The 224221-nt window shown below is 69.3% G+C and carries 224 protein-coding genes, 4 tRNA genes, 3 pseudogenes and 1 riboswitch (1 of these 232 running past the window's edge); of the genes and pseudogenes, 109 read left to right on the top strand and 122 right to left on the bottom strand.

The window, feature by feature from the left end:
* Nucleotides 1-240, top strand: partial view of a sialidase family protein gene (locus ACZ7OH_RS29235; RefSeq protein ID WP_470283731.1) — the final stretch only. The gene continues 1197 nt to the left of window position 1, outside the view; only the last 240 of its 1437 coding nucleotides appear in the window; the start codon falls outside the window, past its left edge; it ends in the stop codon at nt 238-240.
* A 61-nt stretch (nt 241-301) separates the two neighbouring features.
* On the opposite strand, the gene ACZ7OH_RS29230 is transcribed toward ACZ7OH_RS29235, so the two are convergent.
* The 5 genes from ACZ7OH_RS29230 to ACZ7OH_RS29210 all read right to left on the bottom strand — a co-directional run bounded on the left by ACZ7OH_RS29230 (nt 302) and on the right by ACZ7OH_RS29210 (nt 4688).
* Nucleotides 302-375: transfer RNA gene (locus ACZ7OH_RS29230), tRNA-Leu, on the bottom strand.
* Nucleotides 376-398: 23 nt separating this feature from the next.
* A complete protein-coding gene (locus ACZ7OH_RS29225; protein WP_470283730.1) occupies nt 399-1730 on the bottom strand; it encodes an RICIN domain-containing protein in 1332 nt (443 codons plus the stop codon).
* A 199-nt stretch (nt 1731-1929) separates the two neighbouring features.
* Nucleotides 1930-3264 carry an NAD(P)/FAD-dependent oxidoreductase gene (locus ACZ7OH_RS29220; RefSeq protein WP_400894923.1) on the bottom strand — a complete coding sequence of 445 codons (1335 nt, stop codon included), beginning with the start codon at nt 3262-3264 and terminating at the stop codon, nt 1930-1932.
* A gap of 84 nt (nt 3265-3348) precedes the next feature.
* Nucleotides 3349-4032 (bottom strand): uracil-DNA glycosylase, encoded by a 684-nt coding sequence (locus ACZ7OH_RS29215; protein WP_470283729.1) that lies wholly within the window; start codon nt 4030-4032, stop codon nt 3349-3351.
* The gene (locus ACZ7OH_RS29210; protein WP_470283728.1) at nt 4029-4688 is read right to left on the bottom strand and encodes an endonuclease V; all 660 of its coding nucleotides are present in this window, start codon (nt 4686-4688) and stop codon (nt 4029-4031) included. Before ACZ7OH_RS29210 ends, ACZ7OH_RS29215 begins: the two co-directional genes overlap by 4 nt.
* Nucleotides 4689-4719: 31 nt before the next feature.
* On the opposite strand from ACZ7OH_RS29210, the gene ACZ7OH_RS29205 reads away from it, so the two are divergent.
* Nucleotides 4720-6222 (top strand): S10 family peptidase, encoded by a 1503-nt coding sequence (locus ACZ7OH_RS29205; RefSeq protein WP_470283727.1) that lies wholly within the window; start codon nt 4720-4722, stop codon nt 6220-6222.
* Between the two features lie 3 nt (nt 6223-6225).
* Here ACZ7OH_RS29205 and ACZ7OH_RS29200 read toward each other — a convergent pair whose 3' ends face one another.
* From ACZ7OH_RS29200 to ACZ7OH_RS29160, 9 genes are all read right to left on the bottom strand, one after another.
* Nucleotides 6226-6477, bottom strand: a complete 252-nt coding sequence (locus ACZ7OH_RS29200) for a hypothetical protein (protein ID WP_470283726.1) — start codon at nt 6475-6477, stop codon at nt 6226-6228.
* A 484-nt stretch (nt 6478-6961) separates the two neighbouring features.
* Entirely contained in the window at nt 6962-7132 is a 171-nt protein-coding gene (locus ACZ7OH_RS29195; RefSeq protein ID WP_470283725.1) for a hypothetical protein, read from the bottom strand.
* A 349-nt stretch (nt 7133-7481) separates the two neighbouring features.
* A complete protein-coding gene (locus tag ACZ7OH_RS29190) occupies nt 7482-8276 on the bottom strand; it encodes a hypothetical protein (protein WP_470283724.1) in 795 nt (264 codons plus the stop codon).
* 107 nt (nt 8277-8383) lie between these two features.
* Nucleotides 8384-10090, bottom strand: a complete 1707-nt coding sequence (locus tag ACZ7OH_RS29185) for a S8 family serine peptidase (RefSeq protein ID WP_470283785.1) — start codon at nt 10088-10090, stop codon at nt 8384-8386.
* Between the two features lie 103 nt (nt 10091-10193).
* The gene (locus ACZ7OH_RS29180) at nt 10194-11192 is read right to left on the bottom strand and encodes an ABC transporter ATP-binding protein (RefSeq protein ID WP_470283723.1); all 999 of its coding nucleotides are present in this window, start codon (nt 11190-11192) and stop codon (nt 10194-10196) included.
* Nucleotides 11185-12180, bottom strand: a complete 996-nt coding sequence (locus tag ACZ7OH_RS29175; protein WP_470283722.1) for an ABC transporter ATP-binding protein — start codon at nt 12178-12180, stop codon at nt 11185-11187. Before ACZ7OH_RS29175 ends, ACZ7OH_RS29180 begins: the two co-directional genes overlap by 8 nt.
* A 6-nt stretch (nt 12181-12186) precedes the next feature.
* Nucleotides 12187-13140, bottom strand: a complete 954-nt coding sequence (locus tag ACZ7OH_RS29170) for an ABC transporter permease (RefSeq protein ID WP_470283721.1) — start codon at nt 13138-13140, stop codon at nt 12187-12189.
* Entirely contained in the window at nt 13133-14062 is a 930-nt protein-coding gene (locus ACZ7OH_RS29165) for an ABC transporter permease (protein ID WP_400894945.1), read from the bottom strand. Before ACZ7OH_RS29165 ends, ACZ7OH_RS29170 begins: the two co-directional genes overlap by 8 nt.
* Before the next feature lie 89 nt (nt 14063-14151).
* Entirely contained in the window at nt 14152-15777 is a 1626-nt protein-coding gene (locus ACZ7OH_RS29160) for a peptide ABC transporter substrate-binding protein (protein WP_470283720.1), read from the bottom strand.
* Nucleotides 15778-16198: 421 nt separating this feature from the next.
* On the opposite strand from ACZ7OH_RS29160, the gene ACZ7OH_RS29155 reads away from it, so the two are divergent.
* Entirely contained in the window at nt 16199-16474 is a 276-nt protein-coding gene (locus ACZ7OH_RS29155; RefSeq protein ID WP_470283719.1) for a DUF6355 family natural product biosynthesis protein, read from the top strand.
* 51 nt (nt 16475-16525) lie between these two features.
* On the opposite strand, the gene ACZ7OH_RS29150 is transcribed toward ACZ7OH_RS29155, so the two are convergent.
* From ACZ7OH_RS29150 to ACZ7OH_RS29125, 6 genes are all read right to left on the bottom strand, one after another.
* A complete protein-coding gene (locus tag ACZ7OH_RS29150) occupies nt 16526-17479 on the bottom strand; it encodes a Ppx/GppA phosphatase family protein (RefSeq protein ID WP_470283718.1) in 954 nt (317 codons plus the stop codon).
* A gap of 9 nt (nt 17480-17488) precedes the next feature.
* Complete coding sequence (locus ACZ7OH_RS29145; protein ID WP_470283717.1) at nt 17489-18664, bottom strand: lytic transglycosylase domain-containing protein; 1176 nt, start codon at nt 18662-18664, stop codon at nt 17489-17491.
* A 145-nt stretch (nt 18665-18809) separates the two neighbouring features.
* The gene (locus ACZ7OH_RS29140; RefSeq protein WP_400894954.1) at nt 18810-19319 is read right to left on the bottom strand and encodes a DUF501 domain-containing protein; all 510 of its coding nucleotides are present in this window, start codon (nt 19317-19319) and stop codon (nt 18810-18812) included.
* A 15-nt stretch (nt 19320-19334) separates the two neighbouring features.
* Nucleotides 19335-19697 carry an FtsB family cell division protein gene (locus ACZ7OH_RS29135; RefSeq protein WP_086682701.1) on the bottom strand — a complete coding sequence of 121 codons (363 nt, stop codon included), beginning with the start codon at nt 19695-19697 and terminating at the stop codon, nt 19335-19337.
* 196 nt (nt 19698-19893) lie between these two features.
* Complete coding sequence (eno, locus tag ACZ7OH_RS29130; protein WP_086865093.1) at nt 19894-21180, bottom strand: phosphopyruvate hydratase; 1287 nt, start codon at nt 21178-21180, stop codon at nt 19894-19896.
* Nucleotides 21181-21240: 60 nt separating this feature from the next.
* On the bottom strand, nt 21241-21702 hold the full coding sequence (locus tag ACZ7OH_RS29125) for a VOC family protein (RefSeq protein WP_470283716.1): 462 nt from the start codon (nt 21700-21702) through the stop codon (nt 21241-21243).
* Between the two features lie 72 nt (nt 21703-21774).
* On the opposite strand from ACZ7OH_RS29125, the gene ACZ7OH_RS29120 reads away from it, so the two are divergent.
* Complete coding sequence (locus ACZ7OH_RS29120; RefSeq protein WP_470283715.1) at nt 21775-22179, top strand: tetratricopeptide repeat protein; 405 nt, start codon at nt 21775-21777, stop codon at nt 22177-22179.
* A gap of 216 nt (nt 22180-22395) precedes the next feature.
* On the opposite strand, the gene ACZ7OH_RS29115 is transcribed toward ACZ7OH_RS29120, so the two are convergent.
* Nucleotides 22396-23142, bottom strand: a complete 747-nt coding sequence (locus ACZ7OH_RS29115) for a lysozyme family protein (RefSeq protein WP_470283784.1) — start codon at nt 23140-23142, stop codon at nt 22396-22398.
* Nucleotides 23143-23510: 368 nt separating this feature from the next.
* On the opposite strand from ACZ7OH_RS29115, the gene efeU reads away from it, so the two are divergent.
* From efeU to ACZ7OH_RS29095, 4 genes are read left to right on the top strand one after another with little or no spacing between them, the layout of a single operon-like run.
* Nucleotides 23511-24356, top strand: coding sequence for an iron uptake transporter permease EfeU (gene efeU / locus ACZ7OH_RS29110; RefSeq protein ID WP_470283714.1), 846 nt, complete (start codon nt 23511-23513; stop codon nt 24354-24356).
* The gene (efeO, locus tag ACZ7OH_RS29105; RefSeq protein ID WP_470283713.1) at nt 24353-25498 is read left to right on the top strand and encodes an iron uptake system protein EfeO; all 1146 of its coding nucleotides are present in this window, start codon (nt 24353-24355) and stop codon (nt 25496-25498) included. The genes efeU and efeO overlap by 4 nt, the downstream gene beginning before the upstream one ends.
* Entirely contained in the window at nt 25495-26751 is a 1257-nt protein-coding gene (efeB, locus tag ACZ7OH_RS29100) for an iron uptake transporter deferrochelatase/peroxidase subunit (RefSeq protein ID WP_470283712.1), read from the top strand. The genes efeO and efeB overlap by 4 nt, the downstream gene beginning before the upstream one ends.
* Before the next feature lie 32 nt (nt 26752-26783).
* Entirely contained in the window at nt 26784-27221 is a 438-nt protein-coding gene (locus ACZ7OH_RS29095) for a VOC family protein (RefSeq protein ID WP_470283711.1), read from the top strand.
* A 6-nt stretch (nt 27222-27227) separates the two neighbouring features.
* Here ACZ7OH_RS29095 and ACZ7OH_RS29090 read toward each other — a convergent pair whose 3' ends face one another.
* Nucleotides 27228-27440 carry a KTSC domain-containing protein gene (locus ACZ7OH_RS29090; protein ID WP_470283710.1) on the bottom strand — a complete coding sequence of 71 codons (213 nt, stop codon included), beginning with the start codon at nt 27438-27440 and terminating at the stop codon, nt 27228-27230.
* A gap of 64 nt (nt 27441-27504) precedes the next feature.
* Between ACZ7OH_RS29090 and ACZ7OH_RS29085 the strand changes: the two genes are divergently transcribed.
* Genes ACZ7OH_RS29085 through ACZ7OH_RS29075 form a run of 3 tightly spaced genes read left to right on the top strand, consistent with a single transcriptional unit; the run spans nt 27505 to nt 29560 of the window.
* Nucleotides 27505-28074 (top strand): TetR/AcrR family transcriptional regulator, encoded by a 570-nt coding sequence (locus ACZ7OH_RS29085; RefSeq protein WP_470283709.1) that lies wholly within the window; start codon nt 27505-27507, stop codon nt 28072-28074.
* Nucleotides 28071-29132, top strand: a complete 1062-nt coding sequence (locus ACZ7OH_RS29080; RefSeq protein ID WP_470283783.1) for an SGNH/GDSL hydrolase family protein — start codon at nt 28071-28073, stop codon at nt 29130-29132. Before ACZ7OH_RS29085 ends, ACZ7OH_RS29080 begins: the two co-directional genes overlap by 4 nt.
* Before the next feature lie 17 nt (nt 29133-29149).
* A complete protein-coding gene (locus ACZ7OH_RS29075) occupies nt 29150-29560 on the top strand; it encodes a PPOX class F420-dependent oxidoreductase (RefSeq protein WP_470283708.1) in 411 nt (136 codons plus the stop codon).
* Between the two features lie 39 nt (nt 29561-29599).
* Here the strand turns inward: ACZ7OH_RS29075 and ACZ7OH_RS29070 are convergent, their stop codons facing one another.
* The 8 genes from ACZ7OH_RS29070 to ACZ7OH_RS29035 all read right to left on the bottom strand — a co-directional run bounded on the left by ACZ7OH_RS29070 (nt 29600) and on the right by ACZ7OH_RS29035 (nt 36127).
* Entirely contained in the window at nt 29600-29998 is a 399-nt protein-coding gene (locus ACZ7OH_RS29070) for a hypothetical protein (RefSeq protein ID WP_470283707.1), read from the bottom strand.
* A gap of 87 nt (nt 29999-30085) precedes the next feature.
* Complete coding sequence (locus ACZ7OH_RS29065) at nt 30086-30640, bottom strand: hypothetical protein (protein WP_470283706.1); 555 nt, start codon at nt 30638-30640, stop codon at nt 30086-30088.
* Entirely contained in the window at nt 30637-31986 is a 1350-nt protein-coding gene (locus tag ACZ7OH_RS29060) for a hypothetical protein (RefSeq protein WP_470283705.1), read from the bottom strand. Before ACZ7OH_RS29060 ends, ACZ7OH_RS29065 begins: the two co-directional genes overlap by 4 nt.
* Complete coding sequence (locus ACZ7OH_RS29055) at nt 31983-32771, bottom strand: ABC transporter ATP-binding protein (protein WP_470283704.1); 789 nt, start codon at nt 32769-32771, stop codon at nt 31983-31985. Before ACZ7OH_RS29055 ends, ACZ7OH_RS29060 begins: the two co-directional genes overlap by 4 nt.
* 10 nt (nt 32772-32781) lie before the next feature.
* On the bottom strand, nt 32782-33564 hold the full coding sequence (locus tag ACZ7OH_RS29050; RefSeq protein ID WP_470283703.1) for a zf-HC2 domain-containing protein: 783 nt from the start codon (nt 33562-33564) through the stop codon (nt 32782-32784).
* Entirely contained in the window at nt 33561-34118 is a 558-nt protein-coding gene (locus ACZ7OH_RS29045) for an RNA polymerase sigma factor (protein WP_470283702.1), read from the bottom strand. The genes ACZ7OH_RS29050 and ACZ7OH_RS29045 overlap by 4 nt, the downstream gene beginning before the upstream one ends.
* Nucleotides 34119-34178: 60 nt before the next feature.
* Entirely contained in the window at nt 34179-35105 is a 927-nt protein-coding gene (locus tag ACZ7OH_RS29040; RefSeq protein WP_400894992.1) for a nucleoside triphosphate pyrophosphohydrolase, read from the bottom strand.
* Entirely contained in the window at nt 35102-36127 is a 1026-nt protein-coding gene (locus ACZ7OH_RS29035) for a hypothetical protein (RefSeq protein WP_470283701.1), read from the bottom strand. Before ACZ7OH_RS29035 ends, ACZ7OH_RS29040 begins: the two co-directional genes overlap by 4 nt.
* A gap of 85 nt (nt 36128-36212) precedes the next feature.
* Between ACZ7OH_RS29035 and ACZ7OH_RS29030 the strand changes: the two genes are divergently transcribed.
* Nucleotides 36213-36620, top strand: coding sequence for a hypothetical protein (locus tag ACZ7OH_RS29030; RefSeq protein ID WP_470283700.1), 408 nt, complete (start codon nt 36213-36215; stop codon nt 36618-36620).
* On the opposite strand, the gene ACZ7OH_RS29025 is transcribed toward ACZ7OH_RS29030, so the two are convergent.
* From ACZ7OH_RS29025 to ACZ7OH_RS29010, 4 genes are all read right to left on the bottom strand, one after another.
* On the bottom strand, nt 36604-36765 hold the full coding sequence (locus tag ACZ7OH_RS29025; protein WP_470283699.1) for a DUF397 domain-containing protein: 162 nt from the start codon (nt 36763-36765) through the stop codon (nt 36604-36606). The genes ACZ7OH_RS29030 and ACZ7OH_RS29025 overlap by 17 nt on opposite strands.
* On the bottom strand, nt 36734-37576 hold the full coding sequence (locus ACZ7OH_RS29020; RefSeq protein ID WP_470283698.1) for a helix-turn-helix domain-containing protein: 843 nt from the start codon (nt 37574-37576) through the stop codon (nt 36734-36736). The genes ACZ7OH_RS29025 and ACZ7OH_RS29020 overlap by 32 nt, the downstream gene beginning before the upstream one ends.
* Before the next feature lie 85 nt (nt 37577-37661).
* Nucleotides 37662-41216, bottom strand: coding sequence for a transcription-repair coupling factor (gene mfd / locus ACZ7OH_RS29015; RefSeq protein ID WP_470283782.1), 3555 nt, complete (start codon nt 41214-41216; stop codon nt 37662-37664).
* 93 nt (nt 41217-41309) lie between these two features.
* The gene (locus ACZ7OH_RS29010) at nt 41310-42233 is read right to left on the bottom strand and encodes an LLM class flavin-dependent oxidoreductase (RefSeq protein ID WP_470283697.1); all 924 of its coding nucleotides are present in this window, start codon (nt 42231-42233) and stop codon (nt 41310-41312) included.
* Between the two features lie 74 nt (nt 42234-42307).
* On the opposite strand from ACZ7OH_RS29010, the gene ACZ7OH_RS29005 reads away from it, so the two are divergent.
* Nucleotides 42308-43081: an MmyB family transcriptional regulator gene (locus ACZ7OH_RS29005; RefSeq protein WP_470283696.1), complete on the top strand. Its 774-nt coding sequence runs from the start codon at nt 42308-42310 to the stop codon at nt 43079-43081.
* Here the strand turns inward: ACZ7OH_RS29005 and ACZ7OH_RS29000 are convergent.
* Together ACZ7OH_RS29000 and ACZ7OH_RS28995 are read right to left on the bottom strand one after the other, a co-directional pair.
* A complete protein-coding gene (locus tag ACZ7OH_RS29000; protein ID WP_400895009.1) occupies nt 43057-43548 on the bottom strand; it encodes a DedA family protein in 492 nt (163 codons plus the stop codon). The two genes, ACZ7OH_RS29005 and ACZ7OH_RS29000, sit on opposite strands and share 25 nt — an antisense overlap.
* Complete coding sequence (locus tag ACZ7OH_RS28995; protein WP_470283695.1) at nt 43520-44116, bottom strand: class I SAM-dependent methyltransferase; 597 nt, start codon at nt 44114-44116, stop codon at nt 43520-43522. The genes ACZ7OH_RS29000 and ACZ7OH_RS28995 overlap by 29 nt, the downstream gene beginning before the upstream one ends.
* Before the next feature lie 131 nt (nt 44117-44247).
* Between ACZ7OH_RS28995 and ACZ7OH_RS28990 the strand changes: the two genes are divergently transcribed.
* Genes ACZ7OH_RS28990 through ACZ7OH_RS28975 form a run of 4 tightly spaced genes read left to right on the top strand, consistent with a single transcriptional unit; the run spans nt 44248 to nt 48109 of the window.
* Complete coding sequence (locus tag ACZ7OH_RS28990; protein ID WP_470283694.1) at nt 44248-45366, top strand: sensor histidine kinase; 1119 nt, start codon at nt 44248-44250, stop codon at nt 45364-45366.
* Nucleotides 45363-46019: a response regulator gene (locus ACZ7OH_RS28985; protein ID WP_400895017.1), complete on the top strand. Its 657-nt coding sequence runs from the start codon at nt 45363-45365 to the stop codon at nt 46017-46019. The genes ACZ7OH_RS28990 and ACZ7OH_RS28985 overlap by 4 nt, the downstream gene beginning before the upstream one ends.
* Before the next feature lie 46 nt (nt 46020-46065).
* Nucleotides 46066-46911: an alpha/beta fold hydrolase gene (locus tag ACZ7OH_RS28980; protein WP_470283693.1), complete on the top strand. Its 846-nt coding sequence runs from the start codon at nt 46066-46068 to the stop codon at nt 46909-46911.
* Between the two features lie 16 nt (nt 46912-46927).
* Entirely contained in the window at nt 46928-48109 is a 1182-nt protein-coding gene (locus tag ACZ7OH_RS28975; protein WP_400895022.1) for a PQQ-dependent sugar dehydrogenase, read from the top strand.
* Between the two features lie 203 nt (nt 48110-48312).
* On the opposite strand, the gene ACZ7OH_RS28970 is transcribed toward ACZ7OH_RS28975, so the two are convergent.
* Nucleotides 48313-49038 carry an SDR family NAD(P)-dependent oxidoreductase gene (locus tag ACZ7OH_RS28970; protein WP_470283692.1) on the bottom strand — a complete coding sequence of 242 codons (726 nt, stop codon included), beginning with the start codon at nt 49036-49038 and terminating at the stop codon, nt 48313-48315.
* Between the two features lie 30 nt (nt 49039-49068).
* Between ACZ7OH_RS28970 and ACZ7OH_RS28965 the strand changes: the two genes are divergently transcribed.
* The 3 genes from ACZ7OH_RS28965 to ACZ7OH_RS28955 are packed head-to-tail and all read left to right on the top strand — an operon-like array spanning nt 49069 to nt 50242.
* Complete coding sequence (locus tag ACZ7OH_RS28965) at nt 49069-49467, top strand: cysteine hydrolase family protein (RefSeq protein WP_470283691.1); 399 nt, start codon at nt 49069-49071, stop codon at nt 49465-49467.
* A complete protein-coding gene (locus tag ACZ7OH_RS28960; RefSeq protein WP_470283690.1) occupies nt 49464-49856 on the top strand; it encodes an NUDIX hydrolase in 393 nt (130 codons plus the stop codon). Before ACZ7OH_RS28965 ends, ACZ7OH_RS28960 begins: the two co-directional genes overlap by 4 nt.
* A complete protein-coding gene (locus tag ACZ7OH_RS28955) occupies nt 49853-50242 on the top strand; it encodes an NUDIX hydrolase (RefSeq protein ID WP_470283689.1) in 390 nt (129 codons plus the stop codon). Before ACZ7OH_RS28960 ends, ACZ7OH_RS28955 begins: the two co-directional genes overlap by 4 nt.
* Here ACZ7OH_RS28955 and ACZ7OH_RS28950 read toward each other — a convergent pair.
* From ACZ7OH_RS28950 to ACZ7OH_RS28940, 3 genes are all read right to left on the bottom strand, one after another.
* Nucleotides 50235-50606 (bottom strand): DUF6228 family protein, encoded by a 372-nt coding sequence (locus tag ACZ7OH_RS28950; RefSeq protein WP_470283688.1) that lies wholly within the window; start codon nt 50604-50606, stop codon nt 50235-50237. The two genes, ACZ7OH_RS28955 and ACZ7OH_RS28950, sit on opposite strands and share 8 nt — an antisense overlap.
* 29 nt (nt 50607-50635) lie before the next feature.
* A complete protein-coding gene (locus ACZ7OH_RS28945; protein ID WP_286003625.1) occupies nt 50636-51229 on the bottom strand; it encodes a TetR/AcrR family transcriptional regulator in 594 nt (197 codons plus the stop codon).
* A gap of 95 nt (nt 51230-51324) precedes the next feature.
* The gene (locus tag ACZ7OH_RS28940) at nt 51325-52290 is read right to left on the bottom strand and encodes an acyl-CoA desaturase (protein ID WP_470283687.1); all 966 of its coding nucleotides are present in this window, start codon (nt 52288-52290) and stop codon (nt 51325-51327) included.
* A 206-nt stretch (nt 52291-52496) separates the two neighbouring features.
* Here ACZ7OH_RS28940 and ACZ7OH_RS28935 point away from each other — a divergent pair.
* From ACZ7OH_RS28935 to ACZ7OH_RS28915, 5 genes are all read left to right on the top strand, one after another.
* A tRNA-Gln gene (locus tag ACZ7OH_RS28935) sits at nt 52497-52568 on the top strand.
* A gap of 34 nt (nt 52569-52602) precedes the next feature.
* On the top strand, nt 52603-54357 hold the full coding sequence (locus tag ACZ7OH_RS28930; RefSeq protein WP_400895038.1) for a GGDEF domain-containing protein: 1755 nt from the start codon (nt 52603-52605) through the stop codon (nt 54355-54357).
* Nucleotides 54358-54405: 48 nt separating this feature from the next.
* The gene (gene glmU / locus ACZ7OH_RS28925; RefSeq protein ID WP_470283686.1) at nt 54406-55878 is read left to right on the top strand and encodes a bifunctional UDP-N-acetylglucosamine diphosphorylase/glucosamine-1-phosphate N-acetyltransferase GlmU; all 1473 of its coding nucleotides are present in this window, start codon (nt 54406-54408) and stop codon (nt 55876-55878) included.
* The gene (locus ACZ7OH_RS28920; RefSeq protein WP_470283685.1) at nt 55875-56855 is read left to right on the top strand and encodes a ribose-phosphate diphosphokinase; all 981 of its coding nucleotides are present in this window, start codon (nt 55875-55877) and stop codon (nt 56853-56855) included. Before glmU ends, ACZ7OH_RS28920 begins: the two co-directional genes overlap by 4 nt.
* Before the next feature lie 63 nt (nt 56856-56918).
* Nucleotides 56919-57785: a TIGR03621 family F420-dependent LLM class oxidoreductase gene (locus ACZ7OH_RS28915; RefSeq protein ID WP_470283684.1), complete on the top strand. Its 867-nt coding sequence runs from the start codon at nt 56919-56921 to the stop codon at nt 57783-57785.
* On the opposite strand, the gene ACZ7OH_RS28910 is transcribed toward ACZ7OH_RS28915, so the two are convergent.
* Nucleotides 57779-58420, bottom strand: coding sequence for an NAD(P)-dependent oxidoreductase (locus ACZ7OH_RS28910; RefSeq protein ID WP_400895044.1), 642 nt, complete (start codon nt 58418-58420; stop codon nt 57779-57781). The genes ACZ7OH_RS28915 and ACZ7OH_RS28910 overlap by 7 nt on opposite strands.
* Nucleotides 58421-58518: 98 nt before the next feature.
* Nucleotides 58519-59637: a hypothetical protein gene (locus ACZ7OH_RS28905; RefSeq protein ID WP_470283683.1), complete on the bottom strand. Its 1119-nt coding sequence runs from the start codon at nt 59635-59637 to the stop codon at nt 58519-58521.
* Between the two features lie 344 nt (nt 59638-59981).
* Between ACZ7OH_RS28905 and ACZ7OH_RS28900 the strand changes: the two genes are divergently transcribed.
* The 4 genes from ACZ7OH_RS28900 to ACZ7OH_RS28885 all read left to right on the top strand — a co-directional run bounded on the left by ACZ7OH_RS28900 (nt 59982) and on the right by ACZ7OH_RS28885 (nt 62055).
* Nucleotides 59982-60590: a 50S ribosomal protein L25/general stress protein Ctc gene (locus ACZ7OH_RS28900; RefSeq protein WP_400895049.1), complete on the top strand. Its 609-nt coding sequence runs from the start codon at nt 59982-59984 to the stop codon at nt 60588-60590.
* Between the two features lie 9 nt (nt 60591-60599).
* Nucleotides 60600-61193: an aminoacyl-tRNA hydrolase gene (gene pth / locus ACZ7OH_RS28895; protein ID WP_400895052.1), complete on the top strand. Its 594-nt coding sequence runs from the start codon at nt 60600-60602 to the stop codon at nt 61191-61193.
* A gap of 21 nt (nt 61194-61214) precedes the next feature.
* Nucleotides 61215-61529, top strand: a complete 315-nt coding sequence (locus ACZ7OH_RS28890; RefSeq protein ID WP_470283682.1) for a DivIVA domain-containing protein — start codon at nt 61215-61217, stop codon at nt 61527-61529.
* A 169-nt stretch (nt 61530-61698) separates the two neighbouring features.
* Nucleotides 61699-62055, top strand: a complete 357-nt coding sequence (locus ACZ7OH_RS28885) for a DivIVA domain-containing protein (RefSeq protein WP_400895057.1) — start codon at nt 61699-61701, stop codon at nt 62053-62055.
* Between the two features lie 43 nt (nt 62056-62098).
* Here ACZ7OH_RS28885 and ACZ7OH_RS28880 read toward each other — a convergent pair whose 3' ends face one another.
* From ACZ7OH_RS28880 to metG, 10 genes are all read right to left on the bottom strand, one after another.
* Entirely contained in the window at nt 62099-63787 is a 1689-nt protein-coding gene (locus ACZ7OH_RS28880) for a fatty acyl-AMP ligase (protein WP_470283681.1), read from the bottom strand.
* A 24-nt stretch (nt 63788-63811) separates the two neighbouring features.
* Nucleotides 63812-64393: a P-loop NTPase family protein gene (locus ACZ7OH_RS28875; protein ID WP_470283781.1), complete on the bottom strand. Its 582-nt coding sequence runs from the start codon at nt 64391-64393 to the stop codon at nt 63812-63814.
* A 5-nt stretch (nt 64394-64398) separates the two neighbouring features.
* Nucleotides 64399-66162, bottom strand: a complete 1764-nt coding sequence (locus ACZ7OH_RS28870) for an ABC-F family ATP-binding cassette domain-containing protein (RefSeq protein ID WP_470283680.1) — start codon at nt 66160-66162, stop codon at nt 64399-64401.
* A 46-nt stretch (nt 66163-66208) separates the two neighbouring features.
* The gene (locus ACZ7OH_RS28865; RefSeq protein ID WP_470283679.1) at nt 66209-67171 is read right to left on the bottom strand and encodes a 4-(cytidine 5'-diphospho)-2-C-methyl-D-erythritol kinase; all 963 of its coding nucleotides are present in this window, start codon (nt 67169-67171) and stop codon (nt 66209-66211) included.
* Nucleotides 67172-67241: 70 nt separating this feature from the next.
* Nucleotides 67242-68252 (bottom strand): methionine ABC transporter ATP-binding protein, encoded by a 1011-nt coding sequence (locus tag ACZ7OH_RS28860; protein WP_400895065.1) that lies wholly within the window; start codon nt 68250-68252, stop codon nt 67242-67244.
* Between the two features lie 209 nt (nt 68253-68461).
* Nucleotides 68462-68552, bottom strand: a riboswitch (SAM riboswitch).
* Between the two features lie 138 nt (nt 68553-68690).
* Nucleotides 68691-69527: a 16S rRNA (adenine(1518)-N(6)/adenine(1519)-N(6))-dimethyltransferase RsmA gene (gene rsmA / locus ACZ7OH_RS28855; protein ID WP_470283678.1), complete on the bottom strand. Its 837-nt coding sequence runs from the start codon at nt 69525-69527 to the stop codon at nt 68691-68693.
* 9 nt (nt 69528-69536) lie between these two features.
* Nucleotides 69537-69875 (bottom strand): hypothetical protein, encoded by a 339-nt coding sequence (locus tag ACZ7OH_RS28850; RefSeq protein ID WP_470283677.1) that lies wholly within the window; start codon nt 69873-69875, stop codon nt 69537-69539.
* Nucleotides 69876-69944: 69 nt separating this feature from the next.
* The gene (locus tag ACZ7OH_RS28845) at nt 69945-71372 is read right to left on the bottom strand and encodes a transglycosylase family protein (protein WP_470283676.1); all 1428 of its coding nucleotides are present in this window, start codon (nt 71370-71372) and stop codon (nt 69945-69947) included.
* Nucleotides 71373-71581: 209 nt separating this feature from the next.
* Nucleotides 71582-72418 carry a TatD family hydrolase gene (locus ACZ7OH_RS28840; protein WP_470283675.1) on the bottom strand — a complete coding sequence of 279 codons (837 nt, stop codon included), beginning with the start codon at nt 72416-72418 and terminating at the stop codon, nt 71582-71584.
* A 9-nt stretch (nt 72419-72427) separates the two neighbouring features.
* Nucleotides 72428-74224 (bottom strand): methionine--tRNA ligase, encoded by a 1797-nt coding sequence (gene metG, locus ACZ7OH_RS28835; protein WP_470283674.1) that lies wholly within the window; start codon nt 74222-74224, stop codon nt 72428-72430.
* Nucleotides 74225-74276: 52 nt separating this feature from the next.
* On the opposite strand from metG, the gene ACZ7OH_RS28830 reads away from it, so the two are divergent.
* The 5 genes from ACZ7OH_RS28830 (at nt 74277) to ACZ7OH_RS28810 (ending at nt 78603) form a co-directional block, all read left to right on the top strand.
* On the top strand, nt 74277-74843 hold the full coding sequence (locus tag ACZ7OH_RS28830; protein WP_470283673.1) for a PadR family transcriptional regulator: 567 nt from the start codon (nt 74277-74279) through the stop codon (nt 74841-74843).
* 72 nt (nt 74844-74915) lie between these two features.
* Entirely contained in the window at nt 74916-75893 is a 978-nt protein-coding gene (locus ACZ7OH_RS28825) for an ATP-binding cassette domain-containing protein (protein ID WP_470283672.1), read from the top strand.
* Nucleotides 75883-76647, top strand: coding sequence for an ABC transporter permease (locus ACZ7OH_RS28820; RefSeq protein WP_470283671.1), 765 nt, complete (start codon nt 75883-75885; stop codon nt 76645-76647). Before ACZ7OH_RS28825 ends, ACZ7OH_RS28820 begins: the two co-directional genes overlap by 11 nt.
* Before the next feature lie 92 nt (nt 76648-76739).
* Nucleotides 76740-77354: a glycoside hydrolase family 25 protein gene (locus ACZ7OH_RS28815; RefSeq protein WP_470283670.1), complete on the top strand. Its 615-nt coding sequence runs from the start codon at nt 76740-76742 to the stop codon at nt 77352-77354.
* A gap of 19 nt (nt 77355-77373) precedes the next feature.
* On the top strand, nt 77374-78603 hold the full coding sequence (locus tag ACZ7OH_RS28810) for an aminodeoxychorismate synthase component I (protein WP_470283669.1): 1230 nt from the start codon (nt 77374-77376) through the stop codon (nt 78601-78603).
* Here ACZ7OH_RS28810 and ACZ7OH_RS28805 read toward each other — a convergent pair.
* A complete protein-coding gene (locus ACZ7OH_RS28805) occupies nt 78580-79533 on the bottom strand; it encodes a quinone oxidoreductase family protein (protein ID WP_470283668.1) in 954 nt (317 codons plus the stop codon). The genes ACZ7OH_RS28810 and ACZ7OH_RS28805 overlap by 24 nt on opposite strands.
* Before the next feature lie 49 nt (nt 79534-79582).
* Between ACZ7OH_RS28805 and ACZ7OH_RS28800 the strand changes: the two genes are divergently transcribed.
* Nucleotides 79583-80122 carry a QsdR family transcriptional regulator gene (locus tag ACZ7OH_RS28800; RefSeq protein WP_470283667.1) on the top strand — a complete coding sequence of 180 codons (540 nt, stop codon included), beginning with the start codon at nt 79583-79585 and terminating at the stop codon, nt 80120-80122.
* Here the strand turns inward: ACZ7OH_RS28800 and rsmI are convergent.
* The gene (rsmI, locus tag ACZ7OH_RS28795; RefSeq protein WP_470283780.1) at nt 80115-80951 is read right to left on the bottom strand and encodes a 16S rRNA (cytidine(1402)-2'-O)-methyltransferase; all 837 of its coding nucleotides are present in this window, start codon (nt 80949-80951) and stop codon (nt 80115-80117) included. The two genes, ACZ7OH_RS28800 and rsmI, sit on opposite strands and share 8 nt — an antisense overlap.
* A gap of 79 nt (nt 80952-81030) precedes the next feature.
* Here rsmI and ACZ7OH_RS28790 point away from each other — a divergent pair, with 79 nt between their 5' ends.
* Nucleotides 81031-82599: a dolichyl-phosphate-mannose--protein mannosyltransferase gene (locus ACZ7OH_RS28790; RefSeq protein WP_470283666.1), complete on the top strand. Its 1569-nt coding sequence runs from the start codon at nt 81031-81033 to the stop codon at nt 82597-82599.
* A 1-nt stretch (nt 82600) separates the two neighbouring features.
* Here the strand turns inward: ACZ7OH_RS28790 and ACZ7OH_RS28785 are convergent, their stop codons facing one another.
* On the bottom strand, nt 82601-83314 hold the full coding sequence (locus ACZ7OH_RS28785) for an AraC family transcriptional regulator (RefSeq protein WP_470283779.1): 714 nt from the start codon (nt 83312-83314) through the stop codon (nt 82601-82603).
* 76 nt (nt 83315-83390) lie between these two features.
* Between ACZ7OH_RS28785 and ACZ7OH_RS28780 the strand changes: the two genes are divergently transcribed.
* A complete protein-coding gene (locus ACZ7OH_RS28780) occupies nt 83391-83960 on the top strand; it encodes a class I SAM-dependent methyltransferase (RefSeq protein ID WP_470283665.1) in 570 nt (189 codons plus the stop codon).
* Here the strand turns inward: ACZ7OH_RS28780 and ACZ7OH_RS28775 are convergent.
* Complete coding sequence (locus ACZ7OH_RS28775) at nt 83957-85717, bottom strand: serine/threonine-protein kinase (protein ID WP_470283664.1); 1761 nt, start codon at nt 85715-85717, stop codon at nt 83957-83959. The two genes, ACZ7OH_RS28780 and ACZ7OH_RS28775, sit on opposite strands and share 4 nt — an antisense overlap.
* Nucleotides 85718-85902: 185 nt before the next feature.
* Here ACZ7OH_RS28775 and ACZ7OH_RS28770 point away from each other — a divergent pair, with 185 nt between their 5' ends.
* Complete coding sequence (locus tag ACZ7OH_RS28770) at nt 85903-87774, top strand: propionyl-CoA synthetase (RefSeq protein WP_470283663.1); 1872 nt, start codon at nt 85903-85905, stop codon at nt 87772-87774.
* A gap of 65 nt (nt 87775-87839) precedes the next feature.
* Nucleotides 87840-89405 (top strand): beta-N-acetylhexosaminidase, encoded by a 1566-nt coding sequence (locus tag ACZ7OH_RS28765; protein WP_470283662.1) that lies wholly within the window; start codon nt 87840-87842, stop codon nt 89403-89405.
* Here the strand turns inward: ACZ7OH_RS28765 and ACZ7OH_RS28760 are convergent, their stop codons facing one another.
* Together ACZ7OH_RS28760 and ACZ7OH_RS28755 are read right to left on the bottom strand one after the other, a co-directional pair.
* Nucleotides 89406-90002 carry a TetR/AcrR family transcriptional regulator gene (locus tag ACZ7OH_RS28760; protein WP_470283661.1) on the bottom strand — a complete coding sequence of 199 codons (597 nt, stop codon included), beginning with the start codon at nt 90000-90002 and terminating at the stop codon, nt 89406-89408.
* Complete coding sequence (locus ACZ7OH_RS28755) at nt 89992-90675, bottom strand: MOSC domain-containing protein (RefSeq protein WP_470283660.1); 684 nt, start codon at nt 90673-90675, stop codon at nt 89992-89994. Before ACZ7OH_RS28755 ends, ACZ7OH_RS28760 begins: the two co-directional genes overlap by 11 nt.
* 54 nt (nt 90676-90729) lie before the next feature.
* Here ACZ7OH_RS28755 and ACZ7OH_RS28750 point away from each other — a divergent pair, with 54 nt between their 5' ends.
* Nucleotides 90730-92088, top strand: a complete 1359-nt coding sequence (locus ACZ7OH_RS28750; RefSeq protein ID WP_470283659.1) for a M20 family metallopeptidase — start codon at nt 90730-90732, stop codon at nt 92086-92088.
* Here the strand turns inward: ACZ7OH_RS28750 and ACZ7OH_RS28745 are convergent.
* Nucleotides 92054-92425 carry a DUF779 domain-containing protein gene (locus ACZ7OH_RS28745; protein ID WP_470283658.1) on the bottom strand — a complete coding sequence of 124 codons (372 nt, stop codon included), beginning with the start codon at nt 92423-92425 and terminating at the stop codon, nt 92054-92056. The genes ACZ7OH_RS28750 and ACZ7OH_RS28745 overlap by 35 nt on opposite strands.
* Complete coding sequence (adh, locus tag ACZ7OH_RS28740) at nt 92425-93948, bottom strand: aldehyde dehydrogenase (RefSeq protein WP_470283657.1); 1524 nt, start codon at nt 93946-93948, stop codon at nt 92425-92427. Before adh ends, ACZ7OH_RS28745 begins: the two co-directional genes overlap by 1 nt.
* A 112-nt stretch (nt 93949-94060) precedes the next feature.
* On the opposite strand from adh, the gene ACZ7OH_RS28735 reads away from it, so the two are divergent.
* Nucleotides 94061-95536, top strand: coding sequence for a helix-turn-helix domain-containing protein (locus ACZ7OH_RS28735; protein WP_470283656.1), 1476 nt, complete (start codon nt 94061-94063; stop codon nt 95534-95536).
* A gap of 3 nt (nt 95537-95539) precedes the next feature.
* On the opposite strand, the gene ACZ7OH_RS28730 is transcribed toward ACZ7OH_RS28735, so the two are convergent.
* A complete protein-coding gene (locus ACZ7OH_RS28730) occupies nt 95540-95965 on the bottom strand; it encodes a YybH family protein (protein ID WP_470283655.1) in 426 nt (141 codons plus the stop codon).
* Between the two features lie 109 nt (nt 95966-96074).
* On the opposite strand from ACZ7OH_RS28730, the gene ACZ7OH_RS28725 reads away from it, so the two are divergent.
* On the top strand, nt 96075-96872 hold the full coding sequence (locus ACZ7OH_RS28725; protein WP_470283654.1) for an SGNH/GDSL hydrolase family protein: 798 nt from the start codon (nt 96075-96077) through the stop codon (nt 96870-96872).
* Nucleotides 96851-97408, top strand: coding sequence for a TetR/AcrR family transcriptional regulator (locus ACZ7OH_RS28720; protein WP_400895135.1), 558 nt, complete (start codon nt 96851-96853; stop codon nt 97406-97408). The genes ACZ7OH_RS28725 and ACZ7OH_RS28720 overlap by 22 nt, the downstream gene beginning before the upstream one ends.
* On the opposite strand, the gene ACZ7OH_RS28715 is transcribed toward ACZ7OH_RS28720, so the two are convergent.
* Nucleotides 97383-97598: a GNAT family protein gene (locus ACZ7OH_RS28715; RefSeq protein ID WP_470283653.1), complete on the bottom strand. Its 216-nt coding sequence runs from the start codon at nt 97596-97598 to the stop codon at nt 97383-97385. The genes ACZ7OH_RS28720 and ACZ7OH_RS28715 overlap by 26 nt on opposite strands.
* Nucleotides 97599-98042: 444 nt before the next feature.
* Between ACZ7OH_RS28715 and ACZ7OH_RS28710 the strand changes: the two genes are divergently transcribed.
* The 3 genes from ACZ7OH_RS28710 (at nt 98043) to ACZ7OH_RS28700 (ending at nt 100516) form a co-directional block, all read left to right on the top strand.
* On the top strand, nt 98043-98762 hold the full coding sequence (locus ACZ7OH_RS28710) for a DUF2786 domain-containing protein (protein WP_470283652.1): 720 nt from the start codon (nt 98043-98045) through the stop codon (nt 98760-98762).
* Between the two features lie 54 nt (nt 98763-98816).
* Complete coding sequence (locus tag ACZ7OH_RS28705; RefSeq protein ID WP_470283651.1) at nt 98817-99554, top strand: Long-chain-fatty-acid--CoA ligase; 738 nt, start codon at nt 98817-98819, stop codon at nt 99552-99554.
* 71 nt (nt 99555-99625) lie between these two features.
* Nucleotides 99626-100516: a DMT family transporter gene (locus ACZ7OH_RS28700; protein WP_470283778.1), complete on the top strand. Its 891-nt coding sequence runs from the start codon at nt 99626-99628 to the stop codon at nt 100514-100516.
* Here ACZ7OH_RS28700 and ACZ7OH_RS28695 read toward each other — a convergent pair.
* Nucleotides 100465-102576: a putative bifunctional diguanylate cyclase/phosphodiesterase gene (locus tag ACZ7OH_RS28695; RefSeq protein WP_470283650.1), complete on the bottom strand. Its 2112-nt coding sequence runs from the start codon at nt 102574-102576 to the stop codon at nt 100465-100467. The genes ACZ7OH_RS28700 and ACZ7OH_RS28695 overlap by 52 nt on opposite strands.
* 19 nt (nt 102577-102595) lie before the next feature.
* Nucleotides 102596-103414, bottom strand: coding sequence for an SAM-dependent methyltransferase (locus ACZ7OH_RS28690; protein WP_470283777.1), 819 nt, complete (start codon nt 103412-103414; stop codon nt 102596-102598).
* Nucleotides 103415-103594: 180 nt separating this feature from the next.
* On the opposite strand from ACZ7OH_RS28690, the gene ACZ7OH_RS28685 reads away from it, so the two are divergent.
* The 3 genes from ACZ7OH_RS28685 (at nt 103595) to ACZ7OH_RS28675 (ending at nt 106579) form a co-directional block, all read left to right on the top strand.
* The gene (locus tag ACZ7OH_RS28685; RefSeq protein ID WP_470283649.1) at nt 103595-104899 is read left to right on the top strand and encodes a cytochrome P450; all 1305 of its coding nucleotides are present in this window, start codon (nt 103595-103597) and stop codon (nt 104897-104899) included.
* Between the two features lie 118 nt (nt 104900-105017).
* Entirely contained in the window at nt 105018-105890 is an 873-nt protein-coding gene (locus ACZ7OH_RS28680; RefSeq protein WP_470283776.1) for an alpha/beta fold hydrolase, read from the top strand.
* 50 nt (nt 105891-105940) lie between these two features.
* Nucleotides 105941-106579 (top strand): DUF6308 family protein, encoded by a 639-nt coding sequence (locus ACZ7OH_RS28675; RefSeq protein WP_470283648.1) that lies wholly within the window; start codon nt 105941-105943, stop codon nt 106577-106579.
* Here the strand turns inward: ACZ7OH_RS28675 and ACZ7OH_RS28670 are convergent.
* Nucleotides 106569-107771, bottom strand: coding sequence for a cytochrome P450 (locus tag ACZ7OH_RS28670; protein ID WP_470283647.1), 1203 nt, complete (start codon nt 107769-107771; stop codon nt 106569-106571). The two genes, ACZ7OH_RS28675 and ACZ7OH_RS28670, sit on opposite strands and share 11 nt — an antisense overlap.
* 103 nt (nt 107772-107874) lie before the next feature.
* On the opposite strand from ACZ7OH_RS28670, the gene ACZ7OH_RS28665 reads away from it, so the two are divergent.
* Nucleotides 107875-110964, top strand: a complete 3090-nt coding sequence (locus ACZ7OH_RS28665) for a BTAD domain-containing putative transcriptional regulator (RefSeq protein WP_470283775.1) — start codon at nt 107875-107877, stop codon at nt 110962-110964.
* Here ACZ7OH_RS28665 and ACZ7OH_RS28660 read toward each other — a convergent pair.
* Both ACZ7OH_RS28660 and ACZ7OH_RS28655 read right to left on the bottom strand, forming a co-directional pair.
* Nucleotides 110948-111688 (bottom strand): ABC transporter permease, encoded by a 741-nt coding sequence (locus ACZ7OH_RS28660; protein WP_470283646.1) that lies wholly within the window; start codon nt 111686-111688, stop codon nt 110948-110950. The genes ACZ7OH_RS28665 and ACZ7OH_RS28660 overlap by 17 nt on opposite strands.
* Complete coding sequence (locus ACZ7OH_RS28655) at nt 111685-112620, bottom strand: ATP-binding cassette domain-containing protein (RefSeq protein ID WP_470283645.1); 936 nt, start codon at nt 112618-112620, stop codon at nt 111685-111687. The genes ACZ7OH_RS28660 and ACZ7OH_RS28655 overlap by 4 nt, the downstream gene beginning before the upstream one ends.
* 112 nt (nt 112621-112732) lie before the next feature.
* Here ACZ7OH_RS28655 and ACZ7OH_RS28650 point away from each other — a divergent pair, with 112 nt between their 5' ends.
* The 3 genes from ACZ7OH_RS28650 to ACZ7OH_RS28640 are packed head-to-tail and all read left to right on the top strand — an operon-like array spanning nt 112733 to nt 114388.
* Nucleotides 112733-113824, top strand: a complete 1092-nt coding sequence (locus ACZ7OH_RS28650; protein WP_470283644.1) for a hypothetical protein — start codon at nt 112733-112735, stop codon at nt 113822-113824.
* A complete protein-coding gene (locus tag ACZ7OH_RS28645) occupies nt 113802-114185 on the top strand; it encodes a hypothetical protein (RefSeq protein ID WP_470283643.1) in 384 nt (127 codons plus the stop codon). The genes ACZ7OH_RS28650 and ACZ7OH_RS28645 overlap by 23 nt, the downstream gene beginning before the upstream one ends.
* Nucleotides 114186-114205: 20 nt before the next feature.
* Complete coding sequence (locus ACZ7OH_RS28640) at nt 114206-114388, top strand: hypothetical protein (RefSeq protein WP_470283642.1); 183 nt, start codon at nt 114206-114208, stop codon at nt 114386-114388.
* A 36-nt stretch (nt 114389-114424) separates the two neighbouring features.
* Here the strand turns inward: ACZ7OH_RS28640 and ACZ7OH_RS28635 are convergent, their stop codons facing one another.
* The 4 genes from ACZ7OH_RS28635 to ACZ7OH_RS28620 all read right to left on the bottom strand — a co-directional run bounded on the left by ACZ7OH_RS28635 (nt 114425) and on the right by ACZ7OH_RS28620 (nt 118884).
* The gene (locus tag ACZ7OH_RS28635; protein ID WP_470283641.1) at nt 114425-116212 is read right to left on the bottom strand and encodes a hypothetical protein; all 1788 of its coding nucleotides are present in this window, start codon (nt 116210-116212) and stop codon (nt 114425-114427) included.
* A gap of 14 nt (nt 116213-116226) precedes the next feature.
* Nucleotides 116227-116904 (bottom strand): hypothetical protein, encoded by a 678-nt coding sequence (locus ACZ7OH_RS28630; protein ID WP_470283640.1) that lies wholly within the window; start codon nt 116902-116904, stop codon nt 116227-116229.
* 79 nt (nt 116905-116983) lie between these two features.
* The gene (locus tag ACZ7OH_RS28625) at nt 116984-117634 is read right to left on the bottom strand and encodes a hypothetical protein (RefSeq protein ID WP_470283639.1); all 651 of its coding nucleotides are present in this window, start codon (nt 117632-117634) and stop codon (nt 116984-116986) included.
* Between the two features lie 29 nt (nt 117635-117663).
* A complete protein-coding gene (locus ACZ7OH_RS28620; RefSeq protein WP_470283638.1) occupies nt 117664-118884 on the bottom strand; it encodes a helix-turn-helix domain-containing protein in 1221 nt (406 codons plus the stop codon).
* Nucleotides 118885-119146: 262 nt separating this feature from the next.
* Between ACZ7OH_RS28620 and ACZ7OH_RS28615 the strand changes: the two genes are divergently transcribed.
* The 6 genes from ACZ7OH_RS28615 to ACZ7OH_RS28590 all read left to right on the top strand — a co-directional run bounded on the left by ACZ7OH_RS28615 (nt 119147) and on the right by ACZ7OH_RS28590 (nt 122040).
* Entirely contained in the window at nt 119147-119512 is a 366-nt protein-coding gene (locus ACZ7OH_RS28615; protein WP_470283637.1) for a hypothetical protein, read from the top strand.
* Between the two features lie 115 nt (nt 119513-119627).
* Nucleotides 119628-120062 carry a hypothetical protein gene (locus tag ACZ7OH_RS28610; protein WP_470283636.1) on the top strand — a complete coding sequence of 145 codons (435 nt, stop codon included), beginning with the start codon at nt 119628-119630 and terminating at the stop codon, nt 120060-120062.
* 11 nt (nt 120063-120073) lie between these two features.
* Complete coding sequence (locus ACZ7OH_RS28605; protein WP_470283635.1) at nt 120074-120265, top strand: hypothetical protein; 192 nt, start codon at nt 120074-120076, stop codon at nt 120263-120265.
* A complete protein-coding gene (locus ACZ7OH_RS28600) occupies nt 120262-120486 on the top strand; it encodes a hypothetical protein (RefSeq protein WP_470283634.1) in 225 nt (74 codons plus the stop codon). Before ACZ7OH_RS28605 ends, ACZ7OH_RS28600 begins: the two co-directional genes overlap by 4 nt.
* 392 nt (nt 120487-120878) lie before the next feature.
* Nucleotides 120879-121127, top strand: coding sequence for a hypothetical protein (locus ACZ7OH_RS28595; RefSeq protein ID WP_470283633.1), 249 nt, complete (start codon nt 120879-120881; stop codon nt 121125-121127).
* Between the two features lie 40 nt (nt 121128-121167).
* Nucleotides 121168-122040 carry a S1 family peptidase gene (locus ACZ7OH_RS28590; protein ID WP_470283632.1) on the top strand — a complete coding sequence of 291 codons (873 nt, stop codon included), beginning with the start codon at nt 121168-121170 and terminating at the stop codon, nt 122038-122040.
* 63 nt (nt 122041-122103) lie between these two features.
* Here the strand turns inward: ACZ7OH_RS28590 and ACZ7OH_RS28585 are convergent, their stop codons facing one another.
* Together ACZ7OH_RS28585 and ACZ7OH_RS28580 are read right to left on the bottom strand one after the other, a co-directional pair.
* Nucleotides 122104-122736, bottom strand: a complete 633-nt coding sequence (locus tag ACZ7OH_RS28585) for a hypothetical protein (RefSeq protein WP_470283631.1) — start codon at nt 122734-122736, stop codon at nt 122104-122106.
* A gap of 144 nt (nt 122737-122880) precedes the next feature.
* A complete protein-coding gene (locus ACZ7OH_RS28580; protein ID WP_470283630.1) occupies nt 122881-124383 on the bottom strand; it encodes a hypothetical protein in 1503 nt (500 codons plus the stop codon).
* A 547-nt stretch (nt 124384-124930) separates the two neighbouring features.
* On the opposite strand from ACZ7OH_RS28580, the gene ACZ7OH_RS28575 reads away from it, so the two are divergent.
* The 8 genes and pseudogenes from ACZ7OH_RS28575 to ACZ7OH_RS28540 form a co-directional block, all read left to right on the top strand.
* The gene (locus ACZ7OH_RS28575; protein ID WP_470283629.1) at nt 124931-125176 is read left to right on the top strand and encodes a hypothetical protein; all 246 of its coding nucleotides are present in this window, start codon (nt 124931-124933) and stop codon (nt 125174-125176) included.
* Between the two features lie 44 nt (nt 125177-125220).
* Nucleotides 125221-125388, top strand: coding sequence for a hypothetical protein (locus ACZ7OH_RS28570; protein WP_470283628.1), 168 nt, complete (start codon nt 125221-125223; stop codon nt 125386-125388).
* A 119-nt stretch (nt 125389-125507) separates the two neighbouring features.
* Nucleotides 125508-125801 carry a hypothetical protein gene (locus ACZ7OH_RS28565; RefSeq protein WP_470283627.1) on the top strand — a complete coding sequence of 98 codons (294 nt, stop codon included), beginning with the start codon at nt 125508-125510 and terminating at the stop codon, nt 125799-125801.
* Nucleotides 125802-126104: 303 nt separating this feature from the next.
* Nucleotides 126105-128399 (top strand): type IV secretory system conjugative DNA transfer family protein, encoded by a 2295-nt coding sequence (locus ACZ7OH_RS28560; protein ID WP_470283626.1) that lies wholly within the window; start codon nt 126105-126107, stop codon nt 128397-128399.
* 217 nt (nt 128400-128616) lie between these two features.
* Complete coding sequence (locus ACZ7OH_RS28555; protein ID WP_470283625.1) at nt 128617-129348, top strand: replication-relaxation family protein; 732 nt, start codon at nt 128617-128619, stop codon at nt 129346-129348.
* A gap of 75 nt (nt 129349-129423) precedes the next feature.
* Nucleotides 129424-129798: a helix-turn-helix domain-containing protein gene (locus ACZ7OH_RS28550; RefSeq protein WP_470283624.1), complete on the top strand. Its 375-nt coding sequence runs from the start codon at nt 129424-129426 to the stop codon at nt 129796-129798.
* Nucleotides 129761-130390, top strand: coding sequence for an ImmA/IrrE family metallo-endopeptidase (locus ACZ7OH_RS28545; RefSeq protein ID WP_470283623.1), 630 nt, complete (start codon nt 129761-129763; stop codon nt 130388-130390). The genes ACZ7OH_RS28550 and ACZ7OH_RS28545 overlap by 38 nt, the downstream gene beginning before the upstream one ends.
* Before the next feature lie 15 nt (nt 130391-130405).
* Nucleotides 130406-131449: pseudogene (locus ACZ7OH_RS28540) on the top strand (recombinase family protein); the annotation flags it as partial.
* A 309-nt stretch (nt 131450-131758) separates the two neighbouring features.
* Here the strand turns inward: ACZ7OH_RS28540 and ACZ7OH_RS28535 are convergent.
* The 6 genes from ACZ7OH_RS28535 to ACZ7OH_RS28510 all read right to left on the bottom strand — a co-directional run bounded on the left by ACZ7OH_RS28535 (nt 131759) and on the right by ACZ7OH_RS28510 (nt 136072).
* Nucleotides 131759-131923, bottom strand: coding sequence for a hypothetical protein (locus tag ACZ7OH_RS28535; RefSeq protein WP_470283622.1), 165 nt, complete (start codon nt 131921-131923; stop codon nt 131759-131761).
* 172 nt (nt 131924-132095) lie between these two features.
* A tRNA-Ala gene (locus ACZ7OH_RS28530) sits at nt 132096-132171 on the bottom strand.
* Between the two features lie 53 nt (nt 132172-132224).
* Nucleotides 132225-133061 carry a divisome protein SepX/GlpR gene (gene sepX / locus ACZ7OH_RS28525; protein WP_470283621.1) on the bottom strand — a complete coding sequence of 279 codons (837 nt, stop codon included), beginning with the start codon at nt 133059-133061 and terminating at the stop codon, nt 132225-132227.
* A 163-nt stretch (nt 133062-133224) separates the two neighbouring features.
* Nucleotides 133225-133893, bottom strand: coding sequence for a GNAT family N-acetyltransferase (locus tag ACZ7OH_RS28520; protein ID WP_470283620.1), 669 nt, complete (start codon nt 133891-133893; stop codon nt 133225-133227).
* On the bottom strand, nt 133893-135170 hold the full coding sequence (gene glp, locus ACZ7OH_RS28515; protein WP_470283619.1) for a molybdotransferase-like divisome protein Glp: 1278 nt from the start codon (nt 135168-135170) through the stop codon (nt 133893-133895). Before glp ends, ACZ7OH_RS28520 begins: the two co-directional genes overlap by 1 nt.
* Nucleotides 135167-136072 (bottom strand): UTP--glucose-1-phosphate uridylyltransferase, encoded by a 906-nt coding sequence (locus tag ACZ7OH_RS28510; RefSeq protein WP_470283618.1) that lies wholly within the window; start codon nt 136070-136072, stop codon nt 135167-135169. The genes glp and ACZ7OH_RS28510 overlap by 4 nt, the downstream gene beginning before the upstream one ends.
* 24 nt (nt 136073-136096) lie before the next feature.
* Here ACZ7OH_RS28510 and ACZ7OH_RS28505 point away from each other — a divergent pair, with 24 nt between their 5' ends.
* The 4 genes from ACZ7OH_RS28505 (at nt 136097) to mscL (ending at nt 138280) form a co-directional block, all read left to right on the top strand.
* Nucleotides 136097-136687, top strand: coding sequence for a 5-formyltetrahydrofolate cyclo-ligase (locus ACZ7OH_RS28505; RefSeq protein WP_470283617.1), 591 nt, complete (start codon nt 136097-136099; stop codon nt 136685-136687).
* Between the two features lie 86 nt (nt 136688-136773).
* Nucleotides 136774-137073: an FmdB family zinc ribbon protein gene (locus ACZ7OH_RS28500; RefSeq protein ID WP_470283616.1), complete on the top strand. Its 300-nt coding sequence runs from the start codon at nt 136774-136776 to the stop codon at nt 137071-137073.
* A gap of 131 nt (nt 137074-137204) precedes the next feature.
* A complete protein-coding gene (locus ACZ7OH_RS28495) occupies nt 137205-137834 on the top strand; it encodes an SAF domain-containing protein (protein WP_470283615.1) in 630 nt (209 codons plus the stop codon).
* Between the two features lie 32 nt (nt 137835-137866).
* Nucleotides 137867-138280, top strand: coding sequence for a large-conductance mechanosensitive channel protein MscL (gene mscL, locus ACZ7OH_RS28490; protein ID WP_470283614.1), 414 nt, complete (start codon nt 137867-137869; stop codon nt 138278-138280).
* Nucleotides 138281-138286: 6 nt separating this feature from the next.
* Here the strand turns inward: mscL and ACZ7OH_RS28485 are convergent, their stop codons facing one another.
* The 3 genes from ACZ7OH_RS28485 to ACZ7OH_RS28475 form a co-directional block, all read right to left on the bottom strand.
* Nucleotides 138287-138460 (bottom strand): hypothetical protein, encoded by a 174-nt coding sequence (locus ACZ7OH_RS28485; protein WP_400895304.1) that lies wholly within the window; start codon nt 138458-138460, stop codon nt 138287-138289.
* Between the two features lie 113 nt (nt 138461-138573).
* Nucleotides 138574-138840 (bottom strand): hypothetical protein, encoded by a 267-nt coding sequence (locus ACZ7OH_RS28480; protein ID WP_470283613.1) that lies wholly within the window; start codon nt 138838-138840, stop codon nt 138574-138576.
* A 74-nt stretch (nt 138841-138914) separates the two neighbouring features.
* On the bottom strand, nt 138915-139415 hold the full coding sequence (locus ACZ7OH_RS28475; protein WP_013230045.1) for a MogA/MoaB family molybdenum cofactor biosynthesis protein: 501 nt from the start codon (nt 139413-139415) through the stop codon (nt 138915-138917).
* Between the two features lie 122 nt (nt 139416-139537).
* Here ACZ7OH_RS28475 and ACZ7OH_RS28470 point away from each other — a divergent pair, with 122 nt between their 5' ends.
* A complete protein-coding gene (locus ACZ7OH_RS28470; protein WP_470283612.1) occupies nt 139538-140593 on the top strand; it encodes an NAD-dependent epimerase/dehydratase family protein in 1056 nt (351 codons plus the stop codon).
* 39 nt (nt 140594-140632) lie between these two features.
* Nucleotides 140633-141463, top strand: coding sequence for an MBL fold metallo-hydrolase (locus ACZ7OH_RS28465; protein ID WP_470283611.1), 831 nt, complete (start codon nt 140633-140635; stop codon nt 141461-141463).
* On the opposite strand, the gene ACZ7OH_RS28460 is transcribed toward ACZ7OH_RS28465, so the two are convergent.
* From ACZ7OH_RS28460 to ACZ7OH_RS28450, 3 genes are read right to left on the bottom strand one after another with little or no spacing between them, the layout of a single operon-like run.
* Complete coding sequence (locus tag ACZ7OH_RS28460) at nt 141460-142509, bottom strand: sensor histidine kinase (protein WP_470283610.1); 1050 nt, start codon at nt 142507-142509, stop codon at nt 141460-141462. The genes ACZ7OH_RS28465 and ACZ7OH_RS28460 overlap by 4 nt on opposite strands.
* The gene (locus tag ACZ7OH_RS28455) at nt 142506-143207 is read right to left on the bottom strand and encodes a response regulator transcription factor (protein WP_470283609.1); all 702 of its coding nucleotides are present in this window, start codon (nt 143205-143207) and stop codon (nt 142506-142508) included. Before ACZ7OH_RS28455 ends, ACZ7OH_RS28460 begins: the two co-directional genes overlap by 4 nt.
* Nucleotides 143208-143217: 10 nt before the next feature.
* Nucleotides 143218-144630 carry a hypothetical protein gene (locus ACZ7OH_RS28450; RefSeq protein ID WP_470283608.1) on the bottom strand — a complete coding sequence of 471 codons (1413 nt, stop codon included), beginning with the start codon at nt 144628-144630 and terminating at the stop codon, nt 143218-143220.
* A 159-nt stretch (nt 144631-144789) separates the two neighbouring features.
* Here ACZ7OH_RS28450 and ACZ7OH_RS28445 point away from each other — a divergent pair, with 159 nt between their 5' ends.
* The 4 genes from ACZ7OH_RS28445 to ACZ7OH_RS28430 are packed head-to-tail and all read left to right on the top strand — an operon-like array spanning nt 144790 to nt 147855.
* On the top strand, nt 144790-145434 hold the full coding sequence (locus ACZ7OH_RS28445) for a glycosyltransferase family 2 protein (RefSeq protein WP_470283774.1): 645 nt from the start codon (nt 144790-144792) through the stop codon (nt 145432-145434).
* Nucleotides 145431-146114, top strand: coding sequence for a TIGR04282 family arsenosugar biosynthesis glycosyltransferase (locus ACZ7OH_RS28440; RefSeq protein ID WP_470283607.1), 684 nt, complete (start codon nt 145431-145433; stop codon nt 146112-146114). The genes ACZ7OH_RS28445 and ACZ7OH_RS28440 overlap by 4 nt, the downstream gene beginning before the upstream one ends.
* Complete coding sequence (locus ACZ7OH_RS28435) at nt 146111-146740, top strand: class I SAM-dependent methyltransferase (protein ID WP_400895321.1); 630 nt, start codon at nt 146111-146113, stop codon at nt 146738-146740. The genes ACZ7OH_RS28440 and ACZ7OH_RS28435 overlap by 4 nt, the downstream gene beginning before the upstream one ends.
* Nucleotides 146737-147855, top strand: a complete 1119-nt coding sequence (locus ACZ7OH_RS28430) for a molybdopterin-dependent oxidoreductase (protein WP_470283606.1) — start codon at nt 146737-146739, stop codon at nt 147853-147855. Before ACZ7OH_RS28435 ends, ACZ7OH_RS28430 begins: the two co-directional genes overlap by 4 nt.
* 967 nt (nt 147856-148822) lie before the next feature.
* Here ACZ7OH_RS28430 and ACZ7OH_RS28425 read toward each other — a convergent pair.
* The 7 genes from ACZ7OH_RS28425 to ACZ7OH_RS28395 all read right to left on the bottom strand — a co-directional run bounded on the left by ACZ7OH_RS28425 (nt 148823) and on the right by ACZ7OH_RS28395 (nt 155814).
* The gene (locus ACZ7OH_RS28425) at nt 148823-150265 is read right to left on the bottom strand and encodes a S1C family serine protease (RefSeq protein ID WP_470283605.1); all 1443 of its coding nucleotides are present in this window, start codon (nt 150263-150265) and stop codon (nt 148823-148825) included.
* A 73-nt stretch (nt 150266-150338) separates the two neighbouring features.
* On the bottom strand, nt 150339-151421 hold the full coding sequence (galT, locus tag ACZ7OH_RS28420; protein ID WP_400895330.1) for a galactose-1-phosphate uridylyltransferase: 1083 nt from the start codon (nt 151419-151421) through the stop codon (nt 150339-150341).
* Nucleotides 151418-152218, bottom strand: coding sequence for a DeoR/GlpR family DNA-binding transcription regulator (locus ACZ7OH_RS28415; protein WP_400895332.1), 801 nt, complete (start codon nt 152216-152218; stop codon nt 151418-151420). Before ACZ7OH_RS28415 ends, galT begins: the two co-directional genes overlap by 4 nt.
* 159 nt (nt 152219-152377) lie before the next feature.
* Nucleotides 152378-153796 carry a sensor histidine kinase gene (locus tag ACZ7OH_RS28410; RefSeq protein WP_400895334.1) on the bottom strand — a complete coding sequence of 473 codons (1419 nt, stop codon included), beginning with the start codon at nt 153794-153796 and terminating at the stop codon, nt 152378-152380.
* Nucleotides 153793-154485 carry a response regulator transcription factor gene (locus tag ACZ7OH_RS28405; protein ID WP_400895336.1) on the bottom strand — a complete coding sequence of 231 codons (693 nt, stop codon included), beginning with the start codon at nt 154483-154485 and terminating at the stop codon, nt 153793-153795. The genes ACZ7OH_RS28410 and ACZ7OH_RS28405 overlap by 4 nt, the downstream gene beginning before the upstream one ends.
* 66 nt (nt 154486-154551) lie before the next feature.
* Nucleotides 154552-155160, bottom strand: coding sequence for a trimeric intracellular cation channel family protein (locus ACZ7OH_RS28400; RefSeq protein WP_470283604.1), 609 nt, complete (start codon nt 155158-155160; stop codon nt 154552-154554).
* Nucleotides 155161-155814, bottom strand: coding sequence for a response regulator (locus tag ACZ7OH_RS28395; RefSeq protein WP_003087851.1), 654 nt, complete (start codon nt 155812-155814; stop codon nt 155161-155163).
* Nucleotides 155815-156230: 416 nt separating this feature from the next.
* Here ACZ7OH_RS28395 and ACZ7OH_RS28390 point away from each other — a divergent pair, with 416 nt between their 5' ends.
* Nucleotides 156231-158075, top strand: coding sequence for a tyrosine-type recombinase/integrase (locus ACZ7OH_RS28390; RefSeq protein ID WP_470283603.1), 1845 nt, complete (start codon nt 156231-156233; stop codon nt 158073-158075).
* A 68-nt stretch (nt 158076-158143) separates the two neighbouring features.
* On the opposite strand, the gene ACZ7OH_RS28385 is transcribed toward ACZ7OH_RS28390, so the two are convergent.
* Both ACZ7OH_RS28385 and ACZ7OH_RS28380 read right to left on the bottom strand, forming a co-directional pair.
* Nucleotides 158144-158216 (bottom strand) — tRNA-Arg (locus ACZ7OH_RS28385).
* Between the two features lie 275 nt (nt 158217-158491).
* Complete coding sequence (locus tag ACZ7OH_RS28380; RefSeq protein WP_470283602.1) at nt 158492-161524, bottom strand: hypothetical protein; 3033 nt, start codon at nt 161522-161524, stop codon at nt 158492-158494.
* Nucleotides 161525-162384: 860 nt separating this feature from the next.
* On the opposite strand from ACZ7OH_RS28380, the gene ACZ7OH_RS28375 reads away from it, so the two are divergent.
* A complete protein-coding gene (locus tag ACZ7OH_RS28375; RefSeq protein ID WP_470283601.1) occupies nt 162385-163593 on the top strand; it encodes an AlbA family DNA-binding domain-containing protein in 1209 nt (402 codons plus the stop codon).
* A 78-nt stretch (nt 163594-163671) separates the two neighbouring features.
* Nucleotides 163672-163923, top strand: a complete 252-nt coding sequence (locus ACZ7OH_RS28370; protein ID WP_470283600.1) for a hypothetical protein — start codon at nt 163672-163674, stop codon at nt 163921-163923.
* A 64-nt stretch (nt 163924-163987) separates the two neighbouring features.
* On the opposite strand, the gene ACZ7OH_RS28365 is transcribed toward ACZ7OH_RS28370, so the two are convergent.
* Nucleotides 163988-164275, bottom strand: a complete 288-nt coding sequence (locus ACZ7OH_RS28365) for a hypothetical protein (protein WP_470283599.1) — start codon at nt 164273-164275, stop codon at nt 163988-163990.
* A 539-nt stretch (nt 164276-164814) separates the two neighbouring features.
* On the opposite strand from ACZ7OH_RS28365, the gene ACZ7OH_RS28360 reads away from it, so the two are divergent.
* The 3 genes from ACZ7OH_RS28360 to ACZ7OH_RS28350 are packed head-to-tail and all read left to right on the top strand — an operon-like array spanning nt 164815 to nt 167050.
* Complete coding sequence (locus ACZ7OH_RS28360; protein ID WP_470283598.1) at nt 164815-165555, top strand: DddA-like double-stranded DNA deaminase toxin; 741 nt, start codon at nt 164815-164817, stop codon at nt 165553-165555.
* Complete coding sequence (locus ACZ7OH_RS28355; RefSeq protein WP_470283597.1) at nt 165549-165965, top strand: Imm1 family immunity protein; 417 nt, start codon at nt 165549-165551, stop codon at nt 165963-165965. The genes ACZ7OH_RS28360 and ACZ7OH_RS28355 overlap by 7 nt, the downstream gene beginning before the upstream one ends.
* Entirely contained in the window at nt 165962-167050 is a 1089-nt protein-coding gene (locus ACZ7OH_RS28350; RefSeq protein WP_470283596.1) for a hypothetical protein, read from the top strand. The genes ACZ7OH_RS28355 and ACZ7OH_RS28350 overlap by 4 nt, the downstream gene beginning before the upstream one ends.
* Nucleotides 167051-167525: 475 nt before the next feature.
* On the opposite strand, the gene ACZ7OH_RS28345 is transcribed toward ACZ7OH_RS28350, so the two are convergent.
* The 4 genes from ACZ7OH_RS28345 to ACZ7OH_RS28330 all read right to left on the bottom strand — a co-directional run bounded on the left by ACZ7OH_RS28345 (nt 167526) and on the right by ACZ7OH_RS28330 (nt 172928).
* Nucleotides 167526-170633 carry an NACHT domain-containing protein gene (locus tag ACZ7OH_RS28345; RefSeq protein WP_470283595.1) on the bottom strand — a complete coding sequence of 1036 codons (3108 nt, stop codon included), beginning with the start codon at nt 170631-170633 and terminating at the stop codon, nt 167526-167528.
* Between the two features lie 604 nt (nt 170634-171237).
* The gene (locus ACZ7OH_RS28340; RefSeq protein WP_470283594.1) at nt 171238-171444 is read right to left on the bottom strand and encodes a hypothetical protein; all 207 of its coding nucleotides are present in this window, start codon (nt 171442-171444) and stop codon (nt 171238-171240) included.
* A 233-nt stretch (nt 171445-171677) separates the two neighbouring features.
* Nucleotides 171678-172577: a PIN domain-containing protein gene (locus ACZ7OH_RS28335; RefSeq protein ID WP_470283593.1), complete on the bottom strand. Its 900-nt coding sequence runs from the start codon at nt 172575-172577 to the stop codon at nt 171678-171680.
* 153 nt (nt 172578-172730) lie between these two features.
* Nucleotides 172731-172928 carry a hypothetical protein gene (locus ACZ7OH_RS28330; RefSeq protein WP_470283592.1) on the bottom strand — a complete coding sequence of 66 codons (198 nt, stop codon included), beginning with the start codon at nt 172926-172928 and terminating at the stop codon, nt 172731-172733.
* Nucleotides 172929-173217: 289 nt separating this feature from the next.
* Between ACZ7OH_RS28330 and ACZ7OH_RS28325 the strand changes: the two genes are divergently transcribed.
* The 4 genes from ACZ7OH_RS28325 to ACZ7OH_RS28310 all read left to right on the top strand — a co-directional run bounded on the left by ACZ7OH_RS28325 (nt 173218) and on the right by ACZ7OH_RS28310 (nt 178974).
* Nucleotides 173218-174693: a tyrosine-type recombinase/integrase gene (locus tag ACZ7OH_RS28325; RefSeq protein WP_470283591.1), complete on the top strand. Its 1476-nt coding sequence runs from the start codon at nt 173218-173220 to the stop codon at nt 174691-174693.
* 92 nt (nt 174694-174785) lie between these two features.
* A complete protein-coding gene (locus ACZ7OH_RS28320; RefSeq protein WP_470283590.1) occupies nt 174786-176513 on the top strand; it encodes a hypothetical protein in 1728 nt (575 codons plus the stop codon).
* Nucleotides 176510-178567: a hypothetical protein gene (locus tag ACZ7OH_RS28315; RefSeq protein WP_470283589.1), complete on the top strand. Its 2058-nt coding sequence runs from the start codon at nt 176510-176512 to the stop codon at nt 178565-178567. Before ACZ7OH_RS28320 ends, ACZ7OH_RS28315 begins: the two co-directional genes overlap by 4 nt.
* On the top strand, nt 178564-178974 hold the full coding sequence (locus ACZ7OH_RS28310) for a helix-turn-helix domain-containing protein (RefSeq protein ID WP_470283588.1): 411 nt from the start codon (nt 178564-178566) through the stop codon (nt 178972-178974). Before ACZ7OH_RS28315 ends, ACZ7OH_RS28310 begins: the two co-directional genes overlap by 4 nt.
* 181 nt (nt 178975-179155) lie before the next feature.
* Here ACZ7OH_RS28310 and ACZ7OH_RS28305 read toward each other — a convergent pair whose 3' ends face one another.
* Nucleotides 179156-179461, bottom strand: coding sequence for a hypothetical protein (locus ACZ7OH_RS28305; RefSeq protein WP_470283587.1), 306 nt, complete (start codon nt 179459-179461; stop codon nt 179156-179158).
* 597 nt (nt 179462-180058) lie between these two features.
* Here ACZ7OH_RS28305 and ACZ7OH_RS28300 point away from each other — a divergent pair.
* The 5 genes and pseudogenes from ACZ7OH_RS28300 to ACZ7OH_RS28280 form a co-directional block, all read left to right on the top strand.
* On the top strand, nt 180059-180766 hold the full coding sequence (locus ACZ7OH_RS28300) for a DUF169 domain-containing protein (protein WP_470283586.1): 708 nt from the start codon (nt 180059-180061) through the stop codon (nt 180764-180766).
* Between the two features lie 151 nt (nt 180767-180917).
* The gene (locus ACZ7OH_RS28295; RefSeq protein ID WP_470283585.1) at nt 180918-181397 is read left to right on the top strand and encodes an ArsR/SmtB family transcription factor; all 480 of its coding nucleotides are present in this window, start codon (nt 180918-180920) and stop codon (nt 181395-181397) included.
* Nucleotides 181394-181579, top strand: a complete 186-nt coding sequence (locus ACZ7OH_RS28290; RefSeq protein ID WP_470283584.1) for a hypothetical protein — start codon at nt 181394-181396, stop codon at nt 181577-181579. Before ACZ7OH_RS28295 ends, ACZ7OH_RS28290 begins: the two co-directional genes overlap by 4 nt.
* Nucleotides 181576-182940: pseudogene (locus ACZ7OH_RS28285) on the top strand (ABC transporter transmembrane domain-containing protein); the annotation flags it as partial. The gene ACZ7OH_RS28290 and the pseudogene ACZ7OH_RS28285, both read left to right, overlap by 4 nt.
* An 81-nt stretch (nt 182941-183021) precedes the next feature.
* Nucleotides 183022-183604 (top strand): annotated as a pseudogene (locus ACZ7OH_RS28280) (ATP-binding cassette domain-containing protein); the annotation flags it as partial.
* Between the two features lie 602 nt (nt 183605-184206).
* Here the strand turns inward: ACZ7OH_RS28280 and ACZ7OH_RS28275 are convergent.
* Nucleotides 184207-184629, bottom strand: a complete 423-nt coding sequence (locus ACZ7OH_RS28275) for a MerR family transcriptional regulator (RefSeq protein ID WP_470283583.1) — start codon at nt 184627-184629, stop codon at nt 184207-184209.
* 194 nt (nt 184630-184823) lie between these two features.
* Here ACZ7OH_RS28275 and ACZ7OH_RS28270 point away from each other — a divergent pair, with 194 nt between their 5' ends.
* Nucleotides 184824-185849 carry an alkylmercury lyase family protein gene (locus tag ACZ7OH_RS28270; RefSeq protein WP_470283582.1) on the top strand — a complete coding sequence of 342 codons (1026 nt, stop codon included), beginning with the start codon at nt 184824-184826 and terminating at the stop codon, nt 185847-185849.
* Nucleotides 185850-186150: 301 nt separating this feature from the next.
* Here the strand turns inward: ACZ7OH_RS28270 and ACZ7OH_RS28265 are convergent, their stop codons facing one another.
* Nucleotides 186151-186564: an ArsR/SmtB family transcription factor gene (locus ACZ7OH_RS28265; protein ID WP_470283581.1), complete on the bottom strand. Its 414-nt coding sequence runs from the start codon at nt 186562-186564 to the stop codon at nt 186151-186153.
* Between the two features lie 132 nt (nt 186565-186696).
* On the opposite strand from ACZ7OH_RS28265, the gene ACZ7OH_RS28260 reads away from it, so the two are divergent.
* The 7 genes from ACZ7OH_RS28260 (at nt 186697) to ACZ7OH_RS28230 (ending at nt 191637) form a co-directional block, all read left to right on the top strand.
* Nucleotides 186697-187344 (top strand): arsenate reductase ArsC, encoded by a 648-nt coding sequence (locus ACZ7OH_RS28260; protein ID WP_470283580.1) that lies wholly within the window; start codon nt 186697-186699, stop codon nt 187342-187344.
* A gap of 20 nt (nt 187345-187364) precedes the next feature.
* Nucleotides 187365-187769, top strand: coding sequence for an arsenate reductase ArsC (locus ACZ7OH_RS28255; RefSeq protein WP_470283579.1), 405 nt, complete (start codon nt 187365-187367; stop codon nt 187767-187769).
* Between the two features lie 34 nt (nt 187770-187803).
* Nucleotides 187804-188898, top strand: a complete 1095-nt coding sequence (gene arsB / locus ACZ7OH_RS28250) for an ACR3 family arsenite efflux transporter (protein WP_470283578.1) — start codon at nt 187804-187806, stop codon at nt 188896-188898.
* Nucleotides 188895-189953: an ArsO family NAD(P)H-dependent flavin-containing monooxygenase gene (locus ACZ7OH_RS28245; RefSeq protein WP_470283577.1), complete on the top strand. Its 1059-nt coding sequence runs from the start codon at nt 188895-188897 to the stop codon at nt 189951-189953. The genes arsB and ACZ7OH_RS28245 overlap by 4 nt, the downstream gene beginning before the upstream one ends.
* A gap of 54 nt (nt 189954-190007) precedes the next feature.
* Nucleotides 190008-190349 (top strand): Cd(II)/Pb(II)-sensing metalloregulatory transcriptional regulator CmtR, encoded by a 342-nt coding sequence (cmtR, locus tag ACZ7OH_RS28240; RefSeq protein WP_470283576.1) that lies wholly within the window; start codon nt 190008-190010, stop codon nt 190347-190349.
* Nucleotides 190346-191050 (top strand): cation efflux transmembrane domain-containing protein, encoded by a 705-nt coding sequence (locus tag ACZ7OH_RS28235; RefSeq protein WP_470283575.1) that lies wholly within the window; start codon nt 190346-190348, stop codon nt 191048-191050. Before cmtR ends, ACZ7OH_RS28235 begins: the two co-directional genes overlap by 4 nt.
* A 74-nt stretch (nt 191051-191124) precedes the next feature.
* On the top strand, nt 191125-191637 hold the full coding sequence (locus tag ACZ7OH_RS28230; RefSeq protein ID WP_470283574.1) for a DinB family protein: 513 nt from the start codon (nt 191125-191127) through the stop codon (nt 191635-191637).
* Here the strand turns inward: ACZ7OH_RS28230 and ACZ7OH_RS28225 are convergent.
* From ACZ7OH_RS28225 to ACZ7OH_RS28215, 3 genes are read right to left on the bottom strand one after another with little or no spacing between them, the layout of a single operon-like run.
* A complete protein-coding gene (locus ACZ7OH_RS28225) occupies nt 191627-192790 on the bottom strand; it encodes a M28 family metallopeptidase (protein ID WP_470283573.1) in 1164 nt (387 codons plus the stop codon). The two genes, ACZ7OH_RS28230 and ACZ7OH_RS28225, sit on opposite strands and share 11 nt — an antisense overlap.
* Nucleotides 192787-193002, bottom strand: a complete 216-nt coding sequence (locus tag ACZ7OH_RS28220) for a hypothetical protein (protein WP_470283572.1) — start codon at nt 193000-193002, stop codon at nt 192787-192789. The genes ACZ7OH_RS28225 and ACZ7OH_RS28220 overlap by 4 nt, the downstream gene beginning before the upstream one ends.
* A gap of 26 nt (nt 193003-193028) precedes the next feature.
* Nucleotides 193029-193178, bottom strand: coding sequence for a hypothetical protein (locus tag ACZ7OH_RS28215; protein WP_470283571.1), 150 nt, complete (start codon nt 193176-193178; stop codon nt 193029-193031).
* A 78-nt stretch (nt 193179-193256) separates the two neighbouring features.
* Between ACZ7OH_RS28215 and ACZ7OH_RS28210 the strand changes: the two genes are divergently transcribed.
* Nucleotides 193257-193619 (top strand): ArsR/SmtB family transcription factor, encoded by a 363-nt coding sequence (locus tag ACZ7OH_RS28210; RefSeq protein ID WP_470283570.1) that lies wholly within the window; start codon nt 193257-193259, stop codon nt 193617-193619.
* 7 nt (nt 193620-193626) lie between these two features.
* Here the strand turns inward: ACZ7OH_RS28210 and ACZ7OH_RS28205 are convergent, their stop codons facing one another.
* From ACZ7OH_RS28205 to ACZ7OH_RS28195, 3 genes are read right to left on the bottom strand one after another with little or no spacing between them, the layout of a single operon-like run.
* On the bottom strand, nt 193627-194709 hold the full coding sequence (locus ACZ7OH_RS28205; protein WP_470283569.1) for a flavin-containing monooxygenase: 1083 nt from the start codon (nt 194707-194709) through the stop codon (nt 193627-193629).
* Nucleotides 194706-195899: an MFS transporter gene (locus tag ACZ7OH_RS28200; protein ID WP_470283568.1), complete on the bottom strand. Its 1194-nt coding sequence runs from the start codon at nt 195897-195899 to the stop codon at nt 194706-194708. The genes ACZ7OH_RS28205 and ACZ7OH_RS28200 overlap by 4 nt, the downstream gene beginning before the upstream one ends.
* A 47-nt stretch (nt 195900-195946) precedes the next feature.
* A complete protein-coding gene (locus ACZ7OH_RS28195; protein ID WP_470283567.1) occupies nt 195947-197272 on the bottom strand; it encodes an FAD-dependent oxidoreductase in 1326 nt (441 codons plus the stop codon).
* Between the two features lie 98 nt (nt 197273-197370).
* Between ACZ7OH_RS28195 and ACZ7OH_RS28190 the strand changes: the two genes are divergently transcribed.
* On the top strand, nt 197371-198213 hold the full coding sequence (locus ACZ7OH_RS28190) for a helix-turn-helix domain-containing GNAT family N-acetyltransferase (protein WP_470283566.1): 843 nt from the start codon (nt 197371-197373) through the stop codon (nt 198211-198213).
* Nucleotides 198214-198736: 523 nt separating this feature from the next.
* Nucleotides 198737-202042: an error-prone DNA polymerase gene (locus ACZ7OH_RS28185; protein ID WP_470283565.1), complete on the top strand. Its 3306-nt coding sequence runs from the start codon at nt 198737-198739 to the stop codon at nt 202040-202042.
* A gap of 716 nt (nt 202043-202758) precedes the next feature.
* Here ACZ7OH_RS28185 and ACZ7OH_RS28180 read toward each other — a convergent pair.
* The 5 genes from ACZ7OH_RS28180 to ACZ7OH_RS28160 form a co-directional block, all read right to left on the bottom strand.
* Nucleotides 202759-204120 carry a pyridoxal phosphate-dependent decarboxylase family protein gene (locus ACZ7OH_RS28180; protein WP_470283564.1) on the bottom strand — a complete coding sequence of 454 codons (1362 nt, stop codon included), beginning with the start codon at nt 204118-204120 and terminating at the stop codon, nt 202759-202761.
* A gap of 532 nt (nt 204121-204652) precedes the next feature.
* Nucleotides 204653-205066, bottom strand: coding sequence for a hypothetical protein (locus tag ACZ7OH_RS28175; RefSeq protein ID WP_470283563.1), 414 nt, complete (start codon nt 205064-205066; stop codon nt 204653-204655).
* Nucleotides 205063-207147, bottom strand: a complete 2085-nt coding sequence (locus ACZ7OH_RS28170; protein WP_470283562.1) for a hypothetical protein — start codon at nt 207145-207147, stop codon at nt 205063-205065. The genes ACZ7OH_RS28175 and ACZ7OH_RS28170 overlap by 4 nt, the downstream gene beginning before the upstream one ends.
* A complete protein-coding gene (locus ACZ7OH_RS28165) occupies nt 207144-208814 on the bottom strand; it encodes a hypothetical protein (protein ID WP_470283561.1) in 1671 nt (556 codons plus the stop codon). Before ACZ7OH_RS28165 ends, ACZ7OH_RS28170 begins: the two co-directional genes overlap by 4 nt.
* A 146-nt stretch (nt 208815-208960) precedes the next feature.
* On the bottom strand, nt 208961-210457 hold the full coding sequence (locus tag ACZ7OH_RS28160) for a tyrosine-type recombinase/integrase (protein ID WP_470283560.1): 1497 nt from the start codon (nt 210455-210457) through the stop codon (nt 208961-208963).
* Nucleotides 210458-210476: 19 nt separating this feature from the next.
* On the opposite strand from ACZ7OH_RS28160, the gene ACZ7OH_RS28155 reads away from it, so the two are divergent.
* The gene (locus ACZ7OH_RS28155) at nt 210477-210941 is read left to right on the top strand and encodes a GNAT family N-acetyltransferase (protein WP_470283559.1); all 465 of its coding nucleotides are present in this window, start codon (nt 210477-210479) and stop codon (nt 210939-210941) included.
* A gap of 29 nt (nt 210942-210970) precedes the next feature.
* On the opposite strand, the gene ACZ7OH_RS28150 is transcribed toward ACZ7OH_RS28155, so the two are convergent.
* The 4 genes from ACZ7OH_RS28150 to ACZ7OH_RS28135 all read right to left on the bottom strand — a co-directional run bounded on the left by ACZ7OH_RS28150 (nt 210971) and on the right by ACZ7OH_RS28135 (nt 214050).
* On the bottom strand, nt 210971-211633 hold the full coding sequence (locus ACZ7OH_RS28150; RefSeq protein ID WP_470283558.1) for a hypothetical protein: 663 nt from the start codon (nt 211631-211633) through the stop codon (nt 210971-210973).
* Complete coding sequence (locus tag ACZ7OH_RS28145; protein ID WP_470283557.1) at nt 211570-212199, bottom strand: hypothetical protein; 630 nt, start codon at nt 212197-212199, stop codon at nt 211570-211572. Before ACZ7OH_RS28145 ends, ACZ7OH_RS28150 begins: the two co-directional genes overlap by 64 nt.
* Before the next feature lie 182 nt (nt 212200-212381).
* Nucleotides 212382-212540, bottom strand: a complete 159-nt coding sequence (locus tag ACZ7OH_RS28140) for a hypothetical protein (RefSeq protein ID WP_470283556.1) — start codon at nt 212538-212540, stop codon at nt 212382-212384.
* A 241-nt stretch (nt 212541-212781) separates the two neighbouring features.
* The gene (locus ACZ7OH_RS28135) at nt 212782-214050 is read right to left on the bottom strand and encodes a pentapeptide repeat-containing protein (protein WP_470283555.1); all 1269 of its coding nucleotides are present in this window, start codon (nt 214048-214050) and stop codon (nt 212782-212784) included.
* Here ACZ7OH_RS28135 and ACZ7OH_RS28130 point away from each other — a divergent pair.
* Nucleotides 214049-214261 (top strand): hypothetical protein, encoded by a 213-nt coding sequence (locus ACZ7OH_RS28130; protein WP_470283554.1) that lies wholly within the window; start codon nt 214049-214051, stop codon nt 214259-214261. The two genes, ACZ7OH_RS28135 and ACZ7OH_RS28130, sit on opposite strands and share 2 nt — an antisense overlap.
* A complete protein-coding gene (locus tag ACZ7OH_RS28125; protein WP_470283553.1) occupies nt 214258-214782 on the top strand; it encodes a hypothetical protein in 525 nt (174 codons plus the stop codon). Before ACZ7OH_RS28130 ends, ACZ7OH_RS28125 begins: the two co-directional genes overlap by 4 nt.
* A 39-nt stretch (nt 214783-214821) precedes the next feature.
* Here the strand turns inward: ACZ7OH_RS28125 and ACZ7OH_RS28120 are convergent, their stop codons facing one another.
* From ACZ7OH_RS28120 to tnpC, 4 genes are all read right to left on the bottom strand, one after another.
* A complete protein-coding gene (locus tag ACZ7OH_RS28120) occupies nt 214822-215301 on the bottom strand; it encodes a hypothetical protein (protein ID WP_470283552.1) in 480 nt (159 codons plus the stop codon).
* A 125-nt stretch (nt 215302-215426) separates the two neighbouring features.
* The gene (locus ACZ7OH_RS28115) at nt 215427-217007 is read right to left on the bottom strand and encodes a DNA polymerase Y family protein (RefSeq protein ID WP_470283551.1); all 1581 of its coding nucleotides are present in this window, start codon (nt 217005-217007) and stop codon (nt 215427-215429) included.
* Nucleotides 217004-217714: a hypothetical protein gene (locus ACZ7OH_RS28110; protein ID WP_470283550.1), complete on the bottom strand. Its 711-nt coding sequence runs from the start codon at nt 217712-217714 to the stop codon at nt 217004-217006. Before ACZ7OH_RS28110 ends, ACZ7OH_RS28115 begins: the two co-directional genes overlap by 4 nt.
* Nucleotides 217715-217794: 80 nt before the next feature.
* A complete protein-coding gene (gene tnpC, locus ACZ7OH_RS28105) occupies nt 217795-219222 on the bottom strand; it encodes an IS66 family transposase (RefSeq protein ID WP_470283549.1) in 1428 nt (475 codons plus the stop codon).
* Nucleotides 219223-220687: 1465 nt separating this feature from the next.
* On the opposite strand from tnpC, the gene ACZ7OH_RS28100 reads away from it, so the two are divergent.
* Entirely contained in the window at nt 220688-221914 is a 1227-nt protein-coding gene (locus tag ACZ7OH_RS28100) for a cytochrome P450 family protein (RefSeq protein WP_470283548.1), read from the top strand.
* A 242-nt stretch (nt 221915-222156) separates the two neighbouring features.
* Nucleotides 222157-222642, top strand: a complete 486-nt coding sequence (locus ACZ7OH_RS28095) for a hypothetical protein (protein ID WP_470283547.1) — start codon at nt 222157-222159, stop codon at nt 222640-222642.
* Nucleotides 222643-223011: 369 nt separating this feature from the next.
* On the opposite strand, the gene ACZ7OH_RS28090 is transcribed toward ACZ7OH_RS28095, so the two are convergent.
* On the bottom strand, nt 223012-223593 hold the full coding sequence (locus tag ACZ7OH_RS28090) for a Uma2 family endonuclease (protein ID WP_470283546.1): 582 nt from the start codon (nt 223591-223593) through the stop codon (nt 223012-223014).
* A gap of 116 nt (nt 223594-223709) precedes the next feature.
* On the opposite strand from ACZ7OH_RS28090, the gene ACZ7OH_RS28085 reads away from it, so the two are divergent.
* Nucleotides 223710-224219 (top strand): exonuclease domain-containing protein, encoded by a 510-nt coding sequence (locus tag ACZ7OH_RS28085; RefSeq protein WP_470283545.1) that lies wholly within the window; start codon nt 223710-223712, stop codon nt 224217-224219.
* Nucleotides 224220-224221: the final 2 nt, after the last annotated feature.

The following is a 224221-nucleotide window of genomic DNA, read 5'->3' as shown; positions in this document are numbered from 1 at the left end:
TCGTGGATCCCGAACACCTCCCAGGGCCGCATGTTCGGCGACTACATCTCAACATCGGTCCGAGCCGGCGGCAACGCCTTCCCGATCATCCCGATCGCCTCGGCCCCAAGCGGCTCGACGTTCACGATGGGAATGTTCGCCCCAACCGGCGGCCTGCCGATAACGGGCGGCACCCGCCGTACGGCTGAGACCCCCGCATCACCGGCGGCGGTTGAACAATCCGTGCTGACCGCGTTCTGATCGAAGGGAGCCGGCCCTGCCCCGCGCCTAGGTGAACGACGCGGCGGCAGGGTCTGCGGGGTGCCCCCGACGGGACTCGAACCCGCACTGAATCGATTTTAAGTCGACTGCCTCTGCCGGTTGGGCTACGGGGGCACCGCACACTCTAGGCGATCGCCTCAGTTAAGCGTCCACGACTGGTTCGCTGCCCCCGTGCAGGTCCAGATCTGCAACGGTGTTCCGTCCGCCGAGCTCGGGCCCGTTGCGTCCAGGCACTTGCCCGACGCCGGGTTCACCAGCTGGTTTCCGCTGTGCGTCCACTGCTGGGCGCCCGTTCCGTTGCAGTCGTACAGCTGGACCTTCGTCCCGTTCGCCGTTCCCGCCGCGTTCACGTCCAGGCATTTGCCGAGTGCTCGAAGCGAAGAACCGGAAGACGTCCACTGCTGGGCGTTCGTCCCGTTGCACGTGTACAGGTCCACCGTCGTGCCGTTCGCCGAGGACGCTCCTGCCACGTCGACGCACTTTCCGCCGTAGCCCGTGATCGTTCCGCCCGACGAAGGCGGCGGGGTGGTCGTGCCGCCCGTGATCGCGTTGAAGATGCGCGAGTACGCGTACCCCGTTGCCCGGTCGTAGTCCTGCAACTCCCAGAACGACAACTCCGCGACGCCGTTGGAAGCCGCGAAGCTCTCCAGCTGCTGGGCGTCCGACTGGCTGAACTGGGCGCCGTCGTCGTTGCGGCCCGCGATCGGCGTCAAGCCCATCAACGCGTACGCCGCCGACGTCGAAATGCCGTACAGGCTCGCCAGCTGGGATGCCGATGCCCGGGCCGCCGACAGGGCGTCGCCCAGGACGGGCTGGCCGTCGTAGAAGTCCATCACCATCAAGTTGACCACGCTGACCTTGACGCCCTTGCTCTTGGCGTCGCGCAGGAGGTCGAGCTCGTTCGACGGGATGCCCGTCGGGTCGACGGCGAGGGTGTAGTCGACCTGGACCGCGCCGTTCTGCTGCTGCAACGCCGCCAGTGCCGAGTTGCGGCGCTGGTTGGACGCCGTGTCGTTCAGGACGCCGCCCTCGATGTCGAAGTCCAGGCGGGGTGTGCCGTACGTGTTCACGACGTTCGCGTACGCCGCGGTCAGGCTGGCCGTGTTCGTGCACGTCTGGGCGAGCTCGCCGCCTTGGGCGCCGCCGAACGACGGGATCACGTTGCCGCCCGCCGCCTGCAGGGCGCTGATCTGCGACTTGAACGAGCCGACGCCGGTGCCGTTCGCCTCCCACACCGGCGTGCAGCCGGACTGCGGGGTGAGGAACGCCAGCGTGTAGAACTTCGTGCCGGTCGCGTTCAGGTCGGCGGCCAGCTGGCCGGCGTCGGCGTCGCTGATCTGCAGGTACGGCGCCGCGTAGTGGGCGGGGAACGCGCCCCCGGCCGCGGCGGCGGTCGAGGGGGTCGTGGCGAGGACGGCGGCACTCACGACCGCGGGCAAAGCCGCGGTGAGGGCACGGGAAACGCGCATGCGAGCTCCAAGGAGGGGACCGTGGGGAGGGAGCCGGAGCGGACTTATTCCGCGTTGTGAAGAAAGGGTTTACCCGCTCACCGACCCAGTTGTCCAGACCATGTCACTCACCGGCACACAGCCGGTCATTTCCCTGCAATAGCCCCGAAAACGACGAATGCCCCCGGCCACGAGGGCCGGGGCATTCGACGAAAGAGCGTCAGGACTTCGAGACGCGCGCGAACTCGTCCTTCGGGTTGTTGATCTGACCCAGCGAAACGACCTCACGCCGGAACAGCCCACCCAGGATCCAGTCGAACAGGATGCGGATCTTGCGGTTCCACGTCGGCATCGCCTTGAGGTGGTACGCGCGGTGGAAGAGCCACGCCGGGAAGCCCTTGATCTTCAGGTTCAGCGCGTCCGCGACGCCCTTGTGCAGGCCGAGGCTGGCCACCGCGCCGAGGTTCTTGTGGTAGTAGTCCTTCGGCTTGCCGCCGCGGATCACCTTGATGATGTTCTTCGCCAGCAGCGTTGCCTGGCGGACCGCGTGCTGGGCGTTCGGCGGGCAGGTCGCCGTCGGGTCCTCTTCGGTGCGCGAGAGGTCCGGGATCGCCGCGTTGTCGCCCGCGGTCCACACGTCCGGGTGGCCGACGACCTGCATGGCCGCCGTCGCCTCGACGCGGCCGCGCTTGTCGAGCGGCAGGTCCGAGTTGGCCAGCACCGGGTTGGCCTTCACGCCGGCGGTCCAGATCAGCGTGTCGGTGTCGAACTCCGTGCCGTCCGAAAGCACGACGTGGCCGTTCTCGAACGACTTCGCCGCCGTCGACAGGTAGACCTCGATGCCGCGCTTCTCCAGCTGCTCGACCGTGTAGACACCGAGGGTCTCGCGGACCTCCGGCAGGATCCGGCCGGCCGCCTCGACGAGCACCCAGCGGATGTCGGAGGTCTTGATGTTCGGGTAGTAGTTCTCCACCGCGAACCGGGTCATGTCCTCGAGCTCGGCCAGCGCCTCGATGCCGGCGAACCCGCCGCCGACGACGGTGAACGTCAGCAGGCGCTTGCGCAGCTCGGGGTCCAGCGTGCTGGCGGCCTCGTCGAGCTTGGTCATGATGTGGTTGCGCAGGTAGATGGCCTCGCCGATGGTCTTGAAGGCGATGCCCTGCTCGACCAGGCCCGGGATCGGGAGGATGCGGGCGACGGCGCCGAGCGCGACGACCAGGACGTCGTAACCCAGCTGCTCGATGTGGCCGTCGGCGGCCTCGACCGTGACGGACTTCTTCTCGTTCTCGATCTTGGTGACGCGCGCGGTCAGCACGTGGCAGCGCTTGAGCACCCGCCGCAGCGGCACGACCACGTGCCGGGGCTCGATCGCGCCGGCCGCGGCCTCCGGGAGGAACGGCGCGTAGGTCATGTGGGGCTGCGGGTCAACGACGGTCACGGAGGCCTCGTTGGCCCGGAGCATCTTCTGGAGGCCGTACGCCGTGTAGAGCCCGACGTACCCACCACCGAGGACGAGGATCCGAGTCGGTTCCGACTTCGACTTCGCAGCAGCCATGTCCTCATGGTGACACCTTCGCCGCGACCTCGCTCGGGGGCCCCATCCGGCTGTGACCAGCGTCGCTGCGGTTTCCGTAACGATTCAGTCGTGCCCTGTCACCGAGGTCGCGGCGCGGAACACGTCCGCCACCATGGCGTGGGTCACGCGGCCGGTCTGGACATTGCGTGGCGAGACGTGGTAACAGCCGAAAAGCCGCAGGTCGCCCAGCTCCACGACCGCGCCGTGCGCGAACGCCGGACGCGGCTGCGGCACCGGCCAGCCCGCCGCGGCGAGCACGGGCAGTAACGCCTGCCAGCCGAACGCCCCGAGCACCACGATCGAGCGCAGTGTCGGACGTAACAGCGTCAGCTCCTCCGCGAGCCACGGGCGGCACGTGTCGCGCTCGGCCGACGTCGGCTTGTTCTCCGGCGGGGCGCAGCGCACCGGCGAGACGAGCCGCGTGCCGTACAGCTCGAGGCCGTCGCCGATGGCCGTCGACGTCGGCTGCGACGCGAGGCCGACCTCGTGCAGCACCCGGAAGAGGAAGTCCCCCGACGGGTCGCCGGTGAACATCCGGCCGGTGCGGTTCGCGCCGTGCGCGGAGGGCGCCAGACCGACCACAGCGAGGGAGGCGTCCGGCGGCCCGAAGCCCGGCACCGGCCGTGCCCAGTACTCCTCGCCGCGGAACGCCGCTTTGGTGCCCGCCACGCCTTCGCGCCACGTGACCAGCCGCGGACAGGCGCGGCACGCCGAGACAGCGGCGTCGAGCTGGGCGAGGGACCTCATCGCAGCGCCGCCCGGGACAGCCGGTCGGCCCGCCGCGTCGTCTCGGGGAGGCGGTAGCGCGGGGTCAGCGCCAGGGTGAGCCGGCAGGCGTGGGCCAGGCCGACGCGGTGGCCGGCCGAGACGTACACCGGTTTGACGCCGTCCTGGGTCCGCAGCACCGCGCCCACCTCCTCCCCCGCGTCGACCAGCGGCACCGACGAACCCCGTGGCTCCGGCGGGACGCCGTGCGAGCCGACGAACCGGGTCTTGCCGACGCCGAACGCGGGCCACCCGGTCAGCACGCCGAGGTGGCAGGCCAGGCCGAAGCGCCGCGGGTGGGCGAGGCCGTGGCCGTCGCAGACCAGGACGTCCGGCTCGTGGTCCAGCCGGTCGAGCGCGGCCAGCAGCGGCGGCAGCTCGCGGAAGGCGAACAGGCCCGGTTCGTACGGGAAGACGGCCCGCGCGCGGTGCGTCCGCTCCTCCACGACCGTCATCCCGGCGGTCTCCAGGGTGACGACGGCCGCGGCGATCTCGCCGGTGCCGTCGTAGGCGACGTCGAGGCCGGTCACCGTCGGCGGCAGCTCCGGGAGGTCGTCGGTGAGGTCCACCAGGCCGCGCAGCCGTTCCTGGACGGCGAGCGCCTCCTCGACCGTCGCCGGCCAGTCCCCGGTGTGCACCAAGTCACCCTGCCACAACTAGGTTGGGGCCATGGCGGACACGACCCCCGAAGAGGCCCCCGAGAAGAAGACCGGATCTTCATCGGAGACGACGGAGATCCCGGCCGAGCCGACCGACGACATCGTCACGACTCAGCACACGCTCACCGTGAAGCGCAAGAAGCTCGCGTACACGGCGAAGGCGGGCCGGATCGTGCTCCGCAAGGAGATCGTCAAGGACGGCAAGTCCGAGGGCTTCAAGGCGAAGGCGGAGGTGTTCATCACCTCCTACACCCTCGACGACGCCGAGCCGGGCTCGCGGCCGGTCACGTTCGCCTTCAACGGCGGCCCCGGGTCGTCGAGCCTCTGGCTCCACCTGGGCCTGCTCGGGCCGCGCCGGGTGCTCTCCGGCGACGTCGACGCCCCCGAGCCGCCGCCGTACGGGCTGGCCGACAACCCCGAGACACTGCTCGCGCACAGCGACCTCGTGTTCATCGACCCGGTGTCCACCGGCTACTCGCGGGCGGCCGAGGGCGGCGAGACGAAGGACTTCCATAGCTTCAAGGGCGACATCGAGTCGGTCGGCGAGGTGATCCGGCTCTGGGTGTCGCGCCACCAGCGCTGGCTGTCGCCGAAGTTCCTGGCCGGCGAGTCCTACGGCACGCTGCGCGCCGCGGGGCTGGCCGCGCACCTGCAGGAGCGGTACGGGCTCTACCTCAACGGCCTGCTGCTGATCTCGTCGGTGCTCGACCTCGGCACGCTGCGGTTCACCGAGGGCAACGACCTGCCGTACTCGCTGTACGTGCCGACGTACGCGGCCATCGCGCACTACCACGGCCTGCACGGCGAGCGTCCGCTCGACGACGTCCTCGCCGACGCCGAGGACTTCGCGGCGAAGGAGCTGCCGTGGGCGCTTTCGCGCGGCGCGCGGCTGTCCACACAGGACCGGGCGGAAGCGGTCGCCACGCTCGCGTCGCTGACCGGGCTCACCGAATCCTATGTGGACCGGTTGAACCTGCGGATCGAGCACGTGCGGTTCTTCACCGAGTTGCTGCGCGACCGCGGCCTGACGGTCGGGCGGATGGACGGCCGCTTCACGACGTGGGAGCCCGACGGCGGCCGCGAGCACATGAGCGACGACCCGTCGATCTCCCGCGTGGTCGGCGCGTACGCGGCGGCGTTCAACCACTACGTGCGGGCCGAGCTCGGCTACGAGAACGACCTGCCGTACGAGATCATCCACGAGGACACGTTCCGGGCGTGGTCGTACTCGGACTTCGAGGGCCGCTCGGTGTCGGTGGTGGACTCGCTGGGCGCGGCGATGCGGGCGAACCCGCACCTGCAGGTCCACGTGGCGTTCGGCCACTACGACGGCGCGACGGCGTACTACGCGGCCGAGCACGTGCTGGCCCACCTGCAGATCCCGGAGGAGCTGCGCGACAACATCGACACGGCGTACTACCCGGCGGGGCACATGATGTACGTCCACGAGCCGACGCGGGTGCAGCAGTCGAAGGACCTCGCGAAGTTCGTCAAGAAGGCCTCGAACCGCTGAGCTTCACCGGTCTCTGGAGAGGTCGCGCTCCAGGGACCGGTGGAGGTCGTCGTTGCGCTCCCGGACGTCCGCCCAGGCCGGGCTGGTGTGCACGATCTCCTTGGCCTCGGCCAAGGAAGCATCGGTTAGCGCGCGGACCGCGCGGATGCTGTCCACCTGCGTGAACCCGCCCTCACGCAGCTCGGCGAGCACGGTGTCGAGCGGGACGCCGGCGGCCAGGCGCGTCATGGCTTCGAGCGGGCTGTCGTCGATCACGTCCCCAGTCTGCCCGCGTCAGCGGGCTTCCGGGGGCGACCAGCCGACCTCGGTCCCCCGTGGCACCGGGTCGCCGTAGTGCCCCGGCGGCAACCGGCCCGTCCCCCGGCGGTTCTTCGGCGAACACGGTGTCGACGATCGGCGGGACCGCGACCATGGCGGGTGCGGCCACGTGGATGTTTTCCGCCAGCAGCGCGCGGTGCACCGCCGGCGAGGCCGGTTCCTCCGCGAGCACCGGGGCCCGCAGGAACCCGGTCAGGACGACGGCCTGGCAGAGCGCGCTCATCCCGAGCAGGGGTTCGCGGGTCGCGTCGGGCCACGGGTGGGTCGTCTTCGCGAGCCGCCGCTGCCTGGGACCGGATGCCCGACCACATCGCGAGCTGCGCGGCGAAGTAGAGCGTTCGGCTCCCGAGCGCCCGGCCGAACGCGGCGGCCGAACCGGCAATCCCCGGTTCGCCAGCCAGCGCGACGCACTCCGCCCGGCTCACGCCGGCACTCCGTACTGCCCCTCCGCGGGCAACGCCGGAACCCTCCGCCGCTGGGCGTCCACCACGGCGCCGACCGCGAGCAGGGCGAGCCAGAAGAGGGCGATGGCGAGGACCGCACCACCACCGAACGTGATCGCCGGCGACGCCAGGTACCAGCCGCCGAGCACCTCGGCGGGCGCGGGCGGTCCAGGCGCCGGGCCCCCAGCCGGACCGCCGGTCGCCTGTACGGCGGTGCAGCCACGCCGTCGTCGAGATCAACGCGATCAGCAGAGGCAGGAAGCCGTTGGCCAGCAGGTCGGCGCGATCCACGCCAGGCAAGAGCCGCAGAAACGGGTAGCCGAGGATGACGGTGCCGAGCACCGCGGCGACCGGGGCGAACGCACGCCCTTGCCGCCGCGGGGCTGAGCCGCGCCGTCAGCAGCGTGGCCGGCTCGGCCACGCGGACGCCGTGCCGCTTCAGCCACTTCGCCGCCGCTCACTCCTCCGCCGTCACGATCATCGGGCCTCCCCTTCTCCTTACCGGCCGTAGAAGCCTGGCGGCAGCTTGCGGCGGCGCGTCACGAGCCAGCCGGTCAGCTGGGCGCCCAGCGTCACCACGGCGAACGCGACCGCCGTCAACTCGAGCCAGCCGGGCAGCCGCCCGGCGGCCACGGTCGCGGGCAGCGCCGCGAAGGCGAACACCGCCGACGGTGCGTACCGATAGGCGTCTTGGGCCCGGAGCAGGGCGTCGACCGCCCGCGAGGCGGCGTCCTCCGCGATGACCGGGGCGCGCAGGATCCGCCCGACGACCGCGACGGTGACTCCGGCGCCCACGGCCAGCGCGGCGGTCTGGGCGAAGGCGTCGAAGGTCGGGTCGAGCAGGATCATCGCCGCGCACAGGGCCGCTCCGCCGGCGAAGGTGATCGCGGTGGTGGCCAGGTACCACCCGCCGACCTGCCGCGCGGCGTCCCGCGGCGCCGGCGAGGTGCCGGTGCCCGCCCAGCGCTCGGCGACGTCTTCGCGGCGGCGGAACTCCCGTGGACGGACCAGCAGCAGGACGGCCAGCACGACGAAGAGCAGCCCCAGCCGGCCGGGCACCTCCCGCAGGAAGGTGCCCGAGAAGAGCACGAGGACGTAGCCGGCCCCGAACCACGGCGACACCGTCCGGGTGGCCCACTCCCGGGAACCGAGCCTCAACGAGAGCAGCCGGGTCGGCAGCCACACCCGCACGCCCCGCCGGGCCAGCCACGCCCGGGCGGCGGCCACCTCGCCGACCGTCGGCTCGCCCGGCAACCGCGGATCGACCGGCAACGCCGGTTCACGCACGTCCACCCGAACCTCCCCCTTGTCCCGCTGGAACCGCCCGAGGCCGTGAAAAGGTTGCTGCGCAAAGCGAAACGGCCCACCTCCGGGCGGAAGTGGGCCGTTCACGGGAAAACCTACTTCAGGTACTGCGTCCCGTGGGTCACCGCGGAGTACGCGTCGACCGCGCCGTGGCCGTAGAAGCCGTTGAACGACGGGTCACCCACGCACGTCGCCGTGAACGTCGCGTCGCGGCCTTCCTTCAGGTAGTCCACCGTGCGCGGGACCGGGCAGGCGATCTTCGACGCGGTGCCCTCGAGCACGCGCTGGACGGCGTCCGGCGAGAGGCCGAAGCCGCCGTGCGACGGCTTGCCGTACTGCGAAACGATCAGTGCCGCGACACCGGTCGCGTGCGGGGTCGCCATCGACGTGCCCTGCAGCCACTGGTAGTAGCCGACGCGGCCGTCGGGCGCCGTTGCCTTCTGGATGCCCGCCGTCGTGCCCGCCGCGGTGATGTTGCCGTCGGCGTCGATGTTTCCGGCCGCCACCCCGACGTTCTTCGGGTACGTCGAGAGGATCTCGTTCTGCAGCGTGCGGAACCACGGAGTGCCGAAACCGTCGCGGAAGTAGCCGCCCGGCGCGGAAACCGAGATCTGCTCGGTGCCGTAGTTCGAGTAGTCCGCCTTCGCCTGCGACGGCCCGAACGAGCTGACGCCGATCGTGTGCGGGCCCTCGACCGGCAGGCTCAGGCAGGTCGAGTTGTCGACGGTCCGCGGGTGGGTGCTGCTGCTCGGGTAGTCCGGGCTGGTCGTGTCCGGCTGCGGCGCGCCGAGGTCGGTGTGCTGGTTCCCCAGCGCGACGACCGAGGTGACGCCCTTGCGGTACGCGTAGTTCAGCGCGCGGGTCGTGGCCTCGATGATCGTGCGCTGCTCGGCCTGCTCGGCGGGCGAGTCCGCCGGGTTCGCCGTGCAGTTGTACAGCCACGGGTCGGTGTAGAAGGACATGTTGACCACGTCGATGCCCGCGTCGCCGGCGTAGGTCAACGCGTCGACGGTCGGCTGCAGGAAGAAGAACCCGGAGTCCTGGCCGGCGCGGACGTTCACCAGCGTCACGTTCGGCGCGACGCCGGAGACGCCGAAGTCGTTCAACGCGGCGCCGATGGTGCCCGCCACGTGCGTGCCGTGGCCGTTGTCGTCGTGGTCGACCGGGTCCACGCAGCCGCGGAACTCGCAGGGCCCGTCGACGACGGTGCCGTTGACGTCGGTGGGGATGTCCTTGGTGAAGTTGCGCGAGTCGGCGTAGTCGAAGTTCGGGGCGATGTCGGGGTGCGTGCCGTCGACGCCGGTGTCGATGATGCCGACCTTGACGCGCTTGTCGCCACGCTGCACCGTGTGCGCGAGGTCGGCGCGCACGGCCTGCTGCCCCCACAGCTGGCCGTCGAGCGGGTCGGTCTTGATCGGCTGGGGCTTCTTCGCGGCGGCCTTCGGTGCCGCGGCGGCGGTGCCCTGGCCCTCCTTCTCGACGGCGTCCGGCTTGGTCTTCGGGGCGCCGTCCTTGGGTGCCTTGCCGATCACGCGTTCCTTCGCGGCGCCGAACACGGCCCGGTTCGCGTTGACGCGTTCGGCGAATCCGGTGGCCGGGGCGCTGGCCTTGATGAGGCCGACGGCGGTGTTGGTCTCCAGCACGGTGCCGCCGGCGGCCTTGATCGCCTGCTGGGCGGTGCCGATGCTCTGCGTGTCCTTGGCGAGCACGGTGAACTCGGTCGCCGGGCCGGACAGCGCGGGCTGCGCCGACGCGACCGGGACCGCGACGGCCGAGATCGCCCCGAACAGCGGGACGGCCATGGCCGCGGCGAGAAGCCTGGGTCTCTTCACGTTTCTCCTCCTCCGGAAAGCGGTTCCTGCACCGTATAGATCGGACATTGCGCAAACAACGGCCAAACGTACGTTATGGAACAACCGACTTCTGCTCCGCGAAGTGACAAGCTGACAAGTGGCCGTCGGTGCGCGGCTCCAGCAGCGGGACGTCGGTCGCGCACACGTCCTGCGCTTTCCAGCACCGCGTCCGGAACCGGCACCCGGACGGGGGATCCAAGGGACTCGGCACGTCCCCGGTCAGCCGGATCACCTGCCGCTGCCCGCGCACGGCCGGGTCGGCCACCGGCACCGCCGACAGCAGCGCCTGGGTGTACGGGTGGGACGGTCGTTCGTAGATCTCCTCGTCCGTCCCGATCTCGACGATCCTGCCGAGGTACATCACCGCGACCCGGTTGGACAGGTGCCGCACCACGGACAGGTCGTGGGCGATGAAGACGTACGACAGCCCGAACTCGCCCTGCAGGTCGCCGAGCAGGTTCATCACCTGCGCCTGGATCGAGACGTCCAATGCGGACACCGGCTCGTCGCAGATGATCACCTTGGGCCGCAACGCCAGCGCCCGCGCGATGCCGATGCGCTGGCGCTGCCCGCCGGAGAACTGGTGCGGGTAGCGGTTGAGGTGCTCGGGGTTGAGCCCGACGACTTCCAGGAGCTCCTGCACCTTCTTCGCCCGCGACCCCTTGGGCGCCACGTCGGAGTGGATCTCGAAGGGCTCGCCGACGATGTCGCCGACGGTCATCCGCGGGTTCAGCGAGGTGTACGGGTCCTGCAGCACGATCTGGATCTCGCGCCGCAGCTTCCGGAGTTCAGTGCCCTTCATGGAAAAGATGTCGCGGCCCTCGAACTTCGCCGTGCCGCCGGTGGGTTCTTCGAGGCGCATCAGCACCTGGGCGAGGGTGGACTTGCCGCAGCCGGACTCGCCGACGACGCCGAGCGTCTCGCCCGGCAGCAGATCGAACGAGACGCCGTCGACGGCCTTGACCTGGCCGATCGTGCGCTTGAACAGGATGCCGGTGCGGACCGGGAAGTACTTCTTGAGGTCGGTGACCGACAGGATGGGTTCAGGCACGGGAGTTCACCACCTCTTCGGCGAAGTGGCACGCGCTGGTCCGGCCGAAGCCGATACCGAGCGGCGGCGGGACTTCCTCGCTGCACCGCGCTTCGGCCCGTTTGCAGCGCGGGTGGAACGGGCAGCCCGGCGGGATGTCCAGGAGGCTCGGCGGCAGGCCCTTGATGGTCTCCAGTGTCTGTCCTTTGAGGTCGAGCCGGGGCAGCGAGTCCATCAGCGCGGCGGTGTACGGGTGGGCCGGCGCGCGGAACAGCTCGACGACGTCGGCCTGCTCGACGATCCGGCCCGCGTACATCACCGCGATCCGGTCGGCGACCTCGGCGACCACGGCCAGGTCGTGCGTGATCAGCACGAGTCCCATCTTGCGTTCGGCCTGGATCTCGGCCAGCAGGTCCATGATCTGGGCCTGGACGGTGACGTCGAGGGCCGTGGTCGGTTCGTCGGCGATGAGCAGGTCCGGGTCGAGGGCCAGTGACATCGCGATCATCGCGCGCTGGCGCATGCCGCCGGAGAACTGGTGCGGGTAGTCCTTGACCCGCCGTTCGGCGGCGGGGATGCGGACGATGTCGAGCAGCTCGATCGCCCGCTTCCGGGCGTCCTTTTTGGACATCCCGAGCCGCACGCGCAGCTGTTCCTCGATCTGGAAGCCCACGGTGAACACGGGGTTCAGCGCGGAGAGCGCGTCCTGGAAGATCATCGCGATCTCACTGCCGCGGACCTCACGACGTCGTTCGTCGGACGCGGTCAGCAGGTCCTCGCCGCGCCAGCGGACGGCGCCGGCGGTGATCACGCCCGGGGGCATGTCGAGGATGCCCATCACCGTCTGCGCGGTGACGCTCTTCCCGGAACCGGATTCGCCGAGCACCGCGAGCGTCTCGCCGGCGTGCACCGAGTAGCCGACGCCGTTGAGCACGTTGGCCACGCCGTCGGACGTCCGGAACTCGACGTGCAGGTCCTCTACTTCGAGCAGGAGTTCGTTGTCGGACAAGAGGATCTACCTCGACTTCGGATCGAGCGCGTCGCGGATGCCGTCGCCCAGCATCACGAAGGCCAGCACGGTCAGGGTGACGAAGGCGCCGGGGAACAGCAGCATGTGCGGGTCGTTGCGGAAGTAGTCCCGCGAGTCGCTGATCATCACGCCCCACGAGATCACCGGCGGGCGCACGCCGATGCCGAGGTAGGCCAGCGTCGCTTCGGCGCCGATGAACGCGCCGAGCGCGATGGTCGCGTACACGAGCACCGGCGCGAGCGTGTTCGGCAGCAAGTGGCGGAAGATGATCCGCGGGGTGCTCGCGCCGAGGCCGCGCGCGGCCTTGACGTAGTCGAGCTGCTTGGCCACCAGCGTCGCCGACCGCATGATGCGCATGGCGACCGGCCAGCTCAGCACCGCGATCGAGCACACCACCTGGACGATGATGGTGACCGCGCCCGGGTTCGAGCCGGGCGCGTTGAACGTCGTCAGGATGACGATCGCGCCGAGCACGAACGGCAGGCCGGCGAAGATGTCACCGAAGCGCGACAGCAGGCTGTCGACGAGCCGGCCGTAGTAGCCGGCGAGGATGCCGACCAACGAGCCGATGAGGACGGTCAGCAGCGTCGCGAACACCCCGACCAGCACCGACGCGCGGGTGCCGTAGATGGTGCGGGCGTAGACGTCCTGGCCCTGGTTGTCGTAGCCGAACCAGGCGTCGGCGGACGGCCCTTCGTTGGCGTGCGCGAGGTCGCTGAAGCCCGCGTCGCGCGAGCTGAACAGGCCGGGCACGATCGCGATCAGCACGATCAGCACGATGATCACGGCCGAGGCGACGAACGCCGGCTTGCGCCGCAGCTGGCGCCACGCGTCGCTCCACAGGCTGCGGGGTTTCTGCGGGCCGGTGGCGGAGTCGTCGACGCGCGACAGCTCGGCCGCGTCGGCCCCGCCGCCGCCCACCAGGTTCGGGTCAGTCATAGCGGATCCTCGGGTCGAGAACGGCGTAGAGCAGGTCGACGATCAGGCTCATCAGCAGGTACACCAGCACCAGCAGGACGACCACGCCGACGACGGTCGCGCTCTCCCGGTTCTGGATGCCGCGGAAGATGAGCCCGCCCAGGCCGTTGATGTTGAACACGCCTTCGGTGACGATCGCGCCGCCCATCAGGGCGCCGAGGTCGGTGCCGAGGAACGTGAGGACCGGGATCACCGAGTTGCGCAGCAGGTGCACGAGCACGACCCGGCTCTGGGGCTGGCCCTTCGCGATCGCCGTCCGCACGTAGTCGGCGCGGCGGTTTTCGGCGATGCTCGTTCTCGCCAGCCGGGCCACGTAGGCCATCGACAGGCTGCCGAGCGCGATGCCCGGCACGATGAGCTCGCCGATGCCCGGGTCGTCCGACACGCTGGCCTCGATCAGGCCGAGGCCGTTGCTGCCCAGGGCGAGCTGCAGCACGATCGCCGTGACGAAGACCGGCAGGGAGATCAGGAACGTCGTCGAGACCAGGACGAGGTTGTCGAGGAAACCCTTGCCGCGCAGGCCGGTCAGCACGCCGGCGCTCAGCCCGATGACCGCCTCGATGACCACGGCGATCACGGCCAGGCGCAGCGTGATCGGGTACGACGTGGCGATCAGGTCGCCGACGGACGTGCCGTTGAAGGTCTCGCCCCAGTCGCCGGTGAACAGGCTCCCGAGGTACTTGAAGTACTGCACGAAGATGTTGTCGTTCAGGTGGAACTTCTCGGTCATCTGCGCGATGTAGGCCGGCGGGCAGGCGGCCTGGCCGCACTTGCCGGAGAACGGGTCGCCGGGCACGGCCCAGACCAGCACGTAGATGAGGAAGGTGGTGCCGAAGAACACCGGGATCAGCTGGAGCAGCCGTCGCAGGACATAGCGGGTCATGACGTTCCTAGTGCGCGCCGGCCGTCGTGAGCGGGAGAACCCTCCCGCTCACGACGGCGTGGTGGTGGTAACGGCAGATCAGCGCGTCACTACTTCTTCAGGACCTCGATGGACGGGTAGTCCGGCATGCGCCGGAAGTCCAGGGCCGCGGACTTGAGGTTCTTCGACTTCGCCGCGACGCCCTTCTCGTCCCACACCGGGATCGACGGCAAGTCCTTCGCGATCAGGTCCTCGGCCTGCTGGTACAGCTTGACCGCGGCGTCCTTGTCGGCGGTGGCGTCCGCCTGCGCCAGGATCGCGTCGACCTGCGGGTTCGAGTAGCTGGAGTCGTTCGAGGACCCGCCGGTCTTGTAGATCGGGTTGAGGAAGTCCTCGATGGACGGGTAGTCCGCGGACCAGTCCGAACGGCCCATGCCGGTCAGCTTCTTGCCGGTGACGATGCTGCGCCACTGACCGAAGTCGGTGGCCGGCACGAAGTCGCACTCGACGCCGAGGGTGTTCTTGATGCTGTTGCACGCCGCGGTCAGCGGTTCCTTGCGGCCGCCGTCCGCGTTGGACGCGATGGTCAGCTTGCCCGTGAACCCGGACTTCTGGAAGGCCTCCTTGGCCGCCGCCGGGTCGTACTTGCAGAACTGGCACACCCCGGGCCGCGCGCCCGGAATGCCCTGCGAGATGTAGCCGTCCGCCGGCACGTAGGTGTCGTTCATGACGGTCTTGGTGATCTGCGCCCGGTCGATCGACATCGAGATGGCTTTGCGCAGCTCGAGGTTGTTGTAGCCGGGCACGTAGTACGGGACGGCGATGGTGCTGATCCCGAGCAGGTGGCCGGTGACGAGCCGGTCGCCGAGGTCCGACTTGTACTTGCCGCCCGCGACCGCCGACGGCGGCAGCGCCTCCATGAAGTCCAGGCGCCCGCTCAGCAGGTCCTGGTAGGCGGTCTCCTGGCTGGCGTAGATCTTGATGTCGAGGTCCTTGAAGTGGACCTTGTCGTCACCCTTGTAGTCGTCGAAGCGGGTCAGCTTGATGTCCTGGTTCGGCGTCCGCGAGACGAACTTCATCGGGCCGTTGCCGATGGGGTGCTGCTCGAAGCCCTTGGGGTCCTTGAAGAACGCGTCGGGCAGCGGCGCGAACGCCTGGTAGCCGACCTTGATGTCGAAGACGGAGAACGGCGCGTCGAGCGTGACCTGGAACTCGTAGTCGCTCTTCTGCACCAGGCCGGACATCTTGTCGGTGGCCGGCTTGGCGTTGTCGGCCTCGGGGTGGACGTCCTTGTACCCCTGGATGTTCGAGAAGAAGTCGGTGTTGAGCTGGCCGTTCGGCGCGTAGGCGCCGTAGTTCCAGGCGTCGATGAAGTTGTGCGCCTTCACCTCGGTGCCGTCGTGGAACTTCCAGCCCTGCTTGATCTTGATGTCGTAGACCTTGGAGTCGGTCGTCGTGATCGAGTCGGCCATCAGGTTGAACGGCTTGGCGTCCGCGCCCTTGAAGCCGACGAGGGTGGCGAACATGACCTGGATCGCCTTGGTCCCGCCGAGGTCGTTGATGTTGGTCGGGACCAGCGCGTTCTGCGGTTCGGTGCCGTAGACGCTGACCGCGCCGTCCGGGTTTGTCTCGCCGGCTCCCGCGGAACTGCCCGATCCGCCGCCGCACGCGGCGAGCACGAGCGCCAGCGAAGTCATCACCACCGTGGGTCCCCAGAGCCTGCGCGAACGACGCATGATCCCCTCCATTTCCGGTGTGTCCGAAAGGTGAGACGCACGCTATCGGGGCCGGTGAAGCTGATCACAGGACTGCGGTGTTGCAAATGTGTGACGGTCGTCAGGACCACCTGGTTGGAGCACAACCAACGTAGGAATCCGGATACTCCGGACGGCGTAGCGCGGACAGGTGGTCATCACGCGCTCACCCACGGTTTGCTTGCGGCGCAAGTCTTTTGGGGTGGCCGAACGGTCGGTAAGGGCGGGAGCGGGCGACCGGTCGGGTTTGGACGCCGGCGCCGAACAGGCCAGGCCTTGCGACGACTCAAGGCCCGACTCACCTAGACCCGCGCCGGGATTCGCGCGTGCAACAGCGGGCGCCACGTCCGAAGTGGCGTTGCCGGCGGCGAACCGCCGCCGGGTCCTGAGGGAGGGAACCATCATGGTCGACTACTCGATCCGACGCGATGACCGGCCTCGGCGTCGCAGCAGTCCGGCCGCCTCAGCCGGGCCGGGTACGGCGCGGACCACCGCGGCGTGCGGGTACCACGAGACTTACCCGTTCGCGTACTGGTACAACTGCCGCTCGACGAACGTCAAGATCCGCGTCGACGTCATCGCTTACCCGGACTACGACTACTGCACGCTGCCCGGGGACAACCTGCTCGACAGCGGTTCTTCCCGCACCCGGGGCGCCCGGGAGATCGGCGGCTGCTGAGCGCGGGGGCGGCCCGCGGACGCGCCGGCCGCCCTCTTCGCGTTCAACGGATCAGGCCAGGGACAGGGCGATGCCGTCGAGGATGTCGTGCTCGCTGACCACCAGCTCGGTCGGGCCGCCGCGGGCCGCCAGTTGCTCGGCCAGGGTCTGGACCACCACCGCGCCGCCGCCGATCACGTCGACCCGGCCCGGGTGGATCACCGGGTTGGCCGCTCGCTGCGCGTGGTTCTCCGACAGCAGGCGGGAGGCCAGCCGGTCGATGTCCGCCGGGCTCAAAGTGGACAGGTGGACGCGCTCGCTGTCGTACTCCGGCAGCCCCAGCGCGATCGCCGACAGCGTCGTCACCGTGCCGGCGACACCCACCCACGTGCGAGCGCGCGCGACGTCGACCACGTCGAACGCCTCGGTCAGCACCTTGCCCGCCAGGTCGCGGGCGGTGGCGATCTCGTCCGCGGCCGGCGGGTCGCTCTTCAGCGCGCGCTCGGTGATGCGGACGCAGCCGATGTCGACGGACTTCGCGGCGAGCACCTCGGCCTGGCGGCCGTCCCACGTGCCGAGGACCAGCTCGGTCGAGCCGCCGCCGACGTCGGCCACCACGAACGGGCCGTCGTCCGGGTCCTGCTCGCCCACCGCGCCGGTGAACGACAGCCGGGCCTCCTCGTCGCCGCTGATCACTTCGGCTTCGACGCCGAGGGTCTCGCGGGTCATGCGGAAGAAGTCGTCGCGGTTCTTCGCGTCGCGCGTGGCGGACGTGGCGACCATCCGCACCTTCTCGACGCCCTTGCGCCGCGCGGCGATCGTGTAGTCGGCGAGCGCGGCACGCGTGCGTTCGATCGCTTCCGGCGCCAGCTGCCCGGTCGCGTCGACGCCTTGGCCGAGCCGGACGATCCGCATCTCGCGGTGCAGGTCGCGCAGGTCGACCGTGCCGTCGTGACGCGGCGTCAGCTCGGCCACGAGGAGGCGGATGGAGTTGGTCCCACAGTCGATCGCGGCAACACGAGGCATGCGATCACCCTAGCGGCCGGGTGTCGTCGTCCCGACGGTCGTGGTCGTGGTGGTGGCCGCGGTCGCGGTGACCGTCTGCCCGCACGTCGGCGGCGGCGGGGTGGTCGTCGTGCTCGGCGTGGTCTTACCGGTACTGGTCGGAGTCGGCGACGGCGGCGGCGTGGTCGTCGTGCTGATCACCGTGGCCGTGGTGGTGGTCGTCGTCGGCTTCGCGCACGAGTCCGACGGCGTGGTCTTCGTCGTCGTGCCCGCACCGGTCGGCGTCGTCGTGGGCACCGGCGGCGTCGTCGTCGGGGTCGGCGGGGGCGGGATCGCCGGTGGCGCGGGGAGCGCCGCCGCGTTCGGCGCGCCGATCGGCACCGTGCTGTCCGGCACCTGCATGATCCCGTTGCGGTACGCCTCGGCCCACAGGATCACGGTGTTCACGTACGTGTCGGAGTTGTTGTAGCGGTAGATCGCGCCCCGCAGCTGGTCCGGGTTCGAGAGGTCGAAGCCGCCGGAGCAGAGGTAGCGGCCGGTCGCCAGCGCCGCGTCGAAGATGTTGTTCGGGTCGGACTTGCCGTCGCCGTTGCCGTCGGAGGCGTACGCGCGCCACGTCGCCGGGATGAACTGCGTCGGGCCGACCGCGCGGTCCCACACCGGGTCCGTGTCGAGCTCGCCGTGGTCGGTGTCCGGGATCGCGGCGAACCCGCCCTGGCCGTTGAGCTCCGGGCCGAGGATCGGTTCGCGGGTGGTCCCGTTCGCGTCGACGTACCCGCCGCGCGCGTGGTTGGACTCGATCCGGCCGATGCTGGCGATCAGGGCCCAGTCGATGTGGCACGCGGGCAGCTCGCGGCCGAGGATGTCGGCGGCGTTCTTGTACGCGGCGAGCGCGGTGGCCGGGATGCCGAGGGGGCCGTCGGGGAGTTCGTACGCCGGGAGCGGCAGCGGGGTGGGCGCGCCGGGAAGGGTGCCGTCGACGGCGATCTGCTGGATGGCGGCGTGGCCGGGGTCGTAGCCCTGGCCGAGGGCGGCGTCGCGGGTGTGGTCACCGCTACCGCCGAGCCAGCCGAGCGTGCCGCCGCCGGCGAGCAACGCCGGGAGCACCGCGAAGACGCCGGTGATCAGGGGGAACGCGGTGCGGTGGCGGAGGCCGAATCTTCGGGTGTGGCTCCCGACTGCGTCAGGCAGTCGCCGCACGCGCATAGCTCGATACCCTCCTGGCCGGTCGCACCCTCGGGTGACAGCCTGCCGTACCCGGGGCGCGGTTTCACCCCTTCGGGAGTCTGGATCTCACCGGTCCGGGGTTTTCGCTCACCCAGACCAGTTATCTGTTCACGACGCGCGAGCGTTACGCGGCACAGTCTCCCGAGGGCCACCCGTTCGCCTTAAGGAGCTCCAGCGTCTCGTCACCGAACGGGTTCACGCCGGGACCGACCGCGAGCGAGTGGGCGACGTGCACGTGCAGGCACTTGACGCGGCCGGGCATGCCGCCGGCGGTGACCTGGTGGCCGAGCGGCTCGATCGCGTCGCGCTCGGCGAGGTAGGTCTCGTGGCAGCGCTGGTACTGGGCGGCCAGCTCGGGATCGGTGGAGAGCCGCTCGGTCATCTCCTTCATCAGCCCCGATGCCTCGATGGTGCCGATCATCGAGTTCAGCTTCGGGCAGGTCAGGTAGTAGAGCGTCGGGAACGGCGTGCCGTTCTCCAGCCGCGGGCTGGTCTGCACCACGGACGGGTGCCCGCTCGGGCACCGCGCGGCGACGGCCCGCAACGCCCGCGGCGGCCGTCCGAGCTGCTCCGCGATGGTCTCGCGGTCGGCGTCGGTGACGGGCTCGAACCGGTGCTGCTGCGTGCTGTTCACAGCGTCCAGGTTAGTTCAGCCGCCGGAGACCTGGTTCCAGAGGTTCTCGTACCAAGAGCCGTCCGGGACCTGCTGCTGTCCCTGCTGGGGCGCCGCGTCCGGGGCCTTGTCCTCGGGGAGCTGGACGATGTACGGCGTCTCGCCCGGCTTGACGTACCGCAGCCGCCGCCGGGCCTCCGCCTCGATCTGCGCCGGGTCGCTCAGCTCCGCCTTGCGGCCCTGGAGCTGGGCGACCGTCTGCTGCAGCTGGGCCTGCTGGGCCTGCTGCTCCCGGATCTCGGTGCGCTGGGCGAGGTACGTGCGCAAGGGCACGGCGATGGTGAACGCCAGCGCGCACACCACGATCGCCACCACCGCCGCGCGGCGGGTGGTGGACATGCCGAGCACCTTCGCCGCACCGGACGCGCGCTTCGCGGCCAGGCTCCGGCGCAGCCGGGCCCGCGTCGTCTCCGCGTCGCCGGTGCGGCGGCGCGCCGCCTCGGGGCGGCGGGCCGGCGCGGGCCGGTTGGCCCGCGTCGCCCCGCTGCCGCCGCGGCGGTTGCGCGTCGTCCTCCCCCGGTCGGCCATCGCGGGCTCAGCCCTCGGCGCTGAACCGCGGGAAGGCCAGCTCGCCGGCGTACCGGGCGGCGTCACCGAGGGTCTCCTCGATGCGCAGCAGCTGGTTGTACTTGGCGATCCGTTCGCCGCGGGCCGGGGCACCGGTCTTGATCTGGCCGACGCCGGTGGCGACCGCCAGGTCCGCGATGAACGTGTCCTCGGTCTCGCCCGAGCGGTGGCTCATCATCGACTTGTAGCCGAACGACGTCGCCAGCGAGATCGCGTCGAGCGTCTCCGACAGCGTGCCGATCTGGTTGACCTTCACCAGCAGCGCGTTCGCGGCACGGCGGGTGATGCCCTCCTCGAGGCGGTCCGGGTTGGTGACGAACAGGTCGTCGCCGACGATCTGGACCTTCTCGCCGACCTCGGCGGTCAGGGTGACCCAGCCGTCCCAGTCGTCCTCGCTCAGCGGGTCCTCGATGGACACGAGCGGGTAGTCGCGCAGCAGTTCGGCGTAGTACGCCGACATCTGCTCCGCGCTCTTCTTGCTGCCTTCGAAGGTGTACGCGCCGTCGGCGAAGAACTCCGTCGCGGCGACGTCCAGGGCGAGCGCGACGTCGCGGCCCGGGGTGTACCCGGCCTTCTCGATGGCCTGCAGGATCAGGTCGAGCGCCTCGCGGTTGTTCGCCAGGTTCGGCGCGAAGCCGCCTTCGTCGCCGAGACCGGTCGAGAGGCCGCGGCCCTTCAGCACCGACTTCAGCGAGTGGTAGACCTCGGCGCCCCAGCGCAGGGCCTCGCGGAAGGTCTCCGCGCCGATCGGCGCGATCATGAACTCCTGGACGTCGACGTTGCTGTCCGCGTGCGAACCGCCGTTGAGGATGTTCAGCATCGGGACCGGCAGCACGTGCGCGTTCGGCCCGCCCAGGTAGCGGAACAGCTCCAGCTCGGCCGACTCCGCGGCAGCCTTCGCGACGGCCAGCGAGACGCCGAGGATGGCGTTCGCGCCGAGGCGGGACTTCGCCGGCGTGCCGTCGAGGTCGACCAGCTTCTGGTCGACGATCCGCTGGTCGACGGCCTCGATGCCGACCATCTCCGGGCCGATCTCGTCGAGCACCGCGGCGACCGCGCGCTCGACGCCCTTGCCGTTGTAGCGGCCGGTGTCGCCGTCCCGCAGCTCGACCGCTTCGTGCTCACCGGTCGACGCACCCGACGGGACCGCGGCCCGCGCCAGCGTGCCGTCGTCGAGGGCCACCTCCACCTCGACCGTCGGGTTGCCACGCGAGTCCAGAATCTCGCGCGCGCCTACCTGCTCGATGAGAGCCACGCCATGCTCCTCGGTGCGTCGTGCCTGCGGTAACGCTGCCAGCCTAGCCGTCGTGGCTGTTCACCCGTTGGAGGACTCACCGCCCGCGCGGACGGCCTGCCAGCCCGGCGGCAGCTCGACGGTGTCGGACGTCTGCTGCCAGAACGTCCAGCTGTTGCCCCCGAGATCCGCCACGGTGAACACGCGGGCGCCGTAAGGCTGGTCCTGCGGCGGGTCGAGCTCGCCCTCGTCGCCGAGGGCCGTCTCGACCCGTTCGTACGCCTCGTCGACGTCGTCGACGTAGAGGATGTTGAGCTGACCGACCGGCCCGTCGACCCCCTTGGCCTGCCAGTAGTCCGGGCCGACGCCGGCGATCTGGATCCGCGCGTCGCCCGCGCGCAGCGTCGCCTGGAACACCTCGCCGGCGCCGTCGCTGAACCGGACCTCTTCGGTGAACCCGAAGACCCTGGTCAGCCAGGCGAGCGCCGCGGTGGCGTCGGCGTAGTAGAGGTAGGGCGCCAGGCCCCGGTACGGGCTGCTCATGGCGGCACAGTCCATCACGTCCCGTTCGGCGGCGTGTGCAACCCCCTCTTCCGAGGTAACGTGGGAGTGACCATGACGGACGCCGCAGCTGCTTCGCAGCCTCCCGAGGAGTCGCGGTTCCACGCCTTCCGCCAGGCCGAAGAACTGGTCGGCCGCCGCCGTCCGCTGGACGCGCTGAAGGCGCTGCAGCCCCTGCTGGAGACCGAGGCGGACAAGCCGTCGGTGCACCTGCTGGCCGGGCGCGCGTACTTCCACTCCGCGCAGCTGCGCCGCGCCGAGCAGGCGTTCACGCGGGTGCTCGAGCTGGACCCGACCGACCACTACGCCCGGTTCATCCTCGGCCGGACGCTGCAGCGCCTCGGCCGGTTCGTCGAAGCCCTGGCCCAGATGCGGATGGCGTCCGCGATGAACCCGGTGCCCGAGTACCTCGAGGCGATCAGCGAGGTCAAGGCGCACATCGCGCTGCGCGACTCCTGAGTCACCAGGGCCGAACGGCCCGGGACGTCTCGGACTTTCGGCCGATCAACGCGGGCCCCTCGGCCGATCCGCGCGACCCCCGCGAGCGGCGAAGCTGGTTCCAGACCGAACGAGGGAGGAACCGGAAATGTCGATCTTCGCCACCTTGGGTGCCTACGCCGGGTTGCTGCTGCTGGTCCTGATGGCCGTCACGCCGTTCTTCGCCGACCGCGAGCTCTAAGGCGCGACACTCGCTTCCGCGTAGGCGTCCGCCGCGCTGAACACGTCCTGGCCGTACGCGACGGCCTGGTTGTAGAACAGGATCGCCCGCCACCACCCCGCCGGCGTGCCGAGGTCGTCGCCCCCCGAACACAGGTAGCGCGCCGCCGTGAAGGCCGCGTCGTCGACGTTCTGCGGGTCCGGGGCGCCGCCGTCGCCGTTGGCCCGCTCCTGGTACTTCTTCCACGTCGACGGCAGGAACTGCAGCGGGCCGATCGCGTGGTCCCACGTCTTGTCGCCGTCGAGCTTGCCGCCGTCGGTGTCGTGCACCGCCGGGACGCCCGGCGAACCGTCCAGCGGCGGCCCGACCACCGGCTTGACGACGCGGCCGTTCGCGGCGATCGCCGAGAGGTCGAAGTCCCCCCGCTCGGTCTCGACCCGGCCGATGCCCGCCAGCGTCGCCCACGACAGGTGGCACGTCGGCCGCTGCCGCTGCATCCACATCTCCGCCCGGCCGTACGCGGCGAGCACGCGCGCCGGCAGGTGCGTCTTGTCCGCGACGCGGGTCGCCCACGCGTCCAGCTCGGCCTGGTCGGACACCGCGGGCCGGTCGACCGGCGCGGCGAGCCCGGCGCGCGGCGACTCGGCACCGGGCTGCGGGCGCTGCTCCGGGATGGCCAGCGCCGGCTGGACCGGCGGCGGCGCGGCGGGCGCGTCCGGGTTCCGGATCCCGATGGTGACGACGAGGACCACGCCGGTGAGCACCAACCCGAGCGAGAGGGCGATCCGGCCGACGTACCGCCGGGGCGGGCCGCCCGGAGGCGACGACGGGCGCGTGACGGTCGGCTGAGCGGTATCGGCCACCCGATCAGGTTACGGAGCCACTCAAGAGGGGTCCCTCGGACGGCTGATCAGGCAAGCGGACGGTTAAAACAAGCCCACTGCCAGCGACATCACAAATTTTGTTATCGAGTCGACGCGCAGGCTCCTGACCTGCGGTTACCCTAACCTAACTTCCGACCTATGCACTATTTGTCCGATTGTATCGTTTCGAGTGGCCACCGGCCCGCTGGACTTACAGGTGAGCCTTACCTAAAAACATCATGGAAGCAGAACCTCAGGGAGGCGGACCGGTGTTGTTCTCGAGCGCGCTGATCGGACTGCGCGAAGGTCTGGAAGCCGCGCTGGTCGTCAGCATCCTGGTGGCGTTCCTGGTCAAGACCGACCGGCGCCACGCGCTGCGCTGGGTGTGGCCGGGTGTCGGCGCCGCGGTGCTGCTGTCGGTCGCCGTCGGCGCGGTCCTCACCTTCACGACCGCCCAGCTGACCTTCGAGCACCAGGAGCTGCTCGGCGGCAGCCTGTCGATCGTCGCCGTCGTGTTCGTCACCGCGATGATCTTCTGGATGCGCAAGGCGTCGAAGAGCATCGCCGCCGAGCTGCGCGGGAAGATGGACGACGCGCTGGACGTCGGCCCCGCGGCCGTGCTGCTGCTGTCGTTCCTCGCGGTCGGGCGCGAAGGGCTGGAGACGGCGGTGTTCTTCTACTCGACCGTCCAAGCCGCGCAGTTGAATTCCGTGCAGCCGCTGATCGGCTTCACCGCCGGCATCGCGATCGCGGTCGTGCTGGCCTGGCTGCTCTACAAGGGCGCCGTCCGGTTCAACCTCTCCAAGTTCTTCACGATCACCGGCGTGCTGCTGGTGTTCGTCGCCGCGGGCGTGCTCGGCTACGGCCTGCACGACCTGCAGGAGGCCGCGTTCCTGCCCGGCATCCACACCCTCGCCTTCGACGCGTCGGCGACGCTGCCCGAGACGTCCTGGTACGGCGCGCTGCTGAAGGGCATCTTCAACTACTCGCAGCAGACGACCGTGCTGCAGGCCGTCGCCTGGGTCGCCTACGTCGCCGTCGTGCTGCCCCTGTTCCTCAAGCCCAGCAAGAAGACCGCGCCGGCGCCCGTCGCCGCGGCCGCCTCGAAGGAGTGACCGTGCGCAAGACCCCCTCGCTGGCCGTACTGGCCGGCGCCGCCGTCCTGGTGACGCTGGCCGCGTGCGACAGCAAGAGCGATCCCGCGAGCGCCGCGGGCGCCGGTGGCCCGATCAAGGTTTCGGCGTCCGACACCGCGTGCGAGGTCTCCGCGAACACGGCCAACGCGGGCAACCTGACCTTCGAGATCACCAACAAAGGCAGCAAGGTCACCGAGTTCTACCTCTACGCCGAGGGCGACCGGATCATGGGCGAGGTCGAGAACATCGCGCCCGGCCTGAACCGGCGGCTGATCGTCGAGGTCGCCGACGCCGGCAAGTACCAGACCGCGTGCAAGCCGGGCATGGCCGGCGACGGCATCCGCGGCGACTTCACCGTCACCGGCGGCGCGCCCAAGCAGGGTGACGCGAACGCGCAGAAGGCCCAGGCCACCAAGAGCTACAACGACTACATCGCGAACAACACCGCCGCCCTCGAAGAGGAGACCGGCAAGTTCGTCGACCTCGTCAAGGCGGGCAAGGTCGACGAGGCGAAGGCCGCGTACGCGCGCACCCGCGTCTACTACGAGCGCATCGAGCCGGTGGCCGAGAAGTTCGGCGACCTGGACCCGGCCATCGACGTCCGCGAGGCCGACCTCGAGCCGGGCCAGCAGTTCACCGGGTTCCACCGGCTGGAGAAGGACCTGTTCAAGACCGGTCTGCAGGCCGACAGCCCGCAGATCGCGGACAAGCTGCTGACCGACGTCAAGGACCTGGTCGCGAAGACCAAGACGCTGCAGCTGACCGCGCTCGACCTCGCGAACGGCGCGAAGGGCCTGCTCGACGAGGTCGCCACCAAGAAGATCGCCGGCGAGGAGGAGACCTTCTCGCACACCGACCTCTGGGACTTCCAGGCCAACCTGGACGGCTCGAAGGGCGCGATCACGGCGCTGCGGCCGATCCTGCAGGCGAAGGACCCGGCCCTGGTGTCCACTTTGGACAAGGAGTTCACGAACGTCCAGGGCCTGCTCGACAAGCAGCGCGCGGGTGACGGCTTCAAGCTCTACACGGACCTTTCCCAGGACCAGGTCAAGGAGTTCGCTTCGGCCGTCGACGCGCTGAGCGAGCCGCTGAGCAAGGTTGCGGAGGTCGTCTCGAAGTGACGTCGACAGAGGGCACGCGGGTTTCGCGGCGGAAGCTCTTCGGCCTGGCGGGCGCCGGGGTCGCGCTCGCCGGGGCGGGGGCCGCCGCCGGGATCGGGATCGACAAGGCGACGGGCAGCGCCGAGGCGGCGGTGAACATCGTCGGCTTCGAGGGGGAGCACCAGGCCGGCATCGACACGCCGACCCAGGCGAACCTGCACTTCGCGGCCCTCGACGTCACCACGAAGGACCGCGAGAAGCTGCGGCAGCTGCTGAAGACGTGGACCGACGCGGCCCGCCGGATGACGACGGGCCAGGAGGTCGTGGCGAACGGCGCCATCGGCGGCGGCGAGTACGCGCCGCCCGGCGACACCGGCGAGGCGCTCGACCTGCCGGCGTCGAACCTGACGCTGACCATCGGCTTCGGGCCGTCGCTGTTCGACGGCCGGTTCGGCCTGGCGGGCAAGCGGCCGCCGCAGCTGATCGACCTGCCGCTGTTCCCGAAGGACAAGCTCGACCCGGCCCGCAGCGGCGGCGACCTGTGCATCCAGGCCTGCGCGGACGACCCGCAGGTCGCGGTGCACGCGGTCCGCAACCTGGTGCGGCTCGGCTTCGGCGTCACCGAGGTCCGCTGGTCGCAGCTCGGCTTCGGCCGCAGCTCGTCGACGTCGCGGGCGCAAGCGACGCCGCGGAACCTGTTCGGCTTCAAGGACGGCACGAACAACATCAAGTCCGAGGACACGGACTTCCTGCGCGACCAGGTGTGGGCTTCGCCGGACGACGGCCAGGCCTGGATGGCGGGCGGCTCGTACCTGGTGGCGCGCCGCATCCGGATGCACATCGAGACGTGGGACCGCGAAACCCTCGATGGCCAGCAGAAGATCATCGGCCGCACGAAGGGCACCGGCGCCCCGCTGGGCCAGACCGCGGAGTTCGACGAGCTGGACCTCGACGTCGGCGGCGAGGGCGGCGAGAAGGTGATCCCGGAGGACGCGCACGTCCGACTGGCCTCGCACCAGGCGCTGAACGGCGTCCGGATCCTGCGCAGGGGCTACAACTTCGTCGACGGTTCGGACGGCGTCGGGCACCTCGAGGCGGGTCTGTTCTTCCTGGCGTTCAACCGGGACACGCGCAAGCAGTACGTGCCGATGCAGCAGGCGCTGTCCTCGAAGGACGCGATGATGGAGTACGTCCAGCACACCGGTTCGGCGCACTTCGCGGTGCCGCCGGGCGTCTCGAAGACCGGTTACTGGGGCGAAGGGCTCTTCGCCTAGAACTGCGCGGCGTCGTCGATAGCATGCCTGGCATGGCCATCAAACTTGAGAACGTCGGCATCACCGTTCGCGATCTCGAAGCGGCGATCGCCTTTTTCACCGACCTCGGGCTCACGGTCGTCGGCCGGGACACGGTCAGTGGCGAGTGGACCGACACCGCCGTCGGCCTCGATGGCAACCACGCCCACATCGCCATGCTCCGGACACCGGACGGCCAGGGCCGCCTCGAGCTCTTCGAGTACATCCACCCCGAAGCGATCGAGTCGGAGCCCACTCGTCCCAACGAGATCGGCATGCACCGCGTCGCCTTTTCCGTCGACAACCTCGACGAAGCCCTTGAGATAGCCGCAAGGCACGGGTGCCACCCGCTTCGCGGCGTGGCGACGTACGAGGACGTCTACAAGCTCACGTACGTCCGCGGTCCCGGCGGCATCATCGTGATGCTCGCCGAGGAGCTGAAGAAGCACTGATCGGCGCTACTCCACCTGTTCCGTCGGGTAGCGGTCCCGGATGCGGGTGTTGAAGAACCGGCCGTGGCTCGACGACGCCATCAGCTCGCGGTGCACGGACTCCGGCACCAGCCGGTACCGGTAGACGCTCTCGTTCACGAACTCGATCTCCAGGAGGTGCTCCTCCCGGTCGTAGCCGATCGACGCGATCGTCGATGAGCTCACGGCGTGGCGGCGCATGTCACCCATTATCCCCTTGCCTAAACCCTTTAGGTAAATCTACAGTGGCTTTAGGAGGTGGCTGATGGTTCGCGTCGGGTTGACGACCGAACGGCTGGTCCAAGCGGGCGCCGAGCTGGCCGATGAGCTCGGGTTCGACCGGGTCACGCCGTCGGAGCTGGCGCGCAGGTTCGACGTCAAGGTCGCGAGCCTGTATTCGCACGTCAAGAACGCGCACGACCTGCGGACGCGGATCGCGCTGCTGGCCCTGGAGGAGCTCGCCGACCGGGCCGCCGCCGCGCTGGCCGGCCGGTCCGGGCGGGACGCGCTGGTCGCGTTCGCCGACGTCCACCGCGACTACGCCCGGGAGCACCCGGGCCGGTTCGCCGCGGCGCAGCTGCGGCTCGACGCGGAGACCGCGGCGGCGAGCGCCGGCGTGCGGCACGCGGAGCTGATGCGCGCGATCCTGCGCGGCTACGACCTCACCGGGCCGGACCAGACGCACGCCGTCCGGCTGCTCGGCAGCTTCGTCCGCGGGTTCGTCGCCCTCGAAGCCGACGGCGGCTTCGACCACAGCCCGCCCGCGGCGCCCGAAAGCTGGACCCGCCTCCTCGACGTCCTCGACTCCCTTCTCCACGATTGGCCACGCTCGTGATCACCACCCCGCTCAACGACCTCGTCCGCGGCGCCCTCGAACTCGAAGAGACCCCGCGCGGCCTGGTCCCGCACCGGCTCCCGGCCCGCGCGCGGGCGCAGAACACCGACCCGCGGCTCGCGATGGCCGAAGCGCAGCCCGCGGGCGTCCGCCTGCGGTTCCGCACGACGGCTCGCCTGATCGAGCTCGACACGCTGCCGACGAAGGTCGAGTACCCGGGCGCGCCGCCGCGTCCGGACGGCGTCTACGACCTGCTGGTCGACGGCAAGCTCGCCGCCCAGGCGACCGCGCCCGCCGGCGTCCGGTTCGCGGACCTGCCCGGGCACGACAAGGACGTCGAGATCTGGTTGCCGCACAACGAACTGACGACGCTGGTCGCGTTGCGCACGGACGCCCCGGTTTCGCCCGCGCCTCGCGCCGGCCGCGTGTGGCTGCACCACGGCAGTTCGATCAGCCAGGGTTCGAACGCGGCGAGCCCGTCGACGACGTGGACCGCGCTGGCCGCGCTTTCGGCCGGGGTCGAGCTGGTCAACCTGGGCTTCAGCGGGAACGCGCTGCTGGACCCGTTCACCGCCCGCGCGCTGCGCGACACCCCGGCGGACCTGGTCAGCGTGAAGCTCGGCATCAACGTCGTCAACGCGGACCTCATGCGGCTGCGCGCGTTCGGCCCGGCGGTCCACGGGTTCCTCGACACGATCCGCGAGGGTCATCCGTCGACGCCGCTGCTGGTCGTCTCGCCGCTGTACTGCCCGATCCACGAGCGGACCCCGGGTCCCGGCGACTTCGACCACGCGGCGCTGGCGTCGGGGGTCGTGCGCTTCCGCGCGACCGGCGAACCGGGTGAGGGGAAGCTGACGCTCGAGGTGATCCGGGACGCGCTGGCGGAGATCGTGGCGCAGCGCGATGACCCGGCTTTGCACTACGTGGACGGGCTGTCGTTGTACGGGCCCGCCGACTACGCGGAGTTCCCGCTGCCGGACGAGCTGCACCCGGACGGCCCCGCCCACGAACGGATCGCTGCGCGGTTCGCGCCCCGGCTTGACTTCAACCTCCCTTGAAGTTGAAGGCTGGTGGCGTGTTCACCGAAGCAGAGCTCGAGTACCTCGACGCCCAGCCGCTGGGCCGGCTGGCGACCCAGCAGCCGAACGGAACCCTGCAGGTCAACCCGGTCGGCTTCCGGTACAACCCGGACGAGAAGGCCATCGACGTCACCGGCCACAACCTCAGCGGCAGCAAGAAGTTCCGCAACGTCCGGGAGAACGGCCGGGTCGCGTTCGTCGTCGACGACCTGCCGTCGACGAACCCGTGGCGCGTGCGCTGCCTGGAGATCCGCGGCCGCGCGGAGGCGCTGACCGGGGTGAACCTCCCGGACAACCACTTCGACGACGCCGTGATCCGGATCCACCCCGAGCGGATCCTGGCCTTCGGGGTCGAGGACTGGGACCGGGAGCCGCTGGAGCTGGAGGCGAACATCCGCAACGTGTGACGCCGGTGGGGCGCCGGGTCCGGCGCCCCACCCGCCAGGTCACTCGTTCACGCAGCCGCTCCGGGTGCAGGCCCGCTGGCCGAGCTTGTGGTTGTCCAGGTCGTACAGGCTGATGTGGATGAGCACCACGCCGCCGACCTTGTCGATGGTGTGGCCGTGGGAAATGGTGGCGTTGGTCCCCGCGGCCGCGCGAGTGCACTTCACCGGGCTGGTGTCGGTGCCGTTCACGCCCCACGAACAGACCTCGCGACCGCCGCTGACGGCGTGGAGGCTGCCGGACACGGTCGCCGATCGCCCGTCACCCCACGCGATCGACCCCGCCGCCAAGGTCGCGCCGTACGGGATCGACCACGGCTTCGTGACTGCTGCTTCGGCGGTGCCGGTGGTGCCCAAGACGGCGCCGGCGACCGCGGTGGTGGCCAGGAGTGTTCGAAGCATGCGCATGAAGGTCCTCCCTCGGAAGCGGCCGGTCACGGCGACCGGCCGCCCCCTCCACGCGCGAGGTCCGCCTTCGGTTGAGGCGGGCTACCGGCGACCTCCCCAAGCCGTGTAGGCCACCACTCCCGCCACCGCCGCGATCACCGCGGTCCAGGTCGCCGCCGGTGTTCCCGCCGGCTGCAGCGTCCAGGCCGCCACTTCACTGGCCGTCGTGCCGTCGTCGCGCACGAACAACGCCACCGCCGACCACGCCACCGGCAGCGTCCAGCCGAACTGGCCGCCCGCGGTCGTGGCCGCCAGGCCCGTCAAGCCCAGCAAGCCCGCCGCGTCGCGGAGGATGATCGGCAAGTCGGCATTCGACGACCCCACCGCCAGGACCGCGCCCGCCGCCGTCACGCCGATCAGGGCCAGGTGCGCGAACCGCCGGCGGGGCCACGGGAGCGCCGCCGCGCGGTCGAGGTCCGGGTCCTGGCCGCTCAAGCCGATCGCCGCCACCGCGACGGCCGCCGTCAGGGCCAGGCTCGCCTGGAACACCGCCCAGCCGGCGCCGGACAGGAGCCGGATCAGGACCGTGCTCACCACCAGGGCGATCGCCGCCGCCGGCAGCTGGCGCGAGCGCGCGTACAGGACCGCCCACCTCACGGCGAGACCAGCTTCGCGAGCGGGTCGCCCTGGCAGGTCAGCAGCACCTGCCGCGTCGCGGCGACGCGGGCCAGCTGGACGTCCGGGGGCAGCGCGCGGAACGTCGTCCACAGGTGCTCGACGGTCGAGAACCTGTCCCGGAGCCAGCCGCCGCCGAACTCCGGCAGCCGCTTCAGCTCGCCGGTGAAGTACGCCGCCATGATCATCCGCGAGCCCTGGTCCGGCAGGTCGGCGGCGCTCGGCCGGGTGCACGTCGGCACCCCGGCGCCCGACACGATCGCGAGGCGCAAGGTGGCCGCGTCCGCCGTGAGGAGACCGTTGTTGAGCTGGAAGTCCAGGTAGACGACGTCCGCGGCCCGGGGCGGCGCCCGGTCGAACGGGGTGGGCCCGGTCCGCTCCTCGACGCGCGTCGGCGCGCCGGGCAGCTTCGCCAGCAGCGCCAACGCTTCCCGCCCCGGTGCGGCCAACGCGGCCAGGCCGTCGGCGTGGAGCCTGCTCACGCAGATCGGGCCGTCGCAGACCTTTTCCGCCGCGGTGGTGTCGATGGTGAGCACGTCCGCTTGCGTGGCCGGCAAGAGCGGCAACGCGATCGCGACACCGGCCGCCATCGGCACCAGGCTCAGCAGCCGCGTCCGCAGGGAATTCGTGGCCAGCAAGAGGAATCCGGTCGCGGCGAGGCCGAGGAACCACACCGACTGGCCGAGGTCGAGCGACCCCGCGGTCGTCACCATCATCCCCCGCGGCTCGGCGAGCGCCGGCGACAGCACCCCGGCCCGGACGGGCAGGAGCGGCTGCAGGCCCGGTTCGAGCGCCGTCCAGCAGAGGATGGTGACGACGAGCGAGACGACGGCGAGCCCGGGTGCGGTCAGCGGGTGCGGCAGCAGCCGGCCGACGGCCAGGCCCAGCCAGCTCCCGGCGACCACGCCGAGGGTCCCGACGAGCAGCACGGGCACGAAGCCGGCGGAGAAGAACCCGCCGTGCGCGAGGACTTCGGCCGCGCCGACGGCGAAGACGAGCAGGAAGCCCAGCGCGCTCAGCCCGCCGACGGCCCCGGCCAGCCGCGCCGCGCGCTGCCAGCCCGGACGCGAGGTCGTGCCGAGCAGTTCGACCATGCCGGACCGGGCGTCGCGCATGCCCTGGATCGCCCCGGCGCCGATGACGATCGGCCAGAGGAACTGCAGGAGGAAGCGCACCCAGAGGGCGGCGGTGGTCGCGTGCGCGGTCCACGGCGCGGGCACCTTCCACCACGGCCCGCTGAGCAGGAACAGGAAGGCGAGCGCGACGGCGAGGACGGCGAGCCCGGCCCACGGCGCGATGGACCGGCGGAGTTCGATGCGGAAGATCACCAGGCCCCCTTGCCCGGCTCGTGCTTCAGCAGCGCCGAGTACCCGCGCTCGATGGGGCTGTCGCCCACGTCCTCCGCCGAACCCGCGGCCGCCAGTTCGGCCGGGCTCCCCTGGAACACCAGCTTGCCCTCGGCGAACAGCACCACGTCCGTGCACGCCGTCGCGACGTCCTCCACCAGGTGCGTCGAAATCAGCACGCACGAGTCCCGCCCCAGCTCCTGGACGAGCTCGCGGAACCGGACCCGCTGAGCCGGGTCCAGGCCGGCCGTCGGCTCGTCGAGCAGCAGGATGTCCGGGTCGTTGACGATCGCCTGCGCGATCCCGACCCGCCGCACCATGCCGCCGGACAGGGTCTTCATCCGGTCGTTCGCGCGGTCGGCCAGGCCCACGCGCTCGATCGCGCGCTGCACCGCACCGGGAATGTCCTCTTTGGACATCTCTTTCAGCCACGCCAGGTACTCGATGAACTCGCGGACCGTGAACCGCTTGTAGTACCCGAAGTCCTGCGGCAGGTACCCGATCCGGCGGCGCAAGGCGCGTTGTCCCGTCCCGCCGAGCAACGTCAACGTGCCCGACGCCGGCCGCAAGACCGTCGCCAGCGCGCGGATCAGCGTCGTCTTGCCCGCGCCGTTCGGCCCGAGCAGGCCGTGCACCCCCTTGCCGAGGGACAGGTCCAGCCCGTCCACCGCCATCTTCCGCCGGCCGACCCGCACCTTCAGCGCCTCCGCCCGGATTTCCCAGGCGTAGGTCGCGGGGGCGACTTCGGCGGCTCCGACTGCCCGCATCTCTTCCTCCCTAGTGGTGCGCGCCGAGCCGGGTGAACGTCGTCCTGCGCAGGACGACGACCACCGTGGTCAGCGCGAAGATCCCCGCCCACACCGGCAGCGCGCCGGTGCTGAGCGCAAACGCTTGCCCCTGGGCCGCGAAGCTCGGCAGCACGATGACCGCGACCCACACCGCGAGCAGCGCGTACGCCGCCCGGCTGATGCCGATCAGCCCGCCGAGCGCGAGCGTCCCCGTGGTGAAAGCCAGGCTCGGCAGCAGCCAGAGCCCCGGCGCGGTGCCGGTCAGCCACCCCGCGACGCCGAGCACCGGCAGGACGACGGCGAGCACCGCCACCGTCCGCCGCGCGACCAGGTAGAGCCCCGCCCGCGGCGTGGCCGCGACGACCTCGTACGCCGGGTCGAGCCCCCGCGCCCACGACGCCGCCACCCCGAGCACCGGCAGCACCGGCGCGAAGAGCTGCACCCCGGTGACGTCGAGCGCGACGTGCCAGACCTGGTCCAGCCCGACCGCGATCAGCGTGACCAGCACGATCATCGCCAGCCACGGCACCATCGCCGGCGTGACCCACGTGTCGAGCCACCGCCGCCGCGACCGCCGCGGCTGCGGCAGCAGCTCGACGGCGATCCGGTCCCAGACGGCGTCCACCACCGGCTGGACGGGGGCCACCGCGGCCAGCCGCGCCCGGCACGCCGGGCACGTCTCGAGGTGCGCTTCGAGGCCCCACAGCCGGTCACCCGGGAGGTCGGCCCCCGCCGCGTACCCGGCGAGGAGCTCATCCGACGCGTGGGTCATGACAGTGCCTCCCGCATCGCGACCCGCGCCCGGCGAGCGCGGGTCTTGACGGTTCCTTCCGGCAGCCCGAGCAGGATCGCGGTCTCCCGGACGGTCAGCCCGTCGAGCACCATCGCCTGCAGGACCTGCCGCAGTTCGGGCGCGAGCTCGCGCAGCGCGTCGCCGACCTCGTCGCCGACCGACGCCGCCAGCGCCACGTCCTCCGCCGCCGGCACGGGCGCCACGTCGAGCACCACCTCCGCCGGCGGAGCGGCGTGGTGCGCCCGGCGCCGGAACGCGTCGACCAGCCGGCGCGCGGCGATCGTCCACATCCAGCCGACCGCGGTGCCGCCGGTCGCGGCGCCCGCGAACGAGCCCGCCGCCCGCCACACGGCCAGGTACGTCTCCTGCATGACCTCGGCGACGACCTGTTCGTCCGCGCACCGGCGGCGCAGGCGCACGACGAGCCAGGGCGACGTGCGGCGGTACAGCTCCTCGAACGCCGCGCGGTCGCCCTTGGCCGTGCGCCGGACGAGGTGCTCCTCATCGGCGTCCTGCGGTGGCGGGTTCCTCACACCAGGCAAGACGCCGGACGGTCGCCGGCGGTTCTCACCCGGATGTGGGCTGCGTCACAGTCAGTGCGACGGCCAGAACTTGCGCCAGCCGTCGGCTTCCAGGGTCGTCGGCTCCAGTCCGGCGTCACGCGCGGCCTGCTCGGCGCCCCGGACGTCGGCCGCGAACTCCTTCGCCAGCGCCCGCAGCTCGCCCTCCGGGTCGACGCCCGCGCGTCGCGCCGTCGCCGCGATGCGGAACAGCTGGGCGGCGGCGCCGGTACCCGTCGGGAAGAGGTCGAGCGGGATGCCCGCGCGCCCGGAGCGCTGCCCGAGCTTGCCGGCCAGCGCTACCGCGGGTTGACCGAGCGCGACGCCGTCCACAATGGACTTGCGCTGCTTCTCCTGCTGCTTCAGCTCTTCCCACTTGGCGTTCTGGTGCTCGACCGTGTGCACGGAATCGGCGTCGGCGAACACGTGCGGGTGCCGGCCGACCAGCTTCGCGACGAGCTCGGCGGCGACCTCGTCGATGCCGAACGGGTCGGCCGGGTCCTCGGCCGCGACGCGCGCGTGGAACAGCACCTGGAGCAGGACGTCGCCGAGCTCCTCGCGCAGGGCTTCGCGGTCGCCCGACTCGATGGCGTCGAGCAGCTCGTAGGTCTCCTCGACGAGGTACTGCCGGAGGGAATCATGCGTTTGGGCGGCGTCCCACGGGCAACCGCCGGGCGAGCGGAGCCGGTCCATCACCTCGGCGGCCTCGACCAGCGGCGGCGCCGGCGTCTCGATGACCTCCGCGCCGGTCGCGATGAGCAGCGACGCCGCGGGCTCGTCGCGGGACCCGGCGAGCAGCACGATGTCCTTCATCGAGGGCGCCTCGGTGACGGCCGGGACGCCGAACACGCTCGCATCGACGTCCGTCGCCGCGTACACGGCGGTGGAGTCACGCAGGATCTTCAGGGCGGCGGCGGGCAGTGTCGCCCCGCGGACGACTACGACGACACCCGTGCTCACTGCTGGGCGGGTGCGGCACCGCGCAAGGGCAGCACGGTGCCCTTCGTGGCGTCCTGGTTCGGCGCGAGGTTCATGCCGACAACATCCCACACGCCGTACCGGGGGTTGACGCGCAGCCCGGCGTCGGCCACGTACGGCTGCAGCAGACGGGTGCCGATCGAGGTCAGCTGCTGGTCGGTCGGCTTCTGGGCTTCCTGGTCGGCCGGGACGGCCTTGTCGGTGCCGCGGTTGTGCACGACGAAGACGTACCAGTCGGGCTTGGCGGGCATCCGCGCCTGGAACGCGATGACGCTGTTCGCGGGCGAACCGAAGAGCGGCGTCTGCGCCAGCGAGAGGTACTGCGCGGCGCCGAAGACCTCGGTCATGCCCGCGTCGGAGAAGCCGCCCGGGCCGGGCGCGCCGGTCTGCTGCGCCTGCTGGGCTTCCTGGCCGGCCTGCTGGACGGTCGCCTGGATCTTGGCGGGGTCGGCCGAGAACTGCTTCGCGAGGTCGAACGCGCGGGCGCGGGCCTGCGGGTCGGTTTCGCTGGTGGCGCTGATGCCGACGTAGTCCGCGCCGACGGACAGCTTCGGCAGGTACTTCTGCGCGAGCTGCATTTCGAGGACGACGTCGTTCGCGACCTCGTTCGGGTCGCGCAGCTTCGAGACGATCTGCGTGACGGCGACCGAGTCGCCCTGCCCGGTGTCGGTGACCGGCGTGGGCTTCTCTTGAGCGGTCAGGGCGGCGACCTTCGCCTGGTCGACGACGAGGCCTTCCTTCCGCGCGGCGCGTTGGGTGAGCTCGTGCAGGACGGTCTGGCGGACGATCTCGCGGCCCAGCTGGTCGAGCTTGTGCTCGCGGGCGAGCTTCTGGCCGTAGGGCTGTTCGCGGACGGCCTGGTCGATCATCGACTGGACGCGGTCGAGGGAGACCGAGCTGTCGCCGACGATGACGGCGCTGCCGACCTGGCTGGGGCCCGAGCCGCACCCCGCCAGGAGAAGAGCACCGGCAACGACCGCGACCAGCGCGCGAGGGCGCCCCATGATCCGCATCACAGCGCATACCCTCTCACACCATCGCACCCGAAACGCAACACCCATGGGGTACGCCCGGCGGTAATGTCGACTTATGGACCAGTGGCTGACGATCGAGGTGTTCGACGGCGAGTCCACGGCAACGGTGTGGCGCCTTTCCCACGGCGACGCGCTCACGGAGGCGGCGCTCACGAACGGCGCTGAGCAGTGGGTTTGGCACGAACATCGCTGGGGTGTGGTGCTGGAGATCGAGTTCGCATCGGAGGAGCGCCGAGACGCGTTCCGGACGTTGCCGGCAGTGACGGCGGCGCTGGACGCGGTCCCGGACCCGACCCGGGGGTTGTTGGTGTACCCGGGGCGAGGTGGGGGTGCTGGGTCGCGGATGCCGCGTCGGCCCCGGCCGTTGCCGATGGCGGGCGCCGGGGCGGTCCCGGTACCGGTCGAGTCGGTGCGGATGGGGTTGGCGGAGAGCATGCCGCCGATGTTCAGCGAAGTCGGCTGAGCAGTTCCCGCCAGCCGGGGGTGCTGATGGCGAGTACGCCCCCGGCGCGGTCTTTCGTGTCCCGAACCAGCACGGTCCGATCGAGAGCGACCTCGACACAGTCGCCTTGGCTGCTATGGGTGCTCTTGCGCCATGCTTCCGGCATCTGCTTCTCCGATGAGATCGGCGATCAGTTCTCGTGATTTTGCCTCATCGAGAGCACAGCTCTCCAGCCCGCGCAGCACCCTTCGGTAAGCCTCGATCTCGCGCCGTTCCTCCAGGAACAGCGAGGTCTCCTCACTTTCGATGCAGACGACCGGCTGGTACGCGTCCGACTCCATCAGCTGGAAATGCCCTGCCGAGGCGGGGTGACCACCCAAGTTCGCCGGGACGATCCGGATGACCATGTTTCCCTGGGCGGACAATCGCGCCAGCTGCCGCAGCTGGCCGCTCATCACCTGCGGGGAACCGACCGGGAGGCGGAGCACGAATTCGTGCAGGAAGAACCTGAATCGCACGCGCGGCCTGGTCAGGATCGCTTGGCGGGACAACCGTGCGAATACCTGCTCATCGAGCTTGTCGGGATCGGGCTGATTGCCCATTTCGACCGCCAGGCTGCGAGCGTAGTCGCCGGTTTGCAGCAGGCCCGGCACCACGTTCGCCTGGAACACCGAGATGGCGATGGCGTGTTCTTCGTGACTCACGAGAGTTCGAATGTCTCCGGAGCGCTCGAGGAGGCCGGGCTTGCGCATCTCATCCCCCAAGGCCATCAGCTCGCGGAATTCCGCTCCCCGAACGCCCAGTTCCGTGAGGAACCGCGACAACCGCACCGGGTCGGGCCGCACCTGCCCTCGCGTCACCGAGGAAACCCACTGCGCACTGACTTCGAGCCTGCGGGACATCTCCCGGACGCCCCAGTTCTTCTCCGCCATGCGCTGGAGCAGCCGTTCACCGAGCTGCCTGCTACGGATGTTCATGCGGCGAACGTAAGGCCACCGAAAGCAAGAACCCCGGCGCCACAACGGGAGTTCCCCCGAAGTGGCGCCGGGTGTCCGCCGCTCTTTACACCGTCGCGGGCTTCTTCGTCAGCTGCGTCAGCAACTTCGTGCACCAGTCCAGCAGCTCTTCGTCCCGCAGCGTCGGCGCGCCGATCCGGCCGCCCGCCGGGCCCTCGGTCGGCTTGGGGACCGACACCGTGTTCGTCACGGCCTTGAACATCGCCTTCGGGTACAGCCTCTTCAACCGGACCATCTGCGAATCAGCCAACGGCAGCGGCGCGAACCGGATCGTGTTGCCCTGGACCGCCACCTCCGTCACGCCCGCCTCGCGGCACGTGTGCCGGAACCGCGCCACCGCCAGCAGCCGGTTCACCGGCGCCGGGGGCTGGCCGTACCGGTCGATCAGCTCTTCGCGGACCGCGTCCAGCCCCTCGGTGTCCGGCGCCGCCGCGATCTTGCGGTACGCCTCCAGCCGCAGGCGCTCGCCCGGGACGTAGTCGTGCGGGATGTGCGCGTCGATCGGGAGATCCACGCGGACTTCCGCCAATTCCTCCTCTTCGGAAGGCTCCGCGCCCGCGTGCCGCCGGAACGCGTCGACAGCCTCGCCGACCAACCGCACGTACAGATCGAATCCGACGCCCGCGATGTGCCCGGACTGCTCCGCCCCGAGGATGTTGCCCGCACCGCGGATTTCCAGGTCCTTCATCGCGACCGCCATGCCCGCGCCCAGCTCGGTGTTCTGGGCGATCGTCGCCAGCCGGTCGTGCGCGGTCTCCGTCAGCGGCGCCTCCGGCGGGTACAGGAAGTACGCGTACCCGCGCTCGCGCCCACGTCCGACGCGGCCGCGCAGCTGGTGCAACTGAGCCAGACCCAGCAGGTCACCGCGTTCGACGAGCAGCGTGTTGGCGTTCGAGATGTCGAGGCCGGTCTCGACGATCGTGGTGCACACCAGGACGTCGTACTCGTTCTCCCAGAAGCCCTGGATGATCTTTTCGAGCTTGTCCTCGTTCATCTGCCCGTGCGCGGTGACGACCCGCGCCTCCGGCACCAGCTCCCGGATCCGCCGCGCGGCCTTCTCGATCGAGGAGACGCGGTTGTGGACGTAGAAGACCTGGCCGTCGCGCAGCAGCTCGCGCCGGATCGCCGCGCCGACCTGCTTGTCGTCGTACGCGCCGACGTACGTCAGGATGGGGTGGCGGTCTTCCGGCGGGGTCAGGATCGTCGACATCTCGCGGATGCCGGCCAGCGACATCTCGAGCGTCCGCGGGATCGGCGTCGCGGACATGGTGAGCACGTCGACGTGCGTGCGCAGCGCCTTGATGTGCTCCTTGTGCTCGACGCCGAAGCGCTGCTCCTCGTCGACGATCACGAGGCCGAGGTCCTTGTAGCGGATGCCCGTCTGCAGCAGCCGGTGCGTGCCGATGACGATGTCGACCTCGCCCGCGGCCAGCTGCTCCAGGATGATGTCCGACTCGGTCTTGTTCGTGAAGCGGGACAGGCCCTTGATCGTCACCGGGAACGAGCGCATCCGCTCGTGGAACGTGTTCAGGTGCTGCTGGGCGAGCAGCGTCGTCGGCACCAGCACCGCGACCTGCTTGCCGTCCTGCACCGCCTTGAACGCCGCGCGGACCGCGATCTCCGTCTTGCCGTAGCCGACGTCGCCGCAGATGACGCGGTCCATCGGGACGCCGCGTTCCATGTCGGCCTTGACCTCGTCGATGGCCGCGAGCTGGTCGTTCGTCTCGGTGAACGGGAACGCGTCTTCCAGCTCGCTCTGCCACGGCGTGTCCGGGCCGAACGCGTGCCCGGGCGCGGCCTGGCGCGCCGCGTACAGCTGGACCAGCTCGGCGGCGATCTCCTTGACGGCCCTCTTGGCCTTGGCCTTGGTGTTCTTCCAGTCGGAGCCGCCGAGCTTGTTGAGCGTGGGCAGCTCGCCGCCGACGTAGCGGGAGACCTCGTCGAGCTGGTCGGTCGGGACGAACAGCCGGTCGCCCGGGTGGCCGCGCTTCGACGACGCGTACTCCAGCAGCAGGTACTCGCGGGTGGCGCCGGCGACCGTGCGCTGGACCATCTCGACGAACCGGCCGATGCCGTGCTGGTCGTGCACGACGTAGTCGCCGGCCTTCAACGCCAGCGGGTCGACGGCGTTGCGCCGCCGGGACGGCATCTTGGTGTTGAGGTCCTTTGTGGACGTTCCGGCGCCCGCCCCGCGGCCGGTGAGGTCCGCTTCGCTGAGCACGACCAGGGCGCGCTCGGGCGAGACGAAGCCGTCGGTGAGGCCGCCGCAGGTGACCGTGACCATGCCCGGGGCCGGCGCGCTGGTGAGGCCGTCGCCGGCTTGCGTCGCCGGGACGTCGGCGCCCGACAGCTGCTCGACCGCGCGCGCCGCGGTGCCCTGGCCGGCGACGACGAGCACCGCCGTGCCGCCCGCCGCCGTGTGGGCGCGCAGGTCCGTCATCGCGCGCTCGAGCTCGCCGCGGTAAGCCGGCGCGGCCTCGATCGAGACGCGGTAGACGTCGGGGTCTTCGCTGGTCAGCTGGGTGAGCGTCCACCAGGCGCGCTTGGTGTCCTGGGCGTGGGACGCGATCTCGTCGAGGCCGCGGTAGGCGGACGCGCCGAGGTCGATCGGGGCCTGGCCGCCCGCCGCGGCCGTCGTCCAGGAGGCTTCGAGGAACTCCTGACCGGTGCGGACGAGGTCGGCGGCGCGGGCGCGGATCTTCTCGGGGTCGGTGAGCAGGACGTGGGTGCCGGCCGGCATCGCGTCGGTGAGCAGCTCCAGCTCGCCTTCGCAGAGCACCGGGATGAGCGCCTCCATGCCCTCGACGGGGATGCCGTCGGCGAGCTTGGTGAGCATCTCGGCCAGGTGGGCGTCGGCTTCGTACGTCTTCGCCAGCTCCGCGGCCTTCTCCTTGACCGGCGGCGTGAGCAGCAGCTCCCGGCACGGCGGCGCGGTGACGCGCGGGATCTCGCCGGGCAGCGACCGCTGGTCGGAGACGGCGAAGGCGCGGATCTCGCTGACCTCGTCGCCCCAGAACTCGACGCGGACGGGGTGCTGCGCGGTCGGCCCGAACAGGTCGAGGATGCCGCCGCGGACGGCGAACTCGCCGCGCTTCTCGACCATGTCGACGCGGGTGTAGGCCAGCTCGACGAGCCGTTCGAGGAGGCCCTCGAAACTCTGTTCTTCACCCACGACGAGGTCGACCGGGGCGAGCGAGCCGAGGCCGGGCGCCATGGGCTGGATGAGACTGCGGACGGTGGCGACGACGACGCGCAGGGTGTCGTCCTCGGTCTTGAGCCGGTGCAGCACCTCCAGGCGGCGCCCGACGGTGTCGGCGCGCGGGGAGAGCCGTTCGTGCGGGAGGGTCTCCCAGGAGGGGAAGTCGGCGACTCTCTGCGTGCCGAGGAGGGCGCTGAGGGACGCGGTCAGCTCGTCGGCCTCGCGGCCGGTGGCGGTGACGGCGAGGACGGGCTTGGCGGCGCCCTCATCGGCGGCGAGGGCGGCAGCAACGAGCTGCCGGGCGGCGATCGGGCCTTGCAGCTCGAGCAGCGGCGCCCCGGCGCGCTCGACCACGCCACGCAGGGCCGGGTCGGGAAGGGTGGCGGTGAGGAGTCCGGACAGTGGAGCGTCGGTCACGGTCCCAGCCTACGTGCCACCCCCGACGAGTTCCCGATCACGCCTGGTGACGGCCCGGAAGGCCCGGCGGAAGTCCGGTCACGGCCGGTCGCGCAGCAGGTTCGCCACCTCCGCCAGTCTCGGCAGCTGCTCGTCGAACACCTTCGGGTCCGTGCTCGCGATCCGCAGCAGAACGTGCTCCGCCCCCTCATAACGCCGTAGCTGGGCCGCCACCTCCGCGGCCGAGCCCGTCACCTGCATCTGGATCCCCTGGACGAACGCCGCCGGGCGGCCGTAGTTCGTCAGGCAGTACTCCTCCAGCAGCTCCTGCCCGCGTGGGACGTCGTCCTCGACCAAGACCGTCGCGAACAGCGCCGGGGTCACCGGGCGCGACGCCGACGAGCGGATCCGGGCCAGCCCCGAGACGTAGTCCGCGGGGTCCGGCGGGTACGGCAGCCACCCGTCGTACAGCCGTCCGATGCGCGAAAGCGCCCCCGGTGTGTACGCCGCCAGCCACACCGGCGGCCCGCCGACACGCGTGGCCGCCGGGAAGGACGGCAGCGAGTCGTAGTGCAGCACCGACCCGTGGAAGGAATCCGAGCCGCTCCACGCCGCCCGCCACAGCCCCACGATGTCGTCCAGCCGAGCCCGGCGGCGGGCCCACGGCACCCCTACGAACGCGAACTCCGGCTCACTCCGCCCGGCGAACCCCGCGCCGACGGCCACCGTCACCCGGCCGCCGCTCAGAAGATCCAGGGACAGCAGCTGGTTCGCCGAAAGAACCGGGTCGCGCAACGCCGGGAGCAGCGCGGCCGTCCCCAGCGTCACCCGCGAGGTCCGGGCGGCAAAAGCACCTAGAACAGCGAAAGCGTCGAGAGGCGCGCGCGCCAGGGTGTCGCCCACCCACACCGAGTCGAGGCCGAGCTCTTCGGCGGCGACGGCGGTGTCGACCAGTTCGGGCGCCGTCCGCCCGGCGTCGAGGATGGGCTGGTAGGTCGGTACGACCAGGCCGTAGTTCGTCATGCCGGAAGCGTCGGGCAAAGCGGGTATGCCCTCAATTCCCCGCGGGGAATGGCGCCCCCGAGCAAGATGAACGGGTGGACTTCGGAACGGCGCTCAAGGACTGGCGCACCCGGCGGCGGCTCAGCCAGCTCGACCTGGCGCTGCGCGCGGGCACGACGCAGCGGCACGTCAGCTTCATGGAAAGCGGCCGCTCGCTGCCCGGCCGCGGCATGGTGCTGCGCGTCGCCGAGTCGCTCGAACTGCCGCTGCGCGAACGCAACGGCCTGCTCCACGCGGCCGGCTACGCGCCGACGTACCCCGAGACGCGGCTCGACGACCCGGCGATCCGGCCGGTGCTCGACGGGCTGCGGCGGCTGCTCGACGGCCACCGCCCGTACCCGGCGATCGTCGTCGACCGCTACGGCCTGCTCGTCGCGAAGAACGACGCGTTTTCCCTGCTCACCGAGGGTGTCGCAGCGGAACTCCTCGAGGAACCGGTCGACACGCTGCGGCTCGCGCTGCACCCCGACGGCATGGCACCGCGCGTGCGGAACCTCGACGACTGGGCCCGGCACATCCTCGAGCGCCTCCGCAACGACCTGGCCCGCACCCCGGACGAGCGGCTGGCCGCGCAGCTGGCCGAACTCGAGTCTTACCTGCCGCCGCAACGACCGCCGACGGACGGCCACCTCGGCTTCGCCGTCCCGGTGCGACTGTCCACTTCGGCCGGTGAGCTGCGGCTGATCACGGCCATCACGACGTTCGCGACCGCCGCCGACGTCACGGTCTCGGAGCTGAAGCTGGAGACGTTCCTGCCCGCGGACGCCGAAACCGCGGAACGCCTTCAGACGACCAGCGCCGTGACGTGACCGGCCAGCAGCTCCGCACTCGCCCACAGCACCGCCGCGCACACGCTGCCCGCCGCGAACCGGCGGTACGGCATCGCCGCCGACCCCGCGACGCGCGGCACCAGCGTCCGCAGGCCGGCCAGGCAGCGCCCGGCGATCACCGCCGGGACGCCGTAACGCGCGATCGCCGCTTCCGCGCGGTCCCAGCGCTCCTGACCGACGCGGCGGGCGAGCCGCGACCGCCGGAGCCGCCGTCCTTCGAGGTACGCGAGCTGGTCGCCGAGGACGGCCGCGAGCACGGCCACCGGCCACGCGAGTCCTAAGTGGAGCGTGCCGCGCTCGGCGAGGAAACCCATCAGCAGCAACGTCGACAGCGTCGGCAGCACGATCCCGGGCAGCAGCGCCGTCTCGGCCGCGATGATCAGGAAGCACACCAGGTAGACGAGCGGCGGGGGCGCGTCAAGCAGTGGCCGCAGCAGGCTGTCCATGGCCGGTCCTCCCCACCGCCACCGGCAGCGCCGCGCGGTAGACGAACGCGGGCGGCAGGTTGCCCCAGACGACCGAAGTGCGCTCCACGACGGCGAAACGGCTTCGCAGTGAAGCAGCGAAGCGACGCGCGGGTGGCGTCCAGGCCGCGTGGGCGTACGCGAAGGTCGTGAAGCGGCCGTTGGGGGTCAGCGCCGCCGTGACCGCGTCGAGGATGCGACGCCGGCGGTCCGCGGTCATGGCCGTCCACGGCAGTCCGGAGACGACGACGTCTACCTGGTCGAGAGCGAGGTGTTCCGCCGAGCCGGTGACGACGTCCACGTCCGGAAACTGCTCGCGAAGCGAGGACGCGAAACGCGGGTTGATCTCGTACGCGGTGAAGCGTGCTTCGGGGCGAAGCAGCGCGAGAACCGCTTCGGTGAACACGCCCGTGCCCGGCCCCAGCTCGACTACGCGAACCGCGCGTTCGAGGCCGAGGCCCGCAGTCATCGTCTCGGCCAGCCGCGGCGAGCTGGGCGCGATCGCGCCGGTCAGCATCGGGTGGCGGAAGAACTCCCTGGTGATCGTCATGATCCCGACGCTAGGAACGACCGGGGTCGCCGCGAATCCGTCGGACCGACCGGTTCCGTCCTCCCGCGGGAGGACCAGGTCGAGCCCCCGGGATGACGCCGTGGGCCGCGTCGCCGCGTTACGTTCGGCGCGTGGAACGGCTCGTGAGGTGGGTACGCAGGCACCGGTGGACGGTGGACCTGCCGCTGTACGCCGTGTTCATCTTCCTGGCGCCCGGCTGGACCGGCCAGGACCCGTGGGTGCTGCGCGCGATCCCGATGCTGTTCCTGCTCCCCCTGCTGGTCCGCCGCCGGTACCCGCGCACGGTCGCGGTGCTCATCCTGGCCGCCACGCTCGTCGCCTACGTGAACGGGGTCTGGGCCTACGACCGCGGCCGCGCCGAGCTGAGCATGGCCGTGGTGCTGTTCAACCTCGTCCAGCGCGGCGACCGCCGGTTCGCCGCGCTGACCGCGGCCGGGATCCTCGCGCTCGACGTGCTGTGGGGGATCGGCCGGAGCCCCGACACGCAGAACCCGGTCCTGAACGTCATCGTCATCGTCCCCATCCACTTCGCCGCGTGGGCGCTCGGCGAGTTCTTCCACGCCAAGGCCCAGCTGACCGCGGAGGAGAACCGGCGCGCCGAAGCGCAGGCCCGGGCGGCGATCGCCGAGGAGCGCACCCGGATCGCGCGCGAGCTGCACGACGTCCTCGCGCACAGCATGAGCGTGATCGTGCTGAACGCCGAGGGCGCGAAGCTCGCGCGGCACCGCGACCCCGAAGCCGTCGACCGCACGCTCGACACGATCGGCCGCACCGGCCGGGACGCACTCGCCGAGCTGCGGCGGCTCCTCGAAGTCCTGCACGCCGGCCAGGCGGCGCGCAGTCCCCAGCCGACCACCGCCGAGCTGCGCGGGCTCGTCGAGCAGTGCGGGCGCGCGGTCGCGCTCGAGGTCACCGGCGACGCCGATGGCCTGCCCGCGAGCGCCGCACTGCAGGCGTACCGGATCGTCCAGGAGGCCCTGACCAACATGATCAAGCACGCTCCGGCCGACGCGACCGGCCGCGTCGAAGTCGCCTTCGAGCCCGAGCGGATCCGGATCGAGGTGACGAACACCGGCGGTGAGTCGCCGCCGGCGCCGGTGTTGCCGTCGTCCGGGCGCGGGCTGGCCGGGATGCGCCAGCGCGTCGAGATGTACCACGGCGACCTGGCGGCCGGGCCGCTGCCGGACGGCGGGTACCGGGTCCGCGCGAGCCTGGTGGTCGGGTCGTGACCACGCGGGTACTGCTCTGCGACGACCAGGAGCTGGTGCGCGTCGGGCTGCGGATGATCGTCGAGAGCCAGGACGACCTGGTCGTCGCGGCCGAGGCGGCGAACGGCGAGGAGGCCGTCGCGAAGGCGCGCGAGCTGCGGCCGGACCTGGTGCTGATGGACGTCCGGATGCCGGTGCTGGACGGCGTCGCGGCGACCGGGCGGATCTGCGCGGAGCTGCCGGACGTGCGCGTCCTGATCATCACGACGTTCGACCTCGACGAGTACGCGTACGCGGCGTTGCGCGCCGGGGCGAGCGGGTTCCTGGTGAAGGACGCGCCGTCGGAGGAGATGCTCGTGGCGATCCGCGGGGTGCTGCGCGGCGACGCGATGGTCTCGCCGTCGGTCACCCGGCGGCTGCTCGACCGCTACCTCGCCGACGACCGCGACCCGGTCGACGTCGCGCGGCTCGACGTGCTGACCGAACGCGAAAAGGACGTGCTGGGGCTCATCGCGCGCGGGCTGTCCAACGGCGAGATCGCGGCGAAGCTGTACATCGGCGAGACGACCGTGAAGACGCACGTCGGGCGCATCCTCGGGAAGCTGCGGCTGCGGGACCGGGTGCACGCGGTCGTCTTCGCCTACGAGTCCGGCCTGGTGCGACCAGGCTCGTGATCCTTCCCTATTTATCCTCTTGATAGGGACAGATAGAGTACTTTGCATGATGATATACAAGTCCGAAGCCGGCGCGCGCCTCCTGCGCGAGCGCTACCTCGAGGCCCTGCGGGCATGGCCCGGCGCCCGCGAGGAGGTGCGCGTCCCGACACCGGAAGGCGAGACGTTCGTCGTGGTCGCGGGGCCGGCCGATGCCCCGCCGCTGGTACTGCTGCACGGGTCCGGCAGCAACGCGGCGGAGTGGGCACCGCGGATCCCGGCGCTGACCGAGCGGTTCCGGGTGCACGCCGTCGACATCATCGGCGAGCCGGGGCTGAGCGCCGAGACTCGGCCACCGCTCGGCAGCGACCGGTACGCGCGCTGGCTGGACGCGGTGCTCGACCACTTCGGCGTCCCCCGGGCGGCGTTCCTGACCTCCTCGTTCGGCGGCTGGGTGGCGCTCGACTACGCGACGCGGCGCCCCGAGCGCGTCGCGGCGCTGGCGCTGCGGTGCCCGATCGGGCTCGGCCCGATGAAGAAGGGGTTCGTCGTCAAGGCGGTGCTGCTGTCGCTGCTCGGCGAGAAGGGACGGCGGAAGTCCGTCGCGGGCACGATCGGCGAGCCGGAGACGTCCCCGATCGTCGAGCACCAGCTGCTGGTGTCGGCGCACTACCGGTACCGCACCGGGCCGTTCCCGGTCTTCGGCGACGCCGCGCTGGGCCGGCTGACCATGCCGGTGTACGCCGTCGCGGGCGCGGAAGACGCCATGGTCGACTCGGCGACGACGAAACGGCGGCTCGAAGCGGCCGGCGCCGTCGTGGACTTCGTGCCGGGCACCGGGCACTACATCCCCGGCTCGCGCGACCTGGAGTTCCTGACGGACGCGGCGGCGAACGGCGATTTCACCGCTTGATGGCAGGATGAACCGTATGCGGCGTGTGCTGGGTCTCATCGGTGCGGTGTCCCTGCTGGTCGCGGGCTGCTCGGGGGCGTCCAGCGCGCCCGTCCAGAGCGTCCCGCCGGCGTCCACGCCCCCGGCGTCGACCGGGAAGTTCAAGGTCGAGACGGTGACCGCCGGGCTGCAGCACGGCTGGGACATCGGCTTCCTGCCCGACGGCGGCATCCTCGTGCCGCAGCGGCCCGGCAAGCTCGCGCTGGTCCGCCGCGGGACGGCGACCGACGTCAAGGCCGACTTCTCCGACGTCCTCGTGCAGGGCGAAGGCGGGCTGCTCGGCATGGTGATCAGCCCGGACTTCAGCACCAGCCGCGAGTTCATCACCTGCCAGGACCACCAGGAGGGCGGCAAGGCCGTCGACATCCGGCTGGTCACGTGGAAGCTGGCCGAAGACGGCGGGTCCGCTTCGAAGGTGAAGAACCTGCTGACCGGGCTGCCGGTGAACCCGAGCGGGCGGCACTCCGGCTGCCGCCCGACGTTCGCGCCCGACGGCGCGCTGCTGGTCGGCACCGGCGACACCGCGCGGTCGACGATCGCCCAGGACCGGCACTCGCTGGGCGGCAAGGTGCTGCGGCTGGACGCGAAGACCGGGAACCCGTTGCCGGACAACCCGTTCATCACCTCGGCCGACCCGCACGAGCGGCTGATCTACACCTACGGCCACCGCAACGTCCAGGGCGTCGCGATCCGGCCGGGCAGCGGCCAGGTGATCACGGCCGAGCACGGGCCGACGTTCGACGACGAGGTCAACCTGCTCAAGCCGGGCGCGAACTACGGCTGGGACCCGTCGAAGGGCGGCACGGACTCGAGCTACGACGAGAGCGTGCCGATGACGGACCTCAAGCGCTTCCCGGACGCGGTAAGTCCACTGTGGACGTCCGGCAAGATCACCGAGGCGATCAGCGGCGACGCGTTCCTGACGGGCGCGCAGTGGGGCCCGAACGACGGCGCGCTGGTCGTGGTGGCGCTGAAGGGCCAGAAGCTGCTGCTGTACCACTTGGACCCGGCGGGCAAGGTCCTGGACGTCACGCTCCCGCCGGAGTTCAACGACAAGTTCGGCCGCCTGCGCGCGGTCCGCAGCGGCCCGGACGGCGCCCTGTACGTGACGACTTCGGACGGAACGGACGACAAGCTGCTGAAGGTCACGCCCGCCTGATCATGAGAAACCCACGGCCGCCGAGTGCCGTGGACACTTCCGCCGGGGTGGCGGATCGCGGAACATGGTGTGCACCAAGAGTTTTCGCCCGCCCCCGACGAGTGTTGGACGCGGTCCGAAGATAGCGTTCCCGCGGCAGCACCGCGCTGGTCCCCGATCGTCATCGCCGACCTGACGATCGGGGACCGGCCTCCAAGTGTGTCCTATTTCCCCAGGTGAGCCCCGCCGTTGACGTGCACCACCTGTCCGGTGACGTGCCCGGCGGCGGGGCTCGCCAAGAACGTCACGACCGCGGCGACATCTTCCACCGTGCCGGGTCGCTTGTTCATCGTGTTCCCGATCAGCCACTCGCGACGGCGGTCGGAAAGCTTGCCGTGGAAGAACTCCGTCTCACCGATCAGTCCGGGCGCGACGACGTTCGCGGTGATCCCGCGCGGGCCGAACTCCTGCGCCACGCTGACGTTCCACCCCTCGACCGCGGCCTTGGCGGCCCCGTACGAGCCGGCACCGGTGCGCGCGGCGATGGACCCGATGGTCACGATCCGCGCGTTGTCGGCGAGTCGCTCGCGCAGCGCGTGCGTCACCAGGGCCGCACTGACCACATTGGACCGGAGGTTGCGTTCGAACGCGGCCGCGAAGCCGGCGAGCCCTTCGCCTTCGGCGTCGACGAAATCCGTGTTGCCGCCGGCGTTGTTGACGAGGACGTCGACGCGCTCCGGCAACTCCCCGAGTGCGGACTCGACGCCGGCGGGATCGGCGGCATCGAAGACGACGGGCCGAGCACCCAGGAGCGCGGCGGCTTCGGAGAGGACCTGCTCGCGGCGCCCGGTGATGGTGACCTGATCGCCGGCTTCGGCGAAAGCCGCTGCGACGGCGTACCCGATGCCGGTGCCGCCGCCCGTGACCACTACTTCCCTGCTGTTCCCCATGGCTTCGACCTTAGTGCCTAGGATCGGGCCATGACCAAGATCGACCCGGCCACGTCCGCACTGCGGACGGCGTCCCGCGAAGCCGGGACGCCGGTGGTGATGGCGCGGCCGGACAACCCGCCGGGCAACGAGCTGGTGTTCGACGCGCAGGACGACAAGATCGTCACGAAGTACGCGATCGGCGGCTTCGCGAACACGGACCTCGACGAATTCCTCCGCGGCAAGGGCATCCGGACGGTGTACTTCGGCGGGATCGCGACGGAGTTCGGCGTGGAGTCGACGCTGCGCGCGGCGTCCGACCACGGCTACGACACGGTGGCGGTGTCCGACGCGATGACGGCGCTGTCCGACATTTCGCACGAGAACGCGATCACGAAGATCTTCCCGCGCTTGGGTGCGGTGCTGACGACGGACGAGGTCCTGGCGTGATCGACAAGGTGGCGTGGATCGAAGTCTCCGACGGCCGGGCCCTGGCGGCGCGCTCCCGGGGCAAGGACAAGTTCTACCTCCCGGGCGGCAAACGCGAGCCGGGCGAGACGGACGCCGAGACATTGGCGCGCGAGATCCGCGAAGAACTCGACGTGACGATCAAGGAGGAGTCGATCGCGCCGGCAGGCACGTTCGAGGGCCAGGCGCACGGTAAGGCCGAGGGAACGCTGGTCCGCACCACGGCGTACACGGCCGAGTACCGCGGGACGTTGCAGGCGAGCAGCGAAATCGAGGAGATCGCGTGGCTCGGGTACGAGGACCGGCCGCGGGTATCGCTGGTGGCGCAGCTGATCTTCGACCACCTCCACGAGACCGGCGCGCTGCGGTGATCGACAAGATCGCCTGGCTGCACCTGGCGGACGGCCGGATCCTGAGCACGCGTTCGCGCGGCAAGGACGTGTACTACCTCCCGGGCGGCAAACGCGAGCCGGGCGAGACGGACACTGAGACGTTGGTGCGCGAGATCCGCGAGGAACTCGACGTGACGATCACGGAGGAGTCGATCGCGCCGGCGGGGGTGTTCGAGGCGGAGGCACACGGCCACGCGGGCACGCTCGTCCGGATGACCTGCTACACGGCGGCGTACGCCGGAACGTTGGCCGCCAGCAGCGAGATCGAAGAGGTCGTTTGGCTGGCGTACGCGGACCGGGATCGGGTGTCGGCGGTGGACAAGATCATCTTCGACCACCTCCACGAGGACGGCCGGCTCAAGTAGCGAGGAAGTCGCCGACGTCCGCACTGAACCGGCGCAGCTCTTCGCCCGGCGTGACGAAGGTCCGGACGGTGCAGGACCACGGACGCGGCCCGCCGCCGGCCGGTTCGAGGCCGTGCAACGTCCAAGCCAGCTCCACGGACCGGCCACCGTGCGTCGCGCGGAGTTCGAGGTCACCGCGGAACGACTTCCACACCCGCTCGCCCGGCCAGCCGCGGAAGTCGCTTTCGAGGGCAGCGACGAAGGTTTCGAGGCCGTCGCCGCGGAGAGTCTCGACGCTGACCGCGGCGGTCATGCCGCCGCCTTCCGCCTGGGCCGCGAAGTGCACGAGGTCGCCGTCCGAACGGTCGAGGTCCGCGATGGTCACCAGTACGCCCGGTCCCGCGCAGGAAACGCTCACCCCAGCCGGAGCTTCGGCTTGTGCTCCAAGTGTGACAACCCGTTCCAAGCCAAGTTCACCAGATGCGCCGCGACTTCGTCCCGCTTCGGCTTCCGCGCGTCCAGCCACCACTGCCCGGTCAACGCGACCATCCCCACCAACGCCTGCGCGTACAACGCGGCCAGCTTCTCGTCATACCCCCGCGCCGCGAACTGCTGGGCCAAAATGTGCTCCACCTGGCTCGCGATGTCGTTCAGCACCGTCGAGAACGTCCCCGTCGAACTCGCCACCGGCGAATCCCGCACCAGGATCCGGAACCCGTCGTGGGAATCCTCGACGTACGACAGCAATGCCGTCGCCGCCTGTTCCAGCATCACGCGGGGGTGGCCGCCGTGCAGGGTCGAGACCATGCGGTCCAGCAACAGCTGCGTTTCGCGGTCGACGACCACCGCGTAGATGCCCTCTTTGCCGCCGAAGTGTTCGTACACCACGGGTTTCGACACGTTGGCGCGGTGCGCGATCTCCTCGATCGACGTACCGTCGAAACCCTTCTCGGCGAACAACGCCCGCGCCACGTTCAACAACTGCTGACGCCGCTCGCTGCCGGTCATCCGGACGCGTGTCACCGGGGCGACCGGACGCGCCCCGGTGACCTGCTGTTCCCGCTTCGAACGTCGTCTCCCCGCCATCGGGGGAGCCTAGTTGACTAGCCCTTTTCCGTCGCGATACGGGCCAAGCGCTGCGGAGTCGGCCAACGCACGTCGTGCACCCAGCCGAACTTTTCGAAGATCCAAATCAACCGCGCGGAGATGTCGATCTGGCCGCGCTTCACACCGTGCCGCGCGGACGTCGGGTCCGCGTGGTGCAGGTTGTGCCACGACTCGCCGAACGAAAAGATCGCCAGGGGCCAGAAGTTCGCCGACTTGTCGCGCGCCGCGAACGGGCGCTCGCCGATCATGTGGCAGATCGAGTTGACCGACCACGTCACGTGGTGCAGCACGCAGATGCGCACCAGCCCGGCCCAGAAGAAGGCGGTGACCGCGCCCCACAGCGACCACGAGATCAGCCCGCCCAGCAGCGCCGGCAGCAGCAGGCTGACCAGCGACCAGAGCCAGAACAGTTCGTCGACCTTCTTGATCGCGGGGTCCTTGACCAGGTCCGGCGCGAAGCGCTCGGCGTTGGTCTGGTCGCGCTCGAACAGCCAGCCCATGTGGGCGTGCCAGAAGCCCTTCGCGATGGCCCACGGCGAGGTGCCGAACGCCCACGGCGAGTGCGGGTCGCCGTCGCGGTCGGAGAACGCGTGGTGGCGGCGGTGGTCGGCGACCCAGGTGATCACCGGGCCCTGCAGGGCAATGCTGCCCGCGATGGCCATGAGCACGCGCAGCCACGGCTTGGCCTTGAACGAGCCGTGCGTGAAGTAGCGGTGGTACGACACGGTGATGCCGAGCCCGCTGATCGCGTAGAAGACGACGAAGATGCCGACGTCGACCCAGCTCAGTCCCCAGCCCCAGGCGAACGGCACCGCGACCAGCAATGCCACCAGCGGCGCGATCACGCCGAAGTAGACCGACAGTTGCACGCCGATGCCTCGCGTGCCTTCGGTGACGGGTTTGGGCCCCTTGGGGGCCGAAGGCTCCCCGGTGGGCTGAGAACGGTCGAGCGTGGCCGTCATACGCTTCACTTCTCCCTACGCGGGCTACCCTAGGACGTAGGGTGCCCTAACCTACGATGCCGTAAGTTACGGTACAGGAGGTTTCGGCGACTGGGGAGTGCCTGAACCTCACACCGGTACTTCGTAGCCGGGTACCCGGCGGCAGGCCCGGTAACGCATCCCCCGCGCGGACGACACCCGATCGTCGCTATCCTGACCAGGTTCGATCCGCCGTAGTGTAATCGGCAGCACTTCAGATTTTGGTTCTGACAGTTCAGGTTCGAATCCTGGCGGCGGAGCAGCAGAAGGACCCGAACCCACGAGACCGGGAGGTTGGCGCTGACCGACGAGGCGACCGACCCCGGTGCGGCCAGGCGTCCCGCGCTGGCCGAGATGTCCGACGCCTGGCTCGTCGGGCGCGCGCGGGAGCTCATCGCCGCGGTCCAGCGGCAGGAGTACACCCAGCAGCTGCAGATCGTCGAGCTGATGGACGAGCTGCTCGACGAGACCCAGCGCCGCGGCGAGCCGACGATGGTCGCGCAGCTGCTGCGCGCGTCCGCGATCGCCCGGCTGATCACCAGGGGCCTGGCGGCCGAGGCCGAACCGCGGCTCGACGAGATGCTCGCGCACACCCGCCGGCACGGCCTCGCCCTGCTGCGGGCCGACGCGCACGCGCTGCGCGGCCGCCGGCTGGTCATCGCCTCGCAGGAGGACCCCGCACTCACCGAGATCGCCCGCGCGCTGGCCATCCTCGACGACTCCGCGATCCCGAACCGGCAGGTCGGCATCCGCCAGTGGAACCGGATGCTGTGGTCGGCGCTGAACGACTGCTGGATCGTGCTGAACCAGCTCGGCGTCTACGAGGCCGCCGAGGAGGTCATCGGCCGAGCCGCCAGCGCGATCCGCGAGAGCGCGAGCCCGCACGAGATCACGCTGCAGCTGATGAACCGCGTCAAGATGCTGCTGGGCTGGGGCCTGCGGCTCGAGCGCATCGACGAGTACGACGAGAGCGCCGAGAAGTTCCGCACCGCGGCGTCCATGGCGCTGGCCGCCGAGGGGCCCTTCACCGAGTCGCTGTTCCCCCGCCGGGCGAACGTCCCGGCCGCCGACCAGGTCGGCGTCCTCGCCGCGGCGCAGGCGCTGCACAGCCCGAGCCCCGACCAGATCGACCGGCTCCGGGAGCTGCACGAAGGCACCGGCTACCCAGGTGAACGCGAGATCGTCGCCATCGCGCTGGCCCGCTGCCTGGACAAAGCGGGCCGCCGCGAAGACGCCCTCGACGTGCTGCGGCACGCCCGCGAGTCGCTGACCGACGACACCTCGCAGCCGTCGATGCGGCTCAACATCGCGCGTGAGCTGGCCCGGCTCGACACCAGCCCGGACTACGCGTCCGGCGCCAGCGAGTCGCTCATCGACTACGCGAGGCGGCTCGAGAACGAGATGTGGAGCCTGCGCGAGTCGCAGATCGCCACGCTGAACGCCCGCCGCGAGCACGAGCGGCTCTCCGCCGAGCACGGCGCGATCACCCAGCAGGCGCTGCAGGACCCGCTCACCGGCCTGCCGAACCGGCGCGCGCTGGACGAGAAGCTGCGCCAGCTGGCGTCGTCGGCGGACGCGCAGCCCCTCGCGGTCGCGCTGGTCGACCTCGACGGCTTCAAGGGCGTCAACGACAAGCAGTCCCACGCCGAGGGCGACAACGTCCTGCGCGTCGTCGCGAGCACGCTGCGTGACGCGCTGCGCGGTGACGACCTCGTGGCGCGCTACGGCGGCGACGAGTTCATCGTCCTGCTGCCGGGCACGCCGGCGTCCGCGGCGAAGATGGCGCTCGGCCGCGCGGTCAAGTCCGTCGCGAACCTGCCGCACCACCTCTCGCACGGCGTGACGCTGTCCATCGGGCTCGTCTCGCTGCGGCCGCAGGAGCGCGGCGAGCAGGTGCTGGCGCGCGCGGACGCGGCCATGTACCAGGCGAAACGCGGCGGCGGCAACCAGGTGGCGTCGGCCAACTCGATGGCCGCCGACCCGGCCGCCGCGTGGGCGGGCGAGGCCCCACCGACCGACCCCGCGTGGGACGCCGAAGACCACAGTTAGGATCGGTGCCCGACAGAAGCCATTTTTTGGTAACCGTTGGGAGCGCCGTTGACCGGCCCGCTGAGCACGTTGATCCTCGCCGCGGGTGAGGGCACCCGCATGCGATCCGCGACCCCGAAGGTGCTGCACCCGATCGCCGGGCGGCCCCTCGTGGAGCACGCCGTCCGGGCCGCCGCCGGCCTGGGTCCCGAGCACCTCGTGGTCGTCACCGGCCACGGCCGCGAAGCGGTCGGAGAGCACCTCGCGCGGGTCGGGGAAGCCCTCGGGCGCGCGGTCGGCACCGCCGTGCAGGAAGAGCAGAAGGGCACCGGCCACGCCGTGTCCTGCGCGCTGGCGACCCTGCCCGCCGACCTCACCGGCACGGTGATCGTCAGCTACGGCGACGTCCCGCTGCTCGACACCGCGACCCTGCGCGCCCTGCTCGACGAGCACACCGAGGCGAAGAACGCGATCACCGTGCTCACCGCCGTCGTCGCCGACCCGAGCGGCTACGGCCGCATCGTGCGCGACGGCACCGGCAACGTCACCGGGATCGTCGAGCACAAGGACGCCACCCCGGAGCAGGCGGAGATCACCGAGATCAACTCGGGCGTCTACGCCTTCGACGCCGCTGTCCTGCGCGACGGCCTTTCGCGCCTCTCGACCGACAACGCGCAGGGCGAGCTCTACCTCACCGACGTCCTGGGCATCGCGAACGGCGACGGCCTGCACGTCGGCGCGCTCGTCGTCGACGACCCGTGGCTGACCGAGGGCGTCAACGACCGCGTCCAGCTGTCGGTGCTCGGCGCCGAGCTCAACCGCCGGATCGTGCAGCGCTGGCAGCGCGAGGGCGTCACGGTCGTCGACCCGGCCACGACCTGGATCGACGCCGGCGTGACGCTGTCGCGCGACGTCGTCATCGAGCCCGGCGTGCAGCTCAAGGGCACGACGTCGGTCGGCGAAGGCACGACGGTCGGGCCGGACAGCACCCTGACGAACATGACCATCGGCGCCCGCGCCTCCGTGGTGCGCGTGCACGGCTCCGACTCGGAGCTGGGCGACGGCGTCAACGTCGGCCCGTTCACCTACCTGCGGCCGGGCACGAAGCTGGGCGAAAAGGGCAAGCTCGGCGCGTTCGTCGAGACGAAGTCCGCCGACATCGGCGCCGGCACGAAGGTGCCGCACCTGACCTACGTCGGCGACGCCACGATCGGCGAGCACAGCAACATCGGCTGCTCCAGCGTGTTCGTGAACTACGACGGGGTGAACAAGCACCGGACCGTTATCGGGTCGTATGTCCGGATGGGCGCGGACAACACGTTCGTCGCTCCGGTGCAGGTCGGTGACGGCGCTTACAGTGGAGCGGGTGCCGTGATCCGCGAGGACGTCCCGCCGGGCACACTCGCGGTGTCGGCGCCGCCGCAGCGCAACATCGAAGGCTGGGCGATCCGGCGCAGGCCGGGTACGCCCGCGGCGGAAGCGGCCCAGGCCGCGCTCGACGCCGAGTCAGCAGCAGGAACCGACGGGGAGTCGCCAGCATGAGTCCGAAGTCAGGTACGCCGAAGAAGAACTTGATGCTCTTCTCCGGACGGGCGCACCAGGAGCTCGCCGAAGAGGTCGCCAAGCACCTCAACGTGACGATCACCCCGCAGACGGCGCACACGTTCGCCAACGGCGAGCTGTTCGTCCGCTTCGAGGAGTCCGTGCGCGGCACCGACGCCTTCGTCATCCAGGCGCACACCACGCCCATCAACGAGTACGTGATGGAGCAGCTGATCATGGTGGACGCGCTCAAGCGGGCGAGCGCGAAGCGGATCACCGTGGTGATGCCGTTCTACCCGTACGCGCGCCAGGACAAGAAGCACAAGGGCCGCGAGCCGATCTCGGCGCGGCTGATCGCGGACCTGTTCAAGACCGCGGGCGCCGACCGGATCATGACCGTCGACCTGCACACCGCGCAGATCCAGGGCTTCTTCGACGGCCCGGTCGACCACCTGATGGCGCAGACCGTGCTGGCCGACCACATCAAGAAGACCTACGGCGACGCCGACATCACCGTCGTCTCGCCGGACTCGGGCCGCGTGCGGCTGGCCGAGAAGTGGGCGCAGACGCTGGGCGACCGGCCGATCGCGTTCATCCACAAGACGCGCGACCCGGACAAGCCGAACCAGGCCGTCGCCAACCGCGTGGTCGGCAAGGTCGAGGGCAAGCTCTGCGTGCTGATCGACGACATGATCGACACCGGCGGCACGATCGTGAAGGCCACCGAGGCCCTGATCGACGAGGGCGCGGCCGACGTCGTCATCGCGACGACCCACGGCATCCTGTCCGACCCGGCGACCGAGCGGCTTTCGCAGTGCAAGGCGCGCGAGGTCATCGTGACGAACTCGCTGCCGATCCCGGAGGAGAAGCGCTTCGAGGGGCTGACGGTCCTGTCGATCGCGCCGATGCTGGCGGAGGCGATCCAGCAGGTCTTCGAGGACGGCTCGGTGACTTCGCTCTTCGACGGCCAGGCCTGACAACCCGTCCGCCGGGCGCGAACTCCGCGCCCGGCGGCGGTTCCCGGCGCTAGCGTCGCCGGCATGGGGAACTTCAAGTTCGGCGTCAGCTTCCGCGAGATCGGCAGCCGGGACGCCTGGATCGCCAAGTGCCGGCGGGCCGAGGAACTCGGCTACGACGTCATCACCGTGCCAGACCACCTCGGCACCGGCCGCTTCGCGCCGTTCCCGGTGCTGGCCATGGCGGCCGCCGTCACCGAACGGCCGCGGCTGGGCACCCTCGTGTCCAATGTGCCCTTCTACAACCTCGCGCTCTTCGCACGCGAAGCGTCCTCGACGGCCGCGTTGCTCGACGGCCGCCTCGACCTCGGCCTCGGCGCCGGGCACATGAAAGCCGAGTTCGACGCCGCCGGGCTGCCGTGGCACCAGGCGTCCGAACGCATCGCCTACCTCGAAGAGAGCCTCGGCTACCTGCGGAAACACTTCGAGGACGAAGGCCTCGACCACCCGCGGCTGCTCATCGCGGGCAACAGCGACGGCGTCCTGGAGCTGGCCGCCGAGCACGCGGACGTCGTCGGGTTCGCCGGGCTCCGGCAGCAGCCCGGGAAGCCGCCGGGCACCTTCAAGCTCGACAACGCCGAGGCGATGGACGAACGGGTGCGGTTCTTCCGGTCCAAGACCGGCCGCAAGGTCGAGTACAACATGCTGGTCCAGCACGTCGAGGTCACCGACGACCGAGACCGAGCTGCCGCGGCGTGGCACGAGCTGACCGAGCGGAGCGCCGTCGCCGACGCCCGGGAGCTCCTCGACGCGCCCCAGCTCCTGCTGGGCACGGTCGAGGAGATCGCCGGGCAGCTCGAACAGCGCCGCGAGCGCTACGGCTTCTCGTACATCACGGTCTTCGAGCCGAACCTCGAGACCTTCGCCCCCGTGATCCGCGAACTTCAGTAAGCGACGGTGAAGCGCGCGCGGCGGTGCTTCGGCTGCTCGATCTCGTCGACGTACGCGATCGCGAAGTCGTCGCCGCCGATGTGCGACTTGCCGTTCTCGTCGGTCACCAGGACGTCGCCGCCGAGGCGGAACTCGCCCTTGCGCTCGCCGGGGGTCCAGGCGCCGAACTCGGCGGCGGGGCTGACGTAGAACCAGTCGAGGTCCTCGGGCTGCTCGCGCAGCAGGCCGAGCACCTCGGCGTGGCTGCCGGCCTCGTCCTTGTACTCGTCCGGGAACTCCGGCGTGTCGAACAGCCGCGGGCCGCCCTCGGCGACCAGCAGGCTCGCCGCGCCGCCCACGAACGACAGCCGGACGCCGTTCTCGCGCGCGATCCGGGCCAGCGACGGCACGGCGTCGATCAGCTTCTTGCCGTCGATCGCACGTGCCGGGGTGGCGACCACGAACACGTCGGCGTCCTTCGCCAGGCCCGCCACGAACTCCTCGTCGTGCAGCGAACCCTGCCGCTCGTCGACGCCTTCGGGCGCCGAACCCGGGTTGCGCGCGACGCCGACCACCTCGTGCCCGCGGCGCACCGCCTCGGCGCCGATCTTGCCCCCGGCGTACCCGGTCCCCCCGAAAACCACCAGCTTGGCCATGTCATTTCTCCGTTCGGTTCGGCTGTACGCAGCCGATGGTAAGAACGGAAGATCGCCTACTTCAACGGGAGCAACGCACCCCCGGGTAGGTGTCCAGCTCAGCCGCCCAGGCCGGCGAACTCCGCCGCGACCTGCTGCTTCACGGCGTTGACGTCGAGGGCCGCGCGGACCTCCGCGGTCGCGTTCGGCTTGGACAGGACCTGGTAGCTCGCCGTGCGGTTCGGCAGCTTGAACTTGACCGTGCAGGACATCTTGACCGTCGCGTACGGCTCGGCGTCGGCCGCCGCCGTGCAGGTCTGCGCACCGAGCGAGTCGGCGCTCACCTCGACCGCGAGGTTGATGTGCACGACGCTCTTGCCGCCCCCGGACGGCGAGCCGACCACGCTGTTGGAGACGTCGACGGTCGTCGTGCAGGAGCCGACGAAGTCCTTGCAGTCGAGGTTGTCGTTCGTGACGACGGCGCTGGCCTGGACCAGGCCTTCGAACGGCTGGCCCAGCCCGCCGACGGTGTTGTCGAGGTCGGTGTGGAACGCCTTGAGCGCGTCGCCGGCGAGCGGGTCGACGCGGAACTCGGCGCCGAACTTCGGCCCGGCCTGCGGGTCGAGCAGCGCCGGGGCGAAGCTGACGACCCGGTTCGGCTTGGCCGTAGTGACGCGCAGGACGCTGGGCGCGGCACCGAGCTGGTAGACCTCGGTGCCGTCCGGGAGCTTCACCTTGACCGGGTCGCTCAGCCGGTCGAGGCCGGCCAGCGTCTTGCGCAGGCCGTCGGCCAGCGCTCGCGGCGCGAACCGCGCGGCCGGGTCGAGGGGCAGCTCGGACCCGAGCGAACGCACCCAGCTCGTGCCGAACTGCGTGCCCTCGTCGATGGCGTGCGCCTTCCAGTAGTCGGCGTCGGCCTGCAGGTAGAACTGGCCCGCGGCGGCGGTCACCTGGACGACGCGGCCCTCCAGCGGCAGCCCGCCGAGGGCGCTGCCGCCGCGGGTGACCCGGAACTGCTGGTCGGCGCCGTTGACCGCCGACTTCAGAGCGAGCGCGGGTGCCTGCCCCAGCGCGGTGAGGGCGGCTTCGACCGCGGTGCGCTGCTCGGCGCGCCGGTCGGCCGTCTGCTGCCCGGCGGCGGAGACACCGGCGGTGCCGGGGACCGCCACCTGGCAGCCGGCCAGCAGTCCGCCCAGCAGCAGCACCGCCGCCGCCGTCGTGGCCCGTCGAGCCCGCATCTTCCGCCCCCTGCTCTCCCGCTGTACCCGAGGACACCTCGGCCGGTGAAGTCCCGCCACCGGATTTGTGTCGTCACGCACCGGGGTTCAGGAGGGTTCTAGCCTGGGCCGGGCCCCCGCCGCAACCCACCGTGATGAGGTTGGTTTACACTCTTGAGGTTGTCTCGGCGAGGCGGGGCCCTTCTGGGGTGCCCGGCGTGATCGACGCGGCGGCTCGAGTAGCCCCGGCTGTCGTGCACGCCTGAAACTCGCCGCCGCAACCGCCTGAACAGAACAACGCAAGCATCCCCGCCGCAGCATGCTGTCTCCCGCACCATGTTCGTGATTTGAAGGAGTGCCACACCGTGTCCGAGGTACGTCTGTCCGTCGAGCCGCGCACCGAGTTCGGCAAGGGCGCCGCGCGTCGCACGCGTCGCGCCGGCAAGATCCCCGCCGTCCTGTACGGCCACGGCTCGGACCCGCGGCACTTCGCGCTGCCGGCCATCGAGTTCGCCCGCGTCGTCCGGGAGAACGGCTCCAACGCCGTCATCACCCTCGCCATCGAGGGCTCCGACGAGCTCGCGCTGACGAAGACGATCGTCGTGCACCCGCTGAAGAACTACATCGAGCACGTCGACCTGCTGGTCGTGAAGCGCGGCGAGAAGATCGTCGTCGACGTCCCGGTCGTCGTCTCCGGCACCCCCGGCCCCGGCGGCCTGGTCAACCAGGACGTCGACACCCTGCAGGTCGAGGTCGAGGCGCTGCACATCCCGGAGCAGTTCGAGGTCTCCATCGAGGGCCTCGAGATCGGCAGCCAGGTCCTGGCCGGCCAGGTCGAGCTGCCCCAGGGCGCCACCCTGGTCACCGACCCGGAGGCGCTGGTCGTCGCCGTCAACGAGCCGCAGCGTGAAGAGGCCGACGACGAAGACGCCGCCACCGAAGCGGGCGACGAGTCGGCCGAAGCCGCCGAATAATATTTCCGCATGACCGAAGACCTGCCTGGGGCCGGCGAGCTGATCCTGCTCGCCGGCCTCGGCAATCCCGGACCCCAGTACGCCGGAAACCGGCACAACGTCGGTTTCATGGTGCTGGACGAGCTCGCCACCCGCATCGGGGGCAAGTTCAAGACGCACAAGAGCGGCGGCGAGGTGCTCGAAGGGCGCCTGGGTGGCCGCCGCGTGGTGCTGGTGAAGCCGCGGTCGTACATGAACCTCTCCGGCGGCCCGGTGGTCGGCGCGGCGCGGTTCTACAAGGTGCCGCCGACCGGGATCGTCGTGGTGCACGACGAGCTGGACGTCGACTTCGGCGCATTGAAGCTGAAGTTCGGCGGCGGCGACAACGGCCACAACGGCCTCCGCTCGATCACGAAGTCGCTCGGCACCCGCGACTACTACCGGGTCCGGTTCGGCATCGGCCGCCCGCCCGGCCGCCAGGACCCGGCCGACTTCGTCCTGAAGGACTTCTCGACGGTCGAGCGCAAGGAGCTCCCGTTCGAGGTGGACCGCTGCGCGGACGCGACCGAGGCGCTGGTCGGCACCGGTCTCGCGGCCGCGCAGAACGCCTTCCATGCGGGCTGACATCGGTGGCAAGGTGATCCCATGACCCCTGACGAAGTCCGGGCGATCGCGTTCGGCAAACCCCGCTTCGGCCGGCGCGGCTACAACGAGGACGAGGTCGACGCGTTCCTCGACCTGATCGCCGAGGCGCTGTCCGGCCGCAACATCCTGACGGCCGACGACATCCACTACGTCGAGTTCACGATCATGCCGGTCGGCATGCGCAGCTACGACCAGGCTCAGGTCGACCTGTTCCTGGACGAGGCGGAGGCGGCGCTCATCAAGCTGCGCAACCCGCGTCCGGCGGTCGAGGAGGCGCGCCCGCAGGGTCCGCGGAAGTGGTTCGGCCGCTCGTGACGGTGTGAGTCCGGCCACACAGCGCTGCGTAACCCCGGCTCACTCACAGGCGGACGGCGACCGCCCGTCGGGGTGAGCTTCGGGGTCCGACCCTTCCGGGGGAGCGCGTCCGCGGGTTAGGACGGTGTACGGCAGTTCGCACCGCCCAACCCCGGAATCGGAGAGTTGCATGTCGTTCACCGCCGAAGACCTCGCCGAGGTCACCTTCGGTAACGCCCCGATCGGCCGTCGTGGCTACGCCAAGCACGAGGTCGACGAGTTCGTCCGGCGCATCGCCAAGACGTTCGCCGAGGAGGACGACCTGACCGCCGCCGAAGTGCACCACGTGGTGTTCGCGAAGCCGCTGATCGGCAAGCGCGGCTACGACGAACGCGAGGTCGACGAGTTCCTCGACACCGTGGAAGACCAGCTCGCGGCGCGCACGGGCCACGCCCCGGACCTCCCCGGCGCCCGCACGTCCGACGAAGCCACGGCCGAGCGCGCCACCCCGCCGACGTTGCGCGCGGAACGCCTCCAGCAGCGCTGACCACGCCGGCGGCGGGTCGTCACGGCCCGCCGCCGGGAGTGCGTCAGGCGTCAGCGTTCTTCTTGATCTTGTCGGCGAACTGCTGGGCCGTCGCCGCGCGCTTGACCTTGCCCGACGGCGTCTTGGGCAGGCTCCCCGCCGGCAGCACGACCACCGCGTACGGCCGCATGTCGACGGCGTCGCGCACCCGCGCCGAGACCTGCTTCATCAGGTGCTTCTCGGCTTCGGCGTCCCCCGCCAGCTTCGACTCGACGACCACCGCGAACCGCTCGCGGCGGCTCCCCGCGTCCAGCCGCACGGCCACCGCGTTGCCCGCCCGGACGCCCTCGACCGACGTCGCCGCGCGCTCGATGTCCGTCGGGTACAGGTTGCGGCCGCCCATGATGATGACGTCCTTGCGGCGGCCGCAGATGACGATCTGGCCGTCGACCAGGTAGCCGAGGTCGCCGGTGTTCAGCCAGCCCGCGTCGTCCTGCGTGGCGACCGGGCCCTCCATGGTCAGGTACCCGGGCGTCACGGCCTCGCCGCGCAGCCGGATCTCGCCGACCTGGCGGTCACCGACCCGCTCGCCCGCCTCGTTGACGATCTCCGCTTCCAGGCCGTCCAGCGGACGTCCGAGGAGCGCGAACGAGCGGACGCTGTCGGTGCCGCGCCGGGCGTCCCCTTCGGGCACGGGCACCGCGCGGTTGTCGGCTTCCAGCGCGTCGGCTTCGACGACGTCGAGCGTGAGCCCGGTGAACAGCGGCGCGAACGACACCGCGAGCGTCGCCTCCGCCATGCCGTAGGCCGGGAAAACGCATTCCGCGGGCATCTTGAACCGCGCGCCGGCGTCCACAAAGGTCTGGACGGCGGTCTCGTCGATGGGCTCGGCGCCGTTCAGGGCGATGCGCAGCTTCGAGAGGTCGTAGGCGCTGTCGTCGTCGACGCGGGCCATCCGGCGCCCGACGATGGCGTAGGCGAAGTTCGGCGCGGCCGTCGTCGTGCCGCCGTACTTGGTGATCAGCTCCGGCCAGATCAACGGCCCCGAGAGGAACTCGACGGGCGTGATCTTGACGAGCTCGACGCCGAAGGTCATCGGGACGGTCAGGAAGCCGACCATGCCCATGTCGTGGAAGGTCGGCAGCCAGGAGACCATGACGTCGACGTCGAAGTCGAACTCCGCGCGGTCGACCATGGCCTTGACGTTGGAGTACAGGTTCCCGTAGGTGATCCGCACGGCCTTGGGGTCGGCGGTCGATCCGCTGGTCAGCTGCAGGAGCGCGGTCTCGCTCTCATCGGTGACGACGACGTCCTGCAGCGGCTCGGCCTTCGTGAGGTCCGTGATGAGCTTGAACCCGATGCCCTTTTCTTCGAGCACGGGAGCGAGCTGGTCGAACGGCTCGCCGAGCAGCACGAGGTCCGAGCCGATCATCCCGAGCACGCGCACGGTGTCCTCGGCCCACTCGGCGAGATCGGTGCGCGGGGTGGGCTGGTGCAGCATGGTGACGCTGCCCCCGGCCAGCCAGACGGCCTGCACGGTGGGCGCGATCAACACGGGCGCGGCGGCGAGCACGCCGACCGCGGTGCCCCGCTCGAACCCGCCGGCGACGAGCCCCCCGGCGATCCGCCGGGCTTCCTGGTGCACTTCGGCCCAGGTCCGCCGGACGGGTTCCTTGGGCTCCCCGGTGACCATGCCACGCTGCTGACCCCGCCCCGCCGCGGTGGCGACGAGCGTGTCCACGAACCTGCTCATGGGGCAGAGATTACTGTCTCGGTGTCAACATCCGCCGAGCGACGCGGAAACAGGGCCCGTGAGCCACCGGTCGACTTGGCGCTGCCCCCGCAGCCGGACGACGACGAGGTCCGGGTGGCGGTTCTCGTCGATCACCTTCCGGACTCGCGCCCGCAGGATCGGGTGGTACCGCCAGGCGACCCGGACGATGTGCTCCCGGTCGGTGAAGAAGGTGCGCAGAGGGCCTTCGACATTGCCCCCGGCGATCTCCGAACCGCGCCCCGCGCGGCGCTTGAACGTGCGGGTGATGACCCGGGCCATCGTCAGCGCCCGTGGGTGGTCGAGCCACACCAGCACGTCGAGGCGGGCGGTCATCCGCTCGCGGACCGGTTCGCCCTGCCATTCGATGGCCCAGACGTCGCCGGCCAGGTAGTCGAGGACATCGGCCTGCCAGGTCTCCCGCACGGTCCACCCCGGCCCGTGGAAGAAGGACTCGAACTCGACGTACGGCACCCCGAGGCGCTCGCAGAGCGTCCGCGAGAGGGTCGACTTGCCCGAGCCCGCCGGGCCCGCCACCGCGATCCGCCGCAGCCGGGGCACCTCCAGGGCGTCGCGGGGCCCGATCACCCTGGTCACTCCAGCAGCTCGGACGTCTCCAGCCAGCGGCCTTCGACGTCCTCGATCTCGCCCTGGACGCCCTTCAGCTCCGCGTTCAGCTCCATCAGCTTCGCCGGATCCGTCGCCGCCTCCAGCAGCGCCGCGTGGAGCTTCTCCTCCTTCGCGTGCAGCTGGTCCAGCTTGCGCTCCAGCCGGCCCAGCTCCTTCTGCGCCGCGCGCAGATCCGCCGCCGACTTCTTCGCCTCGGCCTTCTCCGCGGACGGCGCCGGGCCCGCGGCCGGCTGAGCGGCCGCGCGGCGGTTCAGGTACTCCTCGATCCCGCCCGGCAAGTGGGTGATCCGGCCGTCGCCGAACAGGGCGACGATCGTGTCGCACACGCGCTCCACCAGGTAGCGGTCGTGCGAGACCACGACCATCGTGCCCGGCCAGCCGTCGAGGAGGTCCTCCAGCTGCTGCAGCGTGTCGATGTCCAGGTCGTTCGTCGGCTCGTCCAGCAGCAGGACGTTCGGCTCGGCCATCAGCAGCCGGCACAGCTGCAGCCGGCGGCGCTCGCCGCCGGACAGGTCGCCGACCGGGGTCCACTGGCGGGCCTGCGGGAAGCCGAGCTTCTCGCCCAGCTGCGACGCCGTCATCTCCTGCTTGCCGAACACCACCCGCCCGGCCACCTGCTCGATCGCCTGCAGCACGCGCAGGTCGCCGGGCAGGTCGTCGAGCTCTTGGCGCAGGTGCGCGAGCGCCACCGTCTTGCCCTCGATCCGGCGGCCGGTCGACCCCTCGACGTCGCCGCCGAGCAGCTTCAGCAGCGACGTCTTGCCCGAGCCGTTCACCCCGACCAGGCCGATCCGGTCGCCTGGGCCGATCCGCCAGGTGACGTGGTCGAGCAGCGTCCGCTCGCCCACCTGGTACGTCGTGTCTTCCAGCTCCAGCACGGTCTTGCCGAGGCGCCGCTTCGCGAACGCCTGCAGCTCGACGGAGTCGCGCGGCGGCGGGACGTCGGCGATCAGCGCTTCGGCCGCTTCGATGCGGTAGCGCGGCTTCGACGAGCGCGCCTGCGGGCCGCGGCGCAGCCACGCCAGCTCCTTGCGGGCCAGGTTCTGCCGCTTCTCCTCGGCCGTCGCGGCCAGCCGCGCCCGCTCGGCGCGCGCGAAGATCCAGTCGGCGTAACCGCCTTCGTACTGCTCGACGCGGCCGTTCGCGACCTCCCACGTCAGCGTCGCGACCGTGTCGAGGAACCACCGGTCGTGCGTGACGACCACGACGGCGATCCGGCGCGCGAGCAGGTGGTCGGCGAGCCAGCGGACACCTTCGACGTCCAGGTGGTTGGTCGGCTCGTCCAGCACGACCAGGTCGAGCTCGCCGGTCAGCGCGGCGGCCAGGGAAACCCGGCGCCGCTCGCCGCCGGAGAGGTTCGCGGTCGGCGTGTCCAGCCCGATCGCGGTGATCCCGAGTCCGTCCACAATGGACCGCACGCGGGCGTCGGCCGCCCACTCGTGCTCGGCGCCGTAGCGTTCCAGGACGACGTCGCCGACCGTGCTGTCCGCCGGCAGCTCGGTCCGCTGGGTGACGACGGCCATCCGCAGGCCGCCGACATGGCTCACCCGCCCGGAATCCGGCTCGGCGAGTCCGGAAAGGACTTCCAGCAGGGTGGTCTTGCCGCCACCGTTGAGGCCGACGACGCCGATGCGCTGCCCGGCCGCGACACCCAGCGACACGCCGTCCAGGAGCGGGCGAACCCCGTAGGACTTGCTCACCGCCTCCAGGTTGACCAGGTTGGCCATCCGCTCAGCCGTTCCTTTCCGAGAAGTAGAAATCCACAGTGGACGATCAGGCGTGCACGCGCGGCGGCGTCGGCCGGTTCGCGTCGTCGCCGCCGACGACGCGGGCGCCGGGCACCGGGCCGTGCGCCACCCGGACCGTGCGGCACACCCCCGCGCCCGACAGCTCGGCGGCGACCTCGACCGCCGACTGCGCGTCTTCGCAGAGGAACGCGCACGTCGGGCCGGACCCGGAGACCGTGCCGGCGAGCGCACCCGCGTTGACGCCGGCGCGCAGCGTGCGGCGCAGGCCCGGCCGCAGCGAGACCGCGGCCGCCTGCAAGTCGTTGCCCAGCAGCAGCGCCAGCTGGCGCGGGTCGCCGGAGGCCAGCGCCTCGACGACCGGGGTGTGCGAGCCGATCCGCGGCGGGTTGCCGTCCGTGCGCAGCCGGTCGAGCTCGCCGAACACCCTCGGCGTCGAGAGGCCGCGCTCGTCGAAGGCCAGCACCCAGTGGAAGGTGTGCCGCGACAGCACCGGGACGAGCCGCTCGCCGCGCCCGGTGCCCAGCGCGGTGCCGCCGTAGAGCGCGAACGGGACGTCACTGCCCAGGCCGGCGGCGATCTCCGCGAGCTCGTCGCGCGTGACGTCGAGGTTCCACAGGCTCGCCAGCCCGACGAGCGTCGCCGCCGCGTCCGCGCTGCCACCCGCCATGCCGCCCGCGACCGGGATGCCCTTGCGCAGCACCACCCGGACCTTCGGGTCGCCGGTGCGCCCGACGTGCGCGGACAGCGCTTCGACCGCGCGCCACGCCAGGTTTTCGGGGCCGGTCGGGACCGTGCCCTCGCCCTCGCCGTAGATCTCCAGCCCCGGCTCTTCGGTGACGGCGACGGTCACCTCGTCGGTCAGCGACAGGGCCTGGAACACGGTCACCAGCTCGTGGTAACCGTCTTCGCGCAGGTCGTCGACCGCCAGGTGCAGGTTGACCTTGGCCGGGACCCGGACGGTGACTGGGGGCGGAACTACGGCGAGCACCCGACCAGCCTACGTGCCCGCGAAAACGCCCCGATGCGACGTGCGCATCGGGGCGTCTTCGAACTCGAGGTCAGGCCGCGACGCCCTGGGGGCCGCGAGCGGTGTGCGTCACGTGGCCGCCGCGCTCGGCGACCCACGCCAGGGCCGCGTCGGCGCGCTCGCCGCGGACGCCCAGGCGGAAGCGGCCGACCGGGGTGTCGCCGATCCGGGTCAGGCCGCCGCCGATGGTGGCGAACTCGACGTCGAACCGGCCCGCGGCCTCGGGCAGCAGCGCGCCGACCGACGCGAAGCCGACCAGCACGACGTCGACCGAGCGGTCGTAGCGCGCCGACTGCGCGCGGGTGGTCTCGATGGCGGGCAGCAGCGCCTGCGCGGTGCGGCTGGCCGGGTTCGAGATCAGGTCGAGCACGGTGCCGCGCTCGATGACCGTGCCGTCTTCGAGCACCGCGACGTCGTCGCAGACCCGGCGGACCACGCCGGCGTCCGGCGTCGTGATGACGACGGTGGTGCCGAGCTCGGAGCGGGCGCGGTCGAGCACGGTGAGCACCGAGCCGGCCTCCTCCGGGTCGATGCCGGCGGTCGGGTCGTCGGCCAGGAGCACGGCCGGCGCGGCCGCGAGGGCCTTGGCGACCGCGACGCGGCGGAGCTGACCCTCCGACAGCTCGCCCGGACGCTGCGTCGCGCGCTGCGTCAGGCCGACCAGGTCGAGCAGCGAGCCGACCCGGCTGCGGCGCTGCGGGCCGTCGACGCCGAGCTGCTCGAGCGGGGAAGCGATGTTGCCGGCGATGGTGCGCTCGGCGATCAGCTCCGGCTTGGTCGAGACGACACCGAGCTGACGGCGGATCTCGCGCAGGCGGCGGCCGTCGAGGGTGCCGGTGTTGAGGCCGTCGAGCCGCACGACGCCGCGGTCGGGCCGCTCCTGCAGCGCGATGCAACGGGCCAGGACGGACTTGCCGGACCCGGCCGGGCCGACCACGCCGAACAGCGAGCCGGCCTGGACGTCGACGCTCACGTCCCGCAGGGCGACGACCGAGTTTCCGTTGGTGGCAAAGGTTTTGGACAGGTTTTCGACGGTGATCACGAAGGCTCCAGAAAACGGGGTGCGCGCGGTGCGCGGCACCCGGCCGCAAGCAAAGTCCGTCCTGTGTGGACGGTGCGTGAAGAAGAGGTGGACCGGCTACGACAAGCTCAGTGGGAGCGTCGACATGCGGTCACGGAGCGGCGGCCTTCGTCGACTACGCGACGCCTGGTCAGGAGCAGGGGGCGAGCTACCCTCTTCATCGGAAACGGCCTCCATCGGTCCTGGCGGTAGCACCTGCCCTGCGGAGGGTGGTTGCTGCGACTTCGGCGAGCCAGGTCTCTCAGTCGCTCGGGATGGACGCTTCCGAGTAAAGCCGATCCCGAGGAGCGAAAGCAAGCCTGTTGGCCCAGATCACACGAGTGGAGGTGTCCGAATCGCGGGATCGCACGGCAAGAGGCGTATTTTCACCCGGCCGCGTTGACTTCCACTGTGGACCTGCTAACGGACCGCGGCGAGGCGGGCGAAGTCCTGCACGGCCAGCTGCTCACCGCGGGTCTTCGGGTCGATCCCGGCGGCCGCGAGCAGCTCGCCGGCCCGCTCGGCGGAGCCCGCCCAGCCGGCGAGCGCGGCGCGGAGGGTCTTCCTGCGTTGTGAGAAGGCGGCGTCGACGAGGCCGAAGAGCCGATCGCGGTCGTCCGACGCCGGAGCGTCACCGCGTTCGAAGGCGACGAGCGCCGAGTCGACGTTCGGCACCGGCCAGAACACCGACCGCGGCACGGCGGCGACCTTGCGCGCCGGGCCGTACCAGGCGAGCTTGACGCTGGGGACGCCGTAGATCCGGCTGCCGGGGCCGGCGGCCATCCGGTCGGCGACCTCGGTCTGCACCATGACCAGGCCCTTGGCGAGCGACGGCACCTCGGCGAGCAGGTGCAGCACGACCGGGACGGCGACGTTGTAGGGCAGGTTGGCGACGAGCGCGGTCGGCTCGCCCAGCTCCGCGCGGGTGACGCGCAAGGCGTCGGCCCCGACGACGGTCAGCCGGTCCGCGGCCTCGGGCCCCCGCTCGGCAACGGTCTTGGGCAGCCGCTCGGCGAGCTTGGGATCGATCTCGACGGCGACGACCCGCGCGCCGGTGGCGAGCAGGCCGAGGGTCAGCGAACCGAGCCCGGGCCCGACCTCGAGGACGACGTCGTCCTGGCCGACGCCCGCGAGCTCGACGATCCGGCGGACGGTGTTGGGATCGTGCACGAAATTCTGCCCGAGCTTCTTGGTCGGCCGCACGTCGAGTTCGGCCGCCAGCCCGCGGATTTCGGCCGGTCCCAGCAGTTCAACCACCGGACGAGCTTACCGACCGCGCTCGGGCAGCACCGCGAGGGCGGCGGTGGCCAGCTCACGCACGCGCCGCCAGTCGGGTTCGGTCACGAGGGCTTCGACTTCCCAGAGGTGCGCGTTGGCTTCGCCGCTCATGCGGGCGAGGAGGCGGTCCAGCTCGGCGAGGATCGGCGCGGCGTCACCGTGCCACGAGGCGAGGTCCTCGTAGAAGTCGTCGAACTCGGTCGCCAGCTCATCGGCGAGGCCGAGGCCGTTCTCGCGCAGCCACGCCCGCTGTTCCTCGGCGGGACGCGTCAGCCGGGTCAGCGCCTCGTGGAAGTGCGCGAGCTTGCGCCGCTGGTAGTCCTCCACGAACCCAGTGTGCCCGGCACGCGAAACGGCCCCCGTCCACGAGGGACGAGGGCCGTTTCGAAGCGGAACTCAGGCCTTCTTGCCGCAGACCGGCCAGGCGCTGTAGCTGCCGCCGCGGGCGTCGCGGACCTTCTCGGCGATCGCGATCTGCTGCTCACGCGAAGCCTGGCTCGGCAGCGCCGCGTACTGGTCGCCGCCGTAGGCGTTCCAGGTCTGCTTGTCGAACTGGAGGCCGCCGTAGTAGCCGTTGCCGGTGTTGATGGCCCAGTTGCCGCCCGACTCGCACTGCGCGATGCGGTCCCACGCGGAGCCGTCGCCGATCGCCGGCGCCGGGGCCTCCTTGGTGCCGACGTGGATGATCTTCGGCTTCGGCTGGGTGATGACCTGCTCGGAGACGCTCTCGCGGGAGACCTCTTTGCCGTTCTTCTGCGTGACCTTGTAGGTCACCATCTTCTCGCCCGGCGTGCCCGGGTCCTCGACCGAGGTCTTGCCCTTGGCGAGGTCCGGGTCGTCGACCTTCTGCTCGGGCGGGTCGATGGACTCCTTCTGGACGACCGTCGAGACGCCGGTGCGGCTGATGTGCACCTCGGCGCCGTCGGTCAGCTTGACGTCCAGACCACCCTCGGCCTGGTCCTCCGGGCCCAGGGTCAGCTTGTACTCGCCCAGGAACTCCTTCGTCGTGACCGCGGTCGTCTTCACCTGCTTCGGCGCGTTGGCGCCGTCGTACAGGGTGATGTTCTTCAGGGTCTTGATCTCGACGGTGGCGCCCTGGAGGGGCAGCTCGCCGTCCTTCGACATCGACATCCACGTGCCGGGCTTGTCCAGACCGGTCATGCCGAGCTGGCCCAGCGCGTCGCCGAGGTGCGTCGCGCGGACCCAGGAGGTGTGCTCCGAGCCGTCGACGATCATCTTCAGCTGGCGGCCGCGCTCGAGCTTGATGACGCCGCCGTCGCCGACCTCCGCCTGCGGGGACGGGGAGAGCGAGTCGTGCGCGCCCACGGACAGGCCCGCGTCCTGCAGCACCTCGCCGACGGTGTCGCCGAACGAGTGCACGGTGGTCTGCTGGCCGTCGACGTCGACGGTGACGCTCTTGTTCATCGCCAGCGCGGCCGCGCCGCCGCCGGCGATGCTGATCATGACGCTGAGGACGGCGCCCTTGAGGAAGCGGCGCTTCCAGACCTTGGTGGTCTCGCGCAGCCCCTCGTCCAGCATGGCCCGCTTGGCCTGCGGGGACGCGGTCCGGTCCGCCTCGATCTCGTCCGGGATGACGATCGGGGGCAGGTACGTCGTCTCGGCGTTGATGAGGCGGATCAGCTCGTCGACGTCGACGTCGATCTCGGCCATCATCGCGTCGGCGTCGGGGCCGAGCGCGGCGAGGATGTCCTGCTGCGTGATGTTCGGGTCGTCGGAGAAGTCGAGCTGGCCATACGCGGTGTCCTCGAAATAACTGCGTTCGAGGACGGCGGAGCGCGCTCCAGCCTGTCTGCTACCTGTCACCGGGGATCGTTCCCTTTCACGAGACGACGGTCGGGGGCGACGTCTCTACGACTGGGCGTGACGATCGGAAGCTGCTGAGCACAGGCCCGACCGGCACGATCACGGGACAGTAACGGGTCGCGGCGGGTTGCGCAAACACCCCCCGGAGTGTCGTGATCCCCGTCACTCCATCAGGTGGACGATCAAGGAACCCTGATGTCGCAATGCGTTCAACCCGTTGTGACACTGGGGAGTCGGTAGACCCGCTCGGCGGTGGTCCGGACCGATTCGGCGACTTCGTGGACAGCTTCGCCCCTGAGCGCCGCGAGGTGACGGACGGTGTAGGCGGCGCCGAACGGCTCGTTCGGCCGTCCACGGAACGGGTGGGGGGTCAGAAACGGCGCGTCGGTTTCGACGAGGTACTGGTCCGGCGGGCAGAGCCGGGCCGCCTCGTGGAGCCCCTTCGCGTTCTTGAACGTCACCGTGCCCGCGAAGGAAAGGACGTACCCCGCGTCGAGGCACTTGCGGGCCATTTCCGCGTCCCCGGAAAAACAATGGAAGATTACGGCGTTCGGCGCATTCTCTTCGGCCAGGATGCGCAACACGTCGTCGTGGGCCTCGCGGTCGTGGATCATCAGCGGCTTGTCCAGCCGCTTGGCGAGGTCGATGTGCCAGCGGAACGCCTCCTGCTGGGCGTCGTGCGGCGAGTAGTCCCAGTAGTAGTCGAGGCCGGTCTCGCCGACGGCGACCACGCGGTCCTGGGCGGCCAGGCGCTCCACTTCGGACTTCTCGGCCTCGCCGAACTCCTTGGTCCGCGTCGGGTGGATCGCGACGGCGGCCCAGACCCGGCGGTCCCAGGTGGCCGCCTCGGCGGCCCAGCGGGCCGAGGCGAGGTCGTCCGCCACCGTGACGACGCGGGCGACGCCGGCGCGCTCGGCGCGGTCGACCACGGCCTTGACATCGGCCGCGGTGACCGCGCCGCACGCGTCGAGATGGGTGTGCGCGTCCACCACCGACACCGGGAGCCGGTCCGGGACCGGCGGCAGCTCGCGCTTCTCTTCACCCATGCGTACTTCTTACTCCTTGATGATCGGCGCCCACTCCGGACCGGTCTCGCCGAGCGCCGGGTCGAGCTTGGTGAACAGCGGCGACGGCTTCTGCAGGGGCTTGCCGACCTCGATCGGCTTCGACTCCCACTTCGCCTGCTCGCCCGCGTAGTCGCCGGTGAGGATCGGGTTGACCCGGCCGGCGATGTCGAGGTCGTCGACCTCCTTGAGCTCCGGCTGGGCGGCCCAGACGCCGGTGCCGCCGAGGGCCTCGTGCACCTTCTGCGCCGAGTGCGGCAGGAACGGCGTCAGCAGCGTGTTGGCGTCGCTCACCACCTGCAGCGCGGTGTGCAGCACCGTGTCGCGCCGCGTCGGGTCGTCCTTGAGCTTCCACGGCTCCTGGTCGGAGATGTACTTGTTCGCCGCGGTGACGACCTTCATCGCCTCGCTCGCCGCCAGCTTGAACCGGGACCGGGCCAGGTGCGCGCCCGCGGTGTCGAACGCCTTGCGGGACAACGCCTTCAGCTCTTCGTCGGCCGCCGTCGGGGCCTCCGGGCGCGGGATGGCGCCGACGTTCTTGTGCGCCATCGAGATGGACCGGTTGACCAGGTTGCCCCACTCGTTGGCCAGCTCGAAGTTGGTCCGGCGGACGAACTCGTCCCAGGTGAAGTCGGTGTCCTGGGTCTCCGGGCCGGCGACCGAGATGAAGTACCGCAGCGTGTCCGGGCCGAAGTCGCGCAGGAAGTCCTCGACGTAGATCACGCGCCCGCGCGAGGTCGAGAACTTCGAGCCGCTCATCGTGAGGAACTCGCTGGAGACGATCTCGTCGGGCAGGTGCAGCTTGCCGTACTTGCCCGGCTCGCCGCCCTTGTCGCCCTCGCCGTTGTGGCCGAACAGCAGCGCCGGCCAGATCTGGGCGTGGAAGGTGATGTTGTCCTTGCCCATGAAGTAGTACGACCGCGCGTCGGCGTTGTTCCACCACTCCTGCCACGCGTCCGGGTTGCCGGACCGCCGCGCCCACTCGACGCTGGCCGAGAAGTACCCGATCACCGCGTCGAACCAGACGTAGAACCGCTTCAGCGGCTGGTCTCGCCAGCCGTCGAGGGGGATCTTGACGCCCCAGTCGAGGTCGCGGGTGATCGGCCGCGGCCGCATGTCGTCGATCAGGTTCTTGGTGAAGTTGAGGACGTTCGGGCGCCAGTCGGTCTTGGTCGACAGCCAGTCGCCGAGGGTCTTGGTGAACGCCGGCAGGTCGAGGAAGTAGTGCTCGGTCTCGACGAACTTCGGCGTCTCGCCGTTGATCCGCGACTTCGGGTTGATCAGCTCCGCGGCGTCGAGCTGGTTGCCGCAGTTGTCGCACTGGTCGCCGCGCGCGCCGTCGTACCCGCAGATCGGGCAGGTTCCCTCGACGTAGCGGTCGGGCAGCGTGCGGCCGGTGGACGGGCTGATCGCGCCGCGCGTGGTCTTCGGCACGACGTAGCCGTTGCGGTGCAGCGCCAGGAAGATCTGCTGCGTCACCTCGGCGTGGTTGCCGGTCGTGGTCCGGGTGAACAGGTCGTAGGACAGGCCGAGGCCCTGCAGGTCGTTGCCGATCTGGCGGGTGTACTTGTCCGCCGTCGCCTGCGGGGTCGAGTTCTCCTTGTCGGCCTGGACGGTGATCGGGGTGCCGTGTTCGTCGGTGCCGGACACCATGAGCACCCGGTTGCCGGCCATTCGCTGGTAGCGGGAGAAGACGTCGGACGGGACGCCGAATCCGGACACGTGGCCGATGTGGCGGGGGCCGTTGGCGTAGGGCCAGGCCACCGCGGTCAACACAGGGGTGCTCATACCTTATTAGCCTACGGAGGGCGTCACGCGCTTTGTCGAGAGGGAGGCCCGGTTGTCGGCGACACGGTTGCTCGTGCTCGGGGTGGTGCGCATGTACGGCCGCGCGCACGGCTACCAGGTGCGGCGCGAGCTGCTCAGCTGGTCGGCGGACAAGTGGGCCAACGTCCAGCCGGGGTCGATCTACCACGCGCTGAAGAAGATGACCGCCGAGGAACTGCTGGAGCAGGTCGACGTCGAGCCCGGCGACGGCGGCCCCGACCGCACGGCCTACCGGCTCACCGACGTCGGCGAGCAGGAGTACCAGGTGCTGCTGTCGAAGGCGCTGTCCGATCCTTCGCTGAACCACCCGGACCTTTCGGCGGGGATTTCGCTGATGACGACGTTGCCGCGGGCCCGGGTGATCAACCTGCTCCGGCACCGGCTCGTGCACCTGGAGGCCGAGCAGCGGCAAGCGCAGCTGATGCTCGAAGAGATCAAGGCGAGCATGGAGCTGGGCACACCCGAGCACGTCAGCGAGCTGTACCGGCTGTGGGGCGGGATCACCGACGCGAGCCTGACCTGGCTCGAAGGCCTGGTCGCCCGGCTCGAAGCGGGCGAGTACGTGATGGCCGGCGAGTAATCAAGTTTGACTAGCACGCTCTCCCCGGGGCACAGTGTGCACTCAATTAGTCAAATTTGATTAGGAGATCCCATGATCACGGCACGCGGTCTCGAGCGGCGCTTCCGCCGCAAGGGCCGCTCTGGGGGCGAAGTCCACGCGGTGAAGGGCGTCGACCTCGACGTCGAAGCGGGTGAGCTCGTCGGGTTCCTCGGGCCGAACGGCGCCGGGAAGACGACCACGCTGCGCATGCTCACCACACTGTTGAAGCCATCCGCGGGCACCGCGACCGTCGGCGGCCGCGACCTGCTTTCCGACCCGCTCGGCGTGCGCGAGCGCATCGGCTACGTCGCCCAGGGCGGCGGCAGCTCACCCGAAACCAAGGTCGCCGACGAGCTCGAACTGCAGGGCCGGCTCTACCGGATGAGCAAGGCCGACGCGATCGCGCGCGGCGCCGAGCTCGCCGAGCAGCTCGACCTGACCGGGCTGGACCAGCGGCTGACCCGGACGTTGTCGGGCGGCCAGCGGCGGCGGCTCGACATCGCGCTCGGGCTGATCCACTCGCCGGGGCTCGTCTTCCTCGACGAGCCGTCGACCGGGCTCGACCCGCAGAGCCGCGCCAACCTGTGGGACCACATCCGCCGGCTGCGCGCCGAGCAGGGCGTCACGGTCTTCCTCACGACCCACTACCTCGACGAAGCCGACGCGCTGTCGGATCGGCTGATCGTCATCGACGACGGCCGGATCGTCGCCGAGGGCACGCCGGACGCGCTCAAGGCCCGGGTCAACGGCGACCGCGTCGAAGTCGGCGTCGACTCGGAGCAGGGCGCCGACGCCGCCGAAATCGCCGGACGGCTCTCAGGCGCGCACGAGCTGTCGGCGGACGGCGGGATCGTCCGGTTCCGGGTGCCGCGCGGCGACGTCGCCCTGCCCGAGCTCCTGCGCGCGCTCGACGCGAAGTCCATCCCGATGCTGTCGGTCCAGGTGCACCGGCCCACGCTCGACGACGTTTTCCTGACCCTGACCGGGCGCTCGCTGCGCGAAGCGGAGGAGGGCACCCGTGCTGCGTGACACCTGGCTGATCTTCCGCCGCGACATGAAGGCGGCGCTGCGCAACCCGACCTGGGTCATGATCGGGATCATGCAGCCGCTGCTGTACCTGTTCCTGTTCGGGCCGCTGATGGTCAAGGCGATGCAGGCCCAGGGCCTGTCCGAAGTGGACGGCTGGATGCTGCTCACCCCGGCGCTGATCGCCCAGCTGGCGCTGTTCGGCAGCTCGTTCGTCGGGTTCGGGCTGCTGGCCGACTACCGCTCCGGCGTCGTCGAGCGGTTCCGGGTGACGCCGGTCAGCCGCGGCGCGCTGCTGCTGGGGAAGGTGCTGGCCAACGCGCTGCAGGCCGTCGTCCAGGCCCTGCTGATCATCGCGCTGGCGTACCTGGCGTTCGACCTCGACGCGCCGGTCGGCGGGGTGCTGCTGAGCCTGGTGATCGTGTTCCTGCTGGCGGTGTCGCTGGCGTCGTGCTCCTACGCGCTGGCGCTGACGTTGAAGAGCGAGGAGACGTTCCCCGCGCTGCTCAACGCCGTGCTCATCCCGCTCCTGCTGCTTTCCGGGATCCTGCTGCCGATCACGGCCGGCGTCGCGCCGAAGTGGCTGTACACGGTTTCCCAGATCAACCCCTTCCGCCACGTCGTGGACGTCGAGCGGAACACCTTCAAGGGCGACTTCACGATGGACGCGTTGTTCACCGGCAGCGTCGTGGTGCTGGTGATGGCCGTGGTGTCCGTGTGGTGGGGTACCCGGACGTTCCAACGAGACAGCGCCTGATCAAAACAGCCTGATCAACCAAGCGTGGGTCACTGCGGGTCCGCCTCCGGCGACGTATGGTGTGCTCTCCACCGACGTGCCGGGGGCGGAATGTGACGGAACCGGAGAGCGAACGCGGGATCTCGCTGTCCCACCGGGAGCGGGTGACCGACTGGCACGCCGTCCGCGGGGCGGAGACCCGGTTCGTGTCGGTGACGATCAGCGAGAACGTCAACTGGACCAACTCCGCGGCCGAGCGCAACCTGGCCGGCGCGCAGGAGGCGGGCCTGCACGTCGGCGGCCGGCACTACGCCCGCCCCGGTGCGGCGCACGACCAGGCCGACCACTTCGTCCGGACGGCCAGCCGGCTCGGCGCGTTCGCGCCCGGGTCACTGGCGCCGGCCCTGGAGGTGGCCGCGCCGAGCGTGGACGACCGGTTCATCAAGTCGTGGATCAAGCACGTCCGGCACGCGGCGCGCATCGAGCGGGTGCTCGTCTACGCCGACCACGACTGCTGGGCGCACCGGCTGCACCCGGACCGCTGGGCCGACAGCGAGGTCGTGCTGTGGCTGGTCCGGCACAACGGCATCCCCGGCCGGCCGGGCTGGTTCCACTCGCGGCTCGGCGTGCACCAGCACGCGTACGGCCCGGACGTGCGGGGCGTCGACGCTCCGGTGGAGCAGAACGCCGTCGTGTACCCGTTCACATTGGGCGACTTGCTGCTCTGACCTGTGGTGGTATGTCGCCATGCGCGTGACGAGCAGGGCACTCCGGACGGACGTCACGCCCGCACGCGCTTTCTCGGTACTTGCTCACCACAACGCTGCCCGCGGGCTGCCGCCGCCCGCGATGCTGTCGGGCGACTGGTTCTCTTCCCGGGCGGTTCTCGCGCCTTCGCTCGCGGTTTCGCCCGCCGGGTTCCCCGGCTGCCCGGAGGTCGACGCCCCGCCGGGCGTGATCGGCGGCGGGTGGTTCGGGTATCTGGCGTACGACGCCTCCGGCTTGCTTCCGCCGGCCGCGTGGGGCTGGGCGGACCACGTACTGCGGTGGTCCGCTTCGGGCACCTGCTACCTCGAGTCCTTGGACGGCGGCGGGCCATCGGTGTCCACAATGGAATCGCTGCTGTCCGCTCCGCCGCCTTCTTCGCGCTGGACGGCCGGGCCGTTGCGGCGTCCGCTGCCGTCGGAGCACCGGGACGCGGTCAAGGCGTGCGTGCACGCGATCGAGGCCGGCGAGCTGTTCCAGGCGAACATCTGCAGCCGGTTCACGGGCTCGTTCTCCGGCTCACCCGCCGCTTTGTTCGCAGCCGGGGTGTCCACTTTGGATCCACGCCGGGCGGCGTTCGTTTCGGGTCCGCGAGGCTCGGTGGTGTCGTTCTCGCCGGAGCTGTTCCTGGCGCGACACGGCCGCGCGGTGCGGTCGACACCGATCAAGGGAACGCTCCCCCGCCGCGGGCCCGCCGACGACGGGAACGCTTTGCGGTTGCGCCAGTCGGTCAAGGACGTGGCGGAGAACGTGATGATCACGGACTTGGTGCGCAACGACCTCGGCCGGGTGTGCGAGGTGGGGTCGGTGACGGTGCCGTCATTGCTGCGGGTCCGTCCGGCGCCGGGGGTGTGGCACCTGGACTCGACGGTGACGGGAGTGCTGCGCCCCTCGGTTTCGGACGCTTCCCTTTTGGAGGCGACGTTCCCGCCGGGTTCGGTGACGGGCGCGCCGAAGATCCGCGCGCTGGAGCTGATCGCTTCCCTGGAGCCGTGCGGACGCGGGGTCTACACGGGTGCGATCGGCCTGCTGTCCCCGGCGGCGGGGCTGGAGCTGAACGTCGCGATCCGGACGTTCGAGATCCACGCCGGCCGGATCGAGCTGGGCGTGGGCGGCGGCATCACGGCCGATTCGGACCCGGAGGCGGAGTGGCAGGAGTGCCTCCACAAGGCGGCACCCCTGGAACGCCTACTTGCCGGGGTCGAGCAGTAGCTTGCCGACGGTCGTGCGGGAGCGCAGGGCCTCGTGCGCGCCGCGGGCGTCCGACAGCGGGAACTCGCCGCCCGGGATCGCCTTGAGCTTGCCCTGCAGCACCAGGTCGAACAGCTCGTTCAGCGCGGTCCCGAAGACGTTGCCCGGCAGGCGGAAGACGTGCGGCAGCCACATGCCGCTGATGGTCGTGCTGTGGCCGAGGACGTTGCGCAGGTCGACCGGCTTCGGCGCCTCGCGGCCGGCCATGCCGTAGAAGGCGAGGCGGCCGAACGGCGCGAGCGCGTCGATGCTCTGGTCGGTGGTCTTCCCGCCGACCATGTCGAGCACGACGTCGACGCGGCGGCCGTTGGCGTCGAGCAGCACCTCGGTCATGTCCTCCGCGCGCGAGTCGACGGCGACATCGGCGCCGAGTTCGAGCGCGAGGGCGCGCTTCTCGTCGCTGCTGGCGGTGGCGATGACCCGGCCGGCGCCCCAGGCCTTGGCGAGCTGCACGGCAATGGTCCCGACCCCACCCGCGGCGGCGTGCACGACGACCGATTCGCCCTTTTCGAGGTGGGCGTTCCTCTTGAGCAGGACCCACGCGGTGGTGCCCTGGACCAGCATCGACAGCGCGGTGAGGTCATCGATGCCATCGGGAACGGGGAAGGTGGTCGCCTCGGGCGCGACGGCCTTTTCGGCGTACCCGCCGCCGCCGTTCAGCAGGGCGACGACCCGCTTTCCGCCGGTCTTGCCGACCACCTCACCACCGGGAACGAGCGGCAGCTTCGACGGCGCGAGGTAGGAGTTCTCGGCCTGGTGGGTGTCGGCGTAGTTGACGCCGATGCGCTCGACGTCGATGAGCACCTCACCGGGGCCGGCCACGGGATCGGGCAGCTCGACCGGCGTGAGCACCTCGGGTCCGCCGAACTCGGTCACCTGCACTGCGCGCATGTTCGTTTCCCTCTCGCCGTCCGCCGCTCGATGTGAGACATTCTGACATATGTCTCACTCGGCTGCGTTCGACCTCGCCCGCGAATGGTTCTTGGCTGGTCGGCGGGTGGACATGGGCGAGCTGGCCGAGGCACTGTCCATCAGCCGGGCGACGTTGCACCGGCGGGTGGGGTCCCGGGACCTGCTGCTTGGCGAGATCCTGTGGTCCCTGTCGTCCGCCTCGATCGCCCGGCTGTGGCCGTCATGCGTCGGCCGCGGGGCGGCCGGGGTGGCGGACTTCGTGAGCGGGTATGTCCGGTTCGCGAACGAATCGCCGCCGTTTCGGGACTTCCTTCGCCGGGAACCGGAGCGGGCGTTGAGGCTGTTGACCACGCGCGCAAGCGTTTGCCAACAACGGACGACGGCGGAACTGGAGTCGCTTTTGGAGGGTGAGGTCTCGGCGGGGAGGCTGACCCCGCCGCTGCCGGTACCGGACTTGGCTTACCTGCTGGTGCGAATAGGCGAGTCGTTCGTGTACACGGACGTCATCACCGGGGACGCCCCTGACGCGGCGAAAGCGCATGCGGCGGTCACGGCGCTGCTCACTTGATCCGCGAGGCCAGCACGGCGTCGTAAAGCTCCTTTTTGGACACTCTAGCAGCCTCGGCGACCTCCGCCGCCGCGGACTTCAAGCGCTCGCCGGCCTCCACGCGGGAAGCCACTTCGCCCACCAAGTCCGCCACCGAAACCGACCGCGGCGCGGCCCCCGCGAGCACCACCGTGATCTCCCCGCGCACGCCCTCCGCGGCCCACGAAGCCAACTCCGGCAGCGAACCCCGCTTCACCTCTTCATACGTCTTCGTCAGCTCCCGGCACACCGCGGCCTGGCGGGACGCACCCAGCACCGAAGCCGCGTCCGCCAGCAACGACGCCAACCGGTGCGGGGACTCGAAGAACACCACCGTCCGCGGCTCGGACACCAACGACGACAACCACCGGGTCCGCTCCCCGGGCTTCCGCGGCGCGAAACCCTCGAAACAAAACCGGTCGCACGGCAAACCGGACAAAGCGAGCGCCGTGGTCACCGCGGAGGGGCCGGGCAGGCACGTCACCGGCAGGTCCGCCGCGACACAAGCCGCCACCAACCGGAAGCCCGGATCGGACACACTGGGCATACCGGCGTCCGTCACCAGCACCACCGTCTCGCCCGCGCGTAACGATTCGAGCAACTTGGGCAGGCGCGCCGTCTCGACGTCCTCGTAGAAGCTCACCACGCGGCCGCGCGGGGTCACCTCCAGCGCGGACGTCAGCGACCGCAGGCGCCGGGTGTCCTCCGCCGCGATGACGTCGGCTTCCGCCAGTGCTTCCGCCAGGCGGGGCGAGGCGTCGCGGACGTCGCCGAGCGGGGTCGCGGCCAGGACGAGCCGGCCGGGAAGCAGCGAGGGACTCACCCGGCCAGCCTAGGCTGATCAGCGGATCCCGACGACGCACGCCCCGCCGCGCCCGTAGGATCGCCCCGTGACCGCCGTGCTGACCCGTGCCGACGACGAGAGCGTCCGGCCGGACCCCCTCGAGGCGCTCCGGCCGCCGACCGACCGCGAAGTGACCCTGCTCGGCCGCGGCATGCCGACCGACCGGTTGCGCGGCTGGGTCGTCACCATCGTGCTGACCGTGATCGGCGGCATCGTCCGGCTGCAGAACCTCGGCGTGCCGACGGACAAGGGCAGCCCGGTCTTCGACGAGAAGCACTACGTGCCGCAGGCGTGGCAGGTGCTGCGCAACGGCGGTTACGAGGACAACTACGGCTACGAGCTGGTCGTCCACCCGCCGCTGGCCAAGCAACTGATCGCGATCGGCGAATGGCTGTTCGGCTACAACGGCTGGGGCTGGCGGATCATGCCCGCGCTGGCGGGCACCCTCATCATCTTCCTGACCATCCGCGTCGCCCGCCGCCTGACGCGCTCGACGCTGCTCGGCGGCATCGCCGGCATCCTGGTGATCAGCGACGGCGTGCTGCACCTGCAGTCGCGCATGGGCATGCTCGACATCTTCATCGCGCTGTTCGTACTCGCCGCGTTCGCCTGCCTGCTCGTCGACCGCGACCAGGTGCGCACCCGCCTCGCGACGGCGGTCCGCGAAGGCTGGGTAAACGAGTCCGTCTGGGGCCCCAAGCTCGGTTTCCGCTGGTGGCGGTTCGCGACCGGGCTGATGATCGGGCTGACCTTCGGCGTGAAGTGGTCGGCGCTGTACTACATCGTCGCGTTCGGGCTGCTGTGCGTGTTCTTCGACGTCGCGGCGCGGCGCGCGGCCGGCGTCGAACGGCCGTGGCTCGGCACGATCCGCCGCGACGTGCTGCCCGCGCTCTGGGCGCTCCTGCTCATCCCGTTCCTGATGTACCTCGGCGCGTACTGGGCGTGGTTCGCGAGCGAGACGGCGACCGACCGGCACTACACGGAGATCAAGGACATCGCGCCGGGTTTCTGGTCGTGGGTCCCGGCGTCGCTGCGCTCGCTCGCCGACTACACCGGCAACGTCCTGCACTTCCACGAAACGCTGGTCACGCCGAAGGACAACCCGCACCCGTGGGAGTCGAAGCCGTGGACGTGGCCGATGGGGCTGCGCCCGATGCTCTACAGCTACGACGGCGACGTCACCGGCTGCGGCGAGGCCCGCTGCGTGAGCGCGACGATGCTGATCGGCACGCCGGCGATGTGGTGGCTGGCGATCCCGATGCTTGGCTGGTCGGTGTGGCGCTCGGTGTTCCGCGCGGACTGGCGCTACGCGGCGGTGCTGGTGGGCTACCTCGGCGGGTACGTCTTCTGGTTCACCAACATCGACCGCCAGATGTACTTCTTCTACGCGACGCCGTTGGCCGCCTTCCTGGTGCTGGGGTTGACGTTGTGCCTCGGCCAGATATTGGGCAGCGCGCGGCGCGGGTTCGAGAGACGCGGGACCGGTCTGCTCGTGGTCAGCCTGTACGTCGGGCTGGTGGTGGCCAACTTCGCGTGGCTGTGGCCGATCCTGAACGGCGTCGCGATCACGACCGGCCAGTGGGAGGCCGAACGCTGGCTGCCGTCCTGGCGGTAGCTCAGCCGGCGAAGTACGACCCCGGCGTGACGCCCACCGCGCGCCGGAAGGCCGCGACGAACGCGCTCGCCGAGCTGTAGCCCACCCGGTGCGCCACCGTCTCCATCGGTGCGCCCTGGGCCAGCAGGGGCAGCGCCGCACGCAGCCGCACCTGTGTGCGCCACGTTCCGAACGGCATCCGGCACTCGCGGACGAAGATGCGCGCCAGCGTGCGCTCCGCCGCGCCGACGTCGCGGCCGAAGTCCCCGAGGCTGCGCGGGTCCGCCGGGTTCGCGACCACCGCGCGCTCGACGTCGCGGGCCCGCGGGTCGGCCGGCGACGGCACCACGATCGGGACGACGTCGAGGGGTTCCAGCAGGTCGAACGCCACTGCCTCGGCGCGCAGCCGGGCGTCCGGGGCCACGCCGTCGCCGGTCAGGTACTCCAGGAGCTCGCGCAGCAGCGGGCGGACCACCACCATCCGCGGCGCGGGCCACGACACCGGGGACAGGGCGGGGTCGGCGTAGATGCCGCGCAGGGCCGCCCGGCCGAGCGCGCCTGTGCGGTGCTGGACGCCCGCCGGCATCCACAGCGCGCGGGTCGGCGGGAGGACCCAGCCCGCGTCGCCCGCCTTGACCGCGACGACGCCGCGGGCCGACCAGACCAGCTGGTGGACCGGGTGCTCGTGCCAGGGGAACCAGGTGCCGGCGGGCAGGTCGACCTCGCCGAGCAGCATGGCTTGGCTGTTTCGCGACATCAGTTGGCAGGCTATCGGCTACCGGCCACTCGCGGGCCGAAATAGCGTCGGACGCATGCCGATGAACCTGATCCACCGCAAGATCTGCAGCTCGGAGAAGTGGGCGGCCACCGTCGAAGAACGCCTGACGCCGTGGCTGAAGCAGCGCGACCTGGGCGATGACGTCCTCGAGATCGGACCCGGCTTCGGCGCCACCACGAACGTGCTGCTCAAGGCGGTCCCGAAGCTGACGGTGCTGGAGATCGACCCCGCGTCGAGCGAGCTGCTGCGGGCGAAGTACGGCGACCGCGCCGAGGTCGTCGAGGGCAGTGGAGCCGAGATGCCGTTCGAAGCGAACAGGTTCTCCGCCGTCGTCTGCTTCACGATGCTGCACCACGTCCCGACGAAGGAACTGCAGGACGCGATCTTCGCCGAGGCCGCGCGGGTCCTGCGCCCGGGCGGCACGTACTGCGGTAGCGACGGCCAGCTCAACCTCAGGTTCCGCCTGCTGCACCTCGGCGACACGATGAACGTCGTCGATGCGGCGACGTTCCCGGCGCGCCTCGAAAAGGCGGGCTTCGAGCAGGTGAAGGTCCAGCACCACCCGAAGGAGCTGCTGATCTTCGAGGCCGTGAAGCCCGGTTAGCGGCGGGGCAGCTGGTTCCCCGGCTGGCGCGGCACCACGCGCGTCACCGGGCCGTCGGGCGACTTGCCGGCCCTCGACAGCCAGCCCTCGACCTCGCGCCGCACGGCGTTCAGCGTCGGACGACGTCGTGGCTCCGGATCCAGCGAGGCCGCCAGCAGCCGCGCGTGCGCGCTTCGCTGGGGCAGCCGCGTCACCGGTTCGGCCCGCGCCGCCGCCATCAGAGCCGCCATCGGGGTCTCGCGGGTGCCCCGCGGGGGCTGGCCGGACAGGGCGTAGCTGATCGTCGCCGCCAGCTGCCACGCGTCGGACGCGGGGGACGCGGCCGCGCCCATCGCCTGCTCCGGGGCCACGAAGTCGGGCGTGCCGATCATCATGCCCGTCGCCGTCATCTTCGAGTCGCCCTGGCTGCGGGCGATGCCGAAGTCGATCAGGTGGGCCAGGCCGCTCGGGTCGAGGATGACGTTCGACGGCTTGATGTCGCGGTGCAGGACACCCTTCTCGTGCGCCGCCGCCAGCGCGCCCGCCATCGTCGCCCAGAGGCGGCCGGCCGCGACGTCGTCGAGCGGGCCCTGGCCGTCGACCAGCTCGGCCAGCGGCCGGCCTTCGAGGTACTCCATGACCAGCGCGAGGCCGTCCGGCTCCTCGGCCAGGTCGTAGACCTTGACGCAGTTGGGATGGCTCACGACGGCCAGCGCGCGAGCCTCGCGCTGCATGCGCTCGGCGGTGTCGCGGTCCGGCGCGTGCGCGATCTTCAGCGCGACCGTGCGGTTGAGCTGGGTGTCGACGGCCTGCCAGACCGTGCCGAACCCACCCGCGCCGAGCTGCTTGACGCGCCGGTAGCGGCTGCCGCCGGCGTTGCGGGAGCCGGGCGGCGGCGGGATCGGGCCCGGGGCCGCGGCCAGCGCGCCGGCCATCGGCGGGGGCTCGGGCGCGGACGCCAGCGCCGTCTTCGGGTACGGCCGGTTGACGGGTGGCGGAGGGGGTGGCGGGGTCGGGCGCGGCTGGACCTGCGACGGCGGCGGGCCCTGCGGCTCCTGCTCGCGCCGCGGCGGCGCGTCGGACCGGTTGATCACCGACCACGGCGGCGGCCCGACCATCGCGACCGGGATCAGGCCCAGCACGCTGAAGGGCAGGAAACCCAGGAAGAAGTGCAGCGCGGTGTTCGCCTCCATCCCGACGCTGAACACCAGCATCGCGGCGAACGGGATCCAGAAGAACCGCGACGGCCACTTCGGGCCGCGGCGGAAGGCGGTGCGGCCCTGCAGCATGACGAACAGCAGCGAACCGGCGCCGAGCACGGCGAAAGCCACCAGGTAGACGAAGACCGGGAGGTCGTCGGGGCCGGTGCTGCGGGAGGAAAAGACATCGAAGACGGTCTGCCGGCCGCCCAGGTAGTCCACCTGGGAATTGACCCAGCAGCCGCCGGAGCCCCGCAGCGTCGAAAGCTCGGTCGCGGACAGGCCGGTCTTCCCCTTGGCCCACGCCGCGCGGTAGACGCCCGAGACGCCGTTGGACAGCAGCCACGGCAGCACCAGCGCGCTGACCAGGCCGATCGCGGCGAAGACCCCCAGCGTCGTGGCGTCGTAGCGGTTGCCGGTGCCCTTCCGGATGATCGACACGGCCAGCGCGCCGACGGGCGGGATCAGCGCGACGAGCGCGCCGGCCGCACTCGTGGCCCAGACCCAGTCGCCGGGGCAGAAGCCCGGGCCGAACAAGGAATGGGCTAGCGAGAGCAACGCGCTCGCGAGTCCGTTCACCGCCGGATCCCCTCACTGTCCGTATTCACGTCGTACCGCCACGCGGCGTTTCCCCGCGGTCCAGCTTAGGACGCAGCCGGCCGCCGTGAGGTTGCCGGGTCTTCAGGCTGCCCGGAATCCGGCGAGCCCGCCGCTCCCGCGTCATGATGGGGGCCGGCGCGGATGTTCGACGTGAAGGAGCGGCAATGGGCGCGTACTCCGAGGCCTACCGGCGCAGCCTGACGGACCCGGAAGCGTTTTGGCTGGCCGCGGCGGAGAAAATCAGCTGGACGAAGGCGCCGGAACGGGCGTTGGACGACTCGAACCCGCCCTTCTACCGGTGGTTCCCGGACGCCGAGCTGAACACCTCCTACAACGCCCTCGACCGGCACGTCGAGGCCGGCCGCGGCGGTCAGGCGGCGCTGATCTGGGACTCTCCCGTGACCGGGAAGCAACGGACCTACACCTACGAGGAGCTGCGGGACACGGTCGCGCGGTTCGCCGGCGCGCTCAGCTCGCTGGGGGTCACCAAGGGTGACCGCGTGATCGTCTACCTGCCGATGGTGCCCGAGGCGGCGATCGCGATGCTGGCCTGCGCGCGGATCGGCGCGGTGCACTCGGTGGTCTTCGGCGGCTTCGCGCCCAAGGAGCTGGCGGCCCGGATCGAGGACGCCAAACCCAAGGTGATCCTCGCGGCGTCCTGCGGCATCGAGCCGACGCGGGTGGTCGAGTACAAGCCGATCATCGACGCCGCCCTCGGCATGACCGAGCACCAGCCGGACCACGTCGTCGTGCTGCAGCGCGAGCAGGCGCCGGCCCAGCTGGGCAAGCGCGACCTCGACTGGCGCGAGCTGGCGGCCGCCGCCACCCCCGCCGACCCGGTGCCGGTCGCGGCCACCGACCCGCTCTACATCCTCTACACGTCCGGGACCACCGGGAAGCCGAAGGGCGTCGTGCGCGACACCGGCGGCCACGCCGTCGCGCTCGCCTACTCGATGGACGCCGTCTACGACGTCCACGCCGGCGACGTCTGGTGGACGGCGTCCGACGTCGGCTGGGTCGTCGGGCACTCCTACATCGTGTACGCGCCGCTGCTGGTCGGCGCGACCTCGGTCATGTACGAGGGCAAGCCGGTCGGCACGCCGGACGCGGGCGCGTTCTGGCGGGTCATCGCCGAGCACGGCGTCCAGGCGCTGTTCACCGCGCCGACCGCGCTGCGAGCCATCAAGAAGGTCGACCCGGACGCCCTCGAGCTGCCGAAGTACGACCTCGAGGCGTTCGGGACGCTCTTCATGGCCGGCGAGCGGCTCGACCCCGAGACCTACCACTGGGCGCACGAGAAGCTCGGCACGCCGGTGATCGACCACTGGTGGCAGACCGAGACCGGCTGGCCGATCGCGGCCAACCCGCGCGGCCTGGAGCCGATGGAGGTCAAGCCGGGCTCCGCGACCAAGCCCGTCCCCGGCTGGGACGTCCGGATCCTCGACCAGGCGGGCGACGAGCTGCCGGCCGGCCGCGAAGGCGCCATCACGGTCAAGCTGCCGCTGCCGCCCGGCTCGCTGCCGACCCTGTGGGGCGACGACGAGCGTTACCGCGAGGCCTACCTCTCCCGCTACGACGGCTACTACCTGACCGGCGACTCCGGGTACCTCGACGAGGACGGCTACCTGTTCGTCATGGGCCGCACCGACGACGTCATCAACGTCGCCGGGCACCGGCTTTCGACGGGTTCGATGGAGGCCGTGCTGGCGTCGCACCCGGCGGTCGCCGAGTGCGCCGTCATCGGCGTCGCCGACCAGCTCAAGGGGCAGCTGCCCCGCGGGTTCGTCGTGCTCAAGGCGGGTGCGGACATCGCCGAAGACCAGCTGCGCGACGAGCTGGTGGCGCTCGTGCGCCGGGACATCGGGCCGGTCGCCGCGTTCCGCGATGTGTCCATTGTGGACGCGCTGCCGAAGACGCGGTCCGGGAAGATCCTGCGCAAGACCATGCGCGCGATCGCCGACGGCCGCGACGAGGCCGTGCCGTCCACGATCGAAGACCCGAGCGTCCTCGAGGCGATCCGGCAGGCCCTTCGTTAAGGACTGTTCCAAATGGCCCCTCTGGTCTGTACCTTTGGGAGGAGTCCCCGACCGGAGGTGCCCTGATGCGCTTGTCCAGAGCCGTCTTGACCGCGGCGATCGTGAGTCTCACGGCGGCCGGCGTCCCCGCTCCCGCGGTGGCCGCGCCGGCCGCCCCGGAACGCAGCGTGACCGACGTCGTCCCGGCGCCCGTCTCGGCGAAGGCCGACCCGAGGGGCGGCTTCAAGCTGACGCCGTCGACCGTGATCAGCGCCGGCCGCGACGCCGGCCAGGTCGCGGACTACCTGCGCGGCCTGCTGCGCCCGGCCACCGGCTACCCGCTGCCGGTCGTGCCGCACGCCGCCGGCCTGCCCGCGATTTCCCTGCAGCTGGGCCACGACTCCCGGATCGGCACCGAGGGTTACGAGCTGAAGGTCGCGCGCGACGGCGTCTCACTCAAGGCCAACACCGCGGACGGGCTCTTCGAGGGCGTCCAGTCGCTGCGGCAGCTGCTGCCGTCGGCGATCGACGCGCAGCGCGTCCAGCACCGGACGTGGACCATCGCCGGCGGGACGATCCTCGACTACCCGCGCTTCGGCGAGCGCGGCGCGATGCTCGACGTCGCCCGGCACTTCTTCAAGCCGGACCAGGTCAAGCGGTACGTCGACCAGATCGCCCAGTACAAGATCAACACCCTGCACCTGCACCTCGCGGACGACCAGGGCTGGCGCATCGAGATCAAGAGCTGGCCGAAGCTCGCGACGGTCGGCGGCAAGACCGCCGTCGACGGCGACCCGGGCGGCTACTACACCCAGGCGCAGTACCAGGACATCGTCGCGTACGCGGCTTCGCGGCACATCACGGTGACCCCCGAGATCGACATGCCGGGCCACACGAACGCGGCGCAGTCGACGTACGCGGAGCTGAACTGCGACGGCAAGGCCGTCCCGGTCCGCACGGACACCGAGGTCGGCTACAGCTCGCTGTGCATCTCCTCGCCGACCACGTACAAGTTCGTCGAGGACGTCGTCCGCGAGCTGGCGGCCATCACCCCCGGGCCGTACCTGCACATCGGCGGCGACGAGGCGCACTCGACGCCGCCCGCCGACTACATCGCGTTCGAGAAGAAGGTGCAGCCGATCGTCGCCAAGTACGGCAAGAAGGTCACCGGCTGGCACGAGATCGCGAAGTCGGACCCGCCCGCGTCGGCGGTCCCGCAGTACTGGGACTTCGGCGGCGACAACCCGAGCGTCGCGGCCGCCGCGGCGCGCGGCAGCAAGATCCTGATGTCGCCGGCGAACTACGCGTACCTGGACATGAAGTACACCGAGCAGACGCCGCTGGGCCAGGACTGGGCCGCGCTGATCGAGGTCAAGGACGGCTACAGCTGGGATCCGGCGTCGTTGGTGACCGGTGTTGGTGAGAGCCAAATCGCTGGTGTCGAGGCGCCGCTGTGGACCGAGACGATCCGCACGAGCGCCGACATCGAGTACATGGCGTTCCCGCGACTGCCGGGGATCGCGGAGATCGGCTGGTCCCCGAAGTCGACGCACAACTGGGACGCCTACCGCGCGCGGCTGGCGAAGCAGTCCCCGCGCTGGACGGCCCAGGGCATCAACTTCTACCGGAGCCCGCAGGTCGACTGGAAGTAGTTACGCGCCGGCCAGGCGGGCGCGGATCGCTCGCCTGGCCAGCTCGTACGCCTGTGTTCCACCGTTCAGCACCGCGTCGGCGTTGGCCGCTCGGCCGAGTGCGTGCAGCTCGAACGCCAGCACCTCCGGGTCCGCGTCCAAGTGGCCGAGGGCGACTGCTTCGCGAGCTGTTTCGCGGATGAACGCGGCGAACGAGCCGCTCGCCGACGCCACCGCGTCGTGGACCCGGCCGGGGCGCGCGTCGAACTCCGCGCCGACGTTGAAGAAGAAGCACCCGCCCGGGAACACGCGGTTTTCCGAGTAGTCCAGCCAGTTCTCGCAGATCGCGCGCAGCCGCGGCAGGCCCGGCGCCACCGCGCGGGCGGGCGTCACGACGTGCGCCTCGAAGATGCCGAAAGCCGCCTCGATCGTCGCGAGCTGCAGCTCCTCCTTCGAACCGAACAACGCGAACACGCCGCTCTTGCTCAGCTCCAGCTCGGTGGCCAGCCTGCCCAGGGACAGTCCGTCCAGGCCGTCCACCGACGCGACGTCCGCCGCCCGGCGCAGCACCAGGCGGCGGGTCGCGTCGCCGCGGGCGACCCGGCCGTCAACCGGCACGCCGCGCCCGCCAACGGTCCACTGTGGACTGGATGCCGACGCTCCACTGCTCCGCCAGCGCCGGCGTCGCGAGGACGCGGTCGGCGAAGTCCAGCGCCGGCTCGACGCGCTCGGGCGGCAGCTGCCCGTAGTTCGCGAACGAGATGACGTAGACCTCCGCGACCGTCGGCGCGTCCGCGCGTTCGACCAGCTCCACGGTGCCGGACGTCGGCACGGTGCCCGGCCGCAGCACGCGCAGGTACCAGCCGCTGCGCCCGGAGCCGATCATCGCCGGCGTGATGTCCTTGCGGCCGGTCTTCATGGCGAGCTTGTAGCACGGCGACCGCGGCTGCGAGACCTGCACGAGCGCGTCACCCCAGGCCCAGACGTCCCCGATCCGCACGTCGTCCTCGGTGAGGCCGGACAGCGAGATGTTCTCGCCGAAGTCGGCCGTCTCGACCTCGAAGCCGCCCTCGCGCCAGGCCGCGTAGTGCTCGGCCGGGTAGACGTAGACCGCCTTGTCGGGGCCGCCGTGCACGGTGAGGTCGGCCTGCCGGTCGCCGTCGAGGTTCAGCTCGGTCAGCCTGAGCTCCGGGGCGGTGACCAGCGCCTTCGTGATCCCGCTCAGCACCGGCTGCTCCCGCCGGTACCCCAGGACGCTCGGTTTCCCCACGTAGACGCTGTCGACGTTCATACCCCGAAGATAGCACGACCGTTCGTATTGTTTTCTCCCTTTAGGCTGGCGCTCATGGAACTGCTCGACCAGGCCCGCGCCCACGTCGACTCCGGCGCGTTCTTCGCCGAACTCGCCCGGCTGGTCGCCTACCCCACCGTGAGCGACGCCCCCGAAGGCCGCGCCGCGATCCAGGCGTACCTCGACGAAGTCCTGACTCCGGCGCTGGCCCGCCTCGGCTGCGAAGTCACCCAGCACGCCAACCCGGACCCGGCGGGCGGCCCGTTCCTGGTCGGTGTCCGCACCGAAGGTGAAGACCTCCCGACACTGCTCTGCTACGGCCACGCCGACGTCGTCGGAGAAGCCGGGCAGTGGGGTGCCGGACTCGACCCGTGGACGCTGAGCGCGGACGGCGACCGCTGGTACGGCCGCGGCACCGCCGACAACAAGGGCCAGCACCTGATCAACCTGACGGCGTTGCGGCTGCTCCTCGAAGCCCGCGGCGCGCTCGGCTTCAACCTGAAGTTCCTCTTCGAGACCGGCGAGGAGATCGGCTCACCAGGGCTCACCGAGTTCGCCGAGCAGGAACAGGACCTGCTAAAAGCCGACGTCCTCATCGCCTCCGACAGCCCGCGCCTCGACGCGGCAACGCCGACGTTGTTCCTCGGCGCCCGCGGCGGAATCCGGATCGACCTGGACGTCGACCTGCGCCCGGGCGGCTCCCACTCCGGGAACTGGGGCGGCATCCTGCGCAACCCGGCCACGACGCTGACCGCGGCGATCGCGAGCCTCGTCGACGGCCACGGCCGCATCCAGGTGCCCGCGCTGCTGCCGCCGGAGCTGCCGGAGTCCGTCCGTGCAGCGCTGGCCGACGTCGTCGTCGACGCACCGGACGAGGGCTGGGGCGATCAACGACTCGGCCCCGCCGAGCGGCTCTACGGCTGGAACACCCTGGAGGTGCTGGCGCTCGACGCCGGGAACGCCGACCGCCCGGTCAACGCCATCCCCGGCCGCGCCCGCGCGGTGCTGCAGCTGCGGTACGTCGCGGGCACCGACGTCGGCGACGTCACCGCGACGGTCCGGGAACACCTTGCCGCGCAGGGGTTCCCGATGATCAAGGTGACCACCGAGGCGAGCTTCCGCGCCAGCCGCACGCCGGTCGACGACCCGTGGGTGGCCTGGGCGCGACAGGCCCTCGACGCCGTTGTCGAGAAGCCCGTCGCCCTCCTGCCCAGCTTCGGCGGCGGCCTGCCCAACCACGTCTTCACCGACGTCCTCGGACTGGCGACGCTGTGGCTGCCGCACTCCTACCCCGGCTGCCGGCAGCACGCGCCGGACGAGCACCTGCTCGTCCCGGTCGCCCGGGAAGGACTGGTGCTCGCCACGGCGTTGTTCGGTGCTATGGGTTCAGCGCCGCCGACTCTTCGTCGGTGAGCAGCCGGGAGCGGATCAGGAAGCGCACGCCTTCGGGCGCCTCCAACGAAAACCCGCTCCCGCGACCCGGCACGACGTCGATCGTCAGGTGCGTGTGCTTCCAGTACTCGAACTGCGGCCCGGACATCCAGACCGGCACGTCCTCGATGCCCTCGACCTCGAGGTCGCCCAAGCGGACGTCCGAGCCGCCGATCTTGAACTCCCCGGCCGGGTAGCACATCGGGGCGCTGCCGTCGCAGCACCCGCCGGACTGGTGGAACATCACCGGCCCGTGGAGTGACACCAACCGCCGCAGCAGGTCCGCGGCGGCCGGTGTCAGGTCCGCGCGCCGCGTCATCAGAAGAACCCGAGCGCCTGGTCGGAGTAGGAGACGAGCATGTTCTTCGTCTGCTGGTAGTGGTCCAGCATCATCTTGTGGTTCTCGCGGCCGATGCCGGACGCCTTGTAGCCGCCGAAGGCCGCGTGCGCCGGGTAGGCGTGGTAGTTGTTCACCCAGACGCGGCCCGCCTGGATGTCACGGCCGGCGCGGTAGGCGGTGTTGCCGTCGCGGGACCAGACACCGGCGCCGAGGCCGTACAGCGTGTCGTTGGCGATCTTCACGGCGTCGGCGTAGTCGTCGAACTTCGCCACCGACACGACCGGGCCGAAGATCTCCTCCTGGAAGATCCGCATCTTGTTGTCGCCGGCGAACACCGTCGGCTCGACGTAGTAGCCGCCCGACAGCTCTCCGCCGAGGTCGGACCGGACGCCGCCGGTGAGGATCTCGGCGCCTTCCTGCTTGCCGATGTCGATGTAGGACAGGATCTTCTCGAGCTGGTCGTTGGACGCCTGCGCGCCGATCATCGTCTCGGTGTCGAGCGGGTGGCCCTGCTTGATCTTGCGGACGCGCTCGACGCCGTCGCCGAGGAACTTGTCGTAGATGCCCGACTGGATCAGCGCCCGCGACGGGCAGGTGCAGACCTCGCCCTGGTTGAGCGCGAAGAGCGCGAAGCCCTCCTGCGCCTTGTTGTAGAAGTCGTCGTTCCGCGCGGCGACGTCGTCGAAGAAGATGTTCGGGCTCTTGCCGCCGAGCTCGACGGTCACCGGGATGATGTTTTCGCTGGCGTACTGCAGGATCAGCCGGCCCGTCGTGGTCTCCCCGGTAAACGCCACCTTGCGGACGCGGTTGCTGGAGGCGAGCGGCTTGCCGGCCTCGACGCCGAAGCCGTTGACGATGTTGACCACGCCCGGCGGGATCAGGTCGCCGATGATCGAGAACAGCAGGTGGATCGACGCCGGCGTCTGCTCGGCCGGCTTGAGCACGATCGCGTTTCCCGCGGCCAGCGCCGGCGCGAGCTTCCAGACCGCCATCAGGATCGGGAAGTTCCACGGGATGATCTGCGCGACCACGCCGAGCGGCTCGTGGAAGTGGTAGGCGACGGTGTTCTCGTCGATCTGCGAGATGCCGCCCTCCTGGGCGCGCAGGGCGCCGGCGAAGTAGCGGAAGTGGTCGATGGCCAGCGGGATGTCGGCGGCCAGCGTCTCGCGGACCGGCTTGCCGTTCTCCCACGCCTCGGCGACCGCGATCGCCTCGAGGTTGCGCTCCATCCGGTCGGCGATCTTCAGCAGGGTGTTCGCGCGTTCCTCGGCCGAGGTCCGGCCCCACGCGGGCGCCGCGCCGTGCGCCGCGTCGAGCGCCTTCTCGACGTCCTCGGCGTTGCCGCGGGCGATCTCGCAGAAGGTCTTCCCGGTGACGGGCGTCGGGTTCTCGAAGTACTGGCCGCTCGCGGGCGGTACGTACTCGCCGCCGATGTAGTGGTCGTAGCGCGCCTCGTAGCTGACGACGCTGCCTTCGGTGTTCGGTGCGGCGTACTGGACCATCTTCCCTGCCTCGTTGCTCGGAGTGACGGTTGGGCTGATGGCGGCGAAGGTAGGCGCGGCAACGTTGCACGCGCGTTGCAGCGCTGTGAGCTGGCTCTCTACCCTGGAGGACGTGGCAGAGGCGCCCGAACCGGAGATGCTGCGGGACCCCGAGTCCTACGCGCGGCTGCTGGAGCACGTTCGCGACGCGGTGCTCCAGGGCGTCCCCGGGCCGCGGCCGCCACGCTCCGTGGTCCACGACTCGTGGAACCGCTCGCTCGCCGCGCGCGTCGACCCGGACGAGGGCGAAGCCCCGTTCGTCTACTCCTCGGACGCCCTTTCGTCGCTGCGCGAAGCCCATCCGCTGGCCCCGGTGCTGCCGGTGCTGCGGCAGATGCTGGTGAGCATCGCCGACGACGCCGAGCACGTGATGATCGTGACCGACGCCGAAGGCCTGATCCTGTGGCGCGAGGGCGCGGCGGCCCAGCTGCTGCGCGGCGACCGCGTCGGGCTCACTGAAGGCACGCGGTGGAGCGAGGCGGCGATCGGCACCAACGCCATGGGCACGGCGCTGGCCACCGGGGAGCCGGTGCAGATCCACTCGGCCGAGCACCTGGTCCGGCGCTACCACACGTGGACGTGCGCGGCGGCGCCCGTGCGCGACCCCGAGACCGGCGTCCTGCTCGGCTCGATCGACGTCAGCGGACCGCTGCGCACGGTGCACCCGGCGATGATCTCGCTGGTCACGGCCACGGCGCAGCTCGCCGAGGGCCAGCTGCGCGCCCAGCTCGCGATCCGCGACGAACGCCTGCGGCGCGTCAACATGCCGCACCTGGAGGCCCTGCGCGGCCGCCCGGGCGCGCTGCTGTCCGCGGGCGGCCGGGTGCTGGCCGCCCAGGCGTGCCTGCTGCCGTCCACAGTGGACATCCGACGCGGCGGCGGGACGGTCGCCCTGCCCGACGGCCGGCTCGCCACGGTGGAGCCCCTCGACGAGGGCTACCTGCTCCGGCTCGCTTCCGGCGGCAGTGGCAGCCAACGGTCACGGCTGCGGCTGGAGTACCTGTCGGACGGCCCGCACGTGACCACTGTGGACGGTCGTGAGATCCCGTTGACGTTGCGGCACGCGGAGATCCTCACGCTGCTCGCGTTGCACCCGAACGGCCTTTCGGCGGAACGCCTGGCCCTGCAGCTCTACGGCGAGACCGGCAACCCGGTGACGGTCCGCGCGGAGATCCACCGCCTGCGCTCCCAGCTGGGCGCCTCGGTGGTGCAGACGCGCCCGTACCGCCTGGCGGCCGACGTCGACGCGGACTTCGCCACGGCCAAGGCGCGCCTGCGCGCCGGGTCGCCGTCCGACGTCCTGCGCCTCTTCCGCGGGCCGCTGCTGCCGGAGTCGGAGGCGCCCGCGATCCGCGAGGAGCGCGAGACGCTCACGGCCCAGGTCCGCCAGGTGGCGCTGAACAGCGGCGACCCGGGCGTGCTGTGGTCGTTCTGGGAGACCGCCTGCGGCGTCGACGACTTCGCGGTGCTGGACGCCCTGCTGCGGACGCTGCCGGCAGCCGACCCGCGGCGGGCCGCCGTCTCGGCCCACCGCGCCCGGCTCGCCTGAGCGTCACGGCTCGAGGTCGGTCACGCCCTTGCCGGTCGCCATGTCGAACGGCACCGACGCCTGGTCGTGGACGATCACCCAGCCGTCGCCGGTCTCACGGAGGACGAAGGTGGCCCGGACCCACATGCCCTCGACCGGCGTCCCGCCGAGCCGCGTCCCGCTGACCCGGCCGAAGCCGTGCCCGACGGCGAGACCCGCGCTCACCGTGACGGCCAGGTCGCGCAGCTCGTAGTCCACCGTCTCGAAGATGGCGAACACCTTCGCCCAGTTCTTCAGCTTCGCGTCGACCCCGACGTGCTGCAGCGGCGGCTCGACGTCGAAGGACACGACGTCCGGGGCGTAGAGCTCCCGCAGTGCGTCGAGGTCCTTGGCCCGCAGCCCGTCGATGATCTTGCCGATGTGCCGGACGACTTCCGATTCGCGTGTCATGCCCTTCCGACGAACCCGGACCCCTGATTGTGACGACCGAAGTAGACACCGTCTACAGAAGTTTGATAGACAGTGTCCACAAGGTGAACCACGGGTTACGGAGATCGGAATGAGCTACCACCGTTTCGTCGTCCTCGGCGACAGCTGCGCCGAAGGACTCGACGACCCGTACCCGGACCAGCGCGCCTACCGGGGCTGGGCCGACTTCGTCGCCGCCCGGCTCGCCCAGGACGAGCCCGGCTTCCGCTACGCCAACCTGGCCGTGCGCGGGCGGCGGCTCGACCAGATCGTCCCCGAGCAGGTCCCCGCGGCGACGCGGCTGGCACCCGACCTCATCGCCCTCTTCGGCGGCGGCAACGACGTCATGAGCCGCGGGTGGGACGCGCGGACCGTCGCCCGGCGGGTCGACGCCGCCGTCCGCGCGTGCACGGAGATCTCGCCCGTGGTCGTCACGTTCACCCTCAGCGACGTCTCGCACCGGATGCCGCTCGGGCGCCGGATGCGGCCGCGGATCGTCGCGCTCAACGAGGCCATCCGCGAAGCCGCCGTCAGCTACGGCGCCCTGTTGATCGACCTGTGGCCCGACCAGGCCGTCACGGACTCGCGGTACTTCGGCACCGACCGGCTGCACCTGTCCGCGCACGGCCACCGCCGGCTGGCCGCGTACGTCTTGGGCCTGCTCGGCGTCAGCCACGACCCCGCGTGGCTCGAACCCCTGCCCGGCGCGGCGGCCCCCGGCAGCTGGCGCGCCGACGTGCACTGGCTGCTGCGCGAGGTCCTGCCGGTCGCGGTGACGCGCACGCGCAACCGGATGATCGGCCGCCAGCCCGGCGACGGCTTCTTCCCGAAGCGCCCGGACCTGCTCCCCATGACCCTGGACGAGGCGTGGGCACCCGGCAACGCCTGATCGACACCGCGTCCGAGCTGCTGGTGGACGGCGGCGTCGAGGCGGTGACGCTGCGCGGGATCGCGAAGGCGGCCGGCGTTTCGCACGGCGCGCCGCTGCGGCACTTCTCCGGCCGAGCCGAGCTGCTGTCCGCCGTGGCGACGCGCGGGTACGCGGAGTTGCTCGCCCGCCGCGACACGCTTCCGGGCAACTCGCCGCGCGAGCGGCTGACCGCCGCGTGCCACAGCTACCTCGACTTCGCGCTGGCCAACCCGGCGATGTTCGAGCTGATGTTCCGCCGCGACCTGGTCGACGCGGACGACCCGGCGCTGTCGGCGGCGGCGAGCGCGGTGTTCGACACGTTCGCGGTGCTGGTGGCGGCGGTCCCGACCCCGCTCGCGCGGTCCGGCGCCGATTTGCGGCTGGTCGCGGCGTCGCTGTGGGCGGCGCTGCACGGCCTGGCGCAGCTGTGGCTGTGGGGCGGGCTGGCGGGAGCGAGCTTCGCGCCGTCCCCGGAGTCGGCACTGGCCGTCACGCTGGACGCGTACCTGGGCTGACCTCCCGCTGCACGGCGATCATGGACGGCAGCGTCGTGAAGCCGACTTCCCGGTTGACGCGGATCATGTGCGTGTTTTCGGCACCGGTGGTGGTGCTGATCCGCGCGACGGCGGGCCGCTCGGCGAGCAGCCACCGCACCATGTGCGCCTTGACGCAGCGGCCGAGGCCCCGCCCCCGGTGCGCGGCCACCCGCCGGGACCGGGACGTCCCAGCGCGACGGGTCGGCCTCGGCGGTCACCAGCGCCTGCCGCACGATCGTGCGCACCGGCCGGAAACCCATGGCCGCGGCCCACGGCTCGCCCGCGGTGCCGGCGGCGACCTCCCAGTCCTCGATGACCCGCCGGCCCCGCTCTCGGAGGACGGGCAGCACCGCGCCGCCGATCGCCTCACGCCGGGAGGCCGGGTGCACGACGATGTGCGTCAACCCGATCGAGCTGTTCTCGGCGTCGCCGAAGTGCACTTCGGCGAGCGCGACGAGATCGTCGCCGCGCAAGCCCAGCCAGCGCGCGGCCTCGCCCATGCCCGGCAGCGGCCGCGTCCACCGCTCCCCCTCCGGTCGTCCCGTCCAGTCTTCCAGGACACGCCGTACCCCGGTGCGCGCGTCCGAACACCTGATCGAATACCCTGCCCTCCATGACCGAGTCAGACCCGCAGCTCGAGCGCATCCGCAAGCTGCTGGCCAAGGCCGAGGACCCGGCGGTCACCGAGGCTGAAGCCGAGGCCTACAACAAGAAGGCCGCCGAGCTGGTCGCGCGGTACGGGATCGACCAGGCGATGCTCGCCGCGTCCGGGGCGAGCTCCGATGACATCGGCACGTTGAAGATCCCGATGAACGACCCCTACAGCCGCGACAAGGCGAGCCTGCTGACCTCGGTCGCCTACCCGCTGCGCTGCCGGACGCTGCTGCACCGCTACGGCCAGAAGGTCGACAGCGTCACCGTTTTCGGCTACCGCTCCGACCTCGGCCGGGTCGAGCTGCTCTTCACCAGCCTGCTCCTGCAGGCGAGCACGCAGCTGACGCGCGTCCGGCCGGATGGCTTCTTCCCCGGCGAGTCGCTCGCCGCCTACCGGCGCACCTGGCTGCACGGCTTCGCCCGCGCCGTCCACGAGCGGCTGTCGCAGGCCGAGCAGGAAGCCGTCCGCACGGCGGTGCCCGGCGAGAAGTCGGCCGAGCTGGTCGTCCGCGACCGCGCGCAGATGGTGCAGCACGCGTTCGACGCCGAGTACGGCGACCTGCGCTCGGCCGCGCCCCGGCGGCTGTCCGGCAGTGGCTACCTCGACGGCCACGACGCCGGCACGCGCGCCAACCTCGACCCGTCCGCGCTCACGCGGCGGCTCAAAGCCTTGCGCTGAGCGTCGCCCGGATGCCGGTGTCCGCCGGGTGATCTTTTCGCTTCACTGAACCGCATGCGCGTTGTCGATCTTGCCTCCCGTCCTGATCTGCTCGACGCGGCTTTGGGCCTCGGCGACGTCGGCGGCCAGTTCATCTATCAGGGCGCGAGCGGCCGGATGATCACCGGCGAGCGGTTCCTGCGCCACTGGGCGCGCTACTTCCTGATCGCCCTCGACGACGACGGCGTCCCGATGGCGCGCGCGTTGTCGGTCCCACTCGCGTTCCCGGCGGAAGACCGCACCGAACTGCCGGACCACGGCTGGGACCAGGCGATCGAGTGGGCCGCCCAGGACGTGATGGACGGCCGCGAGCCCACCGCGTTGTGCGCGCTGGAAGTCGTGATCGCGCCACACCTGCGTGGCCGCGGGCTGGCCGCGCCGATGCTGAAAGCCCTGAAGGCGCGAGCCGCGGAAACGGCGCTGCGCAAGCTGATCGTGTCGGTCCGGCCGATCGGCAAGGAGGCCGAGCCCGCGGTCCCGATGCCGGAGTACGCCGCTCGCCGCCGCGAAGACGGCCTGCTCGCCGACCGCTGGCTGCGCACCCACGAGCGTCTCGGCGCGCGGGTGGTGAAGGTGTGCCCGTTCGCGGTGACGCTCGCCGGTTCCCTCGCCGACTGGCGCGCCTGGACTGGAGTGAAGCTCGAAGACGGCGAGAACTTCATCCCCGGCGGCATCGCCCCGGTCTACGCGTCGACCGCCTACGACACGGCGACGTACGTCGAGCCGAACGTCTGGATGGACCACCCGATGTAGCAATGCTTAACGGTGGGTCCAGAACTCTTCACTTGTCCTGATAGGACGGCTGGGGCACCGTGGATCACGTGATGCGAATAGCCGTGCTGGCTCTGTTGTGGGGTTCGGGTTTCCTCTGGATCAAGCTCGCCCTGACCGGGTTGAGCCCCCTCCACCTCACGCTGATCCGCTGCGCGCTCGGCGCGTTGACGCTGCTGGTCATGGCCTTCGCGGCCGGGCAGCGGCTCCCGCGCGACCGCCGGACGTGGGGACGGCTGGTCGTCGCCGCGTTCTTCTGCAACGCGCTGCCCTTCGCGCTCTTCGGTATCGGGGAACGCACGGTGGACTCCGGCGTCGCGGGCGTCATGAACGCGACGACGCCGTTGTGGTCGCTGCTGATCGGCGTCCTGCTCGGCACGGACCGCCGCCTCGGCCCGGCGCGGCTGGCCGGACTGGCCCTCGGGTTCGCCGGCGTGCTGGTGATCTTCGCGCCCTGGGAGCACTCGGGGCTGCTGAGCGCGGGCGCGCTGGCGCTGCTCGGCGCCGGCCTCAGCTACGCGATCGCGTTCGCTTACATGGCCCGGAAACTGCCGCCCGGCGGAGCGCCGCTCGCGGTCTCGGCCGCCCAGCTGATGACGGCGACCGCGTTGACGGCCCTGGCGCTGCCGGTGGCCACGACGGCCCCGCACCTGAACCCGACCGCGCTGCTGGCGGTGACGGTCCTCGGCGTGTTCGGGACGGGGATCACTTTCTACCTCAACTACCGGGTCCTCACGGACGAAGGCCCGACGGCGGCGGCGACGGTCGGCTACCTGCTCCCGGTGGTCTCGATCGCCCTCGGCGCGCTCTTCCTCGGCGAACCGCTGTCCCCGCGCGTGCTCGGCGGCATGGTGGTCGTGCTGGTCGCCGTCGGCCTGACCCGCCGGCCGGCTCAGGCGAAGCTGCCGGCCAGCTCGCCCGGCGCTCTCGCGACCCCGAAGTAGTCACCCGTCCCCAGCTCCGCGCCGGCCGTGCGCCACCAGTTCGCCTGGTCTTCCGTGTGGATCCCGTCCACGACCAGTGTCGCGCCGACCTGGCGGACCAGCGGGACCAGCGCGCTCAGGAACGTCGAATCCGACCACGCCTGCCACTCCGCGAGCCTGCGGTCGACGCGGACGATGCCGACCGGCAGCTCCTCGACCGCGCGCAGGTCGTCCGGGCCGAGCCCGAACTCGTCGAGCATGACGCACACGCCGAGGGCGGCCAGCGCGGTGACGTTGTTGAGAACACCGGACACCTTCAGCGCGCCGACCGGCACGCCGAGCATCAGCTGCTCCGGCGGCAGGCCGGTGTCCGACAGCAACCGCGTCACGCGCGTGCCGAGCGCGTCGTCCGACACCTGGTGGCCGGTCAACCCGGCGACCACCGGCAGCCGTGAACCCGCGCGCTGGCGCCACCATTCGCCTTGGCGGCCCGCCGCGCGCAGCAGCCAGTCCCCGAGCTGCAGCACCAGGCCGGTCGACTCGGCGAGCTCCGCGCAGCGTTCGTGCCGCAGGGCCGCGGCACCCGGCCGGTCCCAGTACAGACGGGCCTCGTACCCGGCGACCTCGCCGTCGGCCAGCCGCGCGAGCGGCCGGTAGCGCACCGCGATCTCGCCGTTCTCCCAGGCACCGGCCATGCCGACGGCCAACGCCTGCGTCCTGCGGTCTTCCGCGTCGGCGTCGCGGTCGAACATCTTCCACTGACCGCGCCGCCGCACCTTGGCGCGCCGCAGCGTCTGGTCGGCCGCGCGCAGCAGTTCCGCCGGGTCGATGCTCTCGGCGGGCCGGTGGACCACGCCCGCGCTGGCCGACAGCGCGAGGCCGTGACCTTCGACGAAGAACGGCTCGGCGAGCTCGTCGTTGATCGCGCGGACGATGGCGGCGATGTCCGGCGTCGTCGCGGAGTTCTCGACCAGGATGCCGAACTCGTCGGCGTGGAACCGGGCGATCATCGCCTTTTCCCCGGCCATCACGGACTTCAGCCGCTGGGCGAAGTGCACCAGCAGCTGCTCGCCGACGCGGCGGCCGAGGCTGTTGCAGACCATGCCGAACGCGTCGAGGTCGACGTGGAACAGCGTGACCCCGTACTCCGGGTCGGCCCGCCGCAGCGCCGCTTCGAGGTGGGTGCCGAAGTACTGGCGGTTCGGCAGCCCGGTCAGCACGTCGTGCAGGGCCTGGCGGCTCAGCTCGCCCTGCAGCAGCATCAGCTCGGTGCCGTCCTCGACCACGACGACGAAGTGGCCGGGCTGGTCTTCGGCGTCGCGCAGCAGTGACGCGGTGAGCGAGATGCGGGCGACGTCGCCGTCCTTGCGCAGCAGCCGCTGGGACTGCCGGATCCGTTCCTTGCCGCCGCTGACGAGCGACGTCATCGCCTCGCGCAGGACCTCGACGGTCTCCGGGTGCACGTGGTCGGTCAGCCGCGACCCGGTCAGCTCGCCCGCCGGGTGCCCGAGCATCTCGGCCAGCGCGGCGTTCGCGCGCACGATCCGGCCGTCGAGGGCGACCAGCGCGATGCCGCTCGCGGACGACGTCACGACTTCTTCGAAGCGGGCTTCGCTCTGCTTCAGGTTCCACTGCGCGTCTCGCACCGCTTTGAGCAGCGACAGGTGCATGATCTCCTGCTGGTCCAGCACGCTCCGCTCGTGCGCGAGCAGGAACCCGCAGGAAAGCGCGCCCAGCGCCACCACGATCCGCTCGGTGAAGCGCTCCGCCGGCCGCAGTTCCGGCAGTGCCGGCAGGCCCTTCCCGAGGACGTCGAGCGTGCATCGCAGCCCCGGCTCGCCGACGTAGCCGAGCCCGACCAGCCGCGCGCCGATCCGCTCGGCGGGGGCGGTGTCCGCGGACGAGCCGCGCAGGGATTCGACCAGCGTGTCGAGCATTCCGCGCAGTTCTTCGTCGAGGAGCTCGCGGCTCAGCGACACGACGGTCACGCCGCTGAGCAGGTACGCCCATTTCCGGGCGAGCACCGTTCGCGCGCGTTCCGGATCCGGCCCCGCCGGCGCTTCCGGTCGTTCTTCGATCATCGGCATCTGCGGCGCCCACTCAGCTCTTTCGGCCGATTCCGGAGTAGACCAGCATGTTCATCTCGGCCGCCGCGGAGATGTCCGCCGGCCCGGACGGCCGCCATTCCCCGCAGCCGACCAGTCCCGGTTCGACGATTTCGAAACCGGTGAACAGTTCGGCCACCTGGCTGTGCGTCCGCAGCGTCACCTGGTCGGGACTGCGGCTTTCTTTGATCACTTCCGTCGCTTCTCCGAGGTTTTCGCCCTGGTGGTCGCCGGTGACGTGGGTGATCGCGAGGAAACTGCCCGGCACGAGCGCCGAACCGTACCGGCCCACGAGGTCGAGCGGCCCGGATTCGTCCGGGATCCAGTGCAACATCAACAGCATCAGCAGCCCGACCGGCTTTTCGAGATCGATGAGCTCGCGCACCTGCGGTGATTCGAAGATCTTCTCCGGATCCCGCATGTCGGCCTGCACGATCGCCGCACGATCGTTTCCCGCGAGCATGAGTTCGCTGTGCGCGACCGCCACCGGATCGCGGTCGACGTACACCACGCGGCAGTCCGGGTCCTGCGCCTGCGCGACTTCGTGGACGTTCGCCACCGTCGGGATCCCCGAACCGATGTCGAGGAACTGGCGGATCCCGTTGGCCGTCATGAACCGCACCGCGCGCCCGAGGAACGCGCGGTTCACGCGCGCCGCGTCGCGCAGCCCGGGCATCGCGCGTTCGATCTGCTCGCCCACCCCGCGATCGACGGCGAAGTTGTGGCCGCCGCCGAGCATGAAGTCGTAAGTGCGCGCCATGCTGGGCACGGAGATATCGACACCCGGTGGTACCCATTCCGGTGATCGTGTCACGAAAAACACCTTCTCAGCCGCGTCGGACCGGAAAGAGCTTAGCGATTCCCGAACGGCGGGCGACTGCGCCATCCGCGTGAGGGCACACCACCCGATCGGGCACTGTCCCGTTCGCCCGGACGCGCCTACCGTAGGCCGTCTCCTTGGGAAATCCACACAATGGCGTAACGAGGAGTCCGCATGACCGTCCCGGATGCCCCGGGCCGGTGGCCTTTTCTCGGGCACACTCCGGCACTGCTGCGGCAACGCTTCGCATTCACCGATTCCCTGCACGAACACGGAGAAATCGTCAAACTCCACCTCGGCCCGATGCCCGCCTACTTCGTCACCAGTCCACGGCTGGCCCACGAAGTGCTGGTCACGGCGGGCCCGAAGTTCCGCAAGGGCGTCATGTTCGACAAGTTCAAGCCGTTCGTCGGGAACGGCTTGGTGCTTTCGAACGGGGACTTCCACCGCCGGCAGCGGCGGCTGATGCAGCCGGCGTTCCACCGCGACCGCCTGGCCGCGTACGCCGAGACGATGCGGCGCGCGGCGACCGAACTGAGCGACTCGTGGCGACCCGGCGAAGTGCGGCCGCTCGACGAAGACCTGCAGGGACTCGCCGTGACGATCGTCGGCGAAGCCTTGTTCCACACGGAAATCGGGAAACAGGCGGTCGAAGAAGCCCGGAGGTCCATTTACCTCATCATCCAGCAGGGGATGATTCGCGCGTTGTCGCCGAAGTTCGTCGAGAACCTCCCGGTGCCCGGCAACCGCCGGTTCGACGAAGCGATCGAGCGGATGCGGGGAATCGTCGTGGACGTGATCCGCGACTGGCGCACCGAAAACGTGGACCACGGCGACTTGCTGTCGATGCTCCTGCTGGCCGGGATGACCGACGAGCAGGCCCGCGACGAGGTGCTCACGCTGCTCACCGCCGGCATCGAGACGACCGCGCTCGCGCTGTCCTGGACGTTCCACGAGCTCGGCCGGCACGCGGACGTGGAAGCCCGGGTGCACGCCGAGGTCGACGAGGTGCTGGGCGGGCGCCCGGTCACCGTCGACGACCTGCCGCGGCTGACCTACGTCCGGCAGGTGGTCGACGAGGTCCTGCGCTGCTACCCGCTGTGGATGCTGATGCGCCGGACGCTCGAAGAGGTCGACCTCGGCGGCACGCGGATCCCGGCGGGCGCCGAGGTGATCGTCAGCCCGCACGCCCTGCACCACGACCCCGCATCGTTCCCCGACCCGGACCGGTTCGATCCCGGCCGCTGGGAACCGGAGCGAGCGGCGCAGTTGCCCAAGGGCGCGTTCATCCCGTTCGGCGCCGGCGGGCGGCAGTGCATCGGAAACCGCTTCGCCCAGAACGAAATCGTCATCACGGTGGCCACGGTGGCCGCGCGCTGGCGGCTGGTCCCGCTCCCGGGCCGGCCGGTACGCGTGAAGTTCACCTCCGCCGCCTACCCGGACAGCCTGCCGATGACGGCTGTCCCCCGTCACCAGTAGGAGGACTTTCCCCGTGCTACGCCGAATTTGTGCTGTCTTCGTGCTGTTCGCGGCCACGTTGTTCGTGCCCGCCCCGGCTTTCGCGACGACGTGCGAGGACCTGTACGTCCCGGTCACGGTGGCCCTCTTGCCGCAGACCATGCACGGCCGCCTGTGCGCCCCGCCCGGGGCGACGACGTTGGTGGTCCTCATCCCCGGCGGCACGTACAACGCGTCCTATTGGGACATCGGCTACACCCCCGAGATCCGGTCGTTCCGGTTGGCGATGAACGGGTCCGGGATCGCGACGCTCGCGCTCGACCGCCTCGGCACCGGGCAGAGCTCGAAGCCGTTGAGCACGCTGCTGAGCGCGTCCGTCCAGGCGACGGCGGCGCACCAGGTGGTCCAGGCGGTGCGTCCCCGGTTCGCGAAGGTGGTCATCGGCGGTCACTCGATCGGTTCGGCGATGGCGATGATCGAGGCGGGCCGCTACCGGGACGTCGACGGCGTGCTCGTCACCGGGATGACGCACCGGATGAACCTGGTCTCGGTGATCCCGACGCTGGCCGGAATGCACCCGGCAACGCTGGACCCGTCCTTGCCGGGCCGCGACGCGGGCTACCTGACAACCGACGCGGGCACCCGCTACACGGCCTTCCACACCCCGGGCCCGTACGACAACGCGGCGATCGCCTACGACGAGTCCACAAAGGACGTTTTCGCCGCCACGGAGGCGGTGGACAGCCTGACGCTGACGACGGTGGTCACCCCGGCGTCGCAGCAGATCACGGCGCCGGTCCTGCTGGTGGTCGGCGACGACCCGAACTTCTGCGGGCTCTTGGGCAGCGACTGCTCGTCCCCCGCCGCCTTGCAGGCGTCCGAGGCGCCGTTCTTCGGCACTTCGCGGCTGCAGGCGTACATCCTGAACGGCTACGGCCACGCGATCAACTACGCCCCGAACGCGCCGCGGTACTTCGGCGTGGTGGGAAATTGGCTTAAAACCCTGCCGTAACGGTAGATCGGACGGGCACGACCCTCATTCGGCGATGAGGGGAGCCCGTCATGCCGGACTACGCCGACCAGCACGAGCTGTTGGACGAATGCGTCCGCGGCAAGCACCGCGACGAGTCGTTGACGGCTCTCCGGTACTACTTCGACGACTGCACGGGCCGCTGGTTCGAGCGCTACGCCGGCGGCGGCGACGAACCGTCGGTCGCCAACACGGTGACCGAAGCCGACGTCCTGGCGCTCAACTTCCTGAGCATCACCAGCCTGGCGAACGTGGCCATCGACGCGACGATGACGCACGCGCTCAAGATCCGCGAGCTGCTGGAGCAGATCCCCCCGGACGTCCCGATGCACGAGGCCCCGTGGTCGACGTACGAACCGGGCGCGCCGGCCTTCCGGCTGTGGGAGCTGTTCCGCCAGTGCGGCGGCAACCACCGCCCGGTGACGGCGTCCAAGCTCCTGGCCCGCAAGCGCCCCCACCTGACCCCGGTGTACGACAGCCAGGTCCGGACGGTCCTCAAGGCCCCGGCCAGCCCGTGGCACTGCCTGTGGACCTGGTTCGACCAGGACCGGACGAGAGCACCGGCGCTGGAGGAGCTGCGGAAGGAGGCGGGCGGCATCGACGACATCAGCCTGCTGAGGTGCCTCGACGTCGTGTTGTGGATGCGCGCCCGCCGCGGGGTCACCAGGTGACGGGCAGCTCGTGCACTCCGTAGATGTTCATGTCGGTCCGCAGCTTCACCTCATCCGCCGCGACGGCGAGCCGCAGCGTCGGGAAGCGCCGCAGCAACCCCTCGAACCCGGCCCGCATCTCGATCCGCGCCAGCTGCTGCCCCAGGCACTGGTGAACGCCGTGCCCGAAGGACAGCAACCCCCGCGCGTTGCGCCGGAAGTCCAAGACGTCCGGGTCCGGGAACCGCTCCGGGTCCCGGTTGGCGGCCAGCAACGACACGACGACCGTCGACCCCGCAGGGATCGTTTCACCCCCGAGCGAAAGGTCCTCCGTCGCGTAGCGGAAGAAAATGTCGGCCACGGAGAGGTACCGCAGGAGCTCCTCCACAGCCCCCGGCAGCAACTCCGGCTCGGAGCGCAGCGAAGCGAGCTCGGCCGGGTGCTCCAGCAGCGCGAACGTCCCCAGGGACAGCATGTTCGCCGTCGTCTCGTGACCGGCGATCAGCAGCAGGAACGCCGCCCCGGTCAGTTCCTCGATCGTCAGGTCCTCGTGCCGGGCCAGATCCGAGAGGATGTCCTCGGTCGGCGAAGAACGCTTGCGCGTGACCAATTCGGACAGGTACGTGTTCAGCGCGATGTACGCGCCCATCTTCTGCTCGAGCGTCTGGTCGCGGACCATGAACTGCGCCGAATCGGCCTGAAAACTCCCGCGGTCCTCGTACGGGACGCCGAGCAGTTCGCAGATCACCAGCGACGGCACCGGCAGCGCGAACTCGGCGACCAGGTCGACCGGCGGCGTCAGCGCCTCCAGGTGGTCCAGCTGCTGCTCCACGACGTCGGCGATGCGCTCTTCGAGCTGTTTCATCCGCTTGACGGTGAACGCGCCGGTCAGGCGCTTGCGCAGCCGGCCGTGGTCCGGCGGGTCCATCGCGATGAACATGCCCGGCAGCTGCGGGGACGGCTCGGTCGCGACGGGCATGCCGGGCGTCTCGTACGGCACGTGGACGACGTCGAGGTCCAGCCGCGAGCTGAACCGCGTGTCCGCCATCATCTGGCGCACCGCTTCGTAGCCGGTGACGAGCCAGCCCTCGTGGCCGTCCGGGAAAACCATCGGGCTGACCGGTCGCACCGAACGCAGCCGGGTGATCTCGCGGGGCGGGTCGAAGGGGCCCGCGTCGCGCTCCATCGGCAGTCCCTGCGGGATGTCGCTCATCGGAGGTCCTTTCGTGGTGGTTGTGCCGACCACCCTCGCCGCCCGGCCTGACACGGCGCTGACACGGACCGGCCACCACCTGGCGCGTGGCATGATCGGCCGGGTGCACATCGGGATACTGGGGTCCTTCGAAGTCCGCGCGGACGACGGCGTCGTGGCCGACGTACCGGGCGCCCGCCTGCGCGGACTGCTGATCGCCCTCGCGCTGGAGCCGGGGCGGGTCGTCCCGAAGGCGACGCTCGTCGACTGGATCTGGGGCGAGCAGCCGCCGGCCGACGCCGCGAACGCGTTGCAGCGCTTGGTTTCCCGGCTGCGGAAGGTGCTTCCCGAAGGCGCGGTCGAGGGTCGTCCGGCCGGCTACCGGCTGGTGGTGGACCCCGACGCCGTCGACGCCGTGCGGTTCGAACGCCTCGTCGCCCAGGCCGGCGACGACGTCCGGCAGCTGCGTGAGGCGCTGGCCTTGTGGCGGGGCGCGGCCATGCAGGACGTCGGACTGACCGAGAGCGCCGCGTTCGACGCCGCGGTCACGCGGCTCGAAGGCCTCCGGCTGGCCGCCTTAGAGGACCGGTTCGACGCGGAAACCGACTTCGGCCAGGGCGTCGTCACTGAGCTGACCGACCTGGTGGCCGCGCACCCGGCCCGGGAGCGGCTCGTCGGCGCGCTGATGCGCGGCCTGGTCGCGACCGGCCGGGACACCGAGGCCCTGCGCGTCTACGAGCGCACGCGCGAGACGCTGGCCGACGAACTGGGCGTCGACCCGTCGCCGGAGCTGGCCGCGCTGCACGTCGCATTGCTGCGTGGCGAACTGACCCGGCGCGAAGAGCCGCGCAAGACGAACCTGCGCGCCGAGCTGACCAGCTACGTCGGCAAGGACGACGACGTCACCGCCGTCCGCGGGCTCGTCACCGAACACCGGCTCACCACGCTGGTCGGACCGGGCGGCTCGGGCAAGACCCGGCTGGCCACCGAGACGGCGCGCACCCTGCTCGGCGACGTCCCGGACGGCGTCTGGCTGGTGGAGCTCGCACCGACCGAGGGCGACGTGGCCCAGGCGACGCTCGCCGCGCTCAAGCTGCGCGACGCCCTGCTCGGCGACGCGCCGGAGGCCGAACCCACCGACCGGGTCATCGCCGCGCTGCAGGACCGCGATCTGGTGCTGGTCCTGGACAACTGCGAGCACGTCATCGAGTCCGCGGCCGCCTTCGCCCACCGCGTGCTCGGCGAGTGCCGCCGGCTGCGCATCCTCGCGACGAGCCGCGAACCCCTCGGCATCACCGGTGAGGCGCTGTGGCCGGTCGCCCCGCTCGTGGTGCCGGCCGAGGACGCCGACCCCGCGAAGATCGAGGAAGCCCCCGCCGTCCAGCTGCTGCGCGACCGGGCCGGCGCGGTGCGCAAGGACTTCGTGGCCGATGCCCCGACGCTCGCCCGCGTCTGCCGGGCGCTGGACGGGATGCCCCTGGCCATCGAGCTCGCCGCGGCCAGGCTGCGCACGATGTCGCTCGACCAGCTCGCCAACCGGCTCGACGACCGGTTCCGCCTGCTGACCGGCGGCAGCCGCACCGCGCTGCCGCGGCACCGGACGCTGCGCGCGGTCATCGACTGGAGCTGGGAACTGCTCGCCGACGACGAACGCGCCGTCCTGAGCCGGCTGTCGGTGTTCGCCGGCGGGGCGAGCCTGGAGGCGGCCGAGCGCGTCTGCGGGAACGACGCCGTCGAGGAGATCCTGACCGCGCTGGCCGAGAAGTCGCTGGTGGTCACCGCCGGCGACCAGGCGCCGCGCTACCGGATGCTCGGCACGATCAAGGAGTACGCCGGGCAGCGGCTCGCCGAAGCGGGGGAAACGGATTCGACGCGTCAGGCGCACCTCGCGTACTTCACCGAGCTCGCCGAAACCGCGGAGCCGCACCTGCGCCGGGCCGAACAGCTGGCGTGGCTCGCCACTCTCGACGCCGAGCACGACAACATCGCCGCGGCGATGCGCGGTGCGCTGGCGGCGGGCGACGCGGCCGGAGCGATGCGGCTCGCGGCGGCCGCGGGCTGGTACTGGTGGCTCGCCGGGCACAAGTCCGAGGGCAACGAACTGCTGATGGCGGCCACCGCGGTGCCGGGCGAAGTGCCCGACGAAACCCGCGCGACGGTCTACGCGTTCGTCACCGGGTTCCTGACCGCCGGCCGCGAGAGCGACCAGAACCAGGCCGTCGAGTGGATCCACCAGGTGCACGAGATCGGCTCGCGCCTGCCGCACCGCCACCCGGCGGTGTCGCTCGTCGCCGCGCTGGAGCGCATGCTGCGGGAACCGGACGCGTTCACGTCCGCGTGGGAACCGCTGGTCACCGACGAAGACCCGTGGGTCCGCGCCCTGGCGCGACTGCAGCTCGGCAAGATGCGGGTCCTGCTCGGCCGGGAAGGGCAGGACGCGGACGCGTACTTCGAGACGGCCCTCACCGAGTTCCGCGCGATCGGCGAGCGGTGGGGCACGTCGTTCGCCCAGACCGAGCTGGCCGACCTGATCGCCATGCGCGGCGACTTCGCCGGCGCGTGCGAGCACTACGAAGCCGCGATCGCGATCGTCACCGAGGTCGGCGCCGTCGAGGACGCCGTGCGGATGCGCGCGCGGCAGGCCCAGCTGTACTGGCTGTCCGGGGACGAAGAGTCGAGCGCGACCGCCATCGCGGACGCCCAGCGGTACGCGGAACGGGTCGCCTGGCGAGACGCGCTGACCGAGCTGGCCCTGTCGAAGGCGGAACTCGCCCGCTGGAGCGGCGACTTCGCGCAGGCCCGCCGCCAGCTCGACGTCGCGACGGCGATGCTGGGCGCGGCGGCCGAGCGGGCCCAGGTCCGCGCGGTGATCCAGGACCTGCTCGCCTACCTGGCCGACGATCCCGCCGAAGCCGTCGAGCACCGGGCCGCGGCCTTGGCTGCGGCCGCCGAGGTGGGCCACCCGCCGCTGACCGCGCAGGTCCTCGTCGGCATCGCGGATCTGGCGCTGCGGCGCGAGGAGTACGAACAGGCCGCGCGGCTGCTGGCGGCGAGCGCCGGCGTGCGCGGCCTGCCGGACCGGTCCCGGCCGGACCTGGCCCGGATCGAGCAGGCCGCGCGAAGCCGCCTCGGTGACGAGGGGTTCACCGAGGCGGCTGCGGAGGGGGCGCGGGCGGACTGGCGGGAGCTCGCCGAGGTCACGCTCGCTTCTTGAACGTCGACCGCGCCCAGAAGTAGCCGGCGAGGGCGATGCCGAGGCACCAGGCGACGGCGGTGATCGCGTAACCGGTGGACGGCGTGCCGTTCAGCAGGCCGCGCACGGTTTCGATGATCGGCGTGAACGGCTGGTACTCCGCGAACTGCCGCAGGCCCGGGCCCATCTTGTCCGCCGGGGCGATCGCGCTGCTGAAGAACGGCAGCATGACCAGCGGCACGGAAGCCAGCCCCGCCGTCTCCGGCGACTTGGCGAACAGTCCCAACGCGACGGTCAGCCAGCCGGCCGCGAAAGCCAGCAGCACGACCATGCCGAGCACGCCGAGCCAGTCGAGGAAGCTCGCGTCAGGACGGAAACCCAGCGCGAAGGCGACTCCGACGAGGGCGGCGATGGCGACCAGGTTCGTCAGGACACTCGCGACGACGTGCCCGGTCAGCACCGCGCCCCGCGAGACGTCCATGACCTTGAAGCGGTTGATGATGCCCTTGGTCATGTCGGAGTTCACCGACGTCGCGGTCGCGCCGAGGCCGTAGCAGACGGCCAGCAGCATGAGGCCGGGCGTCGCGTAGTCGACGTAGTTCACGCCGACGTCGAACGCGTCTCCGAGCATGTAGACGAACATCAGCATGATCACGATCGGCATCAGGACCGCGTTGAACACCGAGGTCGGGTTCCGGGCGATGTGCTTGAAGTTGCGGCGCAGCATGACAGTCTGGGCGCTCATTTGGCCGGGACCTCCGTGGTGTGGCCCGTCAGGGCGAGGAAAACGTCGTCGAGATCAGGGGTGTGGACGGAGAACTCTTCGGCGCCGATGGCGTACTCGTCGAGCCGGTCGAGCAGGTTGCGCAGCGACTTCGTGCCGCCGTCGCCGGGCACCCGCAGGGTCAGCGCGTCGTCGTCGCGGGTGGAGCCGCTGATGACCCGCGAGGCCGCGTCGAGCTCGGAAACGGACGTGAACCGGAGCCGGACGTGCGTGCCGGGGATCTGCCGCTTGAGCTCGTCGGGCGTGCCCTGGGCGACGAGCCGCCCTCGGTCGAGCACGGCGATCTTGTCGGCGAGCTGGTCGGCTTCGTCGAGGTACTGGGTGGTGAGGAAGATGGTGACGCCTTCGGCGACCAGGTCCTTGACGATGGACCACATGGTGCGCCGGCTGCGCGGGTCGAGGCCGGTGGTGGGCTCGTCGAGGAAGATGATCCGAGGGTCCCCGACGAGCGTCATGGCGAGGTCCAGCTTCCGCCGCATACCCCCGGAGTAGGTGGACGCGGGCTTCCGCGCGGACTCGGTGAGTTCGAAGCGCTCGAGGAGCTCCTCGACAACTCGCTTACCGTTCTTGACGGGGCTCAGATCGACCATGAGCTGCAGGTTTTCCTGCCCGGTGAGCAGCTCATCAACGGCGGCGAACTGCCCGGTGACCCCGATGGCCTTCCGCACGGCCTTGGCATCGGAGTCGACGTCATGCCCGGCAACCAGCACGCTCCCGCCGTCGGCCTGGGTCAGGGTGGTCAGGATGTTGACGGTGGTGGTCTTACCGGCCCCGTTGGGCCCGAGGAGGGAGAAAACGCTGCCGGAGGGAACATCGAGATCGATCCCCTCGAGAACGACTTTGTCTTGGTAGGCCTTCCGAAGCCCGGAGGCACTGATCGCCGAAGTGGTCATGGGAGGAACTCTGAAGGGCCGTCCTGACACCACCCTGACCCCGAACTGACACGGCCCCTGTCACGGTCTCGCACGGCTCAAAAGTGACCTTGCGCTGGCAAGATTCCCGCTCATGAAGAAGCTCGGGGCGATTCTCGCGCTGTCGCTGGCCGCGGTCGTGGCTTGCGATCCCGGGAACCTGCCGCCCGGTGAACCAACGGGCGCGCTCGGTTTCACCGTGCGACCGGGCGGGATCGAGTACCCGGCATCGGACGGCTCGGTCTCGGCCCACGAGGGCCTGATGACGCTGGTGCCGGTCGACGGCTGCGTGCTCGGCTTCGGCAGCTACCGGACGGGCAACAGCGGTAGCGTCCCGGCGACCTGGCTGGGCAGGGACGGCTGCACCCGGCTGGTGCTCGGCCCCTTACCGGGCCGCGGGCTGGAGCAGGCCGCGACCGCCTTCGCGGCCACCGCCGCCGTGCCGGGAGCGGACGGGGCAGTGATCGGGCTCGACCAGTGGTTCTACCGGCGGGACCGCTCCGGCGAGGTCGTCCGGCTGTTCCGGCCGGAGCTCGATCGGAAGGCGGTGGCTTTGGCCCGCGCGGGCCGGAACCTGGTCGGCGTAGGTACCCGTCCGGGTCCCGGCGGGGCGAAACCGGTCGCGTGGGTGTCCGGCGACGAGGGCCGCACCGCGCGCGAGATCGAGTTGCCGAGCGACGGCCCGGGCTACTGGTCGCCCAACGCGATCGCGGCGGAGGGTGCTCAGGTCCTCGTGGCCGGCTCCCTCGGCGCGAGCCCACTGGTCTGGGCCTCCGGTGACGCAGGCGAGACTTGGACGGTGTCGAAGGTCCAGAGCGACCTCCAGATCGGCACGGTGCTGAGGGTAGGCGGCAACTGGCTGCTGGCCGGCGGAAACGCGGCGGGCGCGGTGGTGATGACGGGCGCACCGGGCAACTGGAGGCTCACCGACCCGGCGGCGCTGGGCGACGGCAGGGTAGTCGGCGGAACCATCGACAAAGCGGGCAAGCCGGTGCTGATCGGGGAGCGCATCGAGCGGGATTCGAGCGCGTCGAGCCGACCCTGCTCGGTGGTTTGGGCACTCGGCGCCGGCGGTTGGCAGCGAGGCGAACTGGGCTGTCCAAGGGATACGGTCAGCGCGGCGGCGAGCTTGCCGGACGGCCGGGTGCTCCTGGCGAGCAGCCGTGACCTCTGGATTCGGCCTTGAAAACACCGCCACGGACACGAAAAAGGCCCGCACTCTTCTGAGTGCGGGCCTTCAAAACGTGGACCTCCTACGACACTATGCAGACCCCTCTGTGACCCCTGTCAGCCTGGAGGAAGTCACAAAACAGCTGGTCAAGGAGCAGGCTGTGAAGCACAGCAAGCGACGTAGCGTGAAGTCCGACGAGCGGAAGGGGCCGCAACCCACCGTTGAGGAGCGGCTTGGTGAGACGAAGGTCCGGCTCCTGCTACTCCAGTACCGTGAAGGAGCTACCAGGCAAGAGCTTGCCGAACGGTACGAAATCAGCTTGCGGAGCGTGGGGCGGCTGTTACAGCGACAGGAGGGACGGTTGAAGGATCACTAGCGGCACGTATTCTCAAGCAATTGAAAACCCTGGATGCCGTTGGTAGAAGCGCAGACATCTCGTTTGTGGCCGCAGAACAGCTGGATGGCAAGGAGCTTCTTGTTCACACGATGTACATCACCAAGGCGCCAGAACAACAACTCGGCCACCTCGCGATGAAACCACAGAAAGGTGGCCTGCTGGTCGTCTTCGACGACAGTTAGGTCTCGCAGGCACTGCAAATTCTAGGGTTGCCGTGCCTACTCGGCAGCAGTGAGTACGAACGTCTTGTATCGCCAGTTCTGCGCCACTGCAAAGGCCTCCTGAATTACCTGCGCGATGGGAGGCATCGGCGCGTCTGGCTCCGTCATTGCAGCTTGAATCTTCTGCTCTAGAGTTGGCCAGAGTGCTTCTGCAAGTTTCGGCTTGCTGACCTCGCGCTTCCATTTTCCGCTCGGCCGGTTCAGTTGCGAATCCCAATAGCCACTCGTCCAGACGCGCTCGATATCTTTCCCCTGCTCGCGCCAGTAGGCCAGCGCCTCTATGAGCTGTTCCCTAGACCAGGAGTTGAGCGTGTCATGCATCTCGGCAATGCCTGCGGCTAACTCTTCATCGGTGAAATGCGCGTACTCATAACACTTAGCGTCCCAGGTGCGAAGGTCGACAAGATCGCCTAGTGATTCTTCAGTGGTCTTTGCTCCCTGGGCAGCTAGACCTGACCTGATCTCATCGATTATGAGATTTTTGGTTCCCTTGATCTTATCTCGCGCATAACGCCCCTCGGGATCAACGGCAACCATGAACCGCGTTGGCGGTTTGTTGATCCACCAAAACTGGCCACTCGGGTCTTTTCGAGTGACTAAGGGTGTGGTCGCGAGCGCTGCAAGCTTTACCGGGTCCTTGTCGACTCCGCCCAACTTCATGAAGCGGACTAGTTCGGGTGTCGCTGGATAGCCAAGTGTTTTCCACACGCGAGGCGCGTGTTTTTCTTCACTCTCGCCTTCGACGGCCAATACCACCCGAGGATGCGGCGAGAGGCCGAGGCTCATCAAGTCTTGGTCGAGAGTCCTCGGCCTCATACTCAATCGCTCGTGAAGAGGATGAGGTGCGTTCTCGGGTATTGCGGGCAGCGGCATGGCAACCTCACGGTCGACCAAGTCTTCATAGAACCGCAGCAGGATCTCAGCAGTCTCCCGAAGCTCCATCGCCGACAAAGCGTTTCCGCTTAGTTGCTTCCATGAGTCTCGCGGAGCCCGTCTCATGAGTTGGCTCCACGCTCCGCCGGCTGGCTCGATTGAACGAGCGACGGACAGTAACTCTTCTGCGTCCTTCCGGACTTGCTCGGGCGAATACTTGAGCCGCGTACTCATCGCTACAGGGTCAAAGTTCTGACGGTAACGCTCAAATTCGTCAATCTCGGCGTTGACCAGATGAGTCCACTCAGGGTCGAGCACTGGCAGGTATCGCGCTTCAAGCGCTGTAGCCATCAGTGCGATCTGGTGATACCAGGACGCCCAGTGCTTGAGGAATAGGTCAGGTTCCGGAAGGCGCGGGTATACTTTCTTGTTACGGTATGAGTACTGACAGCGTGTAAGCCAATTTTCAAGCTTAGGAAGAATGATAAGCTGGTGATGCGAATAGATCGGACCGCTCCACAGGCCAGAGCTCGCGCTGCGCTCTGAGTCGAAACTCAGCCTCGGCAGAAAGGGTACAGAGCGCAAGTCGAGGAGGCGGCCAGCTCTTCGGGCCTCTCGAAAGTCGTAGAGTCGAGTGCCTCCGCGCTGAGGTTCGTCATAGGTCTGCACCTGCGACTGAGTGTGTCGTCTGCTGCTAATTCCAATGAACGGAATGAGAATTCCGTGCTTATAAAGTTGCCGCAGCTTGCGTTCATCAAGATCGACGCCGCGCTCTTTGGCATATCCAATGAATTCGCTGGCGTCGATAGGATGATGCTGCGTGAACAGCCACGGCAGTGAAGCGACATCAATTGCATCGCCGGGAGCCTTGCCAGAAGGCTCTTTTGATGGCTGCGTGTCGCTGCTTGTCATTGACACATTCTATACTACTTCTCGTGGGAGGTGTCAGGCGATTTACCGTCAAGCATTTCCGGTGTGTCGTCGGATCCCTCAACTGCGGTCAGTGCACGACGTTCAATCGGGAAGACCGCAGCAGCCCTTCCGGCCTCCTTTCGGATAAGCCGCGCGAAGTTCTCGTTCTCTTTGAGTAGGGTCACGAGGCACTTGTGGTAATCTGATTTTTGCTGGTCAGTTTGCGCCTCGCCGCGGATAAGCTTAGCAAGTAGGCCGCGCTGCTCGTCGGTAGCAATCGCGTAGCCGGTTAAGTCGCTACAGGTCGCGAGCAGGCGTGTCGTAATATCAATTGCCTCCTGACTGCCTGTCGCACAGATCCTGGAGTACGCATCATTGAGAGGCTTGAACTCAACATCAACCCAATCGTACAAAGCGAACAGGTCGAGTGGCTTTCTTTGACGGGTCATCACGCCGATACCTTCGTCAATACCGGATCGCATCTGCTTGGTCAGGCCGAGTGACTCAACGCGGCGCGCAAACGAGACAATGCGAGCGTGAAACTCACCGTAGACTGCCTGCTTTGCGTTCCTCGCTGAGGTGCGTCCATCTCGCCAACGCTGCCATTGCGTCAATCCGAAAGTGCCCAGGATCGTTAAGAAAGACGCGCCGAGCGCAGCAACGACTGGAGCCCAGGCTGGGTCGATGTGCATGTGCTACTCCATTACAAGGGCAGGTTTCAAGCTGTTGATAACCACCCGCTTGATAACTTATCATTGACCTCGGCGGGCTTCAGGCTGGATACTTGATCGCGAATCCGCGAACTCCGTCAATGAGATGCCTTACGTCGCTCTCGACGTAGTCGCCATATTGGCCATGTGCGGCCGCGTTACGAAGGCCTAGCCAAGCGGTCACTTGCTTTTGCTCAAGTGCGCCATACGCGAAAGCCTTCTTGAGGTCGGAGTTCATCGTGTCAGCCTTTTTTGGCTTGCCGTTGTCGTCAGTCGCCACACTGAGCTTCAGGCATAGTGCTCTGATGTGGACCTCTAGCGATGATCCCGCGATGACGGCCGCTGCGTCCTTATATTTCTTTGCAAGAAGCTCGTCTGCCATCTCAAGGAAGTCACTATGCATGTCAGCGTGCACCAGTTCAACCAGTGACTCAAGCCAGCCTGCACTAAGATCATCCCGTAATGCGCGAACAATACCGCCCAGATGAAGCAATCGAGTATGTGTCGCTTTGCTTCGTTGCAATTCAGCCTGACGCGCATACGTGCTGGACGGCACAGTCAACCGGTCAATGGCGGCTTGAAGACGATTGGCCAAAACCCGACTTTCGCTCGGATAGTCAGACATATCATTATGCTGAGACTTACCCGCGAGTTCGTCGTATTCCTTAATTAGAGTTTCAAGCTGTTTAATAGCTTCCTGGACGGCGCTCATGTTACGCTTATACTCCGATTGATTGCAGATTACTTGTTGTCTTGTCGCCGCATTTCCTCATAAGCCTCACGCAGTTCCCGCGCCTCTGGCATCTTCCGGACTTCGACAGCTCCCACCACTTCCGCCGCCCGCCAGTGATTTGACGGCACAACACAGCCGGACGCCAGCGCCTTGTGTGTCGCACCAATCGCCTCGTCCATCCGGTCACTTACAATGAGCGTGAGGGCGAGGTCAAGATTGGCGGATGCCACCCGGCGAGGCCACTTGCCGTTGTGTTCCTGACGGTTCAAACGATCAATAATTTCGCGGGCAAAGCTTTCGGCCGCCGGATCACCTGCCCACGCCAGGGTCGTTGCCATGTAGGCCACGGACTTATTGGGATCGTAATGGTAGTGGTGTTCGGGACGATCCGGAACCTTGAGCGGCGCAACCAAGTGGTTCACGCGCTCAATAGTGCGGTACATGTCGGTTGCCTCGCCGAGCCGGGCGAGTGCGCGGCCTTCCTGTGCCGTGGCCTGGATTGCAATGGAACTGCCGGCCGGAGCAAAGCTTTGCGAACGGCGCGAGAGCTCCAACGCGCCGTGGTAGTCGCCATCTGTCAAGAGCCACCACGCTTCGGTCTCTAGTCCCCAGGCGCGGATCTCATCATGGTCGGCGTGCTTGGCGAGACTGTCAGCGGTACGCAGCCGAGCACGCGCAGCAGCCGGTTGGTTGAGGTCGATGTGCACCGTGCCGGAGAGCAGCGATAGCCAGCCGCCGACGACGAGTAGGCGGCGGTGTTCGGCGAGTGTCATCCGCCCGTCAAGGAGCTGCCCGACGTACTGCAAGTAGCCGCGAAGCTTCACCGCGAGATCGGCCGGCGAGGACGTCGAGTACGCAATCGCCAGGTCATCCACGATGTGTTCAAGCTGGGAGAGCGTCTCGCTACCGACGTCGCTGGCCGTGATGCGCTGGGCCAGCTCCCAGGCGGCGGCCTCGTCGTCCTCGGGGGTGGCGTTGGCTGGCCGGAGGGCGGAGGCTGCCGGTAGCAACTCGGCGGGGCGTTCGTCGGTGAGCAAGGCGTCGAGCTGGCTCGGGGTGACATCGAGCAGCCGCGCGAGCTTCGGGCGCTTGTACGGAATGGGCTCTGACTTGCCACTCTCCCAGTTGCGGACTGTCCGAGGGTCGGTGTGCAGGGCTTCGGCCAGGGATTCCTGGGTGTACCCGGCGGCCTTCCGGGCGCGGATGAGGCGGTGCCGCGTACCTGCCACGTGCTCACCCTTCTGTACCTAACCCTGCCGAGCCATTCCCGCTGGTCAAGCCTAGCAAGTGCCGGTCTTCTTCCGGCGAGTGCCCGGTTGGCTACCTGGTGTAGTCGGCGCTGGTCAACCAAGGTCAACAACCGGTGTTCGGGGCGGTTGGCCGCGTTGAATCTCGACAGCGCGGTTGCGCGGCCGCCCTCCATCGGTCGTGCCAGTGCCACCACTGGCCGCCCCGGATACCGCCAGGACGACCAGCACCAGGGATGACCAGATGACGGCGATACTCGATCAGGCGAAAGCGGCGGCTGTGCCGCTGCCACGGGCCTACGGCTACATGCGGGTGCCGTGCGATGTGCCAGACGACAAGGTGCGTCGGCTTGAGCGTGACGTGATCGCCTATGCCGAGACGCACGGCCTGTACTTCGCGCGGTTCTTCTTCGAGTTTCACTGCGGCTCGCGTGAGGCGTTTGACGAGCTGGTTGCCGAACTGGTGCGCACTGGTGCGCGGTACGTCGTGGTGCCGAGCTTGCGGCACCTGGCGCACAACGCCTTTCTGCAAGACCAGATGCTTGAGCACTTGAGCTTTACCGCGCGGGCGCAGGTGCTCGCCATGCGGCTCAAAACGGTGATCGAGTGACTGCAACCTCGCCGCAACACACCGTATCGACCGTCAACCTGTGGGCACCGCTGGCGCATCTGGCGTGGTGGTTACACGAACCCGAGGAAACAGGCCGGCATTGCGAACTGTGCGGGTGTCGCTGGCCATGTCCGCGCTACCGCATGTTGACTACCTCGAAACGGTGCGCCGCATGAGCTTATCGCCCGAAACCCACGTTGTTGTTGATGCCCTCGACGCCGCTAGTCGGGGCACATCTGCCTTGGCTGCCGATATCCGGGCAAACCGTCGCTCAGTCGAAGGTGAAAAGCAGTACGCCGACTTCCTGCGTGAGCTGGCCGGCATCCTTGAAGTCAGCGCTTGGATGCACGATGAAAAACGAAACCCGAGTGCGCAGATGCTCGATCTTTCGGAACGTCGGCCCGCGTCCACTTCACCTGATTTGACTTTATTCGGTGACCTACTCGGAGAATTGGGCACGCTCGTGCACCGTTTTAGTGAGCGGTTCGTCGAAGCACACAGCCACCCGGAGCCAGAACCGCCGAATAGCCCGCCGCCGATCACTGCCTAACAGGGGGACTCATGAACGAAGACACTAAAGCCCTGATCGAATCGCTGCAAGCGGTGAGCACCCACGCCGAACCGGTCGCCAACGCCCTCATGCTGAACACAATGACGTCTGAGAAGCAGCGCGAATATGCCGGGATGCTCCGCGAACTGGCCGACCTTCTCGACGAACACGCTGGACCCGAGGAGAAGGGCGCGGGCGCGTGAGCGAACCCCCGGCAAGCCTTTCTGAGCTAATCGACGTCACTGGTGCCGACCTCAAGATCGTGGCGGCCCGTTTCAAGGTCGGTGTCGTCACTGCCGCCGAACTTACGGAATGCAGCGGTTTACTGACAGCCCTCGCCGATGCCCTTAAGCTCTACGCCGACAAGATGCCGGACAACGACCCGGACGGCCGGCATGTTGTCCGGGAACCGCCGGACTCGTGAACCCGCTCGGGCTGTACGTCGCCATTGTCGGTGGTGGCCTGTTCCTGCTAAGCCTGGGGGTCTTAGCAGTTGCGCGACTTCGTGAACGGACACCCGACACTGACGACCGTTCGCCGTCGGTGATTATCGCGCGGGTACGACACGAACGAGCCGAAGAAGCACTTGCGGAAGCACCGACCGAGGTGCTTCCGGCTATATCACCCGACGATGTGCCAACACAGCCGATACCAGCCTATGTCCAGCTGCCTCGTCGCCGTCGGCCGTATGTCAACCGGTCGCCGACACCGTGGCCCCGGCGAGACCTTGACCAGCAACCCGACACAGCCTTTATGCAACGCATCCTCGACGGCTTGAAACGTCTCGAATAGTCCCCACCGAACGGACACCATCCCGTGGCCTACGTGATTATGTTCTCCGATGAGCAGGTTGCCGACTGCTTCCTTCAGGCGGCCTTTTGGCTACGCCAGCCCGCGCAACGCTGCGTGAATATCCACGCCGTAGCCGTCGAAGTGCAGATAGAAGACGAGTCAGACGGCACGCCAGAAGCACATCACCTGACGCTTTGTTACAACGACGGCAACGAGCCGCCCGACGAAACCGAGCTAGCGGCGTACCGCGCCGAGCACGGGCGAGAACTGTAGCCCGCGCCCCTAATCCCCTCCGGTACCCGACACGCCGGAGGTGTCCGAAGCACAAACACGAGGAAGGAAGCTCTTGAGAAAGACCGTTATCGCGTCCGTGGCCGCCTTGGCCGGCTTGTCCAGCTTGTTCGGCACCGCTCCGGCGTCCGCCGCCGTCCAGCCGAACATCGTGGGTGGTAACCAGGCCACCGGGAACACGTCATGGATGGCCTCACTCCAGTACGACGCGCCCGACTACGGGCGCTTCGCCCGGCACTACTGCGGCGCTGCACTCCTGTTCCGCGGATGGGCAGTGACCAATGCCCATTGCGTCACTGACAACCCTGCCGGGATGAGCGTTCCCACGGCGGCCAAGACGTTCTCAGTGCGCGTCGGCTCCAAGGACCGCACTCAAGGCGGCGAGATGGCCAAGGTGGTCAAGATCGTGGTGCATCCGGGCTGGCAGTGGTCGGCCGGTGCACCGCAACAGCAGGTGGACGACGTGGCCATGCTCCAGCTTGACCACCCGGTGAACATGCAGCCCATCCAGCTCGCCGGGCACGCCGCCAAGCCCGGTGATCGGGTGACGCTGTACGGCTGGGGTTCGGACGAGCCGGACGGCGACACCTCCAACTTGCCCACGCAGCTCCAGCAGCTCAACACGCGGGTGCTCCCGGCGGCCAAGTGCGCCGACGCCCAGCAGTCTGCCGGGGAGATCTGCACCGACAACCCGCACGGCACGGACGGCCCCGGCGGCGGGGACTCCGGCGGCCCGGCCGTCGAGGTCGTCAACGGCGTGCCGCAGCTCGTGGGCACGTGCAGCCGGGCAGCCGCGCAGTACCCGGGCGAATCGCCCACCATCTACACCAGCTCGCCGGACTTCCGACGATGGCTGTACGACACAGCGCGAGGGGTTCCGGCCGCGTCCGCGTAGCCGAAGCTCGAACAACCACGACACCAGGCCGTCCGTGATGCGGGCGGCCTGGTGTTTTGCGCGTCAGGGGCCGTAAAGGTCGTGCATTGCCTCTCGGGCTTCGTTCTCGCTGTCGATCTTCTCCCGGAGCCCAGTATCGGTGGCATCCAAGTAGTGAGCCACGCCTTCCATGGCTTCATGGAACAGGCGCATGTGCACGCGCGGCAGCGCTTCGAGGGTCGGCGACCCGTCCCGTGCAACCGGATACCTGAAGTGCTCCGAGGTGGGATCGAACCCGTCAAGCTGCGTCAGGATGCGTGCGACGTCATAGAGCCGTTCCCGGTCGTCGTCCGGGTACACCTCGTCGAGCAACTTTCGGGTGCGCGACCACAGGACTTCGATCTTGTGCGTACGCGGGAAGTCCACTTCGACGCGCTTGCAGCGCTGGCACTGGATGATGAGGTTCTTGAGCTGCAGCTCAACGTGGTGTCGCCAGCACATGAGGAAGGGGTAGACCAGGTAGTCCTGGTCGCGGCCGGTGACTGCCACCTGGGCGAGGATGAGGCTGGCCGCCTTCCAATACCCGCCGATGTAGCCAAGCCACTGGTCCCGCGGCCAGTCCATGCAGGCGACGAACCACCAGTCATCGTCACCGGCAAGCAGGTCCGCTTGCGGGTGGGGCCACGGGGTTGGCTGGGCCTCGAACGGGTCGGTCATGGGGACAGTGTGGGCCGCCACAGACAGAAGTGCTACCTATTTGCCCATGCGGCTGCACATCTTGACTGCCGAAGTCGTTGTTTGAGGGAGTTCGCACGAGCGTCAGTGACTTGGCAGCAAGCGGTGTGTTCGAAACTCGCGACTTCATGAGCCACCACAGTTCGCACTGTAGGTAGCAGGGTCAACATCCTTCCAGGCATAGTTTGCAATGGCTGGATCTACGCCCATGGCATGTACAGTGGCGTAGCGAACTGTACGGAGCCGGTCACGGTCTGCGCTTGGAATGTCGAAGGCTTGCGTTCCGCAGAAGTCCGGGGTGACGCGAAACGGCGTAATGCCACTGTCAACAGACACAGTCCGCGTACCGCGCCTGCCATCCACAGTGTAGTCAATAGCGATGCGGAACGTGTACGAATAACGCGTTGCCAGCGTCATAATGTTGATCGTGTCGGAGGTCTTCGGTGCAATTCGGATGTGCTTGTCAAGGAAGTAGGACTTTCCGAACTTCATTTGCGTCGGGTCGTAATCTTTTGCAACTGGGTTAGCCTCGTCAAGTTGGAGGCCCACACTCTCATCAAGTTCGTTGCCTTGGGTTCCCATGACGACCGTTAGTCCATCTTTGATCGGTTCACGCTTCTCGATGATGGGGCGGACGTCTGTCACTTCGACAGTGCCGGTTGCAACACCGCTGACTTGCAGCTTGAGCATGGCGCCACCCGCGAGGTACCCGCCGGCGGCCAGTTCGCTGCGCAGGAACTCGTCAAACCTGCCATTGGGGAACGCGGCACGTGGTTCGCTCGCGACCAGTGCGGCACCGGTACCTGCCTTGTCGGCACGGTCAAAGGTGACGTGCCACCCGGCTGCTGCGTCGCGGACGCTCTGTACTGCGACGACGAGCGGCGGCGGAGGCGGGCCGGTCGAGGCTGGCAAGGCAGCAGCCTTCGTCGTTGACGGCAGTGCATTCGGCGTCGATGCACCCGAAGGGGCATTGCCGTTGGTTTCCTCTGACAAACTGAGCGGCACCACGATAGCCGTAGCCAGCAGAACCGCACCGGCCAGGCTGGCCAGATGAAGGGAACGACGACGGTACCAAGCGGTTCTCGCATCTGAAGATGCAGGTTCGATGACTGGCGACAACTCCGCCACTGACTCGACAGCGCCTGGCTCCACATCCGGAGCCGTCACCTGATAGCCGGACTGGATAAGACGGGCAACTTCACCAAGTGCATGTTTGTAGTCGCGGTCGATCGTCGCTCTCGATATGCCATGTTTTTTCATGAGCCACTGGCGGCGTTTTTCGATATTTCTTCCAGATAATTCATGCTCGGGCGGAACAAGATTGAAACTGGCCCTATAGACAAGCCCAAACGTCACGGCTCGTTTGTTTTGGTCGTCAACACTCCTCGCCTTAGGGGTTCTAACCTGCCGTAAGTACCCGAGCAGAAAGGCGTGCATGGTTGACCGTGCACGCTCCATATCATCAGCATTTTCTAGTTTCTCTATCCCCCATGTCCTGCGAAGATTGCTCGCCGGGCCGTTCAAGACTTCGAGCAAGTCGGGACGCCAAATACCTTCTGCCTGTGCGAGCTGGCGCAGGGCTTCCGTAAAGACGCCGACTCCTATTTTCCGCGTCTCATCCTCGCTCATGTCACTCCCAAACTCGCGTGCGCGCAACCGTCGCACGCTAGAGCATCACTGGCCAGATATTGACTAAATGTTATGGAAGTGTTATAAATATTAGGTTAATCGAGTGTACACATATGTCCGAAAATTTACGCGGCGGTGGTGACCAGGTCGACCATTGGATTGAGCAGCTTAGCGTGCGCGAGTTTAACGCTCTCGGCGTCTTCATGCCCGGCGATGAACTGGTCGACCTTTCAGATCCATTTGATGTACGTCCCGATGATGCTTCGCGGGGCGGCGAGGCAAGCGACCATGCCCCTGGGGCGGTTCAGCAACAGACGTCGCCGGAAGACCCGAATCAGAGTTAGTGAGCACTGCAAGAGCAGTCCTCGCAAACTCTGAATACCGCACTTCGCAACCTCCTCGCAAACTTCTGACCTGCGGCTTTGCTGCTGCTGAATGCTTGGAGCTCGCATCGGCTGGCTTACGCACTGCTCCGTTTGCTCTAGTGGTTCCCGTCAGACCCTCACCTGACACACCCCACGACGAAGCGGAAGGAGGTGCACCCCTCGTGAAGCACGGAGCTGGTTCGGTCGTCGGTCGCCTGGTGGCCATCGTGGCTGGTCTGGTCGTGGCCGGGCTGTTCCTGAAGCTCTTGGCCGCGCTGTTACAGCCGGTCTTGCCGCCGAGCCTGTGGCAAGCAGTGTCCGGCGGCTTCGACCTGCTGTTGTCGCTCGTAAGCCCTGCGCTCATTCCCATTGCCGCCGCGGTCATCCTCGGCGGCCTGGTGTGGGTCGTCGTCGGCCGCCATCGGTAGGCCGTTTCTCTTCCTCTCATTTCTTCCTGTCTGGAGTTTTCAACATGGCAAAAGTTGCCTTGGCGCTGCTGTGCCTGCCGTTCGTCTGTTTTTTCTTCGGCATGGTGCTGTACGCCGTACTGCCGCACTTCCTGTTCTGGCTCGTCGTGGTTCTGCTGGCCATCTGGGCGGCCCGGGCCATTGTGCGGGCGGCAGAGGCGTCGAAGCGGTGAGCACCGTGCTGCGCATGGCCGCTTCTGGAGCGGCCGGCTATGCCCTCGGGCGTGGTCATCAGTGGTACCGCACCGCCAAGTCCCTCATGGGCACCACTCGCACGAAAGGACGTCGCTAGATGAACGCCCCCAAGCCCGAGAAGCCCTCGCACCCCGGAGACCTCGCCGTGCAGGTCCGGCGGCTATCAAAGCTGTTAGCCTCGACGGTGGAACGGCTGGAAGCTGTCGAGAGTCTCCAGGCCATCACCGTGGACGAGCAGACGCGTGTGCTCGAAGAACTCGAGCGCCAGACGGAACGGCTCCGGCAGGTGGTGGAGCGACGGACGCCGCCCAACACGCCCACCGTGCGGCCCTCGCCCGTTCCGCGTCCGGCGGAGGGCATGGGCACGAGCTGGCCGCCGTCCCCGTCGTAGGCCACTAGATGTAGGGGGTACCTGCGGGCATCCCCTACATCTACCCGTTGTGAATTCTACGACTTGACAGTTGCCACTTGGCAACGCATAACAATGTGTAGGGTTTGTTGCCTTCTGGCAACGCCTGGTCATGTAATAACGGAGGAAACGGATGGGAGAGTGGTATATCCGCATCGTCGAGAAGCGGCGAAAGAACATAGATGTCGATTTGCTTGCGCAGATCGCCGTAGCGTTAGCGCGGCAACTAGCAGAGGAAGAAGCTAAGCCGCGTACGTCTGATGCGCCGAGCGAGGGAGGTACCCAATGCTCATAACGCTCGTTGGACTACTGTGTATCGCAGCTGCGCCGCTGGGTTTTATCCTGTGGTTGCGTGCCGCTATCGCGGCGAAATGGCGTAACGAGCTGGTTGCGTACCAAGTACAGATGCCGGCCAGCTTGTCGGCAGCAGATGCGCAAGCTTGGCTAAGTAACATTCAGGCTCGGACACATCCGAATAAGCTCAGCCTGTACCCGCTGCCGCCCGTCTGTTGGGAAGTCGCCAGCAATGTTCGGGGCATCTTCTTTCACGTTATGACTAGTAAATCTGCGGAGGCTAACTTACTCGCAAGTCTCCGTGGTTCGCTGGCTGGTGCACGTATCACCGCCGCACCGGACTACCTAGCACACGCGCCTAAGTTTCGTGTTGCGGCCGAAGCGACGACAACAACAGACCATCGCCCCCTTGCGTTCACGCGCGTCGAACCTGCTAGCGCCGCGTTGCTTGCATCCCTGCAGCCGATCGCCGGACCTGATACGGAGATACGCCTTCAGTGGATATTTGTCAGTGGTGGTACGCCTGAGCCCGTGCGTTCGTCATTCGACGCTAACGGTCAAACACCGTTAGTCATCGTCGAGCAGACTGGTAGCGGTGAGGCGGAGGCGGTCCAGGCCGCTCGCATCAAACACCGCGAACCGATCTTGCTCGGTGTCGCACGTGTTGGCGTGGCGGCCCCAACGAGCGCAGAAGCCCATGCCCTGTTTGGGCGTGTCTGGAGCACGCTTCACGGTCTGAACGCACCAGGCGTGCGCCTCCGACGGCGGTTTATTGCCTCAGTGGATGTCGCTGCACGACTCACACAGCGGAAGTACCCTATTGCCTCCTGGCCGGTTACCTTCAACGCAGCCGAAGGCGTTGGCCTGCTCGGATTTCCCCTCGGCGGTGTTTCACTTCCCGGCATGACTTTTGGTGCTTCGCAGCAGCTGCCGCCGGCCTTCAGTATGCCGACGCATGGCCAGGTTATCGCCACGTCGAACTACCCGAGCGCCACCGGACGACCGCTCGCATTAACAGCCAAAGATAGGACGCACCACACATATCTAGTCGGACAGACCGGTACCGGCAAGTCTGTGCTTCTCAGTCGCATGATCTTGAATGATATTCGCGCTGGCTATGGTGTGTTTGCGTGTGACCCAAAAGGCGACCTCATCGGGAGCGTGCTCGAACGAATCGACAGTGAAACCGCAAAGCGCGTCATCGTGTTAGACGCGAGTAAGCGTGAGCAGCCAATCGGGCTGAACATCCTGGGCAATGCCCACACCGAGCAAGCTCGGGAGCTTGCGGTTGACAATATTTTGCACATCTTTCGCGAAATCTGGGCCTCGTACTGGGGACCGCGGACTGATCAGATCTTGCGGGCCGCACTCAATGCACTTATCCACGTGCCTGCTCGTGACGGTTCCGCCATGACGATTTGCGAAGTTGTGCCATTGCTCACCAACCCATCGTTCCGTCGGTACGTCACCAAGCATCCGCGACTACCTGAGCACTACCGCGCATACTGGGAACGTTTCGATCAGTTGTCCGAGAACGACGTTTTGCAACAAATCGGCAGCGTACTCAACAAAGTAGAAGCTTTCACGCAGCGCGTCCCCATACGCCTCATGTTGGGTCAATCGGCCGGCATCGATTTCGAGGACATCTTTCGGCACGGCTCCGTGGTGCTCGTAAACTTGGCCAAAGGTGATATTGGAACCGAGACCGGTAATCTCCTCGGTGCGCTGCTTATCTCGGAGCTATGGCGAGCAACACTGAACCGCGTGAAGATCGCCCCGGAGCGACGCAAGCCATGCTTCGCGTATATCGACGAAGCACAGGATGTTGTACGGCTACCGCTGCCAATCGCCGACATGTTGGCGCAAGCACGTGGCTTTGGCCTCGGCATTACACTCGCTAATCAGTACCTTTCGCAACTCCCGGAAGTTGTCCGCGCGGCGGTGCTCGGAACTGTGCGTACGCAAATCGCTTTCGCAGTCGAGTATGATGACGCCAAGGTGCTCGAACGTCGCTTCGGGCCGCTAACAGCTGACGATCTTGTTGGATTGGCGCCATATGAACTGGTCATGCGACCGTGCGTTAACGGCCAAACACTAGCGCCAGTAACAGGCGCGAGCTTGCCACCTGAACCACCAATCTCGGACGCTGCTGCGATTGCTTCGCTCAGCCGTGAACGCTTTGGTGTCGCGCGACATATCGTTGAAGAAGCGATGACTCGACGCATTACGCAAGACCAGCGCAGCACCCCGCCCGTGGGCCGTCAGAAGCGCGGAGGCTCAGCATGAGCCGCGTTGTCTTCGGTGTTGTCATCGGCGTTGATAGGCACTCGAACAGCCGGCCAGTGTTTACGCTGGTCAGGGTCATGCCGGCTGCGTTAACGCCGGGGACACTCTTACACTCCCCAGGAGGTTCATAGTGGGCGGGAATGGGCAACCCCAACGCGTCCGGCAGGCACACGTTGAATGGGTGTTAGCGCGCTTGACGTCACGTGACCGTGACATCGTGAAGGACCTTCGCCGCGTTCGTGTCCTCAACAGTTCTCAGATCGAACGCCTTCATTTCTCTAACTTATCTGGACGCAGCAGAATTGTTTCCCGAGCGCGTGCGTTGCATCGACTCGTTGACTGGCGTGTGTTAAAGCGGTTTTCGAGACGAATCGGCGGTACAGAGCACGGCTCGACGGAAATAGTGTTTACCCTTGATTCATGCGGCATTGTGCTATCGAACATCTTTGAGCAGCGTATTGGGCAAGAAGGTCGGCTTCGCCGACCAACTATCCCCGGTGAGCGATTCATTAGTCACGCTGTCGCTACTTCGGAATTGTACGTCCGGGCGCTCGAATCACATCGGAACGAAGATTTGGAATTGGTTCAGTTTGAAGCTGAGCCTCGTTCATGGATGCCAGACGGTAACGGCGGGCTTCTAAAGCCTGACGCGTTTATGAGTGTCGCACGGGGCGATATTGTGGACAGTTGGGCCGTTGAAGTAGATAAGGCAACGGAACATCGACCAGCGATCAAGCGCAAGCTTGAGACGTACATTAGCTTCATGCGACGCGGGCAACTCGCTCCAAATGGCGTTATGCCACGAGTGCTCATCACCTGCCCTGATGCGGCGCGTCAGGGCGTTGTACAAGACGTCGTTGCGCGCCTTCCGCGAGACACACAAACGCTCTTTTCGGTCTGTACGGAAGCTGACGCGATGACATTTGTCTCGAACATGCTGCGCACGTAACACTACTCGTTGTAATTACTACAGTTGCCAGCTGGCAACGGATGAGGCATAATGCTATGCAGAGAGGAGGCAGGCATGGCAGATGCGCAAGTAATTGGAGAATATATAAAAGCAAAGAGAATGGAGGCGGGTATAACGCTCGGGGAGCTTTCCCGGCTGGTGGGCGTGCACAAGAGCTTCATATCTCGGCTCGAATCGGGGGAACGCCATAAGGCGGCCCCCGAGGTACTTGAACGCATTGCGGACGTTCTAGAGCTTGATCCGAGCGAACTACTGAGCTTCATTGGCGTGACACCGCAACCGCTGCCCCCGGTACGAACGTATTTCAGGCGGGCGTACGGAGTCAGCGAGGAAGACGCGGACGTACTCGCTCAGCTTATCGAGGACTATCAACAACGAAAGGAGGGAGGACATGACACGAACAACAAAGGACATAACAAAGCTGATTGACGATTTGCGCGCACTACTGCCTCGCCGTCCGCTCAGTTACGGCGAATCACTGCACGCTGCGCGGCTACAAGCGGCAGAACTTCGGAAACAGCTTGAGGCGGCAGAACCGGATTTCAATCTGATCTGGCTCGTTGAACAGCAGACGATTCCCGTTTCGTTCGCGCCAGAATATAAAATGAACGGCACGAGTGGCATCACCACAAACGCCGGAGATGCTCAGGTAAAAGTATTCATCAACGGCAGTGAGCCTGCGGTGCGGCAACGCTTCTCTCTTTTGCATGAGTTCAAGCACGTCTTGGATTTTGTGCATGCTGACATGCTCCATGAGCGGCTCGGAAGTGGCGACGCGCGGCGTCAGGCTCAACAGGTTGAGGCCATTTGTAATGAGTTCGCGGCCTGCGCGCTGATGCCCGCAGACTTGACGAAACACGTCTGGCGCAACACTGGTGATGTGTCGCTTGCCGCCAACCTGTTCAACGTCTCATCAGAGGCCATGAGTACACGACTTTCTCGGTTGGGGCTGATCGGTGTACCCGCACCCGCGCCGAAGATGTACTTTCGCCGCCAACTTGACTGTTTAATCGCTGCGTAAATAAGGAGGGGTGAAGTGGGACAGAAAGCAGAATGTGGCATTAGTTACTTGCGGGTTAGCTCGAAACGCCAACTCAACACGGCTGCCGACGTTGATGAAGACGGTAACTCGATCGCCACGCAGCGGGAACAGACGCGCAAGAAGGCTCGCGGCATGCGAGTTGCAATCCAGCGTGAGTTTGTGGAGCCTGGCAAGTCTGCTCAGACTATTGAGAAGCGGCCAGTGTTTCGCGAACTGCTCACATACCTGGAAGCACACCGCGAAGTCAAGTATGTGTTCATCTACATGCGCTCGCGAGTTTTCCGCAACTACGTTGAGTCGGCGATCACGAAGCAACTTTTTGATCGACTCGGCGTGCGTTTGATTTCGGTCAAGGAAGATTTCGGCGAAGGCTATATCGCCGAGGGAATGGGCGCGATGGTCGACGTCATGAACTGGATGGAGGTGAAGCGCAACGGCGAAGACATCAAAGTCAAGATGCTCCACAACGCAGAAAACGGGGGCACGAACGGTATGGCGAAACTTGGTTATTTGAATGGAGTCAAGTTCGTCGATGGCAAACGCGTCAACACAATCATTGTTGACGAGGAACGTGCACCGTTCGTGAAGATGGCCTTTGAACTATACGCCACGGGTCAGTATGAGAGTATCGACGAACTTCGGGACAAGTTGACGGATGCTGGCCTGCGAATGCCACGCAGCGGGCGGCCAATTTCGACGCAGACGTTGTACAAGGTTTTGCAGAGTCGCTACTACCTCGGCAGCGTCGTCTACAAGGGTGTTGAATACGAGAACGGCCGTCATGATGCGCTCATATCAGAAGAACTATACGATCAGGTGCAGCGCGTCCTCGCGAGCCACGGTGCTGGTACACGGCGACGTATCTACCACCATTACCTCAAGGGATTAGTGTGGTGCGGCAAGTGCAATCAGCGTCTCCTCATTAACAAGTCGATCGGCCGGCATGGCGGAACCTACTATTACTTCTTCTGTAGTGGCCGTAAAGACCGGAGCTGTGACAAGCGGTTCGTACCCGTTGAAGTGGTCGAAGACGCAGTAGCAACCCACTACAAGCACGCATTGACTATCCCTGCGCAGTTCCGCAAAGAGTTGCGTGAACGTGCGCTTGAGGCCGCTTCGGTGCACAAGGGTCTTACAAAGTCGGTGCAGGCAGGCTTACGCGAACGTATCGCCAAGCTGGATAAGAAGGAGGACTACCTGCTTGACCTCGCGGCGGATGAGGAGTGGCCGAAGGACAAGCTCAACGCCAAGGTGGCCAGCTTGCACGCAGAGCGGCGCAAGCTCCTCGCCCTGCTAGAGAACCACCACGACACGGTGCAGGGCGGCGTGGACACGCTCAGCCGCGCGCTAGACCTCCTCGACGAACCCTATGCGGCCTACCGGGCCGCGAAGGACGCTGACAACGAGGCAGTCCAGAGACTGTTGAACTCGGTGTTCTTCGAGCGCCTGTACATCGAAGGTGAGAAGGTCGTGCGTCAGGACATGCGCGAGCCGTTCGCGGGTCTGCGTCATGTCTACCTGGTTACGCGCGCGACTGGCGGCAGTCAGAAGACCTACACGCGCCGTGTGAGCCTTGAAACAGACAAGAGCGCCACGCTGCTGCGTGACGCTCCTGAGCTGTCAGGCTCCCTGCTGGAGGCCCTTACCCCTGTCCTGGCGGCCAGGGGTCTTACTAACGATGTTCTGGTGGAGCTGAGGGGAATCGAACCCCTGACCTTCTCGATGCGAACGAGACGCGCTACCAACTGCGCTACAGCCCCTTGGTTGTGCTCGTAGAGCGTATCAGTGCCCTACGAGCACCCGGCACGGGGGGTCACTCCCCGACGGCCCGCCGGTAAGGCCCGGTCCCCGGCTCGTCGAGCTCCTCGAACGCCGGGTCCTCGTCGTCCAGATCGACGACCACCGCGCTGCGACGAACCCGCGAAGTCGGCGACGGACGGCGCTCGACCACCTCGCGGCGGACCGGCTCGACGACGTCCACGTCCTCGACGTCCTCGACCGGCTCCTCGACCTCAGAGAAGGAATCAGACGGGCGCGGAGCCGGACGCCGAGGCGCCCGCGTGCTGTTGAACCGGGCGAGCCGGCGCTGCCGGATCTCCTCCTCGATCCGCACCTGCCGGCGCAGGTACACGAGGTACCCGACCAGCACGACGTCGGCGAGCGCGTGGCCCCACCAGACCAGCGGCACGAGGAAGCCCGCGATGCCCGCCGTGGCCACCGCGATCACCAGCAGGATGACGACCACGCGCTGCCGGAAGCTGTACTTCGCGCGCGCCGCGATCTCCGCCGCTTCGGGGTCGAAGCCGCCGCGACCAGGCCGGTAAGCGGCGCGTTCGGCCCGCTCCGCCCGCTCGGCGCGGGACGGCTGCGGGAGCGGCTCGGGATCGGGCTCCGGTTCGTCGACCTCGTCTTCGAGCTCGAGTTCGGCTTCGAGCTCCGCGAGGTCGTCCTCGACCGAAGGCCGGGACTTCACTGGCTCGTCGGACATGGCGAATTCCTCCCGGTCTTCGTTGCGTCCACTGCGCACGACCCTGGCCGCGAGCGCGGAGTCGGCCGTGCGGGCCACTTGCTGCCGCTTTCGCGCGACCATGGGCACGAGAACGACGAGCCATGCCGCGGCGAGCGCGACGATGATCACGGAGCTGGGCATCTCCCGTCACCTCCCCCGATCCTTCCACCTGAAATCACGCTAGTCACAGGAGTAACAGATCGGGCGGAGGCTCGCCGGGTTCGATCACGGAAATGCCTCACCGGATTAGGTGAAACTCACAGCATGTGGTAACGCGCTCACTGCTCCGGGTGGGTAATCACCGTCAGGCGTAATCGGCGCGTCCCGACGCGACCAGCCGTGACACCAGGCCGGCCCCGGTCTCCTCGCGCGTGATGGCGAAGCAGTAGTGGTCCCGCCAAGCGCCGGCGACGTCGAGGTACCTCTCGAACAGGCCCTCCTGCCGGTACCCCGCCTTGGTGAGAACCCGCAGGCTAGCGGCGTTTTCCGGCCGTACGGTGGCCTCCAGCCGGTGCAGTCCGCCCAGCCCGAAGGCGTGGTCGGTGACCAGCGCGACGGCGGCTGTCGCGACCCCGCCGCGGACCACCTCCGAGGACACCCAATAGCCGATCCACGCGGACCGCAGCGACGCCCGGATGACGTTACCCACAGTGATCTGGCCCGCGAGCCGCCCGTCGAGGGTGATCGTGAACGGCAGGCACTGACCACGCCGTGCGAGCGAACGCAACGCAGCCCACTGCGACGGCCACGACCAGAAGGCGTTGCGTTCCGGCCACGGGCCGACGCCGGTCGGCTCCCACATCTCGAGGTGCGCCCGGTCGCGGAGCCGGATCCGGCTCCAGTCACCCGCGTCGCGCAGCCGAACCGGCCGGATCGCGACCACCCCGGCGGGCACCCTCAGCGGGCCGAGCCGGGCGGGCCAGCCCGGGTGCCGGCTTTCGACCGGGTAGGACACGCCCGACACGGAGTTCATCAGGCCCGTTGGGCCAGGAAGGTGACCTGGACCTGCTCGCCTGCGGGGACGTCGGTCAGCTCTTCGGGCACGTTGATCAGGCAGTTCGCCTCGGCCAGCGACGCGAGCAGGTGCGCCCCGGACTGCCCGAGCGGCTGGACGAGGTACTCGCCGTTGGACTCGTCGCGCAGGAGCTGGCCGCGCAGGTACCCGCGCCGTCCCTCGGTCGAGGTGACCGGCGACAGCAGCCGCGCCCCGACGATCCGCCGGTGCGGGTTGCGCGTCCCGCGCGCCGCCCGGATCAGCGGCCGGACCAGCACCTCGAACACGACCAGCGCGCTCATCGGGTTGCCGGGGATCAGGAACGTCGGCACCGAGTCGGGGCCGAGCCGGCCGAACCCCTGCACGGAGCCCGGGTGCATCGCGACGCGCGTCATGTCGATCCGGCCGAGGTCGGACAGCGCGGCGTGGACCTCGTCGCCGGTGGCGCCCCCGGCGCCGCCCGCGACCACGACGATCTCCGACATCAGCAGCCGGCCTTCGACGATCTCCCGCAGCCGCTTCGGCTCGCTCGGCACGATGCCGACCCGGCTGACCTCGGCGCCCGCGTCCCGCGCGGCCGCGGCCAGCGCGTAGGAGTTGACGTCGTAGACCTGCCCGACCGACGGCGTCCGGTCGATGTCGACCAGCTCGTCGCCGACGGACACGATCGACACGCGCGGCCGCGGGTAGACGAGGACCTTCGCCCGGCCGACGGCGGCCAGCAGGCCGACCTGCGCCGAGCCGATTGTGTCCCCGCGGCGCACCGCGACGTCGCCGATCTGGACGTCTTCGCCCGCCCGGCGCACGTACCCGGCCGAGGGCACCGAGCGGTGCACGGTGACCCGGGCCTGGTGCCCGTCGGTGTAGGCGAGCGGCACGACGGCGTCGGCGAGCGTCGGCAGCGGCGCGCCGGTGTCGACGCGCACGGCCTGGCCGGGCTGCAGGCGCCGCGGCTGGCGTGAGCCCGCCGCGATCTCGCCGACGACCGGCAGCTGCACCGGCTCCTGCCCGGCGGTGCGCACGTCGACGCTGCGCACCGCGTAACCGTCGATCGCGGCCTGGTCGAAGCCGGGCAGCGCGTGCTCGGCGACGACCTCCTCGGCGCAGAGCAGCCCCTGGGCCTCGGAAATCGCCACGCGCACCGGCTGGGGCCGGACGGCGGCTTCCAAGGTCATCGAGATCTGCGCTTCGACCGAGCGCAGCTCGGCTTCGTCGCCGGCCACTTCGGGCGGTGCCGCGTCGAGGGATTCCGTCATGGGCGATCTGTCCCGATCCGTTCCGTGAGCCACGCCCGTAAAGATGGACCGTACTCGGGCGTTTCAAGCGCGAAATCGACCGCGGCGCGCAGGAAACCACCCGGATTCCCCAGGTCGTGGCGTCCACCGCGGTGGACGACGACGTGCACGGGGTGCCCTTCGGTGATCAGCAGCGCGACCGCGTCGGTCAGCTGGAGCTCGCCGCCGCTGCCCGGCTCGATCCGCTTCAGCGCGTCGAAGATCGCCCGGTCGAGCAGGTAGCGGCCGGCCGCGGCGTAGGTCGAGGGCGCGTCCTCCGGCTTCGGCTTCTCGACCATGCCGTGCACGCGCTTGACGTCTTCGTCGTCGGTGTCGGTGACGTCGAAGACGCCGTACGGCGAGATCTCGGCCTTCGGGATGTCGAACGCGCAGAGCACGCTGCCGCCGAACTCGGCCCGGACCGCGCTCATCTTCTCGAGCACGCCGGTGGGCAGCACCAGGTCGTCCGGGAGCAGCACGGCGACGGCCTCGTCGTCCGGGCGCAGGTTCGGCTCGGCCTGCGCGACGGCGTGGCCGAGACCGAGGGCCTGCTCCTGGATGGCGGTCTCGACGGCGAGCAGATCGGAGCCGCGGCGGACCTTCGCCAGCAACTCGTTCTTGCCCTTGGCCTCGAGGTTCTTCTCCAGCTCGGGCTGCTTCTCGAAGTACCGGACGACGGCGTCCTTGCCCGGCGAGGTCACGATGACCAGGCGTTCGGCGCCCGCGGCGGCGGCTTCGGCCGCGACCAGCTCGATCCCCGGCGTGTCGACCACCGGTAGCAGTTCCTTGGGGACGGCCTTCGTGGCCGGGAGGAAGCGCGTCCCGAGGCCGGCGGCCGGCACGATGGCGGTTCTGAACGTCTGGGAGGTTGCGGCGCCCGTCATGGGCGCAAAGCCTAACGTGAGGTCATGCACGCGCTGGGCAATGAGCACCTGAGCAAGGCGGAGTGGCGTGGGCGGCTGACGCGCGCGCGGGCGGACCAGACCGCCGAATCGCACGCCCAGGAGGCGTCGGCGCTGGTCAGCGCGGTGTCGAAGGTCACATCCGGCACGGTGTGCGCGTACCTGCCGTTCGGCACCGAACCGGGCACGACGGCGCTCGTCGACGCGCTCGCGGCCGGCGGTGCGCGCGTGTTGCTGCCGGTCATCCGGTCGCGGACGGACCCGCTCGACTGGGCCGAGTACACCGGCGAGGCCGATCTGGTGCCCAGCCGGTTCCGCGGGATCCGCGAGCCGGGCGGAAAACGCCTGGGTACCGAGGCTGTCGGGGCGGCCGAGCTGATCTTGGTGCCCGCGCTGGCCGTCGACCACCGGGGCGTCCGGCTCGGCCGGGGCGCCGGCCACTACGATCGCTCGCTGGTGTTCGCGGCGCCCGGTGCGGCGCTGCTGGCCGTCGTCCGGGACGAAGAGCTGGTCGAACGGCTGCCGGGGGAACCTCACGACGTGCGCATGAGCGGGGCCTTGACGCCGGGTCGAGGCGTGCTCGAGCTGCCGATGTGAGCAACGAGGAATTGCTTTCGGGGAATGCTTTCAAGCACAATTGGGTTAGCACTCTTGTCGGATGAGTGCCAGCAAAGGAGCCGTCAGTGCCTACGTACCAGTACGCCTGCAAAGAATGCGACCACCGGTTCGAAGCCGTGCAGTCGTTCTCGGACCCCAGCCTGACCGTCTGCCCGCAGTGCTCCGGCGCGCTGCGGAAGGTCTTCAGCTCGGTCGGCGTGGTCTTCAAGGGCAGCGGGTTCTACCGCACCGATTCGCGCGACTCGAGCAAGTCGAGCACCGTGTCGACCCCGGCGAAGACCGAGACCAAGACGGAGACGAAGTCCGACACGAGCTCGGCATCTTCCTCCTCGGGTACGACGAAGACGACCGCCGCGGCCTCCTGAGGCACGGAGTTATCCACAACACCCCGGTTGTCCACAGGTGCCGGACGTGGCCCTTCCGGCGGCCCGTCCGGCTTCCCTAACGTCGATCTAGTGCGGCGCACCGCCGCACCCGATCCGGCCGAGGGGGCACCGTGGACGTGCTGGCGAAGTTCCACCCACCTGATCTGACCCGGCTGCGGGGCAGGCGGACGCGGCTCGTGCGCCGCTGGCTCGCCGCTTGCCTGCTGCTGGCCGGTGCGCTGCTGTTCGCCTACCCCGGTTCCGCGCGGGGTGCGCCGACGACCCCGACCGTCGTCGCGGCGCACGACCTCCCTTCCGGTGCGGCGGTGCGCGCTTCCGACGTCCGCGTCGCCGACCTCCCCGATTCCGCACGGCCGGCGGGCGCGTTGAGCACCCCGGCCGGCGTCGACGGCCGTCTGCTGGCGGGCGCTGTCCGCGCCGGCGAACCCCTGACCGACGTCCGGCTGGCGACGGCCATCCCCGGAGCGGGTGATCCCGCGACGGCGACGGTCCCGGTGCGCCTGGCCGACGCCGGCGTCGCCGAACTGCTGGAGCCCGGCGGGCACGTCGACGTCGTGGCGGCGTCGGAACCGGGGGTACCGGCGTCCGTGCTGGCCGGCGGGGCGACGGTGGTTGCGGTCGGGCATCAAGAAGCGTCCGCGGCGAAGGGACCGCTGGTGCTGCTGCGGCTCCCGGAGGCGGTGGCGACGAAGGTGGCGGCGATTTCACTGGAGCGACCGGTAACGGTTACTCTCCGCTAGCTCACACCCGTCCCCGTTCGTGAGGAGAACCAGTGTTCAAAGGCTTCAAAGACTTCCTGATGCGCGGCAACGTCGTCGACCTCGCCGTCGCGGTGGTCATCGGCTCGGCGTTCACGGCGATCGTCACGGCGTTCACCAACGGCCTCATCAAGCCGCTGATCAGCACGATCGGCGGCACGGACGCCGCGAAGGGCCTCGGCTACCAGATCTTCCAGAACAACCAGGCCACGTTCCTGGACTTCGGCAGCGTGATCAACGCGGCGATCAACTTCGTGCTGGTCGCGGCGGTCGTCTACTTCGTGATCGTGCTGCCGGTGAAGCACGTCCAGGAGCGGCGCAAGCGGGGCCAGGAGCCGGGCCCGTCGGAGCCCACGGACGTCGAGCTGCTCATCGAGATCCGCGACCTGCTGCGCGCCCAGTCCCAGCGCGGCAACGGCCGCGACTGAGTGGCGTCACCGATCGTGGTGCGGCGGCCGGTTCTCCCGGTACCAGTCGTCCGGGAGCCCGGTACGCCGCTCGACGTCCCGCTCATCGGAGGTCGTCTCGGGCAGGACGTCCCCGAAGATCTCATCGACCCGCCGACGCTGGTCGCTGGTCGTCTGGGGATCGCGCTTGGGGCCGGACATACCTCAAGTGTCCCACGACGCGTTGATTGACAACTCCAGAGCGAATCCCCCGGCGGCGCGCCACCGCCTCGCCCGGCGATCAGCCACCTCTTGACGGCCCCGGCCGACGCACCTCAACCCCGTTGGCGGGCTCGCACCTCGTCCCGCCACCCGCGGATCTGGTCCTCGCTGTGCAGGAACCCCGCGCCCGGCCCGGCGGGGAGGTCGATGCCCCCCAGCAAGTCGAGCGCCCATAGCTGATCCTCGTCGAGATCGACCACACCCGCGAAGTCGTCGCTGAGCCAGCGCATGGCCCAGCGATCGGCCGCGTCGCGGCTGATCTGCCCGGAGAGGACACCGTCGAACCAGTCCTCGATCTCGCCCAGATCCGGCCCCGTCATCTCGCGTCCCATGAGCCAGGCATGCTTCAGGCCGGGAGCGACTCCTCGTCACCCCCGGCCTGGCAAGCGAAGGATCAGACCTCTTCGAGGCCCGAAAGCTCGTCGATCACGTGCGGCACGAGCGAGGTCAGCGTCGCCATCCCGTCGCGCACCGCGGACCGCGAGCCGGCGAGGTTCACCACGAGGGTGCTGCCGGAAACCCCGGCGAGCCCCCGCGAGATCCCCGCGTCCACGGCCCCGGCGGCCAGCCCGGAAGCCCGGATGGCCTCGCTGATGCCCGGGATCGGCCGGTCGAGTACGCCGGCGGTGGCGTCCGGGGTCCGGTCACGCGGCAGCACGCCGGTGCCGCCGACCGTGATCACCAAGTCGGCACCGCCGATCACGGCGGTGTTGAGCGCGTTGCGGATGCCCGCGGTCTCGGCCTCGACGACCACGACACCGTCGACGATGAAGCCCGCTTCTTCGAGCAGCTCCGTGACCAGCGGGCCAGTGGTGTCCTCGTGCTCGCCGTGCGCCACGCGATCATCCACGATGACCACGAGGGCCCGGCCCAGCCGTTGTGCACTCCGTTCCATGCCGCCACCGTAGTCGGTTTCGCCTTCCCGCCGCCGGGAGGTGCCGGGTGAGTTCTGACGATTCCGTGACGTGCCACCTCAGCCGTGAGCGGGCCCGGGCGAACGGCCCTAGCGTGGCCGGTGTGCGCGTACTGGTCACCGGCGGAGCCGGGTTCATCGGGTCCCACATCGCCGATCTGCTCGCCGACGGCGGTGACGAGGTCGTAGTGCTCGACAACCTCCTGCCGACGGCCCACGGTTCTCGCACGCCGCCGTCGTACACCGGCCGGCACCGGTTCCTGCGCGGCGACGTCACCGACGCCGAGCTCGTCGCCGAGCTGCTGGACGGCGTCGACGCGGTCTGCCACCAGGCGGCGGTGGTCGGGCACGGCGTCGACCCGTCCGACGCGCCGTCGTACGCCCTGCACAACGACTACGGCACGGCGGTCCTGCTGGCCGGCATGTACGCGGCCGGCGTGCGGAAGCTCGTGCTGGCGTCCTCGATGGTGGTCTACGGCGAAGGCCGGTACGCGTGCCCGGACCACGGCGTCGTCCCACCGTCACCGCGGCGCACGTCCGATGTGGACGCCGGCCGGTTCGAGCCGCGGTGCCCGGCGTGCGAAGCCGAGCTGAGCTGGCAGCTGGTGCCCGAGGACGCCCCGCTGAACCCGCGCAGCACGTACGCGGCGACGAAGCTGGCCCAGGAACACCTGGCCGGCGCGTGGGCCCGCCAGACGGGCGGCACCGTGTGGGCGATGCGCTACCACAACGTCTACGGCCCGCGGATGCCGCAGAACACGCCGTACGCCGGGGTGGCATCGTTGTTCCGCTCGGCCCTGCTGCGCGGCGAAGCACCCCGGGTCCTGGAGGACGGTCGCCAGCAGCGCGACTTCGTCCACGTCCACGACGTCGCCAGGGCGAACGTCCTGGCCCTCCGGACAGCCGGTCCGGAAGGCGAGATCACGCCGGTCAACGTCTGCTCGGGCACCCCGCACACAGTGGGCGAACTGGCCGAGGAGCTGGCACGCGCTTGCGACGGCCCGACCCCGGAGGTGGCGGGAGGCGCCCGCCCGGCCGACGTCCGCCATGTGGTGGCCGACCCGGCACGCGCCCGCGAACTGCTGGGCTTCAAGGCCGAGATCGGGTTCGAGGAGGGCATCGCCGGCTTCGCGACGGCCGAGCTGCGCGAACCGGTCTGACCCGGGAATAGTTCGATCACGGTCGAACTTGGCAAGATCATGCAGCGGATCACAGTGGGCGACTACACGATCGAGGCACTGACCGACGGGCTCGTCCGGCTCCCGACCCCGTTCTTCCCCGGCCTGGATCCGGCCGAGCACTCCGGAGTCCTCGACCCCGACGGCACGGTGCACGTGCCGGTCGGCGGGTTCCTGGTCCGCGGCCAGGGCCGGACGATCCTGGTCGACGCGGGGTTCGGGCCGCGGGAGATGGGCTACCCGGACGGCATGGCCCCGGCGGGCGCCGACCCGGCCCCGATGGGGATCGGAGGCAACCTCCTGACGGCGTTGGGCGGCGCCGGTGTGCGGCCCGAAGACGTCGACACCGTCTTCGTCACGCACCTGCACGCCGACCACGTGGGCTGGCTGGCACCCGAAGGCACACCGGCCTTCAAGCGGGCACGGACTGTCCACGGGGTCGCGGACTGGGAACCGCTGATCGGCGGGCTGCCCAACGACGACTGGAGCCGCGTCGGGCTGGAGGCGGTGCGGGCGGCCGGGAGCATCGAGGCGATCCACGGCGACGCCGTCGCGCTGGCCCCGGGCATCATCGCGCGGCACACGCCGGGCCACACTCCCGGCCACTACGTGCTGGACGTCGAGGCGGACGACGAACGCTTGGTCCTGCTCGGCGACGTCATCCACACCCCGGTGCAGCTGCGCGACGACCGGGTCCGGTTCCTCGGCGACTTCGACCCGGACGAGGCGGCCCGCACCCGGCAGCGCTGGCTGGCCGAGATCGCGGGCACGAGCACGGTGGTCGCGGCGGCCCACTTCCCCGGAATGGAGTTCCTGAGGCTCGGTCCGGACCGCGAACCCTTGGCGGTCTAGGACATCGCCAACGGCAGCCGGACCTCGAAGCGGCACCCGGGCCCGTGGTTGTGGACGCCGATCTTCCCGCGGTGCGCCTCCACGAGCCCCTTGGTGATGGCCAGCCCGAGCCCTCCACCACTGGTCGTCCCGCCGCGCTCGGGCGTCCGGGCCTGCGTCCCGCGGAAGGCGACGTCGAACACGCGGGTGATCTCGTCGTCCGGGATGCCGCCGCAGGAGTCGTCGACGGCGAGGAGGGCCTCGTCGCCGTCGACACCGATCTGCACCGCGACCGTCCCGTCCGGCGGGGTGTGGCGGATCGCGTTGGACACCAGGTTCCGCACGATCCGGGCCAGTTCCGGGTCGCTGCCGGTCACGACCGGCCAGGTTGACGCGTTGGCGAGGACCCGCACCCGCTTCCGCTCGGCGACCGGCGACTGGGCGGCGACGGCGTCGCTGACGACGTCCCGCAGCGGCACCGCCGACATCGTGAGCTCGAGGGCGCCGGCCGTGATCCGCGAGAGCTCGAACAGGTCGCCGACCATCGCGGACAGCCGGGTGGTCTCGCCGCTGATCCGCTGGGCGTAGTCGGCGACCTCGTGGCGTTCGGACACCACGCCGTCGGCGAGCGCCTCGGCCATCGCCTGGATGCCGGCCAGCGGGCTGCGCAGGTCGTGGCTGATCCAGGCGACCAGCTCGCGCCGCGACGCCTCGGCGGCGCGCTCGCGGTCCCGCGCCTCGCGCTCCCAGACACTGCGGCGCGCGATGGCCCGGCCGAGGATGATCGCCGCCGGCACGGTGCACGCGGCGACGAGCAGGCAGACCAGCAGCATCGTGGTCAGCGCGGGGGTGAACATGAACCCGCTGACACCCAGGACGCCGACCAGCGTGGACAGCACCGGGATCAGCACCAGCACCGTGAGCGTGGTGGCCAGCGAGCCGCGGCGCAGGACGTAGAGCACCGCCCCGCCGAGCGCGGCGATCGGCAGGGAGAAGAGCAACGCCAGCGGGAGGATGTGCCAGAGGTGCGTCAACGTCTCCGCGAAGGACTCGCCGGGTTCGATCACGGCTGCTCCCGGTCGTAGCGGTAGCCGACGCCCCACACCGTCGCCACCCGGGTCGGCTTCGCCGGGTCGCGCTCGATCTTTTCGCGCAACCGTCGCACGTGGACGGTCACCGTGGACTGGTCGCCGAAGTCCCAGCCCCACACCTTCTCGAGCAGGTCCGCGCGCGAGTAGGCGACGCCAGGGTGGGCCAGGAAGAACGCCAGCAGGTCGAACTCCCGCGAGGTCAGCGGCAGCTCGCGGCCGGCGAGCGTCGCGGTGCGCGCGGTCATCTGCAGGCGCAGGTCGCCGTCCGCCAGCTCAGCGGCGGCCGGTACCGGACGCGGCATCCGCGCGCGGCGCAGCACCGAGGCGACGCGCAGGGCGAGCTCCTTGGGGCTGAAGGGTTTCGTGACGTAGTCGTCGGCGCCCAGCTGGAGCCCGGCGATCCGGTTCTCCTCCTCGCCGAGGGCGGTGAGCATGACGATCGGCACGTGGCTGACCTGGCGCAGCCGCTTGCACACCTCGAGGCCGTTGATGCCCGGCATCATGACGTCGAGGACGACCAGGTCCGGCTCGTGGGCGGCGAACTTGGCCAGCCCGTCGGCACCGTCGCCGGCCTGGTCGACGGTGAACCCGGCGACCTCGAGGTAGCGGCGGACGACGTCGCGGACCGTCTCGTCGTCGTCGACCACGAGCACGCGCCCGGCCTGATCGTTCATCACTTCTCCCTCACCAGCCGGTCAGCAGCAGGTGGTTGACCGCCAGGGCCGTCGCCGCCTGAGCCGCGAGCCACCACCTGCGACCGGGCCGCGGCAGCAGGGCCGTCAGCGGCAGCAACCACACCCCGAACGGTAGCCAGATCCGTTCGGTCTCGGCTTTCGACAGGCCCGAGACGTCGGCGAACACGATGGTGAGCAGGGCGGCGAGGCCCAGGAGCAGCACCGGGTCGGCGAGCAGGCCGCGCGGCCCGCGGGCAAAGGCACGCCGGATGGCGGCGATCACGGCGGGACCGAGCGCGACGGCCACCGCGGCCAGATCCGCCCACATCCAGTACGAATAGGGCCGAACCAGCGCGACGCCTTGGTAGTAGCGCTCGACAACCAAGTGGTAGCCGTCGAGCCACCAGAACCCGGCCCACGCGAAAACGCCGACGACGGCCAGCGCCGCGACGATGGCCAGGGCGGCGGCACGCCACTGCCGGCCGAGGACGGCCACGGCCAGCGCGAGCAGGCCGAGCAGCACCAGGCCGTACGACAGGAAGATCCCGAAGCCGAGCAGCACCCCGGCCGCCAGCCCGGCCGGCACGGCGTACCGGCGGCCGTGGCCGAAGCCCCTGGCGGACAAGGCGAGCAGCGCCAGCCCGGTGGCCGTCGTCCCGGCGAACAGGCCGTCCGCCGACACGCCGATCCACACCGCGCCGGGCGTCAGGACGGCGAAGGGCAGCACCGCGCGAGCCGCGTCGGGCCGGCCGAGCAGCGCGACCGTCGCGGGCACGGCCACCGCGACCAGAGCGCCGACGAGCACGACGGCCGTCGCGGCCCAGGCGCCGCCGTGCAGGCCGAGCCGGTCCAGCCAGACGAAGACGAGCGTCGCGCCCGGTGGGTGCCCGGACACGTGCGTCGTCCACGAGTTCGGCTGGAAGTCGAGGATGCGGGAAGAGAACTCGCGCAGCATCCGCGGGATGTCGGTGATGCCGGGCACCTCGTGGAGGTACTCCTGCGGGATGGTGAGGTGCCCGGCGAACCCGCGAGCCCAGCCGTCGACCATGGCCAGGGAGAAGATCCAGGCGAGGGAGGCCAGGTAGCCGGCGGCGAGCGCCCGGCGCCACGGGAGGCGGGCGGCCAGGGTGGGGCCGTGCAGCACGACCGCGACGGCGATGAGGACGGCGAAGACCGAGCCCGGGCCGACGTGCGGCAGCCAGTCCGCGAACAGCGGGGGCGCCGACACGAAGATGATCACGCCGGAGTGCGGCCGGTTGTAGTACGAGCCGACCGCGGCGGCCACGGCCACGAGCACCACGGCCGCCGCGACGGCGAGGAGATCGGCCCGGGTGGCGCGGTGGCCGGGCCGATCGGGCGCCGGGGGTTCGGGTTCGCGGGCAGGCGGCTCGGCGAGCCGGGCTGCCGGGTTCGGCTCGCTCATCGCTGCCCACCCTAAGCCCGCGAGGCGCGGTCCGCGGGCCGGCCGGGGCAGCCGTAACGCCCCGGTAAGAACTCGTCACTCGTCATGATTCAGTAAGCACTGCAAGGGTTTCCCGCAGTCCACGCCGGACTTACGGTCGGCGCCGTGACTGACTCAGGAGTGGACGTGGTCCTCCCTTGCCTCGACGAAGCGGGCGCCCTCCCCGGCGTGCTGGCCGGGCTGCCACCGGGCTACCGAGCGATCGTGGTCGACAACGGTTCGGCCGACGGCTCGCCCGACGTGGCGGCCTCACTCGGCGCGAAGGTCGTGCACGAGCCGCGCCGCGGCTACGGCGCGGCCGTGCACGCGGGCCTGGAGGCCGCCACCGCGGACATCGTGTGCTTCGCCGACGCCGACGGTTCCCTGGACCTGCGCGACCTGCCGCGGCTGGTGACCGCGGTCGAGGGTGGCGCCGACCTGGCGGTCGGACGGCGGGTGCCGACCGGACCCGGTGTGTGGCCGTGGCACGCGCGAGCCGGCAACGTCGTGCTGGCGCGGCTACTGCGCCACCGCGGGCTGCCGGTGCGGGACATCGCGCCCCTACGCGCCGCGGACCGGCGAGCGCTGCTCGATCTCGGCGTCGCGGACCGCGCGTTCGGCTACCCGCTCGAGCTGCTGATCAAGGCGCAGCGTGCCGGGTGGCGGGTGCGCGAGTTCGACGTCCGCTACGGCGAGCGCGCCAAGGGGACGAAGTCGAAGGTGTCCGGCTCGGTGCGCGGCACGGTGCGCGCGGTCCGCGACTTCGGGCGGGTGCTGGCGCGATGACGGCGAGGTTCGTGCTGCTGGTCGTGGCCAAGGCGCCGGTGCCGGGGCTCGCCAAGACCAGGCTGACCCCGCCGGCGACCCCGGCGCAGGCCGCGCGGATCGCCGCGGCCGCGTTGCTGGACACGCTCGACGCCGTGTGCGCGGTCCCCGGCGCCGCGCCGGTCGTCGCGATGACCGGTGACCTCGGCGCCGCCGCGCTGGCCCCCGAGATCGGGGAGGCGCTGCGCTACGTCACCACGATTCCCCAACGTGGCTGGGACTTCGGGGCTCGCCTGGCGCACGCCCACGCCGACGCCGCCACGGTGCACGCGGGCTTGCCGATCCTCCAGATCGGCATGGACACCCCGCAGGTCACGCCGGCGTCGCTCGCCGCGGCGGCCGCGCCGGTCGTGGACGGCGGGCACGACTCGGTGCTCGCCCCGGCCGCCGACGGCGGCTGGTGGGCACTGGGCCTCGCCGACCCGCGGCACGCGCAGGTCCTGGCGGGCGTCCCGATGTCCCGTGACGACACCGGCGAACGCACGGTGCGCGCGCTCACCGCGTGCGGGTTGCGACCGCAGCTCGCCGCGACACTGTCCGATGTGGACACCATGGCGGACGCGCGGGCGGTGGCGGCGCTGTGCCCGGACGGCCGGTTCGCCCGTGCCGTCGCGGCGGTGCGCGGGCAGGCGGTCGCATGAAAACGGCCCTCCTCGGCAACGAGTTCGACCGCGGTCTGCTCGGCCACCACTGCTGGCTCGAGCTGGCCAACGGCGAGCGGGTGGACCTGCCGGTCGAGCGCTGGACCGCACCGTCCGACGGCGACGAGGTGCTGCTCGACGCCTGCACCGGCCCGACCCTCGACATCGGCTGCGGTCCCGGTCGGCTCACCGCGGCCTTGGCCGGACGCGGAGTCGTCGCGCTGGGCGTGGACAGCTCGCGCACGGCTGTCCGGCTGACCCGTCGTCGCGGCGGAAGTGCGTTGCACCGCAACGTCTTCGACCACGTACCCGGCGAAGGGCGGTGGCGGCACGCGCTGCTCGCCGACGGCAACATCGGCATCGGCGGCGACCCGGTCGTCCTGCTGCGCCGCGCGGCGCAGCTGATCGCCCCCGACGGCGACGTCCTCGTCGAGCTGGAGCCGCCCGGGCGCGGCCTGCGGCACGAGCGCGTCCGGCTGCGGCCCGGGCACGCGGACGTCGCCTGGTTCACCTGGGCGTGGGTCGGCGTCGACGCGATCGCCGGAGTCGCCCTGCGCGCCGGGTTGCGCGTCGCTTGGACCACCCGGCACGGCCACCGCTGGTTCGCGCGATTGGAGCGGTCGTGAAACTGCCGATTCCCCAGGAAGAACAGTTCAAGGCGCCGGCGCACGACGAGCGCGTGACGTCGAAGATCGGCCTGGCGCTCGCGGTCACGTTCACGACCTGCTTCGTGACCGGCCTGATCAGCCACCTGATCCAGCACCCGCCGGACTGGTTCTTCTGGCCCAGCCGCCCGGTCGGGCTCTACCGCGTCACGCAAGGGCTGCACGTGATCTCCGGCATCGCGTCGATCCCGTTGCTGCTGGCCAAGCTGTGGAGCGTCTACCCGAAGCTGTTCGGCCGTCCGCTCGTCCGCTCGCTGCCGCACGCGCTGGAGCGCCTGTCGATCCTGGTGCTCTCGGGTGCCGCGTTCTTCGAGCTGACGACGGGGTTGCTGAACGTCGCGCAGAACTACCCGTGGGGCTTCTACTTCCCGCAGGTGCACTACGCGGTGGCGTGGCTGGCGATCGGGTCGATCCTGGTGCACGTGGCGGTGAAGCTGCCGGTCATCCGCCGGGCGCTGACCCGCGGCGTACCCGAGGACGAGCCGACGGCCGCCGGGCTGTCCCGGCGCGGGTTCCTCCGCACGACCGGGCTCGCGACGGGCGTCGCGGTCGTCGCCACGGCCGGCGCGACGGTCCCGTTCCTGCGCGGGGTTTCCGGGCTCTCCTGGAAGACGGGCAAGGGCACGCAAGGCCTCCCGGTGAACCGGACGGCGGCGGCCGCGGGCATCACGTGGTCGGCGACGTGGCGGCTCTCGGTGGTGACTCCGGGCGGCACGAAGAAGTTCTCGCTCGACCAGCTGCGCGCACTCCCGCAGACGACGGCCGAGCTGCCGATCGCGTGCGTGGAGGGCTGGAGCCAGTCGGCGACCTGGCGCGGGGTTTCCCTGCCGGCGCTGCTGAAAGCCGTCGGGGTGGCGCCGGGCACGGCGGTGCGGGTGTCCTCTTCGGAGCGTTCGGGGCTGTACGGCGTGAGCGTCCTGCCCGGCGAGCACACGGCGGACGAGCTGACGCTGCTCGCCCTCGAGCTGAACGGCGAGGTGCTCGACCTCGACCACGGCTTCCCGTGCCGGATCATCGCCCCGAACCGGCCCGGCGTGCTGCAGACGAAGTGGGTCATGAAGCTGGAGGCGCTGTGAAGATCGCTCGCACGCTACTCGTTTTGCCGGGCCTCGCGGCGCTGGCGTGGGGCGTGGTGCTGTTCGCCGAGTACGCGCTGCCGCTGCGGCCGGACGTCTTCGGCACGGTCGGCTGGATCGTCGGCGGCCCGCTGGTCAACGACGGCGTGGTCGCCCCGCTGACGGCGATCCTCGGCATCGTCCTGGCCCGAGCCCTCCCGCGGCCGTGGCGGGTCCCGGTCGTCACGGGCACGGTCATCACGGGGGTGCTGCTGATCGTGGCGTTCCCGCTGCTCTGGCGCCCGTATGGAACCCCGCCGATGCCGGGTCTCCACGACGGCGACCCAGCGCTGGGCTTGGCTTTGACGCTGGCCGCGGTCTGGCTCTTGGTCCTCCTGGCACCGCTCGCCCGCTGCGTAGTCCGGCCAAGCTCGCGGATGGTCCGCCCGGACACAGGAGATGCCACACCGGACGGGCGAACCGACCCGCCCGGCACGCCGGCCGCCTCCGCGGGTACGCCACTCGACTCAACCGGCACATCGGCCGACACGCACTCAACCCCACCCGGCCCCTCAGCCGAGCCACCCGACACGCACTCAACCCCACCCGGCCCCTCAGCCGAGCCACCCGACACACGCTCAGCTCCACCCCGCCCCTCAGCCGAACCGCCCGACACACACTCAACCCCACCCCGCCCCTCAGCCAAACCGCCCAACACACACTCAACCCCACCCCGCCCCTCAGCCGAACCGCCCAACACACACCCAGCCCCGCCCGGCAAGCCCGCCGATCCTCCCCGCGAGCGCCCCGCCCCGCCTGGCACGCCGGCCACCCCTCCCGGCCCCTGATCCCACCCACAAATGCGGCCACGCGCGACCGGCATGGAATGCCTGGGTCGCGCGTGGCCTTGGGGGTCCGGCCCCGAGGTGCGGGGGTCGAGCCGATGTTTGGTCTCGGCCGCACCAGGCGGCCGAGCGTCTGAAAGGGATCAGTTGGCCGGGACGGGCTGCCCGCCGAGCGTCACCTCGACCGTACGGCCGTCGGAGAGCGTGAACGTCGCCTTCTCGTCCGGGGCGCGGGTGCGGATCGCGGCGACCAGCGTGTCCGACTTGTCGATGTTGCGGTCGTCGATCTTCGTCACGATGTCGCCCGGCTTGAGGCCGGCCTTCTCCGCCGGGCTGCCCGGGGTGATCGCCCCCAGCTGCGCGCCGCCCTGCGGGGCGTCCGTGACCTGGGCGCCGATGTAGGTCTGCACCGCCTGGCCGGTCTTGATGATCGTGTCCGCCGTGCGGCGGGCCTGGTCGATCGGGATGGCGAACCCGATGCCGACGTTGCCGCTCTCGGAACCGCCCTGGCCCTGGCCGCCGGACGCCGACTGCGGGCTGTAGATCGCCGAGTTGATGCCGATGACCTGGCCGGCCATGTTCGCCAGCGGGCCACCCGAGTTGCCCGGGTTGATCGCGGCGTCGGTCTGGACGGCGTCCATCACCGTCTCCTGCCCGCCCTGGCCGCCGCCCGCGCGCACCGGCCGGTGCAGCGAGCTGACGATGCCCGAGGTGACCGTGCCGGCCAGCTCGAACGGCGAGCCGATGGCGACCACCGACTGGCCGACGCGCAGGTCGTCGGACCGGCCGATCTCGACCGGGGTCAGGTTGCTGACCCCGTCGACCTTGACGACCGCGATGTCGGTCGTCGGGTCGCGGCCGATGACCTTGGCGGGGGCCTTCTTGCCGTCCTGGAACACGGCCCGGATCTGGCCGCCGTTCGCGGCGACCTCGACGACGTGGTTGTTGGTCAGGATGTAGCCGTCGGTGCTGATGACGAACCCGGAGCCTTCGCCGGCTCCCTGCTGTCCGCTCACCTGCAGCTCGACGACGCTGGGCGACAGCTTCTGCGCGACCGACTCGACCGAGCCGGCGGGCGCGTTGCCGGTCTGCTGAGCCGGCTTCGGCGCGTCGAGGGCGTTGCTGGCCGGACCGCCGGACGAGCCCCCGGTGAGGTACCCGACGGCCCCGCCCGCGACACCGCCGACCAGCAACGCGATCAGCGCGACGCCGGCGAGCAGCTTGCCGCCGGACCGCTTCGGCTGCGCTGGCGGCGGCGGCGCCGACGGCGTGCCGTAGGCGCCCGTGCCGAGCTGCGCGTAGGGGTTCGGGTTCGGGTAGACGCTCTGCTGGGTCTGGCCCGGCGCCGCCCCCTGCGCGGACCAGGGGTTCGCGGTCTGCTGCGCCCCGTAGGACGGATCGGCCCCGGTCACCGCGTGGTAGGACGGCTCCGGCGCCGAGTACTGCGGCGTGCCGCCGGACTCGGGCGTGGCTGCTGCCTGGTCACCGTACGGGCTCCCCGCCCAACCGCCCTGAGCCGCCTGCTGGCCGGTCTCGGGGTGCCGCGGCGCCGCGGGGTCGTGCGCGCTGGGGTCGTTCTCGGTCATGTCCCTCACCTTGCGCGATGGTCCTGAGAGGTTCCTGAGCCGAACCTGTGCATCGGAGATGAGTATGGCCGGATCAGCCCGCCGCGCGGAGCCGTTCCGCGATTTGCTCCGGCGTCGCGTCGTTGATCCACACCGCCATGCCCGATTCGGACCCCGCGAGGTACTTCAGCTTGTCCTTGGCGCGCAACACGGAGAACAGTTCCAGGTGGAGCCAGCCGAGCTCGCGGTCGCGGCGCACCGGCGCCTGGTGCCACGCGGCGATGTACGGCAGCGGCCGGTCGTACAGCGCGTCGCAGCGGCGGAGGACGTCCAGGTAGACGGCGGCGAAATCGTCGCGCTCGGCGTCGGTCAGCGCGGGGATGTCCGCGACCTGCCGGTGCGGCACCACATGCACCTCGATCGGCCAGCGGGCCGCCGGCGGCACGTACGCCGTCCAGTGTTCGCCGGACGCCACCACGCGCGCGCCGGACTTCTGCTCGGCGGCCAGCACGTCGCCGAGCACCGGACGGCCGTGCTCGGCCTGGTAGGCGCGGGCGACGTCGAGCATCCGCTCGGTCTTCGGCGTGACGAACGGGTAGCCGTAGATCTGCCCGTGCGGGTGCGACAGCGTGACGCCGATCTCCTCGCCGCGGTTCTCGAACGGGAAGACCTGTTCCACACCGGGCACTTCGGACAGCGCGGCGGTGCGGTCGGCCCACGCGTCGACGACGGCCCGCACCTGCTCCGGGCTCAGCCGCGAGAAAGCGCCCTCGTGGTCACTGGTGAAGCAGACGACCTCGCAGCGACCACGCCCGGGCCGCACCGGTACCAGCCCGAGACCGTCCACAGTGGACGGCTCGCCGATGACGTCCTCAGCGAAGGACGGGAAGCGGTTCTCGAAGACGACGACGTCGTAGTCGCTTTCCGGAATCTCACTCGGTTTGCCGGGCTTGCTCGGGCACAGCGGGCAGAGGTCCGCCGGCGGCTTGTAGGTCCGCGTCTGCCGGTGCGCGGCCATCGCGACCCACTCGCCGGTCAGCGGGTCCAGCCGGATTTCCGACGCGGCCGCGACCGGCGGCAGGTCGCGGGTGTCCTCGGCGACGCGGTCGGGCGCGCCGGGCTGGTCGAAGTAGATGATCTCGCGGCCGTCGGCCAGGTGTCGTACGGTGCGCTTCACGCTTCTTGGGCCTCGTCCGTCTCCGCCGTCTCGGCGATCATGAGTTCCCCCGCCCGTTCGGCGAGTACTTCCTTGGCCTCGTCGGGAATCCCGTCATCGGTGACGACGACGTCGGCCTCGTCCAGGTCGGCGATCGTCGAGATCCCGACGGTGCCCCACTTGGTGTGGTCGGCGAGCACGACGAGCTTGCGCCCGGCCTCGACCAGCGCGCGGTCGGTCTCGCTCTCGGTCAGGTTCGGCGTCGTGAAGCCCGGCCCGTCGGCCATCCCGTGCACGCCGAGGAAGACGACGTCGAGGTGCAGCGACCGCAGGCTGTGCACGGCGACCGGGCCGACCAGCGCGTCCGACGGCGTCCGCACCCCGCCGGTGAGCACGACGGTGCGGTCCGGCTGCGTCGATCCGCGGAGCACGTCGGCGACCTGGATCGAGTTGGTCACGATGGTGAGCCCGGGGATCGCGTCGAGCGCGCGGGCGAGCGTCCAGGTGGTGGTGCCGGCGGAGATGCCGATCGCGGTGCCGGGCCGGACGAGTGTCGCGGCGAGCTCGGCGATGGCCTCTTTTTGCGTGCGCTGGCGCACGGATTTCGCCTCGAAGCCGGGTTCGTCGGTGCTCTTGCCGACGATCGAGGTGGCGCCGCCGTAGACCTTCTCGACGAGCCCGCGCCCGGCGAGGACGTCGAGGTCGCGGCGCACCGTCATATCGGACACGCCCAGCCTGGTCACGAGGTCACTGACCCGGACCGCCCCGGTCCGGCGTGCCTCTTCCAGGATCACCGCCTGTCGCTGACGCGCAAGCACCGCTCAACTCCGTCCCCGTCTTCAACCACACAAAATCCTACACGATTCAACACAGGATTCGCAGAGCCGACGAGGGTGAACTTCGAAACGGCAGGTCATGGAACCGGCCTCCGCATCGCAGGTGAACAACCCCACCGTGGACGGCGCAGCGCGCGAAAGTCAGCCGGGCGCCCCCGGCAGCCGGATCGTCATCAACGCGCCGCCCTCGGGCGCCCGCGACGCGTACACCGCGCCGCCGTGCCGCTCGGCCGCGTGCTTCACGATCGCCAGGCCCAGACCGGAGCCGGGCAGCGTGCGCGCCTCCGACGAGCGGTAGAACCGGTCGAACACCTTCGGCAGGTCCTCCTCGGCGATGCCCGGGCCCTCGTCGGCGACCTCGACCACGGCCGTGCCGTCGCCGAGCGGGTAGAGCCGCACCCAGACCGTCGCGTCCGGCGGCGAGAACTTCACCGCGTTGTCCAGCAGGTTCAGCACCGCGCGTTCGATCGAGCTGTTGTCGCCGGTGAGCACCCACGGCTGCAGCGAGACGTCGAAGTTGATCTCGCCCGCCCGCCGCCGCGCCCGGTCCAGCGCGCGCTCGACGACGTCCAGCAGCTCGACGCGTTCGAAGCGCTCGCGCGGCTCGTCCTGGCGCGCGAGCTCGACGAGGTCGCCGATGAGCTGGGTCAGCTCGTCGAGCTGGCCGCTGATGTCGGCGACGATGTCGATGCGGTCGGCGTCCGGCAGCGGTGGCGCGCCCGGTTTGCTCGCGGCGAGCAGCAGCTCGAGGTTGGTGCGCAGCGACGTCAACGGCGTCCGCAGCTCGTGGCCGGCGTCCGCGACCAGCTGGCGCTGGCGTTCCTGCGAGTCCGCGACCGTGCCGAGCATCGTGTTGAACGTCGTGGTGAGGCGCGCCAGCTCGTCGTCGCCGCTGACCGGGATCGGCCGCAGGTCGCCGGTCTTGGCGACGCGCTCGGCGGCCGACGTCAGCCGGTCGACCGGGCGCAGGCCGGCCCGCGCGACCGCGGTGCCCGCCGCGGCGGCGACCAGGATGCCGGCGCCGCCGATCAGGAACAGCACCAGCGCGAGCTCGTTCAGCGTCCGCTTGGTCGGGCCCATCGACTGGGCGAGCACGATGGCCTCGCCGTGCCCGGACGGCAGCGCGACCACGCGGCTGTCGGTGCGGAAGTCCGTCCGCATCGACTCCGGCGAGTCGCCGTTCGCGACGGCCAGCTCGCGCTGGTCGAAGGGTGGCGCCGAGCTCGACAGCGGGTAGGTCATCACGGCGTGCTGGACGTCGGGCGCGGCGTTGAGCTGCCCGATCTGCAGGTCGGCGCTGGCCAGGAAGGCGCCCGGCACCTGCCGCAGCTCGGTCTGCACCTGCGGCGACGCGACGGCCGCCTGCGCGCGCGCCATCAGGCCGTCGTCCAGCTGCTGGTAGAGGTTGCTGCGCACGACCATGTACGCGCCGATCGACACCAGCGCGACGGCGCCGGCGACGCAGGCGGCAGCGAGCAGCGTCACCCGGCCGCGCAGCGAGAACCGGCGCGTCCCCCAGCGCGTGCCGCGGGGATCACCGGGCTCACCGGCGTCGATCACGGTGGGGTTTCCCTCAGGACGTACCCCACCCCCCGAACCGTGTGGATCAGCCTCGGCTCCCCCTCGGCCTCCGTCTTGCGGCGCAAGTAGCCGACGTAGACCTCCAGCGCGTTGCCCGACGTCGGGAAGTCGTAACCCCATACTTCCTCCAGGATCCGGCCCCGCGTGAGGACGTGCTTCGGGTAGGAGAGGAACAGTTCCAGCAGTGCGAACTCGGTCCGGGTCAGGCTGATCTCGCGGCCGCCGCGGCGGACCTCGCGCGTGCCCGGGTCGAGGGTCAGGTCGGCGAAGGACAGGACTTCCGTCGCCTGGCCGTTCTGGCCCTCGGGGACGGCGCGGCGCAGCAGCGCCCGCAGCCGGGCGAGCAGCTCCTCCAGCGCGAAGGGCTTCGGCAGGTAGTCGTCGGCGCCGGCGTCGAGCCCGGACACCCGGTCGGAGACGGTGTCGCGCGCGGTGAGCACGAGGATCGGCAGGTCATCGCCGGTGCTGCGCAGGCGGCGGGCCACCTCGAGGCCGTCGAGCCGGGGCATCATGACGTCGAGGACCATCGCGTCCGGCCGGTCGGCGATGATCGCCTCCAGGGCTTGCGCACCGTCGCTGGCCAGCTCGACCTGGTAGCCGTTGAACTCCAGGGACCGCCGAAGCGACTCACGGACGGCGCGGTCGTCGTCCACCACAAGGATGCGCATGGCGTCAGTCTTACTCAGCGTGCTGAGACTCGCCTAAGAACACACACAGAACTAACAAAGAGATCCTCACTCCGGTGCCCGCGCGACGGGCGCGTTCCAGTGCCGCCAGAGCGCGATCATCCGGATGGCGACCACTCCCGCGGCCGCGACCACGGTGACCGGCCCCTCCGGCAGTCGCAGGGAGTGACCGACGGCGACGAGCACCGAGCCGGCCAGCGCGGCCATCGCGTAGATCTCTTTCCGCAGGACGAGGGGGATTTCCCGGAGCAGCAGATCGCGCACGGCACCGCCGCCGATGCCGGTCGTCATGCCGATCAGGCACGCGGCGTAGACGGTCGCGCCGACGTTCAGGGCGATGGTCGTCCCGGCGGTGGCGAAGACGCCGAGCCCGAGCGCGTCGGCGAGCAGCACGCCCCGCCGCAGCCGCGCGACCTGCGGGTGGAAGGTGAAGACGACCAGGGCGGTCGCCGCGCAGACAGCGAGGTAGGGCCAGTTCCGCAGCGTCGTGGGCGGGTGGATGCCGAGCAGGACGTCCCGGATGACACCGCCGCCGAGCGCGGTGGTGAGCCCGACGACCACGACGCCGAAGACGTCGAGCCGAGCCCGCACGGCGGCGAGCGCCCCGGACGCCGCGAAGGCGACGAGCCCGAGGAACTCCAGCGCCGTGAGCAGCATCTACTGGTCGAGCAGGCCCCCGCGGTAGGCCAGCAGAGCGGCCTGCACGCGGTTGGCGGCGCCGATCTTCGAGAGCACGGCGGAGACGTACCCCTTGACGGTGGCTTCGGAGAGGTGAAGGCGCCCGCCGATCTCGGCGTTGGAGAGGCCCTGCCCGATGAGCGCGACGACCTCGCGTTCGCGTTCGGACAGTGAGGCGAGCAGCTTCCGGGCGGGCTGAGCAGCGCGTTGTTCGTCCCGGTGGGACTGAACCATCCGCGCGGCGACACCCGGGTCCAGGACCGCGCCCCCGCGCGCGAGGTCCCGCACCGCCCTGAGCAGCGCGGCGGGGTCGATGTCCTTAAGGAGGAAGCCGTTGGCACCGAGCCGCAGCGCGAGGCTGACGTATTCGTCGATGTCGAAGGTGGTGAGCATGGCGACGGTGGGCGGATCGGGAAGGGCGAGAATGGCCCGGAGGGCGCGAATGCCGTCGTCAGGGGCCCGCATCTTGATGTCGAGCAGGGCAACGTCGGGGTGGTACCGCCGGGCAACTTCCACTGCGGATCTGCCGTCGGAGGCTTCGCCCACGATCTCGATGTCCTGAGCCCCGGACATCATCGCGCGCAACCCCGAGCGCACCAGTTCCTCGTCGTCGGCGAACATGAGCTTGATCAACGAAGCCCTCCGCAACAGCCAGTAGGAGGCGGCTCCCCGCGTCCCGTTAACGAAGGTTACCTACTGTTGTTCAGCAGTTCGAAACCAGACACGACCAGGTGAGGCACTGGTCCGTCCAGGTCAGGTGCGGTCGGCCGTCCGGCAGGGTGTATCCCCGGGGTCGGTCGCGTCCCAGAACCACTCACCTGGGTGACGACGAGAGTCTGGTCGCCCCTGCTGCCGGGCTGACCTTCGGCAGGCTAAGCTGAGCGTGGCAGCAGCAGGCCCTCGTAGCTCAGGGGATAGAGCACCGCTCTCCTAATGTAAGCGTCGCAGCCTCGAACTCCGGCCGTTGACGCAGGTCAGCGAGGTACGTCGGAGCCCCTTGACCCCGCCATGCCCCGAAACGTGACCCGAAATTTCAATATCATCGGGGCATGAGCACGGCACAGATGACGGCGGTATCGACCCGAGGGAAGCGCACTCGCGGTGGTCGGGGCGCCCGACGCAACCGGTCGCGCGGGTCCATCGACCGCCTGTCCAGCGGATCGCTGCGAGTGCGCGTCGACGCCGGAGTGGACCCGATCACCGGCAAGCGACACCGGCCAACCGTCATCGTCCCACCGGGCCCCGACGACGAGCACCAGGCCGAAGTCGCCCTCACTCGCCTGCTCAACGAAGTCGACGAACAACGGCACCCGAAAACGAAAGTCGACATCGCCCATCTGGTGCTCAAGTATCAGGACGAGCGCGATGCTGCGCGCACTACCGTTGAAAAAGACGGCAGTCTGATCAACCGTCACGTGATTCCCTACATCGGCACCAAAAGCGCCACCAAGGACGCGAGGAAAACGATCCGCGCACTCTATAAGGATTGCCAACGGTGCCGACACCATTGCACGAACACGAATTGGATCGAGCACCGGACGCCTCGCAAACACGAGTGCGATGCCCGGTGCCGGAAACACCAGTGCAAGGGCCTCGCCAACAACACGGTCCGCAAGATTCACGCCATACTGTCCGGCGCGTACACCATGGCAATGGCGGAATGGGAATGGTGGTCGGTCAACCCGATCGACGGACTTGCGCCGCCGTCGTTCGAGAAAACCGACCCGGTCCCGCCGAGCACCAACGAAGCCGCAGCAATCGTGAACGAGGCGTTCCGCCGGGAACTCGCCTGGGGCGTGCTCATCTTCATCGGCATGATCTCCGGCGCCCGCCGCGGTGAGGTCGTGGCGCTGCGCCGTCGCCACCACGATCCGGTCAAGAAGGTTCTGTACCTGCGGGAGGCCATCGCCCAGCTCGACGAAACCAACGAGCTCCTCGAGAAGGGCATCAAGAACGAGATCGCCCGCCACATCGTCCTGGACGACGCCTCGAACCAGCTGCTTATCGACTACTGGGCCGCCCTCGACACCGCAGCGTCGGAGGCCGGACACGACATGGACGACGACGCGTTCTTCTTCTCGCTGGAGCCGGACCACAGCACGCCGCTGCGGCCCCGTTCGGTCACTCAGCGCTACCGCCGGATGACCCGGGCCATGGGCCTCGACACCCAGCTCAAGTGCTTGCGGCACTTCAATGCTACGGAACTGATCGCTGCCGGCGTCGACATCCGCACCGTAGCTGGGCGACTCGGCCACGGCGGCGGTGGAAGCACGACCCTACGCTTCTACGCCGCCTGGGCCTCCGAAGCCCACCAGCGGGCGGCCGGTGACCTGGCCGCCCGACTTCCCGAGCTCCCCGCGGTGGTCGACCAGATCGAGCGGGCTAAGACCGCTCCGGAAGCGCCGTTTGAGCGCGTCGCCTCACGCATCCGCAGCCGGATCCTCGCTGGTGACCTACCCGATGGATCTGTCGCACCCTCGATCAAGGAGATAGCCGCCGCCTACGAGGTTGCCGTCGGCACCGCCCACCGTGCTGCCGACCTGCTCCGACAGTGGGGCATGCTTTCAGCAGGTGGCAGAGGCAAGCGCCCCCTGATCCTGCGCCCCGCTCCTCAACAGCCCACAGCGGAGCAACCCAATGATGGACAGGCAGTAGCAGAAGCTTTACCCAGAGGAGGACCGCGTCCACTTGACCTCGAGCTGCACCACCTCGGTAGTGAGGTGAAGGCGTTCGCCGCCGAGGCGGACCCTGCAGATGCTCGGCAGCTCGACCGGCTCTTGAGAAGCGCCGTCAGGCGGCACACCGGCGGGGCCGGTGCCGACATCGGCGACTTCGAGCTGATCGTCCGCAACCCGGGCGAGCCGGCTGTCATCACGGTCTTCGTAAGCCTCTGACTCACGAACCGCCGTCAGCCTGACGACCTACGTTAACAGATCAATTCCAACATAATGCCTGGTCAGAGCGCCCCCGGCAGGAATCGAACCTGCGACACCGGCTTTAGGAGAGCCGTGCTCTATCCCCTGAGCTACGAGGGCTGGCTCCTAAACCCTAGCATTCGCAGATCGATCCGAGTCAGCCCGCTCGAGCACTTGCACGACCTAGTCCGTCGAGAGCAGCACGTCACTCTTTCCGAACGGGTCTGGCCGTGCTGGACGCTTCGGAAGCAGACCGGCCACGAAGGGACTTGCGGATCTGGTGGGTTGCTGGACGGGCTCAGGGAGGACCTGCGGGACGTACGCACGGCGAACTCAGTGCGCGGCGGCACCCGGCTGCGTAAAAGACAGAACGCCGAACATCGACCCCAGCTAGCTCAGGAAAGCAACCCGTCGAACGGGTCGGCGTGTGCGATGTCGTCCTCGCGGAACCCATAGCGCTGCTCGAGCACCCGCAGCACGGCGTCTCCCGGTACGTCACCGTGGTGCAGCGTCAGGTTCCAGCGTCCGAGACTGCTCGTCGCGACCACCCGGATCCATCGTTCGAAGGCTCCGCGGTCGACCTCTTCGGCGGGAATCCGGGAGTCGTCCGGCTGCTCTTTGCGCCGCGCCTCGGCGTGAAACGCGCCCATGAGTTCTTGCACACGACCTGCGGTGATCGGCCCGTGAGCTTCCTCCACCCGGTGGTTGATGGTCAGGTTCGTCACGACCGACAGCAAGTGCCAGTCCTTCCAGCCTTCCGCACGCAACTCCTGGAACAGGGTTCGCACCGGTTCGCTTCGCAGCAGTTCCGGCAGCGTGTGCCGAATAGGAACAGGCAGGAGCTCATAGCGCTCGGCCAGAACCGCCCGTGCTTTTTCTTCGGTGTAGCCGGGCCCGGCGTCGGTACGCGGCTCCAGGAGCGACGAGCCTGTCTGCGGACGCGCGTTGCCGGTGAGCGGGCGATGCGGGGCGTCGGCGAGCGGAGGAACGGGCTGCGTCCGGAACCGGGCGAGCTCGGGGTAGGGGCGGCCGATCTCCAGGTTGCCGAAGAGGCCATTGCCGGCCGCCTGGTCCATCAGGCTGCCGAACTGCTCCCGATCCAAAAGCGAGCTGCCGAGCAGGACCCGAAAAACCAGGTTGACGACGCTGTCGCGGGGGTCCGCCGGACCTGCCTCGGCCTGGGGCTCGCCTGGCATGAGCAGCAGCCACCGGCGCCGGTCACCGTCGGCCCGGGTCATGTGCGTGTCGATCGGCCGTGCGCCGGCGGAATAGGTCCGGACCTCGATGTCGACTTCTTGCGGGATCAGCATGGGGTCGAGCGATGCCATTTCCACCAGCACGATCTGCAGAGAGGACGCGAAGTCCTCCATGGCAAGGACCGTGGCTTGGTCGTTGGCGCAGTGGACGGACCACGAGACGCCGAGCGCCCGGAAGGTGAGGACGCGCTCCGGGCCGACGTCGCTGAAGGGCGCGCCGACCAGGTCCGGCAACCAGTCCAGCCACTCGGCCTCGGTTCGCGACACGGCTTCCGCCGCGGTCTCGGCCATGGCCCGGGCCATGGCCCCCCACGGGCCCCGATCGAGGATCTCGAGGAGTGCCGGCTCGAAGTCCGGACGTACCTGCCTGGCGACCAGCAGGCTGATCGCCAGGTCGCGCACACCATCGGGTACGTATGCGTGCCGCTCGAAGTTCTCCGGGTCGGGCGCGTGCGCGTAGTGGGCCATCCCCGCGATCGACGCCAAGTCTGCGGCCGCGACCCACGCTCCGGCGAGCCAGTCCATTTCGGCCGCGGAGAAAAGCGCCTTCGGGATGACTTCACGATCCGACGGATCCAGGCTCCCGCGGGCGATCGCAGCCAAGGCGAGCGCGTACTTCTTGGCGGCCAGGTACATCCCCAAGGACCGGTAGATGTCGACGATGTGCGCCACGGCCCGGATGGCGCCGGGCAACGTGTCGCCGTGGAACCATTCGATCTTGGCCCGGTGGTATTCGCGGAGAGCTTCGAGGAGCCGACCCGCCCGCTGCAGTGTGATCGCTCGCTGCCGGCGCCGTTCGCCGACCGCGGCCTCCCCTTCCTGCGCTTTGATGGCCTCGTCCAGGCTGTCGCACAGCGGCCGGTACCGGGGGTGGTCGCAGAGGTTCACCGCCTGCAGGTCGATGATCGTGGCGAACGCCTCGATTGGGTAGCCCGGCGCTTTGGGGAGCAGTTCGGTGAGTTCGGCGAGCCTGCGCATGCCATCGTCGAGGTCCACCAGCGGCGCTTCACCGAGGTGACCGTGGAGCGTGCCGCTCTCGATGGCTTCGGCCACCTCCTCGTACACCCTGTCCATCTCCGCCAGGGTCGTACCGGGATGCGGTTCCGCGCCGGGCGTGCCCGTCAAGTCGACGAGCAGCGCGGCGTTCGCGGCCGCCTGCAGGAGACCGGCCCGGGTGTTCGGGCCCCATTCCCGGTCGAGGAGCCCGTTCACGTGCCGGCGGAGACGCGGCAACCAGTCCAGCGTCTCGGAGAGCGGGATGTCGGTGTGTCCGGCCACCGCTGCCGCGGAACAGAACTGGATCAGCACGCTCGCATCGAAGAGGAGGCTCGGATCCTCGGTCAGGTGGATTTCGGCCGCGAACCGGCGCACCAACGGTTCGGCCGGCCGGAGGTCACCTTTGCCCCGGCTGCGCGCCACCGCGATCTCGTAGACGGCGTGCAGTCGGACTTCGGTATCGGCGGTCTGTTCGGCGAGCTGCGTCATCAACCGCAGCCAACCGTCCAGATCGGCTCGCGCCGGCCCCGGCGGGACGGCGTGGCGCAGACCGTGCCGGAGGTCGAACAGGTCGCCGAGGTTCGACGGGGTCCGGTGCGGTGCCTGCCAGTACGCACGGAGGTCGGTGTACCAGCCGGGAAGTTCGAGTCCGGGCTCGTCGGGCGGGGGCGCCAGCTCGGCGGGCAGGTGCAGGTACTGCTCGGCGATCCAGTAGAGGCTCGGCTCGCCGAGCCACTCGGCGAGCGCGGTCCCGTCGATGATCTCCAAGCCGATTTCGTACGTTTCCTGCGCGAAGGCTTGCAGGTCGTGTCGAAGGCGTACGGGCACGTCCGCGGCAGCGAAGACGTAGATGCGGTCGACCGGTGTGCCCTGCGTGCAAATGGCCTTGATGTCCGCTTCGAACTTGGCCTTCAGCTTGTCCTTCTGCAACGTGCAAGCGAAAACGACGACGTCCCTGGTGGCGAGCGCGAGAAATCCCGACGCGAACGGCAGCTCGTCGACGAGGTAGGTGCGGAAGGTCTCGAAATCCCGTCCCTGGTCACCGCCGGCGGACACCGGCCCCGTCGCGGGCAGCACGTTGCCGGCGATCCGCAACTTGGCGACCTGCCTGCACAAGTCCTCGAACGAGTGATGCCCGTTCTCCCCGGCCAGCGCGCCGAGCGCGAACTTGACCACCTTCGCCGTCTCGACCGGAGTAGCCACGCACCCTCCCCTGCTTCCTCGGCCCGATCCGCCATGGTGCCACCGAGGAGGGCGAGGACCGGGGAGCGCCGCGCCACAGAATATCGACACTAAGCGATGACCTTGGCTACTGTCGGTGTCAAGACCGGGGTCAGCGAGGGGACCACGATGACCGACGACCCGTCACGGGATGTCAGCCGACCGGCCGCCGGGCCGACACCCGAGAACTCGGGGCGCAGGCAATGCCTGCCACGGAGCACCCAAGTACTCGATTGATTACAATTAGTGACTTTTCGGCCTTGACTTCTGACAGCAGAAGTCAACACTCTGGAAACAGAGTCACAATCCACTGGTGGCTATCGGCTGACCATTCCGATCATCCCGGGCGGCTCGACGTTGTGATCACCCAGCCTAGCGGCGCCGACCTGGTCCTCGAGATCGACTTCGCGCACAACCCGTGCAGCAACGAGAAACTACAGTGTCTGCAGAGACGCGTAGGCCGCGTGGGCGGCGCCGACCGAGGACGGCGGAGCGTCGGGAAGCGGGGGGCGTCATCGTCTCACCGTTGTCGAGTGGTTCGGCATGTCGAACAGCAAGACGCTACTGGCTGAGAAGTGTCCCGTATTTGTCCAGCTGAGCGCTTTGCCGAGACCAATCCGCGTGGCCGCGTCGCCGGACCTCCTGCGTGCGCGTCGAAGGTCTACATACCGAGATCTCCGTGGGCGGGGCGCCGTCACGGAGAACCCGGCACGCTACCGACACGCGCCGGCGCGGACAGCGCCGGACGACGGCGGCTCGGGCAGACTGTGCCGATGCCTTCGACGCCTTTCTACCTGGGGCCTGGACGTCCGCCGGTGCAGATCGAGACCTGGCAGCAACTGCGCGCCGCGGTCGACGCGGGAGTAATGCAGGAAAACCAGTGGGTCGAGCACAAGGAAGACATCCCGAAGGGAACGAAGGGGGGTGTGGAGCTGGCCAAGGATCTCGCGTCCCTCAGCGTCGAGGGCGGCGTCTACGTGGTCGGGGCCGTGGACAAAATCGTCGACGCGTCCGGCCTGGTGGGTGTCGGCAACCCTGATGGCCTGCGCGAGCGGATCGGCCAGATCGCCACCGGCCGTATCAAGCCCCCGCTCAACGTCGTGATCGACATCCTGAGCGCCGACGATCAAGCCGCCCAGCCGTGCCTGCTGGTGACCGTGCCCGCCTCGGCCGGGGCCCCGCACATGGTCGAGGACCGGTACTGGGGCCGCAGCGCCACCGGTAAGCGGCCCCTGGCCGACAGCGAAGTGCGCCGCTTGATCGCCGAGCGCACTGCCCGGACCGGGGCCTTCGCCCAGCAGCTCCTGGCCATGAGCCGCGACTTCGACCCCGTTCCCGAGCCCGAGCGACGGTTCGGCCACATCTACCTCTTCGCCAAGCCGGCGATGCCGCCGGCGACGCGCGTCACCGACATTCTCGCCTCAAGCCACCCGGCGATCTGGCTGCGTGAGCACCTTCCCGGCCGAGCCCAGAACTCCCGGACGATGACCGAGATGCTGGAGTACAAGGTGCCGCACGCCGCCGGGCTGATGGTGACCTCCTGGCAGTCGGGCCACGCTGGGCGCACCGAAGAGTACGCGATGCAGCTGCTGCTGGAAGACGATGGCGGTCTGCGCGTCACCAGCTGCGAAGGCACCCGCGACTGGGTGCGCGAAGAGCAAGAGCTGCAGTGCATCTCGCCGCATTATCACCTCGAACTCGCCCACCAGGTCGTGGTGGTGGCCGCGGCGATCCTGAGGACCCACGCCGGCTATCGCGGCATGTGGGACATCGGGGTGCACGTCACTGGCCTCGCGGGCCAACTGTCGACGGTCGCCATGCAGCACGTCTTCGGGGTCCCCCGCATCCACTACCAAGAACCGACCTACACCAGCATCACCGACGCCAGCACCGACGAGATGCTCGACGACGCCCCCGCCGTGGTGGAACGGCTCTACCGCCGCTTCACGCGTGGTCTCGGCCTCGACACCGCTTTCTTCCCCTACACCCAATTCGACGACATCCAGCGCCGAACCCGCTCGTGAAGCGGACCGCTGGCACGCCCGCGCGCACCGCTCAGGTGGTGCTGGGGCTGAAACGAGGCGAAGATCGTCGATCGAGCGTTGCTGCTGCACGGCGGGACGGGCGTCCGTCCGGAGCTGACCCACGTCATCGACGTCGCCACGCGCTCGATCTGCGCGTTCGCGCTGCGCCCGGTCGGGACGAAGGCGATCGACGCGGCGCTGCTGCTGGCCCGGGGCAAAACGGTCGGGCTCACGTTGATTGGGACGATCCTTTTGCCCAGCCACTCATTCCTAGCGAACGAGTCAACGAAGCTCTCGCCCACAACATGTTCAACGCCGCGAGCCGCGTGATCCGCTAGAGCGAGCACGCCCTCTAGCACTGACGACCGCTACGGCGGCTCGATGGCCCGCGGAGTCACCCGAAGGGTTGGCGCGAAGCAGCTGGCACGTACGGCGACCGCCGTTCGCGCCGCTCCTGGTAGGGATGGCGCAGCACGGCGATCGGATCGTCGAGCTCGGTGGGCATCGGCCGGCCGAAGGTGTCCTTCCATCGGATCCACCGTGAGGCGAGCCGTCCGGCCAACTCAGGGTCGGTGATCCGGGTGATGATCCTCTCCCGAACAGTCCGACGGTCGGAGTCGCGTTCCTGGCCAAGTGAGCCCATGCGGGTGATCTGCTCGAAGGTCAGGTTGGCGATGGTCACGTCGAGCTGTCGCCATTGTTCGCCACGAGGGTGTTGGGCCAACATCGCGCGTCCCAAGTCGTCGCGACCGCGGCCCGGACCTGAGGTACTCATCGTTTCAGGATGCCAGCCCAGATTTTGCTCGCGCCGGTACAGCCTGCGCGTCCGGCGTGGCGGCAGCCACGCGGTGGCGACCGGCTTCCGCAGTGGCGAGTCGCCGGACTGCTCGCCGCACCTTCCGACTCAGTTTCAGCCGCTCGACACGACGGTCGTCTCGTCCATCAGGTGCGCCGAGGCCGGCCAGTCTGCCAGAGGAATTTGCACGAACAACCCGCACATGACGGGCGGCACTGGCCCCGGCAACAGGTGGGCCTGCGGTGAAGTTCCACCGGGACGGCACGGCCCAGCTGGTCGGCTCGTGCAGCTGCGGAGCATCTGAGCCGCGTCGTCTCGGATTGATCGACAGTAGTTGCCGCACCTGACCCGCGAGGGCTAAGCAGGTTGGTCTTACGCTGCCTGACCTGCTTGTATGTTCCTAGCGATCTTGCTAGGGGGAGTTGGTGTCGGTCGAGGACATCGCGCGCGATGTGAACGCCGCGATCGGCAAGCTCCCGACTGCCGTCCTCGAACAAGCCGGCCAAGCAATCGAAGAGGCCCACGCTGCCCTAACACAGGCCCTGCAGGGCACTGATGACCAGGAAGCCAGTCAGGCCGTCGGGCTCCTTGCAAGCGCCATCGCCGACTCGGGACGCATCAACCAGACGCTGAGAGCCGCCGCCCGAAGACTCACCGGCTATCTGGCGAAGGTCGGCAACGTAGAACCGTCACCTCCTGGCGGCCGCCGGCCGCAGTCGCCCACGCCGAAGGATCAACCGGCGAGCCTGGGCAAGCTTGATCCCGGCAAGGTGGAGGAACTTCGCGCCGGACTGCCGCCATCGGTCCCGAAGCCGAACCCTGAGAACAAGAAAACCCACGGTCAGTGGGTAGATGCGCAAGGTAACGTGCGTACCACGGTGAGTGGTGAGGACCAAGCATCAGCGGCGGCGTGGGCGCGACTTCAGCAAGCCGGGGTGCCCGCCAATCGGAAGCCCGTCATCACCACGCACGTCGAGGCCAAGGTCGCCGCCGGGATGATCCAGAGCGGCCAGCGGCAGACCGAACTGGTGTTGAATAACCGGCCGTGCGTCGGTCCGTTGGGATGCGACTCGCTGCTGCCTGTCCTGCTCCCGGAGGGCTACAGCCTCACCCTGTACGGTCCCGATGGGTATCAGGAGACGTTCGAGGGAGGCGAAGAGTGGTAGCGCTCGACATCTGGTACGACCAGACGCCGAAGGATGACGACGGCAACGTCGTGATCCGCGTGAACACCGCCGCCGAGCTCGACGAGTTGATCGACCGCATCGTCGCGGAGACGGCCGACAACGTGGCTCCGCCCATGATCCAGGTGGCCCTCGCCGGCGTGAAGCGCTCGCCTGCCCTCGAGGTCGGGCTCGGCAAGGAGAAGGGCTTCATCGGGTACACCTCCCGGACCGAAGGTGGTTGGACTGTCGGGGACGGCGACTCCGACACGATGGTCGACTACATCTACATGGGCAACCACAGCGAGGTGCCGGCCAGCGTTGAAGTCCCGATGCCTACCGTGCGCCGCGGGCTGCATGAGTTCTTGGTTGCTGGGGCGCGGCCGAGTGTGGTTGAAAGCGATGCGTCATGAGGGCACCGGCTGACCTGATCTCCGAAATCCCCGTTGAGCAGGAGATGTTGCTCCGCGTGATTTTCGAGCCAGCTGAGCACTCTGGCCGCTGGCCTACTTGGCAGTATGTCGACCGGACCTTCGCGCAGACCGGTATGGGCATGGATGCGATGACTGTGTTCAAGTCGCTGCCTGTCGTGCGTCCGGTCGGGAGAATTTATCGGGAGTATGGCTTGGTCCGCTATGACGACCAGGTCATCCGCGACGAGACCGTGGTTCGGTTGACGATGGCCGCGGCTCTTCATCTGCCGGAATTTGAGCCCGTCGGCGAAGATTTCATGCACGCCATCCAATTCATGATCGATGCAATCAAGCATGCGCCGGTGGATCCCTACGAAGTAAAACCTGCCGTAATCACAAACAAAGATCTTAAGCGGGACGATCACGGCTCTATCTTCTACGCTTTGATGCCTGATCTTCTTCGCCATGAACCGATGCCGTTATCGAACGGTTCCGGTCATAATCATGAGACTGGCGTATGGAGCATCACTCTCAACCGTGAAGTTCTAATGCGTCTCGATGGCGCTAAAGACCTCACCGGATATGTTCGCAGGGCTATTCAATGGGTCGAAGAACTCCCGGGAGATGACGATCAGCCGCGAGTGCCGCGACTTGCACCTATAATCGTGCCTCGACCGAGCTACGTTGATGAGACACTGATTGAAAAGTTGGAAGCGGCACAAGCGGCAACGAAGTGGAATCTAAAGAAGCTGCTGCAACTCCTGCGTGAGCTGAACGAAAATTCTGCGAGTGAGAACGTCTACGCCTGCCATGCGCTGCTGAGGGCAATCCTTGATCACGTGCCGCCCATATTTGGCCAGACAACCTTCAGCTCGGTTATAGAGCAGTATGGGTGGGGCAGGACGGATAAGAACTACATGAAGCGCCTCGGCGAGTTTCGCGCCCAGGGCGACGATACGATGCACCGTCCAGTGGATCGACGGGAAGATGCCCTTTCGTTTCACGATCTTCCAGCGAGAGCTGCTGTCAATCGGCTGATAAGTGAAGTAGTTGCGATCCTCGAAGTTCAGGCATCTTCGACATGAAGAACACCCCGCGTCCGGCAGCGGACACGACGGTGTTCTTCGCTGCTTGTGCGAGGCGAAGATGCGACCCGCGGCGATAGAGGAATGCGAGCCTGTTCCGCCAAGCACTTGCACTGAAGCGTCGATCGGCCACAGGTCCGCGGTAGCGCCGCGACGAAGTGGCCGACGGCGCTCAGGCGCTTCTCCTGGCCCGCAAGTCGAAATCGTTCACCCCAGTACGCGCACAGGTCCCGCAGGTAGGCGACATCGCTGCGGTAGTCCCAGCCCGGTGCGACGGCATTTGCCCAGCGGTGCGGATGAGACGCTCACGCAGCGCGTCGACGACGCCCTCTGCAACATCTTCGGTGAACGGAACAGGCCTGGGGTATTGCTGCTGGTGTCCATGACTTGAGACGAGCGCAAGCGTCTCAGCGATTGTGAGGACGGCCGGAATCACTGGGCCAGGGGCGAGGGCCGGGATTACCTCGTGAACGGGTCAGAATCGTCTGATTCTGCAGCCAGGGCCTAGCGCCCCTTCGCCGATTAGCTCCGTGTCCTTCCCAACCCACACGGTGAGACCTGCTCGCCGGGCCAGCGGACTGAGGTCAACCTGTCCCGGTTCTCCGAGCCAAAGGCGACGTAGAAAGCGCAAACCTGACAGAAAGCTCAAATCTGTAGGATGGTAAATGCCGAGGCGAAGTTCTCGCAGGCCGATCAAATGAGTCAGAGGTGCCCAATCCTCGACCGGGCAGCGATGTATCTCTAAGCGAGTCAACGACTCCGACCATCGAGTGAGCCGGGAGATGTCTCGCAGGTCTTCGCAGCCTTCGAAGCCCAGAGTCTCAGGAGCCTTTAGGAACGACAGAGGCGAAAGGTCGTACAGGTGATCCACATAAAGCAGGTCTAACCAACGCAACTGTCCTCCCAGCGGGGCGAGATCTGTCAGCTGCTCCGGCTGCGTGATATAGCTCAGCTCCAGTCGCCGTAGATTCGCGAGGTCTGCTAGTCGATTCCAGCCGTGCGTGGTGACTTCGGCGGTCAGCCGGGCCAGGTTCGGAACTTCAGCGAGGGGCGCCACGTCGAAGGATGACCATGGGAAGTGAACGTCTGGATCGAGGAGGGCGACGTGTTCGAGTGGAGTACCCTCCAGCGATTCCAGATCGTATCCCGCTCCGTCCGCCACGCGCAGCTCGCGCAGTTGAGGCAGATGTCGCACAAATTGAAGCGACCCATAGCCATCGTCGAAATCACAGGTGAGTGAGCGCAAGTACCGCAGGTGCTCCAAGCCGGCGAGCATCGCCGGATCCGACACCGTGATGAGGCCGTCATAGAGGGGGCTGTCGGCGAGTACACGCTCGGCGAACTCTGCGGGGTCGAACCTCTCACGTGCCTTCACGAGTTCTTCCACCACTGCGGTGTGACTCTGCCCGCGATAGTGCGTCAAAAGCTCCATGGCAGCGGGCCCGCCGATCAAAGCGACGGCACGCACGGTTGCTGCGGCAGCTTCAGGCTTTTCTGGGACAGGCCCGGCGAGCAGGTCTAGCACAAACTCGCCCGCCGCAGCCAGCTCCTCGGCAACGTCGAACGCCTGTGGCGGCACGGCAAACGACGTTCGGAACTTGACCGCCGCACGCAGGTTCGGATCGAGCTCTGGGGAGGTCTCCAGGCAAGCGAGGGCGACCAGCCCGCGTTTGAATCCGTCCGGATCCGCAAAAGTGTCGCGACTCTGATCGGGATCCAAGAGTCGCTTGATCAGCGTCGTCCGTTGCTCGGGGTGGGCATGCCCCGCTGCCATGACCACAACGTCACGCCAGTCGTCTCGGTGCGCGTTCTCCACCAGCGCGCCGATGTCGTCCTCTTCTACTGCTGCTTTCGCCGCTAGGTAGTCGCCGAACGATCGGTGCACGAAGTCGACCCGGCCGGGCACCGGTTCGCGTAGCACACCACCGCGGTCGAGCAGGTGACGGAAGACCTGGTGTGGCGTGGCGTTGATCTGTTCCATCGACGCCAGTTTCGCTGCGAGGCGGGCCTCGGCGTCCTCGGCGGGGACGTCGGTGTGGCCGTTGCGGACCATCCAGTATGCGAGGTAGCGCAGCAGAACCTGCTTTTCGGTAAGCGACAGCTGGATGTCGGGTTCGACGCGGCGTTCGACATCGCGGCGTTCCAGCAGCATGCGCAGCGCGACGTCGTACAGCTCCATGCGGTTATGGGGCAAGTGGCCGTTGCGTGCATAGTGCAGCGCGCAGAGCAACGCGCACAGCAGCGGGGTCTCAGCCAGGCGCCGCAACGCGGATCGCGCGCCGATGGCCGAGATCAGGGCGTCGCGACGGTCAGCAACGGCATCTTCGGTCGGCATCGAGGCGTGCCAGCGTGCCACGAACGTCCGGACGTCGCGCGGAGTCATCGGCTGCAGTGCCACCTCGGTGAACGCCTCCGCAGCCAGCCAGTCTCGCTCGACGGCCGCCGGCCGGGTCGTGACGACGTATCGGGCACGCGGGAACGCGCTGATCAGTTCACTCAGCCAGGCCCGGATCTCGGACCGGCGTTCGGCCGGCAACTCATCGATCCCGTCCACCAACACGGCAGCCCTACCGCTGCGCAGGCGTTGCTGCACCCAGCCCGCCGGCATTTCATCGGCGATGTGCCGACCAACCTCGTCCAGGAAACGTTCTGGTGTGGGCAGTTGCGAGTGGGTGAACCGCCGCAGCCGCAACAGGAATGGCTCAGCCTCGTCCCAACCGGCTACGTGGGTCAACTGCCGGCTCGCGCACTGCACCGCCAGCCACTGCAGTACGGTCGTTTTGCCGGAGCCGGCTTCACCACGCAACAGGATGCGGGATGCGATCGGCAAGACCTGTTCGATGCGGTCGAGAGGTGGGCCATCATGGTCGGCACTCACGCTTAGGCTGAGGTACGCGACCGACAGCCGGTACATCCGGGTCGGTCCGGTGAGGTCCGCGCCGAACAGCTCCACCCGGTCCAGCGCCGCCACGACCTGCCGACGGAAGTCCGCGGCGAAGGCGTCCGGATGACGCCGCTCCGGCATGGACGCCAGCACGGTCCGCACTGTCTCAAGAATCTCCGTCTCGCGCCGTAGGACCTGAATCAGTGCGCCAGGTTGGAATCGGGGCAGGGTGGTGGTCACCTGGACCAGGTATGCGCAGCATTCCCGCAGGATCCGGTGGTACAGCTCAGCCGCGTCGGTCGCGAGCAGAAACTCGCGTGGAACGCCGCGGACCGTACGACATAGGTAACGGTAGAGGAACCCTGCGTCGAGGTCGGTAGCGAATAGGTCGTCGTCGTTCAGTGCGGCGCGGTCGAACGTCTCACGCGCCGCGTCCACGGCCGCGGCGCGTTCGTTGTCCGGCAGTCCGCGGAACTCGACATCGAGGAACGGTAGGAGCCGTTCGACGACACGGTCCTCAAGGTTGGTGAACAACAGCTTCAGCTTGCGGCGATCGTTGAGGCCTGTAACCTGCTTTTCCAGCAGATCGAACACTTTCGCGCTTGCGTCAGCAGCGATCGGGCGATCGCCGAGCCAGATTTTAGCGGCGGCCTTCATCACGGCGGTGGCCAGCGCGATTGCCGGGGCTTCGAGGCTCACCGCGCACAACCTAGCCGAACCTGCCGGCAAGTGAAGTCAGCCACGCCCTACCTGGCTCCGGTCGCTGGCAGACGACAGTGGAACGACGTTCCCCACCCCGTGATCAGACCTTCAAGCCGCGCGTTCCACGATGTTGTGCACCTCCCGGCAGGCGGAATCAAAACCGCATTCGGGGGAACCTGCGCCCCGCCTCGCCTCAACTGGCCGACGGCGATACAAGGTGCCAGCCGGTGCCCGGATGCCCCGAGCGGGTTCGGGGGCCGCTGCCCTGCTGGACTCAGGGCATCGGCGTGTCGCCCGTCTTGATGAACTCCGGCTCCGGACGTCATTGTCGCCGCCGCGTGCTTGCCTGACGCTGAGATGATCGGTCCGGCACGTCCCCCGACCGTCCCGATCACCGCCAGTCTGGCTCGGCGGCACAACGCCCCCCCGTGTGCCGCCGAGCCCTAAACCTCTGGCCAGCCTCCTCCCGAGTCATGCGCGACCGCGAACCGTCCCCACGACAACTCGGAACAGTTCAGGTCGATAAAGCCGACACAGAACCATGTGCCGGTGGCGACGGGCTACACTCAGCTGAAGACACCGTGCTCTTTTCTGAGCCCGATCAGCGGTCGCTCCAGGGGTACGCGGCGCTGAACTCGTCGAACGCAGCGTTCAGCTCCGTGTCGCAAGCTACATGATCCACAACGATCGAGGATGCGGCGACAACGCCGGCAGCGTCGAGGACTCCGGCGACCGCATGCACGATCGCCGCGTATTGAGCTGGCGACATGTCGGACGGCAACCGCACCCGAAACTCCCGCGATTCCACCTGCTCCACAATGCCTGTCGCTCGCACGCGACACCAAGCCGCGACTGAGTGGAATCGCACAGGCGGCCCTCGGTCCGCTGTCGGCCTTCACCGGCACACGGATACGTCGTCAGCTACGCCACCCACCGGGTCAGAACCGCATGATCGTGCAGTCTGGACCCAGCATGTCTTCACCGAGCTTCGGGGATCGGGAAGCAACTGTCGAGCACCCAGCTGCCGAAATCGGCTTTGCTTCAGGGCAATTCGACGTATGGGAGGCCAACGGCGGCGAGTTTGGTCTGCATGTTGATGTCGCCCGTGGCGACGTAGAGCGCGGATCCCGGATGGTCGGACTGCAACAGGAGGGTGGACGCGACGAACCGGTCGTCGGGCACGGTCAGATCCAGCCACGACGGAAGCCGATCGTTCTTCGGCTCGATGTGTTCAAAGACCGCCCACACGTCACCGGCGACACGAACGCCGTTCTGAACGTTTCCGTTGTTCCGCAGGCCCTTGAGCCGCCTTTCGGCACGCTTGGCCGCCTCGCGAAGATCTTGAGTCTTGCCGCCACGCTTAAGGTCGTCGATCTCGCGAAGGACGACCGGGAACAGGTGCACCATGTACTTGGCACCGAGCGTGCCGACGTGTACGGCCAGGTCAGGGTTGTCGATGAGCGTGTTGGTGTCGACGGTGAGCCGGGTTGCGTACTGGTCTGCAGGAAGAAGGTCGATCAGGGCGCCGAGGCCGTCCACCGTTTCCGTTAGCTGACGGACAGCCGCGGTCATGGTCGGCGGAACGTCATGCGCGCCGCGTGTCCTGACCAGCCAGGATTCCAACAGCTTGAAGCTGTCGTCCAACCGTCCCTGGACTGTCGGTGTCGGGTGGGGAAAGAGCAGCCGGAATCGCTGTTCCCAGTCACGGACGCGGCGCAGCAGCGCCATCCGATCAGCCTCGAGAGGATCAGGGCTCGGTGCCCATCCCCAGGTCGCGTGGCCGATGAACAGCACGCCGCTGCCGGGTCTGTTCGGGTCGACGTTGATGATCTCGGAGGCCGACAGGATCTCGGTGAAGGTGGCGTGAATGTCGGCCAGCTCGGCCAACAGGCGTCGTGCGTACGGCTCGGGCACAGGTGAGCTGGTCGTCGGTCCGGGCACGATGCTCCTCTCGAGGCGCTGCGAGGCGAAGGCAGGGCAGTTCGGGCGTCCAGCAGGCCGGTTCGCGACCACCAGGCCCCGCCGGAACCAATCCCAAAGTTTCGACTCTCGCGACCTTCCGTCGCGTGAGCGAACTGGCTTGCCGCGAGCGCGTCAGCCGCTGGTGACCTCGGTCCAGGCGGGTTTATCGCGGAGCGTATGCGCTGCAATCAGTGACGGGCGCAGCGGCCCGTCCGTCGGCTTGAAGTAGCTCGTGTCATCGGGCAGCACGTACCACCGTCCACCGCCGATCGACGGCCGCCCCTCGGCCTCGTACACCCTTGCCCCGGTCAGGTCCGGCTCCTCCGCCACCCGTACTCCCCAGATCAGTCGTTCGGCCTAATGACCCCGCCACGCAGTCAACCACGCACGGCACGTTCTACCACGCATCTCCGTGGACCGTGTCGGGGCTTTCACCTGGGGTTACCCGGGTCACCTCGGTTTGACAGCTCCGGTTCCATCACTCAGGATCAGGCACGTAGTCGTACCTGTGTTCGATGTTTGTCGCTGACTTCCCACAGCGATCCTGGCGTGGTGTGGGAGCTTGTCGTGGCGTTCAACTTGTGTGTAGGCGGTCACTGACCGCACCATCGTCGATCTGATGACGATCTTGGAACGATGGCGGGTGCGCACGACACCCGCGCAGGTGGAAGAGGCCCCTGTCGGGGGTCACCGGGTGGGCGTCGGCTGGTCCGGGTGGCTCCGGTCGGCGCCGGTGGTGGCGGGTGCACCGTTCGTGTTGTCGCCCGAGTTTGAGTACGACGTCCGGCTGAACGGCTTCTTCGCGAGTGCGCGGATGCGGTCGCTGGCGGAGCGAACTCAGCACGGTTACGCGCGGGACTTGGCCGCGTTCCTGACTTTCCTGTGGTCTGCCCGAGCTCGGAGACGCTGGAATCAGGCGCGGGAAGAGGACCACCTGGCCTACCTGCACTGGCGCCGCCACGACGAACAGGGGCCACGCGTGTCAGGGTCGACGTGGAACCGGGAGCTGGCCGCCGTGAACCAGTTCTACCGCTGGGCTCTCGCGGCTGGGCACGTCGAGGTCAGCCCGGTCCCGCAGCACTGGCGCCGGCCGGGTGCCGCCCGTGCCGGTTGGGCGTCCCGCTCGACGTTGGACGAGCAGCGCCCGGCGACGTATTCGCGTGACATCGGCCCGGCTCGGGTGCCGTGGATCCCGATCGCGGACTACCGCGTCTGGCGTGACATCGGCGTGCGAGGGTTCGACACGTACGGGTTGCCGCGAATGGATTTCCGAGGCCGATGGAGCTCACGAGACGCGGCGTTCTGTGATCTGATGATCCGCACGGGCCTGCGGCTGGGTGAACAGTCCGCGCTGACCGTGCTGGAGTTTCCGCTGGCGCGAGACGGGATGGCGTACCGGCCGTTCGAGTTGCCGGCCGCGATCGCGAAGGGCGGATCGGGTCGCACGGTGTACGTGGCGGCCGCGGTCGTCGCGGACGTTGCCGCGTACGTGCGGTGTGATCGCGGCGAGGTGGTCGAGCAGGCACGATCGGCGGGACGCTACACGCGGATCCGGGACCCGCTGGTGATCGACCAGCACAGCCGTGGCGGCTTGTTGCTGGCGCGCGATCGGAGTGGGCGCGCGGTGCGGGTGGCGAACCTGGCCTGGGAGGCACGCCGGCGGCTGCTGGTCGAGACCGAGCAGGGCCTCGAGCCCGCGGCGTTGTGGCTGGGTGAGCATGGTCTGCCCTTGTCGGTGGCGCGGTGGAAGAAGATGTTCGCCGAGGCGAACGCGCGCTGCCGTGCGGTCGGAGTCGCGTTTGCGGTGCACGCGCACATGCTGCGGCACTCGTTCGCGGTGATCACCCTGGAGCAGCTACAGCGCGGTCACCTGGCCGCGCTGGGATCGCTGGATCCGGCGCAACGTAGCGAGTACGTGCGGGTCTTCGGCGATCCGCTCGACTGGGTCCGGCGCCGACTGGGCCACCGGTCCGTGGTGACCACGCAGATCTACCTGCACACACTGGCCGAGCTCGACATGGAAACCCGGCTGGCGCTGGTGCCCGACGACTGGACCGACGCCGTCGCGCACCCAACGGAACAGGCTCGTCCGTGACCGGCCGGGGCAGCACCGGACCCAGCCGGCCTGCCGCGATGCCCAGCGGAAACTATGCGGCCCCGGCGGCGGCCACCGGGCATAGTGGACAGTTGAGTGCGCCGTTCGTCGGTGATGACGGGCGCTCTGGGGCGTGGCCGGTGGGGACGTTGCCGTTGCCGGGCTGGCACGCTCCGATCGCCGAGGCCCTGGCCGCACGCACCGGCCCGGCCGGCGGCCTGCGCACGCGGGAGTCGGCGAACAACGCGTGGATCGCCGCCGCTCGCCTGCTGCGCTTCCTCGCCAGCTTGCCCGAGCCACCGACGGATCCCCCAGCCCTGATTGCCGGGCACCTGCACCAGTACCGCCTGCATCGACGCGCCGCGGCCTCGAGCGCCGTGGTCACCTCCGAGCTCGCCGAGCTGCGCCGCCTTCTACGGCACCTGCCAGATGCAGACTCAATCCCGGCGACCGCCTGGGACGTGCTGGCAGTGCGCACCCGCGGTACGACCCACCGCAGCCTGCCCGGCTACTCCGACGGCGAGTTCCATCGCCTGGTGGCCGCAGCCCGCGCCGACGTCGCGGACGTCGCCGACCGGATCGACCGGGGCGAGCACATCCTGCAAGCCTGGCGCACGGCACCGAAGGACCTGCAGCAGCAGGACCGCGCGCTGGGAGCCGCGTTGGCCGAGATCGCCGTCACCGGCGTGGTCCCGACGCAAGCGGGTAGCGCCGACGTGCCCTGGCAGGAGGCGCAACGGGCACTGGCGGGGCACCTGTTCGTCACCCGCGCCGACCTGCCGGCATTGCTGGTGCTGTTGGTCGCGGTCTCAGCTCGCAACATCGAAACCGTCAAGGAACTGCCCGCCGAGCACCGGCTCGTCGGCGACCGCGCGGTGGAACTGCAGCTGGTCAAACGGCGCCGCGGCGCGCGAGGCTGGCTCGACTCCGTGACCTGGGAAATCGGGCCTGCCCATCGCCGTTTGCACACCCCGGGAGGGCTGTACCTGCTGCTGCACCGGCTGATGGAGCGTGGGCGTGGCTTCACCGGCAGCGACACCCTCTGGTCGAGCTGGGCAAGCCACACCCGCAGTGCCACTGATGGCCTGCAGGTCCGGAACCCGTTTGCTCGGCGCCTGGGCAGCGGCGTCCCGTTCACACAGTGGGCCGCCAGGCACACTCTCCTCGTCGACGCTGCCGACATCGACGACGGCCCCCGGCCGCTGCCCGTCGATCTGCGTCGCGTGCGCACCAGCGCCGAAGTGCGGCGCACCCGCGCCGTCGGCGGGCACCTGCCGTCGGCCGCCCGGTCGAACACGGTGCCGGTGTTGTTCTCCCACTACCTGCGCGGCGACCCCACGACGACGGACTGGGCCGAGGACGTGATCGGGGACGCGGTCGCCGACGCAGAGACCACAGCGTTGACGGCGCACCGCCGTGCGCTCGAACACACCGGTGCCGCCACGCTGGCGGTCGACCCGACCGGCGCTGCGGACCGCAGCGCCACGGAAGGCCCGTGGTCGGCGTGCCGCGATCCCGAGCATCGCCCCGGCACCGGCCGCGCCTGCCGACCGATCACCATGCTCGCGTGCTTCCACTGCAGCAACTGCCTGATCACCGAGGCACACTTGCCGGCAATCACCGCGCTCACCGCAGCGTTGAACCGGCGGCGCACGACACTGTCCGAACAGGACTGGTGGGATCGCTACGGCACCACGTGGGCAGCCATCCAGCACGACGTGCTGCCACGCTTCTCCCCGGCGCAGGTCGCCCGCGCGCAACACAGCCCGCCCGCCGAGATGATGCTCGACCTCGCCGAAGCCCCCTGGGAATGGCCGTGACCACACCTGCGACGACCCCGTCGTCATCTCCCGGCGCGGACGATGTTCTCGTGCTGGCCGACCGCCCTCTGCGCCCGAGCGTGCAGCTCGAGGAAACCTCCCGCTTCTCCGATGACTTGTGGGACCTCACCCCCGCGCTGCTGCAACACCACAGTCACGCCATGATCCTGAACTTCGCCACCATCCCGGCGCCCTACCGGCTATCCGCCAAGCAGCTATGCCACGGGCTGCTGTCCGGCCCGCATCCCGGCGGCGAACGGCCCTACGGCATCGGCACGATCCGCAACCTCGTGTCGCGGCTGCGGCGGTTCTTCCTGTGGCTCGCCGAACACATGCCGCGCCGATGCCTTGCCGACCTCACGACCGCGGACCTGTGCCGCTACAACCAGGCCTTGGCCTCCTCGCCCCTGACGCCACTGGCCGCGGGCAACGTCAGGTCCACGATCGGGCTGCTGTGGCGCTATCGCCACCACCTCGACGACGGCCTGACCGTCGACCCCCGCCACGCCGAGGGCTGGTGCACACCGGCGGGCACCGTCGCGGAGAACCGCACCGCCCGGATTCCCGAACCGGTGCTCGCGCCGCTGCTGGCCTGGGCGCTGCGCTTCACCGACGACTTCGCCCCGGATATCCTCACCGCAGTCCGCGCACGAGAAGCCCAGCGACAGCGGCTCGCAGGCCCGCTGCTCACCCGCCAGAGCGACATCCTCGCCCGGCTCGACACCTACCTGCAGCAGCACCTCGCCGAGGCCACTCCGCTACCCGGGTTGCACGGAAAGCCCAACGCCTACTTCATCGGCTCGCAGATCGGCTGCCAGCGCAGCCGACTGCACGCCCCCGTGCCAGCCAGGATGATCCACGAAACGGCCACGGTCGTCGGCGTCACCGACCACACTTGGCTCGTTCCCGCGATCACCGGCCAGCTCGACGGACAACCTTGGGTCGACGGGATCGCCACCCGCCACCCAACCCAGTCAGTCGCCGTCCTCGCCCGTTTGCTGCACACCGCCTGCTACATCGTCGTGGCCTACTTCTCGGGATTGCGCGACTCGGAGATCAAGCACATCCGCCGTAGCGGCGTCATGACGCTGCGCGACAGTACCGGCGCCGCCTACCGATGGCGGCTGACGAGCAGAGTCTTCAAAGGACAACGCGATCCCGCCGGAACACCCGAAACCTGGATCATCGGAGCACCCGCCGCGCGCGCGGTGGCGGTCCTCGAAGAACTTCAGCCATCGGATGAAAACTTGCTCTTCCGCCCCCTCAGCCGCTCCCAAGGCCGCGCGGCCGACGTCATCGACACACTATCGACCAACCGACAGCTCAACGAATTCGTCAAATGGGCCAACGCCTACTGCGCCCGTGCCGGACGCGCCGACGTCATCACCACCACCGACGGCAGCGTCTTCCGCCTACGCAGCAGCCAATTCCGCCGCACCCTCGCGTGGTTCATCGCGCGTCGCCCCGGCGGCTCGATCGCCGGCGCCATCCAATACAAGCACCACGGCATACAGATGTTCGAGGGCTACGCCGGCACCTCACGCTCCGGCTTCCGCGCCGAAGTCGAAAGCGAACAAGCCCTGCTGCGCGGCGAACACCTCACCGACATCGCCACGACCTACCACCACGACCTGACCGGCCCAGCCGCCGAGGAAGCGCGACGACGTCTCGACGTCCTCACCGCGAACCCGGACTTCCCCGGGCTCGTGCTGGCCGACCCGGTCCGAACCCGCCGGTTCCTCGCCCGCCACGAACCCGACATCTACCCCGGCACCTACGCGACCTGCGTATTCACCGCAGCCACAGCGCGATGCCTGCCACCGCCCCAAGCCGCCGGGTCCACCGGGCCGGCGCTGGAGCACTGCCACCCGCTCGAATGCTCCAACGTAGCACTGACGCCCGGCAACGCGGCCGCGCTACAGCGCGAGCACCACCGGCTCAAGAACGCCCTGACGAACCCAGCGTCGCTTCCTCCACTGCTGGCGCACCGCCTGCGGCGCCGCCAGTACGACATCGCCCGGCTGCTCGCCGACATATCCATGGAGACGCCATGACCCGCCACTCCGGTCTACCCACCCGCGACGAGCTCCACGCCGCCCTCGCCGCCATCAGCCGCGACGGCAGCCGGGTCAGCGTGCTCGCCTTGGCCCAGCACTTCGGTCTGGCCAACACCACCTTCCGCCGCAACTTCCCCGATGTGGTCGCAGAGCTTGCCCAGCAGACACCAGGGGCAGCCGGCCCGTCGGCTCGGACCAGACCTGAGGGAGCCCGCGACCTCGCGCACGCCAACGCCGTGCTGCGGACGCAGAACCGCGACCTGCGCCACCAGCTGGACCTCGCGTGCGCCCAGATCCAGCGCCTGGCACTCGAAAACGATCAGCTCCGCGAGCTGGCCCACGCCACGGCACGCGTCACCACCCTCGAACACGGGCCGTCCGGACACATCACGAAGCGACGGTGATGCTGCGGCGTTCGATGATGACGACATCCACGCCACTGCCGTGGTGTTGACCGATGCGTTCGCGGATGCCGACTTCACTGAACCCCGCGCACCAATTGGTCAACGCGGTCGTGCCTCAATGACGAGGGCCTCGGCGAAGCCGTCGTCGTCGGCGTGCTTGTTGAGCGCGCAGCAGCGCGCGTCAGGGCAGGTGGCGGTCGATGCGGCGCAGGAGTGTGCCGAGCGGGCCGTGCTGGTGCCAGCCCCTGCGGATGACGGCGTTTCGTGCCGTGCGGATGGCAGTGCGGAGACGGGTGGCGACGCTCGGGGCGTGGGCGTCCTCGAGTTCCGCGGCGCGGCGTTGGACCCAGCGAGCGCAGCGGATGCAGATCCCGACTTCGGGGTGGTTGCCGAGGTGCACCAGCTCCTGGTCTGGTCGTTCGGCACCGCAGCACCAGCACGTCGGCTGGCGTGGGGGCGGCGCCTCGTGGTGCGGGTGCACTGTCATGGCCGACCTCCGAACGCAGTTGCTGTTCCAGCATCCACCCTTGCTGGCGGTAGGGCCAACCGTGCGGGTGGGACTTGGCGAAGCGGCGGCAGGCGGTACCTCCACGTCGAAGCCAGGTGGCGAAGCTGCGGTGGCCGGCGTCCAGTCCGGCCGGAGGCGTTAAGAAACGCGTTGAGATAGCCCCCAGGGTTTCGCGACGTAGGCCGAGCGGACTCGCACGGTGAGCCGGAGTCGTCGATGTCCCCTTCTTGCGCATAGAGCGAATGGCTGAATCAGCTCACCGTAATGGCCGCAGCTTCGATGCAACCGGTCACTATTGGTTGATCACCGACAAAAGCACGAGCCGGGAAAGTACTCGCTTGGCGGGTGTCGGGCGTTGTGCCAGCAGGAGAACACTCGGCCACGGTGCGTGCCGGGTTCTCGTCGCGACGTGACAACCACCGGGGGAACTGCTTTGGTGACGCGTGCGCTGAGGGGTGCGGGCTGTGCAGAACGCGACAGCCGCAGCCGTCGGGCACGGGCAATCGGGGTTCTTTCCTGTGGGTTTGCGGCGGTGAACGACGCCGCGTCCATCACCCGCACTGGAAGGAACACGTCGTGAGTCATCCTGAACTGGCCACCAAACTCATCGAATTGCTGGGCCTGGAACAACCTCCAGTCGCGCTGGCCATGGTCGAGGGCCCGCCCGAGGGCATCGCCGCCGCCGAGCACGCGGTCCCCTCGAGCTGCACCTTCTGGCGCGAGGCCGAGAAAGGGGTCTTCTACGCCAGCGCCGCGCAGCACTTCAACTGTCCGGTCGGCTCGCACGTGATGGGCTTCGACCTGCCCGAAGAAGTCCAAGCCCAGCTGGGCGGGCTGGTCCAGTCGATGTGCGACGCGCAGTACCTCGACATGGCCGAGGTCGCCAACATCCCAGCCATGACAAAGAAAGGCACCGGCGTGGTCTACGGCCCGCTGGCCGAGCTGCCGGTCGCCGCGGACGTGGTGCTGATGTGGCTGACACCCTCCCAGGCCATGATCTACAACGAGGCCACCGGCAACGCCAGCTGGACGGCGTCGGCACCGGGCTCGGTCTCCGGCCGTCCCGGCTGCACCGCCTTGCCGCTGGCCGTGGCGGGCCAGGAGCCGAAGATGGCGTTGGGCTGCATCGGTATGCGCACCTTCACCGGGATCGGCGACGACCGTCTGCTCGCCGCGGTACCCGGCGACAAGATCGAGGAGCTGACGGCCGCGATCGAGTCCGCAGTCACGGCCAACGCCGGCATGCGGTCGTTCTATGAAGGGCACAAGGCCCAGTTCGCCTGACCCCGTCGAGGCCCGTGTGCGCGATCCTCTTCCCGTGCTGAAGGAATGCAGGAAGAGAGGATTGCGCACACGGGCGCGGCGTTCTACTGTCAGTCACATCGAAGAACGTTGATGTGTAAGTAGAACGACGATCATCGATCTGGGGGTGCGAATGCGCAACGAACTGCCGGCCGCGGCACCGGATTCCGAACGACGATCCGCGAGCACTGCGGAATCCGCCGGAATGGATGCCGAAACGGTGGAATGCGCCCCGCACTGCAGCATTCCGCTGACGACTCCGCGGCTGTCACATGACCAGGCCACCCAGCTGTCGAGCGTGTTCAAAGCACTGGCGCACCCGACCCGAGTCCAGTTGATGAACCTGCTGCTGGGCAGCCGGTTCGCGGTCTGCGCCTACGACCTGCAGGTCGCGATGGGGATGCCGCAATCCACCATCAGCCACCACCTCAAGCTGCTGGTGGGCGCCGGTCTGGTCAACCGTCAGCAGCGCGGCATCTGGGCCTACTTCTCCATCAACGTGGAGGCGATGCGCGCGCTCGGGCTGGTGATCAGTCTCGACGACGCCGCACCGCAACCGCTTTCAGCCGCCGCGTTGCGCGATCCCGCCATCGACACCGCGGACGCCCGGTGAACCAGTCGACAACCGGCCGCCTCGTACTGGGTGAGCAGGGCTGGAACTGGCTGCGCCACGGCGAATTGTCACTGCTGCCTCGCCCCGTGCGGCCGGCGAGCATGCGGTGGGCCTGGACGGCGCTGGCCCTGGTCCTGGCAGGCCTCGCGACGATCGCGGTCGCGATCGGGACACACCTATGACCGCCACCGACACCGTCGTCGAGAAGGACCCCGCCGGCGCCTCCCGGCCTGCGGGCCCGCGCGGCGCGCGCCGTTGGCAGCGGGTGCGGGTGCCGGTGGTGCTGCAGGCCAGCCGCGCCGAGTGCGGGGTCGCGTGCCTGGCAATGCTGCTCGCGCACCGGGCGCACCCCGCGTCGCTGCACGACGTGCGGGCCGCGTGCCCGGTCGGGCGCGACGGCATCAGCGCGGGCGCGATGGTCCGCGCGGCCCGGCATCTGGGCATGACCGCCAGCGGCCATCCTGCGACCGCCGAGGTCCTGGAGCGGGTGCCGATGCCGGTCATCGCGCATTGGGAGGGCAACCACTTCGTCGTCGTCGAACGGCTCACCGCCCGCGCCGCCCGGGTGGTGGACCCCCAGCTCGGCCGGCGACGGCTGACCCGGGCCGAATTCGACAGCAAGCTCGGCAAAGCCGTCCTGCAAATCCGGCCCGGCACCGGCGTCACTCCGGCCACCGCCCGGCCGGAACCGTTCGCGCGCCGGTACCTGCGGTCGTTGCTCGCGTTGCCCGGCACCGGCCGGTTGCTGGCCCAGGTGCTGCTGGTCACCGTGCTCACCCAGCTGCTGGTCGTGGCGATGCCGCTGGCCACCAAGATCGTGGTCGACGACATGGCGCAGCTGAACGCGGCGTCGCTGCTGCCGCTGCTCGGCGCCGGGATCGCCGCCGCCGCGCTCGCGCAGCTGGTCACCGGTCTGGTGCGCTCGGCGTTGCTGGTCCGGTTGCAGGGCCGGCTGGACACCCATGCGCTGCTCGGGTTCACCGCGCATCTGCTGCGGCTGCCGCTGCGGTACTTCGAGCACCGCAGCACCGGCGACATCGTGACCCGCTTCGGCACCATCGCGTTGCTGCGGGATCTGATGACCAGCCAAACGCTGTCCGCGGTTCTCGACGCGGTCCTGGTGCTGACCTATCTGGCCGTCCTGTTCGTCGTCGACGTCACCCTCGCGCTCGCGGTGCTGGCGGTGATCGTGGCCGTGGTCGGCCTGCTGTGGTCGACCACCGGCCGGGTCCGCGAACGGATGGCGCTGGACCTGTCCAGCCAGTCCGAGGCTCAGGGCTACCTGGTCGAGCTGCTGCAAGGCATCACCACGCTGAAAGCCGCGGCCGCCGAGGACCGGGCGATGCAGCGGATCACCGGATTGCTCACCCAGTGGATCACCGTCACCCTGCGGCGCAGCTACCTCGCCGCGGTGATCGACGCCGCGACGACCACGCTGCGGTTCGTGACCCCGCTGCTGGTGCTGTGGTTGTGCGTCCAGCGGGTGGAGGCCGGCACGATGAGCCCCGGCACCATGCTGGCCGTCGCCTGGCTGGCCACCGCGATCGTCACCCCACTCGCCTCCGTCGCCGCCAACGCGCAACGCCTGCAGCTCGCCGGCGCGCAGCTGCACCGCCTCGCCGACGTGCTCGACACCCCACCCGAACCCGTGCTCGGCCACCCGGCCGGCGGATTCCGGCCGCGCGGGCAGGTCAGTCTGGACGCCGTCGGATTCCGGTACGACCCCTACAGCCCGCCGGTCCTGCACGAGGTCACCCTCACCGTCGAACCCGGCCAGCGCGTCGCGATCGTCGGCGCCACCGGATCCGGCAAAACCACCCTCGGCATGCTGCTGCTGGGCCTCTACCCGCCCAGCGACGGCGTGATCCGCATCGACGGGCACCCCGTCGACACCCTTGACCCGCAGCTGCTGCGGTCCCAGTTCGGGGTGGTGCTGCAAGACCCGTTCCTGTTCAGCGGCACCGTCGCCGAAAACATCGCCCTGCACGACCCCGGCATGCCCCGCGCCGAGATCGAACAGGCGGCCCGCACCGCGTGCCTGCACGAGGAAATCATGGCCATGCCCAACGGCTACGCCACCCACCTCGCCCAACGCGGCGCCGGCCTGTCCGGCGGGCAACGCCAGCGCCTCGCCCTGGCCCGCGCGCTCGCGCAGCGCCCGACGGTGCTGCTGCTGGACGAGGCCACCAGCAACCTCGACGCGCGCACCGAACGTCTCGTGCACGAGCGCCTCGCCACCCAGCCGTGCAGCCAGATCATCATCGCCCACCGGCTCAGTACCGTCCGCGACGCCGACCAGATCATCGTCCTCGACCAAGGCCGAGTCGCCGAGACCGGAACCCACGACGAACTGCTGGCCCGCGGCGGCCGCTACGCCGACTTGGTCGCCGCCCAACTCGACCCCAGCACCCCCGTGCCCGACCACTCGATGCCCGGCGACTCGGTGCCGGAACGGGCGGTCGCCCTCGACTCCCCGACAACGGGGAACCACCACGACACGCAAAGGAGGTGACATATATGGAGATCCAGGAACTTCCCGAGATCACCGAGGTCGAGCTCGACGAGACCCTCGGCGGCACTGCGGAACCCGCAGTGTGCGTGACGACCGTGGACGGCAACTGCGGCTGCTGATCACGACACCGTCGCCCGTTGTGGCGACGTGGTGAGCGGGCCAGCGTGACTCTGGCCCGCTCACCACCCAACTGAGCAGACCACGCCATCACCCGGCAGCGCGACCCGCCCGGCCTCCATCCTGCCCGGCGAACACGCCGCCGTGAACCGGACGACGCTCACATCCACTGAAGACCCATCAGACCGGCCCCTCGGCCGCCGTGTCGGACGCCGCGAGATCGATCTCGAGCAGGATCGGGCACTCCCGCCGCGGGCGCGGCATCTCGCACGTCTCCACCAGCCGGGCCAGCGCCGATCGCATACCCACCAGCGCGGCGATCCGGCGATCCAGATCGGCCATCCGGTCCCCGGCCAGCTCCCGGACCGTGTCACACCCCTCCGGACCACCGGCCGCCAAGCCCAGCAACTCCGCGACCTCGTCCAGCGTGAAACCCAGCAGCTGAGCACGCTTGATGAACCGCACCGTCCGCACCGCCTCCGGCGGATACGCCCGATAGCCCGCCGGCGAGCGCGGCGGCTCCGGCAGCAGGCCCCGACGCTCGTAGTAGCGCAGCGTCTGCGCGTTCACCTCGGCCTCACCGGCCAGCTCACTCGTCCGCACCGATCCATCATCACCCTGTACTCGGGTACATGCTCAACCTCAGGCCCGGGTCGCCGTGCTGCCCGGCTCCTGCCGGGGTGGAGGCCGGCGTCGGCCGAGTTGCCGTCCGGTTCTGCTCGGGCTTGACTCGGTAGCCGGGTACAGGGTCGACCATGACCGTGGACCCACCCGGTACAGCCACGGAGACCCGCCCGATGAAGATCGACATCCTGCACGTGCCTGACTGCCCCAACGTCCCGCTCCTCGCCGACCGGCTCAAGCAGGCCCTCGAGGACGACCCCGCAGCCGGCCGCCACACGATCACCCACACCCTCGTAGGCGACCTCGACACCGCCACCGTGACGGGCATGACCGGCTCGCCGACCCTGCTCCTGGACGGCATCGACCCCTTCGCCGAACCGGGCAGTGCTCCCAGCGTGTCGTGCCGCCTGTACCGCGACACCGACGGCCGGATCTCCGGAGCTCCCACGGCCGCTGCCCTGCGCCAGGTCCTGCAAGACCACACCGGCACCGAGCCCCAGAACCACGCTGGGCAGTGCTGTCCGTCGGCCAGCCACCCGAGTGTCCCGCAGGCGTCGTTGCGGGACTGGCGTGCGCGCGCGACCCCGGCGGACCCCGCTGAACGAGCGATCCACCAAGCCGTTCTCCGCAGCTTCGCGGCCACCGGCGCCGCACCGGAACCGGCGTCGTTGGAACAGATCGCGGCATCGTTCGGGGTCCCTGCCGCAGACCTGCTGCAGCGGCTACACGAACGCGACGTCATCCGGCTCGGCCCCGACGGTCGGATCCGCGCGGCGTACCCGTTCTCGGCAGTGCCCACTGGACACCATGTCCAGCTCCCCGTAGGACCGGTGGTCGACGCGATGTGCGTGATCGATGCCCTGGGCATCCCGGCCATGCTCAACACTGACGCCGTCATCACCACCACCGACCCGGCCACCGAACAGCCGATCACGGTGACCGTCACCGGCGGCCGGACCACATGGAACCCGGCCACGGCCGTCGTCTTCCTTGGCGGGCAGGCCGATGCCGGTCCGTCCGCGGACGTCTGCTGCGGCTACCTCAACGCCTTCCCGAACCAAGCCGCCGGACAGACCTGGGTCGCGACGCACCCCGACGTCCCCGGCGACATCATCAGCAGCGCCCACGCCGAACAACTCGCCCGACACATCTTCGGCAATCTGCTCGACAGCACCGCAGGACGCGACTACAACCGTTGACGAACAGCCAGACGAAGAGTCGGGCTCGTTGCGACACAAAACCTTGACCGGATACCGGTCAGCCGTCGCTTCTGGCCCGGAACGTTGTCGATCGACACCCGGCCAGGACCCGACCCTGACCGCCCAGTGCCCTTCCAGCTCCCGCTGCACATCGTGACTAGCGGCTTGCCCCCTACTGGCCGTCGCCACGCCTACCTGGACTTCTCCATCGCGCCGAAATCGAGGACCTCGGGACTGTTCCTGCGGCGATCAGGTGTTCGAGGGCGATGAGGACATCAGTACATCCGCTTGACGCAGCCACTTAGCAGCGGCTAGCACGTTCGTCGTCGGAGAGCGGCGCCGGACGATCCGCGAGCGGGCCACCTTCGCGAAGGAGGAGCCCAAGGGTTTCCAGCGGCTTAGGCACGAGGCTGTACCAGCTCCAGGTGCCTCGGCGCTCGCGGGTGAGCAGGCCGGCGGAGACGAGGACCCGCAGGTGGTGACTGAGTGAAGGCTGGGGCATGTCGAAGTCCTCGGCGAGGTCGCAGAAGCACGCTTCGCCGCCGGGTGAGTGCCGGATGAGGGACACGAGCCGGATCCGGACCGGGTCGGACAGGGCCTTGAACAGCTTCGCGGCCGTCTCGGCTTCGGTGTCGCTCACGACCGCGGCCGGCTCGGTCAGCAGGAGGGTCACCGCGACCGGGTTCGACCGGACATGACCGTCGTGCGCAGCCACGGCACCTCCTCGTCAGCTTGGCGGCCTCGGTGTGGTCGATCGTACCTCAGCTGGATTGACAAGAGTCGATCCAAGCGTCTTCAATTGCATCGGCAGACTTCGATCCAAGCCGGTTCGCTCGAGGAGAGCCCCATGACGCACGCCACGGACGGCCTGCCCGCACGCGAGGTCGGACTGCAGCTGGACCGCATCGCCGACGAGCTGGCTGATCGCTTCCACGGCGTCTTCGGCCGCGAAACGGTCGAGCTGTTCGTGCGCGAGACCTACGACCTGCTCGCCGAGAACGCGACGATCACCGTCCACCTGCCCGCCCTGACCGCCCGGTTCGCCCGCGAGCGGCTGGTCGCCCTCGGCCGGGCCGAAGGGCTGACCCAGGTGACCGTGCCGCAGGTGCTGTTCCTCTGCGTCCACAACGTCGGCCGCTCGCAGATGGCCGCGGCCCTGCTGAACCACCACGCCTTCGGCCGGGTCACCGTCCGCTCGGCCGGCTCGCAGCCCAAGGGCGAGATTCCGGACATCATCACCGGGGCGCTGCGGGAGCTGCACGTCCCGCTGAAGGCTGCCTACCCGAAGCCGCTGACCGACGAGGTGCTGCGCGCCTCCGACGTGGTGATCACCCTGGGCTGCGGCGACGCGTGCGCGATCTACCCGGGCAAACGCTACCTGGACTGGGACATCCCCGACCCGGACGGCGAGCCGCTGCACATGGTCCGCCGGATCCGGGACGAGATCGACCGCCACGTCCGCGGGCTGCTCGACGAGCTCAGCAACCACCCCTGACGACCTCGAAAGGATCCTCCATGTCCCGCACTCCCGAAGTGCTGTTCGTCTGCGTGCACAACGCCGGCCGCTCCCAGATGGCCGCCGCGCTGCTGCAGCACCACGCGCTCGGCCGGATCGCCGTGCGCTCCGCCGGCTCCGAACCGGCCGACAAGGTCAACCCCGCCGCCGCCGACGCGCTCGCCGAGTGGGGCCTGGACATCGCCGCCGAGGTGCCGACCAAGCTGTCCACCGAGGACGTCGAAGCCTCCGACGTCGTCATCACCATGGGCTGCGGCGACGCCTGCCCGATCTTCCCCGGCAAGCGCTACCTGGACTGGCCGCTGGACGACCCGGCCGGCCAAGGCGTCGACGCCGTTCGCCCGATCCGTGACGAGATCGATCGCCGCGTCCGCGCCCTGCTCGCTGAACTCCTCGACGCCTGACCCACCCGACGACCTACTTCTGGAGGCACGGTCCGTGACCGAGACCGCCGACAAGACCGCCACCCCGGCCGACGCCGACGTCCTGCACAGACTGTCCTTCCTGGACCGCTTCCTTCCGGTGTGGATCATCGCCGCGATGGCCGTCGGACTGGGCCTCGGCAGTGTGATCCCCGGCCTGCAAGGCGTGCTCGAAGCCGTGAAGATCGGCCAGGTGTCACTGCCGATCGCGCTCGGGCTGCTGCTGATGATGTACCCGGTGCTGGCCAAGGTCCGCTACGACAAGCTCGACACCGTCACCCGCGACCGACGCACCATGGTCCTGTCGCTGCTGCTGAACTGGATCCTCGGCCCAGCGCTGATGTTCGCCCTCGCGTGGCTGCTCCTGCCCGACTTGCCGGAGTACCGGACCGGGCTGATCATCGTCGGCCTCGCCCGCTGCATCGCCATGGTCATCATCTGGAACGACCTCGCCTGCGGCGACCGCGAAGCCGCCGCGGTGCTGGTCGCGCTGAACTCCGTGTTCCAGGTGATCATGTTCGGCGTGCTCGGCTGGTTCTACCTCGACCTGCTGCCCGGCTGGCTCGGCCTCGACACGACCAGCGTCTCCTTCTCGCCCTGGGAGATCGCGCTGTCCGTCGTGATCTTCCTCGGCATCCCGCTGGCCGCGGGCTACCTGTCGCGCCGGATCGGCGAGCTCCGCAAGGGCCGCGAGTGGTACGAGGGAAAGTTCCTGCCGAAGATCGGCCCGGTCGCGCTCTACGGGCTGCTGTTCACCATCGTCGTGCTGTTCGCGTTACAGGGCGAGACGATCACCTCCCGGCCGCTGGACGTCGCCCGGATCGCACTGCCGCTGCTGGCCTACTTCGCGATCATGTGGGGCGGCGGCTACCTGCTGGGCAAGGCGTCCGGGCTGTCGTACGCGCGGACGACGACGCTGGCGTTCACCGCCGCGGGCAACAACTTCGAACTCGCGATCGCGGTCGCGATCGGCGTGTTCGGTGTGACCTCTGGCCAGGCGTTGGCCGGGGTAGTCGGCCCGCTGATCGAGGTCCCGGTCCTCGTCGGACTGGTTTACGTCAGCTTGTGGCTTCGCAAACGCTGGGTCGAGAAGACCTCGCAACCGCAGTGACGTCCTCGACGCAGGTGGTGGTCATCGGCGGCGGCCAAGCCGGCCTCGCCGCGGGCTACTACCTGCGCCGCGCCGGGCTCGACTTCGTCATCCTCGACGCCCAAGCCACACCCGGCGGCGCCTGGCAGCACGGCTGGGACTCGCTACGCCTGTTCTCCCCGGCCCAGTTCAGCTCCCTGCCGGGCTGGCCCATGCCGCCCTACCCGAGCGAGTGGTACCCGCCGGCCGGGCACGTCGTCGACTACCTCGCCGCCTACGAGAAGCGCTACGAACTGCCGATCCGTCGGTCCGAAACGGTGACTGCGGTGTCCCGGACGGCCGGTGGTCTGCAGGTGACGACCGACTCGGGAGTCTGGTCGGCCGGCGCGGTCATCAGCGCGACCGGCACCTGGTGGCGCCCGCGCCTGCCGCTGGTGCCGGGCAGCTTCGCCGGCCGACAGTTGCACACCGTCGACTACCGGACCGCAGCCGAGTTCGCCGGACAGCGCGTGGCCGTCGTGGGCGGCGGAAACTCCGGAGCGCAGATCGCCGCCGACCTCGCCGAGACGGCCGAGCTCACCTGGATCACCCGCCGTCCACCTCGCTACTTGCCTGACGAGGTCGACGGGCACGCCTTGTTCGACGCGGCCACGCGGCGCCGCCGGGCACTCGACCGAGGCGGAGCCGACACCGGCGGCGTCGCCGCACTCGGCGACATCGTCGTGCTGCCCCCGGTCCGGCACGCCAGAGACGCCGGCCTGCTCACCGCCAAGCCGATGTTCTCCCGCTTCGACGAAGACGGTCCGATGTGGAGCGACGGCACCCGGGTGCGCGCGGACGCGGTCATCTGGTGCACCGGATTTCGCCCTGCCCTGTCCCACCTGGCCCCGTTGCGGCTGCGCAACTCCGACGGCCAGATCGCCACGGAAGGCACTCGTGCGATCGACGAACCACGGCTGCGCCTGCTCGGCTACGGCGACTGGACCGGCCCGGCCTCGGCGACGCTCATCGGCGTCGGCATGACCGCGCGGGCCGCCGTCGCCGACATCACCGGCCGTCTCGAGGCAGGTCACTGAACTCAACTGTTCAGCCATTGCTGATACGACAGTGAGCGCTGTATTGTCCGATGCATGCTGACGTGTGAAACGCGCGGCGCAGCCCTCGCCCGGCTCGGCCGCGCCTTGGCCGACCCGACCCGGTGCAAGATCCTCGTGTCGCTGCTGGACGGCGTGAGCTACCCCGGTCAGCTCGCGACGGAGCTGGGGTTGACGCGCTCGAACGTGTCCAACCACCTGGCGTGCCTGCGCGGCTGCGGCCTGGTCGTGGCGACGTACGAGGGTCGCCAAGTGCGCTACGAGCTGGCGGACGCCCACCTGGCCCGCGCACTGAGTGAGCTCGTGCAGGTGGTGCTCGCGGTCGACACCGCGCAACCGTGCGTGGATGACGAGCAGCCGGCGGTGGTGGACCGATGAGCGGGGACATCGACAGGCGCACCGAATTGCCGTGGACGACCGCGGCCGCCGCATCGGATGGCTGCACCGACGGATGCTGCGCGCCGGAAGCGGCCGCTCCGGTCGACGCGCAGCGGCGGGCCGTGCTGTCCCGACGAGTGCGGCTACTGGTCGGGGCGACCATCACCTACAACGTGATCGAGGCGGTCATCGCGATCTCGGCCGGTTCGGTGGCGTCGTCCACGGCGCTGATCGGGTTCGGCCTGGACTCAGTGATCGAGGTCGCCTCCGCTGCCGCGGTGGCGTGGCAGTTCTCCGGGAAGGACCCGGAAGCCCGGGAACAGGCGGCGTTGAAGGTCATCGCGGTGTCGTTCTTCGCGCTGGCCGCCTATGTCACGGTCGAGTCGGCGCGGTCGCTGTTCGGCGCGGAGTCGGCGGAGCACTCGACGGTCGGGATCGTGCTCGCCGCGGTGTCGTTGCTGGTGATGCCGTTTCTGTCCTACGCGCAGCGCCGCGCCGGGCGCGAGCTGGGGTCGGCGAGCGCGGTCGCGGACTCGAAGCAGACGCTGTTGTGCACCTACCTTTCCGGTGTCCTGCTCGTCGGGTTGCTGCTCAACTCGCTGTTCGGCTGGTCCTGGGCCGACCCGATCGTCGCGCTGGTCATCGCCGCGGTCGCGGTGAAGGAAGGCCGTGAAGCGTGGCGAGGCGAGCATTGCTGCTGAACCACTGAGGTCGATCTCAGCTCAGCGGTGAGACGCTGGACCCGGAGGAACTGAGCGTGCCGGGAGGTGGCGCCATGGATCGGCAGATGGTGCACGAGCAGTGGGAGCAGGACCGCGTTGTCTTCCACGAGCTGGTGGCCGCAGCGACGAGCACGGACCTGCGCCGCCGGTCCGACGGCACCCGGTGGACCAACCAGCAGCTGTTGTTCCATCTGGTGTTCGGCTACCAGATCGTGCGCGCCCTGCTGGTGCTGGTCCGCGTGTTCGGGCGGCTACCGGACCCGGTGAGCCGCGGGTTCGCCGCGACGCTGAACGCGGCGACCCGGCCGTTCCACGCGATCAACTACCTCGGCTCGTGCGGTGGTGGCCTGATCGGACCCGAGCGGGCCGCTCGCTGGCTCGACCACATCATCGCGTCCCTGCAGCGAAGCATGGACCGGGCCGACGACGCGGACCTGGCGCGCGGGATGCACTACCCGACCCGCTGGGACCCCTTCTTCCAGTCCTACATGACGTTGGCCGACATCTACCGCTACCCGGCCCAGCATTTCGCCTTTCATCAGCGACAGCTCACCCTCAGCCGGTGAGCCGGGCGAGGAGCTGCCGGACCGTGGCGACGACCAGGTTGGTCGCCGCCACGAGGGTGGCCGTCTCGACGCGGTCGGCGGTCTCGGCCGGGGTCTGATAACCGGGCATGCCCATGCCGATCCCGACTGCGGGCAACCCGGCGGCGGCGTAGCGGCGGTTGTCCGAGGCCATGGCCCCGGCGCACAGTGGGACTCCGGTCTCGCGGCCGGCTTGGTCGAGTGCGGCCAGCAGGGTGTGTGCCGGTCCGCCGGCTTCGACGGCTGCGGCGTCGCCGAGCTGGGCGGCGCCATCGACGTTGATCACCATGGTGCCGTGCGCGACGGTCGGGGCGTGGTGGGCGGAGCCGCGCGCTCCGGCTTCCTCGGCATCAAGGAACGCGACCACGAGTCCGATGCCCTCGGGCATGGCCGGTGCGAGGAGACGGACGGCTTCGAGGATGACGGCGACGCCGGAGGCGTTGTCGGCTGCGGCGGGCAGCCGCTGATCCGGGTCGTCGCCGACACCGTCGAAGTGCGCGGCTAGCAGGACGTTCAAGCCCTCAGGGGCGGGTTCTCGCAAGACGCCGTGCACATTGGACCCGGTGCCGTCGATGGTGTGCAGCGGCATCGACGCGGTGACCAGCTTGCCGGTGGTCATGCGCTGGTGCAGCTCGGTGCGGACCGCGAGGACCGGGAGATCGCCGGCCGGTGGGCCGGCGATCATCTTCGGCATCCACCCGGCCTCGTCGGTCCCGCGCGGCACCAGCAGACCCGCCGCGCCCTCGCGGATGGCCCGCGCCGAAACCCCCAGGTCCGGCGTGAGCACCCAACGACCACCCAGCTCGTCAGCGTCGGCGCGCACAAGCTCGCCGGTGCGTAGTGCGGGCAGGTCGGAGGAGGCGAGGTGTTCGACGAAGTCCCGGCGGTGCACCAGCGTCCGGTCGCCCCAGATGAGCTGAGGTGTGCGGTAGAGCTCCCGCACGCCGGAGACCGGGAACTCGTCGGTGGTGACCGTCGCTCCGATCGCCCGCAGCTGCTCGGCGAGCCAGGCAGCGGCCGCGCGCCCGCCCGCGGTGCCGACTCGGCGACCGGTGAAGCGGTCCTCGGCCAGCGCGGTGACCGTGGTCCGCAGCCGGTCGCTGGAGACGGCCGGCGCGGATCGGGTCGTGGTCATCCGCAGCACCCGGCGCCGTCGGCGACCGCTTCGGCCTTGGCGGCCGGGTCGCAGCAGGCACCGGCCGCGGTCGCCGCTTCGGTGGTACCGCAGCACGTCGCCGTCGCCGTCGTGGCGGTGGTGGGTGCGGTGCCGCAACAGCCGCTGGAGGCCGGCGGGGTGAAGGCCTCGGCTGGGTCGCCGGCGAATCCGCCGATCGTCTCGCTGGTCATCGGAACTCCTTGCAGTGGTCGAGGTTTCAGAAGCGGGAGGACAGCAGCAGAGCGTGAGTGCGGGCCCGGTCGAGCAGGGCGTCGGCACGGCATTGGCCGGTGCAGACCTGCGCGCAGGATTCGCAGAACTCCACCGTTGCGGCGGTGCGGAACAGGCGTCGGATCAGCTTGATCATGAGCAGCCCTATCTAGATGTCCATCTAATCAACGTGGCCTAGTTTGCCGCCGGATTAGATGGATGTCAATATAGATGTGTGACTAAGCAGAGGATCGAGTTGCCGGTGATCTCCGACGGGTGCTGCGCACCGCTGGTCGCCGCGCCGCTGACCGCCGAGCAGGCGGTCGACCTGGCCAAGGCGTTCAAAGCCCTGGGCGACCCGGTGCGGCTGCGACTGCTGTCGCTGATCACCTCGGCCGAGGACGAGAGCTGCGTCTGCGACCTGACCGCGGCGTTCGACCTCACCGGGCCGACCATCTCCCACCACCTGAAGGTGCTGCGCGAAGCCGGCCTGGTCGACAGTGAACGCCGCGGTACCTGGGTGTACTACCGGCCCCGCGTCAAGGACCTCGGGCAGCTCAGCGCCCTGCTGGCCGCCCCAGGCCTGGCTCCGGCCTGACGACGCGTCACACGCGAGCAGGCTGGCAGCACCTCGCGCGAGCGGCGTCGCGGCTGAGCGGCAGGCGCTTGACGACGTACTCGGCGTCCCGCCCGACGCCGCGCAGAGTCGCCGAGGCGAAGCTGCGCTGCCACTCCAGCCCCACGTAACCCAGCCCGGAATGGGTCGTGGACAGACCGCGGTTGTGACGCGGGTGTCCGCTCGCGTCCAGCGCGCCGATCGAGTCCAGGTAGGACAGTCCCGGACGGAAGCCGGTGGCCAGCAGGATCGTGTCGACGGACTCTCGTTTCCCGTCCGCCCACACGACTTCGATGCCCTCGACAGTCCTGAACATTCGCCGCTGGTCCGGGCGTCCGGCGTGGACAGCGGCGCGGTAGCGCCCGGGGTCGTTGACCGGAGAGGGCGGCGGAGTGCGCAGCAGGTGCCCGATCGGCAGGTGGTCGAACCCGACCGCTGCGGACCAGAAGTGCACGTCGCGGCCCAGCGGCCGCTGGGGTGCGAACTTGATCGGCGTGCGGGTGGCGAGGGTGACCTGGGCGTGCTCGGCGAGTTCGGTGGCGATCTGGACCGCGGAGTTCCCGGCGCCGACCACGACGACCCGCTGCCCGGCCAACCGACTCGGTTCGCGGTAGTCGCTGCTGTGCAGGACGGTGCCGGTGAACGTGTCCAACCCGGGCAGCGCGGGCCGATGCGGCCGGGAGAAGCCGCCGCTGGCGGCGATCACGACCGGCGCGGTCAGCGTCGAGCCGGTGCTGTGGACGGTGAACACGCCGCCATCCCGAGTCACCGCGTCGACCCGATGATGGGTGCGGATGTCGGCGTCGAGACAGCCGGCGTAGGCGCGGAGGTAGTCGACGACCTCGTCGCGGTGCGGGTAGTGCTCAGGATCGCCGGGGAACGGCAGTCCGGGCAGCCCGCTGTAGCGGGCGGGCGAGAACAGGGTGAGGCTGTCGTAGTAGCGCGGCCACGAGCCGACCGGGTCGGCGCCGGCTTCGAGGACGACCGGCCGCAGGCCGCGATTCTGCAGGGCGCGGACGGCGGCGAGGCCGGCTTGGCCGCCGCCGATGACGATCGCGTCGTGCTCGCTCATGATGTTCTCCCAGTTGACGTTCGAGGATTGCCGGCCATGGCCAGCGCAGCGGCTACGGTGTTGACCGCGGCGAGGACGAGGAAGGCGTGGGCGTAGCCGCCGAGCACGCCGGCGAACGCGGCGCCCGCAAACGGGGCCAGCGCCATGGTGACGGTCATCGGCGCCGACATGAGCCCGTTGAGCCGTCCATAGTGGACAGCGCCCCAGCGGTCGGTGATCGCCGTCGCCTGCAACAGGGTGAACACCCCACGGGCCATCCCCGCCACCACCGCCGCGCCGATCAACGCGACCACCGAGGTCAGCATCGACAGCAACGCAGTGGTGACCGAGGTGGCCAGCAGGATCACCCCGGTGCGGGCGCGGACGCTGGTGCGCCGCGACAGCGTGCCGTAGCCGAGCCGGCCCAGCACCTGCCCGCCGCCGCCGAGCCCGAGCGCGACTGCCGCGATCCCGGGACTGACGCCGCGTTCGGTCAGCAACGGCACCAGGTTCACCACGACCGCGAACGCCGAGAACGTCGCCAGGCTAAGCGCGACCACGAGCACACGGAACGCGCCGCTGCGGGCGATCGCGCGCGGATCGCTGTGCTCGACGTGCTCCGCTAGCGGCGGCCCGGCCTCCGGCCACGGACCCTTCAACCCCCACGCGTGCAACGGGATGGTGATCGCCGCCAGGACGAGCGCGAGCACCAGGTAGGTGTGGCGCCAGTCCAGGTGCGCGGCCAGCAGCGCGGTGAGCGGGGCAAACACGGTGCTCGCCAGGCCCCCGGCCAGCGTGAGGACTGTCAGGGCGGACACTCGCCGCGGCCCGTACCAGCGGGTCAACGCCGCGAACGCCGGCGGATACAGCACCCCGCTCATCGCCGCCCCCGCCACCGCCCACGCGGCGACGAACCAGGCGAGGTTCTGCGCCGTCGCGATCGCCACCAGCGCCAGCACCCCCAGCACCGAGCCGGTGGCCATCACGGCACGGGGCCCGCGCCGGTCCAGCCACCGCCCGACCGGAATCCCGGCCAGGGCCGTGACGAGCTGTGCTCCGGACAGCGCGGCGACGACCGCTGTCGTCGGCCAGCCCGTGTCGCGGCTGATGTCCGGCGCGAGCACCGGGAAGGCGTAGTAGAGGATCCCCCAGCTGGTGATCTGCGTGACGCACAAGATCGCGAGCACCCGGCGCAGCCCGGACCTGCTCAAGGTCTCAAGCTGCGCCGAAGCGCCCGTGCTCGCCGACACGGCTTAGTTCAGTTCGACGGGGCCGACGGCGCCGACAACGTCAGCATCTCCGGCTCGGGAGCGCCGCAGCACCCGCCGACGGCCGGCTCGGCCTCGTCGAACAGGCCAGCACCGCCACAGACGCCGGTCTCGGCCATGATCAGCTCGACCCGGGCGGCGGCCTCGTGATCCCCGGCCAGGGCGGCGGCGATGCTGCGGACCTGCTCGTAACCGGTCTGGGCCAGGAACGTCGGCGCGCGCCCGTAGCTCTTCATCCCGGCCAGGAAGAAGTCCTGCTCCGGATGCGCCAGCTCCTTCGCGCCGTGCGGGTAGACGGTGCCGCAGGAGTGCACGTTCGGATCGACCAGCGGCGCCAGCGCGACCGGCGCCTGCAGCGTCGAGTCCAGCTCCAGCCGGATCTCCGACAGCCACGACAGTTCCGGCCGGAACCCGGTCAGCGCGATCACCTCGTCGACCGCCTCGACGCGGGCGCCGTCCGCCGAGACCAGCGCGATCCGGCCATCGGCGTCACGCTCGATCGCCTCGGTGCGGAACCCGGTCACGACCGTGACGAGCCCGGTGTCCACGGCTTCCTTCGCGCGCAGGCCGAGGGCGCCGCGGGCGGGCAGCTGGTCGGCCTCGCCGCCGCCGAAGGTGTTCCCGACTCCGCCGCGGCGCAGCACCCAGCTGATCCGCGTCCCGGACTCGCCGAGCCCGGCGAGCGCGACCAGGGCGGTCAACGCCGAGTGCCCGCTGCCCGCGACCACCACGTGCTTGCCCGCGTAACGCGGCTTCTCGGTGGCGAGGTCCGGGACCCGGTAGGAGATCCGGCCGGCCGCGGCGCGCTCGCCGATCGCCGGCAGGCCTTCGCCGCCGAGCGGATTCGGGGTCGACCACGTGCCGGACGCGTCGATCACCGCCTGGGCCAGGACTCGCTCCTCGCCGCCCTCGGCGGTGCGGATGTGGACTGAGAACGGCTCGCCGTCGCGGCCGCTGTCGACGATCCGGTCCCGGCCGCGTCGCGCCACGCCGATGACCTTGGCGCCGAAGCGCACCTGGTCGCCGAGGGCGTCGGCCAGCGGCCGCAGGTAGCGCTCCGCCCACTGCTGCCCGGTCGGGTAGCTGTCGCCGTCGGGGCGTGTCCAGCCGGTCGGCTCGAGCAGGCGCGCGGCCGCCGGGTCGACCAGCTCCGACCACGGCGAGAAGAGGCGGACGTGGTTCCACTGCTCCACGGCCGCGCCGGCCTGTTCGCCGCGTTCCAGTACCAGCGGCTGCAGTCCGCGTTCCCGCAGCTGCGCGGCCGCGGCCAGCCCCACCGGTCCCGCTCCGATCACCACGACAGGCAACTCGCTCATCCCCCACACCCTTTCATCGAAGACGCTCTATCAATGCCGAGCAATGTATAGACCGTCGTCGATTGACGCAACCATCGATCGCGGTCAATACTGTGGACATGACGACGACGCTCCCGCTCACGGCGCCGGTGCTCCCGGACGCCGAGGCCGCGACCTACGCGGAGTGGTTCTCCTGCCTGGCCGAGCCGATGCGGGTGAAGATCCTGCACGTCGTCGCTACGGCGGGCCGGGAGCTGACCATCGGCGGGCTGACCGAGATCATGGGCATCAGCCAGCCCACCGTGTCCCATCACGTGCGCAAGCTCGCCGATGTCGGCTTCCTTCACCTTCGCAAGCGCGCCACCGCCACGGTGATCTCGGTCAACCCGGCCTGCTGCACGGGGCTGCCGCACGCCGCTGACGCCGTCATGGGGATGCTGGCCCCCCGCCCCTGCTGCCCGGACAACCTCCCCGAGGGCGTCACCGTCCGCCCGCTGCGCCGCGGAGACTGGGGCGCGGTCCGCCGGATCTACGGCGAAGGGATGGCTACCGGGATCGCCACCTTCGAGACCGAGGTCCCCGGCCGCGAGGACTTGCACGCGAAGTGGCTGCCCGGGCATCGCTGGGTCGCCGAGCTCGACGGCCAGGTCGTCGGCTGGGCCGCCGCTACGCCGGTCTCCAGCCGCGAGTGCTACGCCGGCGTCGCCGAAACCTCGATCTACGTCGCCGACGGGCACCGCGGACGCGGCGTCGGCAAGGCACTGATCCACAAGCAGGTCACCGAAGCCGACGCGGCCGGCTTGTGGACTCTGCAGACCTCCATCTTCAACGAAAATCGCGCGTCGATCGCTCTGCACCGCACCGCCGGCTATCGCACGCTCGGTGTCCGCGAACGCATCGCGCAACGCGACGGCATCTGGCACGACACCGTCTTCCTCGAACGCCGCAGCCCGGTCAGTTGACGACGGGCGGGGCCGTTCGACCGCACCCGGCCCTGCCGCGCGACGCCGACGAGCCCGCACCCGAGCACCGGCCTGAGCGTCGTCTTTGGCCGCAATGTAGGGCGCCCGGTCGTGGCCGACTCGCTTGTTCCAGGCATCTGCAGTGGCGACCTCGATACCAGTCAGGCTGGCGAGCACGTCCACCGGCGGCTCCGCGGCGAGCACGAGCCGTGCGGCGTTGCGCTCGGAAAGGACGGGGATGCCGTGCTCGCGCAGTCGGCTGTAGAGCGCGGCAGGTCGGACGACCGCTCAGCCCCGTTGTGACCGATGCAACTCTGCCCGGTGCGCGATTGACTCTGCCACCATGACACCTAGAATCGAACGTCTGTTCCCCTGACCGTGTGACCGGCCAGCGGGAAGTGAACACGCTGTCTTCCCCACAGCGCCCGAGCACGACAGGGTGGTGCCGCCAGTGGGGACCCGACACACAACCGACCGGTCAACGGTCAGACGCGAACCGTCTCTCCAATTCAACAACCCGAGCGTGCCCTGGTCGGAAGTCGAGCGCATCGCCTCCGGCCGGGCACCGGTGCTCGGCGACGGTAGCGACTCGCCCGCGTGGTCACGCAAGCGCGAGGGCTACGCCGGCGCCCCGGCGGACCTGCGCGACCGGCGCGGCCGTGACGACGGCGGCGACCGGCTCCGTGCCCCGTACGCCGAGCTGCACGTCCACTCCAACTTCAGCTTCCTCGACGGCGCCTCCCACCCCGAAACCCTCGTCGAAGAAGCCGCCCGGCTGGAGCTGGACGCACTGGTGCTCACCGACCACGACGGCATGTACGGTGCCGTGCGATTCAACGACGCCGCCCGGGAACTCGGCGTGCGGGTCGGGTTCGGCGCCGAGCTCTCGCTCGACCTGCCCGCGCCGCAGGCCGGCGAGCCCGACCCTGCCGGGTCGCACCTGCTCGTGCTGGCCCGGCAGCAGGAGGGGTATCACCGGCTCTGCCGCGTCATCTCCCACGCCCAGATCGCCGGCGGCGAGAAAGGTCGCCCGGTCTACGACGTCGAGGAGGTCGTAGACGAGCTGGCCGGGCACGTCGTCGTCCTCACCGGCTGCCGCAAAGGCCCGGTCCGGCGCGCGCTCGCCGAGCACGGTCCGGCCGCGGCGCGGGCCGAGCTGGAGCGGCTGGTCGACTGGTTCGGGCATCAGCACGTCGCCGTCGAGCTGATCAACCATCGCCAGCCTCTCGACGACGCGGCCAACGACCTGCTCGACGGGCTGGCCCGCGATCTGCGGTTGCCGACGGTCGTGTCGAACAACGTCCACTACGCCACCCCCGCCGACGCGCCGGTCGCCGACGCCGTCGCCGCGGTCCGCGCCCGCCGGTCAGCGGAGGAGCTGGAGGGGTGGCGGCCGCCGTCGGGGCAGGCGTTCCTGCGCTCGGGGATGGAGCAGCGGCGCCGGTTCGAGCGCCGCTACCCCGGCGCCGTCGGCCGCGCCGCGGTGCTCGGGGTGGAGGTGGCGTTCGACCTGCAGCTCGTGGCCCCGGATCTGCCGCCATTCGACGTGCCGGCCGGGCATGACGAGATGTCGTTCCTGGCCGAGCTGACCTGGGCCGGCGCCGCCACCCGCTACGGCACCCGCGAGGAATCACCGCGGGCGTACGCGCAGCTGAAACACGAGCTGGACGTGATCAAGACCCTCGATTTCCCCGGCTACTTCCTCGTCGTGTGGGACATCGTCCGATTCTGCAAAGAAGCCAACATCCTCTGCCAAGGCCGTGGCTCGGCGGCGAACTCCGCGGTCTGCTACGCCCTCGGGATCTGCCACGCCGATCCAGTGAAGTGGAACCTGCTGTTCGAACGGTTCCTGGCCCCGGCGCGGGACGGGCCGCCGGACATCGACATCGACATCGAATCCGACCGCCGCGAGGAAGCCATCCAGTACGTCTACGAAAAGCACGGCCGATTCCACGCCGCGCAGGTCGCCAACGTCATCACCTACCGCGCCCCCTCCGCGGTGCGGGACGCGGCGAAGGCGCTCGGGCATTCCCCCGGGCAGCAAGACGCCTACGGGAAACTGGTCGATCGCTGGGGCGGCGTCGCCGCGACGAAACAGCAGAGCGCCGGAGAGATCCCAGCCGACGTGCTCGAACTGGCTGGCCGGATCGAGGACTTTCCTCGTCACCTCGGCATTCACTCCGGCGGCATGGTGATCTCGAAGCAGCCGGTGTCGGAGATCGTCCCGGTCGAGTGGGCGAGCATGGCGGACCGGTCGATCTTGCAGTGGGACAAGGACGACTGCGCAACCGTCGGGCTGGTCAAGTTCGACCTGCTCGGCCTCGGCATGCTGTCGGCGCTGCACTACATGATCGATCTCGTCGCCGAGCACCACGACACCACCGTGGACATCGGGAAGCTCGACCTGGCCGACCCGAAGGTCTACGACATGCTCTGCGAAGCCGACGCGGTCGGGGTCTTCCAGGTCGAGTCACGTGCTCAGCTGGCGACGCTGCCGCGGTTGCGGCCACGGAAGTTCTACGACCTCGTCGTCGAAGTCGCCCTCATCCGGCCCGGCCCCATCCAGGGCGGCTCGGTGCACCCCTATATCCGGCGCCGCCGCGGCGAGGAGGAGTGGCAGCACGCCCACCCCCTGCTCGCCGGCTCCCTGGACCGGACGCTCGGGGTGCCGCTGTTCCAGGAGCAGGTCATGCAGATGGCCGTCGACGTCGCGAGCTTCACCGGCGCCGAGGCTGACCAGCTCCGCCGCGCGATGGGTGCGAAACGGTCGAGTGCAAAGATGAAGGCGCTGATGGCGCGGTTCTTCTCCGGCTGCGCCGCCAACGGCCTCGACCGGGAGCTCGCCACCCGGATCTTCGAGCAGATCCACGCGTTCTCCGGTTACGGCTTCCCCGAAGCCCACTCGATGTCGTTCGCGCTGCTGGTCTACGCATCCTCGTGGTTCAAGCGCTACTACCCGGCCGCGTTCTGCGCGGGGCTGCTACGCGCGCAGCCGATGGGCTTCTATAGCCCGCAGTCCCTGGTCGCCGATGCCCGCCGCCACGGCGTGCTCGTGCGCGAGCCGGACATCAACGCGAGCCTCGCGCACGCCACCCTCGAACCCGACGCCGACAGCACCGGCGGGGTCGCGATCCGACTTGGCCTTGCCGGTGTCCGGCACCTCGGCGACGACGTGGCCGAGCAGATCGTCACCGAACGCCAAGCCCGCGGCCACTACACCGGAATTGGGGACCTCACCGGCCGCGTCCAGCTCAAGAAGACCGCCGCCGAAGCCCTCGCCACCGCCGGTGCGTTCACCCGCTTCGGCGGCGACCGCCGCCAGGACGTCTGGGCCGCCGGTGCCGCGGCGACTACCCGACCCGGGCACCTGCCCGGCCTGGTGCCCGGCCTCGACGCCCCTGCCTTGCCAGGGATGACCCGGTTCGAGGTCACCGCCGCCGATCTGTGGGCCACCAGCGTCTCTCCCGACTCCCATCCCGTGCAGTTCCTGCGGGAGCTGCTCGACGCGCGCGGCGCGATCACTACCGCCGCCCTCGCACGCGTCGAGGACGGCACCCGAGTCTGGGTCGGCGGAGCGGTCACCCACCGGCAACGGCCGGCCACGGCCGGCGGGATCACGTTCCTCAACCTCGAGGACGAGACCGGCATGGCCAATGTCCTGGTCTCGCCGGGGCTGTGGCAGCGCAACCGTGTCGTCGCCCGCGCCAGCGCCGCCCTGCTCATCCGTGGACAGGTCCAAGCCGCGGAAGGAGTCGTCACTCTCGTCGCCGACCGGATCGAAGCGCTCGACCTGTCCATGGCGACCGCACCGTCGCGCGACTTCCGGTGACCGCCGGCCAGCCCGCCGTCGGCGGTCCGCGATCCGGCGCCCGCGGCGAGTACGGCGATCTTCTGCCGATCCGGCCCGCCGCAGGCGTCCCCGTCCAGTGCCTGCGCGGGGAGTACCTCACCCACTACGGCATGACCCAGACCTACAGTCACCGGTATCGCCTGCATGGCACCCTTTGCTTGTGACCCCAGTTGCGGCCTGACCGTTGACCGCAATCATTACTGCCAGCCGACACAGCCCGGCCACCGACACCGCCAGCCGATCGGCTACGACCACTCGCTCCATCGGCGCATGACCACCTCCAACGTCTGTAAAGAGGAGCACCGGAGCCGGGCGACGTCGCTGGAAGTCCCCAACGAGTTTGAGGAAGAAATTCCAAACCATCGTGCCGAGCGCGTCTTCAAGGTCAGTTCGCCGACATCCAAGGTCGCCCACCGAGATCTTCTTGGAACCCCGCAACCGCCAGATAGGCAACCTGAAGACCAAGCAATGCGACGTCGACCGTCGAGACGTGATTCGAAATGTCGGGTTAGCGCGGCTTACCTGCGCCGTCGCTTCGCCACCGTCTTGCTCGCCGTAGCATCCGAGCGAGGCTTCCGCTATCGCTCAACGAGCGACATCGGCTACTCATCTAGAACGACCCAAGCCGCTTCGATGCCGACCGCGATGTTGAATGACTGCTCCAAACGCACCGCGTGCATTTCTTTGAAGAGGTATTAGTGCGTCGACTCGAAGATCGCTAGAAGATCGCCGACGGTCGTTGTTGGGTTCAAGATCGCAAGCCGGATGCACGGGTCTCCCTTGTGCTCCGTGGGTGTCACGAATGCGACCTGGTCTCGTAGCAATCTGGAACTCCAGGCCGAGTAATCAGAACCGGCCCAACCGGTCCGTTCGAACAGCAATACCGACAGATCGGGCTCCACTAGCAGTTTCAGGTGCTCATCGGCCCGGATGAGGTCGGCACCCGCGCGGGCGACCAGCAGAGTCTGTTCGATAGCCGCCCGGTAGGCGTTGGTGCCGTGCGCGGCGAGCGAGAACCACAAGGGCAAGCCGCGGGCCCGGCGCGTGAGATGGGTCCCGAAGTCGGACGGGTTCATCTCGCTCGCATCGGCGAGAGGGTCTAGATAAGCGGCGTGTTGGGTGTGGGCTGCTTGTGCGAGGCCACGGTCTCGGTATATGAGCGCGCACGAGTCATATGGACCGAACAGCCATTTATGGGGATCGATGATAAACGAGTCGGCGTGTTCGATGCCTCGATACAGGTCCTCGAGCTCGGGTGCGAGCAGGCCGGCGCCGCCGTAGGCGCCGTCGACGTGTAGCCACCAGCCGAACTCCTTGGCAACGCCGGCGACACCTTCAAGGTCATCGACCGTGCCAGCGTTCGTCGAACCGGCCGTTGCGACAACCGCGAAGATCTCCGCCCGCTTGTCCGCACCGATCGACTGCGTATAGTTGCGCAGCTGTTTCCCGGTCAGGCGTCCTCGGTCATCCGGGGGCACCGCGATCACGTCAACACCCATCACGGATTCGAGCAGGTACCGGATGGAGGAGTGCGTGTTCTCGCTGATGCAGACAGCGGCGCCCGCGACAGAGCGCCGTTCATCTGTCGAGCGGGCGCTGTGGCGTGCCGCGACGAGCGCGGACAGGTTGCCGGTGGTGCCGCCAGAGACGAATGTTCCTCCAGCTGATGCCGGGAAGCCTGCGAGATTTGCGATCCAGCGCAGAACCTGGTTTTCGACGTGGATCGCACCAGCGCCTTCGAGCCATGCGCCGGCGTAAATGCTCGAGGCGCCGACGAGCCCGTCGAACGCGGCAGCGTAGATCGTTGGACAGTTCGGCATGAACGCGAAGAAGCGTGGGTGGTCCAGGGACAAACAGGCAGGCTCGATGACCTCGGTCCAGAGTTCGGTCGCGTGGTGGGCGCCCACACCTTCCGGAGTGATCGTTGATCCCAAGCTTTGCTGCAACTCTGTAGCGCTGGGGATTTTCCCCAGCGACCGCGGTTCGGCAAGCCGACGTCGGGATAGGTCGGCTAGTGCGCGGACTACTTCGTCGGCAGCGGGCGTGTACTCGTGCATCAGCGGGCGGCTCCTGTCAGAGAGGTGCGTGCTTATATGAATGACTGTTGCCGGACGCGTCACGATGAGGCCAGCCGGTGGCGGAAATGCCTCTGCGCCACCATGTGACCGTCAATCGTGACTTTCACGGCCACTGATGCAATGTCTTGGATGCTATAGCAGCGTCCCATGATCGTGATGATCCGGTGTGGTCGGGTCACGCCTCAGATGCCGACGTCGCCGTTCTACCACGGTTGGTTCGCAACCTGCTCGATGCTGTCGTACGTGTCGTTAGATTCGATGGCTTGCATCGCGTCAGACTCGGTTCTCTCGGAGTCGCCTATGCCGCGGAAACCTGACGATGACGGCAGCGTAGCCATGGTGAGCGACGTAGTTCAGATAGGTGGTGTAGGTGATACCTTGGTTGAAGTCCTTATTGTTGGTGTGTAACGACGACTGCGTGCCTGGACCGGTTCCAGTTCCGGTTGGTAAGTATACGTCGGCGGCAGCCGGTCCGCCGATGTGACAAGCCGGTGCTGGTAATCCCGCCGCACTACCGTCGGGGTGGTCCGGTGTTGATGCGGCTGACGTTGCAGGCCGCTTCGAGTTCGACACGCAGGTGATGGTTGTCGAGGCTGAGACGTTGGATGGTGGCCATCGCCAGCGCCAGGTCTGCGGAGAGTTCGCGATTTGTGTGCCGTAGCCGGGTGTTCTGTTCGGTGAGCCGTTGCAGCGCGGTGCTACTTCCCTGGCTGGTGTCGGGCGTCGGACCGCCGTCGGGGCCGTGGACGATGTCGGCGACGACGTCCGGGAAGTTGCGGCGGAAGGTGGTGTTCGCCAGCCCCACGCGCCGGGCGAGGGCGATCACGGTCGGCGGCCGTCCGGTCGTGGTCTCGGCAGCTGCGCGGAGCGCGTCGAGGGCGGCTCGGACGTCGGCGTCGGTCGGCAGGCCGCGGTGGCGGGTCATGGTGTCTCCGTGGCGTGACGGGTCAGGAACGTGGTGATGCGGTCGCGTCGCTCGGTGAGGCGGTGCCGCAGCAGCGGCGGGAGCGCGGGTGTTCTCGCGAGTTCGTCCTCCATGCGGGACACCTCGTCGCGCAGCGCGGCCTGGTTCGCGCTGGTAAGGGCGACATTCGCGCACTCCAGTGGTCGGCACGCCGTCAGGTCGGGTCGGGATTCGGTGGCGCGCTTGTTGAGGCAGAGGGCGGCGTCGGGGCTGAATACGCAGGTGACGTACGTGCCCGGGTAGACGGCCGGATCGGAGCGGCGAAGCATCCGCTCGAGCCGCCGGGGATCGGTGACGACCGACCCGGCAAAGGCGGCGGCGAACGTGCCGAGGCGCTGGGTGGCGTCGGCGGCGGCCGGTCCGGTCAGGCCGGGATGGTCGTGGTCGGTGGCCATGGCCAGCAGTGCTTCGCCGCGGGTGAGGGCCTGTTCGGCTTCGACCTCGGCGCGGAATCCGGAGTCGGAGGTGCCGGCGTAGCCCTCGAACATGTGAATGCTCAGATGCCGGTATTGGATGGCGCCGGCGATGGAGCCGCCCGGACGGCGGGCGATGAACCAGGCGAGGGTGCGACGGAACTGCCGGGTGCGCAGCGGCCAGGGGCGTCCATCGACGTCGGGGACTGTGTCGCTGCGGCCGTGGGCGTGGCAGTAGCGGTTGATCCAGGTGATGAAGTCCTGCAGCTGCTGGTTGGTCGACGCCGTCCCGAAGACCTCCCGGTAGCCGTGGTCGGTGGTGCCGCGGGCCGGGGTGGCGTCGAACGTGACGAAGAGCAGGTCTTCGCCGGTGCCGTGACGGAGCTGTTCCAGCACGGCGAGGGCCTGGGCGGCGGGCTCGCCGACCGTCCAGGTTGCGGCGGCGCCGTGGGGATCGTGCTCGCCTTTGAACGCCAGGCTCCGCACCGACCAGCGGTAGGGAGCGCCGCCCGGGGTGCGGTGAATGCGCAGGCAGCCACGACGGAGGTGCTTGATCTCGCTGTCGCGCATGCCGGACAGGTAGGCGATGGTGATGTAGCAGGCAATGAACAGGATCCGCGCGAGCGCGTCCGCCGACTCCCGCGGATGACTGACCGGGATACCGTCCAGCCAGGGCTGTCCGTCCAGGCGGCACCGAATGGACACCGGGAGCCGGCTTTCAGGCGCGACGCCGACGATCCGTGCCGCGGCCTCGACCGCGGCGGGCCGGTCGCCGTGATACAGCGACTCTGTCCGGCACTTTGCCTGCCAGGCAAGAAACCGCAGATTCGGTCCATGCTCATGCCCAGGCAGCGGATCTCCGGCGGCGACGTAGCCGTCGAGGACGGCCTGGATCCGGTCACCGACGCCACGGTTGTCGCCTTGACGGTTGAGCCCGCGAGGGTGGCGATAGTCCTGAACACACCTGACTGCGGCGAGGACGTCGGGCGCGAAGTCGCGGACGAACCGCAGCGCCCAGCCGACCACCGGGCCGAGGACCTCTTCGGGGATCCGGTTCGTCGCGTTTTCCCCGCGCTGCGACAGGGGCACGCTCCAGCCGTCCAGGACCGCAGGATCGAGGGTCAAGGCGTCACCGAGCGAACCGCGGTACCGCCACAGCAGGCGGACCGCGGTGCAGGCCTGCGCCCGCACCATCCCCGACGCTCCAGTCAGGCGAAGGTGTTGTTCGTAGGCGGTCAGCTCGGCGGCGGTGACGTCCCGGATCGCGAGCGGTGTTGTCCGGCCGGTGGCCGCCTGGCCAGTGTCAAGCCAGGTCAGGAAACGGGCGAGGCGGGCGAACGCGGCATGCACGGTGGAGATCGCCAGGCGCGGCTCGTCGGACGGAAGGGACCCGGACAGCATGGTGTGGAACAGTTCCTTCGCGGTCCCGCGGTAGTGCGTGGGCACGGTGGAGAAGTCGAGTCGGAGATCCCTGGCCTGTTTTTGCAGGATTGCGGGGCCGAGCTCCCAGACCGGGTCGGCGAACCGTGACGTGGTCTCCAGCGCGACGCCGGGTCGCAGCGGCCGTCCGGCAAGTACCAGGTCATCCTCGACCGGGTGAGGGGCGCAGGCATGCGCGGCGTGTGTCACGGGTGCTCCCAGGGATCTTCGGCGAGGTCGAGCAGCACGTCAGGGACGGGCTCGCGGCGAGCGCGCTCGAGTTCGGCGGGGGTGAACTTCGGCAGGACGTGGTGCCGGATTGCTGCCCAGGTGGGGCCGTAGCGCGCCCACCAGCGGTCCGTGCTCTCGACGGTGCGGCGCTGGTCCAGGGTCTGCTGCAAGGCGAGGATCGCGGGCAGGTGCACGGGGGTGATCACGCAGTTCCCGCAGTGGAAGCAGTCCAGAAACGACACTCGCCGGCATGGCTGGCACGTGGCTGGATGCTCGTGCGGGTTAGCGCACGCGTTCCAAGCCGCCTCGACCGCGCCGGCAACCTCAGGCGGCTCGGTCGAGGCGTGAATCCGCAACGTGGCGCGGCCGCTGTCGGCCAGTGCGCGCTGGTGGGCTCCCAAGGCCTCCCGCTCCGCGTCGATCAGCGCCTCGGCGGTGACGTCCTCGGCCCACTCGATCGTCGTCTGGTCGCCACGCAGGTAGTCCGCGAACAACACCGCAGCGCTGTTGGACCGGGCTGCGGAGGGCAGGTAACCCCCGACGGCCCGGGTGCGGCGAACCTCCATGCTGGTGCGGACCCGGCCACAAGCGATGATCAACGGGTCAGTCGAGCCGTCAGGTCGCGGGTCGGTGCGCAGCCCGTGGCGGGCACTCCAGGCGGGCAGCTTCAGGCTGGCGTCGAGCTTGTGCGCGAACGGATCTGCGTGCTCGGAAACTGTTGGCCGGCTGCGGTCGGCGTTGCGCCAGATCGACCAGATCGAGGACGCGTTGCTGAAGGCGCGGCCGCGGGCCATCAGCCGGTGCGCGAGCAGATAGAGCCCGCCGGGCGTGTGCAGCTCGCGATGCGGTGGGCCGATCTCCCAGGTGACCGTCTCGGTCCAGCGCTGCCGCCCGCGTCGTCGTTTGATCACCTGCAGCTCGACCGCGCGACCCTCCAGGATCCGGTGCTCGGCGGGTAGTTCCTTGATGGTCTCGACGTTCCGTTGCGTCAGCGCGGTCAGCAGGATCAGCAGCGGTTCCAGGTCAGGCCGGGTGACAAACAGCTGCCCGGCCAGCGCACGCCGGCGAAGCTTCTCGGGACTCGCGGCGGTGCCACCCTTCCATGGGATCTCACCTGTGTCGGCAAGTGCGCGGACCGCAGACTGGGCGCTGTCCGTGTCGTCGTCGGGCGAGGTGAGGAGTTGTTCTCCGGCGTCGATCCGGGCACGGAGCGCGCCGACGTCGGCGCGGACGGCGTGCAGAATGCGGGCGAGCTCGCCGTCGCTGTAGCCCGACTTCGGTGTGGTCCGGGGGATCGTGGCTCGGCGGCTGAGATGATCCAGCACGCTGGCCGGTAGCTGATCCTGTAACGGCGCGATGCCGAACAGGGTGCGCAGTCCGAGCAGCTCGACACCGACCGACTGGGCGGTCACCGATCGTCGCCGGTCCTGGAAGTACGCCTCAACCTGGTTGGTCGTCAGCGCTCCCGGATGCGCTGGAGGATCGGCTGTCTGCGCGAGGGCGCGGATGAATCGGGCCATCGTCGACCACACGCCCTTGGCTGACGGCAGCGTCCGGCGGCTGCCTCCCGGCCCGATCAGCTGAGCGAGGGTCGCGGCCAGCGGTGGATGCCATCCCGGCAGCGGTAGCGCGGCGACGTCGAACACGTACCGGCGTCCGTCCTCGCCGGCAAACGGCACCGCCAGAGCAACAACACCGTCTGTGCCCGGCTTAGGCCGAGGGTCGTAGCAGCCAGAATCGGGCAGAGCGGCGCGGTGACCGCGATGCGTGCTTCCCCGACTGTCCTTTCCGGTCACCAGACGATCTCGTGCTCTCCGGCCAACGCGATCACCGACGGCTCGCGCGGGTCTTCCCATCCGTCCGGTACCAGTGCCATCCGCGTTTGCATCTCCAGCTCGGCCAGCGCATGCAGGTAGATCTGGGTGGTCACCATCGAGCGGTGCCCGAGTCGTCGACGCACCCAGTCCAGCGGATCCCCGAAGATCCGCGTGTAGTGCGTGCGTTGCTGCGGGTTCAGCTCGCCGAGCGCGGCGAGGTGACCGCGCTGCAGCTGCTCGAGCGTGACCACCGCGAACGTGTGCCGCAGCATGTGCGCGTGGCATTGCAGAGCCACACCGGCGTCGCGACAGCGGTGGTTGGCCTCGGCGAACACGCTTTTCCACCGCGACATCGACAGGGGCAACCCGTGCTCACCGAGCCACAGCGCCGCCGGCTCCAAGCCGTGTTCACCGTCGAACAGCACCCGCTGCCGCTCGGCCGGCCCCAGCCGCGCGAGCTTCACCGCCCCGCCCGCGCCGACGCGGACCGCGACCGCACGCGTGGGGCCCTCCAGCACCAGCGGGCGCCGCAGCCGCCGGTATCGGCCTTCCTCCTGCGCCTCGGCGACCACCGCAGCGCGATCGACCCGGATGTAGGACCGCAGATCAGACAGCGCCGACCCCGGAAGGTACACCCAGCGGGCCGAGGTCCCCTTCGCGATCGCTTCCGGCAGCCAGAACCGCCGATAGCCGCGCACCGGCCCGCTCTCTTCAGGGACCTCGAACACGGTCAGCGCGGACTGCTCCTGCAGCCGCAGGCCGGTCCGCACCATCACGTCGCTGAACACGGCGTTACGGGTCGCCCACCGGCCACGGAAACCTCCTCGGGCAAGGCCGTCCGCGCCGTAGCCGCGGAGCCCGACGTCGCGCCACACCCGGTAGGACGCCGGTGGCAGCCACGTCACGTCGCTGCGGCCGCCGCTGTGCGAATACGTCGCCGGGCGCTGCTCATCCAAGGTGCGGCGACCTGCCCACCCCGATCCTGACGGCGCCGGACGTCGGGATTTCTGTGGGATCGGGTTGACGTGCACGTGTCCGCATTGCAGGGCCCAGCGGTAGAATTGATTCACCGCCGCAACCTCGCGATCCCACGTCGCGCCCAACACGCCAGGACCGGCCGGGTCCTGGCGCCGCCACACCAGGTACGCAAGATGATCGTCCTCCACCGCGTCCCGCCACGATCGGTGGTCTCTTGCCGCCCACAGGAAGGACAGGAAGGCCGCGAGATCACGGGCATAGCCCTGCTGAGTCAGCAACGAACGATGCGCCATGGCCGGTGATCGGAAGAACTCGTTCAGATCGACGTCGAACTCGAACGCCGGGGAAAGCAGGAACGGGGTGCCCTCGTTCAGCCGCTCACGCCGGAGCCATCCTGCGCGGTCCGCCAGCAGGTCGTCTCCGAACGGTGCAGATCCTGCCTCGGCAGGAAGCTCTGCGCGGGTGAGAACAACCCGCCACACCTTGTCGCTCATCGATCAAGATCATCCGGTCATGACCGGCAGTGCACAACTCTGCGAAACCTGCAGGATCATCGAAGCGCGCGACCCGAGCGAACGTCGCCTCGCCGAATGGGCCCAGCTCGACGTCACCGACCAGCACCTCCCCGCGGCCGCGCCGCAGCAGGGACTCGTGCTGATCGCGCACCCGCCCGAGACCGGCACCCTCACCGGCCGGATCGAGCTCGTGCTCGACGGCGCCGCCGTTGGCGCCGTCACCCTTACCTGCTGTCCCGCGTGTCGGATCGCCACCCTCGACTACGTCCACGTCGTCGCCGAGTACCGCCGTCACGGCTACGGCCGCACTCTCGTCGCCGCAGCCCACGCCCGCACCCCCGACTACCGCTGGACCGCCCCGCTGCCGTCCGGAGGCATCGCGCAGGCATTCCGTGCCCGCATCCCGCACCCACCCGCTGCGCCCCTGTGCGTGCACCGCCAGTCCAGCGAAGGACCGCAGTGATCCCCGCACTCGAGGTCGCGAGGAAGCCGTCACGGTGACGTTCCGCCATCGTCTTCCGAGGAGCGCTCCGGGGCGTCGACGCGCCGTGCAGCACGCTCCGCCGCAACCCGATCGATCTCGGGCATGTACGCCAACATCGTCCGCTTGACCCGCCGGAAGTTACGGCGCCGCGCAAGCCAACTCTCGTACGAGTCAATCTTCAAGTCCGCGCGGATCGCCTCAAGCGCCAGATGGGACACGATGTGCTCCTCACGCTGAAGCTCGGCCTGCTGCTGCTCCTCCAAGATGTCCCATGAGGCCAGCCTGCGCATGACATAGCGATACTCCTCAAGCGCCCCGATTACCGTGCTGCTGGCGAAGACCTGCATGTTCCGCTCCAGCGGCACTAGCCGCTGCAGGACGTCGTCCGGATCGGCGCCGGAGTAGTTCTCGCCCAGGAAGATGCCGGCATTGTCGTTGATCACGTTGACGTACTCGATGTACAGGTCATACCGCTTGTCGATCAGCCGCGACAAATGCGTGTTGGTCCGGTTCTTCCGCTCGCGGCGGGCCGTGAACCACTGGGTGAGCATGACTCCGAGAAAGGCGATGACACCGCCTACCAGCGGCCCTGCGATCTGGTCCCAGGTCACGTAGTCGCCTCCGCCTTCGTCGCCGACGTGACCGTCGGGCCCGGCCAGCCACCCGGCCACTCCTCGACCGTTCGGGAACGCCAGAGCTGCCACCAGTACGTGCGCAGCTTCTTCGCCGTCCCGACATCCCGTCGCGCAACCAAAACGAAGTCCTTCTGTGCCTCACCCAGACGGAGCTGCCAAGCCCCGGCCCGCTCCAACTGCACTGCCCGATCCGCCGCCTTCCTTTCGGTCGGGATGCAGTCGAACAGCTGAGCCACGATCGCCGTGATCTCCTCCGCAGCGGCACGCGGCTCCGGGTTACCGACCAACCTGATCTCTGACAACGCGGCCAAGTAGCCCGAGAACGACTTGCGCGCCTCGGCCGACAGGTACATCACCGTCGTGGTGTGCCGCCACTGGAACGGCTCCCACTGCCGCGACGCCAGCGCGATCGCTCCCAGCTCCACGAACCAGGTCAGCAGGTCACCGGTCGCGACGAGGAACCCGAGGTAGGCGCCGCCCCGGGCCGCGGCCTTCGCGCCCTTGTCCTTCTTGCCCGGCGGGACTGCCGCCCACATGCCGTGCGCGGCCTTCAGCCCGCCAGCGACATGGCCGACGACCTTCGCGATCTCGCCGAACGGCACCGCGGAGAGAGTCATCGGCACATCCAAGCCCACGACGAAGATCTACGGCGGGAGGGCGACACGCGTGTCGAAGGCCCCGCACCTGCCGAAGGGCGGCCCCACCCGACGCAGATCTTCGCTGGCTTACGCGGCCGGAAGAACGGATCGGGCAATCCGTCGGCGATAGCGGATCGAGCCCGAGGTCAGGGGCGCCAGCTCACCCGGGCGGCCGCGATGATCCCGCTGCGGCGAGCTTGTTCCAGCTCAGCGCGGCGGTCCTCGTCGCTGTAGGAGCCGGTGGCGGGAGCGCGGACGCCGCACCGGACGCCGGACGACGGTGCGGCGTTCCCTGAACGCCACACCTGTCCATATCCTTCCGACACATCCTCAGTAAAACGGCTATCGGCCGCAGCCAGCGGTTTCCGTTGCAGGAGCCCGATATGCGCGCTGCGGTCGTCGGACTGGTCCAGCGAGGGGAGGCTGGACCTGCTCAGCCCGGTCAGCGGGTCCGGTCACCGGCCGCGCCGCGTGGCCTTCATTGATCCGCCGGTGCAGCGCCCGTCACACCAATTGTGAATGTATCCGGCGGAGTCGACAAAAACGTTAGACTGCGCCTTCTCTCGAATCGGGAACGTCCTCATCACGCAGTGACGTGTACCGCTCAATTGGCTTGAAGGCAAGCCCCATGCGGGTTGTCCCGTCGAACCTAAAATCACCGCTGAAGGTCGCGTCGTCGAAATCCGCAACGTCGGCGAAGGTCGCCTTCCTGAACGCGGCAGTGCCAGTGAAGGTCGCCTGGCTGAACGAGGCATTACTGGTGAAGGTCGCCTCGTTGAACCCGGTACCGCCGGTGAAGGCCGCCCCCCTGAATGAGGCGCCACCATTGAAGGTCGCCCTGTTGAACCTGGCGTCGCCGGCGAAGGTTGTCCGGTCGAACTGGACATTGCTGGCAAAGGTCGAGTAGTCGAACCAGGCGTCGCCGGTGAAGGTCGCCCTGCCGAACCAGGCGCCGCGAGTGAAGGTCGCCTGGACGATCCAGGCGTCGCCGGTGAAGGTCGCTCCGTCAAAGGCTGCTGTGGCCATTGTGCAGTTATTGAAGGAGAAGCCGATGAGGGTGGCGCCGGTGAGGTCAATCTCGATATCGCGCCAGAAGGAATCCATACCGGGGAGAAGATGGAACTTCAGGATGCGTTGGGCGGTAAGGCGAACCTCGCGTTCTTGCAGTTGGTTCTCCCGGACGTGGGCCCCGCCGACTACTGGAGTGAGGGTGCGGCGGACAGCGGTCGATCGCAGCAGAGGGCGTCGCACGCCCAGCGGACGCGGCCCGCTGGTTTCCAGAGGCGGAACGTAGGGGTTGCGTAGGTAGGCACAGATCACGTTGACAACCGTCTGCCGCTGGCGCGGGTTGTCCTGGGCAACCCGTTCGAGGGCGTAGAGGCCGCCGTGGCGAACCGCAGCCTGCGGGGAGCCGAGCTGCTCCACGGCTTTGAGGTACAGCTCGGTCAGTCGCCGCTCGGCCGCATCGTGCTCCTGATGGGCAAGGGCACGTTCGCGGTTGTCTAGGTCTGCCTCGGTGGAGTGCTGTCGGCGCCAGGACAGGTACAGCGCGACGACACCACCGCTGCCGAACGCCACACTCAACCCGACCTTCAGCGCGTCCAGCCTCGCGGAAACCAACTCGGGGCCGCTGAGCCCGGCTGTCGCCGCCCACCACAGCACTACGACCGCTCCCGCAGTGAGCACAGCAATCACAGCCGCGGTGAGCCACATGATCCTCGGCGACAGCTCCCGCAGCCGCGCCCGCTGCGTCGCTGTGTCAGAGCGCGGCAGGGCAGGTAGTTGCGGGTCGGGCCGGGAGGCATCGTCGGTCATGTTCATCTATGTTGCCGGTGCCGAACAGGTTGTTTCAGGCCACCTCGAGCGGGCATCGACCACTGCTGGTCGTGATGGCCCGAAGGGCTGGTGCGAAGCCGGCGCGGCCGTGGACGGCGGCGTCGTGTCGTCGGTCACGTTTGTTTACGTCGCCGAAGGCAGTCCGGATGTTGCAGACGCGCGCGGCCGCTACCCGGCAACGCGGTCATGACCAGCAGTGCACAACTCTGGGAGACCTGCCGCCTCATCGAAGCTCGTGACCAGGCGGAACGACGTCTGTCCGAATGGGCTCACCTCGACACGGCGGTCCAATATCCACCCGATGCCGCGCCACAGCAGGGACTCGTGCTGGTCGTGCGGCCGCCAGGCGCCGACAGCCTCACCGGACACATCGAACTGCGCCTCGACGGCGCCCTTACCGGCACCGCCACCATCACGTGCTGCACCTCCTGCCGGAGTGCCACGCTCGACTATGTCCAGGTTGCCGCTGGGTACCGCCGACTCGGCTACGGTCGCACCCTCGTCGCGGTCGCCCGCGCGCGCATGCCCGGCTACATCTGGACCGCGCCACTGCCGGAGGGCGGCATCGCCCAGGCCTTCCTCGCGCGTCTGCCGTACCTACGAGCAGCACCAGCGTGCGTTCACCAACGGGACCCGCAGCGCCGACTAACCTGTCCTTCCCTTCTGCCGCCCGTGAGTCCTGGCGCAGGTAGCCCGAGCGTATTCGCATGAGCACAGGTCAGAGCCAATGGGTTCAGCCGATCGGGTCGCTCACCCCGAAGCATCGTCGGCCGCGCGAGTATCCGCGAAGTCGATGAGCGCCTGGTGTAGTTCGGCGACGTGGACGTAGCGCAGCTCCACCGTGCGGTCATGGACCCGTGTCGCGGCCTCGACGACGGGCCCTGCGATCGTGACCCAGCCGTCCTCGGTCCGCGGGTGACTCCATCGGCCGAGGTCGCTGTTCACCCGGCCGATGAAGTCGCAGTACAGGGCATCGCCGAGCACCTGGTCGAGTGTGGCGATCACCGGGCCGAGGTCGATGATCTCGAACCCGAATCCGCGTTCGGCCGACGCCTCCTCGACGTCCAGCTGGGGCAGCGTCACATCGTCCGACACGGCATGTGCGGATCTGGGGGCGCGTGCGGTGGGTGCGCTGTCTGCGGGCGCGGTCCGGTGAAGACGGGCGCTGTCGGTGAACATCTCGACTGCCCAGTGACCCATCTGCGAGGTCGGTTTCAGCAGCACGCCCACGATGTCCCCCGGTTCCCGAGCTGGTTGGATGCGTCCTTCCCCGTCAGTGTGGGAAGACCGGCCGGGTAGCGGCGCGCAAACCGAGGCAACCACCCGAAAGGGGCGGAGCCCTTCAGACTCTCCGGTCAGTCGTAGATCCCCTCGACCGTCCACTGTGGGTTCTGGCCGATCGTGACGGCCAGGATCAGCGCTCTGTTGCGGTCCGCGGCCGAGTCTGCGAGGACCATCTGGGCCCGGGCTGCTCCCGGCGGGTTTCCCGCCTGCACGGTCGGACGGTGCAGCCACGGGCCGGCCCAGCTGATCACTCGAAGCGCTGGCTCGCCGTCGACCGCGACCGTCACCGGCAGGTCAGTCAGCTCCCCACGCATCGTGCACCCGACCTCGCGCCCGCCGGCGCCGTGAACGACCGCCGGGACCGCGCGGCGCGGGACTGTCGCCGGGGACGGTGCCGGCAGCCGGCCCGGCCACGGCGCATCCGCGGTCACCGCGCCCCGGGGATCGCCCCACGGGATCAGGCGAACCCGCTCGGCTGGACTCCGGCCGCCGTCCACCAGCGGAGTAAGCACCGCCCCAGGCCCGAGCAGCCCCTGGATGCGCACCATCGCCCGGCCGGCCCGCTCGGCGGCGTCGGCGTCGCGGCCCATCGCGCCCAGCTGCAGCTGCAGTGCCTCACCCCCGACCAGTTCCTCCGGCACCAGCCGCAGCCGGATGATCCCGGAGCTCGGCCGGTCACCTGGGGTGGCGGTGAGCCAGCCTTCGCACTGCCAGCGCACCCGGTCCGCGGTCGCGCGGGCGGTCAGCGGTTCCGCGCACCGCCACACCCGCAGCCGTTCCTCGCCTGACTCGGTCACCGCCACGATCGCCAACCGCGTGCACGCCATCCCGTGGCGGGCCAGACCGGCGAAGAAGCGCTCGCCCAGCGTTTTCGCGATGAACGCGGCCTCGTCGATTCGCTCCAGCGGCGTCTCAAACTCCTGGATCACCTCCAGCTCCGGCGGCAGGGCGCGGCGCAGCGGTGGACGCTGCGCCAAGCCGCGGGCGAGCCGGTGCGCGAGGATCGCATCGCGCCCGAAGCGGCCAGCTACGTCCCGCTCCGCGATCGCGGCGAACGCGCCCAGCGTCCGCAGCCCCAGCCGCGTCAGCAACCCGACCAGTTCGCCGCGCTCGTCCCCCGGCTGATCCAGCTCGGTGATCGGCAGCGGCGACAGGAACTGCGCGGAGCCGCCAGCGGCGACGACAACAGCCCGGCGAGCGGCGAGGGTCGCGGCGAACAGCCCGTCGGCGATCCCGATCTGACACTCCACGCCGGCGTTCGCCGACACCTCGTCCAACAGCCGCTCCGCCAGCGCCTCTTCGCCGCCGAAGTAGCCGGCCGCCCCGCCGACCGGGACCGCGACGACCCCAGGACGAACGACTTCGACGCCCACCGCGTGCTGCTCCACCGCGGCAGCGACCGGTTCGAACACCCGGGCATCGCGATCGGGATCATGCTGGTGCACCACTAGCTCCGGGCACCGCGACTGGGCGTCGCGGCGGCGCATCCCGCGCCCCACCCCGCCGCGGCGCGCGGCTGCGGAGCAGGCCACCACCCGGTTCGCCGAAAACACCGCAGCAGGTTCCAGCAGCGATGTGCCCGCGGCGGCACCGGCAGCGACAACCGGCCAGTCCGGGCACCACAGCACCAGCAGCCGCGGCGCGTCGCTCACCCGGCCACCTCGATCAGCGGCCGCCGGGCCACTCGCTCCCGAGCGGCAGCGACGGCGCCACCGGTGTCGGGCAGCTGCAGCGGGATCGACTGCGGGCGCGTGGCGGCGCCACGGCCGCGGCTGGTGGCCACGACGTCGCAGGCCTGCAGATACCCGTAGCCATCGGGGGTGGTGCCGCGCCAGGTGTGGCCGGACAGGCGCAGTTCGACATCGACGCCCGGCCAGGGCCCTGCGGCGAGCAGGACAGTGCCGCGGGTACGTAGCCGGCCTGCGAGCCGCCGTGCCAGCTGCGGTGAAGCGCTGCGGCACACCGTCGGGCCCACCACGATCAAGTCGAAGCCGTCGACCAGCGCCGAGAGTACGGCTACCAGCTCTGCGCCCGGCTCCGGGACCAGCGCCATCCGGTCCAGGTCGACGCCGAGTTCGGCAGCGGCGACCAGGCCGAGGTCGGGCATCCCGGCGACCGCGGCCCACGACCCGGCCTGGGACGCCTCGGCCAGCAACGCCAGCACCAGCGACGTCGACCCGATAACCGAGACCGTGCTGCCCCGCCGCAGCCCACCGCCGGGCAGCAAAGCGCCCAGCGCCGACAGCACCGGAAGCGCGCCGGATGACTCCGTGGTGTCTGGGCTGGGCTGACGGAGCTGGGAGGCCGTGCGGATGCCGGCGATCGCGGTGAGCTCCGCGAGCGCTTCCGGTTTCGCCACTGCCGCTCACCTCCAGCACCACGAGCCCGCACCGGAGACACCGGCGTACACAGATCGCAGGCGAACCCGAACGTAACTGTTCAGGTCATTTCGATAGTTGTTGGCAGCCAGGGGTTTCCGGTGATGGCGTCGCGGAGTGCGGTGATGATGTGGAGTCCGTTTTTGCGTGCGGTGGAGATGTAGCCGCGGACGCGTAACCATGCCTGGGCGCCGTGCTGGGTGCGCCAGCCGCCGGAGATCTTCAGCTGGGCTTTGATCATGCGTAGGTCGCGTTCGGCTTGGTTGTTGGTGAACGGGACGGTGAGGTCGCGGGCGAACAGCAGCACTTGCTGCTGGTAGTCGCGCAAACGGACCAGCAGATTCCGGGTCTTGCTTTGCTTACGGCCTCGGTCCGGTGGGTGCAGCAGCAGGCCAAGATGGACGGTGCGGACGAACCTCGAGATCAACGGATCGGCGACGTGGGCGGGGATCGCGTCCAGGCCGGCGTCTCGCGCGGTATGAGCAGCGGTATTGAGCTGCTCGAGCGTCTTGATGGCGATCCTGGGCCAGGTGTGCTCCGGATAAGCCTCGCTGGCCGCGACCAGTTCTCGGAGGTGGTGGGCGTTGCAGCGGGCGTGGTTGCGTCCGTAGTCTTGGTAGGACATCAGGCCGTCATGGACCGCGACACCGTGGAACCGGGTGAGGATCCCGAAGTCATCCATCGCCTCACCACCACGCTGGCGGTGCGGCAGGTAGGCGGTCAGGCGTGGGGTGCACGCGACATGCAGCCACCAGTTCTTGCCTTCGACCCGGATGCCGGTCTCGTCGAAGTGTGCCACCGGCGCGGCCCGCAACGCGTCCTCGACCCGTTCGGCGAACCCGTTGAGGTTGGCGGCGACCGGAGGGAGGACACCGGCGGTCCAGCCAGTGGACACGGGCAGCCCGAGCAGGTCCGCCAACAGCTGCGCCGTCCGGGCAACCGGGATGTGCTGGTAGGTCAGCAGATAGACCGCCAACGCGGTCACGTTCGGCCCGTAACAGGCGGGCGCGGTCGCCTCGGCCGGTGCGGGCGCGGTCGTGACGTGGCGGCAACCACGGCACCGCAACCGGTGCAGACGATGCTCGGTCACCGACGGACGCACCGGTGGCAGGTCCACGACCTGCCGCCGGATCATTCCCGCACGACGGGCGCGGCGCAGGGCCGCGCCGCATCCCGAACAGGCCGACGGCTCGTGGTCGAGGATCGTGTCCGGGTTCTCCACCAGTGACAGGTTCGCCCCAGGCGCTCCGGGTTGCTTGCCCTGCTTGCGTCCGGATTTGCCCCGCAGTGACTTGGGGGCGGGTTTGCCGAACCGGTCCGACGATGGTGGCATCGAGGAGTTACCCGAGTTTGTGCCCAGCCGGTGCTTGAGTGCGGCGACTTCGGCCCGCAATGCGGTGATCTCCTCCCGCGCACGCGCGAGCTCCACGGCCTGCGCTGCGACCAGCGCGGCCAGCTCGTCATACGACGGACGAACACCTTCCCCCACAACAAGATCATCCCACACGTCCGCTCGCAGCCCGACAACGACCTGAACAGTTACACCCGAACATTACTCGAACACTTGTTCGGATGATGTGAGATTACTACCGTCCTGTCAAGCCGAGCCATCGAACGTCACTCACTAAGGCGAGAAGGTCAGCGCAGCGCGGTCGAGACAGCACCGATTGTCGCTTGTCGATCACTGACTCGATCACCTCCCAGGACGTTTCCGGGAGTTGTGCCTCGACGTGGTCTAGCACGGTCCAGGTGGCCGTCGCCAGATTCACCTGACGCTGGCAGGAGCGGGCAATGACCGGCGCATACCTGCCACAGCCGGGCCGCCGGCACGCCAGCGTCGAAGCGCTCGTGCGCGACAACGGCCGATGGTTCACCCCGGCGCCTCTTCCGCCAGATCAACCCTGGGACCTCCAGAAGCACTGCTACAGCGACGCGACCCTGCACAGCGAGGCCTAGGGTCTGGTGTACGTCGAGGGGTTCGCCATCCACACGAGCGGGTTCCCGGCCGCGCACGCCTGGTGCGCCCAGCCCGACGACACGGTGAAGGACCCGACCTGGGACACCGACGACCACTCCTTCTCGGCCTGCCCTTCACCTCCGACTACCTGCGCGACCGCGAGAGCCAATCGGCACCCGCGCCGTCCCGTTCGACCGACACCGCACCGGCGGGGACCCGCTCACGCACGGCGTGCCTCCGAACTCACTCGCACCGATCAGGAAGAGCGCGGACCTGACGTCCGCACCGCGCTTGAGCGAAGGATCCGACGACATGAACGCCCAGCAGTGTGGAATTCCCCTCTAGCTTGCTCCGCGCGGCAGCCGGAGCGGTCGAAACTCGAACTTCCCCGTCAAGAAAGCGCATTGGTCACCCATTGTTCACCTGATACCAGCTCCAATATCCCCCACGCGGGTGACTTCGCTGAGATGGCGGACAAGCGCTGGCCACGTGCCATTTCACTCGTTGAGGTCACGCGAACCGCGCCCTCGCGATGGCACAATTATTAACGCTGTCGACCGGACGATCCTTGGGGGTGACACCATAACCGGAAGCCAGAAGGCTACGTGCTGCATCACTACCGCAGGCGTGTTCACCAGGTTGAACGTAGTCGCCACGCCGACTCAGGCGGCCACGGCCCACTCGGCTGCGGCCACCATCTTGCCACACCTTTCCTGCAGCGCCGGATTCAAAATGTATTTCTGTTCGGTGAACCCCACCGGTGGGGTCACGCCTTGAATTGAGTTCTGGAACAACAGTGGCTCTTTAACCGCTGCGCCGTTCTACAGCAGCCCGCGAGTCGGCGCGACACGGTCGCGAAGGTCGCGAAAGCGCCGGAAACACCCTTCGCAAGGGAGCGACCGTGATCTGCACACTGGACGCCCGCTGACCCGCAGCCAGCATTCCGCATTTCGATATCGGCCGGGATCCGCGCGAAAACCGGCAGGGGGGAATGAAAATGGAACCGCCGATCACGCTCGACGTCAACGCATCCGACGTGCACGCCGAAGGCGCCCGCCTGCGGGAACGGGGGCCGGTCACCCGGATCGAACTGCCCGGTGGCGTTCCGGCCTGGGCCGCCACAGGCCACGATGTCCTGCGTCGGCTGCTGGCCGACGCCCGGGTGTCCAAGGACGCGGTGCAGCACTGGCCCGCGTTCACCAACGGGGACATCGCCGAAGACTGGCCGCTGCGGATCTGGGTGTCGATCCGGAACATGTTTACCGCCTACGGCGCCGACCACCGGCGGCTGCGTTCCCTGACCGCCGCCGCCTTCACGGCCCGTCGCACCGAGGCGCTCCGCCCGGAAGTCGAGGAAATCACCCGGGACCTGCTCGACGCCATCGAGGCGAATTCAAGTGACGCGCCCGTCGACCTGCGGGCGCGGTACGCCTACCCGCTGCCCATCGAGGTCATCTGCCGGCTGTTCGGCGTCCCGCAGGACAGCCAGGCCGGGATCCGCGAAGTCGTGGACGGCTTCTTCGACAGCGCGATCACCGAGGGCCAAGCGCAGGCGAACGTGGCGGCGGCGTACACCCTGTTCACCGACCTGATCGCGCAGAAGCGCGCGGCGCCCGCCGACGACCTGACCAGCGCCCTGATCGCCGCGCGCGACGACCGGGACGGCGCGCTGACCGAAACCGAGCTCGTCGACACGCTGATGCTGATGATGACCGCCGGCCACGAGACCACGGTGAACCTGCTCGACCACGCCGTCACCGCGCTGCTGACCCACCCTGATCAGCTCGCCCTGGTCCGGTCCGGGCAACGGTCCTGGACCGCCGTGATCGAGGAGACACTGCGCTGGCAGGCGCCGATCCCGTACACGCCGCTGCGGTACGCGGTCGAGGACATCGAGGTGGACGGCACGGTGATCCGGCGCGGCGACGCGATCCTGGTCGGCTTCGGCGCCGCCGGGCGCGACCCCGCCCAGCACGGCGACACCGCCGACGAGTTCGACATCACCCGCGCGGCCGCACCGCACCTCACCTTCGGCTACGGCGTGCATCACTGCCCGGGCGCGCCGCTGGCCCGGCTCGAAGCCGAAGTGGCACTCCCAGCACTGTTCGATCGATTCCCGGAGCTCTCCCTCGCCGTGCCACCGGAGGAACTGACCACCCTGCCCACGTTCCTGTCCAACGGGCACACCAGCCTGCCCGTCCACCTCCGGCCCGCACCTCGCTGACACCGCAACCGTGCACTCGGACACCTGTCGGTTCCCGGTCGAAGACGACGCCACCCGCTGGCGCTAATGGCTCTTCCACTCCGTCCCGTGGTCGCCGCCGCCGTCAGCGGTCTCATGCCGGCCGGATCATCCCCGGTCAAGGCCGCGAGGACCGCTCAAGCATCGCCACCCGGGTCAAGCATGCCTGGCCCTCACCGTCCAATTACCGTGAACGCCGCCGGGGACACTGAACAGGAGGTCCTGTGGGAAGTTCGTCGGAAGCGGATGTGGTCCAGCTGTTCCAGGCAATACCGATCACCCAGTTGCCTGCAGTCACGCGTGTTCACGACAACTCCGGAACCATCGGGTTCTGCATGCCGGTGCCCGGCAGGATCTGGCTGTACATCCTGCTGTGGAAGCTGGTACCGCGGCGCCTACGCCGATGCCGGTGCTGGTATCACCGCGGCGACTGGCGGGCAGCAGCAGAGATCGCGCTGCAGGCTCTGAACAATGCGGAGGCAGCTGGCGTTGCCCCCGATGACGTGCTGCCCTACATCGGCAGCGTCATGCGCCGCCTTGAGTTGGACTCGTGGACCGACAAGGCGGCGAATTCCTTCTTTGTCCATCCGATCACGATCGGCACGGACTTGGCCGGCACGGAGAAGCTATCCAACGGACAACACCGTACGTGGCTCATGCGCGAAGCGGGTGCGCCCACAACGATCGTTGCGATCGACGTCGAACCCTGACGAGCCGAAAGCTGGTCCGCGCGATCCGCCGACGCTGTGATCAACCAGCTGTCGGAGCGACCGTCTCGCTTGCCAGCCGCCAGTGCGGCGCTGGTTCACTTACCATGGTCACGAGTGTTTCTTCTGGCGTCGTGCAGACGGTCGCGGCGCGGGCGCCGCGGACACGATCCGTGGCCGCGTCCGCCGTCCGGACATCAGCCGACGCTTATCCGTCGCAACCGGGCCATCGTCACGCCAGCATCGAAGCTCCCCGCGAACTCGCTCGCGCCGATCGGGCGGCGCGCAGGTACAGCGCACTCGCTGGACACTGGGTGACGAGCTCCGGTCGTTTGCAGCGCTATCGTCATGAAGGCTCGTCGCCGACAGTGGTCAGAGCTTTCTCGTCACGTCATGCAGATCGAGCTCGATCGCGAACGGAGTGTTCGTCGAGAACGTACGTTCCCCGGGCTCGGCTGGGTGGTAGGTGCCGCTCGCTGGATTGGTGACGTATCGAACGGCCTGGCGGCGATCGGGATCGTCGTAGTTCTCGATGCGCCAGTAGTGCTGGATGCCCGCGGCCGCGTACTCGGCCGGCTTGTCCAGCTGATCGGTGATCACCGATCCGGCGGACATCACCTCCACCACCAGCACGCAGTCACTTGGGCGCAGCACCTGCTCGTCTGGAACGTTCGCGTCGTAGACGACCACGTCCGGGCGCCGGTTCAGCAGCGGCGTCTCACACAACCGCAGGTCGGCGCCGGTGACGACAGCAAGGTCCTCACCTGCGGCAGCCTCGAGGAGGCTTGCGAGATGCCGCACGAAGGTCTGATGCGAACGAGTCGGGGACGGCACAACCACGACACCGCCGTCGACGATCTCGATTCGCCGGCACACGTCCTCCGGCATCGCGTCGTACACGTCGGCCGTGATGCCCTCCGGCGGCAGGTGCAGCCAGTCCGGCAACGTCGTCATCCCGCGTCTCCCGCCCTTCTCACACGCACCGCTGGACGCGGTTCACCGGGTTTGGAGAGTACCCGTCGGCGACAGACACGGCCGGGTCACGGCTGGCAGATACGATTCCCCCGCCCATGACCGAAGTGGCCGACGATCCCAGGGTGCAGCGGACGCGTTTCGTCGTCATCGACTTCGAAGGCCTCACCCCGACGGGTCGGCCGCCGGTGCCTGTAGAGGTCGCTGCCGTCACGGTCATGCTCTCACCGAGTGGCCCGTTCACCGAGCTGGACTGCTACGAGTCACTGATCGCCCCACCCCCGGACGTCCCGATCACCAGGTTCGACCAGACATCGGGAATCACGGAGAGGCTGCTGGCCACAGCGCCGGCGGCGTCGACGGCCATGTCGGAACTCGATCGGCGTGTGCACACGGCAGCCACCGAAGCCGGGCACGCGGTTCTGCTCGTTGCCCACCACGCCGCCACCGAGCGGATCTTGCTGCACGGCCAGCGCAACCACTGCCCCCGCCTCGCCGACACCCCGCTGCTCGACACCGTCCGGCTCGCCCGGGCGTGCGTGCCGGGCCTCGCCTCTCATAGCCTGGATCATCTGGCCCGGTTCTTTGAGCTGCATATTCCCCCCTGACC

It is taken from the genome of Amycolatopsis sp. NPDC114478 (assembly GCF_055633805.1).
Note: the sequence above shows the minus strand (reverse complement) of the source record. Positions and strands in the feature narration are given on the sequence as shown.

Excerpts from the sequence above, each read along its gene's own strand:
- ACZ7OH_RS29070 (WP_470283707.1), bottom strand. The coding sequence starts at position 29,998 with ATGCTTCGAACACTCCTGGCCACCACCGCGGTCGCCGGCGCCGTCTTG.
- ACZ7OH_RS28450 (WP_470283608.1), bottom strand. The coding sequence starts at position 144,630 with ATGAGCGAGCCGAACCCGGCAGCCCGGCTCGCCGAGCCGCCTGCCCGC.
- ACZ7OH_RS28605 (WP_470283635.1), top strand. The coding sequence starts at position 120,074 with ATGAACGAAGACACTAAAGCCCTGATCGAATCGCTGCAAGCGGTGAGC.
- ACZ7OH_RS28425 (WP_470283605.1), bottom strand. The coding sequence starts at position 150,265 with ATGACCGAGAACGACCCCAGCGCGCACGACCCCGCGGCGCCGCGGCAC.
- ACZ7OH_RS28260 (WP_470283580.1), top strand. The coding sequence starts at position 186,697 with ATGACGCACGCCACGGACGGCCTGCCCGCACGCGAGGTCGGACTGCAG.
- glp (WP_470283619.1), bottom strand. The coding sequence starts at position 135,170 with ATGACGGAATCCCTCGACGCGGCACCGCCCGAAGTGGCCGGCGACGAA.
- ACZ7OH_RS28190 (WP_470283566.1), top strand. The coding sequence starts at position 197,371 with ATGACGACGACGCTCCCGCTCACGGCGCCGGTGCTCCCGGACGCCGAG.
- ACZ7OH_RS28975 (WP_400895022.1), top strand. The coding sequence starts at position 46,928 with ATGCGGCGTGTGCTGGGTCTCATCGGTGCGGTGTCCCTGCTGGTCGCG.
- ACZ7OH_RS28560 (WP_470283626.1), top strand. The coding sequence starts at position 126,105 with ATGCTCATAACGCTCGTTGGACTACTGTGTATCGCAGCTGCGCCGCTG.
- ACZ7OH_RS29010 (WP_470283697.1), bottom strand. The coding sequence starts at position 42,233 with ATGACGAACTACGGCCTGGTCGTACCGACCTACCAGCCCATCCTCGAC.
- ACZ7OH_RS28255 (WP_470283579.1), top strand. The coding sequence starts at position 187,365 with ATGTCCCGCACTCCCGAAGTGCTGTTCGTCTGCGTGCACAACGCCGGC.
- ACZ7OH_RS28180 (WP_470283564.1), bottom strand. The coding sequence starts at position 204,120 with ATGCACGAGTACACGCCCGCTGCCGACGAAGTAGTCCGCGCACTAGCC.
- ACZ7OH_RS28085 (WP_470283545.1), top strand. The coding sequence starts at position 223,710 with ATGACCGAAGTGGCCGACGATCCCAGGGTGCAGCGGACGCGTTTCGTC.
- ACZ7OH_RS28295 (WP_470283585.1), top strand. The coding sequence starts at position 180,918 with ATGCGCAACGAACTGCCGGCCGCGGCACCGGATTCCGAACGACGATCC.
- ACZ7OH_RS28945 (WP_286003625.1), bottom strand. The coding sequence starts at position 51,229 with ATGACCGGCAGCGAGCGGCGTCAGCAGTTGTTGAACGTGGCGCGGGCG.
- ACZ7OH_RS28660 (WP_470283646.1), bottom strand. The coding sequence starts at position 111,688 with ATGAGCGCCCAGACTGTCATGCTGCGCCGCAACTTCAAGCACATCGCC.
- ACZ7OH_RS28970 (WP_470283692.1), bottom strand. The coding sequence starts at position 49,038 with ATGGGGAACAGCAGGGAAGTAGTGGTCACGGGCGGCGGCACCGGCATC.
- ACZ7OH_RS29220 (WP_400894923.1), bottom strand. The coding sequence starts at position 3,264 with ATGGCTGCTGCGAAGTCGAAGTCGGAACCGACTCGGATCCTCGTCCTC.
- ACZ7OH_RS28630 (WP_470283640.1), bottom strand. The coding sequence starts at position 116,904 with ATGCACATCGACCCAGCCTGGGCTCCAGTCGTTGCTGCGCTCGGCGCG.
- ACZ7OH_RS28215 (WP_470283571.1), bottom strand. The coding sequence starts at position 193,178 with ATGATCAAGCTGATCCGACGCCTGTTCCGCACCGCCGCAACGGTGGAG.
- ACZ7OH_RS28505 (WP_470283617.1), top strand. The coding sequence starts at position 136,097 with ATGCACGCGCTGGGCAATGAGCACCTGAGCAAGGCGGAGTGGCGTGGG.
- ACZ7OH_RS28650 (WP_470283644.1), top strand. The coding sequence starts at position 112,733 with ATGAAGAAGCTCGGGGCGATTCTCGCGCTGTCGCTGGCCGCGGTCGTG.
- ACZ7OH_RS28780 (WP_470283665.1), top strand. The coding sequence starts at position 83,391 with ATGCCGATGAACCTGATCCACCGCAAGATCTGCAGCTCGGAGAAGTGG.
- ACZ7OH_RS28510 (WP_470283618.1), bottom strand. The coding sequence starts at position 136,072 with ATGACGGGCGCCGCAACCTCCCAGACGTTCAGAACCGCCATCGTGCCG.
- ACZ7OH_RS28980 (WP_470283693.1), top strand. The coding sequence starts at position 46,066 with ATGATGATATACAAGTCCGAAGCCGGCGCGCGCCTCCTGCGCGAGCGC.
- ACZ7OH_RS29055 (WP_470283704.1), bottom strand. The coding sequence starts at position 32,771 with ATGCGGGCAGTCGGAGCCGCCGAAGTCGCCCCCGCGACCTACGCCTGG.
- ACZ7OH_RS28225 (WP_470283573.1), bottom strand. The coding sequence starts at position 192,790 with ATGACCACGACCCGATCCGCGCCGGCCGTCTCCAGCGACCGGCTGCGG.
- ACZ7OH_RS28885 (WP_400895057.1), top strand. The coding sequence starts at position 61,699 with ATGTCGTTCACCGCCGAAGACCTCGCCGAGGTCACCTTCGGTAACGCC.
- ACZ7OH_RS29150 (WP_470283718.1), bottom strand. The coding sequence starts at position 17,479 with ATGCCTCGTGTTGCCGCGATCGACTGTGGGACCAACTCCATCCGCCTC.
- ACZ7OH_RS29085 (WP_470283709.1), top strand. The coding sequence starts at position 27,505 with ATGGTTCGCGTCGGGTTGACGACCGAACGGCTGGTCCAAGCGGGCGCC.
- ACZ7OH_RS29165 (WP_400894945.1), bottom strand. The coding sequence starts at position 14,062 with ATGACCCGCTATGTCCTGCGACGGCTGCTCCAGCTGATCCCGGTGTTC.
- ACZ7OH_RS28160 (WP_470283560.1), bottom strand. The coding sequence starts at position 210,457 with ATGAGCGACAAGGTGTGGCGGGTTGTTCTCACCCGCGCAGAGCTTCCT.
- ACZ7OH_RS28890 (WP_470283682.1), top strand. The coding sequence starts at position 61,215 with ATGACCCCTGACGAAGTCCGGGCGATCGCGTTCGGCAAACCCCGCTTC.
- ACZ7OH_RS28635 (WP_470283641.1), bottom strand. The coding sequence starts at position 116,212 with ATGACAAGCAGCGACACGCAGCCATCAAAAGAGCCTTCTGGCAAGGCT.
- metG (WP_470283674.1), bottom strand. The coding sequence starts at position 74,224 with ATGAGCACCCCTGTGTTGACCGCGGTGGCCTGGCCCTACGCCAACGGC.
- ACZ7OH_RS28580 (WP_470283630.1), bottom strand. The coding sequence starts at position 124,383 with ATGAGCGAGGATGAGACGCGGAAAATAGGAGTCGGCGTCTTTACGGAA.
- ACZ7OH_RS28670 (WP_470283647.1), bottom strand. The coding sequence starts at position 107,771 with ATGAGCGACATCCCGCAGGGACTGCCGATGGAGCGCGACGCGGGCCCC.
- ACZ7OH_RS28615 (WP_470283637.1), top strand. The coding sequence starts at position 119,147 with ATGACGGCGATACTCGATCAGGCGAAAGCGGCGGCTGTGCCGCTGCCA.
- ACZ7OH_RS28455 (WP_470283609.1), bottom strand. The coding sequence starts at position 143,207 with ATGAACGATCAGGCCGGGCGCGTGCTCGTGGTCGACGACGACGAGACG.
- ACZ7OH_RS28765 (WP_470283662.1), top strand. The coding sequence starts at position 87,840 with ATGCGCTTGTCCAGAGCCGTCTTGACCGCGGCGATCGTGAGTCTCACG.
- ACZ7OH_RS28920 (WP_470283685.1), top strand. The coding sequence starts at position 55,875 with ATGAGTCCGAAGTCAGGTACGCCGAAGAAGAACTTGATGCTCTTCTCC.
- ACZ7OH_RS28195 (WP_470283567.1), bottom strand. The coding sequence starts at position 197,272 with ATGAGCGAGTTGCCTGTCGTGGTGATCGGAGCGGGACCGGTGGGGCTG.
- ACZ7OH_RS28910 (WP_400895044.1), bottom strand. The coding sequence starts at position 58,420 with ATGGCCAAGCTGGTGGTTTTCGGGGGGACCGGGTACGCCGGGGGCAAG.
- ACZ7OH_RS28705 (WP_470283651.1), top strand. The coding sequence starts at position 98,817 with ATGCGCGTTGTCGATCTTGCCTCCCGTCCTGATCTGCTCGACGCGGCT.
- ACZ7OH_RS28130 (WP_470283554.1), top strand. The coding sequence starts at position 214,049 with ATGTTCATCTATGTTGCCGGTGCCGAACAGGTTGTTTCAGGCCACCTC.
- ACZ7OH_RS28565 (WP_470283627.1), top strand. The coding sequence starts at position 125,508 with ATGAACGCCCCCAAGCCCGAGAAGCCCTCGCACCCCGGAGACCTCGCC.
- ACZ7OH_RS29225 (WP_470283730.1), bottom strand. The coding sequence starts at position 1,730 with ATGCGCGTTTCCCGTGCCCTCACCGCGGCTTTGCCCGCGGTCGTGAGT.
- ACZ7OH_RS29095 (WP_470283711.1), top strand. The coding sequence starts at position 26,784 with ATGGCCATCAAACTTGAGAACGTCGGCATCACCGTTCGCGATCTCGAA.
- ACZ7OH_RS29185 (WP_470283785.1), bottom strand. The coding sequence starts at position 10,090 with ATGGCCGTCCCGCTGTTCGGGGCGATCTCGGCCGTCGCGGTCCCGGTC.
- ACZ7OH_RS28390 (WP_470283603.1), top strand. The coding sequence starts at position 156,231 with ATGAGCACGGCACAGATGACGGCGGTATCGACCCGAGGGAAGCGCACT.
- ACZ7OH_RS29170 (WP_470283721.1), bottom strand. The coding sequence starts at position 13,140 with ATGACTGACCCGAACCTGGTGGGCGGCGGCGGGGCCGACGCGGCCGAG.
- ACZ7OH_RS29050 (WP_470283703.1), bottom strand. The coding sequence starts at position 33,564 with ATGACCCACGCGTCGGATGAGCTCCTCGCCGGGTACGCGGCGGGGGCC.
- ACZ7OH_RS28675 (WP_470283648.1), top strand. The coding sequence starts at position 105,941 with ATGCCGGACTACGCCGACCAGCACGAGCTGTTGGACGAATGCGTCCGC.
- ACZ7OH_RS28840 (WP_470283675.1), bottom strand. The coding sequence starts at position 72,418 with ATGGGTGAAGAGAAGCGCGAGCTGCCGCCGGTCCCGGACCGGCTCCCG.
- ACZ7OH_RS28800 (WP_470283667.1), top strand. The coding sequence starts at position 79,583 with ATGTCTCACTCGGCTGCGTTCGACCTCGCCCGCGAATGGTTCTTGGCT.
- ACZ7OH_RS29205 (WP_470283727.1), top strand. The coding sequence starts at position 4,720 with ATGGCGGACACGACCCCCGAAGAGGCCCCCGAGAAGAAGACCGGATCT.
- ACZ7OH_RS28710 (WP_470283652.1), top strand. The coding sequence starts at position 98,043 with ATGACCGAGTCAGACCCGCAGCTCGAGCGCATCCGCAAGCTGCTGGCC.
- ACZ7OH_RS28725 (WP_470283654.1), top strand. The coding sequence starts at position 96,075 with ATGAGCTACCACCGTTTCGTCGTCCTCGGCGACAGCTGCGCCGAAGGA.
- ACZ7OH_RS28480 (WP_470283613.1), bottom strand. The coding sequence starts at position 138,840 with ATGACGGGGCCGGATCTGGGCGAGATCGAGGACTGGTTCGACGGTGTC.
- ACZ7OH_RS28625 (WP_470283639.1), bottom strand. The coding sequence starts at position 117,634 with ATGAGCGCCGTCCAGGAAGCTATTAAACAGCTTGAAACTCTAATTAAG.
- ACZ7OH_RS28435 (WP_400895321.1), top strand. The coding sequence starts at position 146,111 with ATGAAAACGGCCCTCCTCGGCAACGAGTTCGACCGCGGTCTGCTCGGC.
- ACZ7OH_RS28305 (WP_470283587.1), bottom strand. The coding sequence starts at position 179,461 with ATGACAGTGCACCCGCACCACGAGGCGCCGCCCCCACGCCAGCCGACG.
- ACZ7OH_RS28520 (WP_470283620.1), bottom strand. The coding sequence starts at position 133,893 with ATGAACTCCGTGTCGGGCGTGTCCTACCCGGTCGAAAGCCGGCACCCG.
- adh (WP_470283657.1), bottom strand. The coding sequence starts at position 93,948 with ATGGTCCAGTACGCCGCACCGAACACCGAAGGCAGCGTCGTCAGCTAC.
- ACZ7OH_RS28870 (WP_470283680.1), bottom strand. The coding sequence starts at position 66,162 with ATGGCCAACCTGGTCAACCTGGAGGCGGTGAGCAAGTCCTACGGGGTT.
- ACZ7OH_RS28965 (WP_470283691.1), top strand. The coding sequence starts at position 49,069 with ATGACCAAGATCGACCCGGCCACGTCCGCACTGCGGACGGCGTCCCGC.
- ACZ7OH_RS29155 (WP_470283719.1), top strand. The coding sequence starts at position 16,199 with ATGGTCGACTACTCGATCCGACGCGATGACCGGCCTCGGCGTCGCAGC.
- ACZ7OH_RS28940 (WP_470283687.1), bottom strand. The coding sequence starts at position 52,290 with ATGACGGCCACGCTCGACCGTTCTCAGCCCACCGGGGAGCCTTCGGCC.
- ACZ7OH_RS28545 (WP_470283623.1), top strand. The coding sequence starts at position 129,761 with ATGACACGAACAACAAAGGACATAACAAAGCTGATTGACGATTTGCGC.
- ACZ7OH_RS29090 (WP_470283710.1), bottom strand. The coding sequence starts at position 27,440 with ATGCGCCGCCACGCCGTGAGCTCATCGACGATCGCGTCGATCGGCTAC.
- ACZ7OH_RS28745 (WP_470283658.1), bottom strand. The coding sequence starts at position 92,425 with ATGACGCGGCGCGCGGACCTGACACCGGCCGCCGCGGACCTGCTGCGG.
- ACZ7OH_RS28730 (WP_470283655.1), bottom strand. The coding sequence starts at position 95,965 with ATGACACGCGAATCGGAAGTCGTCCGGCACATCGGCAAGATCATCGAC.
- ACZ7OH_RS28135 (WP_470283555.1), bottom strand. The coding sequence starts at position 214,050 with ATGACCGACGATGCCTCCCGGCCCGACCCGCAACTACCTGCCCTGCCG.
- ACZ7OH_RS29145 (WP_470283717.1), bottom strand. The coding sequence starts at position 18,664 with ATGCGCGTGCGGCGACTGCCTGACGCAGTCGGGAGCCACACCCGAAGA.
- ACZ7OH_RS28350 (WP_470283596.1), top strand. The coding sequence starts at position 165,962 with ATGAGGGCACCGGCTGACCTGATCTCCGAAATCCCCGTTGAGCAGGAG.
- ACZ7OH_RS29035 (WP_470283701.1), bottom strand. The coding sequence starts at position 36,127 with ATGGGGCGCCCTCGCGCGCTGGTCGCGGTCGTTGCCGGTGCTCTTCTC.
- ACZ7OH_RS28915 (WP_470283684.1), top strand. The coding sequence starts at position 56,919 with ATGGGGAACTTCAAGTTCGGCGTCAGCTTCCGCGAGATCGGCAGCCGG.
- ACZ7OH_RS28310 (WP_470283588.1), top strand. The coding sequence starts at position 178,564 with ATGACCCGCCACTCCGGTCTACCCACCCGCGACGAGCTCCACGCCGCC.
- ACZ7OH_RS28125 (WP_470283553.1), top strand. The coding sequence starts at position 214,258 with ATGACCAGCAGTGCACAACTCTGGGAGACCTGCCGCCTCATCGAAGCT.
- ACZ7OH_RS29000 (WP_400895009.1), bottom strand. The coding sequence starts at position 43,548 with ATGGACAGCCTGCTGCGGCCACTGCTTGACGCGCCCCCGCCGCTCGTC.
- cmtR (WP_470283576.1), top strand. The coding sequence starts at position 190,008 with ATGCTGACGTGTGAAACGCGCGGCGCAGCCCTCGCCCGGCTCGGCCGC.
- ACZ7OH_RS28805 (WP_470283668.1), bottom strand. The coding sequence starts at position 79,533 with ATGCGCGCAGTGCAGGTGACCGAGTTCGGCGGACCCGAGGTGCTCACG.
- ACZ7OH_RS28405 (WP_400895336.1), bottom strand. The coding sequence starts at position 154,485 with ATGCGCATCCTTGTGGTGGACGACGACCGCGCCGTCCGTGAGTCGCTT.
- ACZ7OH_RS28440 (WP_470283607.1), top strand. The coding sequence starts at position 145,431 with ATGACGGCGAGGTTCGTGCTGCTGGTCGTGGCCAAGGCGCCGGTGCCG.
- ACZ7OH_RS28755 (WP_470283660.1), bottom strand. The coding sequence starts at position 90,675 with ATGAACGTCGACAGCGTCTACGTGGGGAAACCGAGCGTCCTGGGGTAC.
- ACZ7OH_RS28810 (WP_470283669.1), top strand. The coding sequence starts at position 77,374 with ATGCGCGTGACGAGCAGGGCACTCCGGACGGACGTCACGCCCGCACGC.
- ACZ7OH_RS28205 (WP_470283569.1), bottom strand. The coding sequence starts at position 194,709 with ATGAGCGAGCACGACGCGATCGTCATCGGCGGCGGCCAAGCCGGCCTC.
- ACZ7OH_RS28155 (WP_470283559.1), top strand. The coding sequence starts at position 210,477 with ATGACCGGCAGTGCACAACTCTGCGAAACCTGCAGGATCATCGAAGCG.
- ACZ7OH_RS29120 (WP_470283715.1), top strand. The coding sequence starts at position 21,775 with ATGACGGACGCCGCAGCTGCTTCGCAGCCTCCCGAGGAGTCGCGGTTC.
- ACZ7OH_RS28090 (WP_470283546.1), bottom strand. The coding sequence starts at position 223,593 with ATGACGACGTTGCCGGACTGGCTGCACCTGCCGCCGGAGGGCATCACG.
- ACZ7OH_RS28325 (WP_470283591.1), top strand. The coding sequence starts at position 173,218 with ATGACGATCTTGGAACGATGGCGGGTGCGCACGACACCCGCGCAGGTG.
- sepX (WP_470283621.1), bottom strand. The coding sequence starts at position 133,061 with ATGCCCAGCTCCGTGATCATCGTCGCGCTCGCCGCGGCATGGCTCGTC.
- ACZ7OH_RS28175 (WP_470283563.1), bottom strand. The coding sequence starts at position 205,066 with ATGACCCGCCACCGCGGCCTGCCGACCGACGCCGACGTCCGAGCCGCC.
- ACZ7OH_RS28750 (WP_470283659.1), top strand. The coding sequence starts at position 90,730 with ATGGAACTGCTCGACCAGGCCCGCGCCCACGTCGACTCCGGCGCGTTC.
- ACZ7OH_RS28880 (WP_470283681.1), bottom strand. The coding sequence starts at position 63,787 with ATGAGCAGGTTCGTGGACACGCTCGTCGCCACCGCGGCGGGGCGGGGT.
- ACZ7OH_RS28700 (WP_470283778.1), top strand. The coding sequence starts at position 99,626 with ATGCGAATAGCCGTGCTGGCTCTGTTGTGGGGTTCGGGTTTCCTCTGG.
- ACZ7OH_RS29030 (WP_470283700.1), top strand. The coding sequence starts at position 36,213 with ATGGACCAGTGGCTGACGATCGAGGTGTTCGACGGCGAGTCCACGGCA.
- ACZ7OH_RS28485 (WP_400895304.1), bottom strand. The coding sequence starts at position 138,460 with ATGTCCGGCCCCAAGCGCGATCCCCAGACGACCAGCGACCAGCGTCGG.
- ACZ7OH_RS29160 (WP_470283720.1), bottom strand. The coding sequence starts at position 15,777 with ATGCGTCGTTCGCGCAGGCTCTGGGGACCCACGGTGGTGATGACTTCG.
- ACZ7OH_RS29025 (WP_470283699.1), bottom strand. The coding sequence starts at position 36,765 with ATGCCGGAAGCATGGCGCAAGAGCACCCATAGCAGCCAAGGCGACTGT.
- ACZ7OH_RS28585 (WP_470283631.1), bottom strand. The coding sequence starts at position 122,736 with ATGACCGACCCGTTCGAGGCCCAGCCAACCCCGTGGCCCCACCCGCAA.
- pth (WP_400895052.1), top strand. The coding sequence starts at position 60,600 with ATGACCGAAGACCTGCCTGGGGCCGGCGAGCTGATCCTGCTCGCCGGC.
- ACZ7OH_RS28475 (WP_013230045.1), bottom strand. The coding sequence starts at position 139,415 with ATGGAACGGAGTGCACAACGGCTGGGCCGGGCCCTCGTGGTCATCGTG.
- ACZ7OH_RS29020 (WP_470283698.1), bottom strand. The coding sequence starts at position 37,576 with ATGAACATCCGTAGCAGGCAGCTCGGTGAACGGCTGCTCCAGCGCATG.
- ACZ7OH_RS28270 (WP_470283582.1), top strand. The coding sequence starts at position 184,824 with ATGAAGATCGACATCCTGCACGTGCCTGACTGCCCCAACGTCCCGCTC.
- ACZ7OH_RS28235 (WP_470283575.1), top strand. The coding sequence starts at position 190,346 with ATGAGCGGGGACATCGACAGGCGCACCGAATTGCCGTGGACGACCGCG.
- ACZ7OH_RS28220 (WP_470283572.1), bottom strand. The coding sequence starts at position 193,002 with ATGACCAGCGAGACGATCGGCGGATTCGCCGGCGACCCAGCCGAGGCC.
- ACZ7OH_RS29135 (WP_086682701.1), bottom strand. The coding sequence starts at position 19,697 with ATGTCCACCACCCGCCGCGCGGCGGTGGTGGCGATCGTGGTGTGCGCG.
- ACZ7OH_RS28905 (WP_470283683.1), bottom strand. The coding sequence starts at position 59,637 with ATGCGGGCTCGACGGGCCACGACGGCGGCGGCGGTGCTGCTGCTGGGC.
- ACZ7OH_RS28230 (WP_470283574.1), top strand. The coding sequence starts at position 191,125 with ATGGATCGGCAGATGGTGCACGAGCAGTGGGAGCAGGACCGCGTTGTC.
- ACZ7OH_RS28550 (WP_470283624.1), top strand. The coding sequence starts at position 129,424 with ATGGCAGATGCGCAAGTAATTGGAGAATATATAAAAGCAAAGAGAATG.
- ACZ7OH_RS28570 (WP_470283628.1), top strand. The coding sequence starts at position 125,221 with ATGGCAAAAGTTGCCTTGGCGCTGCTGTGCCTGCCGTTCGTCTGTTTT.
- ACZ7OH_RS29125 (WP_470283716.1), bottom strand. The coding sequence starts at position 21,702 with ATGAGCAGCCCGTACCGGGGCCTGGCGCCCTACCTCTACTACGCCGAC.
- ACZ7OH_RS28465 (WP_470283611.1), top strand. The coding sequence starts at position 140,633 with ATGCAGCGGATCACAGTGGGCGACTACACGATCGAGGCACTGACCGAC.
- ACZ7OH_RS29215 (WP_470283729.1), bottom strand. The coding sequence starts at position 4,032 with ATGAGGTCCCTCGCCCAGCTCGACGCCGCTGTCTCGGCGTGCCGCGCC.
- ACZ7OH_RS28785 (WP_470283779.1), bottom strand. The coding sequence starts at position 83,314 with ATGCTGCTCGGCGAGGTCGACCTGCCCGCCGGCACCTGGTTCCCCTGG.
- ACZ7OH_RS28685 (WP_470283649.1), top strand. The coding sequence starts at position 103,595 with ATGACCGTCCCGGATGCCCCGGGCCGGTGGCCTTTTCTCGGGCACACT.
- ACZ7OH_RS28400 (WP_470283604.1), bottom strand. The coding sequence starts at position 155,160 with ATGCTGCTCACGGCGCTGGAGTTCCTCGGGCTCGTCGCCTTCGCGGCG.
- ACZ7OH_RS28535 (WP_470283622.1), bottom strand. The coding sequence starts at position 131,923 with ATGACGCAGACCCGCGAACGGCTCGCGCATGTCCTGACGCACGACCTT.
- ACZ7OH_RS28995 (WP_470283695.1), bottom strand. The coding sequence starts at position 44,116 with ATGACGATCACCAGGGAGTTCTTCCGCCACCCGATGCTGACCGGCGCG.
- ACZ7OH_RS28655 (WP_470283645.1), bottom strand. The coding sequence starts at position 112,620 with ATGACCACTTCGGCGATCAGTGCCTCCGGGCTTCGGAAGGCCTACCAA.
- ACZ7OH_RS28825 (WP_470283672.1), top strand. The coding sequence starts at position 74,916 with ATGATCACGGCACGCGGTCTCGAGCGGCGCTTCCGCCGCAAGGGCCGC.
- ACZ7OH_RS28100 (WP_470283548.1), top strand. The coding sequence starts at position 220,688 with ATGGAACCGCCGATCACGCTCGACGTCAACGCATCCGACGTGCACGCC.
- ACZ7OH_RS28695 (WP_470283650.1), bottom strand. The coding sequence starts at position 102,576 with ATGATCGAAGAACGACCGGAAGCGCCGGCGGGGCCGGATCCGGAACGC.
- ACZ7OH_RS28770 (WP_470283663.1), top strand. The coding sequence starts at position 85,903 with ATGGGCGCGTACTCCGAGGCCTACCGGCGCAGCCTGACGGACCCGGAA.